At 51.6% G+C, this 230686-nt stretch carries 216 protein-coding genes, 1 tRNA gene and 3 pseudogenes (2 of these 220 only partly in view); 94 read left to right on the top strand and 126 right to left on the bottom strand.

Annotated features, from left to right (window positions below; genetic code table 11):
- Positions 1-1983: the 5' portion of an ATP-dependent RNA helicase HrpA gene (hrpA, locus tag AC8GE9_RS04955; protein ID WP_506676005.1), read on the bottom strand. Its footprint begins 1878 nt before the window's first position; only the first 1983 of its 3861 coding nucleotides appear in the window; it begins with the start codon at positions 1981-1983; its stop codon lies beyond the left edge, outside the window.
- Between the two features lie 81 nt (positions 1984-2064).
- On the opposite strand from hrpA, the gene argA reads away from it, so the two are divergent.
- The gene (argA, locus tag AC8GE9_RS04950) at positions 2065-3465 is read left to right on the top strand and encodes an amino-acid N-acetyltransferase (RefSeq protein WP_506676004.1); all 1401 of its coding nucleotides are present in this window, start codon (positions 2065-2067) and stop codon (positions 3463-3465) included.
- A 78-nt stretch (positions 3466-3543) separates the two neighbouring features.
- The gene (locus AC8GE9_RS04945) at positions 3544-3816 is read left to right on the top strand and encodes an oxidative damage protection protein (protein ID WP_506676003.1); all 273 of its coding nucleotides are present in this window, start codon (positions 3544-3546) and stop codon (positions 3814-3816) included.
- Between the two features lie 54 nt (positions 3817-3870).
- Here the strand turns inward: AC8GE9_RS04945 and rpiA are convergent, their stop codons facing one another.
- From rpiA to radA, 6 genes are all read right to left on the bottom strand, one after another.
- Entirely contained in the window at positions 3871-4542 is a 672-nt protein-coding gene (gene rpiA, locus AC8GE9_RS04940; protein ID WP_506676002.1) for a ribose-5-phosphate isomerase RpiA, read from the bottom strand.
- Between the two features lie 20 nt (positions 4543-4562).
- Positions 4563-5954, bottom strand: a complete 1392-nt coding sequence (locus tag AC8GE9_RS04935) for a DNA recombination protein RmuC (RefSeq protein WP_506676318.1) — start codon at positions 5952-5954, stop codon at positions 4563-4565.
- Positions 5955-5983: 29 nt separating this feature from the next.
- On the bottom strand, positions 5984-6343 hold the full coding sequence (locus AC8GE9_RS04930; RefSeq protein ID WP_506676001.1) for a Spx/MgsR family RNA polymerase-binding regulatory protein: 360 nt from the start codon (positions 6341-6343) through the stop codon (positions 5984-5986).
- A 40-nt stretch (positions 6344-6383) separates the two neighbouring features.
- Positions 6384-7127 carry a 3-deoxy-D-manno-octulosonic acid kinase gene (locus tag AC8GE9_RS04925; protein WP_506676000.1) on the bottom strand — a complete coding sequence of 248 codons (744 nt, stop codon included), beginning with the start codon at positions 7125-7127 and terminating at the stop codon, positions 6384-6386.
- A gap of 63 nt (positions 7128-7190) precedes the next feature.
- Entirely contained in the window at positions 7191-9680 is a 2490-nt protein-coding gene (locus AC8GE9_RS04920) for an ABC transporter permease (RefSeq protein ID WP_506675999.1), read from the bottom strand.
- Complete coding sequence (gene radA, locus AC8GE9_RS04915; RefSeq protein ID WP_506675998.1) at positions 9677-11044, bottom strand: DNA repair protein RadA; 1368 nt, start codon at positions 11042-11044, stop codon at positions 9677-9679. The genes AC8GE9_RS04920 and radA overlap by 4 nt, the downstream gene beginning before the upstream one ends.
- Before the next feature lie 160 nt (positions 11045-11204).
- Between radA and hpnC the strand changes: the two genes are divergently transcribed.
- From hpnC to hpnE, 3 genes are read left to right on the top strand one after another with little or no spacing between them, the layout of a single operon-like run.
- Positions 11205-12011 carry a squalene synthase HpnC gene (hpnC, locus tag AC8GE9_RS04910; protein ID WP_506675997.1) on the top strand — a complete coding sequence of 269 codons (807 nt, stop codon included), beginning with the start codon at positions 11205-11207 and terminating at the stop codon, positions 12009-12011.
- A gap of 4 nt (positions 12012-12015) precedes the next feature.
- A complete protein-coding gene (gene hpnD, locus AC8GE9_RS04905) occupies positions 12016-12894 on the top strand; it encodes a presqualene diphosphate synthase HpnD (protein ID WP_506675996.1) in 879 nt (292 codons plus the stop codon).
- A complete protein-coding gene (hpnE, locus tag AC8GE9_RS04900) occupies positions 12891-14198 on the top strand; it encodes a hydroxysqualene dehydroxylase HpnE (RefSeq protein ID WP_506675995.1) in 1308 nt (435 codons plus the stop codon). The genes hpnD and hpnE overlap by 4 nt, the downstream gene beginning before the upstream one ends.
- On the opposite strand, the gene crcB is transcribed toward hpnE, so the two are convergent.
- Genes crcB through alaC form a run of 4 tightly spaced genes read right to left on the bottom strand, consistent with a single transcriptional unit; the run spans position 14188 to position 18483 of the window.
- Complete coding sequence (gene crcB, locus AC8GE9_RS04895; protein WP_506675994.1) at positions 14188-14574, bottom strand: fluoride efflux transporter CrcB; 387 nt, start codon at positions 14572-14574, stop codon at positions 14188-14190. The genes hpnE and crcB overlap by 11 nt on opposite strands.
- Positions 14575-14585: 11 nt before the next feature.
- Positions 14586-15995 (bottom strand): threonine synthase, encoded by a 1410-nt coding sequence (gene thrC / locus AC8GE9_RS04890; protein WP_506675993.1) that lies wholly within the window; start codon positions 15993-15995, stop codon positions 14586-14588.
- Positions 15992-17299 (bottom strand): homoserine dehydrogenase, encoded by a 1308-nt coding sequence (locus tag AC8GE9_RS04885; protein WP_506675992.1) that lies wholly within the window; start codon positions 17297-17299, stop codon positions 15992-15994. Before AC8GE9_RS04885 ends, thrC begins: the two co-directional genes overlap by 4 nt.
- Positions 17299-18483: an alanine transaminase gene (alaC, locus tag AC8GE9_RS04880; protein WP_506675991.1), complete on the bottom strand. Its 1185-nt coding sequence runs from the start codon at positions 18481-18483 to the stop codon at positions 17299-17301. Before alaC ends, AC8GE9_RS04885 begins: the two co-directional genes overlap by 1 nt.
- A 204-nt stretch (positions 18484-18687) precedes the next feature.
- Between alaC and AC8GE9_RS04875 the strand changes: the two genes are divergently transcribed.
- The 5 genes from AC8GE9_RS04875 to pbpG all read left to right on the top strand — a co-directional run bounded on the left by AC8GE9_RS04875 (position 18688) and on the right by pbpG (position 23717).
- Entirely contained in the window at positions 18688-19137 is a 450-nt protein-coding gene (locus AC8GE9_RS04875) for an Mth938-like domain-containing protein (protein WP_506675990.1), read from the top strand.
- Positions 19137-19604: a peroxiredoxin gene (locus AC8GE9_RS04870; protein WP_506675989.1), complete on the top strand. Its 468-nt coding sequence runs from the start codon at positions 19137-19139 to the stop codon at positions 19602-19604. Before AC8GE9_RS04875 ends, AC8GE9_RS04870 begins: the two co-directional genes overlap by 1 nt.
- Positions 19605-19659: 55 nt before the next feature.
- Positions 19660-21399 carry a PhoH family protein gene (locus AC8GE9_RS04865; protein ID WP_506675988.1) on the top strand — a complete coding sequence of 580 codons (1740 nt, stop codon included), beginning with the start codon at positions 19660-19662 and terminating at the stop codon, positions 21397-21399.
- A 2-nt stretch (positions 21400-21401) separates the two neighbouring features.
- Positions 21402-22433 carry a 4-hydroxythreonine-4-phosphate dehydrogenase PdxA gene (gene pdxA, locus AC8GE9_RS04860; protein ID WP_506675987.1) on the top strand — a complete coding sequence of 344 codons (1032 nt, stop codon included), beginning with the start codon at positions 21402-21404 and terminating at the stop codon, positions 22431-22433.
- Between the two features lie 123 nt (positions 22434-22556).
- On the top strand, positions 22557-23717 hold the full coding sequence (gene pbpG, locus AC8GE9_RS04855) for a D-alanyl-D-alanine endopeptidase (RefSeq protein ID WP_506675986.1): 1161 nt from the start codon (positions 22557-22559) through the stop codon (positions 23715-23717).
- On the opposite strand, the gene AC8GE9_RS04850 is transcribed toward pbpG, so the two are convergent.
- From AC8GE9_RS04850 to AC8GE9_RS04815, 8 genes are all read right to left on the bottom strand, one after another.
- The gene (locus AC8GE9_RS04850; RefSeq protein WP_506675985.1) at positions 23714-25090 is read right to left on the bottom strand and encodes a replicative DNA helicase; all 1377 of its coding nucleotides are present in this window, start codon (positions 25088-25090) and stop codon (positions 23714-23716) included. The genes pbpG and AC8GE9_RS04850 overlap by 4 nt on opposite strands.
- A gap of 120 nt (positions 25091-25210) precedes the next feature.
- A complete protein-coding gene (rplI, locus tag AC8GE9_RS04845) occupies positions 25211-25666 on the bottom strand; it encodes a 50S ribosomal protein L9 (RefSeq protein WP_506675984.1) in 456 nt (151 codons plus the stop codon).
- 14 nt (positions 25667-25680) lie between these two features.
- Positions 25681-25953, bottom strand: a complete 273-nt coding sequence (gene rpsR / locus AC8GE9_RS04840; protein WP_506675983.1) for a 30S ribosomal protein S18 — start codon at positions 25951-25953, stop codon at positions 25681-25683.
- A gap of 12 nt (positions 25954-25965) precedes the next feature.
- Positions 25966-26286: a primosomal replication protein N gene (gene priB, locus AC8GE9_RS04835; RefSeq protein ID WP_506675982.1), complete on the bottom strand. Its 321-nt coding sequence runs from the start codon at positions 26284-26286 to the stop codon at positions 25966-25968.
- A gap of 12 nt (positions 26287-26298) precedes the next feature.
- Positions 26299-26673 (bottom strand): 30S ribosomal protein S6, encoded by a 375-nt coding sequence (gene rpsF, locus AC8GE9_RS04830; RefSeq protein WP_506675981.1) that lies wholly within the window; start codon positions 26671-26673, stop codon positions 26299-26301.
- A gap of 128 nt (positions 26674-26801) precedes the next feature.
- Entirely contained in the window at positions 26802-28667 is a 1866-nt protein-coding gene (dxs, locus tag AC8GE9_RS04825; RefSeq protein ID WP_506675980.1) for a 1-deoxy-D-xylulose-5-phosphate synthase, read from the bottom strand.
- Between the two features lie 8 nt (positions 28668-28675).
- Entirely contained in the window at positions 28676-29590 is a 915-nt protein-coding gene (locus AC8GE9_RS04820) for a polyprenyl synthetase family protein (protein ID WP_506675979.1), read from the bottom strand.
- Complete coding sequence (locus tag AC8GE9_RS04815; protein ID WP_506676317.1) at positions 29587-29850, bottom strand: exodeoxyribonuclease VII small subunit; 264 nt, start codon at positions 29848-29850, stop codon at positions 29587-29589. The genes AC8GE9_RS04820 and AC8GE9_RS04815 overlap by 4 nt, the downstream gene beginning before the upstream one ends.
- A 246-nt stretch (positions 29851-30096) precedes the next feature.
- On the opposite strand from AC8GE9_RS04815, the gene AC8GE9_RS04810 reads away from it, so the two are divergent.
- Positions 30097-31257: an aromatic ring-hydroxylating oxygenase subunit alpha gene (locus tag AC8GE9_RS04810; protein WP_506675978.1), complete on the top strand. Its 1161-nt coding sequence runs from the start codon at positions 30097-30099 to the stop codon at positions 31255-31257.
- 102 nt (positions 31258-31359) lie between these two features.
- Complete coding sequence (gene htpX, locus AC8GE9_RS04805; RefSeq protein ID WP_506675977.1) at positions 31360-32241, top strand: protease HtpX; 882 nt, start codon at positions 31360-31362, stop codon at positions 32239-32241.
- Between the two features lie 15 nt (positions 32242-32256).
- On the opposite strand, the gene polA is transcribed toward htpX, so the two are convergent.
- Positions 32257-34977 (bottom strand): DNA polymerase I, encoded by a 2721-nt coding sequence (polA, locus tag AC8GE9_RS04800; RefSeq protein ID WP_506675976.1) that lies wholly within the window; start codon positions 34975-34977, stop codon positions 32257-32259.
- Here polA and AC8GE9_RS04795 point away from each other — a divergent pair.
- Entirely contained in the window at positions 34976-35656 is a 681-nt protein-coding gene (locus tag AC8GE9_RS04795; protein WP_506675975.1) for an LOG family protein, read from the top strand. The two genes, polA and AC8GE9_RS04795, sit on opposite strands and share 2 nt — an antisense overlap.
- Positions 35657-35721: 65 nt before the next feature.
- Positions 35722-37206 carry an NAD-dependent succinate-semialdehyde dehydrogenase gene (locus AC8GE9_RS04790; protein ID WP_506675974.1) on the top strand — a complete coding sequence of 495 codons (1485 nt, stop codon included), beginning with the start codon at positions 35722-35724 and terminating at the stop codon, positions 37204-37206.
- An 82-nt stretch (positions 37207-37288) separates the two neighbouring features.
- Here AC8GE9_RS04790 and typA read toward each other — a convergent pair whose 3' ends face one another.
- From typA to scpB, 8 genes and pseudogenes are all read right to left on the bottom strand, one after another.
- Entirely contained in the window at positions 37289-39109 is a 1821-nt protein-coding gene (gene typA, locus AC8GE9_RS04785; RefSeq protein ID WP_506675973.1) for a translational GTPase TypA, read from the bottom strand.
- Positions 39110-39118: 9 nt separating this feature from the next.
- Positions 39119-39934, bottom strand: coding sequence for a tRNA pseudouridine(55) synthase TruB (gene truB, locus AC8GE9_RS04780; RefSeq protein ID WP_506675972.1), 816 nt, complete (start codon positions 39932-39934; stop codon positions 39119-39121).
- A gap of 24 nt (positions 39935-39958) precedes the next feature.
- A complete protein-coding gene (rbfA, locus tag AC8GE9_RS04775) occupies positions 39959-40360 on the bottom strand; it encodes a 30S ribosome-binding factor RbfA (protein WP_506675971.1) in 402 nt (133 codons plus the stop codon).
- Positions 40361-40369: 9 nt separating this feature from the next.
- Positions 40370-43414, bottom strand: coding sequence for a translation initiation factor IF-2 (gene infB / locus AC8GE9_RS04770; RefSeq protein WP_506675970.1), 3045 nt, complete (start codon positions 43412-43414; stop codon positions 40370-40372).
- Positions 43415-43492: 78 nt separating this feature from the next.
- Positions 43493-44971: a transcription termination factor NusA gene (nusA, locus tag AC8GE9_RS04765; protein ID WP_506675969.1), complete on the bottom strand. Its 1479-nt coding sequence runs from the start codon at positions 44969-44971 to the stop codon at positions 43493-43495.
- The gene (rimP, locus tag AC8GE9_RS04760) at positions 44968-45462 is read right to left on the bottom strand and encodes a ribosome maturation factor RimP (RefSeq protein ID WP_506675968.1); all 495 of its coding nucleotides are present in this window, start codon (positions 45460-45462) and stop codon (positions 44968-44970) included. Before rimP ends, nusA begins: the two co-directional genes overlap by 4 nt.
- A gap of 255 nt (positions 45463-45717) precedes the next feature.
- Positions 45718-47583, bottom strand: a complete 1866-nt coding sequence (locus AC8GE9_RS04755; protein ID WP_506676316.1) for a pseudouridine synthase — start codon at positions 47581-47583, stop codon at positions 45718-45720.
- 344 nt (positions 47584-47927) lie between these two features.
- Positions 47928-48539, bottom strand: a pseudogene (gene scpB, locus AC8GE9_RS04750) (SMC-Scp complex subunit ScpB); the annotation flags it as partial.
- Between the two features lie 282 nt (positions 48540-48821).
- Here scpB and AC8GE9_RS04745 point away from each other — a divergent pair.
- Positions 48822-48898 (top strand) — tRNA-Met (locus AC8GE9_RS04745).
- A gap of 479 nt (positions 48899-49377) precedes the next feature.
- Here AC8GE9_RS04745 and AC8GE9_RS04740 read toward each other — a convergent pair.
- Positions 49378-50040 carry a hypothetical protein gene (locus AC8GE9_RS04740; protein ID WP_506675967.1) on the bottom strand — a complete coding sequence of 221 codons (663 nt, stop codon included), beginning with the start codon at positions 50038-50040 and terminating at the stop codon, positions 49378-49380.
- The gene (locus AC8GE9_RS04735) at positions 50040-50834 is read right to left on the bottom strand and encodes an enoyl-CoA hydratase/isomerase family protein (RefSeq protein ID WP_506675966.1); all 795 of its coding nucleotides are present in this window, start codon (positions 50832-50834) and stop codon (positions 50040-50042) included. Before AC8GE9_RS04735 ends, AC8GE9_RS04740 begins: the two co-directional genes overlap by 1 nt.
- A gap of 196 nt (positions 50835-51030) precedes the next feature.
- Between AC8GE9_RS04735 and AC8GE9_RS04730 the strand changes: the two genes are divergently transcribed.
- On the top strand, positions 51031-51723 hold the full coding sequence (locus AC8GE9_RS04730) for a nitroreductase family protein (protein WP_506675965.1): 693 nt from the start codon (positions 51031-51033) through the stop codon (positions 51721-51723).
- A 28-nt stretch (positions 51724-51751) separates the two neighbouring features.
- Here AC8GE9_RS04730 and AC8GE9_RS04725 read toward each other — a convergent pair whose 3' ends face one another.
- Genes AC8GE9_RS04725 through AC8GE9_RS04710 form a run of 4 tightly spaced genes read right to left on the bottom strand, consistent with a single transcriptional unit; the run spans position 51752 to position 55441 of the window.
- Positions 51752-52642 (bottom strand): isocitrate lyase/PEP mutase family protein, encoded by an 891-nt coding sequence (locus tag AC8GE9_RS04725; RefSeq protein WP_506675964.1) that lies wholly within the window; start codon positions 52640-52642, stop codon positions 51752-51754.
- The gene (locus AC8GE9_RS04720; RefSeq protein WP_506675963.1) at positions 52639-53151 is read right to left on the bottom strand and encodes a LeuD/DmdB family oxidoreductase small subunit; all 513 of its coding nucleotides are present in this window, start codon (positions 53149-53151) and stop codon (positions 52639-52641) included. Before AC8GE9_RS04720 ends, AC8GE9_RS04725 begins: the two co-directional genes overlap by 4 nt.
- Entirely contained in the window at positions 53148-54431 is a 1284-nt protein-coding gene (locus AC8GE9_RS04715) for a 3-isopropylmalate dehydratase large subunit (RefSeq protein WP_506675962.1), read from the bottom strand. The genes AC8GE9_RS04720 and AC8GE9_RS04715 overlap by 4 nt, the downstream gene beginning before the upstream one ends.
- Before the next feature lie 17 nt (positions 54432-54448).
- Entirely contained in the window at positions 54449-55441 is a 993-nt protein-coding gene (locus AC8GE9_RS04710) for a Bug family tripartite tricarboxylate transporter substrate binding protein (RefSeq protein WP_506675961.1), read from the bottom strand.
- A 241-nt stretch (positions 55442-55682) separates the two neighbouring features.
- Between AC8GE9_RS04710 and AC8GE9_RS04705 the strand changes: the two genes are divergently transcribed.
- From AC8GE9_RS04705 to AC8GE9_RS04690, 4 genes are read left to right on the top strand one after another with little or no spacing between them, the layout of a single operon-like run.
- A complete protein-coding gene (locus tag AC8GE9_RS04705) occupies positions 55683-56558 on the top strand; it encodes an HpcH/HpaI aldolase/citrate lyase family protein (RefSeq protein WP_506675960.1) in 876 nt (291 codons plus the stop codon).
- 47 nt (positions 56559-56605) lie between these two features.
- Positions 56606-57568, top strand: a complete 963-nt coding sequence (locus AC8GE9_RS04700; protein ID WP_506675959.1) for a Bug family tripartite tricarboxylate transporter substrate binding protein — start codon at positions 56606-56608, stop codon at positions 57566-57568.
- A 7-nt stretch (positions 57569-57575) separates the two neighbouring features.
- Positions 57576-58796 (top strand): CaiB/BaiF CoA transferase family protein, encoded by a 1221-nt coding sequence (locus AC8GE9_RS04695; protein WP_506675958.1) that lies wholly within the window; start codon positions 57576-57578, stop codon positions 58794-58796.
- Positions 58793-59707 (top strand): amidohydrolase family protein, encoded by a 915-nt coding sequence (locus AC8GE9_RS04690; RefSeq protein WP_506675957.1) that lies wholly within the window; start codon positions 58793-58795, stop codon positions 59705-59707. Before AC8GE9_RS04695 ends, AC8GE9_RS04690 begins: the two co-directional genes overlap by 4 nt.
- Positions 59708-59721: 14 nt before the next feature.
- On the opposite strand, the pseudogene AC8GE9_RS04685 reads toward AC8GE9_RS04690, so the two are convergent.
- Positions 59722-59823: pseudogene (locus tag AC8GE9_RS04685) on the bottom strand (hypothetical protein); the annotation flags it as partial.
- A gap of 158 nt (positions 59824-59981) precedes the next feature.
- Between AC8GE9_RS04685 and dinB the strand changes: the two are divergent.
- From dinB to AC8GE9_RS04660, 5 genes are all read left to right on the top strand, one after another.
- Positions 59982-61130, top strand: coding sequence for a DNA polymerase IV (dinB, locus tag AC8GE9_RS04680; RefSeq protein WP_506675956.1), 1149 nt, complete (start codon positions 59982-59984; stop codon positions 61128-61130).
- Positions 61131-61241: 111 nt separating this feature from the next.
- On the top strand, positions 61242-62651 hold the full coding sequence (locus AC8GE9_RS04675; protein WP_506675955.1) for an amidase: 1410 nt from the start codon (positions 61242-61244) through the stop codon (positions 62649-62651).
- Between the two features lie 32 nt (positions 62652-62683).
- Complete coding sequence (locus AC8GE9_RS04670; protein ID WP_506675954.1) at positions 62684-63592, top strand: TauD/TfdA dioxygenase family protein; 909 nt, start codon at positions 62684-62686, stop codon at positions 63590-63592.
- Between the two features lie 2 nt (positions 63593-63594).
- Positions 63595-64581 (top strand): tripartite tricarboxylate transporter substrate binding protein, encoded by a 987-nt coding sequence (locus AC8GE9_RS04665; protein WP_506675953.1) that lies wholly within the window; start codon positions 63595-63597, stop codon positions 64579-64581.
- Positions 64582-64653: 72 nt separating this feature from the next.
- The gene (locus AC8GE9_RS04660; RefSeq protein WP_506675952.1) at positions 64654-65226 is read left to right on the top strand and encodes a carboxymuconolactone decarboxylase family protein; all 573 of its coding nucleotides are present in this window, start codon (positions 64654-64656) and stop codon (positions 65224-65226) included.
- Between the two features lie 9 nt (positions 65227-65235).
- On the opposite strand, the gene AC8GE9_RS04655 is transcribed toward AC8GE9_RS04660, so the two are convergent.
- Entirely contained in the window at positions 65236-67260 is a 2025-nt protein-coding gene (locus AC8GE9_RS04655; RefSeq protein ID WP_506675951.1) for an O-linked N-acetylglucosamine transferase, SPINDLY family protein, read from the bottom strand.
- 45 nt (positions 67261-67305) lie between these two features.
- On the bottom strand, positions 67306-67455 hold the full coding sequence (locus AC8GE9_RS04650) for a hypothetical protein (RefSeq protein ID WP_506675950.1): 150 nt from the start codon (positions 67453-67455) through the stop codon (positions 67306-67308).
- 59 nt (positions 67456-67514) lie between these two features.
- On the opposite strand from AC8GE9_RS04650, the gene arfB reads away from it, so the two are divergent.
- Together arfB and AC8GE9_RS04640 are read left to right on the top strand one after the other, a co-directional pair.
- Positions 67515-67919, top strand: coding sequence for an alternative ribosome rescue aminoacyl-tRNA hydrolase ArfB (arfB, locus tag AC8GE9_RS04645; protein ID WP_506675949.1), 405 nt, complete (start codon positions 67515-67517; stop codon positions 67917-67919).
- Between the two features lie 42 nt (positions 67920-67961).
- Positions 67962-68588, top strand: a complete 627-nt coding sequence (locus AC8GE9_RS04640) for an LON peptidase substrate-binding domain-containing protein (RefSeq protein WP_506675948.1) — start codon at positions 67962-67964, stop codon at positions 68586-68588.
- A 10-nt stretch (positions 68589-68598) separates the two neighbouring features.
- Here the strand turns inward: AC8GE9_RS04640 and AC8GE9_RS04635 are convergent, their stop codons facing one another.
- The gene (locus tag AC8GE9_RS04635) at positions 68599-69810 is read right to left on the bottom strand and encodes a pyridoxal phosphate-dependent aminotransferase (protein ID WP_506675947.1); all 1212 of its coding nucleotides are present in this window, start codon (positions 69808-69810) and stop codon (positions 68599-68601) included.
- 140 nt (positions 69811-69950) lie between these two features.
- Between AC8GE9_RS04635 and AC8GE9_RS04630 the strand changes: the two genes are divergently transcribed.
- The 6 genes and pseudogenes from AC8GE9_RS04630 to AC8GE9_RS04605 all read left to right on the top strand — a co-directional run bounded on the left by AC8GE9_RS04630 (position 69951) and on the right by AC8GE9_RS04605 (position 79859).
- Positions 69951-70934 (top strand): Bug family tripartite tricarboxylate transporter substrate binding protein, encoded by a 984-nt coding sequence (locus AC8GE9_RS04630; RefSeq protein WP_506675946.1) that lies wholly within the window; start codon positions 69951-69953, stop codon positions 70932-70934.
- Between the two features lie 97 nt (positions 70935-71031).
- Positions 71032-72051, top strand: a complete 1020-nt coding sequence (locus AC8GE9_RS04625) for an aldo/keto reductase (RefSeq protein WP_506675945.1) — start codon at positions 71032-71034, stop codon at positions 72049-72051.
- Positions 72052-72144: 93 nt separating this feature from the next.
- A pseudogene (locus AC8GE9_RS04620) lies at positions 72145-74307 on the top strand (cyanophycin synthetase); the annotation flags it as partial.
- Positions 74308-74387: 80 nt separating this feature from the next.
- The gene (locus AC8GE9_RS04615; protein WP_506675944.1) at positions 74388-76595 is read left to right on the top strand and encodes a malate synthase G; all 2208 of its coding nucleotides are present in this window, start codon (positions 74388-74390) and stop codon (positions 76593-76595) included.
- Entirely contained in the window at positions 76595-78061 is a 1467-nt protein-coding gene (locus AC8GE9_RS04610) for a M20/M25/M40 family metallo-hydrolase (RefSeq protein ID WP_506675943.1), read from the top strand. Before AC8GE9_RS04615 ends, AC8GE9_RS04610 begins: the two co-directional genes overlap by 1 nt.
- Before the next feature lie 73 nt (positions 78062-78134).
- Positions 78135-79859, top strand: coding sequence for an N-acyl-D-amino-acid deacylase family protein (locus AC8GE9_RS04605; RefSeq protein WP_506675942.1), 1725 nt, complete (start codon positions 78135-78137; stop codon positions 79857-79859).
- Positions 79860-79920: 61 nt separating this feature from the next.
- Here AC8GE9_RS04605 and AC8GE9_RS04600 read toward each other — a convergent pair whose 3' ends face one another.
- The 6 genes from AC8GE9_RS04600 to AC8GE9_RS04575 all read right to left on the bottom strand — a co-directional run bounded on the left by AC8GE9_RS04600 (position 79921) and on the right by AC8GE9_RS04575 (position 85899).
- A complete protein-coding gene (locus tag AC8GE9_RS04600; protein WP_506675941.1) occupies positions 79921-80733 on the bottom strand; it encodes a 2-keto-4-pentenoate hydratase in 813 nt (270 codons plus the stop codon).
- Between the two features lie 6 nt (positions 80734-80739).
- On the bottom strand, positions 80740-81021 hold the full coding sequence (locus AC8GE9_RS04595) for a hypothetical protein (RefSeq protein WP_506675940.1): 282 nt from the start codon (positions 81019-81021) through the stop codon (positions 80740-80742).
- Positions 81022-81046: 25 nt separating this feature from the next.
- Complete coding sequence (locus tag AC8GE9_RS04590; protein WP_506675939.1) at positions 81047-83323, bottom strand: xanthine dehydrogenase family protein molybdopterin-binding subunit; 2277 nt, start codon at positions 83321-83323, stop codon at positions 81047-81049.
- 2 nt (positions 83324-83325) lie between these two features.
- Entirely contained in the window at positions 83326-83802 is a 477-nt protein-coding gene (locus tag AC8GE9_RS04585) for a (2Fe-2S)-binding protein (RefSeq protein WP_506675938.1), read from the bottom strand.
- Positions 83803-83805: 3 nt separating this feature from the next.
- On the bottom strand, positions 83806-84675 hold the full coding sequence (locus AC8GE9_RS04580) for an FAD binding domain-containing protein (RefSeq protein ID WP_506675937.1): 870 nt from the start codon (positions 84673-84675) through the stop codon (positions 83806-83808).
- A gap of 210 nt (positions 84676-84885) precedes the next feature.
- Positions 84886-85899 carry a Bug family tripartite tricarboxylate transporter substrate binding protein gene (locus tag AC8GE9_RS04575; RefSeq protein WP_506675936.1) on the bottom strand — a complete coding sequence of 338 codons (1014 nt, stop codon included), beginning with the start codon at positions 85897-85899 and terminating at the stop codon, positions 84886-84888.
- A gap of 104 nt (positions 85900-86003) precedes the next feature.
- Here AC8GE9_RS04575 and AC8GE9_RS04570 point away from each other — a divergent pair, with 104 nt between their 5' ends.
- Positions 86004-87578, top strand: coding sequence for a class I adenylate-forming enzyme family protein (locus AC8GE9_RS04570; RefSeq protein ID WP_506675935.1), 1575 nt, complete (start codon positions 86004-86006; stop codon positions 87576-87578).
- Here the strand turns inward: AC8GE9_RS04570 and AC8GE9_RS04565 are convergent.
- Genes AC8GE9_RS04565 through AC8GE9_RS04545 form a run of 5 tightly spaced genes read right to left on the bottom strand, consistent with a single transcriptional unit; the run spans position 87575 to position 94424 of the window.
- Positions 87575-89110 (bottom strand): M81 family metallopeptidase, encoded by a 1536-nt coding sequence (locus AC8GE9_RS04565; protein WP_506675934.1) that lies wholly within the window; start codon positions 89108-89110, stop codon positions 87575-87577. The genes AC8GE9_RS04570 and AC8GE9_RS04565 overlap by 4 nt on opposite strands.
- Before the next feature lie 20 nt (positions 89111-89130).
- On the bottom strand, positions 89131-90729 hold the full coding sequence (locus AC8GE9_RS04560; RefSeq protein WP_506675933.1) for an ABC transporter substrate-binding protein: 1599 nt from the start codon (positions 90727-90729) through the stop codon (positions 89131-89133).
- Between the two features lie 23 nt (positions 90730-90752).
- Positions 90753-92648 (bottom strand): dipeptide ABC transporter ATP-binding protein, encoded by a 1896-nt coding sequence (locus tag AC8GE9_RS04555; RefSeq protein WP_506675932.1) that lies wholly within the window; start codon positions 92646-92648, stop codon positions 90753-90755.
- Between the two features lies 1 nt (position 92649).
- Positions 92650-93483 (bottom strand): ABC transporter permease, encoded by an 834-nt coding sequence (locus tag AC8GE9_RS04550; protein ID WP_506675931.1) that lies wholly within the window; start codon positions 93481-93483, stop codon positions 92650-92652.
- Positions 93483-94424 (bottom strand): ABC transporter permease, encoded by a 942-nt coding sequence (locus tag AC8GE9_RS04545; protein ID WP_506675930.1) that lies wholly within the window; start codon positions 94422-94424, stop codon positions 93483-93485. Before AC8GE9_RS04545 ends, AC8GE9_RS04550 begins: the two co-directional genes overlap by 1 nt.
- A 166-nt stretch (positions 94425-94590) precedes the next feature.
- Between AC8GE9_RS04545 and cuyA the strand changes: the two genes are divergently transcribed.
- From cuyA to AC8GE9_RS04530, 3 genes are all read left to right on the top strand, one after another.
- Positions 94591-95607, top strand: a complete 1017-nt coding sequence (cuyA, locus tag AC8GE9_RS04540) for a D-cysteate sulfo-lyase (protein WP_506675929.1) — start codon at positions 94591-94593, stop codon at positions 95605-95607.
- 101 nt (positions 95608-95708) lie between these two features.
- Positions 95709-96674 carry a Bug family tripartite tricarboxylate transporter substrate binding protein gene (locus AC8GE9_RS04535; RefSeq protein ID WP_506675928.1) on the top strand — a complete coding sequence of 322 codons (966 nt, stop codon included), beginning with the start codon at positions 95709-95711 and terminating at the stop codon, positions 96672-96674.
- A 29-nt stretch (positions 96675-96703) separates the two neighbouring features.
- Positions 96704-97963 carry an MFS transporter gene (locus AC8GE9_RS04530; RefSeq protein WP_506675927.1) on the top strand — a complete coding sequence of 420 codons (1260 nt, stop codon included), beginning with the start codon at positions 96704-96706 and terminating at the stop codon, positions 97961-97963.
- 34 nt (positions 97964-97997) lie between these two features.
- On the opposite strand, the gene AC8GE9_RS04525 is transcribed toward AC8GE9_RS04530, so the two are convergent.
- Positions 97998-99197, bottom strand: coding sequence for a porin (locus AC8GE9_RS04525; RefSeq protein ID WP_506675926.1), 1200 nt, complete (start codon positions 99195-99197; stop codon positions 97998-98000).
- 133 nt (positions 99198-99330) lie between these two features.
- On the opposite strand from AC8GE9_RS04525, the gene AC8GE9_RS04520 reads away from it, so the two are divergent.
- Complete coding sequence (locus AC8GE9_RS04520; protein WP_506675925.1) at positions 99331-100098, top strand: class II aldolase/adducin family protein; 768 nt, start codon at positions 99331-99333, stop codon at positions 100096-100098.
- 27 nt (positions 100099-100125) lie between these two features.
- Here the strand turns inward: AC8GE9_RS04520 and AC8GE9_RS04515 are convergent, their stop codons facing one another.
- Positions 100126-101181, bottom strand: coding sequence for a TauD/TfdA family dioxygenase (locus tag AC8GE9_RS04515; protein ID WP_506675924.1), 1056 nt, complete (start codon positions 101179-101181; stop codon positions 100126-100128).
- 53 nt (positions 101182-101234) lie between these two features.
- Here AC8GE9_RS04515 and AC8GE9_RS04510 point away from each other — a divergent pair, with 53 nt between their 5' ends.
- Complete coding sequence (locus AC8GE9_RS04510) at positions 101235-101993, top strand: sulfite exporter TauE/SafE family protein (RefSeq protein ID WP_506675923.1); 759 nt, start codon at positions 101235-101237, stop codon at positions 101991-101993.
- Positions 101994-102016: 23 nt separating this feature from the next.
- Here the strand turns inward: AC8GE9_RS04510 and AC8GE9_RS04505 are convergent, their stop codons facing one another.
- On the bottom strand, positions 102017-102646 hold the full coding sequence (locus tag AC8GE9_RS04505) for a flavin reductase family protein (RefSeq protein ID WP_506675922.1): 630 nt from the start codon (positions 102644-102646) through the stop codon (positions 102017-102019).
- A gap of 163 nt (positions 102647-102809) precedes the next feature.
- On the opposite strand from AC8GE9_RS04505, the gene AC8GE9_RS04500 reads away from it, so the two are divergent.
- From AC8GE9_RS04500 to AC8GE9_RS04490, 3 genes are read left to right on the top strand one after another with little or no spacing between them, the layout of a single operon-like run.
- A complete protein-coding gene (locus AC8GE9_RS04500) occupies positions 102810-103133 on the top strand; it encodes a hypothetical protein (RefSeq protein ID WP_506675921.1) in 324 nt (107 codons plus the stop codon).
- Entirely contained in the window at positions 103130-103453 is a 324-nt protein-coding gene (locus tag AC8GE9_RS04495) for an SH3-like domain-containing protein (protein ID WP_506675920.1), read from the top strand. Before AC8GE9_RS04500 ends, AC8GE9_RS04495 begins: the two co-directional genes overlap by 4 nt.
- Positions 103450-104133 carry a nitrile hydratase subunit alpha gene (locus AC8GE9_RS04490; protein WP_506675919.1) on the top strand — a complete coding sequence of 228 codons (684 nt, stop codon included), beginning with the start codon at positions 103450-103452 and terminating at the stop codon, positions 104131-104133. Before AC8GE9_RS04495 ends, AC8GE9_RS04490 begins: the two co-directional genes overlap by 4 nt.
- An 85-nt stretch (positions 104134-104218) precedes the next feature.
- Here AC8GE9_RS04490 and phnE (AC8GE9_RS04485) read toward each other — a convergent pair whose 3' ends face one another.
- Genes phnE (AC8GE9_RS04485) through phnD form a run of 4 tightly spaced genes read right to left on the bottom strand, consistent with a single transcriptional unit; the run spans position 104219 to position 107607 of the window.
- Positions 104219-105007, bottom strand: a complete 789-nt coding sequence (gene phnE / locus AC8GE9_RS04485; RefSeq protein WP_506675918.1) for a phosphonate ABC transporter, permease protein PhnE — start codon at positions 105005-105007, stop codon at positions 104219-104221.
- The gene (gene phnE, locus AC8GE9_RS04480; protein ID WP_506675917.1) at positions 105004-105876 is read right to left on the bottom strand and encodes a phosphonate ABC transporter, permease protein PhnE; all 873 of its coding nucleotides are present in this window, start codon (positions 105874-105876) and stop codon (positions 105004-105006) included. The genes phnE (AC8GE9_RS04485) and phnE (AC8GE9_RS04480) overlap by 4 nt, the downstream gene beginning before the upstream one ends.
- A complete protein-coding gene (phnC, locus tag AC8GE9_RS04475; RefSeq protein ID WP_506675916.1) occupies positions 105873-106643 on the bottom strand; it encodes a phosphonate ABC transporter ATP-binding protein in 771 nt (256 codons plus the stop codon). The genes phnE (AC8GE9_RS04480) and phnC overlap by 4 nt, the downstream gene beginning before the upstream one ends.
- A gap of 4 nt (positions 106644-106647) precedes the next feature.
- On the bottom strand, positions 106648-107607 hold the full coding sequence (gene phnD / locus AC8GE9_RS04470; RefSeq protein ID WP_506676315.1) for a phosphate/phosphite/phosphonate ABC transporter substrate-binding protein: 960 nt from the start codon (positions 107605-107607) through the stop codon (positions 106648-106650).
- A 142-nt stretch (positions 107608-107749) separates the two neighbouring features.
- Here phnD and AC8GE9_RS04465 point away from each other — a divergent pair, with 142 nt between their 5' ends.
- Positions 107750-109429: an MBL fold metallo-hydrolase gene (locus AC8GE9_RS04465; protein ID WP_506675915.1), complete on the top strand. Its 1680-nt coding sequence runs from the start codon at positions 107750-107752 to the stop codon at positions 109427-109429.
- A 59-nt stretch (positions 109430-109488) separates the two neighbouring features.
- Positions 109489-111069 carry an ABC transporter substrate-binding protein gene (locus AC8GE9_RS04460; protein ID WP_506675914.1) on the top strand — a complete coding sequence of 527 codons (1581 nt, stop codon included), beginning with the start codon at positions 109489-109491 and terminating at the stop codon, positions 111067-111069.
- A gap of 15 nt (positions 111070-111084) precedes the next feature.
- Here the strand turns inward: AC8GE9_RS04460 and AC8GE9_RS04455 are convergent, their stop codons facing one another.
- From AC8GE9_RS04455 to AC8GE9_RS04440, 4 genes are all read right to left on the bottom strand, one after another.
- Positions 111085-114174, bottom strand: a complete 3090-nt coding sequence (locus AC8GE9_RS04455) for an efflux RND transporter permease subunit (protein ID WP_506675913.1) — start codon at positions 114172-114174, stop codon at positions 111085-111087.
- Positions 114171-115289, bottom strand: coding sequence for an efflux RND transporter periplasmic adaptor subunit (locus AC8GE9_RS04450; protein ID WP_506675912.1), 1119 nt, complete (start codon positions 115287-115289; stop codon positions 114171-114173). Before AC8GE9_RS04450 ends, AC8GE9_RS04455 begins: the two co-directional genes overlap by 4 nt.
- Complete coding sequence (locus AC8GE9_RS04445) at positions 115289-116722, bottom strand: efflux transporter outer membrane subunit (protein ID WP_506675911.1); 1434 nt, start codon at positions 116720-116722, stop codon at positions 115289-115291. The genes AC8GE9_RS04450 and AC8GE9_RS04445 overlap by 1 nt, the downstream gene beginning before the upstream one ends.
- Positions 116723-116799: 77 nt before the next feature.
- Entirely contained in the window at positions 116800-118062 is a 1263-nt protein-coding gene (locus AC8GE9_RS04440) for an MFS transporter (protein WP_506675910.1), read from the bottom strand.
- A 284-nt stretch (positions 118063-118346) separates the two neighbouring features.
- On the opposite strand from AC8GE9_RS04440, the gene AC8GE9_RS04435 reads away from it, so the two are divergent.
- The gene (locus AC8GE9_RS04435) at positions 118347-118640 is read left to right on the top strand and encodes a DUF1330 domain-containing protein (RefSeq protein ID WP_506675909.1); all 294 of its coding nucleotides are present in this window, start codon (positions 118347-118349) and stop codon (positions 118638-118640) included.
- A 56-nt stretch (positions 118641-118696) separates the two neighbouring features.
- Here the strand turns inward: AC8GE9_RS04435 and AC8GE9_RS04430 are convergent, their stop codons facing one another.
- Positions 118697-119959, bottom strand: a complete 1263-nt coding sequence (locus AC8GE9_RS04430) for an MFS transporter (RefSeq protein ID WP_506675908.1) — start codon at positions 119957-119959, stop codon at positions 118697-118699.
- A 31-nt stretch (positions 119960-119990) separates the two neighbouring features.
- Positions 119991-120986: a Bug family tripartite tricarboxylate transporter substrate binding protein gene (locus AC8GE9_RS04425; RefSeq protein ID WP_506675907.1), complete on the bottom strand. Its 996-nt coding sequence runs from the start codon at positions 120984-120986 to the stop codon at positions 119991-119993.
- A 120-nt stretch (positions 120987-121106) separates the two neighbouring features.
- Between AC8GE9_RS04425 and AC8GE9_RS04420 the strand changes: the two genes are divergently transcribed.
- A complete protein-coding gene (locus AC8GE9_RS04420) occupies positions 121107-122018 on the top strand; it encodes a ketopantoate reductase family protein (RefSeq protein ID WP_506675906.1) in 912 nt (303 codons plus the stop codon).
- A 38-nt stretch (positions 122019-122056) separates the two neighbouring features.
- On the opposite strand, the gene AC8GE9_RS04415 is transcribed toward AC8GE9_RS04420, so the two are convergent.
- Positions 122057-122671, bottom strand: a complete 615-nt coding sequence (locus AC8GE9_RS04415; RefSeq protein WP_506675905.1) for a LysE family transporter — start codon at positions 122669-122671, stop codon at positions 122057-122059.
- A gap of 15 nt (positions 122672-122686) precedes the next feature.
- Positions 122687-123202 (bottom strand): copper chaperone PCu(A)C, encoded by a 516-nt coding sequence (locus AC8GE9_RS04410; RefSeq protein WP_506675904.1) that lies wholly within the window; start codon positions 123200-123202, stop codon positions 122687-122689.
- A 107-nt stretch (positions 123203-123309) separates the two neighbouring features.
- On the opposite strand from AC8GE9_RS04410, the gene AC8GE9_RS04405 reads away from it, so the two are divergent.
- Positions 123310-124137 (top strand): energy transducer TonB, encoded by an 828-nt coding sequence (locus AC8GE9_RS04405; protein WP_506675903.1) that lies wholly within the window; start codon positions 123310-123312, stop codon positions 124135-124137.
- A gap of 19 nt (positions 124138-124156) precedes the next feature.
- On the opposite strand, the gene AC8GE9_RS04400 is transcribed toward AC8GE9_RS04405, so the two are convergent.
- On the bottom strand, positions 124157-125032 hold the full coding sequence (locus AC8GE9_RS04400; protein WP_506675902.1) for an MBL fold metallo-hydrolase: 876 nt from the start codon (positions 125030-125032) through the stop codon (positions 124157-124159).
- A 130-nt stretch (positions 125033-125162) separates the two neighbouring features.
- Between AC8GE9_RS04400 and AC8GE9_RS04395 the strand changes: the two genes are divergently transcribed.
- The 5 genes from AC8GE9_RS04395 to AC8GE9_RS04375 are packed head-to-tail and all read left to right on the top strand — an operon-like array spanning position 125163 to position 129327.
- Positions 125163-125498, top strand: a complete 336-nt coding sequence (locus AC8GE9_RS04395) for an ArsR/SmtB family transcription factor (RefSeq protein ID WP_506675901.1) — start codon at positions 125163-125165, stop codon at positions 125496-125498.
- On the top strand, positions 125495-125932 hold the full coding sequence (locus AC8GE9_RS04390; RefSeq protein WP_506675900.1) for a YeeE/YedE family protein: 438 nt from the start codon (positions 125495-125497) through the stop codon (positions 125930-125932). The genes AC8GE9_RS04395 and AC8GE9_RS04390 overlap by 4 nt, the downstream gene beginning before the upstream one ends.
- Before the next feature lie 13 nt (positions 125933-125945).
- Entirely contained in the window at positions 125946-126374 is a 429-nt protein-coding gene (locus tag AC8GE9_RS04385; RefSeq protein ID WP_506675899.1) for a DUF6691 family protein, read from the top strand.
- Positions 126375-126385: 11 nt separating this feature from the next.
- The gene (locus AC8GE9_RS04380) at positions 126386-128104 is read left to right on the top strand and encodes a SulP family inorganic anion transporter (RefSeq protein WP_506675898.1); all 1719 of its coding nucleotides are present in this window, start codon (positions 126386-126388) and stop codon (positions 128102-128104) included.
- 20 nt (positions 128105-128124) lie between these two features.
- Positions 128125-129327: an MFS transporter gene (locus AC8GE9_RS04375; RefSeq protein ID WP_506675897.1), complete on the top strand. Its 1203-nt coding sequence runs from the start codon at positions 128125-128127 to the stop codon at positions 129325-129327.
- 24 nt (positions 129328-129351) lie between these two features.
- Here the strand turns inward: AC8GE9_RS04375 and AC8GE9_RS04370 are convergent, their stop codons facing one another.
- The 6 genes from AC8GE9_RS04370 to AC8GE9_RS04345 form a co-directional block, all read right to left on the bottom strand.
- Complete coding sequence (locus AC8GE9_RS04370; RefSeq protein ID WP_506675896.1) at positions 129352-130353, bottom strand: YeeE/YedE family protein; 1002 nt, start codon at positions 130351-130353, stop codon at positions 129352-129354.
- A gap of 31 nt (positions 130354-130384) precedes the next feature.
- Positions 130385-131044, bottom strand: coding sequence for a 3'-5' exonuclease (locus AC8GE9_RS04365; protein WP_506675895.1), 660 nt, complete (start codon positions 131042-131044; stop codon positions 130385-130387).
- A complete protein-coding gene (locus AC8GE9_RS04360) occupies positions 131034-132911 on the bottom strand; it encodes a DUF294 nucleotidyltransferase-like domain-containing protein (protein WP_506675894.1) in 1878 nt (625 codons plus the stop codon). The genes AC8GE9_RS04365 and AC8GE9_RS04360 overlap by 11 nt, the downstream gene beginning before the upstream one ends.
- A gap of 80 nt (positions 132912-132991) precedes the next feature.
- On the bottom strand, positions 132992-134293 hold the full coding sequence (locus tag AC8GE9_RS04355) for a TRAP transporter large permease (RefSeq protein ID WP_506675892.1): 1302 nt from the start codon (positions 134291-134293) through the stop codon (positions 132992-132994).
- Positions 134286-134795 (bottom strand): TRAP transporter small permease, encoded by a 510-nt coding sequence (locus tag AC8GE9_RS04350; protein ID WP_506675891.1) that lies wholly within the window; start codon positions 134793-134795, stop codon positions 134286-134288. Before AC8GE9_RS04350 ends, AC8GE9_RS04355 begins: the two co-directional genes overlap by 8 nt.
- 3 nt (positions 134796-134798) lie before the next feature.
- Positions 134799-135770, bottom strand: a complete 972-nt coding sequence (locus AC8GE9_RS04345) for a TRAP transporter substrate-binding protein (RefSeq protein ID WP_506675890.1) — start codon at positions 135768-135770, stop codon at positions 134799-134801.
- A gap of 236 nt (positions 135771-136006) precedes the next feature.
- Between AC8GE9_RS04345 and AC8GE9_RS04340 the strand changes: the two genes are divergently transcribed.
- A complete protein-coding gene (locus AC8GE9_RS04340; RefSeq protein WP_506675889.1) occupies positions 136007-137014 on the top strand; it encodes a quinone oxidoreductase family protein in 1008 nt (335 codons plus the stop codon).
- 70 nt (positions 137015-137084) lie between these two features.
- Complete coding sequence (locus AC8GE9_RS04335) at positions 137085-138050, top strand: Bug family tripartite tricarboxylate transporter substrate binding protein (protein WP_506675888.1); 966 nt, start codon at positions 137085-137087, stop codon at positions 138048-138050.
- 86 nt (positions 138051-138136) lie between these two features.
- Here the strand turns inward: AC8GE9_RS04335 and AC8GE9_RS04330 are convergent, their stop codons facing one another.
- Positions 138137-139099: a Bug family tripartite tricarboxylate transporter substrate binding protein gene (locus tag AC8GE9_RS04330; protein WP_506675887.1), complete on the bottom strand. Its 963-nt coding sequence runs from the start codon at positions 139097-139099 to the stop codon at positions 138137-138139.
- Positions 139100-139239: 140 nt separating this feature from the next.
- Here AC8GE9_RS04330 and AC8GE9_RS04325 point away from each other — a divergent pair, with 140 nt between their 5' ends.
- Positions 139240-140262: a M14 family metallopeptidase gene (locus tag AC8GE9_RS04325; RefSeq protein WP_506675886.1), complete on the top strand. Its 1023-nt coding sequence runs from the start codon at positions 139240-139242 to the stop codon at positions 140260-140262.
- Positions 140263-140280: 18 nt separating this feature from the next.
- Here the strand turns inward: AC8GE9_RS04325 and AC8GE9_RS04320 are convergent, their stop codons facing one another.
- Positions 140281-141552, bottom strand: a complete 1272-nt coding sequence (locus AC8GE9_RS04320; protein ID WP_506675885.1) for a Zn-dependent hydrolase — start codon at positions 141550-141552, stop codon at positions 140281-140283.
- Positions 141553-141576: 24 nt separating this feature from the next.
- Here AC8GE9_RS04320 and AC8GE9_RS04315 point away from each other — a divergent pair, with 24 nt between their 5' ends.
- A complete protein-coding gene (locus tag AC8GE9_RS04315; protein WP_506675884.1) occupies positions 141577-142812 on the top strand; it encodes an MFS transporter in 1236 nt (411 codons plus the stop codon).
- On the opposite strand, the gene AC8GE9_RS04310 is transcribed toward AC8GE9_RS04315, so the two are convergent.
- Genes AC8GE9_RS04310 through AC8GE9_RS04300 form a run of 3 tightly spaced genes read right to left on the bottom strand, consistent with a single transcriptional unit; the run spans position 142796 to position 145974 of the window.
- Positions 142796-144061 carry a CaiB/BaiF CoA transferase family protein gene (locus AC8GE9_RS04310; protein ID WP_506675883.1) on the bottom strand — a complete coding sequence of 422 codons (1266 nt, stop codon included), beginning with the start codon at positions 144059-144061 and terminating at the stop codon, positions 142796-142798. The two genes, AC8GE9_RS04315 and AC8GE9_RS04310, sit on opposite strands and share 17 nt — an antisense overlap.
- A gap of 8 nt (positions 144062-144069) precedes the next feature.
- Positions 144070-144957, bottom strand: coding sequence for an HpcH/HpaI aldolase/citrate lyase family protein (locus AC8GE9_RS04305; protein ID WP_506675882.1), 888 nt, complete (start codon positions 144955-144957; stop codon positions 144070-144072).
- A 36-nt stretch (positions 144958-144993) separates the two neighbouring features.
- Positions 144994-145974 (bottom strand): Bug family tripartite tricarboxylate transporter substrate binding protein, encoded by a 981-nt coding sequence (locus AC8GE9_RS04300; RefSeq protein ID WP_506675881.1) that lies wholly within the window; start codon positions 145972-145974, stop codon positions 144994-144996.
- Between the two features lie 133 nt (positions 145975-146107).
- Between AC8GE9_RS04300 and AC8GE9_RS04295 the strand changes: the two genes are divergently transcribed.
- Genes AC8GE9_RS04295 through AC8GE9_RS04285 form a run of 3 tightly spaced genes read left to right on the top strand, consistent with a single transcriptional unit; the run spans position 146108 to position 148834 of the window.
- The gene (locus AC8GE9_RS04295; protein WP_506675880.1) at positions 146108-147097 is read left to right on the top strand and encodes a Bug family tripartite tricarboxylate transporter substrate binding protein; all 990 of its coding nucleotides are present in this window, start codon (positions 146108-146110) and stop codon (positions 147095-147097) included.
- 17 nt (positions 147098-147114) lie between these two features.
- The gene (locus AC8GE9_RS04290) at positions 147115-148452 is read left to right on the top strand and encodes a ferredoxin reductase family protein (protein WP_506675879.1); all 1338 of its coding nucleotides are present in this window, start codon (positions 147115-147117) and stop codon (positions 148450-148452) included.
- Positions 148453-148459: 7 nt separating this feature from the next.
- Positions 148460-148834 carry a winged helix-turn-helix domain-containing protein gene (locus AC8GE9_RS04285; protein ID WP_506675878.1) on the top strand — a complete coding sequence of 125 codons (375 nt, stop codon included), beginning with the start codon at positions 148460-148462 and terminating at the stop codon, positions 148832-148834.
- 34 nt (positions 148835-148868) lie between these two features.
- Here the strand turns inward: AC8GE9_RS04285 and AC8GE9_RS04280 are convergent, their stop codons facing one another.
- The 5 genes from AC8GE9_RS04280 to AC8GE9_RS04260 all read right to left on the bottom strand — a co-directional run bounded on the left by AC8GE9_RS04280 (position 148869) and on the right by AC8GE9_RS04260 (position 155478).
- Positions 148869-150311, bottom strand: a complete 1443-nt coding sequence (locus tag AC8GE9_RS04280; RefSeq protein WP_506675877.1) for a sensor histidine kinase — start codon at positions 150309-150311, stop codon at positions 148869-148871.
- 40 nt (positions 150312-150351) lie between these two features.
- Positions 150352-151671 (bottom strand): phosphate regulon sensor histidine kinase PhoR, encoded by a 1320-nt coding sequence (phoR, locus tag AC8GE9_RS04275; protein ID WP_506675876.1) that lies wholly within the window; start codon positions 151669-151671, stop codon positions 150352-150354.
- Positions 151672-151706: 35 nt separating this feature from the next.
- On the bottom strand, positions 151707-152441 hold the full coding sequence (gene phoB, locus AC8GE9_RS04270; RefSeq protein WP_506675875.1) for a phosphate regulon transcriptional regulator PhoB: 735 nt from the start codon (positions 152439-152441) through the stop codon (positions 151707-151709).
- Between the two features lie 7 nt (positions 152442-152448).
- Complete coding sequence (phoU, locus tag AC8GE9_RS04265) at positions 152449-153156, bottom strand: phosphate signaling complex protein PhoU (RefSeq protein WP_506675874.1); 708 nt, start codon at positions 153154-153156, stop codon at positions 152449-152451.
- Between the two features lie 105 nt (positions 153157-153261).
- A complete protein-coding gene (locus AC8GE9_RS04260) occupies positions 153262-155478 on the bottom strand; it encodes a PhoX family protein (RefSeq protein ID WP_506675873.1) in 2217 nt (738 codons plus the stop codon).
- A gap of 174 nt (positions 155479-155652) precedes the next feature.
- On the opposite strand from AC8GE9_RS04260, the gene AC8GE9_RS04255 reads away from it, so the two are divergent.
- Positions 155653-156438 (top strand): GNAT family N-acetyltransferase, encoded by a 786-nt coding sequence (locus tag AC8GE9_RS04255; RefSeq protein ID WP_506675872.1) that lies wholly within the window; start codon positions 155653-155655, stop codon positions 156436-156438.
- On the opposite strand, the gene asd is transcribed toward AC8GE9_RS04255, so the two are convergent.
- Entirely contained in the window at positions 156350-157309 is a 960-nt protein-coding gene (asd, locus tag AC8GE9_RS04250) for an archaetidylserine decarboxylase (RefSeq protein WP_506675871.1), read from the bottom strand. The two genes, AC8GE9_RS04255 and asd, sit on opposite strands and share 89 nt — an antisense overlap.
- 52 nt (positions 157310-157361) lie before the next feature.
- Here asd and AC8GE9_RS04245 point away from each other — a divergent pair, with 52 nt between their 5' ends.
- Entirely contained in the window at positions 157362-159020 is a 1659-nt protein-coding gene (locus AC8GE9_RS04245; protein ID WP_506675870.1) for an aminotransferase class III-fold pyridoxal phosphate-dependent enzyme, read from the top strand.
- A gap of 19 nt (positions 159021-159039) precedes the next feature.
- Here AC8GE9_RS04245 and AC8GE9_RS04240 read toward each other — a convergent pair whose 3' ends face one another.
- Positions 159040-159651 carry a hypothetical protein gene (locus AC8GE9_RS04240; protein WP_506675869.1) on the bottom strand — a complete coding sequence of 204 codons (612 nt, stop codon included), beginning with the start codon at positions 159649-159651 and terminating at the stop codon, positions 159040-159042.
- A 216-nt stretch (positions 159652-159867) separates the two neighbouring features.
- Here AC8GE9_RS04240 and AC8GE9_RS04235 point away from each other — a divergent pair, with 216 nt between their 5' ends.
- The 5 genes from AC8GE9_RS04235 to phnX all read left to right on the top strand — a co-directional run bounded on the left by AC8GE9_RS04235 (position 159868) and on the right by phnX (position 165094).
- Positions 159868-161100, top strand: coding sequence for a glycosyltransferase family 4 protein (locus AC8GE9_RS04235; protein ID WP_506675868.1), 1233 nt, complete (start codon positions 159868-159870; stop codon positions 161098-161100).
- Between the two features lie 32 nt (positions 161101-161132).
- Positions 161133-161948 carry a UDP-2,3-diacylglucosamine diphosphatase gene (locus tag AC8GE9_RS04230; protein ID WP_506675867.1) on the top strand — a complete coding sequence of 272 codons (816 nt, stop codon included), beginning with the start codon at positions 161133-161135 and terminating at the stop codon, positions 161946-161948.
- 111 nt (positions 161949-162059) lie between these two features.
- A complete protein-coding gene (locus AC8GE9_RS04225) occupies positions 162060-163142 on the top strand; it encodes an iron-containing alcohol dehydrogenase (RefSeq protein WP_506675866.1) in 1083 nt (360 codons plus the stop codon).
- Positions 163129-164259 (top strand): TIGR03364 family FAD-dependent oxidoreductase, encoded by a 1131-nt coding sequence (locus AC8GE9_RS04220; RefSeq protein ID WP_506675865.1) that lies wholly within the window; start codon positions 163129-163131, stop codon positions 164257-164259. The genes AC8GE9_RS04225 and AC8GE9_RS04220 overlap by 14 nt, the downstream gene beginning before the upstream one ends.
- Before the next feature lies 1 nt (position 164260).
- A complete protein-coding gene (gene phnX, locus AC8GE9_RS04215) occupies positions 164261-165094 on the top strand; it encodes a phosphonoacetaldehyde hydrolase (RefSeq protein WP_506675864.1) in 834 nt (277 codons plus the stop codon).
- A gap of 106 nt (positions 165095-165200) precedes the next feature.
- On the opposite strand, the gene AC8GE9_RS04210 is transcribed toward phnX, so the two are convergent.
- Together AC8GE9_RS04210 and AC8GE9_RS04205 are read right to left on the bottom strand one after the other, a co-directional pair.
- Positions 165201-166178: a tripartite tricarboxylate transporter substrate binding protein gene (locus AC8GE9_RS04210; protein ID WP_506675863.1), complete on the bottom strand. Its 978-nt coding sequence runs from the start codon at positions 166176-166178 to the stop codon at positions 165201-165203.
- Positions 166179-166318: 140 nt separating this feature from the next.
- Entirely contained in the window at positions 166319-167617 is a 1299-nt protein-coding gene (locus tag AC8GE9_RS04205) for a malonyl-CoA decarboxylase (protein ID WP_506675862.1), read from the bottom strand.
- Between the two features lie 113 nt (positions 167618-167730).
- Between AC8GE9_RS04205 and AC8GE9_RS04200 the strand changes: the two genes are divergently transcribed.
- Positions 167731-168861, top strand: a complete 1131-nt coding sequence (locus tag AC8GE9_RS04200) for a hypothetical protein (protein WP_506675861.1) — start codon at positions 167731-167733, stop codon at positions 168859-168861.
- A gap of 35 nt (positions 168862-168896) precedes the next feature.
- On the opposite strand, the gene AC8GE9_RS04195 is transcribed toward AC8GE9_RS04200, so the two are convergent.
- Both AC8GE9_RS04195 and AC8GE9_RS04190 read right to left on the bottom strand, forming a co-directional pair.
- Positions 168897-170249: a heavy metal sensor histidine kinase gene (locus AC8GE9_RS04195; protein WP_506675860.1), complete on the bottom strand. Its 1353-nt coding sequence runs from the start codon at positions 170247-170249 to the stop codon at positions 168897-168899.
- The gene (locus AC8GE9_RS04190) at positions 170249-170932 is read right to left on the bottom strand and encodes a heavy metal response regulator transcription factor (RefSeq protein ID WP_506675859.1); all 684 of its coding nucleotides are present in this window, start codon (positions 170930-170932) and stop codon (positions 170249-170251) included. The genes AC8GE9_RS04195 and AC8GE9_RS04190 overlap by 1 nt, the downstream gene beginning before the upstream one ends.
- A gap of 199 nt (positions 170933-171131) precedes the next feature.
- Here AC8GE9_RS04190 and AC8GE9_RS04185 point away from each other — a divergent pair, with 199 nt between their 5' ends.
- Genes AC8GE9_RS04185 through AC8GE9_RS04170 form a run of 4 tightly spaced genes read left to right on the top strand, consistent with a single transcriptional unit; the run spans position 171132 to position 174652 of the window.
- Complete coding sequence (locus tag AC8GE9_RS04185) at positions 171132-172415, top strand: TolC family protein (protein WP_506675858.1); 1284 nt, start codon at positions 171132-171134, stop codon at positions 172413-172415.
- A gap of 6 nt (positions 172416-172421) precedes the next feature.
- Positions 172422-173840 carry a multicopper oxidase family protein gene (locus tag AC8GE9_RS04180; protein WP_506675857.1) on the top strand — a complete coding sequence of 473 codons (1419 nt, stop codon included), beginning with the start codon at positions 172422-172424 and terminating at the stop codon, positions 173838-173840.
- Between the two features lie 6 nt (positions 173841-173846).
- Positions 173847-174344, top strand: a complete 498-nt coding sequence (locus AC8GE9_RS04175) for a cupredoxin domain-containing protein (RefSeq protein WP_506675856.1) — start codon at positions 173847-173849, stop codon at positions 174342-174344.
- Complete coding sequence (locus tag AC8GE9_RS04170; protein ID WP_506675855.1) at positions 174344-174652, top strand: copper-binding protein; 309 nt, start codon at positions 174344-174346, stop codon at positions 174650-174652. Before AC8GE9_RS04175 ends, AC8GE9_RS04170 begins: the two co-directional genes overlap by 1 nt.
- Positions 174653-174660: 8 nt before the next feature.
- Here AC8GE9_RS04170 and AC8GE9_RS04165 read toward each other — a convergent pair whose 3' ends face one another.
- From AC8GE9_RS04165 to AC8GE9_RS04150, 4 genes are read right to left on the bottom strand one after another with little or no spacing between them, the layout of a single operon-like run.
- Positions 174661-175416 (bottom strand): 2OG-Fe dioxygenase family protein, encoded by a 756-nt coding sequence (locus tag AC8GE9_RS04165; RefSeq protein ID WP_506675854.1) that lies wholly within the window; start codon positions 175414-175416, stop codon positions 174661-174663.
- 21 nt (positions 175417-175437) lie between these two features.
- On the bottom strand, positions 175438-175584 hold the full coding sequence (locus AC8GE9_RS04160; protein WP_506675853.1) for a hypothetical protein: 147 nt from the start codon (positions 175582-175584) through the stop codon (positions 175438-175440).
- Between the two features lie 19 nt (positions 175585-175603).
- A complete protein-coding gene (locus AC8GE9_RS04155) occupies positions 175604-175831 on the bottom strand; it encodes a TIGR03643 family protein (protein WP_506675852.1) in 228 nt (75 codons plus the stop codon).
- On the bottom strand, positions 175803-176345 hold the full coding sequence (locus tag AC8GE9_RS04150) for an RrF2 family transcriptional regulator (protein WP_506675851.1): 543 nt from the start codon (positions 176343-176345) through the stop codon (positions 175803-175805). Before AC8GE9_RS04150 ends, AC8GE9_RS04155 begins: the two co-directional genes overlap by 29 nt.
- Before the next feature lie 160 nt (positions 176346-176505).
- Between AC8GE9_RS04150 and AC8GE9_RS04145 the strand changes: the two genes are divergently transcribed.
- From AC8GE9_RS04145 to arsJ, 4 genes are all read left to right on the top strand, one after another.
- Positions 176506-177477: a MerR family transcriptional regulator gene (locus AC8GE9_RS04145; RefSeq protein WP_506675850.1), complete on the top strand. Its 972-nt coding sequence runs from the start codon at positions 176506-176508 to the stop codon at positions 177475-177477.
- Positions 177474-177839, top strand: a complete 366-nt coding sequence (locus AC8GE9_RS04140) for a DUF2237 family protein (RefSeq protein ID WP_506675849.1) — start codon at positions 177474-177476, stop codon at positions 177837-177839. The genes AC8GE9_RS04145 and AC8GE9_RS04140 overlap by 4 nt, the downstream gene beginning before the upstream one ends.
- Before the next feature lie 114 nt (positions 177840-177953).
- Positions 177954-178997: an ArsJ-associated glyceraldehyde-3-phosphate dehydrogenase gene (locus AC8GE9_RS04135; RefSeq protein ID WP_506675848.1), complete on the top strand. Its 1044-nt coding sequence runs from the start codon at positions 177954-177956 to the stop codon at positions 178995-178997.
- A gap of 6 nt (positions 178998-179003) precedes the next feature.
- Entirely contained in the window at positions 179004-180242 is a 1239-nt protein-coding gene (gene arsJ, locus AC8GE9_RS04130; protein WP_506675847.1) for an organoarsenical effux MFS transporter ArsJ, read from the top strand.
- Here the strand turns inward: arsJ and AC8GE9_RS04125 are convergent.
- Positions 180169-181668, bottom strand: coding sequence for an ArnT family glycosyltransferase (locus tag AC8GE9_RS04125; protein ID WP_506675846.1), 1500 nt, complete (start codon positions 181666-181668; stop codon positions 180169-180171). The genes arsJ and AC8GE9_RS04125 overlap by 74 nt on opposite strands.
- 124 nt (positions 181669-181792) lie before the next feature.
- Positions 181793-182800, bottom strand: a complete 1008-nt coding sequence (gene arsB / locus AC8GE9_RS04120) for an ACR3 family arsenite efflux transporter (RefSeq protein WP_506675845.1) — start codon at positions 182798-182800, stop codon at positions 181793-181795.
- Positions 182801-182968: 168 nt separating this feature from the next.
- On the opposite strand from arsB, the gene queE reads away from it, so the two are divergent.
- Entirely contained in the window at positions 182969-183601 is a 633-nt protein-coding gene (gene queE, locus AC8GE9_RS04115; protein WP_506675844.1) for a 7-carboxy-7-deazaguanine synthase, read from the top strand.
- Entirely contained in the window at positions 183601-184011 is a 411-nt protein-coding gene (locus AC8GE9_RS04110; RefSeq protein WP_506675843.1) for a 6-pyruvoyl trahydropterin synthase family protein, read from the top strand. Before queE ends, AC8GE9_RS04110 begins: the two co-directional genes overlap by 1 nt.
- A 2-nt stretch (positions 184012-184013) precedes the next feature.
- Here the strand turns inward: AC8GE9_RS04110 and aspA are convergent, their stop codons facing one another.
- From aspA to AC8GE9_RS04095, 3 genes are all read right to left on the bottom strand, one after another.
- Positions 184014-185441 (bottom strand): aspartate ammonia-lyase, encoded by a 1428-nt coding sequence (gene aspA, locus AC8GE9_RS04105; protein WP_506675842.1) that lies wholly within the window; start codon positions 185439-185441, stop codon positions 184014-184016.
- Between the two features lie 69 nt (positions 185442-185510).
- Positions 185511-186629, bottom strand: coding sequence for an alpha/beta fold hydrolase (locus tag AC8GE9_RS04100; protein ID WP_506675841.1), 1119 nt, complete (start codon positions 186627-186629; stop codon positions 185511-185513).
- A gap of 1 nt (position 186630) precedes the next feature.
- Positions 186631-187596 (bottom strand): Bug family tripartite tricarboxylate transporter substrate binding protein, encoded by a 966-nt coding sequence (locus AC8GE9_RS04095; protein WP_506675840.1) that lies wholly within the window; start codon positions 187594-187596, stop codon positions 186631-186633.
- A 172-nt stretch (positions 187597-187768) separates the two neighbouring features.
- Here AC8GE9_RS04095 and AC8GE9_RS04090 point away from each other — a divergent pair, with 172 nt between their 5' ends.
- The 3 genes from AC8GE9_RS04090 (at position 187769) to AC8GE9_RS04080 (ending at position 191018) form a co-directional block, all read left to right on the top strand.
- The gene (locus AC8GE9_RS04090) at positions 187769-188743 is read left to right on the top strand and encodes an NAD(P)/FAD-dependent oxidoreductase (RefSeq protein WP_506675839.1); all 975 of its coding nucleotides are present in this window, start codon (positions 187769-187771) and stop codon (positions 188741-188743) included.
- Positions 188744-188763: 20 nt separating this feature from the next.
- A complete protein-coding gene (locus tag AC8GE9_RS04085) occupies positions 188764-189579 on the top strand; it encodes an ion transporter (protein WP_506675838.1) in 816 nt (271 codons plus the stop codon).
- Between the two features lie 140 nt (positions 189580-189719).
- Positions 189720-191018, top strand: a complete 1299-nt coding sequence (locus tag AC8GE9_RS04080) for a hypothetical protein (RefSeq protein WP_506675837.1) — start codon at positions 189720-189722, stop codon at positions 191016-191018.
- Between the two features lie 38 nt (positions 191019-191056).
- On the opposite strand, the gene AC8GE9_RS04075 is transcribed toward AC8GE9_RS04080, so the two are convergent.
- The 5 genes from AC8GE9_RS04075 to AC8GE9_RS04055 are packed head-to-tail and all read right to left on the bottom strand — an operon-like array spanning position 191057 to position 194953.
- Positions 191057-191269: a hypothetical protein gene (locus AC8GE9_RS04075; protein ID WP_506675836.1), complete on the bottom strand. Its 213-nt coding sequence runs from the start codon at positions 191267-191269 to the stop codon at positions 191057-191059.
- Between the two features lie 14 nt (positions 191270-191283).
- A complete protein-coding gene (locus tag AC8GE9_RS04070) occupies positions 191284-192912 on the bottom strand; it encodes a cyclic peptide export ABC transporter (RefSeq protein WP_506675835.1) in 1629 nt (542 codons plus the stop codon).
- 39 nt (positions 192913-192951) lie between these two features.
- Complete coding sequence (locus AC8GE9_RS04065) at positions 192952-193686, bottom strand: YcjF family protein (RefSeq protein ID WP_506675834.1); 735 nt, start codon at positions 193684-193686, stop codon at positions 192952-192954.
- An 11-nt stretch (positions 193687-193697) separates the two neighbouring features.
- Positions 193698-194456, bottom strand: coding sequence for a ParA family protein (locus AC8GE9_RS04060; RefSeq protein WP_506675833.1), 759 nt, complete (start codon positions 194454-194456; stop codon positions 193698-193700).
- 2 nt (positions 194457-194458) lie between these two features.
- Positions 194459-194953, bottom strand: a complete 495-nt coding sequence (locus tag AC8GE9_RS04055; protein ID WP_506675832.1) for a YcjF family protein — start codon at positions 194951-194953, stop codon at positions 194459-194461.
- Between the two features lie 238 nt (positions 194954-195191).
- On the opposite strand from AC8GE9_RS04055, the gene AC8GE9_RS04050 reads away from it, so the two are divergent.
- The 3 genes from AC8GE9_RS04050 to AC8GE9_RS04040 all read left to right on the top strand — a co-directional run bounded on the left by AC8GE9_RS04050 (position 195192) and on the right by AC8GE9_RS04040 (position 197233).
- Complete coding sequence (locus AC8GE9_RS04050; protein ID WP_506675831.1) at positions 195192-195437, top strand: MbtH family protein; 246 nt, start codon at positions 195192-195194, stop codon at positions 195435-195437.
- A gap of 66 nt (positions 195438-195503) precedes the next feature.
- Positions 195504-196316, top strand: a complete 813-nt coding sequence (locus tag AC8GE9_RS04045) for a phytanoyl-CoA dioxygenase family protein (RefSeq protein ID WP_506675830.1) — start codon at positions 195504-195506, stop codon at positions 196314-196316.
- Between the two features lie 5 nt (positions 196317-196321).
- Positions 196322-197233: a cupin-like domain-containing protein gene (locus AC8GE9_RS04040; protein WP_506675829.1), complete on the top strand. Its 912-nt coding sequence runs from the start codon at positions 196322-196324 to the stop codon at positions 197231-197233.
- Here AC8GE9_RS04040 and AC8GE9_RS04035 read toward each other — a convergent pair.
- The 3 genes from AC8GE9_RS04035 to AC8GE9_RS04025 all read right to left on the bottom strand — a co-directional run bounded on the left by AC8GE9_RS04035 (position 197222) and on the right by AC8GE9_RS04025 (position 200079).
- Positions 197222-198814 (bottom strand): MBL fold metallo-hydrolase, encoded by a 1593-nt coding sequence (locus tag AC8GE9_RS04035; RefSeq protein WP_506675828.1) that lies wholly within the window; start codon positions 198812-198814, stop codon positions 197222-197224. The two genes, AC8GE9_RS04040 and AC8GE9_RS04035, sit on opposite strands and share 12 nt — an antisense overlap.
- 15 nt (positions 198815-198829) lie before the next feature.
- Positions 198830-199546 (bottom strand): response regulator transcription factor, encoded by a 717-nt coding sequence (locus AC8GE9_RS04030; RefSeq protein ID WP_506675827.1) that lies wholly within the window; start codon positions 199544-199546, stop codon positions 198830-198832.
- 119 nt (positions 199547-199665) lie between these two features.
- On the bottom strand, positions 199666-200079 hold the full coding sequence (locus AC8GE9_RS04025; RefSeq protein ID WP_506675826.1) for a surface-adhesin E family protein: 414 nt from the start codon (positions 200077-200079) through the stop codon (positions 199666-199668).
- Between the two features lie 141 nt (positions 200080-200220).
- Here AC8GE9_RS04025 and AC8GE9_RS04020 point away from each other — a divergent pair, with 141 nt between their 5' ends.
- The 3 genes from AC8GE9_RS04020 to AC8GE9_RS04010 all read left to right on the top strand — a co-directional run bounded on the left by AC8GE9_RS04020 (position 200221) and on the right by AC8GE9_RS04010 (position 204006).
- On the top strand, positions 200221-200832 hold the full coding sequence (locus AC8GE9_RS04020) for a carboxymuconolactone decarboxylase family protein (RefSeq protein WP_506675825.1): 612 nt from the start codon (positions 200221-200223) through the stop codon (positions 200830-200832).
- 97 nt (positions 200833-200929) lie between these two features.
- Positions 200930-201883: a TAXI family TRAP transporter solute-binding subunit gene (locus AC8GE9_RS04015; protein ID WP_506675824.1), complete on the top strand. Its 954-nt coding sequence runs from the start codon at positions 200930-200932 to the stop codon at positions 201881-201883.
- A gap of 107 nt (positions 201884-201990) precedes the next feature.
- A complete protein-coding gene (locus AC8GE9_RS04010; protein ID WP_506675823.1) occupies positions 201991-204006 on the top strand; it encodes a TRAP transporter permease in 2016 nt (671 codons plus the stop codon).
- A gap of 5 nt (positions 204007-204011) precedes the next feature.
- On the opposite strand, the gene AC8GE9_RS04005 is transcribed toward AC8GE9_RS04010, so the two are convergent.
- Entirely contained in the window at positions 204012-204839 is an 828-nt protein-coding gene (locus AC8GE9_RS04005) for an IclR family transcriptional regulator (protein WP_506675822.1), read from the bottom strand.
- Between the two features lie 109 nt (positions 204840-204948).
- On the opposite strand from AC8GE9_RS04005, the gene AC8GE9_RS04000 reads away from it, so the two are divergent.
- The 4 genes from AC8GE9_RS04000 (at position 204949) to AC8GE9_RS03985 (ending at position 209871) form a co-directional block, all read left to right on the top strand.
- Positions 204949-207021: a metallophosphoesterase gene (locus tag AC8GE9_RS04000; protein WP_506675821.1), complete on the top strand. Its 2073-nt coding sequence runs from the start codon at positions 204949-204951 to the stop codon at positions 207019-207021.
- Between the two features lie 19 nt (positions 207022-207040).
- The gene (locus tag AC8GE9_RS03995) at positions 207041-208012 is read left to right on the top strand and encodes a Bug family tripartite tricarboxylate transporter substrate binding protein (protein ID WP_506675820.1); all 972 of its coding nucleotides are present in this window, start codon (positions 207041-207043) and stop codon (positions 208010-208012) included.
- A gap of 127 nt (positions 208013-208139) precedes the next feature.
- Complete coding sequence (locus AC8GE9_RS03990) at positions 208140-209222, top strand: hypothetical protein (protein ID WP_506675819.1); 1083 nt, start codon at positions 208140-208142, stop codon at positions 209220-209222.
- 19 nt (positions 209223-209241) lie between these two features.
- A complete protein-coding gene (locus AC8GE9_RS03985) occupies positions 209242-209871 on the top strand; it encodes a glutathione S-transferase family protein (protein WP_506675818.1) in 630 nt (209 codons plus the stop codon).
- 9 nt (positions 209872-209880) lie between these two features.
- On the opposite strand, the gene AC8GE9_RS03980 is transcribed toward AC8GE9_RS03985, so the two are convergent.
- Entirely contained in the window at positions 209881-210612 is a 732-nt protein-coding gene (locus AC8GE9_RS03980) for a hypothetical protein (protein WP_506675817.1), read from the bottom strand.
- A 311-nt stretch (positions 210613-210923) separates the two neighbouring features.
- Between AC8GE9_RS03980 and AC8GE9_RS03975 the strand changes: the two genes are divergently transcribed.
- The 4 genes from AC8GE9_RS03975 to AC8GE9_RS03960 are packed head-to-tail and all read left to right on the top strand — an operon-like array spanning position 210924 to position 214682.
- On the top strand, positions 210924-211709 hold the full coding sequence (locus AC8GE9_RS03975) for a substrate-binding periplasmic protein (RefSeq protein WP_506675816.1): 786 nt from the start codon (positions 210924-210926) through the stop codon (positions 211707-211709).
- A 33-nt stretch (positions 211710-211742) separates the two neighbouring features.
- On the top strand, positions 211743-212444 hold the full coding sequence (locus AC8GE9_RS03970; RefSeq protein ID WP_506676314.1) for a methyltransferase domain-containing protein: 702 nt from the start codon (positions 211743-211745) through the stop codon (positions 212442-212444).
- On the top strand, positions 212441-214075 hold the full coding sequence (locus AC8GE9_RS03965; RefSeq protein ID WP_506675815.1) for a transporter substrate-binding domain-containing protein: 1635 nt from the start codon (positions 212441-212443) through the stop codon (positions 214073-214075). The genes AC8GE9_RS03970 and AC8GE9_RS03965 overlap by 4 nt, the downstream gene beginning before the upstream one ends.
- A complete protein-coding gene (locus AC8GE9_RS03960; protein WP_506676326.1) occupies positions 214026-214682 on the top strand; it encodes a hypothetical protein in 657 nt (218 codons plus the stop codon). Before AC8GE9_RS03965 ends, AC8GE9_RS03960 begins: the two co-directional genes overlap by 50 nt.
- Here AC8GE9_RS03960 and AC8GE9_RS03955 read toward each other — a convergent pair.
- The 20 genes from AC8GE9_RS03955 to AC8GE9_RS03860 all read right to left on the bottom strand — a co-directional run.
- Positions 214660-215670, bottom strand: coding sequence for a prohibitin family protein (locus AC8GE9_RS03955; protein WP_506675814.1), 1011 nt, complete (start codon positions 215668-215670; stop codon positions 214660-214662). The two genes, AC8GE9_RS03960 and AC8GE9_RS03955, sit on opposite strands and share 23 nt — an antisense overlap.
- Positions 215671-215716: 46 nt before the next feature.
- A complete protein-coding gene (locus AC8GE9_RS03950; protein WP_506675813.1) occupies positions 215717-216223 on the bottom strand; it encodes a YcjF family protein in 507 nt (168 codons plus the stop codon).
- A 154-nt stretch (positions 216224-216377) separates the two neighbouring features.
- Positions 216378-217493, bottom strand: a complete 1116-nt coding sequence (locus AC8GE9_RS03945) for an iron-containing alcohol dehydrogenase (protein ID WP_506675812.1) — start codon at positions 217491-217493, stop codon at positions 216378-216380.
- Between the two features lie 51 nt (positions 217494-217544).
- A complete protein-coding gene (locus tag AC8GE9_RS03940) occupies positions 217545-218561 on the bottom strand; it encodes a Bug family tripartite tricarboxylate transporter substrate binding protein (RefSeq protein WP_506675811.1) in 1017 nt (338 codons plus the stop codon).
- A gap of 66 nt (positions 218562-218627) precedes the next feature.
- A complete protein-coding gene (locus tag AC8GE9_RS03935; protein ID WP_506675810.1) occupies positions 218628-219128 on the bottom strand; it encodes a TPM domain-containing protein in 501 nt (166 codons plus the stop codon).
- Positions 219129-219130: 2 nt separating this feature from the next.
- A complete protein-coding gene (locus AC8GE9_RS03930; RefSeq protein WP_506675809.1) occupies positions 219131-220057 on the bottom strand; it encodes a TPM domain-containing protein in 927 nt (308 codons plus the stop codon).
- A gap of 23 nt (positions 220058-220080) precedes the next feature.
- A complete protein-coding gene (locus AC8GE9_RS03925; protein ID WP_506675808.1) occupies positions 220081-220683 on the bottom strand; it encodes a LemA family protein in 603 nt (200 codons plus the stop codon).
- A gap of 88 nt (positions 220684-220771) precedes the next feature.
- Positions 220772-221464 carry a cupin domain-containing protein gene (locus AC8GE9_RS03920; RefSeq protein ID WP_506675807.1) on the bottom strand — a complete coding sequence of 231 codons (693 nt, stop codon included), beginning with the start codon at positions 221462-221464 and terminating at the stop codon, positions 220772-220774.
- A 21-nt stretch (positions 221465-221485) separates the two neighbouring features.
- Positions 221486-222682 carry a Fic family protein gene (locus tag AC8GE9_RS03915; protein ID WP_506675806.1) on the bottom strand — a complete coding sequence of 399 codons (1197 nt, stop codon included), beginning with the start codon at positions 222680-222682 and terminating at the stop codon, positions 221486-221488.
- Positions 222683-222788: 106 nt separating this feature from the next.
- Positions 222789-223424, bottom strand: a complete 636-nt coding sequence (locus tag AC8GE9_RS03910) for a flavin reductase family protein (RefSeq protein WP_506675805.1) — start codon at positions 223422-223424, stop codon at positions 222789-222791.
- A 30-nt stretch (positions 223425-223454) separates the two neighbouring features.
- Positions 223455-224453: an NAD-dependent epimerase/dehydratase family protein gene (locus AC8GE9_RS03905; RefSeq protein WP_506675804.1), complete on the bottom strand. Its 999-nt coding sequence runs from the start codon at positions 224451-224453 to the stop codon at positions 223455-223457.
- A 17-nt stretch (positions 224454-224470) separates the two neighbouring features.
- Positions 224471-224701, bottom strand: a complete 231-nt coding sequence (locus AC8GE9_RS03900) for a hypothetical protein (RefSeq protein WP_506675803.1) — start codon at positions 224699-224701, stop codon at positions 224471-224473.
- The gene (locus AC8GE9_RS03895) at positions 224685-224993 is read right to left on the bottom strand and encodes a hypothetical protein (protein ID WP_506675802.1); all 309 of its coding nucleotides are present in this window, start codon (positions 224991-224993) and stop codon (positions 224685-224687) included. The genes AC8GE9_RS03900 and AC8GE9_RS03895 overlap by 17 nt, the downstream gene beginning before the upstream one ends.
- Positions 224994-225030: 37 nt before the next feature.
- Positions 225031-225855, bottom strand: a complete 825-nt coding sequence (locus tag AC8GE9_RS03890; RefSeq protein WP_506675801.1) for a phytanoyl-CoA dioxygenase family protein — start codon at positions 225853-225855, stop codon at positions 225031-225033.
- Between the two features lie 37 nt (positions 225856-225892).
- A complete protein-coding gene (locus tag AC8GE9_RS03885) occupies positions 225893-226657 on the bottom strand; it encodes a glucose 1-dehydrogenase (protein ID WP_506675800.1) in 765 nt (254 codons plus the stop codon).
- Positions 226658-226662: 5 nt separating this feature from the next.
- Positions 226663-227376, bottom strand: coding sequence for an ABC transporter ATP-binding protein (locus AC8GE9_RS03880; protein WP_506675799.1), 714 nt, complete (start codon positions 227374-227376; stop codon positions 226663-226665).
- On the bottom strand, positions 227357-228136 hold the full coding sequence (locus tag AC8GE9_RS03875) for an ABC transporter ATP-binding protein (RefSeq protein ID WP_506675798.1): 780 nt from the start codon (positions 228134-228136) through the stop codon (positions 227357-227359). Before AC8GE9_RS03875 ends, AC8GE9_RS03880 begins: the two co-directional genes overlap by 20 nt.
- The gene (locus AC8GE9_RS03870; protein ID WP_506675796.1) at positions 228133-229146 is read right to left on the bottom strand and encodes a branched-chain amino acid ABC transporter permease; all 1014 of its coding nucleotides are present in this window, start codon (positions 229144-229146) and stop codon (positions 228133-228135) included. Before AC8GE9_RS03870 ends, AC8GE9_RS03875 begins: the two co-directional genes overlap by 4 nt.
- Positions 229130-229996 carry a branched-chain amino acid ABC transporter permease gene (locus AC8GE9_RS03865; protein WP_506675795.1) on the bottom strand — a complete coding sequence of 289 codons (867 nt, stop codon included), beginning with the start codon at positions 229994-229996 and terminating at the stop codon, positions 229130-229132. The genes AC8GE9_RS03870 and AC8GE9_RS03865 overlap by 17 nt, the downstream gene beginning before the upstream one ends.
- A 67-nt stretch (positions 229997-230063) precedes the next feature.
- Positions 230064-230686 carry the 3' portion of an ABC transporter substrate-binding protein gene (locus AC8GE9_RS03860; protein ID WP_506675794.1) on the bottom strand. Its footprint extends 547 nt past the window's final position, so the window shows 623 of its 1170 coding nt (coding positions 548-1170); its start codon lies beyond the right edge, outside the window — the gene reads right to left on this strand; it ends in the stop codon at positions 230064-230066.

Below are 230686 nucleotides of genomic sequence, written 5' to 3'. Positions count from 1 at the left end.
GTAAAGCTTGCTGGTGTCGACAAGTTCCGCTGCCATGATCCATTTGCCCGCCTTTTTTAGCAGACGCGAACCTGGATGAATCCAGAAACGAATATCACGCGCACCCTGATAGTGCCCCGTTTCCTCAGCTTTGAAACCAAGGTTCCCCAATAGTCCCGAAAGCAAGGAAAGATGGATCTGCTCGTGCGTCGCTTCGGTTTTATTCAGTCGCCAGCCTTGCTCGCCCACCAGGGCCATCAGCTGGCTGTGAATATCATGCCATTCGCGCAATCGCAGAGGTGACAGGTAGTGAGTGCGCAAGAGCGCGACAAGCTTGCGCTGCGACTCCTTGTGCCGGACTTGTTCGTGATACCAATTCCAAAGTTTGACGTAGGCCACAAACTCGGATTTGTCATCGGTGAATGTTGAATGGGCCTGCTCGGCTGCCTCGCGAGCGTGCATGGGTCTGTCACGCGGGTCTTGTACCGAGAGCGCGGAAGCGATGATCAGCATCTCGGTCAGGCAGTGCTGATCGCGCGCAGCCAAAATCATACGTCCTAGTCTTGGATCAACCGGAAGTTTCGCCAACGCGTGGCCAGTTTCCGTTAGCGCGTCTGGCTTCTCTGCGTCCGGATCGATGGCACCAAGCTCTTGTAACAAGTGATAACCATCGGCGATTGCGCGACCACTTGGCGGATCCACAAAGGGAAACGTTTCTATGTCGTTTAACCGGAGCGCTTTCATGCGCAAGATCACACTTGCAAGAGAAGAGCGCAAAATTTCGGGATCGGTAAACGCAACGCGATCTTTGAAGTCTTGTTCGTCGTACAGCCTGATACAGACACCGGGCCCTAGTCGCCCGCAGCGTCCCGAGCGCTGGTTCGCCGAGGCCTGACTGATGGGTTCGATGCGCAGCTGCTCGACTTTGTTGCGCCATGAATAGCGCTTGACGCGCGCCAAACCGCTGTCGATGACGAAACGAATTCCTGGTACAGTGAGTGAAGTCTCGGCCACATTAGTGGCCAGCACAATCCGACGCGCACTGGTGCGAGGGCGAAAAATTTCCTCTTGCTCCTCCTGGGACAGGCGCGCAAACAAGGCGAGCACCTGAGTGCCGGGCGGATGATGTTTACGTAGCGCCTCAGTGCACTCACGTATTTCCCGCTCGCCAGGTAAAAAAACCAAGATATCGCCGGGTCCCACGCGTGCGCATTCATCAACCGCTTCGACCAGGGCATTGATCAGATCTCGCTCTTCGTCTCGTGCCAGACTGCGCTCGGACATTCCTGCTTGCGGCATCACTCCACCCGCAGCGCCCAGCTCGAGGGCAGGATTCAGCACGGGCCGATACCTGATCTCCACAGGATAGAGACGACCTGAAACCTCGATCACTGGAGCGGGTACACCTTGTGCATCGGCGAAATGGCGGGCAAAGCGGCCTGCATCAATCGTGGCAGAAGTAATGATGACCTTAAGATCCCGTCGCCGCGGCAACAACTGGCGCAAATAGCCGAGCAAAAAATCAATATTTAGACTGCGCTCATGCGCCTCATCGATAATGATGGTGTCGTAGCGTTTGAGGAGCGGATCACGCTGGGACTCAGCCAGCAAAATACCATCTGTCATAAGCTTGATGGCTGTCTGGGCGCTGCTGCGATCCTGAAAGCGGACTTGATAGCCCACCCAATCTCCCAAGGGCGTCTGGAGCTCCTCTGCGATACGGCGAGCCACCGAACTGGCCGCTAAGCGCCTGGGCTGGGTATGGCCAATCATTTTTTTTAAGCCGCGCCCAAGTTCAAGACAAATCTTGGGTAATTGGGTGGTTTTACCCGAGCCCGTCTCTCCACTCACGATCACCACCTGATGGGCGGCGATCGCGCGGGCGATTTCCTCACGGCGAGCGCTGACCGGCAAATCCTCTGGATAGACGATCTTGGGGGGCTGGCGTGGGGAAATGACGACGCTTTCCGGCGCAATGTCGGTTAAGCGCTTTGAATCGAGCATATTATTTAATCCGAGTAACGCTTATTATAAAATTTATCTCTAATACTCACAGCGAACACGAGGTTGACAACACAAGCCACCATGCCAGACAAAAAAGAACAAGAGATTGGGTTCCCTCAGGAATCCTCAAACATCGGTCTCGATGGGACTGTTTCAGCCCAAGAGGCTCCTGAGTTCGCAGCAGCGCAATTCGTTCGCTGGTTTAGAGAAGTCGCCCCTTACGTCCATGCTTTCAGAGGAAAAACCTTTGTAGTCGCGTTTGGTGGTGAACTTGTTCAGGCCAATGCCCTAAACGCCTTAGTTCAGGATTTATCTTTGTTATCCGCGCTGGGGATCAAACTGGTCCTTGTGCATGGCTCACGTCCCCAGGTCAACGAGCAGCTCCGTTTAAAGGGCTTTAATCAGCAATTTGACCGAGGCCGCGCGCCCACCGATGCCGATGCTTTGGAGTGCGCTAAAGAAGCTGCGGGTGAAATTCGCCTTGATATCGAGGCCGCTTTTAGCCAAGGGTTGCCCAATACTCCCATGTCTCACGCGCAAATTCGCGTGATTTCAGGCAACTTTGTCACTGCTCGCCCAACTGGCATCATTGATGGCATTGACTATAAACACACGGGACAAGTTCGTAAGATCGACGTCGAGGCCTTGCGCTTCGCGATCGAACGAGGCTCAATCGTGCTGCTTTCACCCCTCGGATTCTCTCCCACTGGCGAAGCCTTTAATTTATCGATGGAAGAGCTCGCCACGAGCGTAGCCACCAAGTTACGGGCAGAAAAGCTGATTTTTCTAACGGAAACGCCTGGCGTGTTAGCGCCCGATGGCTCGGTGGACACCGAACTCGCCCGACTCGATGCCGATGCCCTGCTCGCCTCCGGCGAACTTGACGAGGATACGGCCTATTTCTTGCAATACGCCTCACGCGCCGTCAAACGCGGTGTCACTCGCGCGCACTTAATTCCCTTTTCCATGGATGGCGTGGTGCTTCTGGAGATTTTCACCCACGACGGCGTCGGGACCATGGTCGTCGAAGACACACTAGATGATCTACGTCCGGCAACAATCGATGATGTGGGCGCAATCTTGCAACTGATTGAACCTCTAGAGCAAGACGGTACACTGGTGCCAAGAGGCCGCGCCGTGATTGAACGCGAAGTCGAGAACTTTACCGTTCTAGAACACGATGGCGTCATTTACGGCTGCGCAACGCTCAACGACTACCCCAATGATCAGATGGCAGAAATGGCTTGCTTGATTGTGCATCCGGAATGGCAGGCCTCTGGCGAAGGGGAGCTCTTGCTGCGCCATATGGAATCTCGGGCCCGTGCCTTTGGTGCCAAGCGCTTGTTTGTCCTGACCACAAGAACCTCGCACTGGTTTATGAAGCGTGGCTTTGTTCAGGGGGGTGTCGCAGACCTACCAAAAGAAAAGCAAGCGCATTACAACCGGTCTCGCAACAGTCTAATTTTTATTAAACGCCTGTGAGGCTTAGGGCTATGAGCGTCGACACCAGCTCAAACGCCCTACAATCACGTTAAATATGCTTTAAACAGGATACTAAAAATGAGTCGCACTATTCAATGCATCAAGCTGAAAAAAGAAGCCGAGGGCTTGGAGTTTCCTCCCTATCCTGGTGAAATGGGAACCAAAATCTGGCAAAGTATTTCCAAGCAAGCTTGGCAGGGTTGGCTGGACGTGCAAACACGTTTAGTCAACGAGAACCGACTCAATCTCGCGGATGCACGCGCGCGCAAATATCTCAAAGAGCAAATGCAAAAACACTTGTTTGAAGATATAGACGTTGAAGCACAAGGCTTTGTGCCGCCTCCTGCCTAAGCTCGGGACGAACGCGTAGGCATCACTCCGAGGCAAAAAATCGCCTCGATTTTTTTATCCTAAACGACGTACCCCATGCTGCGTGGCAAGCAAGGCAACATGGGCAGGAAAGATCGCAAACAAACCATTCGTGACGACGCCTGGAATGTTATTGAGCTGTCTCTCAAGCTCTGGCGCGTTATCGATTGTCAGACCATGAACATCCAAAATCTGATTGCCATTATCGGTTGTAAAGCCTTGACGTAAGACAGGCTTGCCACCGAGTTGTTGGGTGACCCGCGCAACGGCTTCGCGCGCGATTGGTAAGACCTCGATTGGCAAAGGAAACTGGCCCAAGCGCTCGACAAGCTTGCTTTCATCGGCGATACAGACAAACTGTTGGGCGACTGAAGAAACGATTTTCTCACGCGTCAACGCCCCACCCCCGCCTTTGATCATATGGAGTTGGCTATTGATTTCATCGGCGCCATCCACATAGACAGGCATGGTCTGAACCTCGTTGAGATCCAGCACAAGGATACCTAGCGCCGAGAGACGTTTGGCGCTGCGCTCTGAGCTCGCGACTGCCCCACGAAACCGACTCCGATACGCTGCCAAACCATCAATAAACAAGTCTGCGGTCGAACCTGTACCGACACCGATCACCGCCTGCGCTGTTAAAAGAGGCTCGATAAGTGCCAACGCAGCATCAGCGGCTTGTTGTTTGAGATCTTGTTGCGAAAGCATAAGCGTTTCCTGATTAAAGATTATTTGTCACGAGAGGGCTCTGTATCCGCAGACTCTATATCCTCTAAGTCGAGACGCTCAGCCTCTCCAGACTCAGCGGCAAAAACAGCACGCGCTTGATCTTCGGGCATCGCCTCGACACTTTTGAGGCTACGCAACATGACGCGGGTGCGAGACTCGGTTTGACCAATTTTATGACTTGCACTATCGAGAGATTTTTTGACGTTGGCGAGTGCGTCACCGAACTTGCCAAACTCCGTTTTAACCGCACGCAATACCTGCCAGACCTCGGACGAGCGCTCCTGAATCGCGAGCGTGCGAAAACCCATCTGCAGACTGTTGAGTAAGGCGGCGAGGTTGGCGGGACCCGCGACATTGACGCGTAAGTCGTGCAATTTGTCGAGTAGACCAGACTGGCGCAGCACCTCGGCATACAAGCTTTCACTTGGCAAGAACATGATCGCGAAATCAGTCGTGTGTGGAGGCGAGACGTATTTGGCCACGATCGTTTTAGCTTGCAACTCCACCGCTCTCGCCAAGGCGGCTCCCGCAGCCTTGATGCCCTCTCGATCTGAGGTTTCATGCGCATCCATCAAACGCTCGTATTCTTCTTTTGGAAATTTGGCGTCAATGGGCAACCAGACCGGTTGATCCATGAGGCCCTGACCAGGTAAGCGAATCGCAAACTCGACCTGCGCATCGCTACCCGGAACGGTCTTGATATTTTGCGCATACTGATCGGGTGTCATACTGTCTTCGATTAGGCGTGCAAGTTGCACCTCGCCCCAGGTCCCTCGTGTCTTGACGTTGGTCAACACGCGTTTGAGATCACCGACCCCCGCTGCGAGTGTTTGCATTTCACCGAGGCCTTTTTGCACAGATTCCAAACGGTCAGAGACCTGTTTAAAGGACTCTGTCAGGCGGGACTCTAGTGTGGCATGGAGCTTTTCATCCACGGTTTTCCGCATCTCATCGAGTTTTGCTGCGTTGTCGGTCTGGAGGGACAACAGACGCTCCTCAACTGCCACACGGAGCTCGGCAATCCGGCGTTCGTTGGTTTGAATCAAAGTTTGTAGCTGCTCGGCAAAGCCCGATGCAAAGCGATTGAGGGACTCTGCACTTTCGCCTCTCCCGGCGGCAGCATCACGTGCCATTGCGGCACGAAACTCAGCGTCACTCTGCGCAAGCTCCACTCTCAGTGCGCGCGAGGACTCCGCGAGTTCTGTGCGCAACTGCCGGTGCGTCTCCGCTTGCTCTGTCCTCAAGCCGCGCTCAAGTCGCTCCTGACCGGTGACAATTTGATCCAGCCTGGGGTCGGTTGGAGCGTGCTGCGCACGTCCGGCACGCAGCCAAGCCAACAGCGAAAACAGGACTGCAAAAAAACTGGCTCCCGCAATGAGCGGAAGCAGCACAGCAGGATCGTTGAGGGAGGTTAAATCTATCAAGCTTGACCTAGTTTTTCAGCAAAGCGTTTTTCATTAAACCCAGCCGACACAGAATGATCGGCATAGACCGTCACGGGCCGCCTGATCAAGGCAGGATATTTCGCAATCAAAGAGAGCCAGTCTTTGTCTGAGCTGGGTGTTTTAAGATTGTCATCCAGATTTCGCCACGTCATCGAGGCACGGTTGACAAGCTTTTCCCAGCCGCCAAGGGACTCAGCCCATACCTTGAGCGTCACGGGCTCGACGGGCGCGTCGCGGTAGTCTTGAAACTGGTGGGCAATGCCTTTTTCATCAAGCCAAGCAAGTGCTTTGAGGCAAGTACTGCATTTGGCCAGCCCGTAAAGTTTAACCGCCATGACGCTATTCCTATTTTTAATGATGAATACGTTTAACGCATTATTTTAATTGCTCTGCGGCAAACCAAACCTCTTGATAGCCTTCAATCAGGGCGAGCCAAAGTGAATGATGATTTGCTAACGATAACTTTTTAAGCGAACGCAAGAGTCGAGAAAGATTTTCGGCGCGCTGACCAGGCGTGAGCTTGCCAAGACGTCCACGATCAAAGTCAATCAGCCAGACTTTACCTTGATCGTCAAACAAAACATTGAAGACGTTGAGATCAGCATGCCACACACCAAACCGATGTAGCGCGCCAATGACTACGCCCGCACGCCTCCAGATCTCTAGGTCCTGACTGTGGGCCAAAGGTTGGGCCGAAGCAATACGTTCAGTGAGCAATGCGGCGCGATAGGTCAGCCCATGTCGCCAGGCGGCAGCACCAAGCGGCCGAGGGACTGGCAAGCCGCCTCGCCAGAGAATGCGCAACAAATCAAACTCAACACTCGCGCGCGTCTTTTCAAAACCCGTCCACAGATACCGGTTTTGCACGAACTTGGCCACCAGACCACCGCGTCGATAATGTCTCAAGACCGCGTCGAAGGCACCGACACGGACAAACCAGGCCGCCGCCCGTCCCCCCGAGGTCACCAGACTCGCCTCAAGCGCGGGTGTCTGGGGGTCAAAAAAGTCCCACGCCGCAGTCTCGAGTTGATGACTTTCAATTAATGCATGATCAATGCGAAACCAACGGTTACCCGAGGTGCGCTGATCGATCGTTTGCTCAGAAGCGTCTTGATTCATCCGCGTGCATTTCTCCAGTTTTTTGAGCGCTTGAACAGGGTTGATGCCCAGATATCCATGGGCTTAGGTATGATGCCGCAAGATTTGCAGTGGCGGCGTCTTTAAAACACCGCGCAACACGACGGCCCCCGCCAACCAGGCACCCAGCATACACACCGACAATCCCAACGCCCAAGGCCAGAGCGAAAAGCGCATATCGAACTCAAAGACCCAGTGCGATAAGGCCCAGGCAGCGAGTGTCGCACCACCCGCGGCAAGCAATCCAGCCAACGCACCTACGGCAAGCAACTCGATCCGTTGAGCGCCGGCGAGTTGTCGTCGCGTCGCACCAAAGGCTCTCAATAAGGCTGCCTCTCTGACCCGTTCGTCTCGTGTCGCCGACAAGGCCGCGGCTAGAACGATCGCGCCGGCAAAGACGGAAAACAAAAAGAGTCCTTGGACAGCGATCGACACTTTATCCAGAATGTTTTGCAGCTGACTTAAAATCGCTCCGACATCGAACACGGTCAGATTAGGAAATTGTTTGACAAGCTGTTGCGTGACCGTGATGCGATCCGGGGGTAGATAAAAAGCGGTCATCCACGTCTGAGGTGCGTCCTTAAGGGCTGCGGGTGTCGTAATCGCAAAAAAGTTCGCGCGCATCGAATCCCAGTCGACACGTCGCAGACTGGTCACCTCGAGACGCACTTTTTCACCCGCCACATCAAAGTCCAGCATATCGCCGATTTTCAGGCCAAGCGACTTTGCCAGACTGATCTCAAGCGACACCTCTGGGCGCGAGGCATTGAGATCACGCCCCGCCACAATTTGTCCCGGCTCGGCCAAGCGCTCGGCATACGAGAGGTTGAATTCGCGTTCGACCATACGCTGGGCACGTGCGTCATCATAATCAGCGGCGGAAACCGCGCGGTCGTTCAGAGCGACAAACCGGCCACGCACCATGGGTGAAAGCCTGACCTGAGTCAGCCCGGCCTCACTCAGTGTTTTTTCAATACTGGGTACCTGATCGGTCTGAATATTGATCAAAAAACGGTTTGGCGCATCCGCAGGCAAGGTGCGCTGCCAGCCAGCCAGCAAATCGGTCCGTACAATCGTCAGCAACAGAATCGCCATCATGCCCACGGCGAGCGCGCTGGTTTGCGCAATCGTCGCGCCTCGGCGACGCACGACACCCGCCAATGCAAAACGCAAAACAGGAAAGCTTTTGAGGCGGCCTCTCAACCCGGAGAGCACCCACAACACCAACATACCCAGGCCCGCAAAAAGTGCGGCAGCGGCAAAGAAACCTGCCGCGAGCCCGATGCCGAGCTTGACGTCATTGGCGACCCACCACATCAATATTGAAAAACCAGATAAGCCCAAGGCATAGCCCATGAGACTCTGTAGGGGAATACCGTCTTGCTGAACACGCAAAATTTGCGAGGGAGGTACATGCCGCAAGCCGTTCAGTGGCGGCCAAGCGAAGGCCAACAATAACCACAAGCCGGCAAACAAACCCTGCAAAGCAGGCTCGATACTGGCCTGAGGCAAATCGGCGCCGAGCAAACTTCCGAGCGCCTGAACCATCAAAGCCTGTCCACCCCAACCTAACGCCGCACCTACAAGCGAGGCAAATAGACCCGTCAATATAAACTCGCCCAATAAAATAGCAGTGACTTTGGCTTGCGTCGCACCCAGGCAGCGCATCACCGCCACACTATTGCGATGTCGTTGGCTAAAACGTCTGGCGCCCAAGGCAACCGCGACCGACGCGATCAGCACCGCCAACATCGCGACCAAAGCGAGAAACTCCTGCGCTCGGTCAAGGGAGCGTCTGATTTCAGGACGACCGGCTTCGACCGTCACAATCTTTTGCCCGGCCGTCATGGAGCGGGACAACCATTCGCGAAAGACGTCGACAGCCGGGAGATCGCCTGCGACTAAAAAGTTGTAACCAATGCGGCTACCCGGTGCAATCAAACCCGAGCGTTTTAAATCCTCAGCCCGCAACATGACACGCGGGGCTAGGTTGACTAACTGTGGGCCACGATCAGGCTCATAGGTGATCACACGCGTCACCTTGAGACTCAAATCACCGACTTTAATGGTCTCACCAATGCTTAAACCTGTCTGGCTCAAGACTTGGGCATCCACCCAAGCCTGCCCCAGCTGGGGTGCGAACGCGGTGAGCTGCTCGGGTCCGCCCAACACCTCGGTCGTGCGCAAACCTCCCCTCAAAGGATAGCCTGCCTCGACGCCCTTGATCGAAGCCAATACCAACCGACCGTCACGACCCACCATCGAAGGGAACTGCCAACCGAGTACTGTGCGCAAACCCAGACTTTGCGCACGCTCGATAAAAGCGGCAGGAATAGGCTTGGAAGACTCCACAACCAGATCGGCTCCTAACATCTGCGCCGCGTCACGCTCCAAGGCGCGTCCCACGCGGTCAGCTAAAAAGCCCACGCTAGTCACGGCAGCCACGGCAATCACCACGGCGAGTCCTAGCAAACGCAAATCGCCCGCACGGACATCCCGCCAAGTTTGCTTAAAAATGACCTTGAGAATATTCATGCTCTCAATCGATCCAGTGCGTCTTGCAAACGATCAACAGCCCACACCTCGAGCCCTTCGATCGGTTGTCGCGGTGCATTGGCTTTTGGAATAATGGCGACGGAAAAGCCAAGTTTGGCGGCTTCGCGTAAACGTTCCTGACCGCGCGGTGCGGGACGGACTTCACCGGCTAAACCGACCTCACCAAAAGCGAATAATCCCTTGGGCAAAGGTCGGTCGCGCAGCGACGACAAAATCGCCAACAACACGGCAAGATCTGCAGCAGGTTCGGTAATCCGCACCCCACCCACTGCGTTGACAAAGACATCCTGATCGGAGGTCGATACCCCAGCGTGCCGATTGAGCACGGCAAGTAACATCGCCAGACGGTTGCCCTCGAGTCCCACAGAAAGACGACGTGGATTGGGGACATGCGCAGTGTCGACCAACGCCTGGATTTCAACCAATAACGGTCGCGTGCCTTCTTGGGTCGCCATGACGCAAGAGCCGGATACTTGAGCAGAATGTTGTGACAAAAACAGCGCGGATGGATTTGCCACACCCCGCAAACCACGATCCGTCATTGCAAACACACCGAGCTCGTTGACAGCACCAAAACGGTTTTTAAAGGCACGAATCAGTCGGAACGAAGAGTGTGTATCCCCTTCGAAATACAGCACAGTATCCACGATATGCTCAAGCACGCGAGGCCCCGCGAGCGCGCCATCCTTGGTGACATGGCCAATCATGACGATCGGGATACCGGCCTGTTTGGCTAGACGGGTGAGTTGTGCGGCACACTCTTTAACCTGAGAGACCGAACCCGGTGCTGCGGACAGTTCGCTGGAATACATGGTCTGGATCGAATCGATCACAGCCACTGCAGGCTTTTGCTCAAGTAAAGCGGACTGAATCGCCTCAAGACGAATTTCAGCGAACAAATCAACACCCTCGCCTGACAAACCCAAACGACGTGCGCGCAAAGCGACTTGCTCGGCAGACTCTTCGCCAGTCACATACAAGACACGGCGCTCACCAGACATCGCCACCAGCGCCTGAAGCAACAGCGTGGATTTACCAATACCAGGGTCTCCACCAATCAACACAACCGCGCCCGCCACTAGACCACCACCCAGCACACGATCAAACTCAGCAATACCCGTGGAAATCCTCGGTAACTCCAACGCCTCGACATCGGCCAGGCTGCGTAATGCGGTCGACGCAGCAAGCGGCGCATAGCGATGCTGTTCGGCTTGAGCGGCGAGTCCCGTGTCGCGGGATTCCTCAAGGGTATTCCAAGCTTGGCAATGCGGGCACTGGCCCAGCCATTTTGGGCTGATGCCACCGCATTCCGAACAGGTAAAGATCGTTTTTATTTTGGCCATGAAAGTCTCTGGCGCACGATGCACCGCATATCTCTAGTCTAACGCAGGGGCTTACCCTTAAAGACCTGAAATTTGTCCACTAAAACCACAAAATGCTAGGGGTGACCCACTACACTTTGGTTTTTGCGTCTGCGCATGACTCTTCAAAACACTTTTTCACATGTCTGTCGACCATTACGAGAACTTTCCTGTCGCCTCCTTGTTACTGCCCAAGCGACTGCGCCGAGCCGTGACAGACATCTATCGCTTCGCCCGGGGCGCAGACGATCTCGCGGATGAAGGCGACGCCCCACCCTCAGAGCGCAGAGCGGCTCTTCAGCAATATCGGGAAGCGATTCTTAAGATTGAACGAGGCGAGAAACCTGAGGCAAGCTTTGAGCCTTTGGCGCAAACTATCACGCAACATCACTTACCTACGTCACCCTTCTTAGACCTGCTTTCCGCCTTTGATCAGGATATCGAACAAACCCGTTATGAGGACTATCCTTGCCTGCTTGACTACTGCAGACGCTCTGCCGATCCTGTCGGCACGCTGATGCTTTATCTGTATCGGACGACGGATACGCGCTCGATGACCCAATCTGCGGCCATATGCTCTGCACTGCAGCTTGTCAATTTTTTACAAGATGTCGCGATCGACTGGCAAAAAGGGCGTATCTATTTGCCCTTAGAGGATTTAAAGCACTTTGGGGTGACTGAGCAGCACATCGCGCAAGCAAATGCAGACCAAGCCTGGTGTCGACTCATGCAGTTTCAAGTGGATCGCGCGCGAGGGTTGTTAAACTCAGGTTTGCCCCTCGGAAGAACGCTCTCAGGCAGAATCGGCCTTGAGCTTCGTTTAATCATCCATGGTGGTCTGAGAATTCTCGAAAAAATCGAGCATGTACATTTTGATGTTTTCCGACATCGCCCGACCTTGCGTACCCATGACTGGGCACTCATGTTTTGGCGTGCATTAAGAGCCTGATGCAATGACCCCTCACGAATACTGTCAAGAAAAAGCGGCCAAAAGTGGCTCAAGTTTTTATTACGCTTTTTTATTTTTACCACCTGAACGGCGTCAAGCCATCACGGCGCTCTACGCTTTTTGTCGCGAAGTCGACGATGTCGTGGATGAGTGTACCGACACGTCGATCGCGCGCATCAAACTTGCTTGGTGGCGCACTCAAATTGATGCCTTGTTTCAAGGCAAACCCGAACACCCCGTCACTCAGGCGCTCGCGCCCTTTCTGGCCCCGTTTGATATCACCCAGTCAAGGCTGATCGCGATCATTGATGGGATGGAGATGGATCTGGACCAAACCCGTTATCTAGACTGGCCGGGTTTGGAAAAATACTGCTGGCATGTCGCCGGCGTGGTGGGAGAGTTATCCGCTGGCATTTTTGGCTATCATGATCCAGCCACACTTCAATATGCAAGCAAGTTAGGGATTGCCTTTCAGCTGACCAATATCATCCGAGACGTCGGTGACGATGCTCGACGCGGACGAATTTATCTACCCATCAGCGACCTGCAACAGTTTGGCGTGCGTGCCGCCGATGTTCTCAACAGCCAATACTCCGAAAACTTTTCTTCGCTGATGGCTTTTGAAGCGGCGCGCGCGCGAACGCTCTATCGCGAAGCGATCGAAGCACTGCCCGCCAACGACCGCCGCGCGCAACGTCCCGGACTCATGATGGCGGCTATTTACCACGCGCTGCTCGATGAAATCGAAGACGAAAAGTGGCAAGTTCTGGATCAACGTATTTCGCTCACGCCCATCAGAAAATTTTGGCTTGCCTGGAAAAATTTTGTGGGCTCTGGTGGTAGCGTACTGCGACAAATCAGGCGCTCGAGCGGCTTAACGTGAACATTGCCGTCGTGGGTGCGGGCTGGGCTGGACTGGCCGCGGCCGTTCGCCTCAAAGACCAGGGCGCGACGGTTACGGTCTTTGAGGCTGCGCCCGTTCCGGGTGGACGCGCACGGGGTGTTGATGATGTCAATATGGGACGCATCGACAACGGGCAGCACCTGATGCTCGGCGCTTACACCGAATCACTCAAACTCATCGAACGCCTCCAACCAAGCCCTTCTCTTGAGCAGGTGCTTTCTCGCACGCCCTTACACCTTGAAAGTGCCGATGGAAGCTTTAAGCTGCAGGCATCCAAGCTGCCCGCGCCACTGAATACCTTGCTGGCCTTGCTATCAGCTAAAGGCCTCGGACTGTCTGAGCGCCTGCTTGCCTTGCGCATGATGCTGCAGTGTCGACTGACAGGCTGGCGCGCGCAGCCAAACGAAACCGTGCAGTCATTACTGCGACGACACCGACAGTCGGCGATACTTTCTCAACGGCTCTGGACGCCCTTGTGCTTGGCGGCCCTCAACACGCCGATCGCGCAAAGCTGCGCGCAGCTCTTTCTCAATGTCCTGCGCGATAGCTTGGACGGGCGACATGGCGCCAGCGACTTAGTGATTCCCAGCGTTGATTTATCTCAACTGTGGCCTGACGCCGCCGCGCAAACGGTGACGATGCGCTATCGCCATCTTGTGCGCGAGGTTCGTGCAGCCCCCACACAAGTCCAGGTTGATCAAGAGCACTTTGATGCCTGCGTCGTTGCCGTACCGCCCTATGCTGCAGCGCGAATTTTGTTCGACCCAAGTAATGAGGGGGACGCACTGCTCCGGATCCTGCAAGCCTTTAAGTATCGTGCAATTGCGACGCTGACCCTTGAGCTTGAGTCGGACTGGCAACCACCGCAACCCATGCTCATGCTCGATGAAGACTTAGCGCGCGGTCATGTAGGTCAATGGGTCTTTAAACGTGCCGCACAGCCTCGACAACTGAGTGTCGTGGTCAGTGATGCGACCGATTTTTTGAAGCAAGACAGAACACCCTTTGTCCAGGCCATTGCCTCCCAAATTAGAGAGCAATGTGCGAAGCATCCCCTCAGCATCAATGAGATGCCTGTCGTTAAACACCAAAGACTGATCGTGGAAAAGCGGGCAACATTCGATGCTGTTCCGGGCCTTGCGCGCCCAACTAACAAAAGCCCTTGGCCCCGGATTGTTTTAGCGGGAGATTGGACCGATACAGGGTATCCGGCCGTGCTTGAGGGAGCCGTGCGCAGCGGCCTTGCTGCGGCGATGATATTGGAAAAAGAGCTTAGCCTCTAAGACTATGCGCCGTAAACAAGCCCAAGAAAGTCAGTACCAGCGAACCCGCTAGGCTCATCCCGGCATAGGAAACCGCCATGCCAAAACGCTCTTCTTCGACAAAGGCGATGACCTCGGCGGAAAACGTGGAAAAAGTTGTGAGCGCCCCTAAAAAGCCCGTGACCAGCAGTAAACGCCAAAACTGTGGCCACTCTGGATGAGCCGCCACCAAGCCCAAAATGAGGCCCACAAAATAACCGCCAATCATGTTGGCCGCGAAGGTGCCCCAAGGCAACATATCCGCATGACGATTCAGCCATAAGCCCAGCAGCCACCTCAACCACGCCCCCGCTGTCGCACCAAGCGCCACAGCTAGGAAATGGGATGGGGTCAGCATTTGCATGGCGCTCAGTTCCCAGCGTGTTCAATAATATAGGCGCGAACGCTTGCGACATCGCAAGGCAAGACCGTAAAGTGCTGCGGCAAGGACTCAAGATGCTCAAGCCCCTCGGGCAAGGGTGCGGGCATGCCAAGCGCCTCTTCGATCACCTCAGAAAACTTGGCCGGTAAGGCGGTCTCGAGCACCAACATCGGAATACCGGGCTCGACAAAGGAGGCAGCCACTTTGATGCCATCCGCCGTGTGCGGATCGATCAACATCCCGGTGCGCGCGTGAACGTCACGGATCGTGGTCAAACGATTCTGATGCGTACTGCACCCGGCGACAAAACCATAACGACGCTCAAGTTCAGGCTTCATGCTAGATAGATCGAAGAAACCCTCTCGCGACAACGCGCGCCATAGTCCGGCCACTCGCTCGGCATCGCGTCCCACGAGATCGTAAACAAATCGTTCGAAATTTGAGGCGCGCGAAATGTCCATTGAGGGACTCGACGTCGCAAAAGTTTGGGCCGCCCCACGCGGACGATAAATACCCGTGCGGAAGAACTCTTCGAGGACATTGTTTTCGTTGGTCGCAAGTACCAATCGGCGAATGGGTAAGCCCATCGAACGCGCGATATGACCCGCCAGGATATTGCCAAAATTGCCGGAAGGCACCGTGAACGAAACTTCTTGACCAGGACCCGAAGTCGAGCGTAGCCAGCCGTGAAAGTAATACACAATCTGCGCAGCGATACGCGCCCAGTTAATCGAGTTGACCGCGCCTAGACGATATTTGGACTTGAACGGTAAATCGCCCGCGAGCGCTTTGACAACGTCTTGCGCTTCGTCAAACACGCCTTTGACCGCGATATTATGAATATTGGCATCTTGCAACGAATACATCTGCGCACGTTGAAACGCGCTCATCCGTCCATGCGGTGAAAGCATGAAGACCGCCACAGCCTCCTTGCCACGCATCGCGTATTCGGCGGCCGAGCCCGTATCTCCAGAGGTCGCGCCAAGAATATTGAGTGTCGACCCGCGCTGCTTGAGCACATAAGGAAACACTTGCCCTAAAAACTGCATCGCCATGTCTTTGAACGCCAGAGTGGGCCCTTCGGACAAGCGCAACAGTGACAGTCCATCATACAAAGGCTGCACTGGCACAATCGCTTCAGTTTTAAAGGCTGCCTTGCAATAGGCGGATGCCGTCATCGCAGCCAATGTCGTGCGCTCGATATCCGTCACGAACAAAGACAAGACTTCGGTCGCTAGCGCGTGATAAGGCAAGGCGCGCCAAGTTTCGAGCGTCTGCGCAGAAACTTGAGGAATATATTCCGGTACAGCCAAGCCACCATCGGGGGCTAAACCTTCTAACAAAATATCCGAAAATTCGAGGGCCTGCATGCCTCCTCGTGTAGAAACATATTTCATGACAAGCTTTCCACTCTCAATCGGGTCACGCTGGAACGAATGAACTTCAGGGCTTCGATTCGAGCAATCGCGATATTGATATTTCGCTCTAACGCTTGATGCGTCAAAAAGATCAGATCCGCGCTGCCATCGGCGTCGGAAGGCTGTTGAATCATCGAGCCAATCGAGATCCCTGCATCAGCCAACACACGGGCGATGTCCGCCAAGACGCCTGGCTGGTCCGCGACGGTCATTCGCAGATAGTATGAGGTCACGACGTCTTCGATAGACAGGATCGGGATGTCCGACATCGCATCGGGTTGGAACGCCAAATGTGGGACGCGGTGTTCGGGATCTGCGGTATGTAAACGTGTGACGTCGACAAGATCGGCCACGACAGCCGAAGCGGTGGGTTCCTCACCCGCGCCCTTACCGTAATAAAGTGTCTGACCCACTGCGTCACCACGCACCAAGACCGCATTCATCGCACCTTCGACGTTGGCGAGTAAAGAAGCGCTCGGCACGAGTGCCGGATGCACACGCAACTCAATCCCGTTGGGACGACGCTTTGTAATACCAAGCAGTTTGATCCGATAACCTAAGCGTTCAGCAAGCTTGATATCCTCAGAAGCCAGTGAGGAAATGCCCTCAATGTAGGCTTTATCGAACTGCACAGGAATCCCGAACGCCAACGATGCGAGCAAGGTGAGTTTGTGCGCGGCATCGACCCCTTCGATATCGAAGGTCGGATCCGCTTCGGCGTATCCCAGTTTTTGCGCCTCAGCCAGCACCGTCGCAAAAGGTAAACCACGTGAACGCATTTCCGACAAAATGAAATTGGTCGTCCCGTTGATAATGCCAGCGACCCATTCGATGCGATTTGCCGTCAAGCCCTCGCGTATCGCTTTAATAATAGGAATACCGCCAGCGACAGCAGCTTCGAACGCGACCATCACGCCTTTGGCTGAGGCTGCGGCAAAAATCTCCGTCCCATGTTTGGCCAGCAAGGCTTTGTTGGCAGTCACCACATGTTTGCCATGGGCGATCGCCTCTAGCACCAGTTCGCGCGCGAGGGTATCGCCACCAATCAGCTCGACCACAATATCGATGGAAGGATCGCGCACGACGGCAAAAGAATCTGTGCCAAGCTCGACCGCATCGCCGAGTAACGCGCGCGCTTTGGCGATATCGCGCACCGCCACACGGGTCACTTCGATGTTGCGACCCGCGCGACGAGAGATTTCGCCTGCATTACGCGCCAACACTTTCCACGTGCCGCCACCGACGACGCCTAGCCCCAACAAACCGACCTTGATTGATTCCATTACAACAATCCATCCTTTCGAAACATTTCTTTGATGCCGCGCACCGCTTGACGCGTGCGCTGCTCATTTTCTATCAAGGCGAAACGAACATACTCATCGCCATAATCACCGAAACCGATACCAGGCGACACCGCGACCTTGGCCTCGTCGAGGATTCGCTTGGCGAACTCAAGAGAGCCCGCCGCACGATAGGGCTCGGGGATATGCGCCCAGATATACATGGAGGCTTTGGGATTGTCCACCATCCAGCCTGCCTCGTGTAGTCCTTTGACTAAAACATCCCGTCGATTTTGGTATTTCTCCACGACCTCAGCGACGCATTCCTGCGACCCCTCGAGCGCCGCGATGGCCGCAACCTGAATCGGGGTAAAAGTACCGTAATCGTGATAACTCTTGATGCGCGCTAAGGCGTTGACCAGCTCGGCATTGCCCACCATGAACCCAATCCGCCAGCCCGCCATGTTGTAACTTTTACTCATGGTAAAAAACTCAACCGCGACCTCACGGGCACCAGGCACCTGCATAATCGATGGTGCCTGATAACCATCGAAACAGATATCTGCGTAAGCAAGATCGTGCACAACGATGATGTTGTGTTCTTGGGCCAGCTTGACCACGCGTTCGAAAAAAGAAAGATCTACGCATTGCGCGGTGGGGTTACTCGGAAAGCCCAAGATCATCATTTTAGGCTTGGGAATGGATTCGCGCACCGCGCGCTCGAGTTCTTCGAAAAAATCGGTTCCCGGGGTCATCCGAACAGAACGGATGTTGGCTCCTGCGATCACGGCACCATAAATATGAATCGGATAGCTTGGATTGGGTACCAAAACGGTATCGCCCGCATCCAGGGTCGCAAGCATCAAGTGAGCCAGGCCTTCTTTAGAACCAATTGTCACGATGGCTTCAGAGTCCGGATCAAACTGCACCTGATAGCGGCGCGCATACCAGTCAGTGATCGCCTTGCGCAAACGCGGGATCCCTTTTGAGACGGAATAGCCATGCGTCGTAGGGCGCTCTGAGGCCTCGACCAGCTTGCTCACAATGTGAGGGGGGGTGGCCCCATCGGGGTTGCCCATGGACATATCGATGATGTCCTCGCCCCGTCGACGCGCCGCCATTTTGAGCTCTGACGTAATGTTAAAAACGTAGGGGGGCAAACGCTCGATGCGAGAGAACTTCCTCATCCTGGGTCCTTGTGTAAGAAAATCTTAATTTTGCATTATTTGCAGTGCAGCAAAACCCTGTAATCTAGCGCATCAGGACAGATGTCGCAAATCGCTGGCATTGAGATCACAAAATCCATGATTTCAATCCCCACAAGCGCTTGCGATGACATCACAACGTAAGATTGATTGCGCTATCATCGAGCGAACTAGCTGGAGTATTGATTGAAGTTTCATACAGATCACAATGCGGCACTCAACACCGTCACAGGATACGGTAACGGTTTCGTCGAAATCAACAAAATTAGTTTTAACCATGCGATTGCTTTTGGTCCTGAAGGTCCCGTCAATCGATGGCTTGCCGAAAGCCCTGACGAGATCACCACCGCCTTGCTCCTTCAGGCGGCCGGACTGACCCTAAAACCTGTCGATCCCCTCGCATTTCTGGACTCCAACGAGCCTCCTCAGCCCGAGGTTGACGGGGTGAGGCCCGAGGTCCTTTTGGTCGGCACGGGTTCGCGTCAACGCATGTTAGACCACAAAGTCCTCTCACCTCTGCTGCGGGCGGGCGTCGGGGTCGAATGCATGACGACCGAGGCTGCAGCCCGTACCTACAATATTTTAATGGCCGAAGGCCGACAAGTGATCGCCGCCCTCTTACTGGAGAAAATCTAATGAGCATTGTCCTGATCGGCAAACCAGCACCTAGCTTTTCTGCGCAAAGCACCTTTGGAGAAATCTCTTTGGAGCGCTGCGGTGGGCGCGGCATCATCATGTATTTTTACCCTAAAGACAACACGCCGGGATGCACCACAGAGACAGAAAATTTTCGGGACTTACACGATGAGTTTTTAGCCAACGGTTGCGTCGTGATTGGCGTGTCACGCGACTCCTTAAAGTCGCATGAGAATTTTTCAAAAAAACTCACGTTACCGTTTCCTCTGATCGCAGATACTGACGAAAAAGTCTGTAACGCTTACGACGTGATCAAAAACAAGCAAATGTATGGCAAACAAGTGCGCGGCATTGAACGCAGCACCTTCTTAATTGACGCGCGCGGCAAACTCGTTCAAGCCTGGCGCGGACTGAAAGTCCCGGGACATGCCCAAGAGGTACTCCAGGCTGCGCGCAGCCTGACCTGATTACTCTGCACTTCGCTCCTTTTATCGCTCGCCCCCTTCATGAGAGAACTCCTTTATGCCATTGCCAAAGCTGCCCTCACGTCCTGCCGCTATTCTCGATGTCACAGATCTCAAACTCGAACCCACGATCTCGACTGCCGCGCCTTCTAAGCAGAGTGAGCCAACGCGTGAAGCCTTGAGCACAAAAGTACTCAGTCAGAACCCTGCTGCTGCTCCCTCAGCGGTTGAACCGCCAGAGACAGCAAAACCTTCGAAATCAATTACCCTCGACCTTTCTGGGCTCTCGTCGGAGCAAAGCAACAACATAAATCCTATAGAGATACCCGCGCGTCAAAAGCGTTCCAAGTCGTCTGCTCCGAATAAATCTTCGAACAAATCTTCGAGCCAAAGTCCACGAAAACTTTTCGTGCTTGACACCAATGTCCTGTTGCACGACCCAAGCTCGCTCTTTAGATTTGAAGAGCACGATGTCTTTCTCCCGATGATGACGCTTGAAGAGTTGGATCATCAAAAGAAAGGCATGTCTGAAGTCGCACGTAATGCGCGACAAGTGAGTCGCTCTCTTGATACCTTGGTCGGCGAGCATCGTGATCTCGATCTGGGTCTGCCCCTAGACGGGCTCGGCCACAAAGATGCGACTGGGCGATTATTTTTTCAAACCACCTTGATGGCCAGCACGCTCCCGCCGGATCTTCCGATGGGAAAAGCCGACAATCAGATTTTGGGGGTTGTCCGGGCCTTAGCCAACAAGTTCACCGATCGCGAAGTCGTACTGGTCTCCAAAGACATCAATATGCGCCTCAAAGCGCGGACGCTATCGCTTTCTGCAGAAGACTATTTCAATGATCAAGTCCTGGAGGACTCGGACTTACTCTACAGCGGCACACTTGCGCTTCCTGATAACTTTTGGAACAAACACGGCAAAGGTGTGGAGTCTTGGCAGCAAGGTGGTATCACTTTTTACCGTATTTCAGGGCCGCTCTGTCACCAATTTATGGTGAATCAATTTGTGTATTTTGAAGGCCCCATGCCCTTGTATGCGCAGGTCCGCGAAGTCAATGGTAAAAGTGCGGTACTCGCCACGCTGCGTGACTTTACCCATGGAAAAAATAATGTCTGGGGCGTCACTGCCCGTAACCGCGAACAAAATTTTGCGATGAATTTATTGATGAATCCTGACTGTGACTTTGTGTCATTGCTTGGACAAGCAGGTACGGGTAAAACTCTCATGGCACTCGCCGCTGGTCTTGCGCAAGTCCTTGAAACAAAGCGCTACACCGAGATCATCATGACGCGTGTCACCGTTCCCGTTGGTGAGGACATTGGTTTTCTACCTGGCACTGAAGAAGAAAAAATGCAACCCTGGATGGGCGCGCTTGAGGACAATCTCGAAGTGCTCACGATGGGAGAAACCGATGGCGGCTCCTCCATTGCAAACGGTCAAACGCATGACTGGGGTCGCGCTGGGACGATGGATTTGATCCGCTCGCGGATCAAAATAAAATCGTTGAACTTTATGCGAGGCCGCACGTTCTTGAACAAGTATTTAATCATCGACGAAGCGCAAAACCTGACACCAAAACAAATGAAAACCTTGATCACCCGCGCGGGCCCCGGCACAAAAGTCATTTGCTTAGGTAACATCGCACAGATCGATACGCCCTACCTGACAGAGGGAAGTTCTGGGCTAACTTTTGTGGTTGATCGTTTCAAAGGCTGGCCACATGCGGGTCATGTCACGCTGCAACGTGGAGAACGTTCACGACTGGCTGACTACGCGGGCGAAGTGCTTTAACCATGCCTGTCACATCAAAGGCGGGGCTTGCCCCGAACCGTATCCCGCTCGCGATGACGGTCGGCGATGCAGCCGGTATCGGTCCCGAAATTGTGGTCAAACTGCATGCTCAGGGACTCAACGCACCCTGCGTCGTTTATGGCGATGCAGGCGCCTTAAGGCGTGCTTGCACGCTGCTGAACTTGTCGCTCAAGATTGTCGAGCTCACGCCTGAAGACCCGTTATCAGACGACTTTCAGCAGCCCGGTTGTATGTTTGTGCGAGCAACCTCACCTGCTTTGCCCAAAGAGCTGCCCTTTGGCGTGGTCGATGCACGCGCGGGGCTTGCAGCGGTCCAAGCGCTTCACTCTGCGATTGATGATGCCTTGGCGGGACGCGTTCGCGCGATTGTCACGGCACCTCTGAACAAAGAGTCTATGCATGCCGCAGGTATTGACTTTCCAGGTCATACTGAAATTCTTGCAGAGCGCTCCAAGACGCCTCACGTCGCCATGATGTTGGTGAACGAGCAACTCAGAGTGATGTTAGTGACGATCCATATCCCTCTTTCTGCAGTCCCCACCTCCCTGAGCACCGATCTCGAGTTACGAACAATCGAACTTGCCGCTTCGGCTTGTCACGCAATGGGTATCCCCTCACCTCGTGTTGCGGTTGCAGGTCTAAATCCGCATGCGAGTGAACAGGGTAAATTTGGAAGAGAGGATTTAGACATTATTGCGCCAGCCATTGCGTTGGCGCGCGCCAAGGGCATCGATGCTTCGGGTCCCTGGCCTGGTGATACGGTATTTATGCGCGCTCGACTTGGTGAGTTTGACATTTGCGTGGCGCAGTATCACGACCAAGGCTTGATTCCCATCAAATACCTAGGCATTGACGAAGGTGTCAATGTGACGGTCGGCTTACCATTCGTGCGAACCAGTGTAGATCATGGCACCGCCTTCGATATTGCTGGGCGTGGTATTGCGGATCCAAGCTCCCTGCGCACAGCATTCGATTTAGCATTGAAACTGACCGCGACAAAGTTTGATACTTAAGTAAAAAAATGATTTTAATTAGGGGTAAACCCTTTATTTGAATATTATTGATAAATAAACAGTTTAACTATCCAAGCTAAGTATATAATTTGCATGGTTTTTATACTTATAAGGACGCTGCGAATGCGTTTTGGTCTTTTTTTACCCCTTCGCAATGTATGTCTTTCAAGCTTAGTCTGTCTGAGCTTGGCCCTTGCCGGCACCCAAAGTATTGCGCAAAGTACGAGTGCATCGAGTACTCAAGCACCAAAACCGAAAACGTCACAAGCCCAGAAAGCAACAAACAAATCGACCACGGCTAAAAATAATTCTGCGAGTAACAGCAAGCCCAAACCTAAAGCAACTGCAAGCGCCCAAAAGAAGAAAGCAGCACCTGCTGGGACTCCCCAAGGTACACGTGGCGTCAATTCAAGCTCCAACACGGGCAAGGCACTCGCCGCAGGGGCAACCACGGCAGCTGTCTCAAACGCTGCTAGTACCAAACGCGCGCACGCAGACCAACAGTCCGGCAACCCCGCAGGTGGCTTGCGTTCAAATGTGGTATTCGTCCAAGATCTGAGCAGCAAGACTGTGCTTTTTTCTCGTAATGATGAGGTCGCCCGTCCAATCGCTTCGATTACAAAATTGATGACGGCGCTGATTGTCGTCGACGCAAAACAACCGCTTGATGAAATGTTGCAAATCACGCAAGAAGACGTCGATGTCGTGAAGTTTAGCCGCTCTCGCCTTGCCGTAGGTCAAAGACTCTCTCGCGGTGACATGCTGCATTTAGCGCTCATGTCGTCAGAAAACCGTGCCGCTAACGCCTTGGGGCGTCACTATCCTGGTGGCATGCCCGCTTTTGTTGCCGCCATGAACAGCAAAGCGCGTGAATTAGGCATGAATAATAGTCGTTTTGTCGAACCTACTGGACTGTCAAGCGCCAATGTCGCGACGCCAAGAGATTTAGTTAAGTTGATGCAAGCAACGGCCGCCCGCTCCAGCATTCGCTATTACTCAACGAATCAACAGCACGAAATCTCAGCGCGTGGACACGCGACGCTTTTTCGCAATACCAATATGCTCGTGACGAATCCTAACTGGGACATCAGAGTCTCAAAGACAGGTTTTATTAACGAGGCGGGACAGTGCCTCGTCATGGTGGCACGCATCAATAACCGTGATACTGCCATCGTACTGTTGAATGCGGATGGCAAAGGCACGCGCATCGGAGATGCCGTCAAGATTAGGCAGCTCGTTCAAAACCGTCACGCGGTTGCGATGAACAATCCCAGAGTCAATTAGTAGCTCGCGCCACCACCCGAAAAGTTTAAGAAACGCGTACTTGAGCCTTGGAAGGTCAAACGAATAGTCCCAATCGGACCGTTTCGTTGTTTACCAATAATGATTTCTGCAGTCCCCTTATCGGGCGAGTCAGGATTGTAGACCTCGTCGCGATATATAAACAGGATCAAGTCAGCATCTTGTTCGATTGCGCCGGATTCGCGTAAATCGCTCATCACAGGTCGTTTGTTGGGCCGCTGTTCGAGACTGCGATTAAGCTGAGACAAGGCAATCACTGGACACTCCAATTCTTTGCCAAGAGCCTTGAGAGACCGGCTGATCTCAGAAATCTCAGTCGCCCGATTCTCGCCTGCAGAGCTCGCACCCATGAGCTGTAAATAGTCGATGACGATGAGTCCAAGCTTGCCGCACTGACGCGCCAAGCGACGCGCTCGAGCGCGTACTTCTACCGAACTCAGTGCGGGAGTCTCATCGATATACATTTGAGCATCCTGCATTTTCTGTACCGCATGCGTCACACGAGGCCAGTCATCCGCGAGCAACTTACCTGTTCGCATGCGATGCTGATCCAACATGCCCACGGAACCCAACATACGCATCGCGAGTTGGACGGCCCCCATTTCCATTGAAAACACAGCGACGGGCAAGCCCTGTTCGATGGCAACATGTTCAGCAATATTCATGGCAAGCGAGGTTTTACCCATGGATGGTCGCCCCGCCACAATCACAAGATCTCCTGCCTGCATCCCTGAAGTCATACGATCTAGGTCTGTGAAGCCTGTAGGCACACCTGTGACATCGGTATCACCTTCGCGGTGATAGAGTTCATCGATACGCTCTACGACTTCGGAAAGCAAAGGCTGAATTTCTCTAAAACCTGCGCTCGCTTTCGCGCCCTCTTGAGCAATCTTAAAAACCTTGGACTCAGCCTCATCAAGTAACTGTCGCGCTTCTTTACCTTGCGGATTAAATGCTGTCGCAGCAATCTCATCGGCAACGGTCACCAGTTTGCGCAACATCGAACGCTCGCGAACAATTTCTGCATAGCGACGAATATTGGCTGCCGACGGCGTATTGTGCGCAAGAGCGTTCAGATAGCCTAGGCCACCGACCTCCTCGGACTTCCCGACGCTCGCGATCGACTCATGAACGGTCACGACATCCGCAGGTCGGGACAGGTTAATGAGACGAGAAATATGCTGCCAAATCAACCTGTGATCGTAGCGATAAAAGTCATTTTCGTTGACCACATCCGTGATACGTTCCCACGCTCCATTATCCAGGAGCAGGCCGCCCAAAACGGATTGCTCCGCTTCGACGGAGTGTGGTGGAACACGCAAATACTCGAGTTGTGGGTCTGGCGGATTATTCATGAATGCATCATAACCTTAAGGCCTTAGACAAGTACAAAAAACTGCATCGCGACACCCTCGACAGGAAAGACAAAAAAGCCGGCATCAGCCGGCTTTTTTGTGAGGTGCGACAGGTCTTGATCAGACCAAATCACCCACCACAACAACCGTAATATTACTTACCACGTCAGGATGCAACGCAATCTGAATGGCCGTCTCACCAACCGCCTTCAGAGGACCTTCAGGCAGACGAATTTGAGCCTTTTCGATACCGGCAAAACCAGCAGCGATCAGACCCTGAGCAATATCCATATTTGTCACGGAACCGAACAAACGACCATCAACGCCAGCTTTTTGCTTGATGCTCAGGGCGAAGCTTTCGAGACGCTCGCCTAACGCTTGGCAAGCAGCTAGTTTTTCAGCCTGCGCTTTTTCAAGCTCAGCACGGCGAACTTCGAACTCTTTGAGGGCAGCCTCGGTCGCACGACGTGCTTTTTTCTGGGGAATCAGAAAGTTACGGGCATAGCCATCGCGCACGCGAACAACTTCACCGAGGTTTCCAACGTTAACGACTTTTTCGAGCAGAATGATTTGCATAGTGTGCCCCGGGATCAGTTGTGATTATCAGTGAAGGGCAGCAAGGCCAAGAAGCGCGCACGCTTGATCGCTGTGTCGAGCTGACGCTGATAGATTGCTTTGGTACCAGTCAAACGCGCAGGAATAATCTTACCGTTTTCTTGGATAAAGTCACGCAGGGTATCCAGATCTTTGTAATCAATTTGATCAACATTAGTCGCGCTGAAGCGGCAGAACTTACGACGCTTGAAAAGCGGGTTCTGTTGCGTGAACTTCTTTTTTTCTTTACGTTTACCGAAAAAAGCCATGATATGCCTTGTTCAAATTTGTTGAATATGCTGCGCATGCAGCCGATATTTTTGAGAATCTTTACGAACCGGAGCCAGAAAACCCTGAAGCCGGACCTTGCAACCTAAACTCATCGTGCCAGCCATCTGGGCCAAATCTCCCATCGCCACAACCACCAAACTCAGTGCGATGCGACGCGCTTGACCTGCTTCGGTCACCTCGGACTCATGTGAAAGTAAAAACTCTAAAACTGGCACCCCTGCAGGTGTATATCTCAAAGGAGACAGTTCAGAAATTAAGCCTTGCACTTCGAACCGATTGACTGCTAAACCCTTGACCTCTGGCCGATCCACGACAACTCCGATTTACTCGATGTCGTCAGGTATTGTTTCAGCGGATGCTTTGCGGGCCTCTTCGCGCTCGACTTGTTTCATCATGATTGAAGGCTCTGTCTCACCAGCTTTGGTCTTGATGACAAGATGACGAAGAACAGCGTCGTTGTAGCGGAAAGAATGCTCTAGCTCATCCAGCGTCGCTTGGCCGCACTCGATGTTGAAGCACAAGTAGTGTGCTTTGACGAGTTTTTGGATAGGGTAAGCCAATTGACGACGGCCCCAGTCTTCGGTGCGGTGGACTTTGCCACCCTGCGTCGTCACAAGCGCTTGGTAGCGCTCAACCATGGCGGGCACTTGCTCGCTTTGGTCTGGGTGAACAATAAAAACAACTTCGTAATGGCGCATGCAATGCACTCCTAAGGATATCCGGAGAGGAGCACAACACTCCTACCGGGGGCAGCCCGCCGTACCTAAAATAGGTCGGTCGAGCAAGAAAGCCTTGTATTTTCGCGTATTTAACGATTTATAGCAAATCAATTTGAGAAAAAGCGCTGGCGAATCGCATTTTCTATGCCGCCTGCATCGAGGCCCACGCCCGCAAGCAACGCACCCTGCTCACCATGATCAATAAACCTATCCGGCAATCCTAAATGCAACAAAGGTGTCACGATTGCGTGGGCCGCTAGGGTTTCAGAGACTGCCCCTCCAGCGCCACCCATCAAGCTGCCCTCTTCAAGAGTCACAAGACCAAGGGGATGCTCGGCAGCCATTGCAAGCACCAGCTCTGTATCAAGTGGCTTGACAAAACGCATGTCGACCACGGTCAGATTTAGGGACTCTGCGGCCTTGAGGGCCGCGGGCAAAAGCGTTCCAAAGACAAGCACAGCAACACCAGCGCCAGGGCCTCGTCGGCGGATCATGCCGCGACCCACCGGAACCGTTTCAAGACCGGCCTCGACTGCAACCCCGGATCCAGAACCTCTGGGATAGCGCACGGAGGCGGGACCTGGATGTTGATAACACGTGGTGAGCAGCAAACGCGTTTCATTTTCATCTGAGGGCGTAGCCACAACCATGTTGGGAATGCAGCGCAAGTATGCAATGTCATAGTTGCCCGCATGGGTCGCGCCATCCGCCCCCACCAAACCAGCACGGTCAAGCGCGAACGTCACATCAAGATTTTGCAGCGCCACATCATGAATAAGCTGATCATAGCCACGTTGGAGAAAGGTTGAGTAAATGGCGAGCACCGGCTTTTGGCCCTCACAAGCGATACCCGCAGCAAACGTAACCGCGTGTTGCTCTGCGATCCCCACATCGAAATAACGCGTGGGAAAGCGCCGCTCAAACTCTACCATGCCACTTCCCTCGCGCATGGCGGGAGTGATGCCATTGAGCCTAGGATCGCTCTCGGCCATGTCACAGAGCCATTGACCGAAGACCTGGGTAAAAGTGACCTTTGGGGGCGCCGATGCTTTTTGGATACCAACCGCTGGATCGAACTTACCTGGGCCGTGGTAAAGCACAGGGTCAGCCTCAGCCAGCTTGTAACCCTGCCCTTTTTTAGTGACGACATGTAAGAACTGCGGCCCTTTCAAGGCGCGCATATTTTGCAAAGTTGGAATGAGTACATCAAGATCATGGCCATCAATCGGACCAACGTAGTTAAAGCCCATCTCTTCAAACAAGGTTGCGGGGGTCACCATTCCCTTGGCGTGTTCCTCGAGGCGACGCGCCAACTCCAAAACGGGAGGCACATGCTGCAGAACCGCACGCCCAACGTTTTTAGCCGCAGCATAGAACTGCCCTGACAGCAGCCTCGCAAAGTAATGGTTTAACGCTCCGACTGGCGGTGAAATAGACATATCGTTGTCATTCAGAATCACCAACAAATTGATATCGGGCGTCACACCAGCATTGTTCATCGCCTCGAAGGCCATGCCCGCCGTCATTGCACCATCTCCAATCACCGCGATGTGCTGTCGAGAAATCCCCGCATTGCGCGAGGCGACTGCCATCCCTAGCGCTGCTGAAATAGAGGTCGATGAATGGGCGGTACCAAAGGCGTCATATTCGGACTCGGAACGCTTTGGGAAACCCGAGATCCCGCCAAAATGGCGCAGAGTACCCATCGCGTCTTTGCGTCCTGTCAAAATCTTGTGCGGATAGGACTGATGGCCGACATCCCAGATAATGCGATCGTGGGGCGTATCGTAGACGTGATGAAGCGCCACAGTCAGCTCGACCGTGCCAAGATTAGAGGATAGATGTCCACCCGTGCGCGAGACAGTTTGCAGGACAAAAGAGCGTAGTTCGTCAGCCAGCTTTTTAAGCTCGCGGCGATCCAGGGTCTTGAGGTCCGCGGGTCGTTGTATTTGATCAAGCAAATCTTTAGACATTTTTCTCGTCAGTGATCACGAAACACAATAAAGTCCGCTAATCCGATCAAATATTGCCCGGACTCGCCCAAAGGAGCGATCGCCTCGATCGCCTCCTGATGCAATGTTTTAACAAAAGCCTGTGCCTGCTCGAGCCCCATCAACGTGACATAAGTGGGTTTGTTGGCTGCGGCATCCTTGCCAGGTGTTTTACCCAGGGTCGAGGAGTCGGCAGTCACATCCAACACATCGTCGACAACCTGAAAAGCCAAGCCCATGGCGAGACCATAATGCCTGAGGGCCTGCTGCTGGGTCTCCGAGGCGCCAGCGGCGATGCCGCCAAGCGTGACACTGGTCAATAATAAAGCACCTGTTTTGAGTTGGTGCATCTGCTGCAAAGCTTCCCGTGACAGGCTTTGCCCGACACTTTCCAGATCAATTGCCTGGCCACCTGCCATCCCTAGGCTGCCTGAGGCTTGGGCAAGGACTTGAGTCGCCTTGACAACCCGCTCTGCTTCGGTCGGCATCTGCGCCAAAAAATCAAAGGCCAAAGGCTGCAAGGCGTCTCCAGCCAACAAGGCGGTCGCTTCGTCGTATTGCACATGCACGGTCGGCTGCCCACGTCGAAGCGTGTCGTCGTCCATACAAGGCAAATCATCATGCACAAGTGAATAGGCGTGAACGAGTTCGACTGCCGCGGCAGAGCAATCAAGCGCACGCTCCAAAGCGGGCTCGACCTGCCGTCCAGCGACACATCCATAACCGGCGGCGTAGACCAAGGCAGCGCGCACCCGCTTGCCCCCACCTAGCACTGCGTAACGCATGGCCTCATGCAAGCGCGCAGGTACGACTGCGGCCTGAGGCATTTCCCGATCGAGTACATGCTCGATATGGGCGGCGCGTGCACTGAGCCAAGAAGAAAAAACAGGTAAAGCAACACTCATTCTGCTTGTCGCTCCGCGGCATCAAAAGGACGTAGCAAACCGGCCTCCAGCACGCTAATTTGTTGCTCCGCCTGGGCCAGCCTCTCTTGACAGATACGCGTCAAGGCAACACCACGTCGATAGGCGATCAGAGACTCTTCGAGAGGCAAGGCGCCCGACTCCATTTTAGAGACAAGCTCCTCAAGTTGCGCGAGAGCCGTTTCAAAATCCTGAGGCAAGTCAGAGTGGGTCGTTGCGTCATTTTCCAGTGATGCTGGCAGACTTGTCTGGGTCGTTGATTTGGTGGGCTTACTCAAACGAAACTCCAATGGAGACTGCCTGGCATGCCGCAAGACCCAGTGCAAGTCTAAACAAAAATAATAAGCAATTGTACGAGATTGGGGCGTACTCTGTACCGGATTGCTTGGGTTACAATCAGGTCTTTATTATGGTGATCGGCCAAACCGATTTTTCTTCGCGCCAGAGCGATCTTAAACGCACTGGCATGCTTCCATGCGGAGGGAATCATGACCGACATTGGTCGGATGGTGCATTTAGCCCCGGCTTGCACTCAGCTGCACGTCAATGCCTATTTTGACGAAGCGCTTTTTGCACGCGAGCAAGCTAACATTTTTAAACAGTCCTCCTTGTATGTTGGGCATCAAAAAAACGTGCCCAACTCTGGAGACTGGCGAAGTTTGTCCCATGAAAACAATGGGAGAGTACTCGTGCGCGGTGAAAACGGCATCGAGCTGCTTTCGAACGTCTGTCGTCACCGCCAAGCGCTCATGCTCGGTGGTCAAACCGGCAATGTCGCAGGGCACGTCAATACCCATGGCAATCTTGTGGGTACCGGTGGCAATATTGTTTGCCCCCTCCATCGTTGGACGTATGACAAAACAGGTCAACTGCTCGGCGCGCCTCAGTTTGAGGACAAGCCTTGTCTCAATCTGGAGCGCTTTCCGCTTAAAGAATGCCACGGCTTGTTGTTCGAGGGCCCAAGAGATCCTTTAGCGGATATTGGCAGTTTATTCAAACGACCCGAATTCGACTTTTCCGACTATGTTCTCGACCACGTCGAAGTTCATCAGTGCAATTACAACTGGAAAACCTTTATTGAGGTTTATCTCGAGGACTACCATGTCGCGCCCTTTCACCCGGGCTTGGGAAACTTTGTCACGTGCGACGACTTATCCTGGGAGTTTTCTAAGCAGTACAGCATGCAGCGTGTGGGCGTTCATCAAGCGCTTTCACAGCCGGGGTCACCTGCTTATAAAACATGGCATGAAAAGCTGATGCAATTCCGTCAAGGGCGTGCACCCGATTTCGGCGCGGTTTGGGTCACGTACTTTCCGACCCATATGATTGAGCTCTACCCACACGTGTTGGTGTTATCGACGCTTTACCCCAAATCCCCTCAGGAAACCGTCAATATTGTCGAGTTTTACTACCCTGAGGAAATCGCCTTGTTTGAGCGAGAATTTGTCCAAGCACAACGCGAAGCCTATATGGAAACCGCGATCGAAGACGACGAAATCGCAGAACGCATGGACGCCGGACGAAGGGCGCTGCTGCAGCGTGGCGTTTCAGAAACCGGTCCTTATCAGTCCCCCATGGAAGACGGCATGCAACATTTTCATGAGTGGTACCGCCAAGCCATGGATCTCGGACTCGAAGATCATCCCTAGCCCTCGTTCTCAGGGAACTCTTTAATTTCTTGACGGTCACAGCTACACTCACAATCGTACGTTGCAATTCCCCTTAACGTTGACAAAGAGCCTATTAAAAACATGAAGAGAATTGTCTTATTTCTGCTGACCAACCTTGCCGTGATGCTGGTACTGAGCGTGACGCTGAGCATTTTGGGTGTCAATCGCTTCATCACCGACCAAGGCCTGAACGTTCAGATGCTGCTGATCTTTTCCTTGATTGTCGGCTTTACTGGCTCGATCATTTCCTTGCTCATCAGCAAGCCGATGGCAAAGTGGAGCACCGGCGCGCAGATCATTGATCCGCAAGCGCCAGGCGGCCCGCGCGAGGCGTGGCTCGTCGATACGGTGCATCAGCTTGCTGATCGCGCAGGGATTGGTCATCCTGAGGTGGCGATCTTCGAAGGCGAGCCCAATGCGTTTGCGACGGGTGCTTTCCGCAACAACTCGCTGGTCGCAGTCTCGACAGGCCTTCTTGATAGCATGACCGAAGAAGAAATCTCTGCGGTTCTGGCCCACGAAGTCGCCCACATCGCCAACGGCGACATGATTACGCTGACCCTGATCCAGGGCGTTGTGAACACCTTTGTGGTGTTTTTTGCCCGCATCGTTGGTTATTTTGTTGATCGTGTGCTTCTCAAAAATGACAAAGGCCTCGGCGTTGGCTACTACATCACCGTCATCGTGTGTGAAATCGCCTTTGGCATTCTCGCCAGTGTGATCGTGGCCTGGTTTTCACGTCAAAGAGAATACCGTGCGGATTCAGGCGCAGCACAGTTGATGAGCTCACGCGAACCCATGATTCGTGCCTTGGCTCGCCTAGGTGGCTTGGAGCCCGGTGATTTGCCCAAGAGCTTCGAGGCTTCGGGCATTTCGGGTCGTAAAGCCATCAGTGCGTTATTTTCCACACACCCCCCTATTCCTGCTCGCATTCAAGCGCTGCAGCAGATGCCCGTTCGCTAAGATAGCGCTAAAGCATCAGTGGGCTTGCTCCCAGTTGGGACCAACGCCCACTTCCGCGATTAAAGGGACCCTCAACTGAGCGACCTCGCACATCAAGCGGGGTAGGTTTTGCCTGATGCGGTCGATCTCTTCATCAGGAACATCCAAGACCAGTTCGTCATGGACCTGCATCACGATCTTGCTCTGCAGTTGTTGCTCATGCAACCAAGCTTGGACCGCAACCATCGCGAGCTTGATCAGGTCGGCCGCGGTGCCTTGCATCGGCGCATTAATTGCCGCGCGCTCGGCGCCCGCACGCCGTGCGCCGGCGGCATTGATATCGAGCAACCATAGCCTGCGCCCAAAAACAGTCTCAACAAAGCCCTGCGCATGCGCAAGCGTTTTGGTCTCGGCCATGTACTGCGCGACGCCAGGATAGCGCGCGAAATAGCGATCGATATAGGACTGTGCGGCATCTCTGGTAATACCGAGGTTGCTGGCCAACCCGAAAGCACCCATGCCGTAAATCAAACCAAAATTAATCGCCTTGGCGGCCCGTCGCTGCTCACTGGTCACCTCTGGCAGTGGTACGCCAAACACCTCTGAGGCTGTCGCTCGATGAATGTCCTCACCGGCGGCAAACGCTTTTTGCAAATTCGCATCGTTGGAGACGTGTGCCATGACGCGAAGTTCGATTTGCGAATAGTCGGCAGAGATTATTTTTCCCTTGGTCGCGATAAAGGCCTCGCGCACCCGTCGACCCGCCTCGGAGCGCACCGGAATGTTTTGTAAATTGGGTTCTGAGGATGCCAGACGTCCGGTAATCACCGAAGCTTGGGAGTAATGTGTGTGTACTCTTCCCGTTGAGGGATTCACCATTTTGGGCAGCTTGTCGGTATACGAAGATTTGAGCTTGGCAAGGCCTCGGTACTCGAGCAACACTTGAGGCAAGGGATAGTCCTCGGCGAGTTTGGACAGCACCTCCTCGTCGGTCGAAGGAGCACCGCCTGCGGTTTTTCGCACAACAGGCAACTGCATCTTGCCAAACAGGATTTCCCCTAATTGTTTAGGGGAGTTGAGATTAAAGGGTTGTCCTGCCAGCTCATAGGCCTTGCGCTCTAATTCCAACAATTCCTGTCCCAGCACGTGGCTTTGACGTCCTAACTCTGCAGAGTCGATCCCTACACCGGTTCGCTCGATCTCAAACAATACGCGCGAGGTTTGCATCTCAAGCGCGTAGATATATTCAAGCTTTTCCTCCTGGCGGATCTTGGGGCGCAAGACCTCATGCAGACGCAAGGTAAAGTCGGCATCTTCGCACGCGTATTGGGTCGCGCGCTCGAGGTCGACCTGATCAAAACCGATTTGGTGAACACCTTTGCCGCAAATTTCCTCATAGGAAACGCCCTTAATGCCTAGGTATCGCTGACAGAGTTCCTCAAGACCCACGCCCCGATGCGACTCCAACACATAGGCCTGCAACATGGTGTCATTCGCGACGCCGCGTAAGTCTATGCCTTCGTTGGCAAAAACATGGGTGTCGTACTTAGCATGATGGAGAAGTTTGGTCGCGCGCGGATCCTCAAGCCAAGGCTTCATCCGCTCGAGCACGCCTTCTTTAGAGAGTTGGCCTTGGGAGTCAGTGCTTCGATGACCGACGGGGATATAGCATGCACCACCCGCTTCTATGGACAAGGAAATCCCGACGAGGCGGGCTTGCATGGCATCGAGCGACGTCGTTTCGGTATCGAGCGCCACACAGTCTGACGCACGGACACGAGCGAGCCAGGCTTCCAACGCCGCCCAGTCCGTCACCATTTCATAGAGTTTGTGCTCAGGCGCGGCGGGCTTAGCGGCCTCGGTCGGGACACGGGTATCCCCCATCGGGACCCGCTCTTGCTCGCCTGTTAATTCGCGTAACCAAGAGCGGAAACCATACCGCTCATATAGTTTGACGAGCGCTGCTGAGTCAGGATTTTTGGGCAACAGCGCCTCGATATTTGGGACCTCGCGACTCAAGTCACAATCAATTTTGACCGTCAACAGCTCGCGCGTCAACGCAAACTGGGGAATCGCCGTGCGTAAATTTTCACCTGCGACGCCTTTGATCTCGCCTGCGCGCTCAATCAGCGTGTCAACAGAACCGTACTCATCGATCCACTTAGCGGCCGTTTTAGGTCCGACCTTTTGCACACCCGGTACGTTGTCTACCGTATCGCCCACCAGCATCAAGTAATCCACAATCCGCTCAGGACCGACTCCAAATTTACGTGCCACTCCGACTGGATCGAGCTTTTCATTGGACATGGTGTTGACCAGCGTCACATAGGACGTAACCAATTGGGCCAGGTCTTTATCCCCCGTAGAAATAATCGTGTGCACCTCATGATCGCTCGCCCAATGCGCCAAGGTGCCAATCACGTCATCGGCTTCAACCCCCTGGATCCCCAGAACAGGCCAGCCCATTGCGCGAATCGCCTCGTGGATCGGCTCGATCTGTGCGGCGAGGTCCTCGGGCATGGGGGGGCGATGTGATTTATATTCTGGATATAAGTCTTCGCGAAAGGTTTTGCCGCGCACATCGAAGACGCATGCGGCATACTGAGCCTGATAATCATGTAGCATTTTGCGCATCATGTTGACCACGCCATAAATGGCGCCTGTCGGCTCTCCCTGCGCATTACGTAAATCAGGCATCGCATGATAGGCACGATACAGATAACTCGATCCATCTACTAGCAACAAGGTTTTTTTCATGGGCCACAAAGAAGAAAAAGTTTCGCCGGCACTCCAGCAAACAACCCAAATTATGTCAGAGATGCTGCACGCAGCCGATACTCTGGCAGAGATCGGGCCCGCAATCAGCATCTTTGGCAGTGCGCGGATTAAAAAAGACTCCCCTTATTACGCGTTGAGCGAGGCCATCGCTCGCGGACTGGCGAATACGGGTTTTACGATTATCGCCGGGGGTGGTCCCGGCATCATGGAGGCCGCGAACAAAGGGGCCTTTGAGGCGGGTGGCACGAGCGTAGGTTTACATATCAAACTACCAAAAGAGTCTAAACACAACGATTTTCAGACCATTAGCCTTCCTTTTCAGCATTTTGTGTCTCGTAAAGCGACCTTTTTCATGAATAGCTTAGCCTATGTCGTGCTGCCGGGTGGTTTTGGCACGCTCGACGAGCTCTTCGAGGCGGTCACGCTCATGCAAACGGGAAAGATACCGCCTGGTCCGGTCATTTTGGTTGGTACGGAGTTTTGGGGGGGGCTGATGACTTGGCTTCGGTCACAACTCGAACAAACCGCTCTCATCAACCCCCTGGATCGTCATACCCTCATCATCGAGGATGATCCAAACCGGGTGGTGCAGCACCTGGTCGATTTTTACCGGGATCATCCAGGGATTTTGAGTCGACAACCTAACGCCCCGGTTTAAATCCTCGAGGTCGTCGCTGCACTAAAATCATTGCATATCACTCATTATTGAATGTTGGAGAAAAAATGGATCGCGCTGTATTTCCCATGAAATTGAATAACCCTGACTTGCTGCGTTCGCAGTCCTACCTCAATGGTCTTTGGGTAGACGGCCAAGATGGCGCAGTTTTCACGGTTGATAACCCAGCGACAGGTGCTGACATCGCGCATGTCGCCAACCTAGGCCCTGCGCAAGCGCAGAGGGCGATTGAAGCGGCTAGTGCAGCATTTCCTGCGTGGCGGGCACGGACGGCCAAAGAGCGTTCCAATATTCTGCGCAAGTGGTTTGATCTGATCAATGCCAATACAGATGACTTGGCACGCATCATGACCATTGAACAAGGCAAGCCTTTCGCTGAGGCAAAGGGCGAAATCGCTTACGGTGCCTCATTTGTCGAGTGGTTCGCCGAACAGGCCAAACGCGTCATGGGCGATACGATCTCAGCACCGATTGCCACCAACCGTATGCTAGTTCTGCGCGAACCGATTGGTGTCTGTGCAGCGATTACGCCATGGAATTTCCCGACGGCCATGATCACGCGCAAGGTCGCACCGGCATTAGCCGCAGGCTGTACCATCGTACTCAAACCTGCTGAGCAAACGCCTCTGTCAGCGTTGGCCCTGGCCGTTTTAGCCGAGCAAGCGGGCATTCCTGCTGGCGTACTCAACATCATTACTGCCGATAGCGAACAATCGATCGCCATCGGTAAAGTGTTGTGCAACAGCCCGACAGTGCGCAAGCTGACCTTCACAGGCTCAACACCTGTTGGTCGTATTTTGATGCAGCAGTCTGCACAGACCCTCAAGAAAATGTCACTAGAGCTTGGCGGTCATGCACCTTTTATCGTGTTTGAAGATGCCGATATCGATGCAGCCATCGAAGGCGCTATGGTGTCCAAGTATCGCAATGCGGGCCAAACATGTGTCTGCACCAATCGCTTTTATGTCCACGCCAAGGTCTATGACAGCTTTGCGGAAAAACTAGCGGCGCGCGTCTCGGGCTCATTGTCAGTGGGTGAAGGTTTTGAAGACAAGGTCACCACCGGCCCACTGATCGATGAGGCGGCAGTGGCAAAAGTCGAAGAGCACGTGCAGGATGCTGTCGCCAAAGGCGCCAAGATCTTGTGTGGTGGAGGAAAGCACGCGCGCGGTGGTCGTTTTTACCAACCGACCGTTATCACGCAAGTCAGTGAAGACATGCTGTGCATGCGCGAAGAGACTTTCGGGCCCCTCGCGCCAATCGTCAAGTTTACCGATGAGGCAGAGGTCATCCGTTTGGCAAACAATACCGACTACGGTTTGGCTTCCTACTTTTATAGCCGCGATATCGGTCGCATTTTCCGCGTCGCCGAAGCGCTTGAATACGGCATGGTAGGTGTCAATACAGGACTGATCTCAAACGAGATGGCACCTTTTGGTGGCGTCAAACAATCCGGTCTCGGTCGCGAAGGCTCTGTTTATGGCATGGACGATTTCATGGAAATGAAATACGTATGCTTGGGCGGTATCTAAGACTCTCTGGGGCTACGGTTAAATACCGTAGCCGAATAAAAAAACGCAGCCTAAGCTGCGTTTTTATTGACTCTGGCGTTGATTAGGCGCCATCACGCGACATCTTGCGACGCTCGTGCTCTTTGAGATAACGCTTACGCAAGCGAATGCTCTTGGGTGTGACCTCGACCAACTCATCATCACTGATGAATTCGACAGCGTACTCAAGGCTCATATCGATAGGCGGAACCAGCCGAACAGCTTCGTCAGTACCTGAGGAACGCACGTTAGTCAGCTGCTTACCCTTGATGGGGTTCACAACCAGGTCATTATCACGGCTGTGAATACCGATAATCATGCCCTCGTAAACGGGATCGTTGTGCACAACAAACATACGACCACGGTCCTGTAGCTTCCATATCGCATAAGCGACCGCAGCACCATCATCCTGACTGATCAGCACGCCGTTATTACGCTCGCCAAGCATGCCGTCCTTGACAGGGCCATAGGCATCAAAGGTGTGGCTCATCAAACCATTGCCGCGCGTCATCGTCATAAAATCGCCTTGGAAGCCGATCAGACCGCGTGCTGGCACACGGTACTCAAGACGTGTCCGCCCACGACCATCGCTGACCATGTCGAGCAGTTCAGCTTTGCGTTTACCGAGCTCTTCCATCACGCCGCCCTGAGTGTTGTCCTCAAGGTCAATGCTCAGACTCTCGTATGGCTCGAGTTTGACGCCATTTTCTTCTTTGAACACCACACGTGGGCGCGATACAGCCAACTCGTAACCCTCGCGACGCATCGTTTCGATCAAGATCGTCAGATGCAATTCGCCTCGTCCTGAAACCTCGAAAATGGTATCGTCGTCAGTCTCTTTCACACGCAGAGCCATGTTGGACTTGACCTCGCGATCCAGACGCTCACGCAACTGACGGCTCGTCACAAATTTACCTTCGCGGCCCGCCAGAGGGCTGGTGTTGACCATAAAGTTCATCGTGAGCGTAGGCTCGTCAATCTTGAGCAGCGGCAAACCTTCAACTTTTTCAGGCGCACACAAGGTGGTGCCGATTGAAATGTCTTCGATGCCGTTGATCAGCACGATGTCACCTGCAATCGCACTGTCCACGATCTCGCGCTCAAGACCTTTGAATTTCAGGACCTGATTGACGCGACCTTTAAACGTCGCACCATCCGGACCATTCAAACACACCACATCCATACCTGTTTTCACACGGCCACAACGAATCCGGCCAATACCGATTTTGCCGACATAGGAGTTGTAATCGATAGAGGTGATCTGGAGCTGCAAAGGAGCCTCAGGATCATCATCGCGCATCGGCACGTGTTCAAGAATGGCATTAAACAGTGGGCGCATATCGCCTTCACGGACGTCCTCAGTGGGTCCGGCATAGCCATTCAAACCTGAAGCGTAAATGATTGGAAAATCCAACTGCTCTTCTGTTGCGCCAAGCTTGTCGAACAACTCAAAGGTCGCATTGATCACAAAATCACAACGTGCACCAGGACGGTCTACTTTGTTGATCACCACGATTGGCTGGAGTCCGAGTGCCAGTGCTTTTTTTGTCACAAAGCGTGTCTGAGGCATCGGTCCTTCGACTGCATCGACAAGCAACAGCACACCGTCAACCATCGACAGCACACGCTCCACCTCACCACCGAAGTCGGCGTGTCCGGGCGTGTCAACGATGTTGATATGCGTGCCTTCGTACTCAACAGCACAGTTCTTTGACAGAATCGTAATGCCACGCTCTTTTTCAAGATCGTTGGAGTCCATCACGCGTTCGGTCATGCGCTCGTTGGAGCGGAAAGTACCGGACTGACGCAAAAGTTGGTCTACCAGTGTCGTTTTGCCGTGGTCGACGTGGGCAATAATGGCAACGTTACGCAATGCGCGTGACATACAAATCCTTTAATAAGACTGAGCAGACACATCGTCTGCAGGTGATACATGAATGGAACCAGGCAAAACAGCACCTGGCGAAGCTGTACTTTTTTTCGCTGGCACAAGCTCAGCGGGTAAATCTTCCATCGCGATCAAGACACTCTCAGGTGACTCCATCGTCTGTAAGGTTTCTAACTCAATCGCTTCATCAAGCGAAAAAGGACCCACTTGAGTGCGCCGCAAAGCAGATAAATGTGCAAAACAACCCAATTCACGACCAATGTCTTGTGCCAGCGTCCGGATATATGTACCTTTTGTACATAACACCTGTATGACAGCCGTCATTGGCGTCATGCTCAGCAATTCAAGTTGCCGGATCGTGATCTCTCTGGGCTCGCGCTCAAGAACAATCCCTTGACGTGCGTACTCATAGAGCGGCTTTCCATCTCGTTTTAACGCAGACACCATTGGAGGAATCTGCATTTGAGTTCCCATAAAGCGCTCAAGCACAGGACGCAATGCCGCTTCAGTGACGCCAGAAAAATCTGCTGAGGCTTGGTTGACAACAATACCAGTCAAGTCTCCAGAGTCCGTTTCACGACCAAACGCGATCGTGGCGCAATAACCCTTGTCTGCACTCAACATGGCACTCGCAATCTTGGTGGCGCGTCCCATGCAGCACACTAACAAACCTGTTGCAAACGGATCGAGCGTACCAGTATGACCCGCTTTCTGGGCATCCATGGCATGTTTAGCGCGTTGAAGCGCGTGATTACTCGACAACCCTACAGGCTTGTCCAGCAACAACACACCATCGAGCACGCGCCCGCGTTTTTTAGCCATCGTCAGTTTTCCAAAACGACAGCCTTAAGGCTTGTCATCAGGCTCGTCAGGGAGTCCAGCGTATTGACCAGGCAGATTCGCCTGATCAATCAATGCGGACATCGCGATACCATGCTTGAGACGCGGATCATGAAAGAAGTGCAGTGTCGGCACCGTGTGGATATGCAATAACTTGTACAACTGGGAATGAAACCAACCAGCTTTTTCATTGAGGAGCGCCTGAGCCAGCTCTGCCTCACCACCGAGCACCGTAAAGTAGACCTTGGCATGTGCATAATCAGTCGTCAGCTCAATGCCAGAGAGCGTGATTAAACCCACACGACTCATATCGATTTCGCGCTGAACGATAATGGCCAGATCTTTTTGGATCTGGTCAGCGAGCCTTAAATTACGGCCGGGCGAGGTTTTTTGTTTATGACGACTCATTAATGGGCATTAAAGCGTACGAGCCACTTCCCTGATTTCAAAAATTTCGAGTTGATCACCGACTTGCAAGTCGTTGTTACCACGCAAGGTGATACCGCAATCAAAGCCTGACTTCACTTCCTTGGCATCGTCTTTAAAACGACGCAGTGAATCAAGCCAACCCGCCCAATGCACAACGTTGTTACGCAATAAACGTACCTGTGAATCACGACGCACCACACCATCGGTCACCATACAACCTGCGACAGTACCGATGCGCGAGATGGTGTAGACCTCGCGAATTTCGACCATACCGATGATCTCTTCACGCTTTTCAGGCGCCAGCATGCCGGACATGGCAAGCTTGATCTCATCGACAGCGTCATAAATGATGTTGTAGTAGCGGATATCCACGCCGTTGTTTTCAGCCAGCTTTTTAGAGCTCGCATCTGCGCGGACGTTAAAGCCAATCATGACCGCACCTGAGGCAATCGCCAAGTTGACATCACTTTCTGAGATGCCACCAACCGCGGCATGAACCACTTGAACACGGACTTCTTCGGTCGAGAGCTTAAGCAAGGAAGCCACCAAGGCCTCTTGAGAGCCCTGTACGTCTGTTTTGACGATCAAGGAAAGAGTCTGCGAGCCTTCGACGACATTTTCAAACATCGACTCAAGCTTAGCGGCTTGTTGACGTGCGAGTTTGACGTCGCGGAACTTACCTTGACGGAAGAGCGCGATCTCGCGAGCGCGACGTTCATCGGCTAAGGACATCATCTCATCACCCGCGGCAGGAACCTCGGTCAATCCTTGAATTTCAACGGGAATCGAGGGTCCCGCTGATTGGATGGGTTTGCCATTTTCGTCGAGCATGGCTCGCACTCGACCATAACTGGAACCTGCAAGCACAACATCTCCACGATGTAAGGTGCCACTTTGTATCAAAATAGTTGCCACTGGACCGCGGCCCTTGTCGAGGCGTGCTTCGATCACGATGCCTTTGGCAGGTGCATCAACAGCCGCTTTCAGCTCAAGCACTTCAGCTTGTAGCAAGACGTTCTCGAGCAATTCATCGATGCCCTGGCCAGTCTTGGCCGATACTGAAATAAAGGGTACATCACCACCGTATTCCTCGGGGACCACTTCCTCAACCACCAGCTCTTGCTTGACGCGCTCGGGATTGGCATCGGGCTTGTCAATTTTGTTGACGGCGACAACAAGTGGCACACCCGCGGCTTTCGCGTGGTGAATGGCTTCTTTGGTCTGAGGCATCACGCCATCATCGGCCGCGACCACCAAAATCACAATATCAGTTGCCTTGGCACCACGGGCACGCATTGCCGTAAATGCCTCATGTCCTGGTGTGTCTAAAAACGTCACCATGCCACGTTCGGTCTGAACATGGTAGGCACCGATGTGCTGCGTAATACCGCCGGCTTCGCCAGAAGCAACCTTCGCGCGACGAATGTAATCAAGCAACGAAGTTTTACCGTGATCAACGTGGCCCATCACCGTCACAACCGGAGCACGCGAAAGCAATTGAACGTCCTCATGAGGAACGGATTCGTCGAGGAACGCCTCAGGATCATCGAGCTTGGCTGCGATGGCTTTGTGGCCTAACTCCTCGACCACAATCATCGCGGTTTCTTGATCGAGCACTTGATTGATGGTGACCATCTGACCAAGCTTCATCAAATGCTTAATGACTTCACCCGCTTTCACGGACATTTTGTGCGCTAAATCTGCAACGCTAATTGTTTCAGGAACGTGAATTTCACGGGCGATAAACTCAACCGGTGCGGGCTCACGACGATCTTGTACGACATTGTTCGCACCACGTGCGCCTTTTTTGCCACCGGATTTACTTTTGCCACCCGCACGCCAACCTTCGCGGCCAGGTGCAGCAGGCGCATCACGCTTTTCTGCAGGTTTTTTACGCGAGGCATCGTCAGTCCAAGTCGAGGCGATTTCACCAGACTTCAGAACCTTTTTACCGCCGCCATCCGAAGCGCCGTCTTTCTTGGCACCCTTGGTTGCTCCAGGGGTGCCAGTCGGCTTATGCAAAGTCCCCAAAAGCGGTGCCGCCTCTGGCTCTGCTGGACGTACAACTTTGCGAGGACGATTCAACATATTACGCAGAGCAGCGGCCTCAGCTTCAGAAGCCCGTCTTGCCTCATCGCGGGCTTCACCCTCGACAGGCAAGGCATGCGCAGGAGGCACGGCACGACCACGCATCGGTTTAGCTGGTTTGACGATTTCGTCTTCGGGCGTTGACGTCGCAGGAACATCTGCAGCAGCGCTCACCACAGGAGTTTCGTCTTTCGATTCAACAGCGGAGATCTGCGGTGACTCTGGCTCGACTGGGGCAGAAGAGTGCTCTTGGACGACTGCTGAACCCTCAGCTCCAGGATCCTTGACGGTCGTTGTTGGAGGCGTTGATTCCAAAACAGCGTCCACAGCAGAGGCTACACGTTCGGACTTTACGGCCTCAGAGGATTCTGGGGTCGCTGGAGGTGTTTTGGCATCAATGGTCAGAGCGGGTTGCTCAAGCGTCGACGCATTGGAAACGGACTTAGAAACAGCAGAGTCCTCAACGATTGTTGACTCTGGAAGATAAGTTTGCGTCTTTTCGATATCATCAGCCGAAACAGAGACTGGCGTGGAAACCTGAGCGGACTCATTGACCTTGACAGGTGCAGCGATCAGGTCATTTTGCTCGACTTGGGTTGCACGCTCCTGCTCGACAGGAATGGCAGCGGAGACATCACCCGCTTCGGGTGCGTCACGTTTGACGAACACACGCTTTTTACGGACTTCGACTTGGATCGTTCGCGAACGGCCAGAGCCGTCAGCTTGACGAATTTCGGAAGTTTGGCGTCGGGTCAAGGTAATCTTTTTACCCTCGGTCGCCCCATGCGAGCGACGAAGAGACTCGAGCAAGCGAGCCTTATCGCCATCAGTGACGTTGTCTTCCACTGAGTTGAGTATGACACCCGCAGCGCGCAGCTGATCTAACAGCACGTTGGCAGGCATTTTCAGCTCGATAGCGAACTGGGCGACTGTATTACTCGACATTAGACTCTCTCTTACCTATTTACAGCGTGACAACTTCAAGTACGGGGCGACCGATGCCGCCCGACCGACTTTTTATTTTTACTGATCTTCAAACCAGTGCGCACGGGCAGCCATAATGAAACCACTCGCAGCGCTTTCATCGAGGTCTGACATTTCACATAGCTCGTCCGTCGCCAACTCAGCCAACTCATCACGCGTGGTGACTCCGCCAATAGCGAGCTTGGCCACAAGCTCAGGCGTCATGCCCTCAAGCGTTAGCAAATCCTGAGCCGTCTCGACACGCTCTTCTTGAGCGATTGCCTCGGTCAGCAATGCATTGCGCGCGCGAGTACGCAACTCATTGATCGTGTCCTCATCGAAGGACTCAATTTCCAATAATTCTTGCATTGGCACATAGGCGATTTCTTCGAGTCCAGTGAAACCCTCATCGATGAGGATATCGGCCACTTCTTCGTCGACATCCAGTCGTGACATAAAGGTGCTGCGGAGTTGAGTACGCTCGATCTCTTGTCTGTTCTGACTTTCTTCGGGTGTCATGATGTTGATCTGCCAACCCGTCAGCTCAGAGGCGAGTCGGACGTTTTGACCTTTTGAGCCAATCGCCTTAGGTAGATTTTCCTCATCAACGACGACGTCCATGGCGTGACGATCTTCGTCCACCACAATTGACTCCACGTTTGCTGGAGCGAGCGCGCCGATCACAAACTCTGCGGGATCGTCAGACCACAAGACGATATCAACTTGCTCACCGCCGAGCTCATTACGCACCGCGGTGACACGCGAACCGCGCATTCCAACGCAAGTGCCAATGGGATCAATGCGCTTGTCGTAAGCCACCACGGCAATCTTGGCGCGAACACCTGGATCGCGAGCGGCACCTTTGATTTCCAAGAGGCCCTGCTCAATCTCGGGCACTTCATTTTCAAAAAGTTGACGAATGAAGTCAGGCGCGGTGCGGGACAAGATGACTTGTTGGCCACGCGCAGTGCGGTCGACCTTCAGTACCCAAGCGCGCACGCGATCACCGACGCGCAAGTTTTCCTTGGGGATCATTTCACTACGCGGAAGCCGCGCTTCGATCTTGCCCGTCTCTACGATCACATCGCCTTTGTCCATCCTCTTGATGGAGCCCGATACGATCATTTCGCCGCGGTCTAGAAAATCACTGAGAATTTGCTCGCGTTCTGCGTCGCGAATGCGCTGCAGGATCGCCTGTTTGGCAGCCTGAGCGCCGATACGTCCGAACTCGATAGGCTCGAGTGCTTCTTCGATGTACTCACCGACCTCAATATCGGAGACAACTTCACGCGCATCAGAGAGCATCTCTTGCTGATCAGGCTCTTGGAGGCCGAGTTCGTCAGGAACGACCAACCAGCGACGAAATCCATCGTGCTCTCCGGTTGTCCGGTTCACGGAAACTCGAATATCGGCGTCCTCTTTAAAGCGCTTTTTCATGGCCGAAGCCAAAGCACCTTCGAGTGCGTCGAACACGACGTCTCGTGTCACGTTTTTTTCACGCGCCAACGCGTCTACTAACAGAAGAATTTCGCGACTCATCGCTTTTTGCCCTTGAAATCCAGAACAGGATTAAGCTTGGCGCGCTCTACGTCCGAAAACGCAAATGCAACCTGCCGAATCTCGCCCTTTTTTGCCTCAAACTCAATACCGAAAGGCAAAAGCGCCTCGGTACCCGCAATGCCGGCGGAGCCACTTAGATCCACCAACTCACCTGAAAAAACTTTTTGATTGTCAACAGCCTCGCACAGCTTGATCTCGACACGCTCACCAACAAAACGTTTGAAATCCGCTTCGGTTTTTAAAGGTCGATCGACACCTGGAGAACCGACTTCAAGCCTACGATAATCAATGTTTTCAACCTCGAAAACACGCGACAAATGTTTTGAAACTTGCTCGCAGTCTTCGATGCGAATGCCCTCTGGCCGATCAATCGTGACACGCAAAAGACCAAGCGCTGCGCGTTCAATATCGACGAACTCGACATCCATGGAGGCTAAAGCCTGCTGCGAAATTGTAAAAAGATCTGCCATACGTCCAAAAAAAAAGGGCTGAAGACAGCCCGTTTACAAAAAAAATACCTTGCCCGCAGGCAATAGTGCATCGACCTTGTCAAACCGACCATGTCAGACCCACTATATCAATCCAACTATGTCAATGCTTGATAGCCCTAGATTCTAGCATGATCAGGGAAAAAAGTCTTGTTGCAGCAACGATTTACGTCAAATGAATGCACAATAAAAGACCTTCATCCCCGATCAGGTTAAGATATATTTAATTCGACAGGCTTAGCGATTACCTCGGGGTGTTTTTGTAAAACCAAGACGGGACTCGTGCGCGGAAGCACCTCGAGGCTGCCAATCATCCCCTTTAGGCGCGGAACGGCCCGCACCACCGGGCTGCCCTTGCTGGGGGCGACCACCGGGTTTGCCTGGGCCACGACCGCCTTGCTTTGGAGGACGACCCTGTCCTCCCGAACCTGCTGCAGCACCCGGCCCTCGAGGACGCCCTTGGCCAGACTCGCGGCTGAAGTCCCGCCCCTGGTCGGGTGCCACACCCGGCACAAATTCGCGCGGTGCCGGGGAGCCTTGACCCGCTTGGGTACCAGATCCTTGAGGACTACGACCGCTAGGACGACTTGGGCGACCTGGGCGCGCTGCAGCTTTCGGCCCCTTTTTGTTGCCCCCTGGACTGGCACCTGGGCCGCGCGATCCAGGACCCTGTGGTCCGGAGGGTTTGACACGGCCTCCTCCTCGACCAACACTCTGCCCCCCTTGAGGATGACCATTGGCATAACCGCCACCCACTGTCAGCGCAGTTGGAGCACGCTCAGTCGGGTGCACAAAGGGCTCGGGTTTTCCAGAGCGGCCACCTTGAACGTTGCCGCGCCGTCCCATTTTGGCGCCATGCGTCCCGTTTCTATCCAGCGTACCAAAACCAGGTGGCAAGGCGCTGTCATGCGAAACCGGCTGCTTGGGCTGCCGGGAGCGGCCCTCGGTCGAGTCATCATCGCGCAACAACCCAACTTGGACCATCAGCGCCGACACAAGTTTGGAATCTAGCTCTTCCCAACGACCGCGACGCAGCGTGGTAGGAAGCACAATATCACCAAAACGCGTCCGAATCAGGCGACTTACTGTCAGACCCACGGATTCAAACATACGGCGAACTTCACGATTTCGACCCTCATTCAAGGTCACGCGATACCATCGGTTACTGCCCTCGCCACCAATGAATTCGATCATGCCAAAGCTAGCAGGACCATCATCGAGGGTCACACCGTCCAGCAATGACTGTCGCTGCTCGGGACCGAGCTCTCCGAGCACGCGAACAGCGTACTCGCGTTCATTGCCATAACGGGGATGCAACAAGCGATTAGAGAGATCGCCGGACGTTGTAAAAATCAACAAGCCTTCTGTATTTAGATCGAGACGGCCAATCGAAAGCCATTTACCCACCTTCATTTTAGGGAGGCGCGAAAAGACGTTGGCGCGTCCATCAGGATCATCGTGGCTCACAATTTCACCAGCAGGCTTATGATAAAGAATCACACGCGGTGGTTTTTTTGTGTTGGTTCGGGTGATGGGTTTACCATTGACACGCACAGCATCATTGACGCCAACACGTTGACCGATATGAGCAGGCTCGCCATTGACGGATACGCGTCCGGCGATGATGAGTTCTTCCATTTCGCGACGCGAGCCAATTCCGGCATCTGCCAACACCTTGTGAAGTTTAGGCATCAACACGTCACTGTTCAAATACTTGTTCAGACGTTGTTCAATCCGTTCCGTCTGACGCAAATAGGAAAGCGCCTCTTCAGCTTCTTTTTCTGCCTCGACTGGGTCACCGAAATCGGCGACATCACTTGCAACTTCGTCAAACGACACGAAATCTGCGCGGGCCGCATCGCTAGAGCCATCAGACTGCCGAGTCGCTTCGGGCGAATCACTGCGGCGTCGACGAAACGGCGTGCGAAGTTTTCGTCCGCGAGGCTTAGGTGAAGTCGAAGACCCGCCTGCAGACGCCTCGCTCTCAGCACGCGCACCTTGCTCACTCACATTGTCGGGCTCATTCGGAACGAAGGCAACTGGAACACTTGAAACTGCAAAATCGGCAACGCTCACCGGTTGTGTAGTATCAGCAGACTGCATGTCGATTTGCTGGGCTTCAGTGTGCGAGCCTTCCGCACTTTTTGCTACGCGAGGCTGCCTTGGTTTGCGCGGGGGCTTCGCGGCAGCTACGCTCACGGCTTGCGCCGAAGACTCAACAGATGCTGCGGCATCTTCAACTTCAACAACACGCACAGTCTTGCGCGCCGGTGTTTTGCGCGCCGGTGTTTTGCGAGCGGCCGTTGTGCTAGTGACCGTTTTGCTAGCAGCTGTTTTGCGAGGGGCCTTTTTAACAACCACAACGCCTTCTTGTTGGGCGTTCAGGATGGCATCTTCAGTATTCGGTTTAGTCACTTGGACTCCAGGTTTGGATGATTTGTATTTTGTTCTGGCTCGCTTTGACTTGCGAGATCTAATGGCATGGAATCATGGTTAGTCACTTCTAACTGCTCGGCCTCGCTGGAAGCCTCTTGAATCGGCTTTGTCGCGCCAGTAGAAAGTGGAGCAGCCTCTAAGGTCAGCGATTGCAAAGCTTCTGACATTTCGGCAGCGCCGAGGGCAGGCAACTCATCGAGAGCACGTAAACCAAGATCATCCAAAAATTGCTTGGTTGTCCCCAACAAACCGGGACGACCGGGACCATCACGATGACCGATCACCTCAACCCAGCCCCGATCTTCGAGCGTTTTGATGATTTGGGAGGAAACCGTCACACCCCGAATATCCTCAATGTCGCCGCGGGTGACCGGTTGACGCCAAGCGATAATCGCTAAGGTTTCCATCACGGCGCGCGAGTACTTTGGAACGCGTTCGGGGCTCAGTCTTTCAAGATACCGCTGCATCGAAGCGCGGCTCTGAAAGCGCCAGCCCGAAGCAAGTTCGACAAGCTCCATACCGCGATCAAGCCAATCTTGCTGAATCGACTCTAAAACATCGGTCAATCGCTTTGAGGATTGCGACTCTTCTTCAAAAAGTTTGCGCAATTCAGAAAGTGGCATCGGACTCGATGCACATAATAGCGCTGCCTCAAGCACGCGCTTGGCGGTTTCTATTTCGAATGCGTCATCTGAGTCGCTGTGGTCCTGAACAGTCAGTGCACCTTGTTGGTGCTCGTTGTCATCGGATTGCACCTCGCTAATCTCGGTATCGCATTGATGATTATGCGGATCTTGTGCATCGTTCTGCATGTCTTGCGGATCGTTCATGAATACTCTTTTCCTGTACAAGCCATTAGGCAACTTGTCCCGAAACGGGAACTACGCTATACTTCATTCTTCAGACGCGGGGTGGAGCAGTCTGGCAGCTCGTCGGGCTCATAACCCGAAGGTCGTAGGTTCAAATCCTGCCCCCGCAACCAAATACAACTGGTCGATCGCTTTTGGCGCTCGGCCAGTTTTATTTTGTACTCATCTGGCATCACAGCGCTGGCATCACAGCGCATCTCGAAATAAAGAATGCATCAAAAAACCGCATCAAAATACTGCAGCAAGTTTATCTAGCCGTAAGCACAACAAAGGCATGGTTAAAAAGAACCGTTGCTAATGGAGCGTTACGATTTATAAGCTGGGGTAAAAACCACCGCAAACGGCACAACGCTTGGACGTGTAGTCGTTGATCACGGATACATCAAATGGTTTGCGCGATCTGACCAGCACTGAGCCGGGCAATCAAAGCCTTAGGTTTCAAGGTCTTATATGTTTGTCATGCTTTCGCATGTTTAATTTGGGTGACACCCAAGGAATTTATCTTTCTATAAATGCATTCTAACGCATTGCCCTAGATAACTTCAAGCTTTTGAGACATCTATTTGTCGTTTATGCCCAATACAAGCATCTTTTACAACAAATTCAAGTTTGAGACCCCGTCTGCACTGAGATAAAACACTTCTTTATAAGGAAGCTCTTGTTTAACTTGCGCAGACCAATTGTTGAATTGCTCTGCGTTAAATTGCGCCTGTGGCAGAGATAGGATCAAGATCTGCCGCGATTGATTGCTGACGGGATCAAGCCCCTTAAGACCCATTAGGTACGCTTGCCACTCGCCGGTTTTTTGTAAAAATGCATCGGAGGGTTGTGACGGACACACGACCCTAAACGTCATTTGATGAAAATAACGTTGACCCAAAAAAGGAGTGTGTCTCAAGGTATGTGCCAATTGGGACGGTTCGATCGAGTCGGATTCGATCAACACACGGTCTAATCGTTTGGACCGATCATTTAATGCTTGAAAAAAAATCTGACGCAGAGCGTCTCCGAGTGCCCCATGCATGCCGCAGCAAAGGCAGCTGTCTTGTGCGGTGAAGTCAACACGCGGTAACTCGATTAATCGAGCATGCCTGATTGGATCGAGCGTATCTTGTTTGACGCCAATCACGACAGAGTCGGAAAAATCCTGCTGCGCAATTAGCAGGTTGAGAAAAAAACGTGTCGCCGTCAGGCACTCGCCCAAGACTAAAACAATAGGAATGCTCCCGGCTTGCCGGGATGTTTGGAACAACATCAGTCCAAGCTACCAGGCCACTGAAACGCAGAAGGTTTTTTATTTAAAAATCGCTGAACTGCATCCGTATGCCATTGGCTGGTGCGCGCGACAGCTTGTGCATCGGCTTCGATATCCATCATTGCATCAAGTGAACTATTCATTGATACATTCATTGCGCGCTTGGTCATGGCAAGCGCTGCGGGCGCGGCGAGTGCGAAACATCGGGCCATTTGCTGAGCCCTTTCAAGAACACGTCCTTGCGGCAATACCTCTAGCACAATGCCTAATGCCTGCGCCTGCTCGGCGGTGAGTTCACGCGCGGAAAAGGCAAGCTCTTTGGCGCGCTGCGTACCCACAATCCGCGGGAGAGTATAAAAAGCCGCGCAATCAGGCACGAGACCTAAACGCATAAAAGACATACAGAACCGGCTCGAAGAGTCGGCCAGCACAATATCCGCCGTCAACGCGAGACTAAAGCCTGCGCCGTAAGCCGCACCCTCGACCGCCGAGATCACAGGTATTTCTAGTCTAAGCAAGGTTTCAATCCACGAAAGATAGTCGTGACGCATCCGATGACGTCCATCCTCTGGTGCTAACGTACCGGCCCCCATCACGCTGATATCACCACCGGCGCAAAATGTACCGCCCGCTCCTGTAATAATCAGCGCACGTAAATCTCGTTGTTGCGGAAGCGAAAACACGACCTCTTTGAGTTCTTCACGCATGACGGCATCAATCGCATTCTTGCGATTGGGCCGATTCAACGTCAGCGTGCCGACACCCTCTTGCACTTCAAACTGGATTGTTTCCAAAACCTTTACTCCTAAGGAAGTGTTGACGCTTATCTAAGTCGGCAAGCCTCAACACATGTTTAGCGATCATTTCTTTTTGTACCATGAATCATCAGCGACTTCTCAATGCTATTTTTTGCGGTTTTATGTTGGATCGTTTGTCCTCAAAATGTAATACAGTAACGGGAGCTCATTTACCCTCAAGAGAACCAGCATAATGATTCAGAACAACGAACAAAAAATTGTCGATCATGCGATCACCTCCCGTCATTCGATGCGGGCATTTTTACCGACCCCAGTCGCGCGCGAAGACATAGAACTCATGCTTGATGTGGCGGCGCGCGCACCCTCCGGCTCAAACACACAACCTTGGAAGGTGTATGTGTTGACAGGGGATATCAAACAACGCGTATCGGAGGCGATCCTAGAGATTTACAACGACAAGGCTCAGTTTGAGGCGCTCACAGAGGACTATAAATATTATCCGACTCAGTGGGACTCCCCTTATATTGAGCGTCGCCGCACAGTCGGACTTGATCTCTACAAATTGCTGGGACTCGGTCGAGAAGACAAATCCGGCATGCATGCTCAGCATGCCCGCAACTACACGTTTTTCGATGCGCCTGTTGGCCTATTTTTCACCATCGACAGAACGATGAATACAGGCTCTTGGCTCGATTTCGGCTGTTTCCTGCAAAGCCTGATGGTCGCCGCGCGGGGACGCGGACTCGATACGTGCGCGCAAGCCGCGTTCAATCGCTTCCACAACACGATTCGCGCCGTGACCGGCATCCCACAAAGCGAAATAGTGATGTGCGGCTTGGCGCTTGGTTATGCGGACATGTCAAAAATAGAAAATTCGCTGATCAGCGAACGGGAGCCTGTCGCGGGATTCACCAAATTCCTCTAATTTTGCGCTTTGCTTGAGAAAGCATCACTTAGTCAAAGCGCTTTTCCCATGCTTCGATTTCGCTCAAGCCCAACGCCTCGTTGTACTGAGCAGAAGAAAACATCTTGGCTTCATACCCGGCCATATTACCCGCGCTACGCAAATGTGTCAGAGCCCCCACCATGGCATGACCGAATACTCCGCGCGCCATGGCCGGATAAATGGCTAAATCCACGCCTGCTTGCTTGAGGGCTGCAGAAGCAAGGTTGCGAAGGTCTTGAGCGCTATCGATGTTGACGACAACAGGGACGGATACACCTGACTTAATGGCCAGGATATCTTGCAAAATATTAGGATTCGATTTGAGTTCGACAAACACAGCATCCGCACCCGCTTGTGCAAAAGCTTGTGTGCGGCGAATCGCCTCATGCAGGCCAAGGGCTCCAGCTGAGTCTGTGCGTGCGATCAACACAAACTCGGGATCTGAACGGGCCGCGCTCGCGGCGGCGATTTTAGCGACGGCCTCGTCAAAATCAATGACTGTCCGCTCGCCTGGCATCTGAGCGCAACGTTTAGGCGAGACTTGATCTTCCATATGGATCGCGGCAACTCCCGCGGCCTCGAACTCCATGATCGTTCGACGCACATTGACGACATTTCCGTAACCCGTATCCGCGTCACAAATTAGCGGAATATTGACGCTTGCCGCAACACGTCGCGCATGATCTGTCATCAACGTCAGATCCACCAAACCCACATCGGGACGCCCCAGCAAGGTCGCGGAAACGCCATTGCCCGTCATATAAACCGCAGTGAAACCGGCTTGCTCGACGAGTCGGGCTCCGTAACCGTCATAAATGCCAGGCGCAAGCACCGCTTGTACACCCTGCAATTGCTCGCGTAACGAACGACGCTTCTGTGTGGCTGAAATGATTGTCATGCGAAGTTCCAATCTGGATATTTTTGTAAAAAGGGAATCAGCCCACCCATTGCAAGGATCGCGAGGATCTCCGATGGTAAAGGATGCGACTTTTGGAGAACACGACCTTCGCAGCACAACACACCTCTGGCAAGGTCCAGCTCCAGAGACTGTCCCTCAACGATCGACGAAGTGTCGCATTCGAAGACTGGTAAACCGTTGTTTATGGCATTGCGAAAGAACTGACGACCAAAAGATTGGGCAACGATGGCGCGTACCTTCATCTGACGTAACACGTGCGTCGCTTGTTCGCGCGACGAGTTGATGCCAAAGTGCTCGCCAGCCACAAGGATGCCACCACCGTGATGGGCGATGCGAGAGGCGATACCCGGCGACAACTGCTCAAAGGCATGCTGAGCCACATAGGCCACGTCTTTCCCGGGGAGATACTTGTTGGAACAGTTGATATCCGTGTTGACATCATCTCCAAGCAAAAACGAAGACCCCTCGATCAATAAGCCTTGGCTCATGCAGCCGACCTCCAAGTGCCACCCTCAACAAGTCTGGGGTCGGTGATGTAACCCGTCAACGCCGAAGCCGCGACCGTTGCAGCCGAGCCCAGCCAGATATCAGCATTTTTATTTGTCAGCCTGCCCTTGAAATTACGATTGGCTGTCGAAATAACGGTATCACCATCCCCGGGAACCAAGCGATTGGTGATGCCCACACACGTGCCACAGCCAGCAGACTCGAACGAAGCACCTGCTGTCGTCAGGATCTCGATCAATCCTTCTCTGAGCGCAGCCAGATAAATTTGTCTGGATGCCGGTGTCACGATCATCCTCACACCCGGAGCGAGCTTGCGGCCTTTCAAAATCGAAGCGGCTTGGCGGATATCGTCCAGACGCCCGTTCGTGCACGTGCCAATCAAGGCAAATTGAATTTTTTGTTTTTCAATCTGATCGACGCCAACGATGTCATCGACCTCGTGTTTACGCGCCAATTGCGGCGCCAGGTTCGCCACATCGATCGTAAAACGCTCGGCGTAATGGGCGTCACTGTCTGCAAAGGTCGGGCGAGGTGTCTTGGCCCCATGCGCGGCGAGCCATGCGAACGTTTTTTCATCCGCTTCAAGAATCGCCGCCTTGGCACCCAACTCGGCCGCATGATTGCAAAGCGTCATGCGATCATCGATCGCCATCGCACGGACCGCGTCACCCACGTACTCGATCGCATGATAGTTCAGGCCTTCGGCACCAAACTTGCCCAACATCGCCAATGTGATGTCCTTGGCCCAGACCCCGGGCGCAAGCACGCCTTGAAGATCGATGCGCACCGTCTGAGGCACCCTAAACCAAAGCTTGCTGCTCATCATGACTGCGGAGACATCTGTGCCTTCGATGCCTGTTCCAAAAGCGTTGAAGGCGCCATAAGTGACAGAGTGTGTGTCGGTACCCACCACCAAATCACCGCAGGTCAAGTGCCCGCCTTCGGGTAGCACTTGATGGCAAATACCATCGCCAATGTCATACAGACCTGTTCCGCGCTTTGCCGCAAACGCCCTCATCTCGGAATGAATATCTGCCGCCTCCTGATTAGGCGGCGGTGAATAGTGATCGAGAACCAGCGAAGTCTTTTTTGCGAACTGGAGGGGTTGATCGCCGAAACGATCGATCATTTTGATGGTATTGGATGCGCGAGTATCCGTCACCATCGCGTAATCAACCTCTGCCACGACCACCTCACCCGCCTGCACTCGCTCACGCCCAGAGTGTTGCGCGAGAATTTTTTCAACGATGGTTGAGCCCAAGATGCTTCCTGAAAGAATTAAAATTTGAGGGTTTTGGCGACTTTGCCCCAAGTGTCAAATTCCTTGGTCACGAAGGCACGCATTTCCTCTGAGGTTGATGGATCAGGCTCCATCGCTTGCGCAGCCAAGCGCGTCTGCGTCGCAGGATCACGAATCGCGGCCACAATCGCTATGTTCAATTTTTGGACGATTGCTGGCGGTGTACTTGCTGGAGCGATAAAGCTATACCAGTTGGTCGCGAGATATCCAGGAAAACCAAGCTCTGCAATGGTTGGTACGTCAGGCAAGTCCACCGAACGTTTCGCTCCCGTCACAGCGAGGGCACGTAATTTGCCTGCCTTGATCAAGGGGATCGCCGTCGGTGCACTGGCGAAAATAGCTTGAATTTCGCCACCTAACAAACCATTCATCGCGGGACCGCCGCCTTTGTAGTTAATATGCTGCGCGGTGGTGTCGGCGCGTTGTTTCAGCAACTCCCCGGACATATGGCCCGCGCTTCCAAAACCCGAAGAGCCATAAAACAAGGGCTTATCGGCACTTTTGGCAGCCACCAGATAATCCGCAAATGTTTTGATATTCGAATCTGCACGCACAACAAGCACATTGCCAAAGGTCACTCCGTTTCCAAGCATCGCAAAATCTTTCAGCGTGTTGTAGGTTGTCCCGTTCGGCATATGAGGATTCACAGCCAAGGAGCCGATATTGGCCAAACCAATGGTGTAACCATCACCGGGGGCTTTGGCCACGAGATCCGCAGCAATATTGCCTCCAGCCCCTGGTTTATTGTCCACCACGACAGTCTGACCCAGTATTTCGCTGAGTTTGATCGCGATCGTTCGCGCCGCTGCATCGGTCCCTCCCCCTGGCGCAAAACCGACAAGTAATTTGATCGGTTTCGTCGGAAAGTTCGCCGCGGAGTTTGCCTGAGCAAACGCAATGCTGGAAACGCTCAAGATCGTACTGATCAAAAAAGAACGTGACAGTATTTTTTTACATGTAGAAATGAGCATAAGGGTTCCTTAAAGGACTTTTTGCCTGCATGTTGATGATTTTATTATTCAGTAACTTATACAAGTTAACAGGTAACGTATAGAAGTTTACTTGCTGCGTTGCAGCAGAGGTTGCCACGACTCATTATGCAAGGTCGATATCAGAGAAAAAATAAAGAACATCTAGATGTCGCCCTAAAACTATTCTATAAGGTTAAAGACTATCGATCTTTTTCATCCTTCAGAAGGTCACTCTAGCATCATGAGAAGCAAACTTTTCGTCCCCGGATCCCGCCCCGAACTCTTTGACAAGGCCCTGGCAAGTGCGGCAGATGGCCTGTCATTTGATCTCGAAGACGCTGTCGCGGAATCTAAAAAATCAGAAGCGAGGTCGACGCTCAGCACGTGGATGGATGCGCAAAGCGTGCTCAACTCAAAGAAAACCATCATCGTTCGTGTCAATGCCATGGATACCGCGCACTTTGAACATGATATCGCTCAAGTCGTGCGGGCTGGCTTGCATATGATTAACCTACCCAAACCCGACAGCCCCGAGGCCGTCCGACAGGCCGTCTCAGCGATTGAGAAAGCTGAACGCGTCAACGGGGTCAATCGCGATGGCAACCATCCGATTCGTCTTCTTTTGAACATCGAGACGCCAAAAGCTTTGCGAACAGCGTTTGACTTAGCCTCTGCGCATACACGCGTCGCGGGATTGCAACTTGGCTTAGGTGATTTATTTGAACCAATAGGTATTTCCCGAAAGGAAGCCTTTGCAATCAAGTACGCCATGATGCAGGTGAAATTCGCCGCAGCGGAGGCTGGCGTCGATGCCTTTGACTCCGCCTTTGCGAATATCCAGAATACGGAGGGGTTTCTCGAGGAAGCTGAACTCGCCGCTAGACTCGGTTATGTAGGCAAAAGCTGTATTCATCCGAGTCAAGTCGCGATGGCAAACCAAGCCTTTCGCCCAAGCGATGAAGCAATTGCGCATGCTTTACGCGTTTTAGAGGCTGCTAAAGAAGCTGCCGCTAAAGGGATCGGCGCCTACGTGGTCGACGGAAAAATGATCGACCCTCCTTTCTATCTTAGCGCTGTGAAATTAGTGGAAAGTGCTAAACGCCTGGGTTTGATTTGAACGGATTCACAACGCGCATTTTTTAAAAATAAATGAGACAAAACATCATGAAAAAACTTTTTAAATTACTTTGTTTGGCTACCCTCCTCCCAGCCGCCGCGATCGCGCAAACAAACTTTCCCAACAAGCCAATCACCTTGTTAGTTGGGAGCGCACCCGGTGGTTCGAACGACACCTTCGCGCGCACGATTGGAAGACACATGCAAGATGCTCTGGGCGTCTCCGTGGTTGTCGAAAACAAACCCGCATCGGGTGGAGTATTAGCAAACGTCATGGTCGCTAAAGCCCCTGCCGACGGCTACACGCTTGTCGTTCTTTCTTCGACATTTACTACAGGCGCCGCTGTCAGAAATAATTTGCAATACGATGCCGTCAAGAGCTTTGCGCCAGTCTCGATGTTGGCGCGAGGACCTCTACTAATTACCGTCGGCAACAATACACCGTTTAAAACACTCCCTGAGCTCGTCACTTTCGCCAAAGCCAATCCTGGAAAACTCAATTTCGGCACCTCAGGTGTCGGAAGTATCAATCAATTCGCCACTGAAATTTTTTCTGATGTCGCGAATATAAAAATGACCCATGTTCCCTACAAAGGGATGGGTCCGGCGGTCAATGATCTGATGAGCGGTCAAATCGATATGATCTTCGCCAGCGCACCTTCGCTGTTGAATCACGTCAATAATGAAAAAATAAGGGGTCTCTCTGTCACAACGGCGAAGCGTTCCCCAATCGCACCAAACATTCCATCGCTTGATGAGTTCGGCTACGGCGCAGCTGCAGTTGATTTGTGGTGGGGTATTCTTGCCCCCGCAGGCACTCCCCCCGAAGTCGTGCAAAAGCTCAATACAACCATCAATAAAATTATCGGTTCGGATCAAATGAAAGAGTTTTTTCTGAAACAAGGTGCGAGCCCAGTCGCGATGACACCTGCTGAATTCAGTGCCCATATCGCCAATGAGCTTGCGCGCTGGAAGCGAGTCGCGGCGACTGCGAACATTCAGGCGGAATAACCTAAGCATGAAAGGTCACTCCGCCACCCAAGACTCAACGGTGCCAAGCGCGTCAGCCCTACCTCGTCGATCGGGTCCGTCTGGCCCGCTTTCGGGCGTACGTGTCATTGACATGTCGGCCTATATTGCAGGTCCGTATGGTTGTACTTTGCTAGCTGATCAAGGCGCCGAGATCATCAAAGTCGAACCCCCCACGGGCGATAATCTTCGAAAATATCCCTCGAGCCTTGAGTCTGAGAGTCGGGCTTTCCTCGGGGTCAACCGAAGTAAGTTGGCCACGGTTCTGGATGTCAAACAGCCTGAAGATCTCTCGACATTGCTGACATTGATTGAGAGCGCGGATGTGCTTGTCCATAATTTCAGACCTACTGTGGCGCCGCGCATTGGCATTGGCTATGAGCAGTTAAATACACTGAATCCCAGACTGATCTATTGCGCAGTGAGTGGCTATGGTGAGACAGGCCCGCTGAAAGACAAAGCGGGCTTTGATCAAGTGCTGCAAACCATGACAGGGATGGCCGCACAGCAGGGTAAAAAAGGAGGTCCACCCGAAGTCCTATACGGTTCGGTCGTCGACTTTTATGCCTCTGCACTCGTTGCAGGCGCCGTGTCTTCAGCTTTATTTGAACGTGAGCGGTCGGGTTTAGGACAGTTCGTGGGCGTCTCGCTCTTGGATGCCGCGATGACGATGCAATCCACCCGTCTCGTCTGGGCCGAACAAGAAGGGCGAGACGTTGCGCGCGATATGCGCTCGGGAGGCATTACGGGGATTCACCCCACCAAAGACGGTTTTATTTATATTTCTGCGAATACACCCCATTTCTGGCAAGCGCTTTGCGAAAAAACGGGCATGACCGAATTCATCGGCAATGAACGCTTCGACACCGTGCGCAAGCGCGCGCAACATCAAGCGGAAATTGTGCCGAAACTTCATCTAGCCCTCGCAGCAAAAAGCGCTCTCGAATGGGAGGCGCTTTTCGGTGAAGAGGTGCCATGCGCAGCAGCGCGTTCAGTTGAAGATATGTTCGATCATCCCCAGGTAATGAGCCAAGGTCTGATCGCAACCTACCAGCATCCTGTCGTGGGTCAATATCGAGGCCTAAAACGTTCGGTCCGTTTTTCTCGTACGCCAGGGCCAGAGCCGTTTGCCGCGCCTACGCTCGGGCAACACACTGAGATCATCAAAGAAGAAGCCCTACGACTCAGGCATGATAAAAACAAATCATGAGCGACACCTATCCGATTCGCCCGACTCCTGCTTCAGAAAAGAGCATCGTACCCAACAGCGCGGGAACGCAACGTCCCGCCTTGATCGTACCGCGCCATGCCTGTGACGCCCATTTACACATTTATGACGACCGCTTCGAGCAAATTGTGGATGCATCCGCCGGTCTAGAAAAAGCAACAGTGACGGAGTATCGCCTTTTGCAACAAAGGCTTGGTACAAGCCGCGCTGTGATAGTGACCCCGCGCAGCTACGGCTCGGACAATCGAGTGACCGTGGATGCGATCGCTCAGCTTGGGCTCCAACATGCGCGCGGTGTGGCGGTTTTAAGCAGTGACGCCTCAGATCAGACCATGGATGCACTCGATCGCGCGGGCATTCGAGGACTCAGGTTTTCTCTTTACACACCAAAAAATGCAGCTGTAAACTTTGAGATGGTCGAACCGCTCGCCAAACGCATTGCGCGTTTAGGTTGGCATCTGCAATTGCATTGGACGGCCGATCAGTTTGTCCATTACGCGGCGATGCTTGAGCGTCTGCCCTGCCCGCTTGTGATCGATCATATGGGACGGCTTCCGCAACCTCTTGGCGTTCAACACCCGGCCGTGTCATTAATCAATCGTTTGTTAGACAAAGGCAATACCTGGATCAAGCTTTCCGGCGCGTATCTGGATAGTCAAATCGGAGAGGCTGATGGTTTTAGCGATGTCGATGTCGTCGCCCGACACTGGATCGCTCAGGCCCTAGATCGTTTGGTATGGGGAAGCGACTGGCCCCATCCGACGGAAGCGCACAAGCCTAATGATGCAAACATGTTGGATCTCTTAGGCCACTGGACTCGCGATCGCGCAGTGATTGAAAAAATACTCGTACATAATCCCGCTCACTTGTACGGGTTCGACGCGCAAAACTAAGTGCGTTTCTGTCAGCCAACCGTTGTGCGTGGTTTTTCAAAATAAACGCGCTTGACGATGAGCAACGCATCAGAGACCTCATCGGCTAGGGCTTTTAAACGATGCGCATATGCGAGATTTTCAGTCGAAGCGTCTGAGGATAAGGTATTCATGTTGATGTTGATTAAAGTCATTGGTACGCACGTCACGTACGCGAATTTCGATACCCTTAGTTTAGAGCATTACACCTCAGCACTGCTCTCAAAAGCGCTTATGTTTCAAATACACTGAAGCTATGAAGCCTGAACGCCGAATTGCTCACCTCGATATGGATGCATTTTTCGCATCAGTCGAGTTATTGAGCTATCCCGAACTTAAAGGCCAACCTGTGGTCGTCGGTGGTCGCAGTACGGAGCAACCCACGCTCGATGCAACAGGCATGTGGCATTTTGCTCGTTTGCGCGACTATGTCGGGCGAGGCGTTATCACAACCTCGACTTATGAGGCGCGCGCTTTGGGCGTATTTTCTGGCATGGGCTTGATGAAGTCTGCCTTGTTGGCACCCGAAGCAATCCTGTTGCCCGCAAATTTTGAGGCCTACAAGCATTATTCAAGACTATTCAAGTCTGCTGTCTCAAGCATTGCTCCTCTTGTCGAAGATCGTGGCATCGATGAAATATATATCGACTTCACCGATCTTGACGAAGATACTCAACGACTGGCCTTGCGCATTAAAAAAGCCGTGAGTGACGCAACTGGCCTGAGCTGCTCGATCGGCGTGAGCCCGAACAAATTGTTATCAAAAATTTGTTCGGATTTGGATAAACCTGACGGGGTCACCCTTTTAAATGCCACCGAATTATCGACACGCATTTGGCCTTTGCCCGCGAAAAAAATTAACGGTATCGGACCCAAAGCCAACGAAAAACTTGCCGCATTGGGCATTCACACCATCGGGGAGCTCGCAAACACTCCCCCAGAACTGCTCGTCGCACACTTTGGCCGCGCCACAGGTCAATGGCTTTATCAGGCTGCGCATGGCGTGGATGACCGACCTGTTGTCACGTCCTCTGAGCCAAAGTCCCTCAGTCGAGAAACAACGTTTGAACGCGACTTGCATGCGAAACAAGATCGCACGCGTTTGTCGGCGATCTTTACAGACTTATGCTATCGCTTGGCCGAAGATCTCCTGCGTAAAGGATATGCAACAAAAACGATCGGCATCAAAATTAAATATGCGGATTTTCAAGTCATCACGCGTGATCTAACCCTGCCGGTTGCAATTGCAGAGGGCGCCGCCATTAGACAGGCCGCGACCGAGTGCCTGCGGCGCGTCCCCCTTGATCAAAGGATTCGACTCCTTGGTGTTCGAGCTGGAAGCTTATCGCTGCGCGCAAAGAGCTCTCAGGAGATGTGTCATCCTCAATCCGACTTACCATTCTAAGAATCGCCCACATAGAGGAAATAGGCGGCTCGCAGAACAAGATTGGCGTTATGCTAAGTAGATCGTTTAGATATGATTAAACTTAATTTGAGACGTACAACAGGAAATATTATGAGTCAGTTTGAGCAACTCGACCTCGTCAGCGCTGCAGACGGTATTGCAAAGAAAGCATTTTCGTCCATTGAGCTGACGACTTGGTCGCTTAACCGCTTGGAAACGATAGGTCGAAGATTGAATGCCGTTTTTCGTATTGATCATGAGCAAGCATTAGCGCGTGCACGCGCAATGGATGCCCTCCAGGCAAGCGGTCTCATGCTGGGTTCTTTGCATGGTGTGCCACTAGCACACAAAGATTTGATTCAAGTCGCGGGCAAAGAAATGCACGTGGGTTCAAAAATTCTTCAAGGTAATATCGCTCAGAAAAACGCTTGGGTCATCGATGACTTAGATGCGGCAGGTCAAGTCAACCTAGGCGCCTTGCACATGGCAGAGTTCGCCATGAGTCCGACCGGCTTCAATGGTCATTATGGTCATGGACTCAATCCATGGAACCCTGAATATCCCTGCGGCGGTTCATCAAGCGGCTCGGGTATCGCCGTGGCTGCGCGCCTCGTTTTTGGTTCACTTGGCAGCGACACGGGCGGCTCGATCCGTCAACCTGCGTTCATGTGTGGCGTCACAGGCATTAAACCGACGGCCAAACGCGTCAGCATCGATGGTGTCTTTCCCCTTTCTCACACCCTGGACTGCGTGGGTCCGTTGGCGCAGTCCGCACGTGACTGCGCGCGCATCTTGACACACATTAGTCGTCCTAACCCCGACGACCCTTGGTGCACGACACAACCCAACGAAGACTATGAAAGAAAACTGACTGGGGATTTAAGAGGGGTTCGAATCGGCGTTCCTCAAGACTTTTATCGTGAAAATCTTGAGCCTGAAATGGCGGCAGCCTTGGAGGCCAGCTTGCAAGTCTTGCGCGGACGCGGTGCCGAGTTCGTTGAAGTCAAGGTACCCAATATGCAGCGCATTCACGAAATGACTGCGATTGTCTTGACGGCCGAGGCTGCACAAGTCCACCGGAAATGGTTTGAACAGCGTCCACAAGACTATAGCGATCAGGTTCGTGCCCGAATCGAACCCGGCTTTAGTCAGACGGGCATTGGGTACGTCGAAGCGCTTCGCGCCAGGGATGATTTCATCAAGGAATATCTAGCGACAAGCCTTGGAAGCTGTGATGCGCTGCATATCCCCGTCGCTCGCTTGCATACGCCCACCATCGCGGCGACCACCACGGGTGATCTCAACACTGTGCTTCAGTCCATTAGTCAGCTGACCTATACCAACCGCGCGATCAATTATCTCGGCTTACCCGCGATGAGCGTGCCTGCTGGTTTTTCAAGCCGACATATGCCTCTTGCTTTTCAACTCGTCGGCAAACCCTTTGACGAGGCGATGATTCTCAAGATCGCTGATGCCTATCAACGTGACACATCATGGCACAAGGCGCGACCCAGTGTTTGAAAACGAATAACAGAAATAGATGGAGACAAAAAATGAAATTAAATCCGATGCCTGAAACGCTCGGTGTTCGCGTTGAAGAGCTTGATCTGTCACAACCATTAAGTACGACGCAAATTGATATGCTGTTGCTCGCGCTTGGGCGCTATGGCGTACTCGAGTTTCCGAAGCAATCTTTGACGACTGCACAACTCAAAGCCTTTAGTCAGAGCTTTGGTGAACTTTATATTAGTCCGGGAGGACGGGCGCAAGAACCGGGTTTCCCAGAGGTGATGATTCTTTCAAATATGGTTGAGAATGGTCAGCCACTCGGACTTAAAGATGCTGGGCAATCTTGGCACACAGACATGTCTTATGCGTCCGTCATCGCTCTAGCCAATATTTTATACGGCACGACGATTCCGCATCGTGAGGGAAAACCTCTGGGTGCGACACAATTTAGAAACATGCACGCAGTCTATGAGGATCTCTCCGAAGATCTAAAGGCCACGCTCGCCGACAAGACCATCACCCATGACTTCAATAAATTTTGGGACATGATGCGGACCCGCCCTGGCAGCACGCGTCCGCCCTTGAGTGAAAAAGAAAGAAATGCTCGGCCACCTGCGCGCCACCCTGCCTTCCTCACGCATCCGCTGACAGGAAAAAAAGTGTTGTACGCGAATCCTGGCTATGCCATCGAGATTAATGATTTACCAAAAGCGCAAAGCGACGAAATACTCGAAGAACTCTTTGCGCGTCAGCTTGAGGACAAATATCTGTATACCCACGCTTGGAATAAAGACTCAGTCTTGATGTGGGACAACATCGGCACCACGCACAATGCAGTCGCCGATTATGGGCCCGATGAGCATCGCTATATGAAACGCTGCCAAGTCATGGCAGATCGCCTGTTTGGACCTGGCGGAACACAAGAACCTCTTCTTTTCAATGCAAGGGTATAAAAATGAATATGAGACATCTCATCACTAGCCTGTTGTCTTCCTTGATCCTTCTTAGCCCAATCGCGAGTGCTCAAAGCAGCAATCAAAGCAGTGCTCAATTTCCAGACAAACCGATTCGGCTGATCGTCGCCTATGCTCCAGGTGGGGCAACGGATATCGTGGCACGTATGCTTGCTCAAGAACTCACACCGCTCATGGGGCAGTCCGTGATTGTTGAAAACAGGGCGGGTGGCGGTACGCTCGTCGGTACAGACTCGATCAAACGCGCGAATCCAGATGGCTACAGTTTACTTTTTGGTACAAACGCGTTTGTCATCACGCCTCTTTTGCACAACACCCCAACCTATAATCCTGTCAAAGACTTTTCTCCCGTGTCCCAGACAACGATCCAGCCGCTTGGGCTCCTCGTGACGCCAGGCTTAAACATTAAAACGGTTGAACAATTGATCGACTATGCCAAGAAAAGTCCCGGTAAGTTGAACTTTGCCTCATCAGGAAACGGTTCGGCACAACACCTCGCAGGCGAGTCGTTTCGTGTCGCCGCCGGCATCGATCTTGTGCATGTCCCTTATAAAGGCGCGGGTCCCGCTCTGATCGACCTCTTAGCAGGTCGGGTCGATATGATGTTCACCTCTCTGGTTGGCAATTCCGAACACATCAAGGAAGGTCGTCTCGTTCTGGTTGCGACCTCGGGCATCAAGCGTGGCTCTGCAACCCCAGACGTGCCTACTGTGGCGCAAACATTGCCTGGTTTTGAAGCCTACACATGGCAAGGCGTGATCGCGCCCGCTGGAACGCCTGTCGCCGTCGTTGAAAAACTCAATGCTGCCATTAAAAAGGTCGGTGCGATGCCAAAGTTTTACGAAAAATTAGCGGCGCAGGGAATGGAAGTGCAAACGTCTTCACCTGCCGAGTTTAATGCTCTTCTCGCCAGTGATGCCGCAAAATACAAAGAATTGCTGCAACGCACTCAAACCTCCATTCGTTAAATCTAGGCTATAAATCCTTTTCGCCTTTTAGGCCATCGAACCTATACCGCTCCATTCACTTTTGGATCTCACATGTCATCATCAAAACAAAAAAGATTTACTCAAGTTACGCTCGAAACCTTGCCTCAAGAGTCGCGCGGACTTGCGCAAGAAATTCTCGATATTTCAAGTCTTGGCTTAGCCGGTCCTTACAACGTCATGTTGAGAAGTCCGATCTTTGCCGATCGCATGAAGCGTTTACTTGATTATTTACGCTTTAATAACTCGCTCCCAATGCGCCTGAGCGAATTCGCCATTTTGATTCAAGCACGTCTATGGAACTCGCAAGTGGAATGGTTCGCGCACTACCCCATCGCCTTACGCCACGATTTGCCCGCGCATGTTGCGGATGATCTGAAGCAAAACATTCGTCCCCGCAACATGCAACCCGATGAAGACGCGGTGTATGACGTCTGTATGAACATGAGTAAAAATCACAAGATCAGTGAAGAGCTTTTTCAACATGCCAAGAAAGTACTTGGGGAACAACAACTTGTTGACCTTATCGCCGTCAGCGGGACTTATGTGACGATTGCCATGTTGTTAAGCTTAGGTGAGGAGCCCATTCCAGAAGGCAAAACGCTCCCTTTCCCTGACGCGGTCTAAGATCTCGCCTCAAATTCTGTCGGCGATATAGACAGATTCGGGTGGCAAACCCGCCACCCGACGCGCATGGACCTGAACATAAGCATCCTCGATCGCGCGCGCCATACGCATGCAATCGAACAAAGGCGCATGCAAGCGGTTTTCCTCTAGGCGTATGCGTAATGACTGAAGCTGCACAGGATCAGTGGCCAACTCGATCGCTCGAGCCACAAATGCCTCGCCATCCATCGTAATGAGTTCAGGCAATTCGACAGCTCGCAACAAACTCGCCGCGACACGGCTCGCAAAAGCTTGGCCCATGCACGTCAACACCGGCAGTCCTACCCATAAAGCATCGCTTGTCGTGGTGTGTGCGTTATAGGGCAGCGAGTCTAGAAACAAATCTGCGCAGCGTTGTCTTGCCAAATATTGATCCGTTGATACTTTAGGGACAAAAATCAATCGTTCAGAATGCACGCCTCGCGCTTGCGCCTCACGGCGTAGATTATTTGCCGTGTGTTCGCTTGCCTGTAAAAGCCACAAAACACTATCAGGCACGGCACGCAAAATCGACATCCAACGATCAAACGTTTCGGGGGTAATTTTGAAGTTGTTGTTAAAGCAGCAAAAGACAAACTTGTCTTCGGGTAAGCCAAGCTCCGTTCGGGTGAACGGATGCGATGATACGGTCCGTTTACGATCATTCGGCTGATAACTATGTGGTAGATAAATCACTTTTTCCGAATAAAAAGGCTCAGTCTCAGGGGTGATGAGCGTTTTGTCGGCAAGGATGTAATCCATGTAAGGGGCACCCATTGTGCCGGGGTAACCCAGATAATTGATTTGCACTGGCGCGACTCTCGCCGCGAATACGCTTGGGCGGCAATCTTTCGTCAAGCCACTCAGATCAATCGCAATATCGATCTCAAGCGCTCTAGCACGCGCGACAAGCTGAGCATCAGTCTCTTGCCTGACGTCAAAAAAGTGTTCAAAACCCGCCTCTAGACGTTGCCGCATCGTATCTCGAATGTCTGGACCCGAGGAAAAGGCATACACCTCGAATTGGGTACGATCATGCGCTTCGAACAAACCCACAATCAGTTGCGCTACAGGATGATTGTGAAAATCAGCAGAAAAGTACCCTATCCGTAACCTTTGCTTGTGAGTGCGCTTGGCAAAAGGCACTATTTTTTGAGGGCCCGGATGCTTGTCCTGAATCCAAGTTTGCGCGGCTCGCAGTTGCACATCCGGATCCGAAGTCAGTGCAAGAAGCGGGAAAGGCAGACTCGCGGGTTCGTCATTTTTTACGGCCGACAACAAAACGGTAAGACGTTCTTGATAATGCCGCCAATCACACATCTGCATGTTGACGTGCAGACGTGTGCCAAGTAAGTAAGGAATCTGAGGCGCACATTCGAGCGTGCGATCGAAACTTTTAACCGCCTCGGCGTGCCGGCCAAGATCGTTGAGGGTATTACCTCTGTTCATCAATGCTTGTGCAAAGGTGGGAACAAGATTGATCGCAGCATCAAAACTGGTGATCGCTTCATCGAAACGTCCCACTGCTCCTAAGGCATTGCCGCGGTTATAGTGCGCTTGGGCATAGTCAGGAGCCAACGCGATCGCACGGTCATAGCTTTCCAATGCCTCTGGCCATCGCCCCATATGCTGCAGCAGATCCCCACGGTTATTGTGCGCTTCAACATAGTCTGCATCCACCGCGATCGCACGATCGTAATGAGACAGTGCAGATTTGTATTTTTTTAGATCCTGCAAAAGATTAGCGAAATTATTGAGTGCAAAGCTCGCCTCGGGATCAAGCTTGAGCGCTTTCACAAATAAAATCTCGGCACGCTCTAGCTGCCCCGTTTGGTAAGCAATCGTCGCGAGCATGTGCAGCGCATCGAAATGATTGGGCTGCCACTTTAGCGTGCGCTCATATAGCGCACGCGCTTCTTTGAGTTGCCCTTGCTGATGCAGAGCAAGCGCCTCTTGAAACTTATTGTGCGCTTTTAGCGCATCAGCCGGAGACACCTCTCTACCAATCGAAGCCATTGCTTTCACCACGATTAAAACAAAAATGACTCAACAGAATCGGGATTAACGATCTTTTTGCTTAAGCTTGGTGTAAACAGTATTAACGACCGTCGAGCGCACCGGTTCGCTTAACCCAGATGCGGGTTTAGGTGTCGAAGTATCTTTTTTGGGTTTTTTAGCTTCTTTGCTGGACTTTTGTTGACCTTTGGCCATGATATTGCCCCGATAAATTAACGATAAACTAGTGTACATGCCTATCGAAAAAAAACCCAATGCTCCCCGTTTTGTCTGTTTCCGAATCTGAAGTCGAAGTCTCCGCCATGCGTTCGCAAGGCGCGGGTGGGCAGAATGTCAACAAAGTTTCGAGTGCGATTCACCTGCGCTTTCATATCCCTCATTCAAGTTTGCCCGCCGACGTCAAAGTACGGCTACTCGCGCTCAAGGACTCGCGCATCACGCGGGACGGTGCCATCGTGATCAAGGCACAATCCCACCGCAGCCAAGAACTCAACCGTATGGATGCATTCGCCCGACTCAACGAATTGATCAACAGCGTTGCACGCCCGCCCAAAACACGACATGCGACAAAACCCAGTTTTGGTTCACGCCAGCGACGGCTCGAAACAAAACGGAAACACTCAGAAACCAAGGCACTCCGTGGGAAATCCACCCTTTAACAAGATGATGATCATGATCGCATCCAACCATGAGTCAAACAGATGAATATCCCACTTTTTCCCCTTGGGTCCACGCTTTTTCCCGGGGGCTTATTAGCGCTCAAAATTTTCGAAGTGCGCTACCTCGACATGACCAAAGCATGTTTTAAGCAACAAGCCCCCTTTGGCGTGGTCTCGCTGACAGAGGGGCCCGAGGTCCGGATTCCAGGCAAAGAAGTTGAGTTTGCGAATACAGGCACACTGGCGCACATCATCGAGTTTGATGCGGTCCAACCAAGCCTGTATATGCTGCGCTGTCGGGGTGGACAACGTTTCAAGATCCTTGAGCGTACTCAAGCACCGAATGGCGCCTGGTCCGCCAACATTGAATTGATGAATGCGGATTCTGAGATCGATATTCCGCCAGAGTTGACACCGACTTCGCAGGCGCTCGCGCGACTCATTACATCGTTTGAAGAGCAAAACGTCGAAAGCGCGGATCGCCCTTTTCTCGCCCCCTATCGCCTCAACGACTGCGGTTGGGTTGCCAATCGCTGGGCTGAATTACTCAACATTCCTTCTGCGCAAAAAGCGCACTTGCTCTCCATGGAGAATCCACGCTTGCGCCTGGATTTACTGCAGGAGATGCTCGAAGAAATGGGGGCTTTCAAGCCCCCACGTCAGTCATGAACAAAACTGCTTAAGCGCGTAAAGAAGCGCAGAAAGCCTTGATGCGTTCGCAAGCATCTTTCAACACATCATCCGATGTTGCATAAGAAATCCTAAAATATGGCGCGAGTCCAAATGCCGAGCCTGGAACGACTGCGACCAGTTTTTCTTCAAGCAAAGCATTGGCAAAGTCGAAATCATTGTTGATTTTGACGCCTTTGGGTGTAGTCTTGCCAAGCGTGCCTGCGCAACTCGGATAGACGTAAAACGCGCCTTGCGGCTTGAGGCATGTCACGCCCTCGCATTCATTGAGCATGCGTACGACCATGTCTCTGCGGCGCTCGAACACGATATTGTGATCAGCGATAAAACCTTGCGGACCGTCCAACGCCTCTAACGCTGCCGCCTGACTGATCGAGGAAGGATTAGAAGTCGACTGGGACTGAATCGCCGACATTGCGCCAATCAACCAGCTTGGTCCATGGCCGTATCCAATACGCCAACCTGTCATGCAATAGGCTTTTGAAACGCCGTTAACCGTCAATACGCGGTCCGCGATCTCTGGTGCCACCTGTGCCAAGGTCGCAAATTTTGCACCGTCAAACAACAGCTTTTCGTACATATCATCGACCATCACCAAGACGTTGGGATGCGCCTTGAGGACCTGGCCGAGCGCCTTGAGGTCATCCGCCGTGTAAACACAACCGGTCGGGTTTGAAGGGGAATTCAAAATTAGCCATTTTGTCCGAGGCGTGATGGCTTTTTTAAGCAACTCTGGGGTCAACTTGAAACCAACAGACGCATCGCACACCACGGGGACCGCGGTCCCTCCCGCTAACACGACCATATCGGGATAGCTCACCCAATACGGCGCAGGAATCAACACCTCATCGCCCTCGCCAATCGTCGCGACCAACGCATTGAATAAGACCTGTTTGCCGCCCGTACACACAATGACATCATCGGGATTGATCGTCATCGCATGGTCACGCAAAAATTTTCTGGCAATCGCACGCTTTAATTCTGCTGTCCCATTCACAGCGGTATAGCGCGTTTGTCCGCCTTGAATAGCCTTGATGGCTGCCTCGCGAATATTGGCGGGTGTGTCCATATCCGGCTCGCCTTGCGCCAAAGCGATAACATCCATCCCTTTGGCTTTCAGCGCCTTGGCATTGTCGGTGATCGCCAACGTGGGCGAAGGTTTAACCAAGGACATCCGGGGCGACAGTAAGGCTGCACTCATTTATTTCTCCAAAGAAAGATCGGCACATGATGCATGCATCGGTCAGGGACACGCTCAATCATATAAATATAACCCAAGGCAAATCTCCCTAATCCTCGACGCAGCGTGGTATCGTGCCAAAAAATTCAGGAGGATATCCCATGACTTTCAATTTGCGTCTGACTCGACGTGCCCTGCTCGGCGCTCTCGTTTTGACAACCGGTTTGGGTTTGAATGCTGCTGCACAAGCCAAGTATCCAGAAAAGCCCATCAAACTCATTGTCGGCTTCGCAGCAGGTGGCCCAACAGACATCGTGGCCCGTCTTGTCGGCAGCCGCCTAGAAAAGGCCCTCGGTCAACCTGTGATTGTCGAGAACAAACCAGGTGGCGGCTCAAACATCGCTTCAGCAGAAGCCGCGCGCGCCAAGCCTGATGGGTATACCCTGTTTTTGGGAACCATCGCCAATGCGACCAATATGTCGGTCTATAAAAACCTGACCTACGACACCGAACGTGACTTCATCCCAATTTCACAACTGGTGTCCTCGCCAAGCGTGTTGGTCGTGAACAATGATCTTCCTGTTAAAACGCTCGCTGAACTCATTGCTTATGCCAAAGCCAACCCAGGCAAGCTTTCCTATGCCTCCTCGGGCGCTGGGGGTTCACCTCATCTTGCAAGCGAGATGCTCAATCAGCGTGCAGGCATCGACTCACTTCATGTGCCCTACAAAGGCGCAGCGCCCGCGATGAATGATGTCATGGGCGGCACTGTGTCAATGGGCTTTAAAACAGCTTCGGGTGTCACCACCACAATTCAAGCGGGTCGACTTAGAGCTATTGCGATTGCTAGCAATACGCGCTTGCCTCAATTGCCTGACGTTCCAACCTTGAATGAACTTGGCTTCAAAGACTTTGAAGTGAGCTCTTGGAGCGGCCTGTTCGCACCAAAAGGCACTCCACAAGCCATTATCGACATTTTAGGCAAAGCAACTGTCGATATTCTTAAGAATCCAGAGGTCCGTAAGCAGCTTGAAGGCATGGGCGCGATCCCAGTGGGCAGCACACCCGAAGAATTCAAGAAGTATGTCCGCTCAGAAATCGAAAAATGGGGCATTGTCGCCAAGGCCGCCAATATTCAGCTTTGAACGTTTGACCAAATGAACGAGTAAATCTCGCCTCAGACTCTCTTTTCAAGGTCTGAGGCGTTTTTTTAATGGAAAAATCTGCTTAAGGACGACTCACATGGCTAGTCAAGAACCCCACTACAGCCCACTCGGCAACAGCGGTTTAATGGTACCGCGACTTTGGCTCGGCTCAATGATGTTCGGCGATCAAACCGATGAAGCCGTCGCTCGAGAAATGGTAGCTGTCACGCGCGACGCGGGACTCAATGCGATCGATAGCGCAGATAACTACGCCGGCGGCGAGTCTGAGCGTATTGTTGGCAAACTCATCGCCCAAGATCGTGGGCGGTGGGTATTGGCAACCAAGGTCGCGAATCCAATCGGTAAAGAACCTAACGACAAAGGTTTATCGCGTCGCTGGATCATGCAGGAAGTCGACAACAGTTTGAAACGCCTCAATACAGACTGGATCGATGTCTACTACATGCACAAAGACGATGAAACCACGCCCATCGAAGAAACCCTATCGAGCTTTGCACGTTTGATCGACATGGGCAAGATCCGTTACTACGGCATATCGAACTTTCGCGGCTGGCGTGTTGCCCGCGTGGTAGAGACCGCGCGCCGCATGGGCATTCCTCAGCCTATTGTTTGTCAACCGCCCTACAGCGCCGTCACCCGCCTCATTGAAACCGAGGTCATTCCTTCCTGTGCACATTACGGTGTCGGTGTAGTGGCCTATAGTCCATTGGCGCGTGGCGTACTCACTGGCAAATACGACCCCCATGTCAAGCCCGATCCAAATAGCCGCGCCGGACGCGGTGATCGCCGCATGCACCAGACCGAGTTTCGCACTGAATCGCTTGAGATCGCAAATGCGCTGAAATCACACGCGCAAAGCCGTGACTTGAGTCCGACACAGTTCGCAATCGCCTGGGCGCTCAACAATCGTTTGGTGAGCGGTGTGATTGGAGGCCCCCGCACGTTGGAGCAATGGCAAGATTATGTGGCGGCACTGAAGGTTGAACTGACTCCCGAAGACGAAGCCTTGGTCGATCAATATGTGCCCCCGGGCTATGCCTCTACGCATGGCTTTGTCGACCCCCAATACCCCATCAAGGGTCGCGAACCCAGCTAAGCGGTGTTCGCTAATCGCAAGGCCCGCCATCTCACCACCATGCGGCGGGTTTTGCGGCGATAATTAGCGCTTGGTCATCTACGTTTTAAGCACATGAACAAGCGCGACATCGTCATCAAAAGTACTACTTATTTGCGCGGTCCGAATATTTGGACCTATTGCGCCATTATTGAGGCAGTCGTCGACATTGGTGACCTAGAGGATAGCCCCTCGAATACGGTCCCAGGCCTTTACGAGCGTTTAACCACTTGGTTACCCAGTCTTGTCGAGCATCGTTGTAGCCCTGGGGTGCATGGTGGTTTTCTCATGCGTCTCAAAGAAGGCACCTGGCCTTGTCACATTTTGGAGCACGTCACGCTTGCGCTGCAAGACCTTGCGGGCGTCCCTGGTTACGGCTTTGGTCGAGCCCGTGAAACCGAGGAGCGCGGGGTCTACAAAGTCATGGTCAGTGGATGGGAAGAGAAGGTCACGCTTGCTGCGCTCTACATGGGTCGCGATTTGGTGATGGCCGCTATTGACGACCTTGCCTACGACCTCGAGGGTGAACTGGATAAATTAAAAGATCTGGCCCAGGATCTTTGCTTGGGGCCCAGTACCGCGTCGATGGTGCTGGCTGCCGATGAGCGAACGATTCCGGCAATCCGCCTGAGTGAGGGCAACCTCGTGCAGTTTGGCTACGGCGCCAAACAGCGACGGATCTGGACGGCGGAAACGGATCAGACCAGTGCGATCGCCGAGACGATCTCGCGCGACAAGGGATTAACCAAACAATTACTGGAAACCTGCGGTGTACCTATTCCAACGGGGCGCGCAGTTGAGAGCGCTGCCGACGCCTGGGAAGCGGCGCTCGATCTGGGCTTGCCTGTTGTCGTCAAGCCCGTGGATGGTAATCACGGACGGGGCGTTTTCATCAATCTCGAATCACGCACCGAGATTGAGGCCGCCTACGACGTGGCGGTCGACGAGGGTTCTGGTGTGTTGATAGAAAAATTTATACGCGGCAATGAGCACCGTCTCCTGATTGTGGGTGGCAAGCTGGCGGCTGCGGCCAAAGGGCGGACCGCGAGCGTCGTCGGTGACGGTCAGCAAACCGTTCAAGAACTCATCACCAGCCAGATCAATTCGGATCCGCGACGCGGTCGCGGCGAGGACCAGCCCCTGAATCCGGTACGCATCGACTCGGCAGCACGACTCGAGTTGACCCGCCAGGGTTTTAATGGGGATAGTGTCGTCCCTGCAGGCAAAGAAGTGTTGATTCAACGCAACGGTAACGTCGCGTTTGATTGCACAGACGATGTGCATCCTGAAGTCATCGCGATCGCGGCGCTCGCAGCACAAGCAGTTGGACTTGATATCGCAGGCATTGATCTTGTCGCCGAAGACATTTCAAAACCCTTGAGTGCTCAAGGCGGAGCCATCGTCGAAGTCAACGCAGGTCCAGGACTGCTCATGCACTTGAAGCCAGCCGAAGGACTTTCACGACCTGTAGGTCGCGCCATCATCGACCATATTTTTCCTGGTGATGAAAACGGCAGTATCCCTTTGGTTGGTGTCACGGGAAGCACGGGAACCGGTAACATTGCACGCCTCACCGCACACTTGCTCAATGCGCATGGCTGGCGGACAGGGCTGGCTAATACAGATGGACTTTACGTGGGCACCCGTCGGCTCTTTGCTGGCGATGCGGCAAACTGGGATCAAGCCAGACGGTTATTGCTCAACCGAGAGGTTCAAGCCGCTGTCATTGAAAATAACGGCATGGAAATCCTCACCAAAGGCTTAGCCTACGACCGTTGTTCAGTCGGAGTTGTGACCAACGTTGTGTACTCGGAGACCTTTAAAAATCCCGAGGTTGCGTTTCATGCCTTTGAGACTGCCGAGGATTTGATCAAGGTTTATCGCAGCCAGGTCGATGTCGTATGGCCACATGGCGTTGGCGTCTTGAATGCAGACGACCCCCATGTCGCATCAATGGCGCAGTATTGCGATGGATCCATCATTTTTTACAGCCCTTCCTGCGACTCGCTTGTGATCGCGGCTCATCTTGCCGAAGGCAAGCGCGCTGTTTTTATTGATCAAAACATCGTCATCACCGCCGATGCTGCGTCGCAGCAAAAATTGATCTCACTGACTGAGCTCAGCGCATACGCGGATCCCCAGAACACCGAAGCCAGGCGCGAACTCTTAGCCGCAGTCGCAACCACCTGGGCTCTAGGGATTCCATCAGAGACGATTCGGAACGGATTGCGATCTTTTAAGTGATAAATTTTTAAGTGATAAATCGGTAAACTAGCCGATCTGTTTTACAAACCGAAATTCTTTAAGGTTCAGCCATTATGACTGCTCGTACCGCTTGCCATCGTCTTCAGGTCGCAACACCTCTTTATCAATTTATAGAGACTGAGGTCTTACCTGGCTCTGGGGTCGATAGTGCAAGTTTTTGGAAAGGCTTTGACGCACTCGTTCATGACCTGACCCCCATCAACGCCGCACTGTTAGCACAACGCGATCTTCTGCAAACGAAGATGGACACCTGGCATCGTACCCACCCGGGTCCGATTCAGGATATGAAAGCCTATCGCGCCTTTTTAACGGAAATCGGTTATCTGGCCCCTGTGCCGGCCAAGGCGAGTGCCACCACGACAAATGTAGATGCCGAGCTCGCGCTTCAAGCCGGTCCGCAACTTGTCGTCCCAGTGCTCAATGCTCGCTACGCGCTGAACGCCGCCAATGCCCGCTGGGGCTCCTTGTACGATGCCCTGTACGGAACCGATGCCATCGCTGAAACAGACGGCGCGACGCGCGCTGGGGGCTACAACCCGATTCGAGGGGCCAAGGTCATCGCCTTTGGTCGGCAGTTTCTCGATCAAGCTGCCAAGCTCGCCAAAGGCTCGCATGCGGATGCTCAAGCCTACTCTGTCAAAGACGGACAACTCGTTGTGGCGTTAAAAGACGGGTCTGTCACGGGTTTAGCCGCGCCCGAGAAATTTGTGGGCTACCAGGGCGATGCGAATCATCCCTCCTCGATTTTGCTAGTCAATCACGGTTTGCATATTGATCTTCAGATCGATCAAACCAAAGGTATCGGCAAAGACGATCCAGCGGGTGTCAACGATATTGTGCTCGAAGCTGCGTTATCGACCATCCTCGACCTCGAAGACTCCGTCGCTGTCGTGGACGCTGACGACAAGGTGCTGGCCTATCGCAACTGGCTTGGCATCCTGAAAGGCACACTCGTTGAAAGCGTCACCAAAGGTGGTCAGACGTTTGAGAGAACGCTCAACCAGGATCGTCATTACACGGCGGCTGCAGGCGTCAAGCAAGCTAAAGATGGCATGGTGACCTTGCATGGCCGCTCCTTGCTGTTCCTGCGTAACGTGGGACACTTAATGACCAACCCCGCAATTCTCGATGGCAATGGTCAAGAGATTTTCGAAGGTATCCTCGATGCTGTGGTGACTGTCACCATTGCGCTGCATGATCTCAAGCGCAATCAGGCACACAAGTACGGCAACTCACGCACCGGCTCGGTCTACATCGTTAAACCAAAAATGCATGGTCCTGCCGAAGTGGCTTTTGCCAACCAACTGTTTGGTCGCGTAGAGGGTATGCTGGGTCTTGTGCCCAACACCGTCAAGCTTGGCATCATGGACGAGGAACGACGTACCAGCGTCAACCTCAAGGCATGTATCAACGAGGCGCCTGCACGTGTCGCCTTTATCAATACGGGCTTTTTAGACCGGACTGGCGACGAAATGCATACCGCGATGCATGCTGGACCGATGATCCGCAAAGGCGATATGAAATCAAGCGCCTGGTTGTCGGCTTACGAACGCAGCAACGTCTTGACAGGCTTGGCTTGCGGCTTGCGCGGTCGCGCACAGATCGGCAAAGGCATGTGGGCCATGCCAGACCTGATGGCGGCGATGCTCGAACAGAAAATCGCACACCCCAAAGCTGGTGCGAATACGGCATGGGTTCCCTCCCCAACTGCCGCGACGCTGCATGCCCTGCACTACCATCAAGTCAGTGTTGCAGACGTTCAGACTGCACTTGAAAAAGTAGATGCCCCGGCAGAAATTGATCGTCTGCTCGGTGAGATCCTTCAAGTCCCCGTAGCCGTCAAACCAAACTGGAGTGCAGCCGAGATTCAACAAGAGCTGGACAACAACGCTCAGGGTATCTTGGGTTATGTGGTGCGCTGGATTGATCAAGGCGTGGGATGTTCGAAAGTCCCCGATATCCATAACGTTGGACTGATGGAAGACCGCGCTACCCTACGCATCTCGAGCCAGCATATCGCCAACTGGTTGTTGCACGGCATCGTGACCGAAGCGCAAGTGCACGAGACCTTGCAGCGCATGGCCAAAGTCGTTGATGGTCAAAACGCAGGAGATCCGCTTTATCAACCCATGGCGCCGAACTTTGAAGATTCCTACGCCTATCGTGCCGCGCGTGATTTGGTGCTCAAGGGTCTCGAGCAACCCAGCGGTTACACGGAGCCTCTGCTGCACGCGTGGCGCCTCAAGGTCAAGGCAAAATAATGAACGCTCCCGTCCCAATGCTCGATACTGCGCAGATCCTATCCTCGGTCACTCAAGCCTGGGATGACGATCTAGTTGGCCAACTGAGCGACTACATCGAAATACCGGCTAAATCTCCCGCCTTTGATGCCAATTGGGCGCAAGCGGGCTATTTGGACAAAGTGATCGAACGTACTGCGGCTTGGATCGAGGCGCAAAAAGTTGCCGGTCTCAAGCTGGAAATTATTCGACTGCCCGGCCGCACACCCGTTCTCTTTTTCGAGGTGGCCACTACGCGCTCGCAAAGTGCGAATAGTCAGACGGTCTTGATGTATGGTCATCTGGACAAACAACCAGAGTTTGATGGCTGGCGCAATGGCCTCGGCCCGTGGACACCCAAATATCTCGACGGCAAGCTCTACGGCCGCGGCGGTGCGGATGATGGTTATGCGGCCTATGCGGCGGTGACGGCCATTCAGGCACTCAAAGCACAACAGGTTGCGCATCCGCGTATCGTTGGCTTGATTGAAACCTGCGAAGAAAGCGGCTCGCCTGATTTACTCCCCTATATCGATGTCCTGAAAACGCGGTTGGGTGACGTTGGCCTCGTGATTTGTTTGGACAGTGGCGCGGGCAACTACGATCAACTCTGGCTGACGACAAGTTTGCGTGGTATGGCGGCCGGTGTGCTAAAGGTCGAGATTTTGACCGAAGGCATTCACTCTGGCGATGCCTCTGGGCTAGTGCCTTCGAGCTTTCGCATCATGCGCCATGTGTTAGACCGCCTCGAAGACAGTGAGACGGGACGACTGTTACCCAAAAGCTTTCACTGCGAGATCCCGGCCGAACGACTGGTTCAAGCGCAAGCAACGGCGGGGATCTTAGGCGAGGCCATCTACAAGCGCTTTCCTTGGGCGCATCACGATTGTGGTGGCTCAAGTTTAGTCGCCCTCCCTACGACACTCGACCCGGTCGAAGCGCTCATTCGTCGCACCTGGAAACCCACCTTGAGTGTGACGGGAGCCGAAGGCTTTCCCGCACTTAAAGATGCCGGTAACGTGCTGCGTCCCTACACCGCCTTTAAACTCAGTCTGAGACTGCCTCCACTGATCGATGCTGCGGCCGCTGTAGCGGAACTCAAAACATTGCTTGAGGACAATGCCCCTTATCAGGCCAAGGTCACCTTCCATTCAGAAAGCACCTCGAGTGGATGGAATGCACCAAGCACCGCGCCCTGGTTTGAACAAGCGCTCAACAGCGCCAGTCAAGCGCACTTTCAAGCGCCTGTCGGCTATATCGGCCAAGGCGGCACGATCCCGCTCATGAAACTGCTCAGCACCGGTTTTCCCAAAGCGCAAATGATGGTGTGCGGCGTGCTTGGGCCTCAGTCCAACGCGCATGGTCCCAATGAATTTCTGCATGTTCCCTATGCCAAGAAACTGACAGCTGCCGTAGCACAAGTTATCGCTCAAGTCCCCGAACAATAAGTGGCAAGCTTGACACGTCTGCGTGTGGTGAGTACAACTAAGACTTGTCTCATCACACCGCATACTGACTCTCATGGCACACACAGGTTCCCTCATTATTCGTAACGGTACGATCGTCGATGGCACCGGCGTAAAGCCTTTTGTCGGCGACATCAAAATCGTCGATGGTCTGATCAAAGAAGTCGGTCAAGTCACCGGCCCCGCTGATCAGGAAATCGAAGCTAAGGGGCTGCTCGTGACGCCTGGGTTTGTGGATATCCACACCCACTATGACGGCCAAGTGACTTGGAGCAACAAGGTTGGCTCCTCTTCGCAGCTTGGTGTGACCACCGTTGTCATGGGAAACTGTGGTGTGGGTTTCGCCCCCTGCAAACCAGAAGATCGCGAGATCACCATGAAACTCATGGAAGGTGTCGAGGACATTCCCGGTGTGGTGCTGCAAGAAGGCCTGCCTTGGAACTGGAATACATTTCCAGAGTATCTCGATGCGCTAGAGGCTCGACAGTTTGATATCGATGTGGCGACCCAAGTTGGTCATGCACCTATACGCATCAATGTCATGGGCGATCGGGGTGCTAAGCGTGAGCCCTCGACCGAGGCAGATCGTGCTCGAATGACCGCACTGGCCGTCGAAGCCATCAAAGCCGGTGCCTTAGGTTTCACCACTTCAAGAACCATTTTGCATCGCAGCAGTGATGGAAGTCCTACGCCTTCTCTGGGTGCCGCTGAAGGCGAACTCACTGCGATTGCAAAAGGACTCGGCGAGGCCGGTCTTGGTGTGTTGCAATTGGTGACCGACTTTGATGATGTGGATGAAGAGTTCGCCATGCTACGTCGCATTGTCGAAACGTCTGGTCGTCCACTTTCACTCACGCTACTCCAACACGAGCATTTACCCGATCGCTGGCGTCGTGTGATGGAACATATGCATGCCGCCACCGATGCAGGTTTAAAAATGAAGGCTCAGGTTGGTGCCCGTCCAGTCGCCTTGATTCTGAGTTTTGCGCTTTCACTCTGCCCTTTTACGCAACTGCCCAGCTTTGAAGCCTTGCGAGATTTGAGCCCAGAAGATCGTCTGAAAAAACTACGCGATCCAGAGGTGCGGGCCAAAATCTTGTCCGAGGAACACACCGAAGCGATGTACAAGCGCCGTGTGGCGAACTTTGACAATCTCTACCCACTCGGCGATCCACCAAACTACGAGCCTAAGCCGGAGGACAGCATTGCGGCACGTGCGGCGCGTGCAGGCTTGGATCCCACTGCCTTTGCATATGACTATTTGCTGGAAAACAATGGCACGGCCATGCTATATCGTCCACTCTACAACTATGCGGATCGCGATCACGAAGTGTTACGCGAAATGCTGATGGATCGCGACACCGTGCCTGGCCTGAGTGATGGTGGAGCGCATTATGGCTATATCTGCGATGCGAGTTTTCCGACCTATCTGCTGACGCATTGGGCGCGGGATCGTAGCCGTGGCGAAAGAATTCCACTTGAACTCTTGGTCAAATGGCAGACGCAGGACACAGCTGCAACGGTGGGACTCAATGATCGTGGCATCTTGCGTCCCGGTTTCAAAGCGGACATCAACATCATTGATTTTGAAGGACTCAAGCTACACGCGCCCACAATCGTCTACGACCTGCCCGCTGGCGGAAGACGCTTGGGCCAGGCAGCCGAAGGCTTCCGTGCCACCATCGTGTCGGGCGTGGTCACCTATCAAGATGGCTCGGCGACTGGAAAGCTACCAGGTAAGCTCATCCGGGGCGCACAAAAATCGCCTATTGCGGCCTAAATATAAAAAGACCTCAAGTATTGAGCTTGAGGTCTGTGTAGCGTCGAGTTTCGTATCAACTCTAGTCTTTAAAGCGTGCGCGTACCTGACCAAACGCACCAAAATCAGCAGTCATCGCATCACCCGCCGTAACGGGAACCGGCACCACGCAAGTACCCGTCATCACCACCTCACCAGCCTTGAGTTGCTCCCCTTGCGATAGAAGTTCATTGGCAAGCCAGGTCAAGCCTATGCGTGGATCGCCCAGAACATTCGCTCCCGTACCCGTCGCGACAGTCTCGTGGCCTCGGCGAACGCTCACCTCGTGTTGACTGAGGTCAGTCTGACGCCATTGCTCAGGCGCACGAGGCCCCAACACCACATAACAAGCACAGGCAAAATCAGCGATCAGTTGTGCCTCTCCGGCTCCAACAAAATCAACATAGCGAGAATTAGGAACCTCGATCGCAATGTGCAACCCAGCGACACAATCCAACACCTGCGACATCGTCAACGCCGCATCCTGGCGCCCTGCTCCCGAGGCAAGCTCACGACCCACATCGCGTCCCATCAAAAAGGCGAACTCTGCCTCAATCACCTGCATGTAGTTATGCGCGAGGGGTAGCTCACTATTATCAGCCAAACAACGAGAAGCGGACAAGCGTCCTGCCAGCGGTCCGCTCACACCAATATGCTGCTGACCCGCAACACTCGTTGCGGCGATCTTCCATCCGAGCGCAGGTTCACCTGACGCCTCGAATAAGGCGCGTTGAATCTGATAGCCCTCAGTGCGGCTCGTTGGGCGACACTGAGGTGCCAAGCCATCAAGACGTGCGTGTGTTTGCCAGGCAGGGAGCAGTTGGGCCACGGCCTGATTGATCATGTCGACATTCATGGGAAATTAACCGCCCTCGATGCGAGGTATAAAAAAAACTTCGGCATCCGCAGGAATAATCTGCGTATAAACCACTTCGTGGATGACACCATTGACGGCCAGTGAAGTTTCCTCCTCGAGGTGCTCACCTAGCCCGGGATAAAGACGGTCCATGGCGCTAATCACGCCACGGACTGTTCTTGCTGTAATTTCAAACTCACGTACACCATCGGTATAGCGCCGACTAAAACCGCCGGTCAACATGACCCGGACGGTTTGAGGCGCAACGGCTTGCGTGTCAATTTCCACGTGAGTCTACGCTCGAACCTCGGTTTTAGACTGCATCAATCGCCGCGAGCACTTTAGGCGGTGACATCGGCAACTCCGTCAGACGCTTGCCGGTCGCACGCTGAATCGCATTGGCAATCGCAGCCATGGGAGGCACGATGTTGGCCTCGCCCACACCTTTCACACCATAGGGGTGATTTGGATTGGGCACCTCGACCAAAATCGCCTCGATCATAGGCAGGTCAGAAGCCACAGGGATACGATAATCAAGGAATCCGGCATTAGACAGACGACCCAATTTGTCGTAGATGTATTCCTCATTCAGTGCCCAACCAATCCCCTGCACGACGCCACCGTGAATTTGGCCTTCGCAGTACTTGGGATGGATGGCGCGACCGACGTCTTGGGCAGCAACAAAGCGCAAGATCTTGACCGCACCTGTTTCGGGATCGACTTCGACATCGCAAAACTGTGTCGAAAAGCCTGGTGCCTGACCGCCTGCATTGACAGCCGCTTCAGTCACGATCGGTCCACCTGTCACGGCACGCTTGGCCGCAATCGCCTTGAGTGACAAAGGTTCGAACTCGCCCACACTCTTGTCTGCGGGCTTGGCAAAACCGTCTTCCCAGACCACGCCTTTAACATCGACATCCCACATGATGGAGGCGCGCAGACGCAATTGTTCGATAATTTTATTGCAGGCTTCGACGACCGCCAGACCCGTCGCGTAGGTCACGCGCGAGCCACCTGTGACGTGGTTATAACCAATCGAAGCGGTATCAGCGACGGTCGAGCGCACAGACGCATAGGGCACGCCAAGCGTCTCTGCAGCCATCAAGGCCATCGAGGCACGTGAGCCACCCACGTCCATACTGCCAGTCGCCAACACGACTGAGCCGTCTTCGTTGATGTGGATCGACGCGCTAGACTCGCCACCACCGTTGAACCAGAAACCGGAAGCAACACCGCGCCCCTGGTTTTTGCCCAGAGGCTTGTTGTACTCAGGGTGATCGAGCAAGACCTGGATCGTCTCGGCATACCCGTCATGAGAATGCTTGGGACCATAAGGCGTTGGCGAACCCGCTTTGACTGCATTTTTCAGACGCAGCCTTAATGGATCCATGCCGATTTTTTGAGCCAAAATATCGAGCACGCTTTCCACGCCAAATGCGGAAATCGGTGAACCTGGCGCGCGATAAGCGGCAGATTTTGGACGATTGCTGACGACATCAAAGCCGACGGTGCGTACGTTAGGAATGATGTAGGGCGCAAAAGCGCACATCGCCGCATTCATCACAGGCGAACCGGGGAAGGCACCCGCCTGAAGTTTGAATACGCCATCGGCAGCGACGATAGTGCCGTCTTTTTTAACGCCAATCTTGACGGTCATCGAGCCGCCAGAGGTCGGACCTGTCGCTTTAAAGACGTCTTCGCGACTCATCATGATCTTAACGGGGTGACCGGTTTTGCGCGACAGCGCAACCGCGACGGGCTCGACATAGACCACAGTCTTGCCACCGAATCCACCACCGATCTCGGCAGGGTGAACGACCAAGTTGCCGATCTCCATACCCAACAGCTTGGCCGTGTAAGCGCGCACCACAAAGTGACCTTGGCTGGCCGACCACAACTCGCACTGACCATCAGCACCGTAGCGCGCCAAGCAAGAATGCGGCTCGATGTAGCCTTGATGCACGGCCGCCGTTTTGAAGCTCATCTCAACGATTTCATCGGCCTCAGCGAAGCCCGCATCCAGATCACCCACTTTAAACTCGAGACGCTTGGTGATGTTTGAAGGCTTAGTCGGTGCAGGTTCGACGCCGCGCGTGATCATGTCTTCGAACAGCACAGGCGCGTCGGGATGCATGGCCTCATCCACATCAATGACGTGAGGCAAAACTTCATAGTCAACCTCGATCAGGGCGATTGCTTCTGCGGCGATCGCTGCAGTCGTTGCCGCAACAGCCGCAATCGCATGACCTTCGTATAAAGCTTTTTCACGCGCCAGAATGTTGCGCGTCATGTGCCAATAATTCACCGCCACGCGCTCGGGACCAATGTAGTCAAAAGGCTGCGCTGGCAAATCAGCTGAAGTCAATACAGCCTTGACGCCCGGTAAGGCCTCAGCTTTGGAGGTATTGATCGAGCGGATGCGGGCATGGGCGTGAGGTGAGCGCAAAATCTTGGCCCACAACATACCTGGTAAGGAGTAGTCAGCGCCATACTGCGCCATTCCGGTCACTTTTGGCACACCGTCAGGACGGATTGGACTCGTGCCAACAGATTTAAAGACTTGCTCAATATTTTTAGTGTTCGTCAACATGATTAGGCTCCCCGCATTTCGCGTGCGGCATCAAGTACTGCTTCGATGATTTTGTTGTAGCCCGTGCAGCGGCAAAGATTGCCAGCGAGCCAGAATCGGACTTCTTCTTCGGTGGGATCTGGATTGCGCTCAAGCAAGGACCGAGCCGCGACTAAGAATCCCGGTGTGCAAATACCGCATTGCAATGCGGCGTGTTCCAGGAACTTTTGCTGCAACACATGCAGATGCTCGCCATTGGCCATACCTTCGATCGTCTGAATGGTCTTGCCATTGGCCTCGACACCCAGAACCAAACAGGAGCAGACCAGACGACCATCCATTGTCACGCTGCATGAGCCACAGTCACCTGTGCCGCAACCTTCTTTTGTACCCGTCATGTTCAGGTCATTGCGCAATACATCGAGAAGCGACTGATTGGTGGCGCATAGAAACTCAACTGGATCACCGTTAATAACGGTTGTTACGTGATGCTTTGACATTGCTTAATTCCCCTTCGCTCTGCTCAGTGCCTTCTCTGCCGCACGGCGAGCCAGTACACCTGCTAATTTGATTCGAAACACCTTGGTGCCACGCTTGTCATCGATCGGACGCGCTGCAGCGCTTGCTGCGGCTGCGAGTTTGGCGAGAGCCGCTTCATCGACCTTTGTGCCGATCAATGCTGCTGCAGCCTCAGGGACCAACAATGCACGTTCAGCCACGGCTCCAAGACTGACGCGTGCGTCAGTACATGTACCGTTCGCATCAAGCGTTAAACTCAAACCGACACCCACTACGGCAATATCCATTTCCGTACGTGGTGTAAAGCGCAAATATGCATCGCCAGAATGGGGCGCGCGCTTGGGCAAGAAAAATGAAACGATGAACTCGCCTTTGGCCAGTGACGTTTTTCCTGGAGACACAGGGATCTCCTCGACCGGGACCTCACGACGTCCGTTGGGACCCACCACACGGGCAATCGCACCCGCTGCAATCATTGCAGGCACCGTATCCGCTGCAGGTGAGGCATTACACAAATTGCCGGCAACCGTGGCACGTCCGCGCACTTGCACAGAGCCCACAAGGTTGGCGCCATCAATCACGCCAGGCCATGTCTCTGCGAACGCCTTGTTTTCAAGAAGTTGCATACAGGAAACGGCAGCGCCAAAACGGTAACCACCGTTTTCAACGGCGATCGTATTCATCTCGGCAATCCCTTTCACATCGAGAACCAATTCTGGTTTCACATTGCCATTACGCATATGAATCATCAGATCTGTTCCGCCCGACAACACTTTAGCCAAGCCTTGGGTGCCCGCTAATAGCGCGGCAGCCGCTTCGGCCGTTTTAGGCTGTTCAAAACGCATTTCACTCATCTCGCTTCCCCGGTCATTTGTCTGAACCTTTTTTCAATCATTTGGTGTCCCATTCTATTCTATTCATGGCGGTTTTAGTCAAAGCACCTATCATGAGAACAGACTTGATTATGCCTATCAAAACAATGAATACGAGTACTAAAAAAATACCCCACCTTAAAAACTAAGGCGGGGTAATCATTAAGAATAAAACAATCCGGATATAAGTTATTAAACCGGATCAACTTTGATGTTATTTTTCTTGATGACATCGGTGAACAAAACGCGTGAGCTCTCGAGGTAAGCCAAAAAGTCTGCTCCCTCTCTGAACTGAGGCTCTAGTCCGCTTCGCTCAAACACATCGCGCGATTCTTGCGTTGCCATAATTTCGCGCATTGCTTTTTCTAAGGTAACCAACACATTCTTTGGCATACCAGCAGGTCCAACCAAGCCGATCCATGCACCCAAATTAAAGCCAGGCAAATTGGCGGCTGTGGCAATCGCGGGAACGCCAGGCGTCACGATGCTGCCTTTTTCGAGGGAAACACCCAGTGCTTTCAGACGACCATCGCGCACAAATGGCATTGTTGCAGCCGCTGTCTCAAGACAATAGTCCACACGACCCGCCAAAATATCTGAGAGAGCAGGCAATGAACCTTTGTAAGGAACGTGAACAGCTTTTAAGCCTAACGCGGCATTAAAGGCTTCGGCGACCAAGTGTGCTGTTGCGCCAGTTCCAGAGGAAGCAAAAGTATATTTATCAGGATTTGCTTTGACTAAAGCGATAAATTCTTTGATGTCCTTGGCGGGAAACTTAGGGTTAACCACTAAAACATACGGTGACAAACCAGCCATCGCGATTGGTGTGAAATCTTTTTGCGCGTCATAGGGTGTCTTTTGAAGCAGTGGGGCCACAGAAAGAGGACCGCTCGAGCCTGCCAGCAAGGTGTAGCCATCGGGCGTTGACTTCGCCACGATGTCGGTACCGATCATGCCACCTGCGCCGGCCTTGTTGTCGGCGATCACGGTTTGTCCCAGTAACTTGGTCAAGCCCACTGCCATGGCGCGACCCGCCAAATCCGTTGCCTGTCCTGGAGGCCAAGGAATCACAATCCTGATTGGCTTATTAGGATAGGCAGCTTGCGAGAAGGCGGCAGGCGACCAACCCAGTGAGCCACCCACTAATGAAATGCCGGCGACACCCAACAGCGAGCGCCGTGTGCGGTTATGTTCGTTGTTTTTCATCCCGATCCTTTAAAAAATTAAGATAGATAATTCTGGATAGTAACCTTGGGTATATTGTGAACACAATCAAAACATGACGAATAGTATAGGTTTCAAAGACGCCAATGAATCATCTCGCCAATATGCCAATCTCGTGGTCCAGCAGCTTACTCACTCTAGCCAACAGATTCGGCGAGACGCTCGCGGCTGTCGACGGACAAAATCAGACGCTTTCATACACCGCGCTGAGTACCCGCGCTCACGCCTTAGCCTGCGAGTTAATCTCGCGTGGATTCCAGCCTGGCGATCCAATTGCGACGCTCATCCCAAATAGTGTGGACGCTGTTTGGGTTTCTTATGGTGTGCGTTTGGCGGGCTGCTGCGAGACGCCATTGAGCTGGGGCTATACCCAAGAGGAGATGCAATGGTGCGCGCAAATCGCTCAATTTAAAAACATCGTTTCCCTCAAGAACCGCGAAGAAGACATTGTGGCACTCGGGTTATCTTTGATAGACACCGCTTCGATCGCAAGCCGCTCGACGACTTCCTTGCCAAACAAGCTGCCTGCTGTGCAGAGCGAGACACCCGGCAGAATTCTCTTTACCTCAGGCACAACTGGCAAACCCAAGGGTGTTCTCTACACGCACGGCGCGCGCTGGCAAGGAGAACAATTGCTTAAAGCGTCCCTGCCCTTCGTCCCTGAACGCGGTGCGCGGATTTTGCTCATGACGCCCTTTGTGCACGGCGCGTCATTGCTGGCCTTTGCCTGGTTAGATCACGGCGGCACGATTGTGCTGCACGAAGGGGTCAGTATTGAGCGGATTTCACCATTACTCGAAAGTGATTCACTCGCTGCGATTTTTGCACCTCCGACTGTCTTGGCAAAAATCACCAACGCCTTGGCGCCTCAACAGTTTCCATCTGTTCAATGCATTTTTACCGGAACACAACCTCTCACACCCGCTTTATATCAAAGAGCGCATGCGATGTTTGGTCCAAAAGTGCGCAATACGTTTGGAAAATCAGAATGCGTCAATCCCATTACGATTCTTGATCGCCAGGATACGCATGATTACTTTACGCAAGCTGAAGTTCCACCGGGCGCCTGCGTGGGTTGGCCCGCCTCGGGCGTCGAAATAAAAATCGAAGCGCCGATTGCCGAGGACCAGTTGCATGGCGAGGTCTGGCTCCGCTCGCCGCATATGTCGGCGGGACTCATCGATGCCAACGGATTCAGACCGCATACGCCGGACGGCTGGCACAACACGGGGGATCTCGGTTATATAGATACCGCAGGTCGAGTCGTGTTGACAGGGCGTGTCGCCGATGTCATCAAAACCGGCGGCTATCGCGTCAATCCGGATGAGATTGAAGTGGCGCTGGCCTCAAACGCACTCTGCGGGCAAATTTGTGTCACCTCACTCGCCTCAGACTATTGGGGAGAAATCATCATTGCGGTGGCCGAGGGCGCAAAAGATGGGTGGCAAGAGGCATGCGAAAAGCTAGTCGGCGGCATGTCCAAACATAAACGCCCCCGCCTGTTTATCGCAGTCGATACGCTCCCTCGAAATCCTCAGGGTAAGATCAGCCGCCGCCAAGTGAGTCGACATGTGCTCGAGACGCACTCACTCACCGACGGGCAGTATCCGACCCTGCATCCAAAAGCGCAAGGAGAAAACCCCGAAGGTGGGCGTACTTAAAGACCTCGCGCCCAGGTGGGTTCGGTCCAGGTTGCCTCTTGATCAATGGGGAACACCGGCCTTGGCAAACGCTTGAAGTTCACATTTTTTAAGTTGGGGGTCGTCAGCCCTGGGCTATCGACATCGAAAATCTGCGACTCGGGGAAAAACTCATCAAAACCCGCGCGGTAATGCCCGCGACTTTTAACGATGAGAATTGGCACTGTTGAAATATCAATACCGTGCATTTCCAACATGGCTGGATCACAAAGCTGTCGACGCAGACTGCCCACCACGACGCGCGTCCCAGTACTAACAAGTTCGATGAGCGCAGAGGGGCCAAGAGAAAATTTCTTACCGCGCAAAATACCACGGCGCCCCAATGTCTCACCATCGGTGAGCTTTAGGACACGCGCACGTGCGGTATAACGTTTTGAAAACTGACTTTCTGTTGCGTTAAAAATGGCCTCAAACTCCATACCCTCGCCTGCGGCATGTGCCTGCTGAGCCAACGCTGGGTCGATAAAAACACCAAGCAACACACCAGGGATCTTGGCCTCGTTGAAGGCGGCTAATAGCCACGAGGTATTACCGCGTCCGCCACCACCTGGGTTATCCGCCACGTCCGCAAACAATAAAGGAACTTTCGATTGCCGGGCTTTTGAGACAGCTTCTGGAATTTCAAGCATATCCGGCACGTAGCGACCACGATCAGCCCATGCAGCACGCGCGATCTGAATGGCACAACGCTGGGCCGCCGCCAAATCACCACGCGAAGTCACGACGATCGTGATCCCGCATTTTGGTAAATCAGAAAACACAAAACCTGCGGAGACTGAGACGTTCGCAATGGGGCCCTCTGCGGGCGACTGCATCATCGCCGTCCCCATATTGATCAAATCCGCATAGGGGCCTCTTGCAGTCAGCAAGGTCACTGAAGGTGGCGTGATCGGCATGCGAATAAATACTTTTTGGGTCTTCATGCCATTGAGCATCTCAACCAAAAGATCAGCTGCTTCGGCCGCTCTTTCTCGTTGATCCACGTGCGGATTGGTTCGATAGCTGACAAGCGCATCCAAAGCATCGACGGTGCGCTCAGAAACATTACAGTGCAAATCATGCGTCGCGACAACAGGCACGTCCGGCCCCACGATCGAACGGATCAACACCATCATGTCACCCTCCGTATCATCCAAGTGTTCGGCGCTCGAAGCTCCGTGATTGGAAACGTAAACGGCATCCAGAGGCATGGCGGCGCGCAGACTTTTTTCGAGCTTTTGCATGAACTCTACCCAGACGGACTCGACGACAGGTCCTCCGGGAGGCGCACCGATGACAATCGTGGGTGCAGCGACCCAAGGGCCTTTTTCATCCATGCGCGCATAGAACCCCGTGACCTCCGCAGGCAGATTGCTGGTTTGACGGGCGAGCTCAGTGATGATCTCACCCTCATGCCAACAAGACTTTTCAAAGTCCTCACGCGTAGAGACCGGTGAAAAACTATTCGCCTCAAGCGCAAAGCCAGTGATGGCGATTTTGGGGTTCTTTTTCATATTTAAAGGAAGTCCATGAGTTAGGCTTTACGCAAGGTATAGAACAAAGGCATCTGGGGCTGGAAATCGACCCATTCTTTGCGTAAGGCAGAGACAGGATAAGTCGCGCCAAGCGGGATATAGGGCACATCTTCGAAAACCTGTATTTGCAACTCACGACAAATTCTTTTTTGTTCGTCCAAGGTTTTTGCACTGAACCAATCCAGACGGAGTTGCTCAATGCGATCGCTGGTCGGCCAGCCAAACCACGCTTTCCTTCCCGTGCCTCTGATGGCGAGATGACCAGCAGGGTCAAGGTTGTTCGGGCCTGTTGTCGCAGTAAACGCCACACTCCATCCCCCTGAAGAAGGAGGATCTTGACTGTTTCGCCGCTGCATCAGTGTGCCCCAATTCATGGCCTGCACATCCGTTTTGATGCCGAGCTGTTTGAACAGGTCCGCCGTGACCAAGGCCGCCGTATGGAAGGCAGGGTAATCAACCGGATCAAGAATGACGACGGTCTCGCCTTTGTAACCTGCCTCTTTAATCATGGCACGCGCTTTATTGATATCGCGTTTGCCTAAAAGTTTTTCCATCCCCCCGTCGCTGCTCATCGGAGAACCCGGCACAAACACGCCGCACTTGTCACTCCAAAACTCAGGGAAATCGGGACCATTCATCGCCATCATGAACTCGGTCTGATTCACAACAGACAAAATAGCCTGCCTCATCAATTTGTTATTGAAAGGCGCATGCAGATGGTTAAAGCGCATCAGAGAGATCGAGGGTAAGGTCCTCTTAATCAAGGTAATGTTTTTGTCTTTCTTCAACACAGGCAAAAAGTCTGCGTCAATATGCTCGACACCATCGACTTCGTTATTGCGTAGCGCGGCCACAGCGGTTGCACTATCAGGAATGATCTGCCATTTCACCTGCTCGATGTGAACGACCTTAGGTCCTGAGGTGAACTCTGGTTTCAGTTTATTGCTACTCGGCACATACCCGGCGAAGCGCTGATAGACAGCCTGTGAGCCTGAAACCCATTGATCATGGACGAACCTAAATGGGCCAGAACCATTCATGACTTTGACCTGCACATTATCGGGGGTCAACGCAAGCTTTTCTGGCATGATGCACGCCATACTGCCTGTCGGTCGAGCAATCGCATGCAAAATCAACGGAAATGGATTTTTGAGCTTGAACTGCAATGTCTTGTCATCAAGGGCAGTCAAGGATTCTGTGGCTTCGAATAGCGACCGACCCATCAGATCCTTTTTCGACCATCTATTCAGACTGGCCACAGCATCTTGCGCACGGACCGGGGAGCCGTCGTGAAACTTCAGTCCATCGCGTAATTTGATCGTCCAGATCAACCCCGTGCTATCGACCTCGTGGCCCGAGGCCATTTGCGGATGAGGTTGGTATTGATCATCCAAGCCGTAAAGCGTATCAAAGATGAGTTGTGAGTGGATGTTAGTGATGAATACCGTACTAAACATCGGATCGAGAATCGTCAGATCCGCATGCGGAACCCAGCGAAATAATTTGGCAGGCGCCGCGGCATGAACTTTAAACGCAGCGGGCAAACTCAATACCGCGGCTGTGGCTGAAGACGTCACTAAGAATTTTCTGCGATCCATCTATGTTCTCCTAAGAACTAAACTCAATACATGCCGCCGACCTTATGCGTCGCGACAAAATGGCCCTCTCCCACCCGTACTAGAGGTGCGACAAGGGGTTCATCACCCACGCCCCTCGCGGGACTGGGTATTTCAGAAACTTCGATTTTGTGTTGACGTCGCGCCAACGGATCCGCAATCGGCACAGCAGCCATCAGTTTTTTTGTGTAAGGGTGTTGAGGATTTTCAAAGATCGCGCTGCGCGGACCGATCTCAACTATTTGTCCTAGGTACATCACCGCCACACGATGGCTGACGCGCTCGACAACCGCCATATCGTGCGAGATAAATAAATAAGAAACACCTAAATCATCTTGCAAATCAATCAAAAGGTTGACGATCTGGGCACGGATTGAAACATCGAGTGCGGAAACGGCCTCATCCGCGATCAACACTTTCGGATTAACCGAAAGAGCGCGAGCGATACAAATCCGTTGCCGCTGCCCTCCAGAAAACTCATGTGGCCAACGCTGCGCGGTCGAAGGATCGAGTCCGACCCTTTCCATGAGCTCGGCCACGCGCCGGACCACCTGATCACCACTGGCCAAACCTTGAATCACCAGGGGTTCGCCAATACACTCCCCCACGCGCATTCTCGGATTGAGCGATGCGAAGGGATCTTGAAACACAAATTGCATATTGCGACGCACGCTTCGTAAAGAACGGGCGCTGGCAAGATCGACCGCTGTACCGCCAAAGATCACTTGTCCTCCGGTGACCTTGGTCAAGCCCATGAGAGAACGTCCGGTGGTCGTCTTGCCGCAACCAGACTCTCCAACCAAAGACAGTGTTTCACCCTCGTGCAAATCGAAAGAAACGTGTTCGACCGCATGCACGCGTCGCTGCACCCTAGAAAAAATTCCGCCTCTGATATCGAAGCGGGTCACCAAGTCTTTCACGCTCAGTATCACTGGACTGTCATGCGTGCCATCCGCATGACGCAAGCTGTGCTTGACTTCACGCTGGGTCTGCGACCTCGCCTGATCCTGACTTTCCTGCAAAGGCAAGTCAAACCGGGTGGGTTCTCTGATACCGCGCATCGAACCCAACTTGGGCACCGCGGCTAACAGCGTTTTTGTATAAATATGCTGAGGGTCTGCAAACAGACTGAATACATCGTTTTCTTCGACCACTTCGCCACGTCGCATCACCATCACGCGATCGGCGATTTCTGCGACCACACCCATGTCGTGCGTGATAAAAATCACGCCCATGTCCATTTCTTTTTGAAGATCGGCAATCAGCTGCAGAATTTGCGCTTGAATCGTCACATCCAATGCCGTGGTCGGTTCGTCGGCGATCAATACCGAAGGCTTGCAAGAGAGCGCCATCGCAATCATCACACGCTGACGCATGCCACCAGACAGCTCATGAGGATAACGTTTGAGCATCGCGGACGCATCGGGGATACGGACCTGATCCAGGATGCGGATCGCGGCCGCGGTCGCTTGTGCCATGTCGCAGGACTGATGCAGCAAGATCGCCTCAGTGATCTGCGATCCCACGGTAAAAACGGGATTGAGCGAGGTCATGGGCTCTTGAAAGATCATACTGAGGTCAGCGCCCCGCATACTGCGCATGACTTCCTCGGGCGCGCGTCTTAAATCAACCGTTTGACCCTGAGCTCTGTGAAATTGCATCTCGCCTTGGGTAATCGTACCGCCACCAAACTCGATCAAACGCATCAGCGCGAGAGAGGTGACGGACTTTCCTGACCCAGACTCACCGACAATCGCCAAGGTCTCGCCTCGATCGACATGCAAGTTCAATGACTTAACGGCCTGAACCTGACCAGGCCCTGTGCCAAAGACAACCGAAAGATCTTTGACGTCCAGCACACGTCGCGACACATTGACAGAGGGTTGATGAATATTCGTCATATCAGATTCTCTTGGCCATGCGCGGATCGATGGCGTCACGTAAACCATCGCCCAACATATTGATCGCCAAAATAGTGATCGACAAAAATAACGCCGGGAAAGCAATCATGTGTGGTTTGATCTGCCACAACGCCCGACCCTCAGCCATGATATTGCCCCAAGAGGGAATCGATGGAGGGATGCCGGCACCAATAAATGATAGGCTCGCCTCGGCCAAAATCGCCAAACCACAGATATACGTCGTCTGCACAGTCAGCGCAGCGATTGTGTTGGGAAAAATATGTTTAAACACCACTCGCACGGGCGAGGCGCCCGCTGCGATTGCCGCTTCGACATAAGGTTGCTCACGCAACGATAACGCCAAACCTCTGACCAGTCGTACGACCCGTGGGACCTCGGCGATCGTGATGGCGATAATGACATTTTCCAGTGAAGCGCGTGTCAAGGCAATCAAGGCAATCGCCAGCAAAATAGTTGGAATAGACATCAGACCATCCATGATGCGCATCACGATCGCATCGATCCATTTGACGAAGCCGGAAGTCAAGCCAATGATGGTACCAATCACCGCTGACAGGATGGCGACGGAGATGCCAACAATCAGCGAAATACGAGCGCCATACACCACACGCGCGAATACATCGCGACCAAGCAGGTCAGTCCCGAACCAGAAACGCTCGCTGGGCACTCGAGCCCGATGAATCGGAGAAAGCGCCATAGGATCTTTTTCAGCGATCCATGGCGCAAAAATCGCCATCAGAATGAGCAAGAAAACAATCGTTCCACCCACAAAAATAGTCGGATGACGCCTGAGGAATTTAAAGGCTTGCGACATTAGTATTTAATCCTCGGGTCAAAGACGCGGTAAAGCAGATCGATGATGAGATTGACCAGCACATATAAAAAGCTAAACAGCAAAATCACGCCCTGAATGATTGGATAGTCGCGCCTAAGAATAGCGTCTACAGTCAAGCGGCCTAAGCCTGGAATCGAAAAGACCGTCTCTGTGACAACAGCACCGCTAATGAGCAAGGCCACACCACTGCCTATCACGGTGATGACTGGGATCGCGGCGTTTTTGAGCGCATGACGAAATAAGATGTCTTGATTGCCGACGCCTTTCGAACGTGCGGTCCTGATGTAATCCTGAGAAAGTGTTTCAAGCAGCGTTGCACGTGTGATCCGTGTAATTAACGCAACATAAACGCTACTGAGCGCGAGTGTCGGAAGAATCAAGGTTTTGATGGAACTCCAGAGCCCTTGTGAAAAAGGCGCATACCCTTGGACAGGTAGCCAACGCATTTCGATACCGATCGCCCACGCAAGCATGTAACCCACTACAAACGTGGGCAATGAAAAACTTAAAACAGCCACGATCATGACACCACGGTCATAACGACTGTTGTGACGCCATGCCGCCAACGCACCCAATGGAATGGCAATCGTCACAGAGACGATCAAGGTCATGACCATCAAGGTAAAAGTGGGCGGCATCCGCTGCACAATCATCTCTGAAACTGGGACTCCCGTAAAAAGGGAGTGACCCAAATCACCCTGAAGCACGTTCAGTAACCACAAGCTGAAACGATGATAGAAAGGCTGGTCTAATCCAAGCGTTTCTCGGATGCGAGCGATATCTTCGAGCGAGGCTTCTTCGCCCGCAAGGAACACTGCTGGATCGCCCGGCGCCAAGTCAAGCAGGCCGTAGACAAAAAGCGCAACGACCAGCATGACAGGTAAAGTCAACAGCAAACGGCGGATAGTGTAAGCAAACATCTAAATCTCACGCCTTGTAAAGCTTTCATGTGATTTGATGCTATCGACTGAAAGACTTCGCGTCAACAGATTAATTTTAACTTGGCAAGGCGAGGTTGACGGCGTACATTGTTTGTGTTGTGTCTCGTCTACCAGATGAAATCATTAAAAATATCAGGAGTCATGCATGGATTTAAGTCGCTTTCCCCGCCGTCAATACACTGTCGGCCCTTCACCCATCGAGTTTTTACCTAATTTCACCAAAGCCTTGGGCGGACCCAAGGTGTGGATCAAGCGTGACGACATGTTGGGTCTGGCACCCGGGGGAAATAAGACGCGCAAGCTCGAGTTTCTGATGGGCGACGCACTCGCCAAAGGCGCGGATACGCTGATCACCTGTGGTGCTCCTCAATCCAACCACTGCCGTATCACCTTGGCAGCGGCTGTTAAAGAAGGCCTCAAGTGTCGTTTCGTCATCGAGGAGCGCGTACCAGGAAGCTACGATCCGCAAGCGAGCGGCAATAACTTTATGTTCCGTTTACTAGGCGTTGAAAGCATCACCGTCGTGCCTGGCGGCTCCAACATGGCGCAAGCGATGGAGGCTGCAGCTCAAGAGGCACGTGCGCAGGGTCGTACACCCTACATCATCCCAGGCGGTGGCTCCAACGCCGTCGGCGGCTTAGGTTATGTTGCATGTGCGCAAGAAATTCAACAACAGCTGTTTGAGATGGGTCAACCGATGGATTACCTCGTTGTGGGTTCCGGCAGCTCGGGTACCCATGGTGGTCTGGTTGCGGGCTTTTTAGGCAATAACATCAAGATCCCACTAGTCGGCGTCGGTGTCAGTCGCGACCCACAAGACCAAAACCCCTTGGTGCACAAAGAAGCACAGGCCATCATGGATTTGCTGGGGACAGGTATTCAGGTGCCGGCCGAGGCGGTTGTTTCTTTTGGTGACTGGTGGAGGCCCAAGTACTCGGTCCCCAATCCCGCGATGGTCGAGGCGGTTCAGTTGCTCGCGCGTACAGAGGCGATTTTGCTCGATCCCGTCTATACAGGCAAGATCATGGCGGGTCTGATTGGTCTGAGTCGCAAAGGCTACTTTAAACCCTCAGACAATGTGCTGTTTTTGCACACAGGCGGTGCGACATCACTTCATGCCTACGAATCCGTCATTTTGGGTGATCCGGCGGATGCAAAATAGGCAATCAAGCCTGTATTGCGCCGAGGCATAACGAGTAGTATTGTCGTTAGCGCAAGCTTGCCATTTTTAAACATATCCACAACACCAAAAAAGGTGGAGACATGAATATTCTAAAAACAGGCCTCATCGCTGCAGCGCTTGCCACGCTGTCCGTCAACGCGTTCGCTCAAAATTATCCTTCAAAACCCATTCGCTGGGTCGTACCCTATACGCCAGGCGGCTACACCGATAACGTGACGCGCATTGTCACAGCAAAAGTTCAGACGATTTTGGGTCAACCCATCATTATCGAAAACAAGCCTGGTGCCAACTCGATCATAGGTGTGGACTTCGTGGCTAAAGCAGCGCCCGATGGCTATACCATTTTGACAGTCATTACGGCACATGCCGCGAACGCCACGCTATATGACGGCAAGTTGCCCTTTGACCATAAAGCACTTGCTCCGGTGTCTCTCGTGGCGATCTCCCCCTTGATATTGACGACGAGCAAACAGTTTCCCGTGAAAAACGTGGGTGAGCTGCTTGCCTACGCCAAAGCGAACCCTGGTAAAGTTGCCTATGGTTCGTCGGGTGTCGGATCTGCAGCGCACTTGACCTCGGAACTGCTGCAAAGCACCGCCGGTGTCAACATGATTCATGTGCCCTACAAAGGCACGGCGCCCGCGCTGGCCGATTTGATGTCAAATAACATTCAAATGTTGGTCGACGTACCCAGCTCTATGATGCCGCATGTCAAGGGTGGCAAAGTCAACGCACTAGCCATGTTTTCAAATGAGCGCTTACCAAGTGCTCCCGACGTACCCACCATCAAAGAGTCTAACGGTCCTGCGATCGAATCCTCTTCTTGGGTGATGTTCTTTGCCCCTCCAGGCACACCTGCCGCGATTGTGGACAAACTCTCCAAAGCCGTGAACGAGGCCGTAAACTCCCCAGAGATTTCCAATCGCTTTAGCGAGCTTGGCATTGTGCCCATGGGCCTGAATCCTGCGGAAACAGCCAAGTTTCTCGCGACCGAAGTCGACAAGTGGGGTAAGGTCATTAAAACAGCCAAGGTCACTGTTCAATAATTTCAATTTTTTATGTTGCCTGTCTCAAGATGAATAAGTCTGTCGCCGCCAGCACGCAAGCTCCACTTACGGGAACCAGTTCCGTGAGTCCGCAGGCGGCGACCATGCCTATTTTGTTGTCCTTGAGTTTTTGTCATCTACTCAACGACCTGATTCAGTCACTCATCCCTGCTCTCTACCCGCTGCTCAAAGCCGAATTCAATCTCGACTTTACGCAGATCGGCTTGATCACACTCGCGTTTCAGCTCACCGCCTCGCTTCTCCAGCCCACTGTTGGTTTGTATACAGACAAGCGCCCACAGCCCTACTCTCTGGCACTTGGGATGGGCTCAACGCTCATCGGTTTGCTGTTGCTCTCAGTTGCCAATAGCTACACCGTTGTCCTGATCGCGGCCGCGTTAATCGGCACAGGATCGGCCATTTTCCACCCAGAGGCTTCGCGCGTCGCGCGCATGGCCTCGGGCGGCCGCTACGGCACTGCACAAGCATTATTCCAAGTGGGTGGCAACGTCGGTCAAGCGATCGGCCCCTTGCTCGCAGCCTTTATCGTGCTGCCGCATGGTCAAGGCGCCATTGCCTGGGTATCGATGGCGGCCTTGATTGCGATGGCGTTTTTAACCCGTGTCGGGATGTGGTACGGCGCAAATCTGCGTCCAACTCTTAAAACGGTTTCTGCCACCATTGAATCAAAAGTCTCAGGCCTGCCTCGCGGTCGGGTCCTTTTTCTCATCACGATTTTAATGGTGTTGTTATTTTCCAAAAATGTCTACACCTCGAGCCTCACATCGTTTTTTACTTTTTACTTGATCGAACGTTTTGATCTACCTGTCCAAGCCGCTCAAGTTCGACTATTCATCTTCATGGCCGCCATTGCGGTCGGCACGCTGTTAGGGGGCGCACTGACTGACCGCATTGGCCGCAGGCCCATGATCTGGATCTCAATCTTAGGCGTATTACCCTTTACGATGGCCCTACCCTACGCGGATCTGTTTTGGACGGGTGTTCTGATCATCATCATTGGCTTGATCACTGCCTCTGCTTTTCCTGCAGTCCTCGTCTATGCACACGAGATCATGCCGGGCCGCGTCGGTCTTGTTTCCGGGATGTTCTTTGGTTTCGCATTTGGACTCGGCGGACTCGGTGCGGCCATCATGGGCGGACTCGCCGATGTTTATGGCATTGCGGTCGTCTACAAGATCTGTTCATTTTTACCGATCTTAGGTGTCGTCGCTTGGTTCTTACCGGACATGTCCAAGGAAAAAGAACGCTATCGTTCCATCTCGGCGTAAAAACCCGCATCAGCCCTGAGTGTTATCGACGCGCTTAAAACTGATGACGAATACCCACACCAAAAGTAAAACTCTCTGCTGTATTGATCATCGCGAAATTTTGAGCATAAGACGCGTAAGTGTAAAGATTCGTCCGCACGGAAAGCTTTTGGGTAAGTGCCGCACTGAGGATTTGTTGAGTATTGAGCTGTGCATCGCTTGATAAAAACCCTTGTGGTTGCATCATCTGCCAAGAGGCTAAAAGAGTGACTTCCGAGGTCAGCGGAGCAGTCACGCCAACAAAATAGGAATAGGCGCGCGCATTAGGCAAAAACAACACAACACCAGGCGTCCAGGACGCCGATGTCAATACAGATGCTGAGGTCGCTCCTGTACCCTGCGCCTGCCCACTCGCAAAACCATCAATCGCCTGTCCCGTCGCCAAGGAGAGCTTGAGCACTTTAAAATCATACGCACCTCCTAACACCCAAAAAGACGGCCGCACACTGCTACTGGGTTGCGAAGCATCTCCATAAATCTTGTCATACGTCACGACCAAATCCAGTGGCCCTCGCTTGTATTGAGCGCCGAGAGTGATCGCACGCATATTTTGGTTGGCAATAAAGTTGTATCCACCCGATGTTCCTGGACACGACTGCGTATATAAACAGCCTTTCTCACCCGCATAAATCGCGGACAATTCAGTCGAAAATGAATACCCCGCACCCAAGGTCAATCCTGAAACAGGCGTGAGCTGTAACAACAACATGTTGCCATAGCGGGTCGTGTTTGCTGAGCCAAACGAAGAACCTAAGTTGGCCTGACCAAAACCCTCCTGAAAAGGATCAATGGATAACAAATAATTAGAAGCAAGATTGATCTGACGTCCTAAGTCTAGACGTCCTACATCACGTAACGTTATGCCGAGTGTCGATTGCCGACCGAATAAGCGTCCGCCTTGAGAAGAAGTCCCATCTGCGGGATTGAAGCCACCCTCAAGAACAAAATTGACACCAAACCCACCACCGAGATTTTCGTTGCCACGGAAGCCAAAACGCGAACCGGATTGGACGCCATTGGCTACCCCCAGGAAGGACTGATTAAGCAACCCCTGAGGCAGACCGCCCGAAAAAGCCTCTTGTCGAACATGATCAAATTGAAGGCCAAGGTCAATGATTCCGTATAACGTGACGCCATTTTGCTGCGCCGCAGCACCTGTGCCGAATAGCCCAAGGCATACCATTGCTGTGCGCATCAAACGGTGAAGCGCATTTTTAAATAAGCATCGACGTAGCACGAGAGAGCCTTGTGAAGATGTTGCAGGGTCCTGTGAAGGGGAGTAATCTTTGATAGATTGAATCATTTCACATATATTTTAAAGGTTAGTCATGTCTGTGCACAATCTCAAAACAAAGCCTCAGGTCGATGCGATTCAGCAAGCCAAAATCCACCTCGCCGCCGCCAACCGACTGGCTGTCTTGGACGATCTGCACGAAGGGATCGACAACCACTTTACGATGACTGTTCCCGGTGCAAAAGATCGTTATTTGATTTTACCGTTTGGACTCCATTGGTCTGAAGCCCGCGCAAGCGACATGCTCGTATTCAACGAAAATGGCGAGACGCTCGAAGGCGAAGGCGTTGTAGAGTTATCGGCACAATGTATTCACGCCCCTGTGCATCGCATCACCGGCGCTAACGTTGTCTTGCATACCCATCAAAATTGGGCCGTCACGCTCAATATGCTTCAAGACAACCGTCTGCTTCCCGCGAGCCAGACCGCAGCATTTTTCCACGGCCTGATCGCTTATGACGACACCTATACCGGAACCGCCGATTTTATATCTGAGGGTGAGCGACTCGCCCATGCAATCGGAGACAAAAAAATCTTGTTCATGAAGAACCATGGCATCCTAGTGGTCGGTGACACTGTGGCTCAGGCCTACAAGCGCCTTTATAAACTCGAGCGCGTCTGTCGTGCGCAAGTGCTGGCCATGAGTACGGGAAAACCTATTCAGATTTTGTCAGAAGAAGTCGTGGCCGCTGTACAAAAACCGCCCGTTGATGATCGTCATACGCGTGCAAGTCGGGACAACCTTTATTTCGAAGCGATGATGCGCGTACTTGATCGTGAGCTTCCAGGCTACGCCGACTAAGCTTTGTATCGACTAAGCTTTGTTTCCTTATGCAGGATTCAAGGGTGCAACCCACAAGGCGGCGGGCACCATCACCCCGCCTCGCTCACCCGGCTTAGTTGAGCCATAACGTTGGGCCCAGACAGGCGGCAGTGAACGTGCCTGAGGTGAAGACAGCCACAACCTGAGCAGATGACGCTTACGCGCGGGCTCCTGCCAATCCTCAAACGCAGTCCGGTCATGCAGCAGCGTGTGATTGTGTACAAACTGCATATCACCCGGCTCAAGACGCATTAAAAAATTCAGTCGTGTGTCATTGGCCAGTGCATCAAAACAATCCAAGGCCTCGACATGCAAAGGCGTCAAACGCATCGCACGCTCAAACCGCTGTGCAGAGTCGATGTACTGACGCTGATAAATCGTTGACATCAGCTGCGCATGCCACGTAAAGACGGGAATCTCGAAATACGGCAATTGCTCCGCTGCCACATCGCCCCGACGATCCGTTGCGATCGGATCGAACAGTGCTGCGGCAAGCGCGGGATGATCGCGTCGCATCGCGTTATAAATCGAATTGGACGAAACGAGAGCCGAGTCTCCACCTGCCTTGGCTTGTTGCAAACACACCAGCCCCACAATGTCACTCGAATCCGTGTGAAAGGTCTGACGCTCGTGCGTCTGATAAATCCTGACATTGGGGTCGTCGGCATTGAGCCCCATGTCCATGACATGACCCAACACATGACCTTTGGCGTTTTGAGGACGCGGATTGCCAAGGTGACAACCCAGACCGAAAAAAGCAGCTGCAGTGATCTCACGCGACCACAACTCGACGGGTAGCGCTCGAACCAAGGCAAAACCGCAGCCATGAATCAAGATGTCGTGCAAATGCGCAAGTCGCGGGCCCAGCGTGGGCAGCACAAAACTCTCTCGTCGAATCGCAGCAATATCAGAATGCATACTCAGCGCCTGACGCGCGGCCTGCTCAAGCTCTCTCAACTCAGCATCGCTTAGATGGTGAATCCAACGTTCAGACTTTGCAACATCGGGACCTAGCCAGGCGCTTGGACCGACAATTTCCGCAGGTAAGGCATCGATACGCATGGGAGTCCTGAAAGAAATGGTGCTATCGTGAGCGAAAATTGATACTGATTATAATGACTGATTCCATCCTCTCACTGACCTTAGTCGCTTTAGTTTTCATCCTTTCCGGACTCGTCAAAGGCGTCATCGGCATGGGGCTGCCAACGATTGCGATTGGCCTGCTTGGTCTGATTATTACACCCGTCGAAGCTGCGGCAATGCTCGTGCTGCCATCGCTCGTCACAAATATTTGGCAACTGATTTCCGGACCTAGTTTTATTGCGCTGCTCAAAAGATTTAAAACGCTCCTGCTCGGAATATGTGTTGGCACACCGATTGGCGTGAGTTTCATCGTCAGCGGTCACATGGCGATTGTCACTGCGGGATTGGGCTTTGTCCTGATGGCCTATGGTCTATACGGCCTGTCCGCAGCGCGAATTCCCGTCGCGCCTAGAGCCGAGTCATGGCTGTCGCCTTTCATAGGATTTTTCACAGGTATCGTGTCGGGCGCGACGGGGATTGCGGCACTCCCACTCGCGCCTTACTTTACGGCGCTCGAACTCAAAAGAGACGACTTGATTCAAGCGCTTGGCTTGTCTTTTACAATCGCCTCGATAGCGCTGGCCGTTGGACTCTACGTGACAGGTGAGTTTGAAGTCGAGATTGCGACGACCTCTTTACTGGCAATGGTGCCCGCCTTTATCGGCATGTTTTTAGGGCAATTTTTAAGGAAAAAAATTCCACAAGAAAAATTTCGCCGCTATTTCTTTTTTAGTTTAGTCTTTCTTGGCGGCGCCACAGCGTTCAGGGCAATTAGCCTGATACCAGGCTAATCTTTGATAGTCGCATCCCACCCTTATTTGGCGGGGGTGTACTCTTTAGGACGGATCATCTCAAACAAGGTGTTGACCTCGACATAGTCGCCCTTGTAGCCGCAACGACCTAGCGGACGTGCTGCTGCAGTGTCGAATATTCCATCCTTAAGAAATTCGTCATTGATATGCACACCCACGACTTCGCCCAGCGTCAACCAAGTATCGATCAATTCGCCTTTGGCATTTTTCAACTGCGTCGTACTGATGAGCTTACACTCCAAAGCCGCGATCGCGCGCGCGATACGGGGGGGCTTGACGAGCGTCGAGGCAGCAGCCTCCAGACCAGCGAGTTTCATTTCATCGACACCTGGCGCCACCGAGGCCGACGTGATGTTCATCTCCAGAGCGAGCTCAGCACCGCAAAAATTAGCGACGAACTCGCCTGTTTCATCAATGTTATTGACGCTATCTTTGCGGGCATGGCTCGTACAGAAACCAATCACCGGCGGTGTTTCAGCAAATGCATTAAAAAAACTATAGGGGGCCAGATTCACCCGACCTTGTTTGTCGATGCTGGAGATCCAACCGATAGGACGAGGCGCCACAATGGCTTTAAAAGGGTTGTGTGGCAGGCCATGGCCTTTGCTGGGTTCGTAAAAATAATCGCTCACGGATGAATCCTTAAAAATTAAAGTCGCCATGCTGAAAAGAAGTACACGCTGTGATCTTTTAGCATAAATATTTTGCTCTTCAAGGGTTAAACGACAAGACAATGCAGGCTAAATGGGTGTAAAAATAGACACTATCCTAAGAAAGATGATGTGAGAGCCCAGAATGACTGAACGAAAGGTAAACGATCTTGGTGGACAGCCAGCAGGACCGGTCTGTTTAGACGAACATCCCAGCACGCTCCACGAAAAGCGCGTGGATGCATTGCAAAAACTCTTGTCTGGCAAACTACAGGTCTTTACCTCGGATGCCATGCGTCGCGCCATTGAGTCCAACACCGAAAAGGACTACAAAAGCATGTTGTATTACGACAAATGGATCCGTGCGGTAGGAGATCTCGTGGTTGAGCAGCAACTACTCACCGCCCGAGAAATCGAAGATCGTATCGAGGCCTTGCGCGAACGTCTCAAACAAAAGGGCACGCTATGAACGCACTCCCCCCTCGTCCCGGACAAGCACTTTCCGCTGGCACGCCCGTTGTCATTCGCAAGCAACCTCCCGAAGCACACTGCCGCACGCCTTTTTATCTGCGCGGTGTCCAAGGTGAAATCGCTGAAGTTCGAGGTCGTTTTCGCGACCCTTCGCTGCTGGCTTTTCACAAACCTGGTCTGCCGATGCGGGTTCTGTATCGCGTGCGCTTTAAACAAAAAGACGTTTGGCCCGACTACACAGGCGGCCCAAATGACACTGTTGTCGCAGATATTTTCGAGCACTGGATCGACCCAATCGCTGGAGTTAAAAAAGCATGACCAACTCACATGGCCACCATCATCACGACCACGACCACGATCACGATCACGATCATGCACATCCGCACTCACCACCTGCGCCAGATGACGACGACGGCTACGACCGTTACGAAGTCTTACTCCAGACCGCGATTCGTGAACTGCTCGACGAAAAAGGCATCATTACCGCCGACGAACTGCATAGACAGATCGACTATCAGGACAGCTTGACACCTGCCATCGGTGGAAAAATCGTTGCAAAAGCCTGGGTCGATCCCGAATTCAAAAAGAAATTGCTGGCCGATCCACTAGAGACCATCAATGCTTCCTTCGAGTTGGACATCACGACACCGCTTGATCTCGTCGTGTTGGAAAACACGCCCACTGTGCATAACGTGGTGGTCTGTACGCTCTGCTCTTGCTATCCACGGATGTTACTGGGCATTCCACCAGCTTGGTATAAATCCATCGACTATCGAGCACGTGTCGTGAGCGAGCCACGTAAAGTGTTGGCCGAGTTTGGCACGCATATCCCGGATGACGTTGAGGTCCGTGTCTCGGACAGCACGGCCGATTTGAGATTTTTAGTGTTGCCCTACCGTCCTGCCGGCACCGAGGGTATGAGCGAAGCCGAACTGGCAGAGCTCGTGACGCGTGATTCGATGATTGGCACCTCATTGCCTCTGACTGCAAAGCCTTAAGCCATGTGCGTCATAGGCTTTTCAAAGTCTGTGACGCATATCCCTTAGCGCGGCGAGCATCACTTCGCTACATGGTCGACATGCGTTAAAGAATTTTCTGACGTATGCGCGTAATGATGATCTCAGCCAGGATCACAATCACGAAGATTGAAATCAAGATGACCGCGACGCGATTCCATTGGAAAAGATTGAGCGCCGTATCAAGCGCCATGCCAATGCCGCCTGCGCCAACCAAGCCGAGCACGGCGGACTCTCTAACATTAATGTCCCAACGCAAAAGTACGATCGACCAAAACGCAGGTTTAATCTGCGGCCAGTAACCATACTGGATCAAGGCGCCGGTACTCGCCCCCACCGAGGTGAGCGCTTCGATCGAACCACGTTGTGCCTCTTCGACGGACTCACCCACAAGCTTACCGACAAAGCCAATCGAACGAAAGGCGATCGCCATTGTGCCGGCCAGTGGGCCTGGTCCAAAAATCGCGATGAACAACAGCGCCCAGACCAAAGAGTTCACTGAGCGACTCGAAACGAGGATGAACCGGGCAAACGTATTAATCAAGCGGTTCGGCGTCAAGTTGTTCGCAGCGAGCAAGCCAATCGGAACCGCGAGCAGCACCGAAATAATCGTACCTAACGTGGCGATATGAATGGTTTCGATCAGTGCATCATGCACCGAACCTGAGTAATGCGCCCAGTCCACCGGCCACATGCGCGAAAACAAGTCAGCCATTTGCTCTGGCGCATCCAACAAAAACTCCGGGATCACCTGGACCTGGCGGATCGACTGGACAACAGCCGCGACAAAAATAAAATAAAAACCAAAACGTACCAGACGTTGGCTCAGCGAATAGCGTTCCCAGACTCTATTCATGGCTTCACCTTGGGAGGAGGCACGTAGGACGGCTTGCCTTTGAACAGCTCAGCGATCGTGAGGTTATCCAGAAACACTCGACGAATCACATTGGCGAGCAACTCTCCAATCATGATGAGCGTAATAATGCTGATCAAAATCGCACAGACGTAATCGTAGTCAAACCGCTGGAACGCCGAAAACAGCGTCCCACCGATACCGCCCGCACCCACGATACCGACCATGGTCGAATTGCGAAGATTGGAGTCAAACTGATAGGTGCAAAAGCCGATGAAGCGAGGAAAGACTTGGGGTAGCACTGAAAAAATAATCACGTTCGCAAAGGAAGCTCCTGTCGCGCGGACCGCTTCGACTTGTTTGAGTGAAATTTCCTCGATCGATTCTGTAAAGAGCTTACCGATAAATCCGATCGAAGCCACCGTCAAAGCGAGGATGCCGGCCAAGGCACCGAAGCCCACTGCTTTCACAAACAAAATCGCCACAATCACAGGATGCAGGGCACGGCAAAACGCCACGATCGTGCGTGCAGGCCAGGAAGCCCAGCCAGGCATTAAATTACGCGCGCCCAGTAGGCCCAGTGGAAGTGCCAGAAAAATACCGAGTGTCGATGCAAGGACGGCGATCTCGAGACTCTCGGACAAGCCCTTAATGAGCAAGTTATAACGCTCAAAATTGGGGGGAAACATCCGGTTCAAAAAAGTCGCTGCATGCCCCAGACCTGCGACAAAACGCGCCAGCGTCACATCTAATTGCGCGCTCGCATAGATGACATACAACACACCCAAGAGCACACCAAACTTCGCCTTGAGTGACATTGAAAAGGGTTTTGATTGCGCACGAGGCGCTGCGGCAGGAGTCGCTGTTGTCATACGATCCAGGACTCGCCGCCGTAAATCCTTTTGAGCATGCCATGATCCAGACCTGCTGCAGGGCCATCGTAAACGACCTCGCCATCAGACATCCCGATCAAGCGAGTCGCGTAGCGCTTCGCGAGCTCCACATCATGCATATTGATCATGACCGGAATTTGCTGGGCCTGTGCTTGCGCTGTCAGCAACTCCATGATCTCGACTGAAGTTTTGGGATCTAGTGAGGATGTTGGCTCATCGGCCAATAAAATAGCCGGAGCTTGCATCAGCGCGCGGGCAATGCCGACACGCTGGCGTTGTCCGCCCGATAAGGCATCGGCGCGTTGACTGGCAAATTCACCCAACCCAACGGTATCCAGATAGCGATACGCCTGTTCTATATCCTCGGCCTTGAAGTGACGAAACCAGGCTTTCCAGGCCGGCAAATACCCCAGCCGACCCGTTAGGAGGTTTTCCATCACCGTCAGTCGTTCGACCAGGTTGTACTCTTGAAAGACCATCCCAATATTGCGGCGGGCATGTCTCAAAGCCGCACCACGGACTCGCGTCAAATCGACGCTGCCTTGGGCTGTATTGAGCATGATCTGACCCGCTGAGGGCTCAACCAATCTATTGATGCAGCGAAGCAACGTGCTTTTGCCCGTACCGGAGGGGCCGATAATCGCTGTCACCTCTTGACCCGAAATCTCCAGATCGATCCCTTTTAAAACAGGGTGGCCTGCCCGGTAAGACTTGACCAACCCTTTGATACTCAATGCTGCCGACATAAAACTACTTTGCCTTTGCTTTTGCTTTCTCGGCCTCACGGTCGTAAGCGGTACGGTTGAACTTCTCTCCACCCGCCTCAGCGACTTGGCGAACGATCGCCCAGTCTTTTTCGTAGGTCACGGGGAAGAAACGGTCAGCGCCATCAAATGCCTTTTGCATCGCGGCTGGATAACGATAGTCATAAAAACACTGCAGCATCTTGTCGCGAAAGACTGGCTCGAGATCATGCGCATACGCGAATGATGAGGTCGGGAACTTAGGACTTGTGTAAATGATGCGGAAGTCTTCTTTTTTAATTTGACCACGCCCAGCCATCCGGTGAAACACGTCAGAGGCTACTGCGGCAGCATCGTAATCGCCCGAGTTCACGCCCATGACGGACTGGTCATGCTTGCCCGAAAACAAGATTTTGTAATCTTTTTCAGGTGCCAAGCCCTCTTTAGGGAACAAGGCCATCGGCGCCATGTGACCCGAATTGGAAGAGGGCGAAGTATGGGCGACTTTCTTGCCCTTTAGATCAGGCATGGTTTTGAAAGGACTGTCTTTTTTGACGATCACAATCAGGTTATAGCCCTGAAAACCGTCTGCAGTTCCTTTAACCGCAAAAGGCACTGCCCCTGCGATATTGACCGCGAAAGCGGTCGGACCAGTCGAAAAACCACCCACATGGAGTCGCCCCGATCGCATGGCTTCGATTTCGGCGGCATTACTCTGGACTTGATAAAACACGACCCGCTTACCTGTGCACTGAGCAAGATGTTTGGTGAAAGGCGTAAAGATCTCTTCGTAAACCGCAGGATCTTCAACGGGCGTGTAGGTAAACACGAGCGTGGAAGGGTTCTTGAGCTTAGATTTATCGGTGGGGGTATCGGCCACCATGTCTTTATTTGCATCGCAATATAAAGCGTCCAGATCACCCCGATTCGGGCAGGCTTGCGCCAGACTCAAGCTCGACATCCCCATCGACACGATGGCAAGACCCGCTGAAACAAGCAGGGAAAATTTCATTTTTTGTCTCCTAAACGCTCCAAGCAGGCGCGCAGTGATAAAGTGTGGGACGAATATAAACCCGAAAGCCTCTCTTTGTAACTGCTCGTTTTCCTTTATGACTACAATTTCAACACCCGTCATCCCCCGTCCCGCCGCCACCGTGATCCTGGCAAGAAACGTCAGCGACGGTATCGAAGTCTTTATGATGGAACGCACCACTGCGGTTGAGTTTGCTAAAGGCATGCATGTTTTTCCAGGCGGTGCCTTGGATCGCACCGACCATCACCCAGACATCGCTTCTTTGTGTGTGGGTCTCGATGACAAGGCAGCCAGTGAAACACTCGGCATCGAACAAGGCGGACTCGCCTACTGGATTGCGGCGATCCGTGAGTGCTTTGAGGAGTCAGGCTTGTTACTTGGCTACCGCGGCAATGACCAACTCCTCGCGCTCGCCACCGACGAGGCCGAAAGACTGGCTGGGCTCAGAATTGAGATGGCTCAGAGCAAGCTCTCGTTCATCGACATTTTGCTAAAAGAACAGGTGAAAGCAGCGACCGATCGCATCGCGTATTACAGCCATTGGATCACGCAAGCAGGCCGCCCCAGGCGCTATGACACGCGATTTTTCGTGGCGCAGGCGCCTGAGGGTCAAACAGCGCTCGAAGACAATCACGAAACCGTCGGTCAACTCTGGGTCCGCCCGGACCAAGCCATCGATCTACATCGCTCGGGGACTCTTAATCTGATGTTTCCGACGATCAAGACGCTTGAAAGTCTCGCACCGTTTAAATACGTAGAAGAACTCTTGGAGTACGCACGTAAGCCTCGTCCAAAGCTGGTGATGGCTCCAGTGACGGGCATGGATCGTTCAGGGGTATCCCACACGCTGATACCAGGTGATTTTGCGTATGCTGAAATCCAAAAACTTGACATTGACAATCAGGGCGCCTGTTTCACTTATATACAGCCCGGTCAGCCAGTCAGCATCGGACAAGACGTTCTGCGCCTAACCGCAGCCAATCCGGGCATGATGACGGGACCTGGCACCAATAGCTACCTCATCGGCAACGCAGAGCACGGTGTAGCCGTCATCGATCCGGGTCCTTTGCTCGAAGAACATATCGATGCTCTGATTGCCGCTGCACCCGGTCCAATACGCTGGATTTTGTGCACCCACACGCATTTGGATCACTCTCCCGCATCCACAGTGCTCAAGCAACGCACAGGTGCTGCTACCTATGGCATGCCCCCACCCCCCTTCCCCAATCAAGATCAAAGCTTTACGCCCGATCACATCGTCACGCACCACGAGCGACTCAACATCGCAGGGACTGTCATTCGCGTGGTTCACACACCCGGACACGCATCTAACCAAGTCTGTTTTTTACTTGAGTCACAAAACCTCATGTTCACAGGTGATCACATCATGCAAGGGTCCACGGTGGTCATCAGCCCACCGGATGGCAGCATGATTGAATACCTGGCTTCACTGCGCTTGCTACTCGATGAAAAAATCGAATACTTCGCACCAGGCCATGGTTTCTTGATGGATAAACCTGCCGAAAATGTCGATCGAATTTTGATTCACCGACAAGAGCGCGAAAACAAAGTCATGGCAGCACTCAGAAAAGCCGGACAACCCGCAACGCTCGAGATACTCGTCAAGCTTGCCTACGATGACACGCCCGAACGCCTGCACACCGTCGCGCAAAAATCCTTGCGAGCGCATTTAGAAAAATTGCGTACTGAAGCACGCGCGCAACTCGAGGGCGAACTCTGGAGGTTGGCCCCTTAGTGAGGTTTTTTTTCAACGATTTGACTTAAACATTGGTGTACAACTTGAGCAGAACCTCTATGGATCGCCGCACTTTTATCACCACAACGACGAGCGCAATAGGCCTGCTCGGGACCCCTTTCAAGCTGTCAGCACAAACACCCAAGGTCACCTTTCGCTGGGTGCCTGCGACAGATCTTTCAGTGCTAGATCCGGTATTTACCACTGCGGGGATTACTGCTTGCCATGCTCTGCAGGTCTATGACACGCTCTTCGGAATCGATGCGCAGTATCAACCACAGCTTCAGATGCTCGCTGGTTTTACGCTTTCAGACAACAAGCTTCAGTGGACCTTGACCTTACGTGAGGACTTGCGCTTTCACGACGGCCAAGCTGTGACGGCTCAAGACGTCGTCGCGAGTCTCAAACGCTTTGGCAAACGCAATCTGCTCGGACAAACGCTCTTTAGTCTCGTCACCGAGATCGTCGCGACACACGACAAGCAGGTCGTCATTGCTTTGAGCCGACCCTTTTCTTTGTTGCCCTATACGTTCGCCTCACCCTCCGCCTCTATCATGCCCACGCGGTTGGCCAATACGCCAGACAATATTGCCATTAAAGAAGTCATGGGAAGCGGACCATTTCGTTTTTTACCTGAACAATGGGTATCAGGGTCAAAGGTGGAATACACCAAAGTAACAGGCTATGTGCCACGCATCGATGGCCTTGCAAGCAATACTGCAGGTCCCAAGATTGCGCATATCGACACCCTTAAATGGCTCATCATTCCAGATCGCGCCACCGCAGTCGCAGCGCTACAAAACAACGAGGTTGATGGTATCGAGCTAGTCGACAATGACTTTATTCCGATGCTGCGCAAAAACCCGCGTATCGCCTTAATCAAGAGTGCCTTGCCGTCTATCTTTATCATGCGTTTTAATCATCTTCATGCGCCTTTTGACAACGTAGCGATGCGTCGCGCCGTTCTGTCTGTGGTGAGTCAAACCAATTACATGATGGCGGCTAACGGCGCGGACTTTCCTGAGTACTGGAATGACAAATGTGGCGTTTTTACGCCAGGCACGCCAATGGCTTCTGAGGCGGGCATGGAAAAACTCAATAGCAAACGCGACATGGCGCGGGCGCGTGGGCTGATCAAAGAGGCGGGCTACAAGGGCGAGACGATTGTCATCCTAGATCCCGTGGATGCCGCCCCCTATCACGCCTGTGCGCTGGTGACAGAAGATTTATTTAAACAACTCGGTCTCAAAACCGAATTGCGTGCCATGAACTGGGGGACCTACCTGCAACGTCGTAACAATCAAGAAGCGCCTCAAGCAGGTGGTTGGAACGTGGGCTTCACCGCCCTCACCGGCACGGGCAATCTCGACCCGGCGTCCAATTTAGGCATTCGGGGAATAGGTACGCAAGGCTGGTTTGGCTGGCCGACCAATCCAAAACTCGAAACCTTGCGCATGGACTGGTTTTTTGCTGACACGCTGGAGGAGCGAAAAAAAATATGTGAGGCAATCCAGTTGGAGGTTCTTGATCATGTGCCCTACATCCCCTTGGGTGCCAATTACAACCTGAGTGCAATCAGAACAAACTGGCGAAATTTTCAACCACAAGGCCCTGTTTTTTACACGGTTCAACCCACGTAAAGATCATAAGTCTGGTTAGGTGGTCTGTTCGACGACCTTGTCTCCAAACAGCTTTTTACGGGTACGTCGTAGCCACTGATCCAAATCATCAATGTAGGTAAAGACCGCTGGGATCACCAACAAACTCAGCAAAGTCGACGTCATCAAGCCGCCAATCACAGCAATCGCCATCGGCGAACGAAAACTTGGATCTGAACCCCAGCCGATCGCGATAGGAATCATGCCTGCGATCATCGCGATGGTCGTCATCACAATGGGGCGTGCGCGCTTATGACAGGCATCAATGAGCGCTTCGTCGCGCAACATCCCTTTGCGCCTGGCCGTGATCGCATATTCGACAAGCAAGATCGAATTTTTCGTGACAACCCCCATCAACATCAAGAGTCCGATCAGCGAAGGCATGGAAAAACTTTTGCCCGTGAGAAGCAAGCCGACAAAGGCGCCTCCGATCGAGAGAGGCAATGCCCCGAGAATCGTGACTGGCTGTAAAAAATCATGAAACAACAAGACGAGAATCATGTAAATACACAATAGACCAATCATCATCGCCAAGCCAAAACTTGCAAACAATGACTGCATTTCCTTGGTATCTCCAAGCTCCGCAAGTCGCACACCAGGCGGCAAATTATTCAGGCTCGGCAAAGCCATTGCCTCGGCAAACACTTCACCAAGGGGCCGTCCACCGAGCTCCACATCTAAAATGACATTCCGGCTACGGTTGAGTCGGTCGATTTGGGCCGGACCACTATCCATTGTGAATGTAGCGACATTGCCCAGCAAGATCGGCCCAAAGCGCCCAGGAACAGTGAGTCTTTCGAGTGCCGCGATGTCGGTGCGCGTCGCGTCCGGGAGCCTGACACGAATCGGAATCTGTCTCTCTGCCAAATTGAGTTTGGCCAAGCCCACGTCGTAATCACCACTGGTAGCGATGCGCAACGTTTCCGCAATACTCTGGGCGGTCACGCCTAGATCCGCCGCACGCGCGAAATCTGGGCGAACGATCAGCTCTGGACGCACCAAACTCGCTGACGATGTGACGCCCCCTACGTCCTTCAGTGTGCGTAAATCTCTTTCGGCTGCTTGGGCAGCCTTACTAAGCGCGACAGGATCCTCGCTCTGCAGCACGATTTGCATTTTGACGCCGACATCTTGCGCGCCGACTGTGATGCGCACACCGGGTTCCTTGGCGAGAACATCACGGATATCAGCTTCGACTTCCTGCTGTGTCTTGCTGCGCTCCGAACGATGGTTCAGCATCACGGTGAGCGTCGCCTTACGAACCTCGCCAGCCGACCCCCTTGCGAAGACATCGCCCGAGACGCCCGCTCCCACAGCGCTAAACACACTGCGCACCTCTGGAATACGGGAGAGCTTGTCTTTGGCCAACTCCGCCGCGCGTAGCGTGTCTTGAAGTGTACTGCCTGGCGCGCGCTCGATATTGACCATGGTCTGGCCACGATCGGCAGGAGGAACAAACCCCTTGGGCAACAAAGGCACCAACGCGAGCGAACCCGCAAAAAAAGCAAAGGCAAAGAAAAGAGTGACTAACCGGTGGCCTAAACACCACGAGACGGTCTTGAGATAATGACGCATCACCCAACTATCGGGTCGGGGCTGCGCATGCTTGCCTCCGAGCGGCTTCATCAAGTACGCAGACATCATTGGCGTCAGCAACCGCGCAACCACGAGCGAGGCCATAATCGCGAGTACGGCAGTCCAACCAAACTGCTTGAAAAACTTACCTGGCACACCATCCATAAACGCAGTCGGTAAAAAGACAGCGATCAATGCGAAGGTCGTCGCGATCACCGCCATGCCGATTTCATCGGCCGCATCCATAGCAGCCTGAAAAGGCGTTTTACCCATTTGCAAATGACGCGCGATATTTTCAACCTCGACGATCGCATCATCGACCAAAATACCGACCACCAACGCCAATGACGTCAGTGTGACCATATTGAGAGTGAAACCGAACAAATACATCCCCAGAAAAGCTGGCAAGATCGACAAGGGCAGCGCTGCCGCCGACACGATCGTCGCTCTCCAATCCCTGAGGAAATACCACACCACCAACACTGCCAGAATCGCCCCTTCGTAGAGAAGATGCATCGATGCATCAAAGTTTTCCTCGGTCATCGCGACGTTATCGATTTGTTCAGAAAAAGAGATATCTGGATGCGCGGCCTGAAGACCCTCGATCACTTGTCGTACATCACGCGCGACCGTCACCTCGTTGGCGCCTTTGCTACGCATGATTTCAAAAGCGACGACCGGCTTTCCATTGACTAAAGCGATTGAACGTCGCTCGGCGGTCGTATCTGAAATTGTCGCGATTTGATCCAGGCGCAAGCGACGACCGTCTAATAAAGACAAGTCGATCTTACCTAAATCCTGAGCCGTTTCTGCCGTAGCGATCGTGCGAACGGCCTGCTCGGCGCCACCGATATCCCCGCGCCCACCAGGGGCCTCCTGCTGAATCATCCTTAAGCGACGCGAAACATCGGCCGCGGTCACACCCAAGGCTGCCATCCGTGCAGGATCAAGCTCGACGCGAATCTCTCGATTGAGTCCGCCCATACGCTTGACACGACCCACGCCATTAACGGTTAAGAGCTGTTTGGTGACGGTATTGTCAATAAACCAAGAGAGTGCCTCCTGGTCCATCCGCGCAGATGTTATGACATACGTCATCAACGGACGTCCCGCTGTCGTCGCACGCAAAATCGTCGGATCTCGTACATCAGCAGGCAAGTCGGCGCGCACGCGTGTCACTGCGTCTCTCACGTCGTTGACCGCCTCCATGACGTTTTTTTCAAGGACGAACTCGACATTGATCACCACCGCGCCTTCAAGAATCTTGGTGTACATATTCTTGATGCCCTGCAAGGTCGCGATCGAATTTTCCAGTTTACGCGCGACCTCTGTTTCAAGCGTCGCAGGCGCGGCACCCGGCAGACTCGCCTCGACTGTCACAATAGGCAATTCGATGTCGGGAAAGTCCTGCACCCCAATAGCTCTGAAAGACAAAATTCCAGCGATCGAGAGCAAAATAAACAGCAATATTGCTGGAATCGGGTGACGGATGGAAAAGGCAGAAAAGTTCATGGCCGATTAACCGAGACTAGATCACCATGGGTCAAAAAACCTGCGCCAGACTCGACAATCGTATCCGCGGCGGAGAGGCCGGAGAGGACTTCGACGCGGACGTCCACTCGGCGTCCTGTTTGAACCCGCACTTGCTCGACGCGCTGGTCCGTACCCAGTTTGAATACATAACTAAACCCATCACGCATCACCACGGACTCTTGTGGCAAGGTCAACCCTTGGCGATCACCTAGGTTGAATGTGCCTGAAGCAAACATGCCGGCGCGGATGGGCGTCTCATCGCTCTGCGCGATTGGCAAATCCACATAGACAATCGCAGTACGTGCTTGGGGATCGACGGTCGGTCCAATCACACGGACTTTACCGATCACGGGTGGCTGCCCCTTGGCCAAGCTCGCAGGAAAAACATCCACAGGCATGCCGACCTTGATTCGACCGAGTTCCTCGGACACTACCTCGGCCCGCCATTCAAGACGGTTTTGTCGCAACATTTTGAAGAGCTCAGCGCCGACCGGCACGACTGCGCCCACACTCGCCATGCGGGCAGAGATCACGCCATCATCCGGCGCGAGGACTTCGGTGTATTTCAGCCGCAGCTCCTGCGACTGCCGATGCGCGCGCGCCGCCTCGACCCGCGCAGCCGCTGTTTGTTGCACCGTCAGATACTGACTAATCTGCTGGGCAGACAATGCGCCAGAGGTCTTTAGACTACGCGCGCGTGACGCATTGGCTTCGGCCTCGGCGAGTGCCGCAACCGCTTCGGACTCTTGGGCTTTTTGCACAGCCAGATCGGCCAACACGTTATCCTGAGCAAAGACCGCTAACACTTGGCCCTTTTTGACGTGGTCTCCCACATTGACGCGCACCTCGGCAATCCGTAGCCCACCCACCTGCGCTCCGACCGACGCGTCTTGCCAAGCGGCGATATTGCCATTCGCGCGAATGGTCGAGGGGAGCGCGATCAAGCTTGGTTTTGTGACGGAAACAGTGAGCGCGGGACGAGCCGTCCCTGACGGTGCTGTGAGAGCGGGCGTCGATAACCATAACAATGCAGCTGCTAAAACCAGCGACAAGCCCAACAAAGAATGACGCATTAAAGCAAAATGTTGTTTCATTATTGGAGCTTGCCTGTCAAAATTTCACTAGGGTTTTCCTGCACAGTGCGCACGACCGCTGCCAGGTCCTTGGCATCCCAGCCACCACCAACGGCCCGATACAAGGCGATATAGGCATTGACACGCTCACGCCGAACATTCGCCAAAATATTATCTGCGTTGACCGACAATCGTCTTGTTTCCTCGAGGTCGAGAATACTCGCCAGCCCGAACTTGTAGCGCGCCTGCGCCGCTTGTAATGATTCGTGGTAGCCCTTAGAGGCATTCAAACCTTCGCGCTCTCGCTGATTCAAACTATCGAGTCGCACCAAGGCCTCTTCGACCTCTCTGACCGCGCGACGTGCCTGCGTCCGATAATTCGTCGCGGCGACTTCATAGGCAATTTTGGCGGTTTCCACATTTGCAGCCCGACGACCGCCATCAAAGATAGGCAAACTTAATGAAGGGCCGATCGACCAGGACGTCGCGCTGATCGACGCCACAGCCGTTTCAAAACTTAACGGACCGATATTGCCAAGCAGCGACAAACGCGGAAAACGCTCGGCTTCTCGCACCCCAATATCCGCGCTCGCTGCGGCCAACTCGCGCTCAGCCGCCGCCAAGTCGGGACGCTGCGATAAAACCTGAGCCGGCACACGCTGCACGACAGGCATAGCCGGTTGTGGGAGAACCCGTGCACCCTTGGCGAGAAGACTGCGGAGTTCGGGCTCAGGCAGCGCGGTGAGCGCGACCAGTGCTTTGATCAATAAGTCACAGTCAGCGCGCTGCGCCACCTCACGACCTTGGCCCTCGGCCGCACTGGCGCGCGCGAGCGCAGCATTGGCGGGCGACTGAAATCCTGTTTGTGCCAACTCCTGCGTCAAACTAGCCGTTTGCTTGCGTGACTGCGCATCTGAACGCGAAAGCTGAGCGAGTTGCTCACAGCTGCGAAAGTTGGTGTAGAGGCTCGCCGTATCCGCCGAAACAGAAATACGCGCCTCATGCCAGTTTGCGACCTGAGCGGCTAAGCGTGCGCGCGCAGCTTCACTGCCTCGCGCCAAACCGCCAAACAAATCAATCTCCCAGCCTGCTTGAAGCTGCGCTTGAGCGGTGGTGGCGATAATGACAGGACCACCAAGCTGATAAGTACCTCTCGATAGCCCACCCGAAGCATTGAGTACCGGTAGCGCAGCACTATCTGCGGTCACCAACAATGCCCGCGACTGAGCGATTCGCAATGCAGCTTGCGCCATGCTGTTGCTTTGCTTTTGGGATTGTTTGATGAGTTCAAATAAAACAGGATCTTTGAATTGCGACCACCATGCAACAAGCGCCACAGGGTCGCCCTCATGCGGTAAAGCTTGCTGCCAGGTCTCTGGTTCAGTGTTCCATTGCGTGGCTTGCTGGCGATCGTAATCAGGTCCGAGGGTGATGCACGCCGATAGCAGCAGCATCAAAGGAGCCGCTAAAATTCTTAAATAAATCATACTAGTAGATTAACAGAGAGCAACCAACTAAAGCTGTCATTGCCTCATGCTTCTTGGGCCTTAATCGGCATTCCAGGAAACGCTGGTGGCTTGGCAAACCAAAATAAAAATGTCCCGGCACCAGCAATTAAAGCCAGCACGGTAAAGCCCAAATCATAGGTACCCGTCGCATCCCCCATGATCCCAGCCAACAAGGGTCCTGACACCTGCCCCACGGCCGTCAACATGGCGGAAAGCCCAAGAATCATACCGATCGATTTTCGACCGAAATAGTCAGCACGGATGGCCTGCATGAAAGGCCCACGAATCCCCCAGGCCAAGCCATGAAAAACCGCAAAAAGAACCAACATGACAGGTCCGACTGCATAGGTCAGCATCAACATGCCCACCATGTGCATGGTCATGCAGATTGCCGCCACACGGTTTTTTTGTAATTTGTCACCCAGCACACCGCCCAGCAACACGCCAACCACCTGAAAACCCGTCATCAACGTAATGTAAAAAGCAGCTTGAGCGATGGTGTATCCCAAAGAAATACGCATGTGATTGATCGCATGCGTATTGACGGCGGTCACAATGATCAAGGCGACACCGTGGCCTGCCGATAGTAACCAAAATGCCTGAGTTCTTAGCGCTTGCTTGGCCGTGAACTCAGGCTCAGCCTTTTCTGGGCTCTCGCTGCCCTTCACATCGATAGCCGTGGTGCGTTGGGCACCCAGTCCATCGACCGTTTCACCAAAATCCTCAGGACGACGTCGAAAAATACAGGCCAAGGGGTACCCCACCAAGATCGCCACGACGCCGCAACCGAACGACGTCTCTCTCCAGCCGATGCTTTCGATACTCCAGGCGATGATGGGAACGAACATCCCTCCGAGCGCCAGACCAAGACCCACCATCGATAACGCCCGCGCGCGTTTTTTTTCAAACCACTGGATTACGCCTACGTTCAAGGGAAAGTAGCCGGCCATCGAGGAACCAATCGCGATCACCACCACGGCGCCGTAAAAACTCAGCAAGGTATCGACTTGGCTCATCAGCATAAAGCCAATGCCAAAGAAAATGACACCGACCTTGATGACCCCCCGCGAGCCGAAACGGTCGAGAAACCATCCCAAAAGCGGACCAATCACGGCAGCTTCCATTGACATCATGGCCGACGCACCGGAAACAGAGGTTTTGCTCCACTGCTTTTCCTGAATCAGCACGGCAACATACGCACCAAAAGCCTGATGCAACATCATCGACTGGATAAACTGCAGCGAGGCCGCAGCAAACACCATCTTCCAACCGTAAAAAATCTTCATTCGAATCAAAAGGTTAAGTCAATCTAACACCCGCATTGTCGGGCGTATTATTGCGCGTATCGTCGTGCGTATATCGTGCGTATTTAGTGCCTGTCTCCGGACTTTTTAATTATTCATCCGTATTAGTATGAACCCTAACATAAACCGCGATCATTTGCAGAGAACAAAAAAGAAATGATGCATGCCTCCTGACCTCAAGCCCTTGAGCTTGATATAGTGTCTGTCCACCTAACTTAGGCTCCTTACATACATTTAGGCTCCTTACACACATCAAAGAGGTCATCGTGGCAAAAGCATATTGGATCAGTGCCTACCGTTCAATCTCCAACCCAGAAGCGTTGGCGGCCTACGCCAAGCTTGCCGGCCCTGCTCTGACCGCAGGGGGTGGCAAATTTTTAGCACGCAATGAGGCGGCCGCCATCAAAGAAGCGGGTGTCAAACAACGCACGGTATTGATTGAGTTTGAAAGCGTAGATGCCGCATTGGCTGCCTACAACAGCCCAGCCTACCAAGAGGCCATTCGCGCCTTGGGGACGGGCTCAGCCGAACGCGACATCCGTATTGTTGAAGGCTTGTAAAAAAAATCTGGGACCGACTTAGGTTCGCTGTTTGTTGAGCGCTCCCCAACAGCACCTTAACCGTGCTGGTTGGCGGGCGCGGATTTGCACCATATCGAACTGCGCCATTTAACCGCAATCCCGATCGTGGCTGCCAATCCTAAACCTGAATATAAAAGCGTCGTCGCAACAAAGCCAACGGTGTTAATTAAGGGTCCGGCGATCAGCAAACCGAACGGCAAACCCCATATCGCCAGAATTCGAAGCCCCATGACACGACCCCGATATTGAGGCTCAATGACGCGCAACATCACTGCCGCCAACGGCACAAGACAAATACTTTGTACGAAGCCGGCGCAAATTAAGATCAGCACTCCGAGCAAGAAATGCGTTGTGGGCCCGAAGAGCATCAATAAACCAAACCAAATCGCCGTGGCAACGAGGAGTGCACGCCCAGTTCCTAATGAAAAACGGTTACTCCCTAACACGATCGAGCCGAGCAGCGCTCCGAAAGCGAAACTGGCGCTGAGTGTGCCAAGTCCCTCCTGCCCCACATCGTAAATCGAGCGTGCGATATAGGGCAATAACCCCAAAGAAAAAGGGAACGCCAGAAAATTGACCAAAAATGCCACACTCATTGTTCCCATCAAAACGGGTTTCGCCCAAACGTACGAAAAGGCATGATGCAAATCAGTCAATGGCGAGGGACGGGAAGTATGAACCACACCTTCATGCTCAGGCTTGCCCGCCACGCTCATTGAGAAATAAAAACTCACTAAATAAAGAAAAGTAATGCTGACATACACGGGCACCATACCAAATTGCGCAAAAATACTTGCCCCGGCCAAAGCGCCTGCGATACGCGCAGAATCGGAGGTCATACGAGAAATACCCAACGCAGAAGTCAACTGATCACTCGGTTGGGTCTGACCGATCAGTGCATAGCGCATCATTAAATCAGAGGGACGAATCAAACCGACAACGGTCGCAACCGCGATCACAGTGAGTGGATTCAACAAGTCAAAAAACGCGAGCATCGCGATGGTCATGGCTGCTATAGCGTAAAGACCTCGCGTCAACATGAACAGAGTGCGATAGCCGACGCGATCGCCAGCGATACCCATAAAAGGCGAAATAAGTGCGCCCGTGTATTGCAAGGCACCATAGACCACGAGCAACAGTACTGAGCCAGACTCGACCAATACATACCAGCCGAGCACAAGGATCTCCATCTCAAAGGCCCATGACGTCGCCAAATCCGCAATCCACTGATAACGAAAACTGCGCACCTTAAAAGGTGCGCGAGAGGACTTCAAGATGCTGCTAAAGGCGCCAGCCATAGAAAAACCTAAATCTTTGTCAGAAGAACTTTTATTCGAGCTTGATATTACGTTCTTTCACGACTTGTTTCCACGTTGCTGACTCCTTGGCCATAAAATCGGCCAATTCCTGACGGGTAGTCGGGTCTGGCGTCAATCCGTGCTTGTTCAACTGCGCGCGCACCTCTGGATCATTCAGCACCTTAACAATTTCTGTATTCCAGCGGTCCAGGATCGGAGCTGGTGTTTTGGCGGGCGCCACAAAGGCATACCAGTTGGTCGCGTTAAAGCCGGGGTAGCCAGACTCAGCCATCGTTGGTACATCAGGCATCAAATCGGTCCGCTTTAAACCTGTTGTGGCCAAAGCCTTGAGTTTTTTAGTCTGGACATGCTGCACACTCGTCGTAGGTGTTGCGTAATAGGCGTCAATCCGGCTACTTAACAAATCAATCATTGCGGCACTTCCGCCTTTGTAGGGCACGTGAATAAGCTCCACACCAGCACGCTGAGCGAAAAGCTCACCGGCCAAATGTGCCGCCGAACCCACGCCGGTAGAAGCGTAGGTCAGTTTTCCGGGTTCTTTTTTGGCGACAGTGACCAACTCAGCCAGCGTATTGACCTTTAACTCAGGGGGTACGACCAAGACATTGGGGAAATTAACACCCATCGTGATGGGCGCAAGATCTTTGAGTGGATCAAAATTTAACTTCATCAAATGGGGTGACACAGCCATCGGGCCGATTGTTCCCAGCAACAGCGTTGTGCCATCGGGCTTTGCGTTGACCACCGCCTGCGTCGCAATCACGCCACCTGCACCGGGTCGGTTTTCAACCACGACAGGCTGCCCAAGATTCGCGGACAAGCTTTTAGCCACAATCCGAGTTGCAGTGTCCGTGCCACCACCCGGGACGAAACCGACGACGATCGTGATGGTCTGACCTTTAGGAAACTCTTGCGCCAAGGATTCCGCTGGAGCAAAAATAGAGGCTAATGCAAAAGACAAGGCACAGGCGCCAGGCAATGCCGAAGCTAAACGCAATTTTTTCAAAGCACTCTCCAGAACTGAAATGGTGGATGTTGGCAATACAGTCAAAAGCATAGCGTATTTGAACGATGCGTAGCAGACAGTCCGTCAAAGCGATAAGATAAGAGATCAATAGGAGAAAGCATGAAAATTCTAATTTTGGGTGCAGGTGGCGTCGGCGGTTATTTTGGTGCCAGACTGATGCAGGCAGGCGCTGATGTCACATATTTGCTGCGAGAAAAGAGACATGAAAAAATTCAGACCGAAGGTCTAGTCGTTGAAACCCCAACAGAAAATTTCACGCTTCGCCCAAAATCCGTCACGCGCGACCAACTCAAGCCCGAATATGATCTGATTGTGCTGGCACCTAAGGCCTACGATCTTGACGATGCGCTTGACTCTGTGAGCGCCGCGAGCACCAAAGGTGTGATCTTGCCAGTCCTCAATGGACTGCGACACATCCAGATCCTAGATGAAAAATTTGGCCGTAGCCGCGTCATGGGAGGCGTCGCCCATATCGCCGCGACCATCACCAAGAGCGGTGCTGTTAAACAACTCACCGATCTCCACGCACTCACCATCGGACACCGCGACCCTGCGCACGAATCTCTCGCGCGTGCGTTTTCTGCCTTGTGCGACAAGGCAGTCTTTGACAATACCTATAGCGAAAATATCGAACAGTCACTGTGGGACAAGTGGGTCTTTCTCGCTACGCTCGCGGGCATGACGACACTGTGCCGAGGTCATGTTGGCAAAATCGCGGACACGCCTTGGGGCAAGGAGACCATGACCAGTTTCTATGCGGAAAGCTGTGCCATCGCTCAGGCCAATGGCTTTCCAACCAAAGAAAGCGCTCAACAAAAAGCCCTTGCGATGCTCACTAAAACGGGCTCAAGCTTTGCCGCCTCCATGCTTCGTGATTTGACGCAAGGCCATCAAACAGAACACGAACATATTCTGGGCGCAATGATTGAAGCCGGTGTTCAAAAAGGAGTCGCCTGCCCCTTGCTCAAGGCCGCCCACACGCATATGGTGGTGGAACAGAATAAGTCCTGAGTCTGATACTTTGCCCAGTCATGAACCAGGGCTTGGGCTTAGCGTGACAGCGCTAGCCTGAGCCCGAAGCCCACTAAACAAAGCCCCGCTAATTTTTCCAAAGCAAAAGAAATGTAGCGATTGGTGCGAAGTCGCTCCGCTAAAAAATGCGTTAATAAAATCGCTACAACGGAATACAAAAATGCCAGTGCGGCAATGGTCGCGGCTAAAAAGGCAAAGGTGACTAGCCCTTTATTTTGAACAGGATCCACAAACAAAGGGAAAAAAGCCATGTAAAAAACGATGGCTTTCGGATTGAGCAAAGTAATGACAAGCGCCTGTCGGAGATAGTGATAGGGCTTGATATTGAGCACGGGGGCTGCACCAGGCTTTGCCAACAGCATCTTGGCACCGAGCCAAAAAAGATAGGCCGCACCAAGCCATTGCACGACCTCAAACGCGACGGGCGACGTCACCAGTAAGGCAGCCAAACCCGCGAGGGCCATCCAAGCCAACACCTGATCGCCCAAAATGACTCCCAGAGCTGCCGCAAAGCCGCCCCGAATGCCGCCTTTTGTCGTTGAAGTAATCAACACGAGGTTGCCTGGACCGGGGATCAACAAAAAAATGATGAACGCCACTACAAACGCAGGATAGTCGGTGACTCCGAGCATCAAAGGCCTTTGTGCTTAGTGACGGTGCGAGCCATGTCCGGATGCGGCTCCAGGATTGTAGGTGGGAGGTTTGATCTCGAAATTGACCTTGACCTCACCTGCTTTTTCAAACTTCAGCGTGACCGGTACCGTAGTACCTGCCTTAAAGGGCTCGCTCAGTCCTAAAAACATGATGTGAAACCCGCCTGGTGAGAGCTTGACGGAGCCACTTGCTGGCACATCGATGCCTGTGACTTCTCGCATTTTTGCCACCCCATTTTCATTAATGATCGTATGCAGCTCCACTCGATTCACCCCCGAGGCACTCACAGAGACGAGACGATCCCCTTGCTTGGCTTTATTCTCAATCTGGACGTAACCTGCGCCGTTGACTTGACCAGGCACAGAAGCACGAACCCAGGGGGCCATGAGTTTCAAATCACCCGCCACTACCTCGGAGGCCATGACCCTAAACGGGGAGCAGAAAGACATCACTGCCACCAAAAATGCCATGGTGATGGTCGCGCGCTTTTTAGGTGAGATCGTATTCATTAAGGACCCTAACTTGTTTAAAACAGGATTGATCAAAACACTTCATCGCAAATATTAGCTGAAAACCTCTAAACTACTTTATGCACTCGACCATATCCACACCTGAAATGCCTACATCAATCAACGCACCACCCAAGCCGTTCGCCTATCAAGCCAAGACAAGCTCATCTTTGGGTGCAACACTGATCGTGGTCGCTTTCGTTCATGTGTTGGTGATTGTGTTGTTGCTTTCGCACTTTGGCTGGTTCGGCGTTTCGGATCCTGAGGCCGACCCTGATGCGACCGCAGGACAATCCGGTATTGTCATTCCCGTTACGCTAGAGACAGCGCAACGTGCTCAAGAGACACCATCACCTGAGCCGGAGTCTGAGCCAGAGCCTGAGCCAGAGCCAATGTCTGCGCCTGAAGCCACGCAAGAGCCACCAGCACCCGTAGCTGCCCCTATGGACTCTCCCTCTGCACCCGAACCTGAAATTGCACCAACTGCTGAGCCAACCGTTGAGCCAATCATTGAACCAACAGTTTCCCAAAAGCCCGATTTAAGCTCGATGCCAGAGGCGCCCGCCCAAACCCGAGTGAAAAGCGCAACGAGTGCAGACTCTGGAAAAGCCGCGGGTCCTGTGCAACAGCGCAGCGAGCCCGCAACATTCCCGCTCACTCCCGCACATGTCGACCCGAATTATCTACATCGACCGAACCCTGTCTACCCTGCCCTATCAAAAAGGCTTCGTGAAGAAGGCACCGTTCTTTTACGGGTCAACCTAGATGCTCAGGGTATTGTTTTAGACATCAGCATTGAAAAAAGCAGCAGCTTCCAGCGCCTCGATCAAGCGGCGCACGAGGCGGTTAAACAATGGCGTTTTATTCCTGCCAAACGAGGTCAAGAAGCCATGCCCTCAACCGCGCTCGTTCCGATCGAATTCAAACAGCAGTAGAAACCCGATCTTTCTTTTCTTACAAAGCATTGAGAGGAATCTTGACATAAGACACGCCATTAGATTCCTTGGGCGGCAACTCACCCGCGCGAATATTGATCTGCACGGCAGGCAAAATCAGTACAGGCATTTCAAGCGTCGCATCGCGCTTGGTGCGCATTTCTACAAACTGCGCCTCGCTCACGCCATCATGGACATGAATATTGTTGACTCGTTGCTCGGCGACAGTCGTTTCAAACTTCACCGCACGGCCTGCTGGCGGATAGTCATGACACATGAACAAGCGTGTCTCAGGCGGCAAACTTAACAGTCGGCGTGTCGAGGCATACAAGGTTTTGGCATCGCCGCCTGGAAAGTCGCAACGCGCCGTTCCCACATCGGGCATGAATAACGTATCGCCCACAAACACCGCATCACCGAACTGATACGCCATGCACGCTGGCGTATGTCCCGGCACATTTAAAGCATGGGCCACAAGTGCGCCGACCTTGAAAGGCTCACCTTCTTTGATCAGGGCGTCGAACTGAGAACCATCCTGACGAAACTCTGGCTCAAGATTAAAAACACCAGCAAACACCTTTTGTACGGTTGTAATTTGAGCACCAATGGCGATCTTGCCGCCCAGTTTCTCTTTTAAATAAGGTGCAGCCGACAGGTGATCCGCATGCGCATGCGTCTCCAGAATCCATTCAACCGTGAGGTTGTTGGCACGCACGAAATCAATCACTTTGTCCGCAGAGGTGTATTTGGTGCGACCTGATTTCGGGTCGTAATCCAGTACGGAGTCAATGATGGCGCAAGCCGAACCCGGCTTTTCATACACAACATAAGTGACCGTCCAGGTTGCGGGATCAAAAAGACCATGCACCAAAGGTTTTGTATTGGTATTGCTCATGCTGACTCCTAAGCGTTTAAAGCGAAAAATCGAAACAAACAGATGGCATATAAATATTATATACTTATACAAATTGTATGTAAATATATTATAATTTGCGAAAATTCAACTCTACACAACGACTCTCATAATGATTTCAAAAGACACCACACCGTTCGAGCTAGCCACCATGCAAGCCTCTGCAGCCAATGCCTGCCGACTCATGAAAGTCCTCACCAATCCAGACCGACTCATGATCTTGTGTCAACTCACACAAGGTGAGCGCTGCGTCAGCGAGCTTGAAAGCTCGCTCGGCATCGTTCAACCCACCCTCTCTCAGCAACTCACGGTCCTGCGAAATGAGCAACTCGTCAAGACGCGTCGCGAGGGAAAAAATATTTACTACCAGTTCTCCAGTCCGCAAGCACTCGCCGTCATGGAAGTCTTGTATTCACAATTCTGCATCAAAGAAGGAGTCAGCGCATGAATATCGATTGGGCCCATTTCACGCCATGGAGCTCGCTCTCCGGTGGCATCATTCTCGGAGTCGCATCCGCACTCTTTATCCTCATCAATGGCCGCGTACTGGGCATCAGCGGCATTTTAGGTGGGCTATTACCGCCCAAAGTGGGCGATACGTTTTGGCGTCTCGCTTTCTTGGCAGGAATGTTCGCCTCGCCATGGCTCTTTAAACTACTTGCCCCCGCTGAACTCATGACGCCACCCCAAATCGATGCAGATCTCGTGATGCTCGTGATTGCGGGTCTCTTAGTGGGTTTCGGTACGCGTTACGGTTCAGGCTGCACCTCTGGTCACGGCGTCTGCGGTCTCTCTCGCCTGTCACCGCGCTCCTTAGTCGCCACACTCTCCTTCATGGCCGCCGGCTTTCTGACGGTCTATGTTGTTCGTCACCTCATTTAAAGGAGCACTCAACATGCTTCGTGTTTTCGAATTTCTCGCAGGATTGCTTTTTGGCTTGGGGCTCATTCTTTCTGGCATGACCAACCCCGCCAAAGTGCTCGGTTTTCTTGATCTCTTTGGCCAATGGGACCCATCACTCGCCTTTGTCATGGGGGGCGCAATTTTAGTGGGGATTTTTGCTTTCACCTTGGCAAAAAAACGAACGACTAATTTTTTTGGTGGCGCCTTGCACCTTCCGAAGTCCACCCACATCGACAAACGTCTGGTCATCGGTAGTTTGATGTTTGGTGTAGGCTGGGGCTTGGCTGGATTTTGTCCAGGCCCGGTCCTTGTCTCCATGGCGGCCGGTCACGAAAAAGCGCTGATATTCGTCGTCGCCATGCTCGTCGGCATGATGGGTTTTGAAATCGCCGAGCGCGCGCAGTCCAGCAAAAAATCTTGAACCGCTCACGGATGAAACTTCCGACTTTGCCAGTGCGGCAATGGGGGGCACACTACAACCGCGAGCTATTAGTGAGCGATCTGATCGCGGCATTGATTGTCACCATCATGCTCATTCCCCAAAGCCTGGCCTATGCCATGCTGGCGGGCTTACCACCCGAGGTCGGCCTGTACGCCAGTGCAGCACCGCTAGTGATGTATACCCTACTTGGTACGAGTCGCGTCTTGGCCGTCGGCCCTGTCGCAGTGGTCTCCTTGATGACAGCTGCCGCTGTTGGCGAGCAAGCTGCCCTTAGCGTGCACAGCTATTGGCAAATCGCGCTGACACTGGCATTCATTTCCGGCGGCTTGCTCCTGCTCATGGGTTTTCTACGACTCGGCTTTCTGGCTAATTTTCTCAGCCATTCTGTTGTCTCCGGCTTTATTTCAGCCTCCGGTCTGCTGATCGCCGCAAGTCAACTCAAAACATTGATGGGCGTCCAAGCCTCTGGCGACAATTTCTTTTCCTTGGTATGGTCCCTACTGCAACAAATACCCAACACCAATGTATTGACGCTTGTCGTTGGCGCATTGGCCACGGTGTTTCTCTTTTGGGTGAGACAACAACTTAAACCTCTATTAATCAAACTGGGGCTGAGCAAACTCGCCGCAGACATTGTGACCAAAGCAGGCCCCGTAATGGCGATCGCCGTCACGACCATACTCGCTTGGCAACTAGATTGGCCAAGCATGGGGCTTAAAGTCGTGGGCGCTGTGCCTCAAGGATTACCGCCGCTGACAGCCCCCTTGTTCGATGTGGAGCTTTGGAAAGATCTCTTTATTCCTGCTTTGTTGATCAGCATCGTCGGCTTTGTTGAGTCTGTTTCAGTCGGTCAGACACTGGCTGCCAGAAGACGCGAGCGCATCGAACCCAATCAAGAACTTGTTGCCCTAGGCGCTTGCAACGTCTCCGCCTCCTTGACTGGAGGCTTTCCCGTCACCGGTGGCTTTGCCCGCTCTGTCGTCAATGCTGATAGCGGCGCTCGCACGCCCGCGGCAGGACTCTTTACAGCTGTCGGGATCACCTTGGCATCGCTCTTTCTCACCCCGGCTTTGTTTTATCTCCCCCATGCCACGCTTGCCGCAACAATCATCGTCGCAGTCCTCTCGCTGGTGGACTTCAGCATCTTTAAACATACGTGGCGTTTTGCCAAGGCAGACTTTGCTGCAGCCACCCTCACCTTATTGGCGACCTTGATATTCGGCGTCGAAATCGGACTGGTTGCGGGCGTTGCCCTCTCGCTCGCGATTCACTTATACCGCAGCAGCCAGCCGCATATCGCCACCATCGGCCTCGTTCCTGGTACAGAACACTTTCGTAACGTGTTGCGACACGAAGTTCTTACAAGCCCAACAGTCCTATGCCTGCGGATCGATGAAAGCCTCTACTTTGCCAATGCACGAAACATCGAAGATCGACTCAACGCTGAAGTCGCGAGCAACCCTCAACTCAAACATGTCGTGCTTCAGTGCTCCGCGATCAATGATATCGATGCCAGCGCGCTGGAAAGTCTTGAGGCGATCGTAAAGCGCTTGCATGAGTCAGATATCTGCTTGCACCTCTCTGAGGTTAAAGGGCCCGTTATGGATCGTCTGGAAAAATCAGACTTTCTTAAACATCTGAGCGGCCAAGTCTTTCTCACCAATTATCGTGCAGTGCAATATCTCTCTCCCGAAATTATCAAACCTTAGGTTGTGCTTTAATCAGCTTCATGGAAAATTCGCCGCGCTTGTTTAATAAGAACCTGGTGTTACTGATTTTGTGTCAGGGCATCTTTCTCACCAACAACATTACCTTTGTCGCCATCAATGGCCTCGTCGGTCTGAGCCTGACAAACATCACCTGGATGGCCACGCTCCCTATCATGGGATATGTTGTGGGAGGCGCGCTTTCCACCGGCATCGTCGCACGTACACAAAAAAAATATGGTCGACAAAAATCCTTTCAATTAGGTTTACTGGTGGCCGTGTTGTCCTCACTGATCTGTGGCTATGCCGCCTATTCGAAAAACTTCTGGTTGCTCACATTTGGGACATTCGTCGCCGGCTACTACAGCGCGAATGGTCAACTCTACAGATTCGCAGCGGCAGAACTCACCCACATCAGTTTGCGCGACAAGGCGATCTCTTGGGTTCTCGCGGGAGGTATTTTGGGTGCTGTTGCTGGTCCCAACTTGGCCGCACTCACCAAAGATTCTTTTGACACGCCCTTTCTCGGCGCGTACCTGACGCTGACCGTAGCAGGGATCCTCGGCTTGATCGTGATGAACTTCATTCATTTTCCGGATGAAGTTGCGGTCAAAAAAGTATTACCTCCCGGACGCAGCACCTTCGAGCTATTAAAGCAGCCTGTTTTCTTGATCGCCGCGGTCAGCTCCGCCCTAGGTTACGGCGTCATGAATTTGCTCATGGCCGCGACGCCTCTCGCGATGAAGGTCTGTGGACTGCCTTTTTCAGATGCGGCGCTGGTACTGCAATGGCACGTCATCGGCATGTTCGCCCCCGGTTTTTTCACAGGCTCACTGATTAAAAAATTCGGTACCTACCGCATTATGATTTTGGGCATCGTCCTGAATTTTGTGTGTATTTTGATCGCGCTCTCAGGTGTTGAGGTCTATCAGTTCCTGCTCTCCTCCTTTATTCTCGGCGTAGGCTGGAACTTCCTGTTTACCGGCGCGACGAGCTTGGCGATGACCGCCTACAGACCCGAAGAAAAAGACAAGGCACAAGGCATCATCAACTTCTTTGTGTTTGCCACCATGGCGATCACCTCGTTTAGTTCTGGCGCCTTGGTCACAACCTCAGGTTGGGATATTTTGAATTTCACTTCGCTGTTTCCGGTGGTGCTCATGGCGGTCGCACTCATCTGGTTGCGGCATAAACAACAACAAGAAAAGAAGCTCCAAGCGCTTTAGTCTGGCTCAGTTAATCTGACTCAGTTAGCCATGACGCAAGCCAAGGCGAGCTCCACACAAGATGCCCGCCATGGCGATCACCGAACTTAACGCAAGCGTAGAAAGTCCGGTCAGACCCTGACCGATCGAGCACCCTAACGCCAAAGCGCCTCCTACGCCCATCAACACACCGCCGGTGATGTAACGCAACATTTCTTTGGGTGAGCTAAAACCTTGAAGGTGTAAACGCTTGCTCAGACAAGCCACCAGAAATGATCCCAACAAAACGCCCAGCACGCTCGACACGCCAAACCCAAGCTTCATCCCCGTCGCGATCATCGTGTATTGAATAGTCTCCCCAATCGGAGCGATAAACGTCAAAGAGACGAGATTGACAGGCTCGAACTCATCAAACGCCAACCAGCCGGTCGATAACCAACCCGCAACAATCAAAAGCCCCATGACAAAGCCCGCAAACAAATCTTTTTTGTGCTTGAGCAATGCAAGCTTCCAAAAACTAAAGACAGCGAGACAGAGCAAGAGCGCCCCTACTAGCCAGGCTTGCGTCACCAGGGGCAAGTCGGCAATGCTGGCTCCAGGCACTGCAGTCATTTGGCTAAGGGATTGACGCAAAGGTCCAAGCACCCCTGTCAGCGTCGCATAAGCTGAAATACCCAGGCATAACAACACGACCAAAGACCGTAAATTCCCCTGTGCGCACAGCACTAAAGTGCGCGCGCCGCAACCATTGGCCAACATCATGCCATAGCCAAATAAGACACCCCCAAGAGGGACGAGCAACCACGAAAACACTGGACCACGGTAGATGGATTTACTCAAATCGATCAAGCCAAACTGAGCCAATGACTGCGTACCGATGACCGCCACGCAAAGGGCCAGCACGAACGACTGCGCTTTATGGAGGGCGCCAGACTGCCAATACTCTTTGAGCGCGCGATTTAAACAAAAACCAGAAAACTGTCCGGTCGCACCAAAGATCAATCCAATTAACAGACCGGATCCGATCACTATGTCTTGAACATTCATAAAACCTTAAATCCCTGCGTACGCTCGCGCATTATTGAGGCACCCACGCCGCTTGGCGGGCGAGTGTGCGTAATTGTGACCAAGAATTGGCCTCCTTGCGTGCGGCGGGCCACAAGCGCAACAGAAGCTCCGCCGTTGCAAAAGCATCTGCCGCAGCCTGATGCCTGACCGCACATTCAATACCAAAATATTCTAACCAATCATCGAGGGCATGCGCTTTGGGATTGCCGCCCACCAAACGGGCGATGGGTTCGACATCCAGCCACTCATTGACTAAGGGGGCTAGTTTATGGCGTCGAAATGCGCGCTCGATCATCGCCGCATCAAACGCGGCATGAAATGCCAACAAAGGCGCCGACCCTGCCCACGTTCTGAATTGCTCCAACGCCAACTCTGGAGCACATCCCCCGCTCTGAGCCTGCACCCCGATGTGGTGAATCAAGATATTGTCCTTGCCCGACGGCTTATCCTGACGCAGCACCACTTCGAAACTGTCCCCGACCGACACCTCGAGCAGCCCAGTCGATGGCGTAAAGCGCAAAGCCACCGCAGCGATCGCTAATAATTGATCCGAGCGCGGGTCCAAGCCTGTTGTTTCAACATCGAGCATGATCCAACGCTGAACGTGATGCTTTTCCTCTTGCACGCGTCCGAAAAGGCTGCCGATCCAGCGTGTCAGATCAGCGAACATAATCAAGCTCGAGACGTTGCTGTAATGAACGGATATGCGCCATCGATCCCTTTAAGATTGTTCGGTCGACCGCATTGAGCGTCTCCACATCCAGTGCATTCGGATTGTCGGCCAGCATGCCACCATCCAGCTGGATCGAGAGCCGTAAAGTCTGTAAATATTGAAAGGCCGCGATCCAAGCCGTACTTTCTTTTTTAGGAACCCCCACCAACCGTCCGAGAGCTGCTAGACGCTCCTGCGTATTAAGCGCCTCGATACGATGCGCAAGAGCATAGATGCGGGCGACTTCCACCACGATGGCCGTCCCCTGCATTTTGAGGTCGATGACCTGCTTATTCTCGATCTTCTTGGTGTCCAAACTGCCCAGCCAATTTAAGGGTACGGTATTGCGCAGAGCAGCCTCGGCCATGAGCTTCAGAAAACGAGGCGTAGTCGCCGTCATTTCTGTCACCTCGGTACGCAGGATTTTTAACAGCTGATCGTTACCGACTAGCGACCTAAAATCAAAAAAGATCCCAGCGTTCAACACATCCTCGGGATGCCCATGTTCAACCCAATGCGCAAAGCGGTTGCGCCACTCTTGCTGCGTCAGACACAGCATCGGATTACTGGCCATGATGTTGCCTTTGCAGAGTGGATATCCACACGCGTCAAGCGCACCATTGACCTCACGGGCGAACGAGAGATAGCGGTCCTTGAGCGCTGCGTCACCCCGATCGACGTAAATTAGCGCATTATCTTGGTCGGTCGCGATCGTCTGCTCACTGCGCCCTTCAGAACCCAGCGCGATCCAAGCAAAGTCATCCGTATCGAGCCCGTGCTGGTGCGCCACCAGGGTCACCAGCCGTGACGTTAGGACATCGTTGAGATGACTGATTAAAAACGTGAGTTGTCGCGCCTTGACACCTTGTCCCAAGAGGCTTCGCGCGAACTTCCGGATATTGGCCGCGCACTCTTGCAAAGCAGAGATATCCTCGGCCATCCGCACCGCAGAACTAATCGTGTCAAAAGACAAGCGTTGCAAAGAAAAAAGATCTCGCTGGGAAATACAACCCACAATGCGGCCTTGCTCCAAGATCGGCACGTGACGAATACGAAATCGGGACATCATGACGGCAGCTTCTTCAGCCGTATCATCGACCGTTAAGGTCTTGACGTTTTTCGACATGACCACACTGATGGGCGTATCCAAACTCAGCCCTGCCAAGGTCACGCGACTAAGCACATCATCTCGGGTCAAAATACCTAAAATTTCATGACCATCCTCGGTGATGAGCACGGAGCCGACTTGCTTTTCATGGACCAGCGTCAAGGCTTCGCGCAAGGAGGTGTGCGGTTGCGTCACGACCGGCGTACGTTGAATCAAATCACCCAAGCGGCTTTCCAGTGACTGCTCATGCAAGGCCTTGGAAGCCAAACTATTTCGCATGGCTTGCCTGGACTGCTCAAGCAACATCCAGACACGATTATTAGCAAAATCACGAAACGCTTGCGAACGGCTCGAGAGCACCTGAAGCGCGACGGTGGGCAATCTCAAACAAAAGCAATCCGTGATCGAGGTATAGGTCGCGGCCACAGGTCGCGCAGCAAGACTCGCACTCAAGGAAAATAAATCTCCTGGCTCCATTTCAAAGACCGTTTCAACAGAGCCGGGATTGACCCGTCTGCCAGAGATGCGCCCTTGCCGAATCAAATAAAGATAAGCAGGTGAGCCATCGGCGGGTGTCAGTATGATCTCGTCGGGAGCAAAATAGACTTCAGAACAAGAGGTCAGAAAAAAATCAACATCGGCGATTGCCATTACAGAAAATGGCAGACGTTGCATGACCTGTTGGCGAAGATTTTGAACCAGGCTAGGTGAACTCATCTCAAGCCTCCATCCAAGTCTCTAGCGTCCGAACACTGGACCGTCAGCCTCGAACGAGGACTGACGGCAGTTGACGCATTTTACAGCTTCATATGTTTAGGAAGCGTTGTTGCGAGTTCGGGTACAAAATATAGGACAAGTACCGCAAAAATCATCAAGAAAAACATGGGCAAAGAAACACGTGCGATATATGGCAAATCTCGTTTGGTCATCCCCGCCAACACAAACAGATTGAACCCAACGGGTGGTGTCACTTGTGCCATCTCCACGACAAACACAATAAAAATACCAAACCAGATCAAATCAATGCCGGCAGCTTGGACAGTAGGCAACAACACGCCCATGGTCAGCACCACCATTGAAATGCCATCTAAGAAACAGCCCAAAATAATGAAAAACACCATCAGCACCACAATGAGCCAAAACTGCGAAAGACCCATGCTGCCAATCCACTCAGCCAGCGCCCGCGGCAAGCCGATGTATCCCATTGAAAGGGTTAAAAACTGGGCGCCTGCAAGAATCAACGCGATCATGCAGTACAAGCGCGTCGCGCCCAAAATAGAGGCTTTGAACGTTGCCCAGTTCAGGGACCTCTGAAAAACAGAAATAATCAACGAACCCAACACACCAATGGCCGCAGCCTCAGTCGCCGTAGCGATACCACTGTAAATGGAACCCAATACGCTTGCAATCAAGAGCATGACGGGAATCAAATTACGAGATTCGTAGACCTTTTGGCGGAATGTCATCTCTTCGTCAGCAGGGGGCACCTGTGAAGGATTGCGCCACGCCCAGAACATGATGTAACCACTGAACAGCATCGCCAGGAAAATACCTGGAATGATGCCTGCAATAAACAGTTGAGCGATCGAGACCTCAGCCGCCACACCGTAAACGATCATGATGATGGAAGGGGGAATCAGCAGACCTAAGGTTCCTGCGCCCGCGAGCGTACCAATCACCATGTTGTCAGGGTAACCACGCTTTTTAAGCTCAGGCAAAGTCATCTTGCCGATCGTAGCGCACGTCGCTGCCGACGAGCCTGAGACGGCTGCAAAAATCGCACAACCAATCACGTTCGTATGCAACAGTCGCCCAGGAAGCTTATTTAACCAAGGAGCCAAGCCGGTAAACAAGTCTTGTGACAGTCTTGTGCGAAACAAGATTTCTCCCATCCACAAAAACAGTGGCAAGGCCGTCAAGGTCCAGCTAGATGAGGCACCCCAGATGGTAATGGCCATCGCGTCACCTGCCGGACGGGTTGAAAATAACTCCATCCCAATCCAAGCGGTGCCAGCAAGCGTCAATCCTACCCAAACACCACCTGCTAAAAAGCCAAACAGTGAGACGATCAGCAACGCAATAATAAAAAAATCACTCATTACGCTGCAACTCCTGTGTATCAATCATCAAAGCGTCACCTCGAATGCGGGCCACCAACAAATCTATGAAGGCGATGACAAATAAAATATTGCCAGCAGCCATACTGAGCTGAGGAATCCAAAGAGGGGTCGCATCATTGCTTGTAGAGATATCGTTAAAGATCCAAGAGTCCAGAGCGAGCTTCGAACCAAAGAATGCAAGAGACACCGCCACGGCCAATCCTACGGAAATCGCTCCGATATCCAAACGGCGCTGGCCGGCCGGAGACAAGGCATTAAACAGAACCGTCACGCGAATATGTTCGCCGTGACGCAAGGTCGAGGCCAGGGCAAAAAAACCTGCGCTAGCCATGAAATAGCCTGCATAGGCATCCAGACCCGAAATGTGAAAGGATAGTTGTCTGCTGACAATGCTCAAGAGCACCGACATCAAGACCCCAATTAAAGAAATTGCCGCCAGAAATTCGGCGGCAGAATACAAACGATCAAGAAAACGTCGCATCGATTACTTTTTCAAAGCGTCAACAATAGCTTGGCCGTCTTTGCCAGCCTTTTTGATATAGTCAGCCAACATCTTTTCGCCGATCTCGTTCAAACCCTTGGTTAACTCTGGGCTAGGAGGAATGATCTGTCCACCGTTTTTAGTCCAAGCAGCCAAGTACTCTTTTGTTTTGGCTTCGGAAACTTTCCAACCGCGGGCTTCGGCACGAGCACCTGCTTCGAGAACAGCTTTCTTGGTGTCTGCATCAAGCGCATCAAACGCCTTCTTGTTCATCAAGATTGCATTCTTGGGGATCCAAGCTTGATTATCATAAAACTTTTTGATGTATTCGTAGGTCTTGGTGTCAACGCCAGTCGCGCTTGAGGACATGTAGGAATCAATCACGCCAGTCGCCATCGCTTGTGAAAGCTCGGCTTGTTGAATCGTGACGGATTGTGCTCCAGACAATTCGGCAATCTTAGAAGTTGCGGGGCTGTATGCGCGCCACTTCAGGCCTTTCATATCCGCAACAGACTTCAGATCACGGTTAGTGAAAATGCCCTGTGGTGGCCATGGCACTGTAAACAACAACATCATGCCCTGGGCAGCCAATTTCTTTTCTAAGTAAGGCTTCTGAATATCCGCAAGCTTACGCGCACCCGCATAGCTCGACACGAGGAAAGGCAAACCGTCGAGCTCATAAATAGGATCTTCGTTCGCGAAGTTCACCAAAAGGATCTCGCCCAGCTGCGCCTGGTTGCCCTGAACCGCACGCTTAATCTCAGGTGCTTTGTAAAGTGAGGCAGCAGGGTGAACAGTAATATTCAGTTTTCCCTTGGAAGCTTGCGACACATCTTTAGTGAACTCAACCAAGTTTTCTACGTGAAAGTTTGCCGCCGGGTAAGCAGAAGGCAAGTCCCACTTGGTTTGGGCCTGAGCCGAGAGAGCTGCCGTGGCAATCATTGCGCCGGCAAGCCAAGATACAGATTTACGCATGAGGATATCCTTGAGCGAATGGGGGGTCGATAAGTCGACCATGATTGTTTTAATGACAAGAGTCTGAAGTCAAACTCCGTCAAAGCTCGACGAGTTTAGCGTGACTGAGAAATGTCATAAACATGGTAGCACTCAATTGAGGGTAAATACCTAGGGACTAACACATTTTGACTAGGCAGTTGGAGAGTCTGTAAAGTATGGTGTTCTTGCATCCATAAACATCTGGAATCGCTTTTATGTCAGCACCCTTTGCCGTCTTTGTCACCGCCATTGGCGGCCCCGATGTTCTCAAGGCTCAGCCCATTTCCATGCCCATTCCTGGTGCAGACGAAGTCGTGATCGAACAAACCGCGGTCGCGGTCAACTTTGTCGACATCTATCTGCGCGCCGGACAACCGCACTCCCACAACCCAACGCCACCCTTTATTCCTGGCGTCAGTGGTATTGGCCGAATCAAAGCCATCGGCAGCCATGTCCGCGACCTCAAGGTCGGTGACAAAGCCACCTATACCAATGCGGGTGTTGGGAGTTACTGCACGCATGTGGCGCTTTCCGCAGAACGCGTCATTCCCGTGCCCGAATCCCTGGATGATGTCCGGGTCGCAGCTGGCCTGGTGCGTACACTGACCTCGCAATATCTCCTCAAAAAAATGCGTGTTTTAGCGCCTGGTACCCGTGTCTTGGTGCATGCCGCAGCCGGAGGCGTCGGTCAAATCCTCGTCCAGTGGGCCAAACGGCTGGGGCTGATTGTGATTGCAACTGCTGGCAGCGATGCCAAAATCAACACCGCGCTCGAACTTGGGGCGGACTTTGCCATCAACTATCGCACCCAAGACTTCGTCGCAGAGGTCAACCGCATCACTGCTGGCAAAGGGGTCAGTGTCGTGTTCGATTCAGTTGGCAAGGATACGTTCGATGGTTCCGTCAAGTGCCTCGAGTCCAGAGGACTGGTGGTGAACTACGGCACAGCCTCGGGTCAAGTCGAGGGATTTAAGTTGCAAGACCTGCACAGCAAGTCGCTCTGGGTATGCCGTCCGACGTTAAAAACCTATGTCGCCGACCGCGCCGAGATGCTTGCAATGAGCCAAGAAGCCTTTGAAATATTAGGCGATCCGACCGTGCGCCTGGACATAGAAAAAGTGTTGCCTTTGAGTCAGGCGAGCCAAGCGCATCGCTTGCTTGAAGGCCGTACGACCCAAGGCGCGATTGTCTTGATTCCTGACGAACTTTTTATTAAAAAGTGATTCATCGCAGCATCCGAGGATTTCTTCTTTGCCCTCCCCGGCCCTCTTTAATAACACTCTGGAGATTTACATGCGTTTAATCAAATCAGTCTTGACGGGCGCTTTGGCCCTGTCGGTTTTCAGCCCGATTGCCATGGCGCAATATCCCGACAAACCTATTCGCATGGTGGTGGGCTATGCACCTGGCGGCGCAGCTGACAAGCTGATCCGTCCGATCACGGATCAGTTATCAAAGACGCTCAAGCAGCCGTTTATCATTGAATACAAGCCGGGCGCAGGTGCCTCGGTCGCGGCTGACTTTACCTCCAAAGCGGCTCCCGATGGCTATACCTTGCACATCACCGACTCCGGTCCGATGGCGATTTTGCCAAATATGAAAAAAATGGGCTATGACCCTCTAAAAGACTTCACCCCCATTTCTATGATCGGCGAAGGTGGTGTGGTTGTTGTTGCTTTACCGACCTCTCCCGCTAAAGACATCAAATCTCTCGTTGCACTGGCGAAAAAAGATCCTGCTAAGTGGAGCTATGGCACCTCAGGCGTGGGTGGCGTGGGTCACTTGGCCGGCGAACAATTCAAAGCCGCAGCCCAGCTTGATATTTCACATATCCCCTACAAGGGTGGCAATCCTGCGATGACCGAATTATTGGGTGGTCATGTACCCATCCTGTTTTCCTCATTGGGTGCTGCGGCCTCGCAAATCCAGTCCGGAAAAATTGTTGCCCTGGCTGATACCGCCAGCAAGCGCAGCTCAATGTTTCCTAATGTTCCCACCATGGCAGAGTCTGGCTTCCCTGGTTTTGACGCCACCATCTGGTTTGGTATCGTAGGCCCCGCAGGTTTGCCAAAGAATGTCATGGACACGCTCGTACCCGCCATTAGCAAGATCATGAAAGATCCCGCTATCATTGCCGCGATCAAGCGTGAAGGCTACGAGCCAATGGACTTTACACCCCAGCAATCCGCAGACCGTATCAAGTCCGATTTGGCTAAGTGGGGCAAGACCGTCAAAGATGCAAATATCAAGGCTGAATAAGCACACCTTGAAAAATACGTTTTGACGCAACGCATTTGTGGTGAGAAATAAATAGGGGCCACTCACACGTGGCCCCTTTCACTGCATTACTCGGGAACGACCCCGGCATCCTTGGCGACTTTGCTCCAGCGCGCCTGCTCCTGACTAATATATTGGCCAAACTGTTGCGGTGTCCATTGAGTCGGCACCGCGCTAAACTGTGCAAAGCGATCAACCACCTCTTTAGACTGCAAGGCCTTGTTGATCGCCGCATTCATTTTTAAAACGATGTCTTTAGGCGTACCAGCTGGCACCACGATGCCTTGCCACGAACTGACGTCGTAGCCCGCAAAACCCAACTCAATCACGGTGGGCACCTGAGGGGCCACAGCAGAACGATCCGCCGTGGTAATCGCCAAGGCTTTGACCTTGCCAGCGGCAACCTGTGGATGGATACTCGAAAACGGATCAAACAGCACTTGAATCTGCCCACCTAATAAATCCGTAATCGCGGGTGCGCTTCCCTTGTAGGGAATATGATTCATTTTGATGCCAGCCAAACCGGAAAAATACTCCACTGCTAAGTGGATGGAGCTTCCAGCCGTGCCGTAGTTCAATTTCCCAGGATTCTTTTTCGCAAAGGCCACCAACTCAGACAAGGTGTTGACCGGCACCGTCGGGTTCACCGCGACTAAAAGAGGCTGAACGGCCACCATCGCGACCGGCTCAAAACTAGTAGAAGGGTTGTAGTTCAGTTTGGCCATCGTCCACTGATTGATGGCAAGGGTACTAATATTGCCCATTAACCAGGTATAACCATCCGGCGCGCTGCGTGCCGCGGCCTCGGCGCCGATCGCGCCACTCGCCCCCGCACGATTTTCAACGATCACGGGCTGTTTCAGCTCCTCGGTCAGTTTGACCGAAAGGGTTCTCGCCACAATATCCGTCACGCCACCCGGAGGAAAGGGGACGACTAATTTGATGGGACGATCGGGAAAAGTCTGTGCGATCGCAGAAACCGCCAATACTGAGCCCGCTAATGCCACTGCGAATTTGATTGCTTTTTTCATAGTCTCTTCTCCCTGGCGCGTTGACGCGCTCGTTGCTGATGATTTATGGGTTCGTCATGTCAGCTCATTATGCATCTAAAATCGTGCCATGCTGAGATTAAAACCAGCCCACTCAATCCGTTAACCCCAAGGTTTCGACGATGTCTTTGCCCTCCTCTTTACTGACGTCCCTTCCCGAACAGCTTGCCCTCGAGCAAGAACGCCCTTTTGAGGCGATCAGATTGCACAGTCCCCTAAAAGGACCTCGCCTGATCGTGACGGCCGCCGTGCATGGCAACGAGACCTGCGGCACCTTTGCCATCGAAAGGTTGGTCAAGCAATTTGAAGCGGGCGAACTCAAACTTAAACGCGGAGCGGTCACCTTTGTCCCCGTCACGAATCCCAAAGCCTATCGTTTGCAGCGACGCAATGGCGATCGCAACCTGAACCGTCGGCTAATTCCGACCGACACGCCCATGCAATACGAAGACCACATCGCCAACTGGTTGTGCCCGCTGTTGGCCGAGCATGATGGACTGCTCGATCTGCACTCTTTTCAGAGCGGGACTCAGCCCTTTGCACTGTTTGGTCCGAAAAACAATACAGAAGCCCTCGAACCTTTTGCCCAGGCCGACATCGAAGAAGCGCTAGTCCAGAGACTTGGCTGCTCACGTTTCGTTTATGGCTGGCTTGATACCTACGCCAAAGGCATTGGTCGACGCGCCGCGGAGGTGACAGCCGGTCGTTTTAACGCCAAAGAGGTCGACATCGATACACGCTATGGTATTGGTACTACCGAATACATGCGCTCAACAGGCGGCTGGTCAATTACGCTCGAATGCAGTCAGCATGACGATGTAGGCGGTCGCGAGGTCGCATACCAAGCCATTCTCAATACGTTGATTTATCTTGGACTCATCGATGGGCCAACACCTCAGCCCGCCCAAGACTTCCAAGTACTGGGACTCTACGATGTTTACGATCGTTTTGATATGAACGATACTTTTGCTAAGACTTGGAAAAGTTTTGATCCTATCGCTAAAGGAGAGATCATCGGGACACGGGTCGACGGTTCAGTTTTACGCGCCGAACAGGATTGTTTCATCGTGTTCCCTAACATCAAATCACAGCCCGGTCAGGAATGGTTCTATCTGGCGCGAGCCGGTGGTCGTCTGGGACATTAGACCCTTTCGGCTAGACGCTCAGACAGCTTCTTGCTGATTAAGCAACCATTGCGTGAGTACTTGCGTCGCCAACATAAAGTCCTCTGTCGCCATCGCCTCTTCGGGGTGGTGGCTGCCGTTTGGATTACGAATAAAGACAAACCCGAACGGAATGCCCGCCGCGCAGAAGGCCGCCGAATCATGTGAGGCAGGACTCGGTAAATCACAATAGGGCAAGGACAAGGCCTGGGCGCAATCTCTCAATTGTTGTGTCAACAGAGGGTCAGCTTGCGCCACCTCGGCACTGGCACGTGGACCGAGGTCAATCGTCACACCACGTTTTTTCTCTGTCTCGCGAACCAGAGCGAGAAAAGCCGTCTCTAACTCCACGAGATCAGGTTGAACATAGGCCCGCACATCCAGACTCATAAAGAACTCGCCGGGCACGACGGTTAAACCATGGCGCTTTGCGTTTGTATGGAACTCGCCTACGGTACAGGCCATCAAGCGCCCTTGACGCTCCCACTCGGCCCAGAGAGCGTCAAGCCCGAGCGCAAGATCCGCCCCCGCAAGTGAAGCATCGTGCCGAAAGCGTCGCCCTAAACCAACATGACCGTACTCGCCTTTAATGCGTATTTTTGGATAGCGAAAATTGCCAGGTACCCCAGTACCAATCGCGATCGGAAAGCCCGTCAGCGCCAGACTCGGCGCCTGCTCAATATGGACTTCCATAAACGCCCGTACATTCTTGGATGACAAAAATGCTTCGCCGCGCTTGACCGCTTCGGGATCGCCTCCTGCCTCAGCCAGATGCTGCGCCAAGGTGCGCCCAGTATCGATGCGCGTCGCTTGCAAGGCCTCCGCCTGCAAACGTCCCAACGCACCGCGACTGCCGATGTAGGAGACCTGAAACCAGATGCTCTCCTCTGCCCGGACACCCATCACCATGACATCGCAAGGCAACCGGATACCCGCCTGCTTGAGTGCTTGAACGGCAATCAGACCAGAAACTACACCCGCCGCCCCGTCAAAATTGCCCCCCCCCGGTACAGAGTCGAGATGCGAACCAATCACGATCGCAGGTAAGCTACGATCCGTACCAGGCAACACCATGTAGGTATTCTGCATGTGATCATGCCGCACTTCCAAACCAATCTCGGTCGCATGTTGCGCCAGCAACACATGCGCGAAGGCTTCACCCGCCCCATACGTATCCCGCGTGACGCCTCCGCGGACATGGTCTAGACTGCCCTGACGCAACGCATCGAACAATGCTTGCGCCTGCATATGGAGTTGATCGACTATTCTCACGTATCACCCTAGGAAGAAACTGGTTTGAACATTTTCGCACTTTTGATTGTCGGACTTGGCGCCTCGATCGCGCCGCTTGATTTTTCCGTCAATGTTGCATTCCCTGCTATTACACAAGCCTTTGGGCTAGATACGCAAGCGATTCGTTTGATACCTCTGAGCTATGTGCTGACCTATGGCGTCCTCGTCATCGGTTTTGGCGCCCTCGGGGATCGAGTCGGACACCTCCGCGTTTTTAGGTTAGGCCTCATCATGAGCGTTGTAGCCTTGACGCTCTGCGCGGTCGCGCCAAACTACCCCTGGCTGATTTTTGCACGTGTGCTGCAAGGCATCAGCATGGCTCTTACGCTCTCTTGCGCACCCGCGCTCGTCACATTTTTATACGCCGAACACGATCGTACACGTGCCCTCTCTGCCTACGGCAGTATGACCTCGATCGCAAGTCTGATCGCACCGCTTGCGGGCGGACTCAGTATCGCGCTGATGGGCTGGCCTGGCGTGTATTGGTTTCGAGTGCCCCTGGCCTTGTTAGCACTCGCAGCCTTACCGCGCATTCAAGCCCGCCTGCGGCATCGCCCAACCACAACGATCACCCAAAAGAGAGCCTCGACATTTTGGTTGTTAATCGATATTTTCAAAACATCCCCCCCTTTCATCTGGATCAATGCTATCAGCGCGGCCGTTCAGATGGGAAGCTTTACGATTCCCCTGCTCGTTCCCTACTACTTATCACAAGTCGCGCATTGGGGTCCCACCGAGTCTGGTGTAGTTCTGGCGATATGGGCCTTGGGGATACTCCTCGGCTCTGCGCTGGCTGCAACGATCGCTCGCCATATAGGGACAAATCGCCCGGCGCTAATCGCGGGCTGGCTATGCGTGGCGGGACTCGTCATGACGGCCTTTTGGTCTATCGATATCGCTTTACCACTACTCTTTGGTGCCGTCTTCATACACGGCACAGGTCTGGGTTTGTTTCAAGTGTCTTACTCAGACTGGGTCGTCAGAACCTTACCCATTCAAGCCCGCGGGGTGGCAGGTGGACTGACGGTGTTTACCCGGACCATTGGCGTGGTGAGCGCGGCACTATTATGGCTGTGGTTGCTAGAGCAAGTCCGTCTGGAGGCGCTCACCGCAGGTCTAAGCCTGGATGGCGCCTTTCTGAAAGGCTTTCAATTTATCTGCTGGCTTTCAGCCACCCTCATCGCCCTCACCCTGCTTGCCAGCGGCTTTGTAAATCGAGGTGTTAAAACAACCCCTTAGCCTTTGCGGCTGCAATACGTTCCTCACTAAAACCAATCGAGCGTAGCACCTCGTCGCCATGCTGATTTAACGTTGGCCCAGTCGAGCGAATTTGACCCGGTGTCCCTGACAATCTGGGAATGATGTTATGCATTTTGACAGTACCCAAATCCTGATCAGGAACCTCGACAATCACCTCGCGTTTCTGGACATGCTCATCGGCCAACAGCTGTTCGATGTCATAGACGGGTGCCGCGGTGACTCCTGCTTGGTGAAAGCGTTCCAACATGTCGCTTTGGCTAAACTTACTGATTTCACCTTGTATCGCCTCATCCAACGCTTCAACGTTGATGATGCGTTGTTCATTGGTCTTGAAGCGGGGATCGTCAATCATCTCTGGACGACCAATCGCACGCATCGTCTTTTCTGCCATCGACTGGGTGGCCGCTGACATCGCGATCCACTTGCCATCCGCACTCTGATAGGTGTTGCGAGGCGCGTTTGTCGGCGCACGATTGCCGCGGCGCTGTTGAATCACACCACAATGCTGATACTCGGCCGCCGCCGGACCAAGAATGGAAATCATGGACTCATAAATCGACAAATCGATCACCTGACCTCGACCGCCATGGCGTTCGCGACTAAACAGCGCAAACATAGTGGCGGACGTACCGTACAACGCGGTCGTCATGTCCGCGAGTGGAAGGGGCGGCAAAGTCGGAGGGCCATCCGGCATACCCGTCATGTGTGCGAAACCGCTCATTGATTCAATCAAGGTACCAAAGCCCGGACGTGAGCTATAGGGGCCCGTTTGCCCCCAACCTGAGGCGCGTACCAGCACCAGTCCTGGATTGAGTTTGAGTAAGACCTCGGGCGAGAGCCCCCAGCTTTCAAGCTTGCCGGGCACGAAGCCCTCGATCATCACATCAAAATGCGGAATCATCTCGAGCAAGATGTCCCGCCCTTCCTGAACAGAAAGGTTCAAGGTCATGCTCTTTTTATTGCGAGCGTAGACCTTCCACCAAAACTCTTTTTTTTCGACTGCCCAGCCACGCAAGGGATCGCCCTTGCCGGGCGCTTCGATCTTGACCACCTCGGCGCCAAAGTCGCCAAGCAAAGTCCCAATACAGCCGCCCGCAACGAGTCTCGCGCAATCAAGCACCTTGATACCTTCGAGGGGCAGTGGCCGAGCATTTGCCGCTGCACCTGCAGGAGAAATATGGGTCGCTGAAGTTTGGGTGTTGTTTGAATATTGTGAAGCGTCGGACATCGTCATTGTTAGTGTGTGAGTTTCAAGACACGTGCAAGATCCAGAAGTTTCTGGGAATTTTTAACCATGGCATAGTCGATCAACTTACCCTCGACACGGATCGCACCGACACCCTCAGCTTCGGCTTTAGCAAAACTGTCTACGACCAGTCGTGCATACGCGATCTCGTCAGCCGACGGCGAAAATACCGCATTCGCCGTCGCAATTTGATTAGGATGAATGACGGCTTTGCCTTGAAAACCCAAACTCTTGGCCTGTAGACAATCCGCCTCAAAGCCGGCGGCATCCGTCACATCAAAAAAGACCGTATCCACCGGCGGACGAATCCCGGCCGCGCGACACGCCAACGCCGTTTGGATTTTTCCATTTACCAGATGTGGACCGACGTTTGAAGTCGGGATACCCAAGTCTCCAGTAAAGTCACCGGCGCCAAACATCAGCGTGGATAAACGTCCACCCCCAGCCGCGATTTCTTCGGCACGCAATACACCACGCGCTGTCTCTAAAATTCCGCACATCGTGATTTGGTCATGAGGCAAGCCTTCGGCACGAGACAACTCGTCAATCATGGCGCTTGCAATCCGCACCATTTCTGCGGACTCCGCCTTGGGCAACACAATCCCAGCGAGCCCACCTGTACAGACCGCACGCAAGTCCTCGGAGGTCATGCCGGTCATGAAGTCGTTGACGCGCACATACACCTGGCGCTCTGGTGATACGGATTTGACGAGCTGATTCAACATCAGACGTGCTTTAGGCTTTTCAGACAAAGCCACAGCATCCTCAAGATCAAGAATCAACGCATCAGCCGAAGACTGCACGGCTTTTTCGCACTTTCGTGCATCCATACCCGGGGCAAACAACCAGGATCGAATGGGCTTTAACAACGACGACATGAACGGCTCCTAGAAAACCCTCAATTATGTACTGAATTATTCGATCTTCAAGTTGTTTTCGCGAATAACTTTGCCGAAATTCACTGAAGACTCTTGCATCCACTTGGCGAGCGCTTGAGGTGTCATCGGAACGGGATTGGCGCCTTGGGCAGAAATTCGTGCGACCACTTCAGGGTCTTTGAGGATCGCATTAATCTCTGCATTGAGCTTAGCGATCACTGGAGCCGGCGTCCCAGAGGCCACTAGCACGCCCTGCCAACTGCCGCTGTCTGCCGCGGGCAGTTTGAGCTCGCCATAGGTCGGAACGTTTGGCAACGACTCAAAGCGCTTATCTCCTGTGACCGCGAGGGCAACAAGCTGATTATTTTTGACATAGGGCAAGGTTGCGGTTGAGCCATTCACGATCACATTAGCCTCACCCGCTAGGACAGCATTAATCGCTGCCGAGCCCCCTTTATAAGGCACGGTGACCCACTGGAGGCCCCAGTGTTTCGCCAACTCAAGACCGACAATTTGATTGCCTGAGCCTACACCCGCGTGCGCAAACACCAACTTATCCGGATTTTTCTTGCCAAATTCAAGGAGCTCTGCAACGGTTTTCACGCCCAGTTTAGGATTGACTGCCAACAAATAGGGAGAAAAACTAATCATCGATACAGGCGCCAAATCCTTGACTGGGTTGTAAGTCAAAGTCGTATACAAGTGTGGAGCGACCGCGAGCGAGGAGAGATCCATCAATAAAAGCGTATGTCCATCAGGATCTGATTTTGAGACGATCGAGGCACCCAAATTACCTGCGGCACCAGGGCGATTTTCAACGACCACGGTCTGTTTGAGCGTCAGCGATAACTTGGGCGCAATCATGCGCGCGAGAATATCCGAAGTGCCACCCGGCGCGAACGGCACAACGAGTTTGACCGGCTTGGTGAAAGTCACATTCCCTTGTGCGAGCGCCGAGCCCGCGCATACGGCTCCAAAAATCACCAACATTGAGCTTAAAACTTGACGACGAATCATTATTATCTCCAATCGATTGAATAATTTTTATCTTTATTTGAATGCTTCCCTAATATACTAGGATCGAGCTCCTTGGATATAGAGCTATAAATATAAAGTCGCGTCATCGCGACCATCGCAGACAGGAGACAACATGAACACTACTTCGCGCACCTCAGCATTGCTTTTTTCCTCCCTGATGGCCTTAGGTGCACTGACTACCGCACACGCGCAGTCAGCAGCGCCTTACCCTAGCCGCCCTGTTACGGTGGTCGTGCCCTTTCCTCCCGGTGGCGGTACTGATGTCGGTGCCAGACTGGTGGCTCAAAAGCTTTCACTGAAATGGGGACAACCTGTCATTGTCGAAAACCGGGGCGGCGCGGCAGGTCGAGTCGGGGCCGAACTGGTGGCAAAAGCTAAACCTGATGGCTACACCTTGCTCGTGGGTAATGTAGGCACACAGTCTGTAAATCCTGCCTTGTATAAAAAAATGCCCTACGACCCTGACAAGGCCTTCGCCCCGATTGGCATGATCGCAGAGCTTCCCTTAGTCATGTTGGTGACCCCGTCTTTACCTTGGAATAATGTCAAAGATGTTGTGGAGGCCGCAAAAAAAGAGCCCGGTAAAATCACCTTTGCCAGCTCGGGAGCGGGTGGAGCGCCTCACCTCGCGGGGGAGATTTTTCAACAAGCCTCAGGAACGAAAATGCTTCACGTGGCCTACAAAGGCGGCGGTCCCGCCGCGCTTGATCTCATGGCTGGTCATGTGAATATTTACTTTGGTACTGTGTTGGAGTCGGTCGGACACGTTAAGTCTGGCAAACTCAAAGGTCTTGGCGTGACCAGCGCCACTCGGTCCCCAGCTCTTCAAGAGCTACCCACCATCGCAGAGAGTGGGTACGCGGGCTTTGACACAGGCTCGTGGATTGGCATGCTTGCTCCGGCTGGTACACCGACGTCCATTATCAACAAAATATCGGCTGATCTGCGTGAAGTGCTTGCACTGCCCGACACACAGAAAACACTCATCACGCAAGGTGCAACACCTTGGCCAATGACACCCGAGCAATTTGCTGAACGTATCAAAAGTGATCAAGCACGTTATGGTCGTATCATTATGGAAAATAACCTCAGTGCCGAATAATCCCTTTTGCGGTTGGTATGAAAAGAATTAAGTGGATTTTCCTGTTGTTAATGGTACTTGGCACCATGCTGTACTGGGTCAGTCTGACTGATGTCGAGCGCACGCTCGCGCCATGGGCGTTGCGCAAGTCCTTGCTGTATTACACGGGGGTGATGTCTTTCATGGCGATGAGCGTTGGCGTGATCCTCGCGCTACGACTGCGCATTGTCGAACGTTGCGTTGGAGGACTCGACACACATTACCGTCTCCACAAATGGCTGGGTATCGCGGCGGCGCTCTTTGCATTGGCGCACTGGCTCAGTAAAAAATACAAATGGCTCATTGAGCTGGGCATCTACGACAAAAAAGACTTTGCGACCCCAGCAGGCACCATCGGCTTTTTCCAGCATAGTAATTTTTTCAATCCACTCAAAGATCTCGCCGAGGATCTCGGCGAATGGGCGCTTTACGCACTCCTCTTTCTAGCCATGCTCGCGCTATGGAAAAAATTTCCTTATCGATATTTTTTTAAAACACACCGCATCCTGGCTGTGATCTACCTGATCCTGGCCTTTCACACGCTGATTCTTTTTGGAAAAATTGATTGGCTCACGCCGATTGGTCTTATCATGGGCGCGCTCTTGCTCGTCGGGATACCAGCGGCGCTGATTTCGCTCTTTCAAAAAATTGGAGCCAATCACCGCGCCTCTGGAAAGATTAGTCAGATTCACGTGCATGAAGACGGTAAAGTCACCGAAGTAGAGGTTTTACTCACGACCCCTTGGGAAGGACACAAAGAAGGTCAGTTTGCTTTTGTCACCTTTGATACCAGCGAGGGACACCATCCCTTTACCTTGTCTTCGAGCTGGAAGAATGACGCGACACTCACCTTTCATATCAAGCAACTGGGTGATTACACACGTACACTGAGTCACGCGCTTAAAGTGGGCGATCCTGTCACGGTCGAAGGTCCCTACGGAAGATTCGATTTCGCTGCGCATTCAGGACCTCAAATCTGGATTGCAGGCGGCATCGGCATCACACCCTTTTTGTCGCGCCTTGAAGCGTTGGCTCACGCACCCCATCCATCCCGGCAACCGATCTCGCTCTTTTACAGCGCACGCACATCAGATCATGCTCTCATCGAACGCGTGCAAACCTTGACGCACCAAGCAGGCATCCCGCTTCATCTCTCTGTCAGCGGTCAAAATCTGGCGTTAACAGCGCGCGCAATCTGTGAGAACGTTCCTAATTTCCTCAAGCACACCGTTTGGTTCTGTGGCTCGACAGGGTTTGGCGAGGCGATCAGACGCGGGCTTTTAAAAGAAGGCTTGCCGAGTCATCGCTTTCACCAAGAACTCTTTGAAATACGCTAAAAATAAAATGCCCACCCCATCCTCTTCAAATACCGTGGTCGCTCAGTTTCGACTGAGAATCAAATGTGGCGACGAAATCGCTCTTGGACCAGGCAAGATCGCCATCCTGGAAGCGATCACCGAGACGGGTTCTATTTCAGCAGCCAGTCGTAAACTAGGCATGTCTTATCGACGCGCCTGGCTTTTGGTCGATCAAATGAATCAGTATTTCAAAGAGCCCGTGGTACAAGCTGCGACCGGCGGTGCGCAGGGCGGCGGTACAACGCTCACCACTACGGGTGCCGAGATCGTTAATCTCTATCGGACGATCGAGCAGCAGGCAAACACACAATCAGCCTCACTACTCGAAGCACTGACGGATAAGCTCCGACCCACTCTATAAAAAGCTTTGCAATTTAACGCAGCGGGCTGGAAGATTAAACAGTAGGCAAATAGTTTGGAAGCGAAATCTGAAATAAGGTTTCGTTTTCTGGTCCTTTAAAGAGCTTGATCGAACCCTCGTGCGAGTCCATGATGGCGCGACTCAACCAAAGACCCATGCCCATGCCTTTTTCTTTGGTTGTGTGAAACAACTCAAAAATAGTCGCAATACGATCACTAGGCACGCCAGGTCCGTTATCACTGACCTCGAAAAAAATATTATTTTCACGTTGAAACAGACGAATAAAAACAAGCTTCTCACACGATACGCTCGACACAGCATCCATCGCGTTATTGATCAGATTAAGTAACACCATTTGTAGCTGATTCTGATCGGCGTTGATCCACAAATCTTCTTCGATCTCCGCTCCGACATTGACGCTATGTAAACGAGCCTCGGGCAGAAGAAACCTATGCACATCGGTCACCAAACGACTCATATTGAGCGGCGAGAATTCACTCGAACCTTTGACGAAGAACTTGCGTAGGCTCGACACCACCACTGCAGCGCGATCATTGTCCTCCAAAATATGCTCTAGCGATTCTTGAAATCCTTCGCGATCACCAGAGCGACGATTCAGCGTCATCAACAACTCGGTATTCAACCGAATCGCACTCAGTGGTTGATTGATCTCATGCGCGATGGCTCCCAACATCGTCCCCATGCTGTTTGCCTTTGCCGACAGCGAAAGCATCCGCATTAATTCATTTTTTTCTTCGAGAATATCCTCTAGCGACTTGTTTTTGCTGTTTGTATCAGCGAGCTGGACAGCTATGACTTTTTTAACTTCCAAAAATTTTACAAAGCGTAGCTGAATAAAGCCAAAGTTACCCAACACATAGCCCATCAAGACGGAAAAGATTCCGATGTATTGGTCAAACCCCTTTTCAAATACCCCAGCACCCCCGCGCTCACTGTGGTAACCCACCATCCTGACGAGCAAGCCAGCCAAAATAAAAATCGCCATCCAGGCGATGAGCTTGCCACCTTTGTTTTTGAGTTCGCTATAGATGGCTTGGCTAATGAATAACAGATCGAAAGACATTAACACTAGATAAGTGTGCACCAAGCCCAAGCGATAAAACTCGCTTGCTTGTGTATAAACTAATAAGGAAAAAACGAGTACATATGCTGTACTGATCACAGCATAAATCAATGCCGTACGGTAAATATTGGTCGAGATCTCAAGTCGCAGAGACAGGGAGCGAAAACTGAAGCCAATCGCGAAAAAAACGTGCGCGACATAAAAGCTAAGCACATCGGGGATGAGACCTCTGAGCCCTACCAGCAAAAAACCTAAGCTCGTCCCTAGGCCGCCGATACACCACCAATACACTTGTCGGTCACGAAACTCAGCCGTCGCCAGATAGACAGCGATAGGCAACATAAAGAAAAAGAGTGCCAAAATCAAGTAAAGCGAGGCAATATCGATATTCAAGCGTTATCCCTGATTGAGGTGATCGACTGAACTAATATCGCTACCTTAATTGAAATTCTGTTGGATCGCAGCACCTTTCGGGTGAAAATTTGAGTGTAAATTTACTACCCTCGCCCACCATACTCGTAATCATCAGCTGTGCATGATGACGTGTCGCGATATGCTTGACAATCGCCAAACCGAGACCCGTCCCTCCTGTGTCCCGTGAGCGACTGCCATCGACACGATAAAACCTCTCAGTGATACGCGGGAGATGAATGGCATCGATACCAGGTCCCGTATCTGACACAGCAAAAATCCCATAGCGACTTGGGTTCATGCTCCAAGAAACCTTAATTTGACCACCCTCGGGAGTATAGCGAATCGCATTCGAAATCAGATTACTAAAAGCCGAATGCAATTCCCGACGCTCACCATAGAGACCTCGGTCCGAAGCCACTTCAAAAATAATTTTGTGCCGACCCGCAGAGAGTGCTTCAGCATCAACTTTCAAACTCGCCATTTCAGCGACCACATCAAACTCCTGCATCGGAGCAAACGACGTGTTGGCCTCGAGATTAGCGAGTGTCAGCAAATCTTCGACAAGACTTTTCATCCGTGAAGACTGGGTCATCATCAGACCAAAATAACGGTTACGTTGCTCAGGAGAGAGTTCAATCGATTGCATGGTTTCAAGAAAACCAATCAATACCGTCAAGGGCGTTCTAATCTCATGAGAGACATTGGCAACAAAATCACGCCTCATTGCCTCTGTTTTTTGTAAATCTGTGACGTCTTGCGCCAACAATAACAGTTGCTCATCACCGAAAGGAAAGACCTGAATCGCGATGGACAGCTCATGGGCAAAACCCATTTTCTGAATCACAATCGGATGCTCAAAGCGACGCAACGAAAGATAACTGACGAAATCTGGATTGCGAACCAAAAAACTGATGTTTTGACGGCTATCTTTACGAAAACTGATACCGAAAAAATTTTCAGCACTGGCATTACACCACTCGATATGGAGCTCTTCATCAAGCATCACCACCCCATTAGGAGATGCTTGAAAGCCTTGAATAAATCGATTGTGACGCGTCTCTAATGAATGAATCTGTGCGCGTGCGTCTGTCAATAGACGATCAACTTTAGAAAAAGTATCATCCCAGGTACTGGCTGCCCGCGGGGATGAATGGCTAAACTCAGTGACAGACAGTCGCTGGAGTTTTTCGAGATAAGAATATCCCTTGGCTAAGGGAACCGCCATGACAGCGATACTCACCATCAGCGCGACAGCCATACCTGCGAATTGTCCCGCCAACCAGCCAAGAACAATCGCGAGTGCAATCCATGCCAAAAATCTGCCGAGATAAAGCTTCATGCTTCCCTACAATATATGAGCGAATCAATCAATCATCAATGATCGTTATCAACGCTCACTGCTGTTGGATTTCTTGTAGCACGATACCCGACACCTCTGACGGTTTCAATATAAACATCACATTTGGCCACTGCCAGCGCAACGCGTAGCCTTCTGATGTGAACATCTACCGTTCTTTCTTCAATAAAAACCTCATTTCCCCAAACCTGATCAAGGAGTTGGGTTCGGGAATGAACCCGTTCAGGAGCACCCATCAGAAATTGCAAAAGCCGGAACTCTGTGGGACCAACGATAATTTCACGGCGAAGCGACTGCGGCCACTCAGCCGTCACACGATGCGTGACGGGATCGAGCCTTAACGCCCCTAAAGTCATCAATTCATCATTCGTTGGAACACGACTATGACGTCTAAGCAGTGCATTGACCCTAGCCACCAATTCCTTGGTTGAAAAAGGTTTGGTCATATAGTCGTCAGCACCCGCATCGAGTCCCTGCACTTTGTCAGCCTCTTCGCTTTTTGCGGTCAACATTAGTATAGGAATACTCGCGGTGCCTTCGTTGGCACGAAGCTCTTTGGCATATTGAACGCCAGACTTTCCGGGCAGCATCCAATCCAAAATCATCAAGTCAGGCAAGGAGTCCTTGATAAGCTGACTCGCTTCCTCTGTTTGGTAGGCTTGCTGAACATCGTAGCCAGCATGCGTCAAGTTGACAGCGATCAGTTCAGATATAGAAAGTTCGTCTTCCACGATCAGGATACGATGTGTCATGGCCGCATCATTCCTCAGCGGCTCGTTGATGCAATTCTTTTTTAGGGGAGTGACGGACGTCATAACCACCCACGACGTAAATCACAAACTCGGCGATATTTTTGGCGTGATCACCAATTCGTTCGATTGCTTTAGCAATCGTCAGCATATCTAGCCCTGTAGCGATCGTTTGGGGATCCTCCGTCATATAAGAGGTGAGTTTGCGAACAAAAGCTCGGAACTCTTCATCAATCTGACGGTCGTCCAATACGATCTCAACCGCTGCCTCACGATCCAATCTTGCAAAGGCATCCAAACTCTGTCGCAACTGTTTTAGCGCAAGCTGTCCGGAGATAATAATTTCTGCAACGTTGATTTTATGTTCAGTACCGCTTCGAATAATTCGACGTGTTCTCTTGGCGACTTTCTCAGCCTCATCACCGGCACGCTCCAGATTGGTGATCGCCTTTGAAACTGCCATCACCAACCGTAAATCTCGGGCCGTAGGTTGTCTTTTGGCAATGATTTCGGTGCACGCCGAATCAATTTCGATTTCTTTTGTGTTGATTGTTTTTTCGCGATCGATCACAACCTTACACAACTCAATATCCATGGTTGAAAATGCTTTGGTGGCATCCAAAATCTGAGACTCGACCATCCCACCCATTTCAAGCAGATTGCTACAGAGAGCGTTGAGTTCAATATCGAATTGAGATGAAAGGTGTTTGTCAGCCATGAAATTTCCCATTAACTAAAACCGCATTAAATAGCGATTAATACACATAACTAATATACACGACACAGTAACAACCCAATATTTCAGTTTGATGACGGGCAGACCTTAGAGCCCAATGATCCCGCCATCCTCACGCTGAATCACAATGGTCGCTGACCGCGGACGACCTGGTTGCCCATATCCTCGATGGCCAGGCCAAGCGCTTTCTAGCTCAAATTGAGTAGCTTGTCCCAAGGCCGGTGTTTTTTCGCCGGGATGTTGAATATTAACGAAAAGCGTTTTCCCATCTGCTGTTTCAGTCACACCAGTGACTTCCGCACCCTTTGGAGCAACTAAAAATCGTCTCAGTCGCGACTCACCAAGCGCTGCCCCTATAAAAGTCTCTTGTATACCTTCTATCTTGTCTGCACCCGCTTGCATGACGTTGGCAATCGAGACTTTCTCACCATCTCCCACCGCTCCGGGAATCGCTGCCAGCATCATGCAATTGCTTTCATCGGTCATCGCCCCATCATCGGTCTGAATCCAACAAATACCTGTTGACCGACTGAACCACAACCCATCGGGGGAGGAAAAGCTATTTTTAGTCGTTAATTTAGACAAATTCGAGGCAGGATCGTCCTCCTCGGCACCAAAAAGGAAAATATCCCAGGAAAAAGTTGTGTCACTCGAACGCAAATTTTTCTCACGAAAACGAATGATATGGCCATGCGGATTTCCTGATCTCTTTTTACCATCGGGATCTTGATACGCCCGCGGATTGGCCGCATTCACTTTCGCGGGCGTTCGATTGGCGGCATTGTTATTCGTCAGTGCAAAATAAATATCACCATTTCGATGATTCACAGCGCCCCATTCAGGACGATCCATCGGAGTCGCGCCCACGGCGTCGGCTGCAAAGCGAGTATGAACGAAAACATCTGCCTGATTTGAAAAGCGGTAACCCTCGAAGCCTCGTATTTTTGGATCTAGAAAATCAAGTGCGAGCCACTCACCCGTGCCGTCAGCATTAAATTTCGCAGCGTATAGACGTCCTTCATCCAGATACTTGTCCCCGGCTCGGATACCACCGCCGATATCCTGCGGGTCCCAGCGCGCATCGGAGACAAACTTGTAGATGTACTCGTTGCGCGAGTCACACCCCATATAAAACGCGATAGGCTCACCTGCTTGTGGAGCTGAACATACTGCGGCCTCATGAGCAAAACGTCCCATCGCGGTCCGCTTGACCGGCATAGCGGTCGGTTCGAGAGGATCGATTTCTACATTGAAGCCAAACGTATTGGCCTCTTGACGAAAATCGCCCTCCGCCTTTGGGCTTAACAATGCAATATTCCATCTCGCAAAACGGTGATCCGTCTCTGAAACGGTATGCCAACCTTGACTGAATGCCTTTTTCATCGATTTGTTCAAAGGCTGCGAGGCCACGCCATAGCGCTTGAGCGCTGCAACTTGCTTTAATTCTAACGGTGCAGAATTAGAACTTATTTGAAAATAACGCGCCCAATTTTCTTCGCAAGTCAGATAGGTGCCCCAAGGTGTTTTCCCATGACCGCAGTTATTCAATGTGCCACGACTGGATCGACCCGTCACGTCAAAGACCGTTTTCATTAAATGATTCACTTGATCGAGGTGTGCCGAAGGCGCGCTCAATAACATCGTTGTTTCAGGAGTAATTCTGCGGTTGAGAGGAGAATCGACAAGATACTTCCAATGCTTCCCCTCTCGCACCAACTCAACAATCGATACACCATGCAGATTCATTTCCTTGACCACTTCGGACTTTGGTCTATTTCCCAAATCCCAAGCACCGAACTGATCGAATTTTTTTCTACTGATACCTGCAGAAGTTTGACCATTTGGATGTAAAAAATGTGCATCAGCCGAACTTTCGTGATTCACACACAGGACAGAACGATGCGTCGGTTTATCAGAGTACCGACCCTTTTCATCGATATAAAACAACTCCATCCCATCGTGATGGTCGCCGATCCGCCCACTCCAATCATCACTCTCCGCCCCGCGATTCGAATAAGCAGAGACGCTCGACGACATCGGATCACCTGTCGCATGCAAAATCGTATATTTATAACCCTCAGGCAACAAGACATCGTCTAGTAAACTTTTTTGAACCGCTTCAAATCCAAGCGAAGGCTGAGCATTTTTTGAAACAGATGATGCAAACGCGGACGTCAAGGTCTCAGGAAAAACAGCAAGTAGGCCTAAGCCCAAGCCACCCTTGAGGATATTACGTCGATCCTGGCGTAAAGCTGCCAGCCCAATGATTGACTGAAAATGCACATTCAGCTGTTTTTTTCCCATCGCTCAACCCCAGACGTATTAACGAACCATACAAAGCTTTCATGTGTTAATTACACACCAAATACATGACGTATGAATGACAACTTTATTACTGTCATCAATTATTCATCAAACCGTCATTAAATTGAAATTCCCATCTTTGATCATCCTAAAAACTATCGGAGATCGAAAAAGATGCAGATTCAAGTCCACACTCAACAAGACTTGCATGTATATCAACAGAAAAAATCAAAACATCAATCTCTTATTTTCGGACTGGCAAAGACAGAGCATGATATCGAAGAAGCGCAAAGGCTAAGACGTCGCGTATTTAGTGAAGAATATGGAGCCAAATTTCTTAACCATGCTTCTGATCTTGATGAGGATCAATATGACAAATGGTGCGATCATTTATTGGTAAGAGATCAGAGCACAAATCGCGTCATCGGGACCTACAGAGTGCTGAGACCCGAGCAGGCTTGCCGGGCAGGCGGCTATTACTCAGAATCAGAGTTTGACCTCTCAGGATTGAAAAAAATCCGACATCAAATGATCGAATTCGGTCGCGCTTGCATTGATGAAGAATATCGCAATGGACCGACGCTCATGATGCTTTGGACTGGCTTAGCCAACATTGTCAGGGTCAACAAATATCAATATGTTTTAGGCTGTGCAAGCGTGAGTTTGCGCGATGATGGTGTGACTGCCGCGACAGTATGGCGAAATGTACGCAGCATGACTGAACAAGATCGCGACCTCAGTGTGATTCCTCACTGCCCATATCCAACAGCGCGAGTGAACTCTGAACTTCCTGCTCAGATCCCAGCACTCATTGAGGCGTATTTAAAACTAGGCGTTAAAGTTTGCGGAGAGCCTGCTTGGGATCCCGATTTTAATACAGTGGATTTTCCAATGCTTTTAACTGTTTCTCAGATGAATCTTCGTTACAAAAAACGTCTTGGTTTCGAAGCTGAGAATTAACCACTGGTAATTCAAAAAGCGCTTGGCCCATTTTGATGTGAACGCCATTGCTGACACCTGGCAGGAGCTTGAAGCCCGCAGGCGCAAAAACAATCACCGTTGAACCATGTTCGAACCAACCCAGTTCTTGCCCTTTTGAGCAAGGTAGGTGGGAGTTGAATAATTGCTGTCCCTTGTAACGACTATGAAATGTAATACCAAGTCCATGAATACGAATACTGGCGACCAAAATTGCAGCGACAGGAACAAGATAGATTCGATGATTTGCCGAGCCAATTGTCATTGAAATCGTCGCTCTTTCATTTTTACAAAACAGTTTTTCAATTCTGCGTAAGGCAATAGGATTGACGTTCCAAGTATCGCCAGAATGATAGACAACTCGATCAATAATGCCTGAATACGGTGAGTGGAAATGGTGATACATCGCCGAGGTCAAGCGTAACGTCACATATGTTCCGCCCTCTAGACTCTGAGGATCTACATTTGACCCCAATAACTCAGAGACTTGATAGGGAAATCCTTTTGCTTGAAAAACCTGACCCCTCACAATCAGGCCGCACTCGCCCACGATGCCATCACATGGACTCACAAGAATACGTTCATCGTCGTTAATCGGGCGAGCACCCTCCCTTAGTTCTCTAATAAAGCAATCGTGAAGGCTATTGAAATGAGATTTCTTAGCTTCCGAAAGGTCTAAATCCGTAAAAACCCTCCAAACTGAAATAGAAAGATCTCGAATCCATCTTTGCTCAATTTTGCTAAACCACCCCATAAAAACGGTAACAGCATGCCTGGGGATGCGGTTAGTCAATAAGAAATTCATATCTTCGTTTGTAAATATTTTTCTAATAACTTGTGTGAATTTCATCATTTAGTCATGCAGGTTGTTTAAAAAGAACTATCTTGTGTATGGAATTTCAAATATGACTATCTTGCAACTATTTCAATACATTATTGTGACAGTGCTGACTTTATGGCTTGTTGCGTCCTTAGTTCAGCGACTTCAACTCTCTCTGGCGAAGTCTCCTGGCCTGAATGGACACTTGCGCTGGGCAAAGCGGATCTCAGGTTGGATTAAGGGCTATTCATATAAAGAAGACGAATGGTTGACCGTCGATGGAGCTCCTGAGCACATTTCCAAGAAACGAAAAATTGCTTTTCATGAACTGTCCTTAACACTTAAAACAAGAAGTCCTAATACATTGGCCATGACAGCACAGGCAAAACCGTTCCTGTCTGACCTTCAGCTCACCAGTCGCTATCGTGTTCCCTTTCAGTTTCGAGAGGTCATTGAAAAAAATATAGTGATTGGTAGTTTTTACAAGCAAACGCAAGGCGTTTGGATCACAGACTTAGATCAACAGTCCTATATCGATGTAAGTGGTGCCTATGGCGTCAACTTATTTGGTCAAGATTTTTATAAAGAATGCATTAAAGAGGGCTCAGCAATGGTTGAAGCCTTGGGTCCTGTCCTTGGTGGTTACCATCCCTGTGTGCTGGATAATGCGAGGAGAATGACTGAAATCTCAGGTCTCGACGAGGTGACTTTTCACATGTCAGGTACTGAGGCCGTCATGCAAGCAGTCAGAGTTGCACGATACCAAACACGCAAACGTAAAATCGTGAGGCTGACGAGCGCCTATCATGGTTGGTGGGATGATGTACAACCGGGACCTGGCAACCCTATGCCACCCTCTGACGACACCTTGACACTGAGAGACATGCATGAAAACACCCTGCGTGTTCTGCGACGTAGACGAGACATCGCTTGCGTGTTGATCAATCCAATACAGGCCATGCATCCCAATCGTTCGGCACCGACAGATTCGATGTTGTTGGATGGCGGACGCACCGCACATTATGATCGCCAAGCTTATACCGCCTGGTTAAAAGCGGTTAGAGAAATCTGCAGAGAGCGTGGCATTATCTTCATCATGGATGAAGTATTTTTAGGATTTCGACTTGCGAAAGGTGGAGCACAAGAGTACTTCGGCATCAAAGCCGATTTAGTCACCTATGGAAAAACCTTAGGTGGAGGTTTACCCATCGGCATCTTGTGCGGTCGTGCAGACATCATGAAACGATATCGCGATGACCAACCCGCCGACCTGTGCTTTTCTCGCGGAACATTCAATGCAAACCCTTATGTGATGGGTGCAATGAATAGTTTCCTTCATAAAATAGAGACTCCAGAAGTGAGCCAAATTTACGCCACGATGGATCAAACTTGGCAACAACGTTGCGAGCAAATCAATGCAGAGTTTAAAAAACTTGAGATCCCGCTTGAGATGGTTTCGATGAGTACGGTGTGGACAGTGTTATTTAAAGTCCCAAGCCGCTTTAACTGGATGCTGCAGTTCTATTTAAGACGAGAGGGCATTTGTTTGAGCTGGGTCGGTACAGGACGAATGATTTTCAATCTTGGCTTCACCGACGAGGATTTTGATGCGTTTACGAAACGCTTTGTCGCCGCAGCCATGGCAATGCGCAACGATGGCTGGTGGTGGGTAGCCCCGAATCAAACTAATAAATCAGTCCGACGCTCAGTCGCGCTCGAAATACTTCGAACGCGACTGAAATAAAAGCCACAGAAATAAATGATTAAACCTTTGAATGCACGTGTTCCATAGGATCGATCAGTTCACCTTTCATCAGGTAAAAAGGTGCTTTGTAATAAAGCTTCACGTCATGAAAAGGATCGGTAATAATTTTCAAACCCCAAGCTAAAGAACTCAGCAAACTGTCTTGAATCCACAACTGCATCATTCTAAACAGAAGACCTGCTGCGCCAAGATAAAGCCACCACATGGCCGTCAAGCCCACTAAGTCATGATGCTCGTTCGAAGTCACTGCCCAAACTAAGGCCGATGGGTAAAAGTAAGCAACGAAAGGCACGGCAAGCCAAATACTCATGAGAACAATTTTTCTCTGAATGTTGTAACCAACCTTGATGTCCTCTTTGTGCGCATCGGTCATCTGATTGACATGATCGTAACCTCTTGGCTCAAAGAAAAAATGGCCCGCTTGACGCGTCGTCATTGAAACTGTCCATGCCACAAGAGAGGCGACCACAGGATTGATGAACAACATCACATACGAAAATATGAACGATAACGCACTAATTAAATGCAAACTTTGATTGATCCGACTATGGTGATAGAGACGATGATCATCCCATCGCTGAACAGCAAGCTGCTCCTTGAGTGTTTGCATAAATGGCTCCACAAAGGTTGAATAATTAAAAGTTTTTAAGGGCTATCATCATTTGACTTTGACGATCTACGCCACTGAATGAGAACCCTTCATTTTCAAGCTTGCCCTAGAGATATTAAAGTGTTGTGACAAAGGCAAAGATAAAAAATTAAAACTGTCATCAAACGGTTATAGAGAACCACTAAAGTGAGTTCAGATCAACTTGGATTCGCGGCTATGACAGAGAACCAACGGCAACAGGCCCTAGACCTCAATCATTCATTCTCTCCGCTCAACATCGAAGTTGTCACAGAAACATACCCACCAGAGATTAATGGCGTCGCACACACCATCTCCATGCTTGTTGGCGAACTAAGAAAGAATAATCACTTAGTGAATGTCATCAGACCTCAACAACCCTCCGATCTCACACCACATCAAATACAACATAAAAATCAAGACGTCTTAGTCAAGTCCTTTCCCATCCCTCTTTACAGCGAGCTTCGGATGGGGATACCTGCCAAGAGGATGCTTTTGGATCGGTGGAGTAAAACCAAACCAGATATCGTACACATTGCGACAGAGGGACCTCTGGGCTGGTCCGCCGCCAGAGCAGCTCGGTCACTGAATATTCCATTGACCTCGGATTTCAGAACGAACTTCCATGCTTATAGTTCTTTTTATAGATTAGGCTTTCTCGAACCGCTCATCATGGCATATATGAGATATTTTCATAATGCCACCGATTGCACGATGGTGCCGACAGAAAAACTGAAACAAGAGCTTGAGCACGCAGGTTTACACAACTTACGCGTCATGCCCAGAGGGGTCGATACTGGCCATTTTTCTGATCACTTACGATCCAATCAGTTACGGACCTCTTGGAATGCAGAACCATTAGATGTCGTTCTACTCTCTGTGGGCCGACTTGCTGTTGAAAAAAACCTTGATCTCTTGATCAAGAGTTATATGCATGCAAAAAATATAGAGCCAAGAACCAAACTGGTTGTCGTGGGGGATGGGCCCTTAAGAGAGTCATTACAGAAAAAATGTCCTGATGCAATATTTGTTGGAAAGAAAAGTGGTCTTGAGCTTGCTAAATATTATGCAAGCGCAGATATATTCGTTTTTCCCAGTCTGACAGAAACTTTCGGCAACGTCACAATCGAGGCCATGGCGAGCGGACTTGCCGTCATCGCTTATCGACACGCAGCGGCGGGTGACCTGATCATTTCTGGCGACAACGGGATCACAGTCGATCCTGGTGACGAAAAGGCATTTATCCAAGCTGTGAGCACTACCCTACTTAATCAGTCTCTCATTCGCCGCTTAGGCAATGCAGCCGTCACAACAGCCAAGCAACAATCCTGGGAAGAGATCGTTCGAAGAACAGAATGCCTTTGGCGTGAAATTATCCTCGAAAAAAATCAAACGCAAGACTGTCACGAAAACGTCATCATCTCGACATAAAAACGTCATTATTTCTAATCAAAATAACGCCTATGAATTCAACTGAAGTATTCACGCCAGTTCAAAGTCACGAAAGATACCGGTCCATTTGGATTTCGGATATTCATCTGGGCACTCCGGGTTGTAAAGCTGAATATTTGGTTGACTTCCTAAAGTACAACGATTCTGAGTACCTTTATCTAGTCGGTGACATCATCGATGGCTGGCAACTCAAACGGGGCTGGTACTGGCGACAGAGTCATAATGACGTGATTCAAAAAATATTACGCAAGTCCCGCAAAGGAACACGCGTGCTCTACATTGCGGGTAATCATGACGAGGCGTTACGTCCCTTTGCCGGGATGATGTTTGGTGATATTGCTATCGTAGATGAGGCAGTACATGATCTTTTGAATGGCAAAAAGCTTTGGGTGACGCATGGGGATCTTTTTGATGGAATCATCCAGCATGCAAAATGGCTCGCCTACCTAGGTGATTCTCTGTACACCTTTATATTGAAACTCAATAATACGTTTAATCATTTACGTCATAAGTTCGGTATGTCGTATTGGTCTTTATCACAGTACCTCAAGCATCGTGTCAAAAACGCAGTTTCTTTTATCACACAATTTGAAACTATTTTGACTGATGAAGCTAAACGTCGCGGCTATGACGGTGTGCTCTGCGGGCATATTCACAAACCCGAAATCCGTCATATCAATGGGATTTTGTATTGCAACGATGGTGATTGGGTAGAGAGTCTTTCCGCAATTGTTGAAACTTACTCTGGCGAATTAAAAATCATTCATTGGCCTTATAGAGCCATGAATCTTAAAAATGTAGAACAAGATGAAGAGGTCATTGCATGACTGACCCCCTTCTTGATCTGACTCATTTTTTCAAGACGTTTAATATTTTTAGCCTGAAAAGTTCTTCAAAGTTTCTAGCTGAACACCAGTCTTTCTGCGGAGACGTGTGACATGAGCGATGCTAAACCTGAGATATCTTTTAGTATTGGCGCGCGTCACAATTTACCTTCGTTGGTGAGTGACAGACCGGTCGTGGTCGTATTGCATTCCAATGCCAATCGAATTCTGATCGATGAAATACGGGCAATGTTCGGTTCACGTTTAAAAGAGATTCTATATTGTCCCGATGGACTCCTGACCATTGAGATTGTGGACCAACTGCGAGATCAGTTTTGGTCTGGTCAAGCAGGCAGAGATCTGCCTACGCTCATTGCAATTGGTGGGGGTAGCACGCTTGACTTAGCTAAATCAATGCGAATTTCTCTTGCTCCAAATACCTCTATCGCACAAGTATTAGATCGGACATGCAATATTGCAGACTTTATCGCTTGTCCCCTCTTGCTCATGCCGACAACGGCTGGAACGGGTAGCGAGGTTTCTTCGACCGCAACCCTTTGGGACTTAAACCGCAGATCAAAGCACTCCTTTTTTGGTAGCGCGGCGATGGCCGATTGGGCCGTCATCGATCCAGAACTCTGTCTCACTGCGCCTTGGACAGTAACGCGCGATAGCGGGGTTGATGCGCTGGCGCATGCACTCGAGGCTATTTGGAATCGACGACGCGTCCCAAAAGCCTTTGCCTTTTCGATGTCGGCTGCGCAACAAATTACCCGTGTTTTACCTGGACTGATTGAGCATCCTCATGACATCACATTAAGAGTGGAAATGAGTCAGGCCGCACTTTGGGCAGGTCAAGCCATGGCGCTGACCGAAACTGCGCTCGTCCACGCCCTGTCCTACGAAGACACGATTCAGTGCGGAATTTCTCATGGTGAAGCCTGTGCCAAATGGCTACCACGTGTTTACAAACTTGCGCGCGAGTCCTCCGAGGAGCTTGGCATTTATTTGAGAGCATCGATGGAACCCATTATCAACGATGAATGGGAACTTCAGGAATGGCTGATTCGACTCGGCTACCAACCTATTTTATTAAACGATAAAAATCCGGCTATTGATGTACGAATCAAAGAGGCGCTGCAATCAACACGCGGGAAAAACTTCGTAACAGCGGAACCTTTGTATGCAATTCACTAAGTACGATGTAGTAGTCATTGGTGCTGGTATTGTTGGATTAGCCCATGCCTGGATGGCAGCAAAACGCGGCTTACGCGTTGCAGTACTGGAGAAAAATAATCGCTGCACGGGTGCCTCCGTGCGAAATTTCGGTTTTATTACCGTGACGGGACAACGCGCAGGAGATACTTGGCGGCGTGCCATGCGATCTAGAGATTTGTGGGCTGAAGTCGCTCCCCAAGCCGGCATTCCAATCTGTCACCAGGGTCTCGCTGTCGTTGGGCAACGTAAAGAATCCATCGATATCCTCGAATCATTTAAAAAGTCCGACATGGGCGAACACTGTTCGCTTTTAACTGCCGAGGCCATACGTGAGCAATTTCCAGAAATCAGAGGAGAAAACGCTCTCGGAGGACTGTATAGTCCTCATGAGTTACGTGTGGAGTCAAAAGATGCGATTGGTCAATTAGCACAATGGCTCCGTCAACATCTGAAAGTAGATTTTTTCTATGATCACGAATTACTTGAAATCAATCTACCGCAACTAAGAACAGCAAGTCATATTTTTCATACTGAAAAATTAATATTGTGTCCGGGCACAGAGGTCAATGGCATTGCCGAGCCGTATCTTGCGCCTCACCGCTTGACACACACTCAACTCCAGATGCTACGCGTCAAACCGACCAAGCCGCTAACGCTTAAGGCCGCCGTGATGTCGGACCTCAGTCTGGTGCGTTATGCAGGTTATACAGGATTAAATTGCCATCAACCTCTTTTAGATCGACTCAACCAAGAAGAAAAAGCTTGTCTTGAGGCCGGCATACATTTGATCGTTGTTCAAAGCCAAGACGGCAGTTTGGTGGTGGGTGATTCTCATCATCCCGCTCAGGATACTGAGCCATTTGCGCAAGAGTGTGTCGATACGCTCATCCTCGAGCAACTTAAACGCACACTTTGTATCGATACTTATCAAGTGACACAACGTTGGATCGGAAAATACCCAGTCGGACGCTCCGACACCGATGCCTTGATCTTAGCGCCTGACACTCACACCCGCGTGGTGAGTGTCATTAGCGGAACCGGCGCCAGTACCGCCTTCGGCCTAGCCGAAGAAGTCATGAATCAATGGGGAATCTGAATTGACTAACCACGTCTATAAAAATCCAAATATTAGCGCCGTTGTATTTGACTGGGCAGGCACGATTATCGATTTTGGAAGCCATGCTCCGATGCAGGCTTTTGTTCGCCTCTTTGCGCAGTACGGTATCGAACTGAGCATTGAAGACGCCCGTGGCCCAATGGGTTTACCTAAATGGAAACACATCAATACACTCGGAAACTTACCTCACATCCTACAACAGTGGGAAGATAAGTTTAATCGTCCCTTTACAGACTCGGATACCGATGAGCTCTATGCTGTATTTACCCCAATGAATGCTGCAGCCGTGGTAGATCATTCACAACTCATTCCTGGTTTTTTGTATACGCTTGAAATTTTGCGCGACCAAGGCATCAAGGTCGGTACGACGACTGGCTACAATCGTGAAATCATGAATGTCGTGTTGCCTCTTGTCCAACAACAAGGTTTTATTCCAGACAATCTTGTGTGCGCCGACGATCTTCATGAGTCTCGTCCAAGCCCGCTTGGCATGTACAAATGCTTTTTGGATTTGAATGTCTGGCCTGCGACATCGGTCATTAAAGTCGATGACACCGTTCCAGGATTACTCGAGGGTTACAACAGTGGTTGCTGGACTGTCGGTGTGATTGCGAGCGGCAATGAAGCTGGGCTCACGCATGCAGAATGGCTGAGCTTGGATGAAAGCGATAAAGATACACTTCGCGCCGAGGTTTCCGTCAAACTGTCAGCTGGCAAGCCAAATTTTTTGATTGATACTGTCGCTGATTTACCTAAAGTGTTGAAGCAAATTGATGCACTCCGGATTAAATCGCATTATGAGTCCGAGGAATGAACAGGATCTAATCCTCATTCAAATCTTTAGGCGATATCCATCATTCTCTAGCCCCATAAAAAAACGCCCCGAGGGGCGTTTTTCTTAAGACATTCAGTCCTGAGCATTAATCTGGCTTGATGTTGTTTTCCTTAATCACTTTGGACCAGCGCTCCATCTCTGAAGCGGTGAACTTACCCAAGGCTTCAGGCGAGCTTGCCTTCAAGCTCATCCCAAGCGTCTCAGTCAACTGCTTGTTGACATCAGGCTGCTGGGTGATCTTAACGATCTCGGCATTAAGCTTATCGATAATGGCTTTGGGTGTTCCGGTTGGTGCATAAATCGCCCACCAAGCTTCGGCTGAAAAGCCTTTGTAACCCAGTTCGGCCATGGTCGGCACATCAGGCAAGGACGCTGCGCGTGTTTCACCGGTCACTGCAAGTGCACGCATTTTCCCGTTACGGATATGGTTGCCCAACACAGCGACTGAACCGATGCCACCATCGATCTGACCACCCATGATGTCGATGGACATTGGACCACCGCCCTTGTAGGGAATGTGTACAACTTTAAAGTTGCCGTCTTTCTCCAACAGCGTCATCGCCAGGTGACCTAGGCTACCGCTTCCGACTGAACCGTAGCTCACGCTGTCGGGCTTGGCTTTGGCGGCTTTAACATAATCGCCAAAGGTTTTATAGGGCTTGGAAGGCGCAGTCGCAAAAGCCATCGGGGCTGTACCCACTAACATCACTGGCGTCAGATCCTTGACCGTGTCAAAAGGCATCTTTGGCAGCAAATAAGGATTCGTCGCATGCGTATCAAACACGAACACAAAGGTGTAGCCATCGGCAGGCGCCTTGGCGACATAACCTGTCCCGATCGAGCCCGAAGCGCCTGTCCGGTTCTCGACGATAAACTGCTGACCGAGTGCTTCGGATAGCTTCGCCGCAAACAAACGCGCCAAAGGATCAACAGAACCGCCTGGAGGAAAGGGTGAAACAAAAGTCACGGGTTTGACAGGCCACTGCTGTGCCGAAGCAATCGGTGAGGCGGCCACTGCCAACACACCAAGCGCCAAACCGACATTACGAATGAGTTTATTCACCACAGTCACTCCTTGCTCAAATGAATCTGAAAGCTCTATCAGCTTTCGTGACTTAGTAGTTTATACCGATAGGCACACCGGATACCACCCTATAAACCCTAGGTTATTTCGGTTATTTGGGCTCACATTGACTGGGACGTTCAAACTAACTTTTCCAAACTTTTTGCAAATACAACGGTCTTGTTCACAAAAGCTTCGTGATTGTTTTCGATCTCATCGAGCTCGTAGAGATAATTCACCATCAGACTACTGGACTGCGCGACGCCCTTTTTAGACAAGTCCGCCGCCCAATTTATGTTGTAGAGCTGAGCGCCATTGGATAGGTGAAACTTCGCCACCGCATCACCTTCGCGCGAGCATGTCTCTTGTGTAAGATAAATAAAACACAACCGTATCAATGCCGCTTTTTCGGCTTCGCTCACTGTCTCACTGGACCAGCCGGCAGCCAGCTCTTTAGACCACGACTGTCCTCTCGCGCGCAGCAACTTAAAGGCATCCTCAACCTTGGCACGCTTAGCTGGAGTGAGGTCAAACTGCTCAATCTTGACGCCTGAGTCCAACCATTTCGTAAAACCCGGAATGGGCGATAAAGTACTAAACGTTTTAACGGAAGGGATCTCTTGTTGAATTTTTTCAGCCACGCGTTTAATCAAGAAATTACCTAATGACACGCCCTTCAAACCTGGCTGGCAATTGCTGATTGAATAAAATATGGCCGTCTTGAACTTCTTTGCATCAATTGCGAGCGCCTTTTTATCGAGCAAAGGTCCTACTTCCCGAGCAATGGTCGGGACCAGTGCAACCTCGACAAAAATTAGTGGTTCGCCCGGTAGCTGAGGATGAAAAAAAGCAAAGCATTTTCGATCGGGCTGTAAGCGACGACGCAGATCGTCCCAACCATCGATAGCATGGACTGACTCATGTTTGATAATCTTTTCTAAAAGAATCGCTGGCGAAGACCAGGTGATTTCATGAAGCTCCAAGAATCCGGGATTAAACCAGGAGCTAAAGACATGTTGAATATCTGAATCGACTGACTTGAGTTCTGGATGCGCTTTCAAATGCGCAAGCAAACGCTCACGCATCTGAACAATGGCATGCGTTGCTCCGGGTGCGCGATTTAAACGTCTCAACAACTCTTGTCGCGCAGGCTCTACCGTACGGAACAAACTCACTAAGCTGGCATGGCCGGGCTGGTCGGCATAGCGTTGAGCAGCCGCAAGCACCGCGACTGGATCAGGACTAAAGCGCAGAGCCATAAACTCAAAAAAACTTAATTGCTCTGCACGGTCGAGCGATCCAAAGGTTTCAAGCAGCTTAGTCGCGATGCTTTGCGCATTGGCCTCGCCCTTTTCAGACAACAAATTCAAGGCTGTTTTTTTGGCGGTCTCGAGTGATCGGCCTCTTGTAAACCTTTCAAACATAAGGGAATTCTCCATGTTGAATCCCAATTCTGCTTGGGTCGTGCCATCAGACACGCTATTTAATATACATTTAATCTAAAATTGCCGGTTTAGAGACATCTCAGCCCATATCGCTCACATTCATAATAATGATAAAGATCTCCTTCGCCCGACAGCTCACTGCGCTTTTCTCGATGTTTGCTGTGACGTTGTCCATTAACGCGCAATCTCCTTCCGGTTCAGTCGCCCCACCGGCAGCGCCACCCGCTCTCTCTGCACCGCAACTTCAGGATTTAGCGACGCTACTCACCGGCAAAGAGCCTGCTTCAGGCTTGCCAAGTGCGATTCGTGACAATCTAAAGTGGAAAATCTACACCCAAGAGGTGCAGAATAACTGGGCCGAGTACACCCAAAAAATCGGCGTACCGATGGAAAACTGGGCCAAACAGCACATCAACGATAGCGCTGACACTATTTTCTACCCCTTTTCGGGCCCGGACTTCACAACTGTTTATCAGCTTTTTCCCGAAGCCAAACGTTATGTGATGGTGGCGATGCAGCATGCCGGTCGTCCAATGAATTTGGGAGGCTACTCCCCTCTCATTACAGATCAAAGTCTCGAACAGCTGATCTCCGCTTGGCAGCTCTACGGTACACACGGATTTTTTGTGACCTCATACCTTGAGCGTTACTACTACGCCAGCCAGGGAAAGATCGGCGCCAGTACCTTCATCGCCATTTTTCTCAAACTCCAAGGCTTTGACATTGAGCGCGTGACCCCGATCAGAGTCAACGCACACAGCGAGGTCGAAGAACTCTCGCAAGACACACCCGTTTGGAATTCAGTGCGATTTAACGCTACCAAAAACGGCAAACCCATCGTTTTAGACTATCTCAGGATGGACCTCTCCAATGAGGGTTTACAAGCGGCTCCCCAGAACATCAAGTTTGTTCAACAAATGTCAGTCAATCCCACCTTATTCAAAGCAGCCTCACATCTTCCTCAAAACGCCAATTTCAACATCATCGCACGCGCTGTTTTGGAGCACTCGCCCTTGATCGTGCAGGATGAGACCGGGATCAGCTATACCCCGCTGAGCCAGCAGTTCGACACGACTATGTTTGGTAAATTTACGATCCCACATCATGCGTTCCTGAGCTATCAAGCCGACCTCATTCGCGCCTATGCACAACGTACTGACATCCAACCCTTAAATTTTCGTGTGGGTTACTACAAAGATGGCAATTACGTGCTGATGGTGGCGCGACGAAAAAAGTGATGTGCAAGTCAATGATGACCGAATAGGTCCGGACTTTAAGAGGTCTTTGGAAATACCAGCGTAAAGCTGGTATTTTTTTCATTGGATACGACCGTAATATTCCCGCCATGTGCCAGCATCAAAGACCTGGTGATCGAAAGGCCTAATCCAGTGCCACTCTGCTCGGGATGCGGACGAGACTTTTGCGTGCGATAAAAACGATCGAACAAACGCGGAATCACGGCTTCATCGATCGGGTGACCTGCGTTTTTTACAGTCAACTCAACCGCATCAGGCAAGCGCGTGACGATCACCTCGACTACGGAGTGCTTGAGGGCGTGTCGCAAGGCATTGGAGAGTAAATTGCCGATGGCTCGCCGCACCATCAATCGATCGCCGACAATCGTCGCATCGCCTTGGAGAGACAAGCCGATACCGGCCTCTTCGGCGACAGCCTCATAAAAATCAAATAGAGCCTGCACCTCTATCGCCAGCGAAAGAGATTCGCGGTTGGGCAACTCAAGACCATGCTCTGTCTTTGCCAAATACAACATATCGGACACCATCCGCGCCAAGCGCTGAAATTCCTCAGCATTCGATGCGAGGATATCCCGATACGACTCGGCATCGCGATCGCGCGTGAGTGTGACCTGTGTTTGCGTCAATAAGTTTGTGATCGGGGTGCGAAGCTCATGCGCCAAGTCGCTTGAAAACTCCGAGATGCGCTCAAAATCCTGCTCTAATCGCTCGAGCATGAGGTTCAATCCCTGCGCGAGTTCGACGAGTTCGACTGAACTGTCTGCGGTGGGCATCCGGACATTTAACTGACGCGCATCGATATTGCGGGCGCGTTCGCGCATGATGCGCAGGGGAGCTAATCCGCGTCGCGCAGCCCACCAACCCAACAGACCGCTGAGCAGCGTGGCAACAAACAAATAAATCGCCAGAGTGTAATGAAGCTGTGTGATAAAGTGCGTGTGATGATGCGTATCCAAACCCAACAACAGAGACCCGCCTTGTTGCAACGGCACTTTGATGCCGCGCAATGTTATAGGACCTGCTTGCCAGTCATAGGAAGTGTCGAGCGGGACTTTAGCGGCATTCAACGCAGAAAAATCTACACCGTTGACTACGGGCCCTGACGATGGGCCGTCACTCAGCGCAATATAAAGCCCCTCTTGACTGTCCATCTGTTGCGCCAGTAACGCGCGCACGGCACTTGGTTCGGAGGTCTGTACTAAACCGCGCTGAACCAAACTCGCTTTGCCCTGCAAATAAGTCAGATCCAAGTCAACGAAATGCAAATAGCTTGCACGCGCGACCATCACTCCGAGACCGCACAGCACCAGAGCCGAGATCAAGGCATACAAAATCGTCAAACGGGCAACAAGCGTCAAACGTATGAGCATTAAGCCTCCCTGTTCGCTTCGAGAACGTAGCCCATGCCGCGCACCGTCTGAATCAGTCGAATCTCGAAACCTTCGTCGACCTTGGCGCGTAATCTACGCATCGCAACCTCGATGACATTCGTATCGCTGTCGAAATTCATGTCCCATACTAGGGAGGCGATCAACGAGCGCGGAAGGACTTCACCTTGGCGGCGTACTAGCAACTCTAATAAACCGAACTCCTTAGGCGTGAGGTCAATCCGCTTCCCAGCACGTGAAACGCGGCGTCTAAGCAGATCGACCTCGAGGTCTGCCACCTGCAAAACTACACTCTCTATTGCGGCAGGTCCTCGCCGCAAAACGTTTCGTACTCTAGCTAACAACTCGGCAAAAGAAAAAGGTTTAACGAGGTAATCGGCCGCGCCGAGCTCAAGCCCTCGAACACGCTCTTCGACCTGATCCTTGGCCGTTAAAAATATCACCGGTGTGCTGATCCCAGCTTGAGTCAATGCTTGTAAAACACCCCAGCCATCCATGCGAGGGAGCATCACGTCCAGAATGATCAAATCTTGATCACCTTCGATTCCGAGATGCAGACCATCAAGACCATCCTGAACGAGATCGACGGTAAAACCGGCCTCGCGCAAGCCCTGGCGCAAATAATCGCCCGTTTTAGGCTCATCCTCGACAATCAAAATTTTCAACAGGAAGAACCCCCAAAGTCAGTAACGTGACGGATAGGCTATACCTTAGCACTCAGCTTGCGCAAGACAGCGGGCTCAACATAACAATTTTGTAATGTTAGCGTCACGTCTGTTTGCACAGTCAAGCACTACATTATAAAAAATGGATGGGGGGATAACCTCCTGAACCTCCCAACTTTTTAACGCGACACAGGTAACGATGCATTTCCTCCTCACCCACCCCGCACTCAAGCATGGGCTCACAGTCTTGCTCGCCGTGACCGCACTTAGCCTACCCACTCTGACGCGCGCTCAGGCTTCGCAACAGAGCGATCTCAGACAATGGCGCAACGCGAACACAGACGTAGGGCGTTTCCAACGCGGTCATATCGATCTGCTCAAAGCCGAACGGAGTCGCAGTGCGCTCATTGAGCGCGATTCAAACCTGACGAGAGGAGCGTTCAAGGAAGATCCAGCTGCGCCCGAACTGACCGAAGAGCTCGCCCGAAAAGCGGTGCTTACGCTGCACGCCGATCTTCTGACAGGTCAGGCGATCAGTAGTATCGAACGATTCACCCGAGACGCACAACTCCTCGCACTGCAACAAGCCACCCACAAACTCTGGCTCGAAGCTGTCTCCGCCAAAGAACAGTTCAACATCCAACAACGCATCGCTGAAGCAGCCAGTGTGTCGCTTGAACTCGCCAAGCGAATGGAAAAGGTCGGTAACTGGGGCCGTAACCGACTCATCGATGTCGAGATCGGCTACCAGTCCGCACGCAATCAACTTTTGCTGGCGGATCAAGCCGCGTTTAACAGTCGTCAGAAACTCTTGGCACAGGTCGGCTCCGAGCACTGGCGCTTACCAAACGCCCTCCCTAAACCCGCCAGCCTAGCCGGCTTGTCAGAACTCCTGATGCCACTTGAGCAACAACTCGCCGACATGCTGGCCCGCCATCCACAGTTCAGCCTCTTGGAAAAAGAGGCGCAGTACTACGAGCGTATCGTCGGTCCCGCCATGCTCGAACAATGGCGAAAACAGTTCGACGCGATGTTAAGCGTAAGCTCAAGTTGGACCAGCGCGATTCCTGTACTGGATCGCACAAAAATCCTTTGGAACCACGATCTCGACAAAGCAATCAAAGCGCGGGCCGAGGCGCTGCGCTTGAGCATCAAGACGAAAAGCGATTTACAACAAGCCCGCGAACATTTGCGTGCGGCCCATACACAAGCCTCAGATATTTTGAACAAGCTGCAAAATTTGTATAGCGGCGCCGAAGAAGAAGCGCTCATGCGCTACAACGGCATGTTTATCAGCACCTGGGACTTAATCGCCAAAGCGCAGACCAAGATGCAATCCGAACTCGCCGTCGCGCAAGCCAAACAATCCTTTTGGATCGCCTTGACGGACATGCGGGCATTTCTTGCAGGCGCGCCCTATGCGGGTCCTGGTGGCAATATCGGCGGTCCTGACACTAACAGCTCTACTGGCAAAGGCCACTGAAATACTATGGAACGCAGAGACTTCATACACAGCGCACTCCTCGGTCTGGCCGGCACGGTCACCGCAACTGCGGTTAGCAGGCATGCACTGGCCAATGTGCCCGAGCCGATTTATCAACCGAGCGCCGGCACAGCACCGCCATGGCGCGGTCCTGAAACAGAGGGTCCTGAGGCTCGCTATCGCCCCGTCGTCACGCTCAATGGCTGGACATTGCCTTATCGTATGAATGAAGGCGTGAAAGAATTTCATCTCGTCGCTGAACCCGTTGTTCGTGAGATGTCACCAGGCTTCAAGGTCAATATGTGGGGCTATAACGGTCAAAGTCCTGGCCCCACAATTGAAGTCGTCGAAGGCGATCGTGTCCGAATTTTTGTGACCAATCGACTCCCTGAAAAGACCACGATTCACTGGCATGGACAGAGACTGCCAAACGGCATGGATGGGGTAAGCGGTCTGAACCAGCTCCCTATTCCCGTGGGTAAAACCTTTGTCTATGAATTCGTCGCGAAACGGCCTGGGACTTTTATGTACCACCCTCATGCCGACGAGATGACGCAGATGGCGATGGGGATGATGGGCTTTTGGGTGACCCACCCCAAGGGCAAGCACCCCAACATCAGTGAAGTCGACCGTGATTATTGTTTGCTGCTCAATGCGTTTGATGTCGAGCCCGGCAGCAAGACGCCCAAGATTATGACCATGTTGGACTTTAATATTTGGGCCTTTAACAGTCGCGTGTATCCAGGCATTTCGCCTATGGTCGCCAAGCTTGGCGATCGCGTTCGCATCCGGGTCGGCAACCTCACCATGACGAACCACCCGTTCCATGTTCATGGCATTGAGTTTGAGCTCACCGGAACGGATGGCGGTCCTGTCCCTGTTTCTGCCCGCTGGCCAGAGGTGACACAAGACATCGCCGTCGGTCAGATGCGTCAAATCGAGTTCATCGCCGATGAACCGGGGGACTGGGCAGTGCATTGTCACAAGAGCCACCACACCATGGGTGCGATGGGACATGAAGTCCCAACCATGATTGGTATCAACCACCAAGGTTTGGTGGGTCGCATACAAAAAATCGTTCCTGAGTACATGGTGATGGGAGAGCGGGGTATGAACGACATGAAGGAAATGGAAATGGAGTTGCCCCCAAATACCATCCCCATGATGGCAGGCACGGGCCCCTATGGTCCGATTGGCATGGGCGGCATGTTCACCACGCTCAAAGTCCGCGAGGATTTAAAACCAGATGACTACTCAGATCCGGGTTGGTACAAACAACCACCCGGTACGCAAGCCTATGAATACCGAGGTAGCACCCCGAAAGTCAGTCGTCAGAATCCTGCACCTGCGGGAGCACCTGCTGACACTGGCAACGCTCAAGTGCGTAAACCAAATCAATCTAACAACACCTCACACAAACACTAAAACATCATGAAAAATATACTTGCTCCTTTAGTGCTGGGTCTGTCTCTTGCGACCTTCACCATCCCGACCTTAGCACATCAAGCCAAGCACACTGCCTCAAACGCTATGCCAAAGGAACAAAAGGAATGGGGCATCGGCGGTGACGAAAATGCCGTAACCCGCACGATTGAAATCACGATGTTGGACACAATGCGTTTCGTACCTGATCAACTCACCATCAAGCAAGGTGAGGTCGTCAGACTGAGGGTTAAAAACTCAGGCAAGGTCATGCATGAACTGGTCATCGGCACCAAGCAGGAGCTGGACACGCACGCAGAGATGATGAAAAAACATCCGAACATGGAGCACGATGAGCCCTATATGGCGCACGTATCTCCTGGAAAAAGCGCTGACATCATCTGGAATTTCAATCGCGCCGGACAGTTTGATTTTGCTTGCTTGTTACCCGGCCATTACTCTGCCGGGATGGTTGGAAAAATTAATGTGACGTCAGGAGTAAAATAATGCGTCTTAAAAAATATGTGCTCGCGTTCGGGCTAACGATCAGCACCTTAGGGATGACACTCGGCCTCAACAGCAATGCTTTGGCGCAAGCCATGGCCGAGGGTGTTGTACGACGGATCGATTTGGACAACAACAAAATCTCAATCCGACATGGCGAAATCAAGGCGTTGGATATGCCGCCGATGACGATGGTGTTTGTCGCAAAAAAACCCGCACTTCTGAAATCTCTTTCACCCGGTGATGAAGTGGTATTTGAGGCATTCGAAGCCAACGGTCAATACTCCGTCGGAAATATTCAAAAGAAATAAAAGCGCGCTCACCCCTTTATGATGGAGGGGTCATCGAGAAACGATTGTGCTCTCAGGGTCACGACCAAGGTGTCTCGACAGCCGTTTTCTTCTGTTGGCTGAATCGGGGTGGTTTCGTGGATGACGCGTTCATCATCTAGCAACAAGACAGACCAGGGTTGTGAAAGGGTAAAGCGCTGACCAAAAGGTGTCGTCATATCAAACACCCTCGTTTCACCGCCTTTGATGTGATGTCGACCCACTAGAAAGACCGCGACCAAATGCACGCCATCTCGGTGTGCGCCCTCGGGGGTTGGACGACCGATACCGCCGACAGTGTCGATGCGAAACTGATGCGCTTCAGTAAACCATGTCTGTGGACCACGCATTTCGGTTGCGATATGCCCTAAAAATCTAAGGAGCGCTTGCCAAGCGGGAGCTTGGGAGATCTGTGTGTCAACTGGCTCGAACCAACGGTGCATGCCGCCGTGCAAAGCGTTATAGGAAAGGGGCTGCCAATGCGCACGATGGGCCACAGCAGTGACCTGCTCGGCATCAATCTTGTAGCTTCCGTGACGGCGAAAGCGATAACGCCCACCGTCCTTTAGATATTGATCAGGTGCGAGCAACGTCCAGCTTTTTTCGAGCGCATTGAGCTCAACCAAAGGGGCTCCGCTCAGCTCAACGACGCTTTGTGCACTCAATACTGCGAAACCCTGCCGCTTAATCGTAGCGCTCAGGTCGCTCGCCTGGGTTAAGGGCGGTTGCAGTGTTTGAATAGACATTTGAATCCAAGATGTGCGCGTCTAGTTGGTGGCGCTTGGCTCTTCGGACGGTGGAACCGGCGTGTCGAAACACATTTTTTCGCCATCCCAACGTTGACCACACCAGCATACCCCTTCCTCGTTAATGATGCAGGTACCTGAGCCACAACATCTTTGGTCTTCTTGCATGAGATTCCTTTAAACAAAACTAGCGAGGGCGAGCCGGCTGCCCGAGACAAGCCGTGTGACGCGCCCCGTTGATCATCTCGGCAGGACGCAGTCTCGCATGTTTGGTATGTCTTCCTGTCACCCGCTCTCGCCACAGTTTAAAGGAAGAAGCTCTGAGCTCAGCACGCATCAACCCAATCACTTGGGCCTCGCACAAACCAAACTGAAGCGCAATCGCCTCAAAGGGCGTACGATCTTCCCAGGCCATCTCGATGATTCTTGAGATCTCGCTCGGTGTTCGCATAGTCTTCATCATGCTCCAGAGCGCCCAGCGCCAAGGTATCCAATACAGGTTTGAAATCGTCCGCAGTCAACTCCCAATCCAGAGCTAAGTCAACATCCCCAGGTTTACCCAATAACTTAAACAGTGGGACGGCTTTCAAAAACTCGTTTTTGATATGCTCGTACTCGGCTTCTAACCAGGCTGTGACGTGCCCCTGATCGTTGGGTTCGGCGGGAGGCAATTCAGACCCTCCAAAAATCGACACAACATCCCAAACAGTTAAACTCGTCAAATCACCGTCAAAGCGATGTCCACCACGCGGACCACGATTTGACTTCAGCAATTGTCTCGTACGCAAACCTTTCAAAAGATTTTCCACGTAAGACACAGACAGCCCAAGGTGACGGGCGAGATCTTGTGTCGTCAACGCCTCGCCGCTTGGTAACCCGGCGAGAAGTACGACAAGGCTCAGAGCATGCTTGGATTCATTCGCGCTCATTTTTAATCCTTTGGCCTATGATGAATAGATTCAGAACTTCAAATATACGTCAAATATTGATTTAATCCATTCAAAAACTATATAAATTGAGCTCTCATCAACAGAAATATGATTTAATCTATTCAATACCTATTCAAAAAAGATCTTTATTGAGAGACTTATGATCACAAGCACCAAAAGCATCAGCTATCGGATTGGAACCATTTCCAAGTTAGCGGGTATTCCTGTATCGACACTCAGAGTCTGGGAGTCGCGTTATGCCGCCTTCACCCCTCTCAAAACCGAAGGTCAGCACCGTATGTACGGCGAGGAGGACCTATTGCGCGCAACCCTCTTGAAGCAGTTATGCGATGAAGGGCACACGATCAGTACCATTGCAAATCTGGATATGCATGCACTCAACCAGCTCCACAACAAACACCGCCACAATGGCTCAGGTGAGGCTAGGCAAAAGAGCACGCAGAGCGTAAAAATAGCGGTGATTGGGTTGGCGCTCGCAGGACGGATCGAGTCTAAAAATTTTTCGTCAAGTTTGCTTGGTAGCAGTATCGAAGTCACCAACATCTTCGCAGATTTCGACGCCGCGCAAACCGCCCCCTTTGAACAACCCGCGGAAATCTTGCTGCTAAAAGTCAATACACTGCATGAAATTGTCATGCGCGATATTCAACGCATCACCAATCAAAATACGGCTACGAAAGTCATTGTGCTTTACAACTACGGTCGGGAACAAGTGGCGCAGGCGATGCGCACTGCCGGAATGCTGGTGAGACGCGAACCGCTCACCGACTACGAGTTGGCTGAACTGATTCGCTCCGTTCTCAATGTCGATGCGAACCACGCCTTAAGTGAGATCACGCCAAGCTCGATGATTCCGGCACGTAAATACTCTGACGAAACGCTCGCGCGGGTCGCGGGCATTTCAACCAATGTTTTATGCGAATGCCCACGCCACGTGGCGGAAATCATCGCCCAACTCGCGAGCTTTGAGCAGTACAGTCAGGAATGTTTGAATAAAAGTGCTGAAGATGCGCATCTGCACGCGTATCTCACCTCGGTCTCTGGCTCAGCTAGAGCGCTCTTTGAGCATGCTTTAGAAAAAGTGGCTCAACACGAAGGAATTGAATTATGAATGTTTTAGGCACAGAACTGCTGGCTTGCTCTTTTGACCCACTGACGGGTTATTTCAGAGATGGCTGTTGCAACACCCAGGCAGATGACTTGGGATCACACGTCATCTGCGCGAAAATGACGCAAGAGTTTTTGGAGTTTTCCAAGCAGCGTGGCAATGATTTGTCGACACCGATGCCGCACTACCGCTTTCCAGGACTCAAACCCGGTGACCGTTGGTGTCTCTGCGCGCTCAGATGGAAAGAGGCTTTCGAAGCGGGTGTCGCTCCACAAGTTTTCCTCGAAGCCACGCACAAGCGTGCACTGGATTTTGTCACGCTAGCGTGGCTGCAGTCCTGCGCAGCCCCGAGCCCGCAACCCTAAGCACAATCCAAGACGGCGAACCGGCGGGCGCTGTCACAAGACTGTCATGATTTTGAAATCTGTCTGTTTTATAAGGAATATAAACAAGCCTAGTGCAACGATGGAGATTTGACAATGAAAGTCGGTATGAACGGAATGGGTAGAATCGGGCGCTTGGCCCTGAGAGCCGCCTTGGGCGCTGCCCATCGTCCTGACGAGGATCCCCGCCGTCACAATCGACTCGAAGTCGTACACCTCAATGAAGTCAAAGGCGGAATCGCCGCGACCGCCCATCTGTTGACCTTTGATTCAGTACAAGGTCGCTGGAGAGAGCGGATCGAGGTCGAAGGTGAGGACACGATCCGCGTGGGTCAGCGCGCCCTCTCCTTTTCCTCGCATGCCAATCCTGGCGACATTCCCTGGGGTGAACTAGGCGTCGAGGTCGTCCTGGAGTGCACGGGCAAGTTTCTGACGCCAGAGACCATTCAAGGCCATTTTGATCGGGGCGCTAAGCGCGTGATTGTCGCCGCCCCCGTCAAGGTCGGCAATGTGCTCAATGTGGTCGTCGGCGTCAACGAGCACCTCTATGATCCGGCGCAACACCACATTGTGACAGCGGCTTCCTGCACGACCAACTGCCTGGCACCCGTCGTCAAAGTGATCCATGAAAGCATCGGTATTCGCCATGGTCAGATCACCACGATTCACGATCCGACCAACACTAACCTAGTCGTCGATGCCCCACACAAGGATCTGCGGCGCGCGCGCAGTGCCATGCAAAGCCTTGCCCCCACCACTACGGGCAGCGCGACGGCGATCACGCTGATTTATCCAGATTTAAAAGGCAAACTCAACGGCCACGCAGTGCGCGCGCCTGTCCTGAACGCCTCGCTGACCGACTGCGTATTTGAGCTCAAGCGCGAGACCACAGTCGAAGAGGTCAACGCCTTGTTTACCCAAGCGGCGTCTGGCGCGCTAGCAGGTATCTTGGGTGTGGAAACACGGCCACTTGTGAGCGTCGACTATGCAGGCGACACGCGCAGTTCCATTATCGATGCGCTTTCGACCATGGTGACCGACGGCACAATGCTCAAAGTCTATGCTTGGTATGACAACGAAATGGGCTACGCCTGCCGCATGATCGACCTCGCCTGCCATATGCAAGCAAAAGGTATCTAAACCTCTATGTCCACACATGCCGCACGCAACTATGCCATCGTGACCTCCGCCTACTGGGGATTCACCCTCACCGATGGCGCGTTGCGCATGCTGATATTGCTCCACTTTTATCGACTGGGTTACTCCCCTTTCACCTTGGCCTTTCTGTTTTTGCTTTACGAAGCGGCGGGTGTGGTGGCAAACCTTGTTGGCGGTTGGCTGGCCACCCGCTTTGGTATCTCGCGCATGCTCATGGTGGGTCTGGTCACGCAGATATTGGGGTTTTTATTACTCTCCGCACTCTCGCCAGAATGGACCGCCGCGATGTCCGTGGCCTGGGTCGTCCTCGCCCAAGGCGTTTGCGGGGTCGCCAAGGACCTAACTAAAACCGCGAGTAAATCCGCGATCAAAATCACCGCCGGACAAGCCTCAGGACAGCTATTTAAATGGGTTGCGTGGTTTACCGGCAGTAAAAACGCGATGAAAGGGGTGGGCTTCTTTTTAGGCGGCCTTTTACTGGACCAGCTAGGTTTTCAAGGTGCGCTTTGGGCCATGGCAGGTTTACTAGGGTCGATTTTGGTGGGAGTCGTCTTTTCCTTACCCCCCATGATGGGCAAAAGCAAAGCCTCAAAATCCGCCAAAGAGCTCTTCGCTAAAAACAGCGCGATCAACCTCTTGGCAGCGGCGCGCGTCGTCCTCTTTGGTGCCCGAGATGTCTGGTTTGTGGTGGGTGTGCCCGTCTTTCTCTATGCCTCGGGCTGGACCTTTACGATGGTCGGTGGCTTTCTCGCCGCTTGGACGATCGGCTATGGTTTTGTTCAGGCAATCGCGCCCTCACTCGTGCGACGCAGCGATGACGGTCTGAGCAATGAGGTCCCCGCCGCCCGGCACTGGTCCGCGATCCTCGCCTTAGTCACCATCATCCTTTGCGTTCTCGTCTGGCTTGACGTGAGTCATCTCGAATGGGTCGTGGTTGTGGGTTTAGGCGTCTTTGGCTTTGCGTTCGCCGTCAATTCATCCGTCCACTCGTATTTAATCCTCGCCTATGCGGGCTCAGAAAAATCCGCCGAGGACGTTGGCTTTTATTATGCCGCCAACGCTCTGGGCCGTTTTATTGGTACCCTGCTCTCAGGATTGCTGTATCAGTGGGGCGGCCTGCTGTATGCGTTGTTGGGCTCCGCACTGATGCTGATCATTTGTTGGCTGGTGACGCTGGCGTTGCCGTTGGTAAAACCCCTGGCACCACAGCATGCGCGTCCTTCTTAAGGAACAGCGTAAAGTAGCCTTGCGCACTTAGTCGCTCTAGCCCCCCCATCAACGCCGGGGGCATACTACCCAGATCCGAGGTTTGGATCGCCACATACGCCGGCGCCTTGTCGAGTCGTTTGATCAAAGCTTCCGGCGTCTTTTCAAGCTGAGCTTTTCCCTGACTGTAAAAAGCAGCAGAAAACGGACGGTATCCCAGATAAATCAAGGGTAGTCCTTTAGGGTCTCTAAAGCGATAATCCTCGATCAAGGTCTTGGCGGCGAGATCATTGCTGCGCCCCGTAAAAGGCATACTGACATTAAAGCCGACCGCCAACACCATGGTGATCGTCAACCCCACTGCAAGATTGGTGCGAACGAGATTTTGTTTAGCACGGCTGGCAAGCCAGCCCCCCACTAATAAGGCCAGCGCGGGCATACCCGGCATAACATAGGGCCAAATAATATTACTCGCCATGGTGAAAAAGACTGCGGGCATGAAAGCCCACAAAAGCAAATAATTCCGCCAGGAGGCAGATGTTGCGTCTTGGGCGCAGGAGGCCACCTCGGCACGCGCACCACGCGTCTGCCAGGCCACAATCGGAAACAGAATCGTCCAGGGTAATACATCGGCCATCATGAACAACCAAATCGTGCCGTAGGGATACTTGTGTGCCGTACCGTAAAGATCGCCCCCCCAGCCCGGGCTCACAAAACGATGAAAATGCTCACCCACGATAAAGTAATTAAGAAAACCAGGTGAGCGCAACTCAGCGATGACATACCAAGGCAAAGCGATCGCAAGCGTCACCAGCACACCGCGAATCCAGGGTAAATCGCGCCAGATCGTGCGTAAGTTGCCAGAAACCAAGGCCCAGACTCCGCAAGGCAGACCCGTCAACACCACGCCCACCGGCCCCTTGGCGAGCAAAGCAATCCCCAGGCCTATAAAAAGCAGCCAGCGCTCCGATCCCCGCCGCGCGAGATCACCATGCAAGCCATTCCAGAAGCCCCGCATCGCCAACGTGGTTCCAACCACCAAGGCCATGTCCATCATTACCATGCCCGAAGCCAAAAAGAACATCACCGAGCCGAGCAGCAGCGCGATCGCATAAGTCGCGCCCGTCGAACCACTCCGGGGTCGCATTCCCCAGAGGATCCATAGCACGATCATCCCCGCCAGCCAATGCGGAAAACGGGCGGCGAATTCATTGATACCGAACAGCTTGAAGCTCAAGGCCGACATCCAGAACGCCAGAGGTGGCTTGCCCCAGAATGGCACATCGTAAGTAAACCAAGGGGTCACCCAATCATTGAGCTCCGCCATCAGACGCGAAATTTCACCATAGCGCGCTTCAGTCGTATCCATCAAAGGCGAAAAGCTCAGCAGCAACAACCGTACGAGAGCGGCAGCAAAAATAAACCAGAGTAAGTTTCGGTATGTCATAGCCAACGGAAAAGAAACGTCAAGTAAGACGTTGCCACACTCAGGTGCGGCGTTTAAGTGAATCAGATCATTTTAAGCGGATTGGCGCTCGCAAACGGATGACTTTCGAAGCGCGCTCAAATCATCAAGCCAGTCGACTTCGGTTAATTAGCCACACGAGTGATAGCATTACCGGCACCTCAACCAACACGCCCACGACCGTTGCCAAGGCTGCGCCCGAGTTCAAGCCAAACAAAGAAATCGCGACCGCAACGGCCAACTCAAAAAAATTAGAAGTCCCGATCAAGCAGGCTGGTCCGGCAATATTTTTAGGTAGTTTGAGCCAACGGGCACCCAGCCAGCTCAGCGCAAAAATGCCATAAGTCTGCAAAATCAAGGGGATAGCAATCATGCCAATCACAAGCGGGTGCGCCACGATCGTCTTGGCTTGAAAGCCAAATAACAGCACAACGGTCGCGATCAGACCCACAATCGACCAAGGCTTGAGCGCCGCCACAAAGCCCGCGACCGCTGTACGCGACTTGCGCATCAACAACTCGCGCGTCAGCACCCCTGCGATCAAGGGCAACACCACATACAACAGCGTCGAGAGCAACAAGGTTTCCCAGGGAACGGTCAAAGACGTGACACCCAGTAAAAACGCCGCAATCGGAGCAAACGCGAACACCATCACAAGGTCATTGACCGAGACCTGCACCAAGGTGTAACTCGCATCGCCTTTGACCAACTGACTCCAAACAAACACCATCGCGGTGCAGGGTGCTACACCCAGCAAGATCATGCCGGCGATGTACTCGCTCGCGGTCTGCGGATCCACCCAGGGTGCAAAGATGTACTCGAAAAACAAGACCCCGAGCGCGGCCATCGTAAAAGGCTTAATCAGCCAGTTGACCACCAAGGTTAACAACAGCCCGCGGGGCTTTTGACCGACTTGTTTGATCGACGACCAGTCGATCTGAATCATCATGGGATAAATCATGATCCAGATCAGGACCGCGACGACGAGGTTGACATGCGCAAACTCCAGCCCCGCAATCACGGTGAAAGCGTCCGGAACCCATAAACCGAGACCAACACCTGCCAAAATACCCAAACCGACCCAAACAGTCAAAAAACGCTCAAACAAGCCCAAAACATGACCTCTTAGCGACAGACATCTCGAAGGGAGGATGCCAACATAGGAACAGAGACTATACACATCGCAGATTACCTTAAATGCACTGTCTGTCCGATCGATTCAGCGACTATCGGCGCTGCGATTACAATGCCTGGATTGAGTTTTTTTTAAGTATTAAAATAGATGATCTATAGCGTCAAAGAAATTTTTTATACGCTGCAAGGCGAAGGACTGCGCGCCGGACGGCCTGCGGTTTTTTGTCGTTTCACCGGCTGTAATCTCTGGACCGGACGCGAAAAAGACCGTGCGAACGCAGTCTGCAAGTTTTGCGATACAGACTTTGTCGGCACAGACGGTACGCTTGGCGGTAAGTTTCAAGACGCACATGCGCTCGCCCAACAGATTGCCGCGCTCTGGCCTGTGGGCCACGCTCACCGCTATGTCGTGCTAACTGGAGGCGAGCCCCTCCTGCAAGTCGATCAGGATTTAATCGATGCGCTGCATACCCAAGGCTTTGAGATCGCCATCGAAACCAATGGCACACTAGAGGTTCCCAAAGGCATCGACTGGATTTGCGTGAGCCCAAAAGCCGGTGCCCCTTGGGTCCAGCGCGAAGGACATGAGCTCAAGCTGGTCTTTCCTCAACCCACACTCATGCCCGATGACTTGGGTCCCAGCCGCTTTGAATACTATCTGCTTCAGGCAATGGATGGTCCAGATCGGCTGGCCCACACACGCGCCGCGATTGCCTATTGCCAGAGCCATCCGTCCTGGCGCCTATCCGTGCAAACACACAAAGTTTTAGAGATTCGTTGATGAGCGCAACCCAGCCCCAAAACAACAACCCTAACGAAGACACCCCAAGGTACGAGCTCTCTCAGCGCTTTTATTTTGAAGCCGCACACACGCTACGCAGAACCATCGATACTGAAGGCAGTCTGCGCATACACGGACATACCTACGAGGCCGAGGTCACGGTCTCGGGCTATGCCGACCCCAAAACAGGCATGTTGGTAGATCTGGGCTACCTGCGACAACAAGTCGCACGCGTGAGAGAACTGCTAGATCATCGCTTTTTGGATGAGATTGAGCACCTCGGTCCGGCAACGCTTGAAAATCTCTGTGGCTTTATCAGAAATCAGTTAAAGCCCACCCTGCCACAACTGTCCTCTGTCATGGTCGAACGTAAAGCGAGTGGGGACCGTTGCGTATTGAGAGAAAAATAAACTCAGCGTAACGGCAATCTCGGCGTCGTCATCGACTCTGGTTTCAAAATATCATCGAGCTTTTCAGCGGTCAGCAACCCACGCTCCAACACAATATCGTAGACACGCTTACCTGTCAGGAGCGCTTCTTGCGCCACTTCGGTCGCATGCTGATAGCCGATATAGGGATTCAAGGCCGTGACCAAGACAATCGATCGATCAAACAACTCTTTAATCCTCGATTCATTGGCAGTGATCCCACGCACACACTTATGCTCAAGAGTATGAAATGCATTCGTTAAGTGTGTGACACTGCGAAACATCGAATACGCGATCACAGGCTCAAAGGCATTAAGTTGCAACTGACCCGCCTCGGCTGCAAAACTGATCGTGACATCGTTGCCGATCACCTCGTAGGCGACCTGATTCACCACCTCGGGGATGACAGGATTGACCTTACCCGGCATGATGCTCGAACCCGCCTGAACCGCCGGTAGATTAATTTCACCAATCCCCGCGCGTGGTCCGCTCGACAACAACCGCAGGTCATGACAGATCTTGGAGATCTTGACAGCAATACGCTTGAGTATCCCTGACATTTGTACAAAAGCGCCACAATCTTGCGTTGCCTCGATGAGATTGGGGGCCGTTTCAAGAGGCACTGACGTGATGCTCACCAAATGGTCTCTCACTTTTTGAGCATACGCCGGATGTGTATTAATACCGGTGCCGATCGCCGTGGCACCCAAATTGATTTCGCAAATCAGTGGCAAGGCCTCACGCAATCTCAACACGTCCTCGCCCAACATCACCGCATAGGTACGAAACTCTTGCCCCAATGTCATTGGGACGGCATCCTGTAATTGTGTACGACCGACCTTGATGATGTCTTTGAATTCCTCGGCCTTAAGCTCGAAGGCTTCTTGCAAACTCAACATTCGCGTGAGTAAACGTTGACAACCGCGATAGGTGGCGAGCTTGAGAGAAGTTGGATAGACATCATTAGTCGACTGACTCATATTGACGTCTTCATTAGGATGCAAAAACTCGTATTGTCCGCGCTGGTGTCCCAACAATTCCAAGGCGCGGTTGGCAATCACTTCGTTGGCGTTCATATTGGTCGACGTCCCTGCGCCGCCCTGAATCAAATCCACGACAAATTGCTCGTGAAGATTTCCCTGAAGGATTTCTTGGGAAGCCGCAACAATTGCCTCGCACTTCTTAGCGTCTAGCATCCCCAGTTCTTGATTCGTCAACGCTGCGGCGATTTTGATTTCAGCGAGTGCACGCACCAAATCCGGATAGTGCGAAATCGGCAACCCTGTAATCGGGAAATTTTCAATCGCGCGCAGCGTGTGCACACCATAATAGGCGTGAAAAGGCACCTCGCGATTGCCGAGCAAGTCATGCTCTGAGCGCGTATTGTCTGAAACAAGAGTGGTGATGCTCATGTGAGGGGCTCCACAAAGAGGGGCAACCGAACGACAGCGTTCGGTCGCATCGCTTATCCTACCTCAACATTACGTATTTCTCGTGACAAAATTCAGTAACAATTGACTGACTTTTTCTGGCTGTTCTTGTTGGACCCAGTGACCTGCGCCCTCTACCAGAAAGGTTCCTTGATAGCACGTGGTCAGAGAGCCCTCGACACGCTCAAGACCGCCCGGGGTTTGATAGACACCCCAATCCTGAAGTCCACCGATAAATATCGAGGGCACATCGATTGTTTTTCCTGCAAAGACAGCTAGATCCTTGTCGCCCGGATTCGCCCGGTAGCCTTGCAAACCACCCTGAAACCCGGTGCGCGCATACTCATCGACATAAAACTTCAACTCAGGCTCAGTGAGCCATGTGCATGCCACGATTTCCTGCGCCGAAGGCATCTCGGGCGCGACTGACTCAGCCATACCTTGATCCAGGTCCATGACGTAGTACCGTGGCAATTTTTCCCATTCACTGGCGGTCAAGCCCGTGAGACGCACAGGTTGATTAGGCGCCCAGTCCGCGCTCTTCATGTGATAGTAGGCGCGTAAAAAATCATGCAAGCCTTGTTTTGGATGCCAGATATTTTCATTGGCAGGCTCGGTCGCGTAATACCGCATGTAATATTTTCTGGGTGGATCGAGTCGCGTGAGATCTTCGTCGATCCGACTCGGCAAGACCGGCTTCACGACCTCGTTAGCGGTGTTAAACGGTAGCGCTACAGGACCGCCCCGAAAAGGCGAACTCATCATCACGACCGATCTAAAGACATCCGGACGCATCAAGGCGCACCAGCCCGCAAGAGGTGAGCCTTGATCATGGCCGATCACGGCCGCAACGCTGCGATAGCCCAACGCGGCCACAAGCGCCAACACATCATGCACTTTATTTAAAGTACTAAAAGGACGTAAATCATCGTGATAGGAGACACCCACTCCACCACTGCGCCCATAGCCACGGACATCAGGTGCGACAACGTGATAGCCCTGTTGAGCGAGCGGCAACATCACCTTTCTCCAGCTATAGGCAAGCTCGGGAAAGCCATGCAGCAGCACGATCAACGGACGACCGGGTACGTCAAACCCGGCCTCCAAGATGTGCAGAGTGATCCCATTGACCTCTTGAATCAGCCTAGAGCGGATACCATCGGGCAGCATCTTAATTTCGCTCTAGATTGATCGCATCGGCTGTTATCTTCCAAATCTCAAGTTGTGATTTGTTGAACGCTCCCATCGCTGCGGGCGAGGAGCTCTGTAATTCAAAGGCGATTTTAGCGAGTTGATCGCGCACATCTTTGCGTTCTGCAACTTCTTTCATTGCCTTGGCAACGCGATCCACGACCTCCTTAGGCAAACCTGCGGGACCGAACAAACCAGCCCAAGGAATAATGGTCATCCCCTTGATACCCAACTCATCGGCCGTCGGCACCTCAGGCACCAGAGGGCTTCGGCTAGGCAACAAGGCCATCAATACGCGCAGACGTCCTTCTTGCACCATTTGCAAGGCATTGCCAGGTGTCGCGAGCAGCACTTGAATACGACCCGCAATCAGATCGGCGGTCGCGGGGGCATCACCTTTGTAGGGGACATGCACCATATTGAGCTTGGATTCCTGCGCAAATTGCGCTGTCGTCAAAATACTCGTGCCATTACCACTGCCATAGTTGAGCTTGCCTGGATTGGCTTGGGCGTAGGCGATCAGCTCTTTCATCGACTTGGCGGGAACCTCCGCGTTCACAAACATGAAAAAACCAAATTTACCAACCATAGAAATCGGTGTGAACGCAGTCAGAGGATCATAAGGGGGGACTTTGCGCATGGTCGGTGCGCCATTCAAACCTGTTGTGGTTGCAAATAAAAGCGTGTAGCCGTCAGGTGCTGCATTCATCGCGGCCAAGCCCGCAATCGCGCCATCCGCGCCCGCCCGGTTATCGATAATGATGGTTTGACCCAAGCTTTCTGATAAGGCTCTCATCACGATACGCGCGGTCTGATCAGCAGCCCCCGCTGGCGGAAACGGCACGATCATACGAATAGGCTTGTTGGGATAGCCCTGCGCGAGCGCGCCAAAGCTCGTTCCCACAATACAGGCACCCAGCAACAACGACTTGAAAATGTTCTTCATTACTTATTCCTTTTTTTGAATCAGTGACACTAAGCTTGGCTAAGAGTAAACCGAGCCACCGAACGAGATCATCGGCATAAACCCTATGCCAAATCGTCGTTATGAGCTCTCGAAACTTATAAAATGACGCATCAAAGACCATTCTCCTCATCTCCACTCGGACCTCTTCGCCATGCAATCATCACGCTCTATCGCAATTATCGGCGCAGGCTTGGCTGGCCTGAGTTGCGCCCAAGCCTTGGAGGCGCAAGGATGCCGCGTCCAAGTTTTTGAAAAAAGCCGCGGTGTGGGTGGCCGAATGAGCACGCGTCAGTTCGAGACCTGGGCCTGTGATCACGGCGCTCAATATTTCACAGCCCGCGATCCTGCCTTTAAAAATCAAGTCGACCTCTGGCAAAAAACAGGTGCCGCGTCTCTTTGGGAAGCCCAAATCACTAGTTTTGACGCCGAGGGCTGGCAAGCAATCACTGCCTCAAAGGGGCGCTTTGTGGGTACGCCCTCAATGACGGCGCCCGCCAAACAATTAGCACAAGACTTAACGATCCAATTTTCCACCACCATCGATCAACTGATTCGTGACGGCGAAAAATGGACATTGCGCTCAAAAGAACACGGCCAACTTGAACCGCGCTTTGACGCCATCGTTCTGGCGATTCCCTCCAAACAGGCTGAGCCGCTGGTTCAGCCCCACTCCGCTACACTCTTAGCGCGTTGTCGGGACGCCGTCATGGCGCCCTGTTGGACCTTGATGATTTACGCGACTGCAAGACTGCCTTTCGATTTTGACGCGGCTTTCATCAATCAAGGCATGTTCAGCTGGATCGCCAGGAGCTCAAGCAAACCTCACCGAGTATCTGGCGAAGCCTGGGTTGCCCACGCGACGACTGACTGGAGCGACGCTCACGCAAACCTGACCAAAGACGAAGCTGCGCAGCTATTAAGTGCAGGCTTTGAGACATTGACGGGCTATCGACCACAAACATACCAAACGCATCTCTGGCGTTTTGCCAGACTTGACCATGCCTCGCATCATGGACAGCTATTTGATCCTGACCTGCAGTTGGGCTTGTGTGGCGACTGGACGAGCACTGAAAAAGTCGAAGGCGCCTGGCTCAGCGGCCAAGCCATCGCCCGCGATATCGCTTAATACTTGGACGCTTCTTCACAATGAATCTTTCACAAAAGACACTCAAAGATCAGATGTACACACTGATCTTTACTAACGAAACAGAGGCTGGACGCCTGTTTGACAAAACACTTATCGCACTCATTTTGTTCTCACTGGTTGTGGTGATTCTAGACAGTGTCCAGCACATCACGCGTGACTACCATGCCTTTTTGTTTGCGCTGGAATGGATTTTCACCATATTGTTCAGTGTGGAGTATGCCGCCCGCCTGTATTGCGCCAAAAACCGTAGAAAATACGCGACCAGTTTTTTTGGTGTGATTGACTTGCTTGCGGTGTTACCCACCTACCTCGCGCTGTTTTTTCCAGAGTTGCATGCGCTCATTGATGTACGCGTGTTGCGACTGATCCGGATATTCCGTGTCTTTAAGCTCACTGCATATATGCAAGAGTACGCCCATCTCGCGAGCGCTCTTAATGCCAGCCGCAAAAAAATTCTTGTTTTTCTCTCGTTTGTCTTGATGATCGTACTGGTCATGGGTACCCTGATGTATGTGGTCGAAGGTCCTCAACACGGCTTCACAAGCATTCCCATTGCCACGTATTGGGCGATCACCACCATGACCACGGTCGGCTTTGGCGACATCACACCACAAACCGATGTCGGCAAACTCATTGCTTCAGTCATGATGCTAATGGGTTGGGGAACCTTGGCCGTACCGACAGGCATTGTCACGGCCGAAATGTCACGCTCACGGGGGCATCGTCCTCAGAACCAGACCTCTTGTCCTAAATGCGAGACCGACCGCCTAGACAAACAAGATCGTTTTTGCAGAGACTGTGGCGCCCAGCTTTAGAAGGTCTGCGCAAAATTTCGGCAAAACCTCTCAATTACTGTCATTTGAGCGTGAGATTAGTCAGTATTTCAGATCTTCTGGGCGATTTGCAGCAAAATAATCGCCATCCCTAAACGTATTACCCCCTCGAGAATCTCAACATGTTAAAAAAATTAGTGTTGGCGCCTATTGCTGCAGCCATCGCATTATCTGGATGTGCCCCTACCGGATCCTCTTCATTCAGAGATATGTCCGCCGCATATCGAGACGTCTTAGAAGACTACGCGAACGATAACGTGTTACTGAATATCATTCGCGCTTCAAAACACATGCCTCTCAGCTTTCTTGATATGCCCTCCGTGATTGGCACAGGAAGTGTTGGCGTCACTGCGGGTTTAACCTCAACGGTCGCTAGCAGAGCTCCTAACGCTGTTACCGGCTTTTTCTCGGCCGCTGCCACCTCGGGATCTACCTACGGACCAAGTGTCGGCCTCTCCGTCAACAGCGGCTTTAACTTTACGCAATCATCCCTCGATAACGCACAGTTCATGACCTCGTTTTTGGGCGATATACGACCTGACGTTATCGCTAACTTGACTAACAATCAAACCCGGCCCCGTTCAGTTCTGTATTCACTCGTCATTGACTACATTGAGCTGCGTAGCGATAAAAATGTAGTGCTTTCAACCTACATCAATAATCCAAACTTGCCAGGTTTTGCTGACTTTCAATCCGCGCTCTATACCCTCATCCAGGCAGGCCTCAGCACCGAAATCGTTGTGGCAAAACAAAACGTCTCCGCCCCTATGAGTGCCGAGGAACTCAATCGTAACCTCGTCGCGGTCGTAGCCTCACAGTCCCAGCCCGGAACCATGGTGGAACAGGTTAAAGTTGGTGGCGTGACAAAATATCAAGTTGTCCGAAGCATGCCTGTGACACGGATGTGCCTGAACAAGCAGGCCGAAATCGAAACGCTCGGCCAAGCCTTTGCAGAGTCTGCATTTTGTAACTCACAGTCGACAGGTGTGACGCCAGCAAAACCTTTACTCCCCAACACCGCTGCGGATCTGGTTAAAAAAGGCGTCAACAAGGATACTCAACTTGTCATCAAACTCAGATCCACACGCAACGTCTTTGATTTTCTTGGCACGCTTGTGAACATGCAAAATATGGACCCACCACGCCAGATTAAAGTCATGAGCTCGGATGCAATTGCCATCAATAATGAGCTTTTATTCAAACGTGACTATTCCTCAGCGATCCCTCTCATCGTGGTGGAAAAAGGGAGTGCTAGCTCTTCAAACGCCTTGACTTCGGTCAAGTATCAAGGAGAAAAGTTCACCGTGCCTGCTACGTCAAATAGCTACTCACGGGAAGTATTAAATATCGTGTCTCAGCTCTTGACGCTCAACAAAGTGCCAGGATCGATTCCTGCTTCACCTGCTGTGCTGATCAAGTAGGAGGATTTGTGTGATTGGCTGGAGATGCTTCGCTTAATTTAGACAAGGGTCTCCAGCTTTTTAAGCCCCTTGTTAAATGAAAAGAAAGGTCTCTCACGATCACTTAAAAACAGCACAAGAAAAATAGAAATCACCGGAGATATGGCCAGCGATAGCAAGGTCACTCCCCAAAAGCCTAGACGACTATTGCGCCCTACAATACCAACCAAAATAGCTAGGCCAACGTAAAGAATTGCGGGATATATCATCATTTTTTTCTCTCTTTTTATAGGGGCCGACCATTGGACATCAGTAAAACATGGTCTGCGCGGTCATAATAATGATCATCGTGCGTAATAGCGATGATTGTTTTACCCATCTCTCGTAATTTTGGAATGATGTTCACATAAAACTCGTGTCTAAACTCAGGATCTTGATCCGCCGCCCACTCATCCAAAATGACAAAAGGACGATCCTCAAGGAGCGCTACGATCAAAGCCAAACGCTTGCGCTGGCCTGTCGAAAACTGCAAAGAAGTAAATTGACCGTTGTGAATACTGACCTTACCTTCCATTTGAAAAAGACGCAACAGTTCTTGTATACGGGCATGATCTTCAACCGGCAAGCCATACAAGGTTTTAAACAGATGGAAGTCACTAAAAACAACTGAAAAATTGTCCCGATAAGCGCCCGATGTGGGTTCTGCAATCGGTAAACCATTGACTAAAATCCGACCTTCGCTCGGTTGATACAAACCAATCAGCAACCTCATCAAAGTGGTTTTACCGGAACCATTATTGCCTCGAATGAAATAAACCTTGCCTGCCTCGAAGTGATAGTCAATGGGCCCCAATACAAAAGCACTCTTCCGTTTGTCATCAGAGGCATGTTGATAGGTGACCTTTTCCAAAGTGATCGAATGCACCACATCAAAGACTTCTTTGCGAGAAACAGGGGTGTCTTGCGCACTCTCATCCAACCTTCTGGCTAAGGCCTGAAGTGCACGTGCGGCCACATTGGCTTGTGAAAGATTGGGGACGCTCGTAATGATGCCGGACAGAGAGCCTGCCAAAAACAGCGCAGTCGTTGCCGCTGTCGTCACGTGTATCGAAAATTCCGCTGATAAAACCGGAACCACAAACACCATAATGCCAACAATCACATACAAAAAAACCTGCAGATTATTGAAGTAATTGGTGATGGCAACAATAAGCTTGCCCTTTTCTTCGTTCACATTTTTTGAAACTTTCACCATATTGCGCGTGATGTCATACGCGCGCTCGGAATTCATTTTGATTTCTTTGTAGCCATTCAAAAAATCAGCATAAATCGCATTGGCGCCTGTTTCACTCACAGAAACCTTTTCGAGTTGGCCAGTGACTTTAAAAAGCTCGAGAACGCCAACCGACAAAATTAAAAGGGCCGCAATTGAAATGATGATGAATGCGGTAAAGGAAACCGTCGCCATGTAAAGCGTCAAAAATAGAAGCGTAGCGATCGCTTGGCACGCCGTGACCGTCACACCCACGGCGAGCGATACGGCTTGCGTGTCGCGGGCCAGCACTTCTAACACATAGTTTCGGCCGATCTCATCGATCTTGCCAAGATTTGATTTAAAAACATCGCTCATGATTTTGATCTTGAAGCGATAAATCAAGGTTTGCGCGCTTCGGATGTTTTCGTCGTTCGAACGACGCGTCACAATCAACAACAATATAAGTAACGCTGCGAAAGCAAAAAATTGCCACGTCACCGATATACCCGCGGAGACGTCACTTGCAGACATATTGATCAAACCAATCAACGCCGTGTTGGTAATACCGACAAAAATAGACAACCACACCATGCGTTTTAATTCGCGCGGGCTCTCTCGACTCAGAAATTCAAATAAATCGGATTTCAGCAAACTACGCATATAAGGATCACACCACGTTCAATAGGTTGAGAAGCTATATTATGCGGGTACAGCACTTTTCTTGCTAAAGAACATTTTTTTTCCTTTTTTATATTGTTCCGTCGCATAGTCTTGCATCTGCTCATTTTTAAAGTTTGACAGATTGCCTTTGGACTCGAAATGCCTCACAAAGGACGCTCCGATTGCATAGGTTGAGCCATAAGAAAGCGCTGGCTCAACGGTTAAGTTAAATATTTGTCCTGCGATGGGAATATTTTTCATCAATACGCGCGTCAAGCCTGTCGCGATCGCAGAGGTAGCCGTACCGCCGATCAAGCCAGCCGCAACCGCAATCGCGACTTTTTGTTCGAACGGCACTTCGTAATGCTTGCAAAGTAATTGGATGAGTTTGATCTGTGCACCTGACATTGCCAGGGCATCCAAAATAGGAACAGGCGTCAGCCCTGCAACCACTGCCCATTGCGACCAGGTTTTAACAATCGCCATGGCTTCACGGTGTCGCTCGCTAGTTAAGACGTCAGCCTCCCGTGTTGGCTCGACCTTTGCCGCCACGCTGGGTGCATCAGTTTTCAACTGATCGGCAAATAAAGCCTCAGTTTCTTTATTTGTCCGTCGCACACGCTTTTTTACTTCAGGCGACTGCGTCGGCAAACTCTTTGCCTCTAAGGCTGGTAGCGCAGCAGTTTTCTCAACGTTTTTGACCTTCTCTGCTTTCGCTGCTTTCGATGATTTCAAGGGATTTGAACCAATGGTTGTCGTGCGCTTGGTAGCCATACATAACCTTTTTACTTTATAAGTGAAAGGACTTCTCGCGCCAATGAGCGGTAATCCTCTGACGCACCGGATTTGGGACTGTATTGAAAAATGCTTTTATTGAAGGAAGGCGCCTCAGCGAGACGAATATTTTCTCTAATGTGTGTTTTTAAAAGCTTTTTACCAAAACTCTCCGTTAACGCTTGGACAACGTCTTGAGAATGTAACGTTCTCAAATTGACACGACAAGCCACCAAGCCAAGTAATTTGAGCTTAGGATTCAAGTTTTCACGCACATCATCGACGGTTTGCATCAATTGCGCGACACCAGATAGAGACAAAACCTGAGTCGTGACAGGAACTAACAACTGATGCGCAACCGTCAGGGCATTCAGGGTCAAGAGTCCTAACGTTGGAGGCGTGTCCAAAATGACAATATCCCACTGCTGCTTTTGCAGCATTGCCAAGCGTTTCTTTAAATGCGTTTCTGGCTCATCGGCTTTAGCAAGCACCCGCTCGAGTTTCGACAAGGCCCCAGACCCCGCTATCAGGGAAACGCCCTGAACGCTTGAGTCGTGGATCAAGGTATCGAGCGTGCAGTCAGTCGTCAGTAATTCAAAACTACCTTCGCTCGGCGTTCCAATACCTAACCATTCGGTTGAGTTGCCTTGTGGGTCAAGATCAATGAGTAAAACGCGTCTACCCTCAAGAGCCAGACCAGCGGCCAAATTAACCGAGGTGGTGGTTTTGGCACAACCACCTTTCAAATTAGAAATCGCGATTATTTGCATGATTAACGTCTAAACTCAGCTCTTTTAAATTCTCTTCTAAACTCATCCATCAAATTTGCTTCGCGGAATTTCAAGAACGTTCCACCCTGTTCGAAATGCCTCACAAAAACCTGACCGATCACTTTAGTGGCAGTTGCCCCCATTGTCGACATCGCAATAGAACCAATCACTGTACCCGCCCCCGGAAAAATCTTGGCAGTCGCGCCAATAGCTGTTTTAGTCAGACCCAAGGGCACTAAAGAACCCAGCAACACCGAAACTACCGAAGAGGCGCGCTGTTTTTCAACTTTTTCGCCATAAAGGGCAGACAAATTCATGAGTAATTTGGTTTGAACTGCGGCTAGGACGGCCGCATCTAAAAAAGGGATGGGAATCAATCCGACAGCCAAGCTCCAGCGCGATGCAATCTCTACCAAGCGATTCGCTTCTTGTAGCCGCATGAGTTGCAACTGACTTGGAAAAACCTCGATGGCCTGGACGTCAATCGTAATGGTCATTATTGATCCTGAAAACAGACTTACCCGTATTGTCACCTCGCATCTTCGATAACCCTCACAATCCCTCTCATTTCCTCGCAATCTGACCATCAACATGACGGGGTGCAGGTGCTCAGCGTGCGAGGATTCAAGAGCTTCATTTGTTTTTAAATCAGTAACTTGGTCAATAATAGCCCCCTGATGCGAAAACTTAGCTCACGCGCTGATCGCCCATTTATGACCCATTGGAATAATCGATATGTCGACCCAGGAAACTACCCCCATTAATGCTTACACCATTGACGGAGATCTGTTTAAAGTGATCAAAAACTCCGAGGGTCAGTATTCACTTTGGCCTGAGCAAAAAACAACGCCAGACGGTTGGGTAGAGACGGGCTTTAGCGGCTCAAAAACGGAAGCCTCGGCGTATGTCGATCGCGAATGGACAGACATGCGTCCCCTCAGTCTTCAGCGCGCAATGGCTCCAAAGCAGACTCATGATTAAAAATACTTTAACGACACCAATAGCCAGTGCCGACTTTAACGCTTGTAAACGATGGATCACTCGATCATGAAACTCACAGCGCATGAAATTACCGCTTACAAGCGCGATGGGTATTTAGTTCAAGATCAGGCGCTCAGTGAAGAGGCCACTGATCTGCTGTTGGCGCGGACCATGTCTTTTCAGGCTCAAACTTACCCTGGTCACGTTTTAGAAAAAGATGGCAAAACCTATCGTGCCTTTCATGGATGCCACCTCTACGATGATGCCTACAAAGAACTGATTCGTGCACCGCAGTTTTTAGGACCCGCACAACAACTCCTCGATGATCATGTGTACATTCATCAACTGAAAGTGAATGTTAAACAAGCCTTCTCGGGTGAAATGTGGCCCTGGCATCAAGACTATATCTATTGGCGTAACGAAGACAATATTCCCACTTCCAATATCGCTAGCGTAATGATTTTTTTAGACGATATTGATCAGTTTAATGGCCCGCTCTTCTTCATACCTGGCTCCCATGAAATTGGCTGCGTTGATACACCCAAGGCTGAGGATGCCCCCGAAGGTTGGGAAGGAAACGTCAGCGCTGCGCTTACCTATCAAATCGATGGTCCTTTAGTGACTAGGCTGGTGGCATCTGGGGGTTTGTTTTCCGCGACAGGAAAAAAAGGGACAGCAGTCTGGTTCCATGGCAACTTGGTGCATGCATCACCGCCCAATATTTCGCCCCACAATCGTCGTATCGCAATACTCACCTACAACGCCGTGAGCAACATTGCGCTGAATCCCCCCAAAAAACTTCGTCCAGAGTTTCTGAACGGATCCGACTATCAGCCACTAAGAGCTCGAGAGTCCGCGCAACTGATCGCATCTAATTGAAATCGATGAACCATCCTCAACAGATTCCTTCTTCAAACACCGATTCTATTGAACGCGTCTCGATCAATAGCGTCTCTCCTCGCCTTTTTCATCATGAATTTCAAAGTCAAAACAAACCTGTCATTTTGACGGATGCGTTCAATGACAATATCCCTGTTGATGTTGAAAAAATCACTTCTTTTGTTGGTGATATGGAAGTGTCCGTTCGCGTCTATGGCCCCGAACGTTTTTCAACACCTAAAGTTGAGTGGAAAAATTACTGCGAAATGCGCAAGATGAGTGTCAATGAGTATTGCCGCCTTCTGCGTAACGGAGAAGCCAAGCGAGACAGCATCTATCTCGCGATGGTTGATATGGGCGCCACGCCTTTTCGTCAGGTTATCGGACCCGGGATTGACTTGATTGCAGAGAAAACAGGACTCCGTCGTCAAATGCCAAACGATGTCAATGTCTGGGTAGGCCCAGGTGGTCATGTCGAGCCATTGCACTATGACGGCCAAGACGGCACGCTTTCTCAATTCCGAGGAACAAAACGAGTTTCTTTATTTCCACCGAGCGTTCAAGAAGGCCTATATCCCTTCGAAATGTCGCATGTCGGACTTAGACCCAACTTCAGTCAGGTTTACATCGACAATCCCGATTTCCAAAAACACCCTCTTTTACGCACGGCACTCGCTGAACGAAGAACCATTGAATTAACCGAAGGTGAAACGCTTTATATGCCGGTGGGCTGGTGGCATGAAATCGAAGCGCTCGGTCATGACTACATATGTTCGGTCAATCGCTTTTGGAAAGTGGATCCAATCTGGCGCTATCACAAAGCACCCCAGGCTGGTTTTCTCTATGGCCTTGCGCACCTGTACCAACTTAAAAATAAAATACAAAATTCCTTTAGTTTCTCTAACTCAAGCCGGTAACGTCACATCCGCGCTCCCGAAGAGTCTTTCAGAGTGCAACCCCAACGCTTGGCAAGCCGCAACAAGCTGGCGGGCATTGACAGCTGGCACCGTGTCTTCTGAAGGATCAATGCTTGTCACGTATTGCAACCAGGGCTCAGCGCCCATCGCATAGACATACACTTTTTGACTACCCAAGCTCTTGACGACCTCGAGCCCGCGCACCGCATCCGAGCCGTTCAAACGTCGCGTTTGATCTTTTTTACGATCAACAGGAAAAGGCAACAGCGGTCCATAGGTCCAACTAAACGGTGCACCTTGGCACTCCTGGCCTATAAATAAGGTCTCAATCGGACCAAACATCTCTCTCAGGTGTTCGTAAATAAAAGGTTCAAGATTATTGCTATCCGCGGCAAAAAGAAAACTTTGTGAACCGGCCTTGACGAGCCATGCTGCCTTTGAACGAATATCCAGATCGCCATGCTCTCCCAAAAACGGCAGCGCCGTAATCCGTATATCACCACTCTCTACGTCACCAAGTGGATCGATTTCAACAACCTTTTTAAAACCAATCGACTGCAGCATGAGCTTGAGCGAGGGATCGGCCAGCCCACCACCGGCAGTGGGTACGACGATCGTTTTAATCTTGTAACGTAACGCCAACAAGGTTTCCAGCAAGACATGATCAGCATGGTTGTGAGTCAACACAACATAATCGATACATTCGGGCAAATCTGCTAAAACAAAACGCTTAACGCCCCCACTCGTTTCGTAAGCAACGATCGGGTCAACCAAGACGTTCGTCCCATCATTGGCTTGGACCAAGATACAAGCGTGACCAAAATAACGCCAACGTGTTCCGCCTTTGTGCGTGCGATCTATGTTTTGGAGTGGAGTGTCGGTTAAGAAATCCCGAAACTTTTCATTCGTCACACCCGCTTGCGACAGACGCTCTAGCACCGCGTCAAGTGGTTGGGGGGTCAACCGTAAAGACGCCAAATAATCATAAATCTCGTCCGTAAAGGGACGCTCGAGCTCCACGGCATCCTGCCGCGGCAAACGAGGCGTACTGAATGCAAAAGAACGATCATCACCCTTCGCTTGATATATCAACGCTGACTGTGAAGCAGGATTGAATGCCGGACTTCGATAAAGCATTGGCTCAATCACGCGTAAATCAGGATGCCCCCCCACTGTGTAAAACAATTCAACATAGCCACGAACAGGCGCAGGCAAGGTCTGATAAAGTTTTTCAATACTGAAACCATCGGCCTGTTTTAAGACCATTCGATAGGCTTCTTTTAACGCCTCACCGAAGGCAATCTGATGCTCTTGGTGTTTCTTTGTTTGTGCGATCAACTCACGCACCTGATCGACGGCATCGACGGGCAGGTCAACGAAAGGTCCTCCTCGCAGACTCGGATTTTTACAGGCGGCCGCGTGTATATCAGGCGCACTCACAAACGATTCAAGCAAAGTGAGATGGCGAAACGGCACATTCAGCGCTGCAGTCGCGGGCGAAACCAGGTGTGACCACGCATACCAGCGCTCAATCAAAGGCTCGATCACCACATCCGACTTAAGTGTCACTAAATTTGACATGCTCATTCCAAATAACTAAGTTTCAATATCCACGGGAATGCAGAGTTGATAACCAATACCCCAGACAGATTTAATGGCTACATCTGCCTCAGGTTCAGAGATCGAGGCCAATTTACGCCTCAAGCGACTGACCAAGCTTTCTAGGGCATGCTTGCCCATTTCCTCTTTGCTTGAACGCTGGCTCAATATTTCAACAATCACATCAGTATCGAGTGTGTGATTGTGAGCCTGAATCAACCCCAACATAAACACTTTTTCACTATTCGTCAGCTTGGCACGCTGCCACTGAGAGGGCCCCAAGATTGAGCGGTCTTTTAGGCAAAGCTTCCAGCGGTTATTGGTCAAATTATTGCTCAGCCGTCGTGTCAGACTACGCAGTCCTGCCACAAGCTCCTCTGGCGAGATCGGTTTGTAGAAATAAATATCCGCACCTGACTCATAACCTTTGATGCGATCTGCAGATGAACCACGCGCTGTCATCATAATGATCCCAACATTGGGGGTACTCTTGCGAATACGACTCGCAATGCTCAGGCCGTCTTCGCCTGACAGCGTGAGATCTAATATAAAAATATCAATCGGTTCGGTAATCAGAAGCTCATCGAGTGATTTGCCGTTCGCCACGCCAAACACCTGATATCCGCATTCTTTAAGATGAAAAAAAATTTCCTTGCGCAGCAAGGGGTCATCCTCTACCAAGGCAATACGAACGCCAACGTTAGCTTGAGCCATTGTGAACCGGACAGTGACGTATACAAGCTAGGGATTCTAATTGCCAAGACACTCATCACAGCAAAAACCTCTCGCAGAAGCTCTCAGCGCTTCATCCTGAGCATGCGAAGCTTATAAAACTACTTTGGGTCACAGGCGTAGTTTTTTAAATTTTGTTCGACACTCCGAGGGTTGATCGGCTGCCATGGACTGTAGACTTTTTCAGTTTTAACGACCTGACCGCCCGCCATACGCGCCTCATGAAAATCGATGGTGTAAGTGCGCACGCGATTGTCACGACAGTTGTATTGGGCTCGAATCACGACTGAATGAAAAACCAAGCCTTTTTGGTCACGCATCTTTTGTTTGTAGTCCAACATTTCGGCGACATTCACAAAAATATCGGTCCTCACGATCTCGCCACGTTCTGTGTAGGTGACCAGAGTGGCATCTTCATGCAAATTGAGCCACTGTGCGTGGGCCGTACTGGTCAACAGACCTGCACTCAAGCAAACGACATGCGCTAAGCGCTTTAAAAGCAAAGAATTCTTCATATGGCACCTACCCCTTGGGGCATTAATCAGACAAACCTCATTGATTTGAAGTCTTTTCATTTTAGTAGAGGGCATTAACCCCAAGCAGATAATGGCTTTAAACTACTTTAAAGTCATATATTTAACAAGGAGACTCCTCTTATGAGCCAAAATAATAGCAATGATCAACAACGCTTTAAACGCCTTCATGTGGACGAAATGTCGGCTGACCAAAAAAAATACTTCGATGGCTTGATGTCAGGCCGGGTTTCGGGCACCGGCAGCAAGGGCGTCGTGCAAGGCGCGACGAGCCTGGGTGCACCTTTTAATGTGCTGCTGCGAAGCCCTGTACTAGCCGAACGTTTACGGATGGTTGGAGAATACTTACGTTTTGACAGCAGCATTCCAAAACATTTGAATGAATGGGCGATTTTAATTACCGCGCGAACCTGGACGGCGCAATACGAGTGGTATGCGCATCTGCGTCTCGCACTCAAAGAAGGACTCAATCCAGCTCTGGCCGCCGATCTCGCTCAAGGTAAGCGTCCGAAGAACATGCAAGCTGACGAAGAGGCTGTCTATAACTTTTGTCATGAACTTCAAGAAACACATCAAGTCAGCGACCCTCACTACAAGGCTGTCGTCGACCTGTTCGGCGAGCAAGGGGCGGTCGATTTGATGGTCGTCAGTGGTTATTACGTTATGGTATCGATGGTGCTCAATGTCAATCGCACCCCAATACCAGAAGAGGCGAGTCCGCTCCCAACGCTTTAATGTGCTCGCAAACCGCCATTGAGGTCATGCCCATTATGAGTTATGTTAACCATAGTCCTTGCTGACAACGCCAAAGAAAAATATCTCGGAGAGAACAATGAAACTGTTAAAAACCCTAGCAATAAGCTTTGCGGTTGTCTGCGCAAGCGCTGCCAATGCGGAAAATTATTCGATCGCCACAGGTGGTACCGGTGGTGTTTACTACCCCATGGGTGGCGGTTTGGCTGCCGTGCTCACCAAAAAAGTACCCGGAATGTCCGCCACTGCTGAAGTCACCGGCGGTTCCGTCGACAACCTCAAACTGATTGGCTCGGGTAAACCCTATATGGCCTTTACGATGGCGGATGCGGCCAAAGATGCCTTAGACGGTAAGGACAAGTTTTCTGGTCGCAAAGTCGATGTCAAAACATTGCTCGTTCTATACCCTAACCGCATGCACGTCGTGACGACCGAAGCCAGCGGTATCAAAACAATGAAAGACCTGAAAGGCAAACGCGTCAGCACAGGTAGTCCAGGTAGCGCCACGGAAGTCATGGCTTTCCGCCTGATCGAAGCCGCAGGTCTGGATAAAGACAAAGATATGCGTCGTGAGCGCCTCGGTGTGGCCGAGTCCGTCAACGCTGTTAAAGACCGCAAAATCGACGCTTTCTTTTGGGTCGGTGGCTTGCCAACCGCTGCAGTCACTGATCTGGCCAATACCCCCGGCACCAAGATTGTCATGATCGACCATGCCGACGCAGTCGATGCAATGAACAAGAAATACGGCAATCTGTATTTCAAGGACACCATCCCCAAGGCGACCTACTCCGGTATGGCCGGTGACAACAAAAACGCTTCGGTCTCTAACATCTTGGTTGTCAATGGCAAACTGTCCGACGACGAAGCATACAAAATCACCAAGGCTGTCTTTGATAACAAAGAAGAACTCGTTCGCACTCACCGCGAATACGACAGCGTAAAACTGGAAAATCAAAAGGCCGCAGCGACACCCCTGCCTTTCCACCCCGGTGCTTTGAAATACTTCAAAGAAAAAGGCCAGAGCGTTCAGTAAACGCACGACTTCTTTGACTTGCCGCAGCATCCTCAGCAAGTGCGTCATTATGCGCACTTGCTGAATTTTTTTAATCCATATCGCTATAAATTGAATTAGGTACAGCTATGAGTGAATCGTCCATCGATCGCGCTACACAACAAAAATTAGATGAACTCATCCGACAAGAAGAAGGCGACGCGAACGATTATCGTGGCTTACTCGCAATTTTTTTGACGCTTTGCGCGGTTGGAATGTCGGTCTTTCACTTGTATGCTGCATACGAAATCGTTCCAACGCAGGTGTTGCGCACTATTCACCTCGCGATTGTGCTGTTCCTCGTTTTTCTGATGTTTCCCATTACGGCTCGTTTCAAAAACCGCTTAATGTGGTGGGACCTGATCATTGCGTGCTTTTCTATTTTTGTGGCCTACTACATTCTGAGTGGTGGCGATGACTTTACCGATCGCAATACCGAGCCCTTCCCCCTCGATATCGCTGTAGGTGTTGGCCTGATCTTGATGATTCTCGAGGCGTTACGCCGCACCAATGGCATGGTGTTGGTGACCGTCACGGTCTTATTTATCCTGTACGCCTTGTTCGGCAATTATCTCCCCGCTCCTTGGACGCACAAAGGGTATGAGATCGGTCGTTTTGTTGGCTTTATGTACATGACGCTCGAGGGCATCTATGGCACTGCGCTCGATGTGTCCGCTACGCTAATTATCCTCTTTACGATCTTTGGCGCCTTTTTGCAATTCACCGGTGCCGGTAAGTTTTTTATCGACTTCTCCTTTGCTGCGATGGGGGGTAAGTCTTCAGGCGTTGGGCGCACCATCGTCTTATCCTCGTTTCTGCTGGGTGGACCCTCAGGCTCGGGGGTCGCGACCACCGTTACCGTTGGTTCAGTCGCCGCCCCGATGCTGGAAAAAGTCGGCTACGAAAAAAATGCCGCGGGTGGGTTGCTCGCGGCTGGCGGCTTAGGGGCCATCATTTCGCCTCCAGTATTGGGCGCTGCCGCCTTTCTAATCGCGGACTTCCTGAAAATTTCCTATCTCGACGTTCTCTTGATGGCGACGATTCCAACCATCTTGTTCTACCTCGGTTTATTCATTATGGTAGAAATTGACGTGCGCAAATACGGCATGAAGAAAATGTCGTTCGAAGCCGCCGAAAGCGCTTGGTCACTGACTAAAAAATACTGGTTTCACTTTTTCTCGCTGATCTCGATCGTGGTCTTCATGATGATCGGCTTCTCGCCTATCATGTCGGTATTTTGGGCGACCATCGTTTCTGCTGGGACCAGCATGCTCAGACGCGATACCGCCATTATTTCTTATGATTGGCTTCGAGGACGCGAGCCTTTTTTCAAAGGTTTTTATCAATCGAACCTGATCAAAGCGCTGGCCTCGGGCTCGACCGGCGTGCTGTCGATTGCCGTGACCTGCGCGGGTGCCGGACTGATCGTGGGCACCGTGACACTGACGGGCCTAGGTTTGAAATTCAGCTCCATCGTGATTGAGTACGCAGGCGGCTCTCTTTTGCTGACTGCGATTTTCACGGGCCTCGTCGTGTGGGTCGTGGGCCTAGCCGTCCCTGTCACCGCGTCCTACATTATCTGCGCCGTGATCGCAGCCCCTGCCTTGATCAATTTAGGCGTGCCAGATTTTGCGGCGCACATGTTTATCTTTTATTACGCCGTGCTTTCCGAAGTCTCACCTCCGACTGCTCTATCACCGTTTGCCGCGGCGGCAATCTGCAAAGGCGATCCGTATAAAACGACGCTTCAAACCTGGAAATACGTCGCACCCGCGATTCTCGTTCCGTTTATGTTTGTGTTGGGCGACGAGGGTACGAGCCTGTTGTTGATGGGTTCGACCAAAGCCTTGGCCAATGCCGACTGGCTACAGATCGCCTGGATCACGTTCACGGCTGCGATCGGCATTGTCTGTCTTGCTGGCGGATTGCAGGGATGGTTCATTGAAAAAACACACGTGCTCGAGCGCACCATCATGGTCATTGCAGGTGTTGCCCTCACCTACCCAGACAACTGGGCGGATTTAATCGGCTTTACTGGGTTTATTTTGGTGTTGATCAGTCAGTTGCTCAGGCGCAAGCGGAATATGGGGCTGTCAGCAGGTTAAGACCCTCAACTCAAGCCAAGTGTGCGCTCGACGCCCCGGACTAAATTTAATAGCCGGGGCGCAAATTTTTCAACGATCGTTTTTTCATCCATTTCATACGTTGCAACCGTCAAATTAAAAGCCAGTGGGACGCCGTTATAGCGTACACATAGCGGCACAGCAACAGCGGCCAGCGTCGGCTGCCACTCACCAACCACTGTACAAAAACCTGACGATTTAAGCTGCCTGTATGCCTGCTCGGTCGGAGCAAGAGAGGACGTGTAGTCCTCTGGATGCACGGACTTCAAACCATTGTAGATATAGCCACGTTCCTGTTGGGTATGTCCATAGAGCAAGGCACGCCCCATCGCAGTTCTCAGCAAAGGTCTGGTGGAACCTATGCCTGGTTTGGTGAAATTGCTTTCACTTCCCACGACAGTTTCAACATAAACAACCTGCAAACGATCCCGCATCCCCATCGAGACTGGACCATTGGCAAGACATGCCAACTCCATCATCTCTGGACCCGCCACCTGCCTAATGGCCATCTGCGACAAAAGCGGGTATCCCAAAGAAAGAACAGCCGCGCCCAGCGCATACTTGCCCGAAGCTCTGTCTCGCCTCAAGTAACCAAGTCCCATCAAGGTATAGGTCAACCGCGTGACCGTTGGACGAGCGAGCGATAACCGCTCCGAAAGCTCTTTGTTTCCAAGCAGGGGTTCGCCTTGTCCGAAGCACCCCAAGACGGCGAGTCCATTGGCCAAGGTCGAAGCAAACTGCGGCTGCTGATGAAGCATTTCCATGTCCAGAAAACCTGGATCTCGGCTCTCAAGAGCATCCTTGGGACTTCGCATTGATCGCTCTACCTTTGATATTTATTTTTTCTGATTGACATTGTAACTTTATGTAAACATAATAAATTACAACTATTCGGTTATTAATTCAACTATTCGGAATTAACAGATGCATAAAAAAAATAGGCCTGCGGGCTCCGCGCAACCCCTCTTTTCTTTCGTCGTCGTCGCAGACACGCACGTCAACGAAAGCGACAACGTTTCAAGCTCGCCTTTCGAGACTAATCACCTCGCGAACGAGCGAGCCCGTTTTGTGTTCGAAGACATCGCGCAGATGGAGCCGCAACCAAAGTTCGTGATCCATCTCGGCGATATCGTCCACCCCATGCCCGCCCTCCCGACCTTTATGCAGGCGGTCGACCAGTTCAAGCAGATCAGTAGTCAGTTGCGCTGCCCATTACACGTCCTGCCCGGCAATCACGATGTCGGCGACAAACGTATTGACTGGATGCCCGCCGATCAGATCTGCGAGCCCCATCTCGCGGCCTACCGAAAAGCATTTGGCAAAGACTATTACAGCGTCGATATGGAAAATATCCGCTGCGTGTTGATCAACTCTCTTTTGATCAACTCAGGACTGGCTGCCGAACAAGAACAAAAAACATGGCTTGAGGATCAAATCCATTCTGCGGCAGACAAAAGAGTATTCCTGTTCATGCATTACCCGCCCTTTGTTTACAGCGAAACCGAGCATGGCAGCTATGACAACCTAGATGAGCCCGGACGCTCCTGGCTCGTCAATCTGATGAAACGCCCCAATGTCGAAGCCTCTTTCGCGGGTCACGTTCACAACTTCTGGTACGAACAGCTCGATCAGTCCGGGTTCTATATGCTCCCCTCCACCGCCTTTTTACGACATGACTATTCAGAGTTTTATCGTGTCAAACCAACAGTCGAATTCGGTCGAGGCGATGTCGCCAAGTTTGGTTATTTCATTGTTGATATTTTCGCAGACGGCCACATCGCCTACCCAATCCGTACGATGGGCGTGCGCACCAGTGCCTCGTCTCAAGAAAAGAAAAGCTCCGTCCAATACCTCACCAATCCGAAAAGCTCGGACTTCAATCAAGTTGGTGTCGAATTGCGACACACGTGGACCGAAGTCGCACAGATACCCGCGACAGGTGGCGTGCAAGAGTTTGGCCGCAAATCCGCACGCAACGACTATCCCCTGCTCGCGCTCTGGGAAATGGGAGCCAAGCTTTCAAAAGTGACCGATCAGGACGCGCTCGATGACGCCACAAATCGCCGTATGCAACTACTGGCAAATATGGGACATCGCTTTTTACTCACCTCTTTAGGTGTACCCAAGACCAGCCTACTGGAGGTCAACCTTGGACGCGCCGGCGTGACAGGTATTGAAACGAATCTAAGCACCGCGCGATTCCAATCGAGTCTGGAAAAGTTAAAAGCATTCAAAGCGAAAACAAACTTGAATATTTTCTGGTGCAAGATCCATACCTACGATGACTCACATTACGACGGCAAACATTTCAGCCATTTCGTCAAAGCAGGTTTTACGACTGATGAGCTGACTGCTCAGACTACGCTCATCAAGGAGGCACTTGCCACCAAAGCGATCGATGGCATCACTGTACGCGTCGAATCCGATCAAGACCTCTTGCGCGTAGCGCCATTGCTCAATGACTTTGCAAAGGAATATCAATGCAAGATCGTTGCTTCGCTCAAACTGAGTGGACCGAGTATCGCTCAATCAAACGATGACGAAGCGGCACTGATAGAAAAAGTCTGTATGGCAATGCTCTACTCCAAAAGCTCAAGCGGGGTTCAGTACATTTTCGACACCTTCATGGATGTCGACAGAGGTTATTACCCGAGAGGCGCCTTCATCGACCGACAATTCAATCCCAACGCTGCGGCACATGTCTTTGCCCACATCAATTCTATTTTTTCAAATACCAAAAAAATCAGCGTCGATACCGCACGCTCTAAATCCGGTTCGCATCTCGTCTTTACTGCGGATGAGCGGGAGCACCAGATTCATTTTGGAGATGCAAAGACTCTCGCATCAAAAGTAAAGCAGTTGAGCCATGTTCAAACGGTCATCGATCTCACCGCGAACGGCAGAGAGCAAAGCAATCTTGGTTCTGACGCCTCACCTTCACTGAGCGCAATCCAAACCCCTTCTGAAATCAACGCAGTGTTATTTAGCTTGAATTAATCCACCTTAGGAGCACAGCATGAAACTACGTCTCTCCCTTTTATCTGCACTATTAACTGTCACGACACTATTATCTGTCCCTCTAGCGGCCGCAGCCTATCCTGATAAACCCGTCAAGCTTCTAGTCGGCTACGGTCCAGGCGGGGCGACCGACATCATTGCACGCGTCCTATCCAAGTATCTGTCGGACAAATGGGGTCAAGCCGTTGTGGTTGAAAACAAGCCCGGTGCCAGCGGCATGATCGCAGCAAACGACGTCGTGCGAGCCAACCCAGATGGCTACACTTTGTTACTGGGCTACACGCCTGAAGTTTCCATCAATCAACTCGTATTTACAAATATGCGATACGATCCCATCAAGGATCTCACTCCAATTTCGCTGGCTGCAGACGCCCCGCTTGTTCTAGCAGTCGGTGCCAAGCTCCCTGTGAAATCCCTCAAAGAGATACTGGATAAGGGCAAGGGTACGACACCCTTGACTTATGGTTCGCCCGGTGTCGGTGGCCAACAGCACATGGCCGGTGAATTGCTGGGTGGTGCTACAAAGATTCCACTCACCCACATTCCCTACAAAGGTACAGGCCCAGCTGTCGCAGCACTTGTTGGTGGTCAGATTGATCTGTTCTTTGCGACGACCCCCCCTCTTTTAGGCCAAATACGCGCCGGCAAGGTCACGCCTATCGCCGTCGCAGGTAGCCAACGTGAAAAACTGCTGCCAGACGTACCGACCTTTGTCGAACTGGGCTACCCCGCAATTCAACTCACGAACTGGTTCGGTGTGTTTGGACCCAGAAACCTCCCTGCGCCTGTTCTAAACAAAATCACAACGGATGTCACAGCCGCCCTGAAAGATCCGGCTGTAGTCAAACAGCTTGAGGACCAAGGTTTGACTCCACGCCCAATCTCAGGCGCAGAATTTGTGAAATTTATCGCCTCAGAAATGAGCAAGTACGCTCCAATCATCAAAGGAGCGAATATTCGGGCTGAATAAGCTGCTTGAAGAATGACTGTGGGGCACCGGTTTAGTCTCCAGAACGGCTAAACTGTGCAATATTTCGGAAACGGCATCAAATTGCCTGTTCTAAGCCGCCCCACAGAACCAGACCTATTGCAGCCTTTTGAACAATACAACCCTCTCCAGCACCACTGAAATCCATGCCTTGAGTGCCGTCGAACAAGACGAAGCACCTGATTCACTGGAACAAGCAGAATTTGAATTCCTGATCGAGCAGGGCAAAACGCTCTCCAGCAAACTCGAGACGCTCAAAACACTGATCGATCAGCATCGTCGGCTTTACTTAAGCACTGTCCCGGTTCTGCAAAAAAAACAAGACAGCCTGCGGCGCGCCATGGTGCTATGGCTCGACCAGCGCCTCAAAGGCGAAGGTCTGACCGCCCGTCATGAGCGTCTGATTCGACGCTTGATTTGCAGTATCGCCATGGAGTTCGCGCTCGCGGGTGATCGCGTCATGCGCGCACTACACGATGTTCACAGTGAAGAAAAACTAGCCGACATCGAGCGCGCGCAAGCCGCCGAGGCGCAAGCCTATCTTAAAGAAGCGATGGGTGAGGAGTTTGGCGAGGACCAGGTGTTTGAAAATCTGGATGATGTTCTGCATGCCAAATTCGACTTTATGCGCAAAGAAGCCGAGGCGCGCGCGCGCAACAGAGAGGCCCGACGCGCCAAAAAGAAAAAAATGTCGGCTGCAGATCTGCAAGCCGCTGACGATGTCGAAAGCGCTCTTCGCAGCCTTTACCGCAAACTGGCAAGCGCACTGCATCCCGACCGCGAAAGCAACGAGCAGGCTCGCGCCTACAAAACCCAATTAATGAGCGAGGCTAATACCGCCTACGAGCGACGCGATTTGCTCGCACTGCTTGAGCTTCAGTCCAAGGCTCAACTCCCCGAGGCTACCTTGACTTCGGCCTTGGCCCGTAAAAAACTCGCTGCACTGACCGACCTGATGCGTGAACGCCTGACGGCCCTACATCGTGAAATTCGTGACACCGAGTTGCAGGCTACCGCAGAATTTGTATTGCCGGCCTCGATGACCATTCATGAGGCCTCGCTCAAAAATCACCTTAACAGTCGCAAACGCGAAATGCTGCTTGAACTCAGGCGCTTGAACGAAGAGCTCACTAGCGTTAAAACAGACACTGGACTCAAACGCTGGATCAAAGAACAAACGTTAGACTCATAAAGACCAAAGGAGTAGAAATATGACGATGCGCTTTTATTACGCCCCACTGAGCTGTGCTCTGGCAACACATATTGTGCTTGAGCACATCGGTGCTGATTACGAGGCAGAGAAACTGAACCTCCGTGAAAATGACCAAAATGCACCAGGCTATCTGGCGATCAATCCCAAGGGGCGGGTACCCGCATTGGTAACAGATCAAGGTATTTTGACTGAAACGCCCGCTTTACTTTTATATTTGGCTCAGACCTTCCCTGCTGCTAGACTCGCACCGCTTGACGACGCCTTTGCTTTAGCGCAAATGCAATCCATCAACAGTTGGTTTTGCTCGACGGTCCATGTGCATCACGCGCATGGCGCGCGCGGTCGTCGCTGGTCCGATGATCTAGACGCCCAAAAGAGTATGAAAGCCAAAGTGGCCGAGAATATGACGGGGGCCGCCGAGCTCATCGAGACAGAGATTTTGCGCGGGCCTTGGGTCATGGGTGATCAATTCACCGTCGCTGATGCTTATTTGTTTACGATGACAAACTGGATGGCTGGTGACGGCGTCGATTTGACAAAATTTCCAAAGCTTGCCGATCATTTCGCACGCATGATGGGGATTCCAGCGGTGAAAATAATTGCGCCATTGCACGGTATCAGTACTTAATAGAAGTGTCTATTGCTTGTATTTGACATAAAAATTATTAAACTCGTCAAAAATAACCTTCGATTGAAAATTATTAAGGGGTGTGGGGTAGACCGTAACCGTTTTACTGAGCAATGAATTTTGATAACTCCAACCAGCGGGCAGATTCAATCGAGACCCCAGACCGATGAGATTGTCGCGACTCAAATCTGTGGCGATTTCATTTGTGAACGTATACATAATATATCGGTCGCCATTGGGTGCGATGAGTTCATGCGCCAAGGTGCCGATGTTCCAGATATAGTGCATTTGGCTATGTACAATGAATTTTGTATAGGAACTGTTCACAACGTTAGCGATCTTCCAAGCATTACTCCAAGCATTATTTTTGATAGCATCCATTATGCTGAAGCGTACCTCGCCCGTTTTAGAAAAACGTAGCTTACCGACATAAAAGAATTTGTTCGTCACAGGGGATAAATTCACATCCATGGTGTAACCATGGGCTGACCCTTTCAATGTCAATAACGATCTCGTAAAGGTATTGGACTGAGCATCCATGGATGCAAGGGTTAAGTCATAAAAATAATTAGCGTCGCAGCTTTGTTCGACTTTATAGGTTGAATAAATCGCAAGCACGAAAGATAATTTAAATAAATCAAAAGAGCTCTTGTAAAAGGAGCAGGTAAAGCCTGCGATGTTCGAAAACTGGGGCAACGTGGTTGGCGAGTTATTTTGCACAGGTGCCGCGGTATTTTGCACAGGTGCCGCGGTTGTCTGCTTTTGCGCAGGTGCCGCGGGTGTCTGCTGACCCCAGGAAGAGACAGAAAACGGAATCAAAAAAGATGCTAATAAAAGCTTAAGCTTTAGCATAATCACTATATAAAGGGTTTTAAGAATCGCGCGATCGTTAGGCAACGCTTTCTAAAAGTGTATCCTATTTCAATCAAACGCATAAAGCTCATAGAAGCTCTCAATTTATGCGGTTTGCTCAGTCTCCCGGTGCACTTTACAAATCGCCACGCTACAGTGAGTCAATCACTAATTGATTTTATTTTTGACCTTGAACAACCATGATGCACACGCGGTTTTTTATTTTCTTGTTTGGAACGGGTTTATGGTGCGGCTTAGCTTTCGCTCAGGTTTGCGAGACGTTGGTGGTCACGGGTCCCCCAAACTCCCCCCCCTCGTCTTGGGTGATGGATCAAAAATTGGTCGGTGCTTCTGTCGAATTTGTTGAGACAGTCGCCAAAGCTGTGGGCATTATAAAAGTCGAAAATAAGGTGTTTAGCACTTGGACCGAGGCACTCGATGCTGCAAGACTCGGTCACGTTGACTTAATATTTTCAGCTGCTATTTCTGCTGAACGCGAGCGCTATCTCAACTATATTCGCCCAAGCTATGCCGGACAAAATCTTTACGTGGTCGTCAGAAAAGGAGAAAGTTTTCCACTTTTAAAGTATGACGACCTACTAGGACGCAGAGGTGGGGCAGGCGTTGGAGAGTCATATGGAGGTGGAAAGTTTGACCAATTCGTCAGTAAAAAACTGGACCTAGTCCGTTCACCCAACATATCAGACTCATTAGAGCTCTTATTCAACAATAAAGTGGATTACGTGTTGGGATATGAGAATGCTATAAACAGTGAAATTTTCACAAAAAATCTTCTAGGAAAATTGGATATTGTTCTGACGTATCCTTCTTATGCTGAAACGTATCTTGCACTCTCCAAGCGTTCCAAATGCTCTTCCCTAGTTAAGGACTTATCTGCTGAGATTCAAAAAGCAGATCAAAATAACTTGTTCTATCTACTATCAAAAAAATATATGAAAACTTTTGAACAATTCACTTCTCAATGACAAACCTGAGACACAAACTCTTCCTTTAATTTTCTGGATCATCTTATCGCCTCTTACAGCCACGATTTCAGACCAAGTCTCTACACCACAGCTTTACTGCGTGTCATCAAAGAGCGATGTACAGGTCGCGTCATGGACAACGTCTTGGACGTAGGCGTGGGGAGTGGCATTTTTTTAGCGTACCTTTCTCGCTTGGGAGCCAAACATTTGTGGGGAATCGACATCAACCCTGAGGCACTCCAAGCATCAAAAAATCTTTTGCAAGAGGTAGTGCCCTCTGTGCCACAACGGCTTATTCTCGGAGATATGTGGGAGCCCTTTACATTTGAACAACGTTTTGATGTCATCGCCGCAAACCTGCCCCATTTCCCCGCCAAGCTCACCCCTCTTGATCGTCCAAGCACCTGGACTGGCGGAGAGGGTAGACTCTTGATCAATCGCTTTATTCAAGGTCTGCCTGATCGACTCCAAGACAATGGTGTCGCCTTTATGACGCACCATGACTTGGTTGGACTGCAATCGACCATAGAGTGCGTTCAATCCTCTGGTTTACATTGTGAAACTGTTGCGCAATGGACCGTATTTGAATCGCCCGATCGTATGTCTGCCGTTTCCGAGGAAGTTCTCTGCGCGGGGCGTGAGAGTTTCTATTATGTTGGGGGCTATGCCTTTAGCGAGGCGCGTATTCTTGCCATCACAATGCATACCCCTGGTATTTCACTTGTGAAACCATGAAGAGTTGGCTGTTTCTGGCCATTTGCTTACTCTTTAGCGCTACGCTTGCCGTCAATGCTGAGGGTATAGACGATTTTGAAAAAGAACTACAACTTCAAATCGCGCCGACTCTCAAAGCTGGATGTGACAACCCTAAATCCGATCTAGCGCGAGTGCTATGCAATAAGCGTATACGGGTGGGCGTAAGAATAAACTACCAACTATTCAGTGAATACGACGGCACCAACTTCAAAGGCTTTGAAGTCGATCTAGCCAAAACGATCGCCAAACATCTCGGCGTCCAAGCTGAATTCATACGCGTCAACCCAGCCAACAGAATTGAAAACTTGAGACAAGGTGATATTGATACCATTATCGCTACGATGGCGCACACCGCATCACGCGACGCAAGAATTTTTTTTGTTCGTCCACATTACTATGCCTCACCCACCACCATTGTGGCCGCCAAGGAAAGAAATATTTCAGGCTGGCATGACTTGCAAGGAAAAACTGTTTGTGTTCCGCTTGGAAACTTTTCAAACATCTTATTTTCTGAACATCGCGTCAAACTTCTTATTTACGATCGGCCAAATCGACTGATTGATGCGCTTCAATTTGGTGCTTGCTCCGCCATCGCCCATGATCGATCTTTGTTAAAAGCTGAAGTTTTCGGCCCAAACGCCCCAAAAGATTTATCCAATAGATTTGAGGAAAAATTCTCTTTTAATAATGTCCCTTGGGGGATCGGCGTTCGGCAAGAAGCCAAGGATGATCTGGGTAAGGCTCTTTCATTCATTATGGCGCACTTGCACCAATCAGGCACATTGGAAAAACTCGCGCAGCAGCATGGTGTTGACATTCAATTTCTGGCAGATCAACATCAATTATTTAAACATTCAAACTGTTTGATTCAACACCAACTCAACCCTGCCTGCTTAGGCGAGCCAATAGATATTTCGGACAAGCCAACGCCTCTCGCTCCTCTTGTCCATCGCTTTGAGAGGTGGCTCAGCGATCATACTCGGGTACCTCTCATATTCCCAATGTTGGTCGGAGAGAACGCCACCCGACTTTTTCTCATCGGCGTTCTTGTATCGCTTCTCTTAGTCACAGGCTCCATTGTCGCGACGATGGGTCTCGCATTTTTATTCTTCAAAACATTACGATCCAAACGCTTGGTTGTTCGCCTGCTCGGTCAGATCTTTATACATTTTTTTCAAAATAGTCCGATCTTATTACTATTGACACTGGGCTATCTTATTGTGTCGCATCTGACCTCGTACTCCCAACCTCTCGCAATACTGGTATCCGTGATCGTGATTGGATTAAATAATGGAGCGAACGGAGGCGCGGCCATGACCGAGTTCGCCTCGGCATCGAGAAGCAATGCACGCGCATTTGTCATTGCGAGTAGAACCCGTATTCAGTTACGTGCAGCTTTGATCAACGCCGCCAAAGCAAGCCCTGTCGCCGGCTTTATAGGCGCGCCTGAATTGTTAGCGGTCTTGACTGATATCACTGCTTTTTCAGGCGAGACCATCACCACTTTTTTCATTCTTATTATTTTTTACTTGATACTGATTCAAATGGTCATCACCTTGAGTGGACGCATCATTCAACGCATGGACAAATATGACTCAAACCCTTCTTGACCTTCTCCCTGGGTTTTTATCAGCCTTTAGTTTGAATCTTCAGGTTGGGATGTTCGCGTTGCTCGGTGGCATCCTCATCGGATTACCTTTAACTTGGCTGATCATCAGAGGCGGGTTGATCGGAAAAGCGTCTCAATACCTGATTTCTTTTATGAGAGCTTTCCCTGTTTTTGTCATGATGTTTGTTGTATTAAACTTTTTCTCAGATTACTTGCATAGTATGTATGCAACATTAGAAAGCCTGCATAAAACAACGCTTATCTTGGCGCTTTGCTCTTATTCAGCCGCGGTCATTTCGGATGCGACTAAAGACAGCTGGGATCACTTTTGCCGCTCGGAACATGCTGAAACCCTGTTAATCATTCCGAATTTATTCAGAATCTTTACTATACTCGTGATGTCATCGAGCATTGGCGCCGCAATTGGCGTCAAAGAAGCCGTTACGTACACGCTTATTCATATTGATATGATGTCTGATCCGTTGGACAGAATCATGACCGTTTTTGTAGTGACTGTTTTTTTTATGTTGTTCTTTTCAACGTTCCGTTTTGCCATGTACTGGCTGGTACGGCGCATTTCAAATCTCAATCCTTCACGCCCGGCTTAGGCGCTGGTGGCTTGGCAGTTTGAGAAGCTGCTGTTGGCTTTTGTGTCTCAACAACGGGCGCTGCGCTTGATGCGCTTGTATTTTCTACAGCATTGCCAAGAATCAATGGCAAACCTGACGGCCCAGAACCAAAAATAACTGTTTTCGCATTTGCAGACTTTGCCAATTCTTCGGTTGCCTGAATACCGCGATACTTCAAGTACCTGTCAGTCATACCATCGTTGACGATATCTTGAAAGCCTTTGATTCCGTTCGCTTCAATGACTTTGCGCTCAGCTTCAGAGTGGGCAGCTTGAATTTTAAATTTATAAGCATCCGCATTCTCCGCCTCAACAAGCTTGTTGACAATAGCGGTCTGCACATCGGGCGGATACTCTACAGAAGTTAATTGAACTGAGCTAATGCGAATTAATCGTACATTGGTCAAGCCAGGTGGGCTAAGCTGATTCACCAAGAGTCCATCCGTCGTGATGGCAATATCATTTGCTACTTGACCAATATCCCCGGTAAACGCTACTTGAGAACTTAACTTAGCAACTTTTTCCCGAGTGATTTGGATCACCTGAGGAATAATCATTTTCTCTAAATAATTTATACCAACAAATTTGTGAAGATATGGCAAGGTGTAGGGATTGACTGCGTACTGAAAAGACACAGTCACGTTTGTGTTGAGTTGATCTGCCGTCATCAACTTGAGCTTGAGCTCTTTAAGTTGAATTTGAATGGAGTATTGAGTGACTGTATTCCATGGCAGTTTCAGTTGCGCGCCTTCTGATATCAAATCATTTAAATCTACGCCATCATTCAAGGGACGATAAACGACACCATTGAATCCCGGCGGAATGATCACCACTAGCCTAGGCCAAAGAACAATGAACGCCGATACAAACAACAAAACAAATAAAAAAAATGGAATCATTTTGCCATCGAGCCATCGCAAAAACTCATATTTTTTTATTGAAAAATAATTACGACTTATTTTTGCCACTTTTTTCTCAAATCATTACTCATTAAAAATGAGATGCTTATAAAAATTAATCTTTGAAAGTTTTGGTAAATTCTTTTTTTAGCTCAGCTTGAACGGCGGCAGCTGAAAAATTACTAAAGGAACCGCCATTTTCATAGTGGCGCACAAATATTTTACCAATTGAATACGTCGCTGCAGCACCAAAAGTAGCTAAAGTAATAGCCCCAAGCGCTGTTCCATAACCCGGTAGAAATTTTGGAATGGAAGACGTAGCGAAATGTGCTGCGCCAAAGGGAGCTAAAGTGCCAAACAGGACAGAGACAACGCCTTGAACAGCGTTTCTTGTCACTTTCTCATCGTATAACTTGGTAATGTCGACAATCATGTTGACCTGAACCAAGCCAAGCGATGCCATATCCAAAAATGGAATCGGAATCAAAGAAGCTGCCACACTCCATTTTGTTGATGAAGCAATAATAAGGCCTGCAGCATCAAGGCGCTTGTAATGCGTTAATTCTTTTGCCAGCGCATCAGCTTGTTCCGTATTTTCGACGATCATCTCATTTCCCATCATTTAAACCCCCTGGCTATGCGAAAACGCGACCAATAGTTAAAGGTATTGTCCTCGGGCAAGAGTATATAAAGCTCTCATTTGCTCACATTATGAGCGTCTAAAGATACTTAAAGAATGTACAAATGTATTAATTAAGGGTCGATTATCCATCAAATCAGTACGCCTGCTCCAACAAGGTCTCGTATAAAGCTACCGACATCAAACGAGGATTCGTCTTATTTGCATTATCCAACATTGCAGCTTGAGCGATGCCTTTTAATCTGACACGATCGAGGCCTAAATCACTTAAGTGCAATGGGATACCCAACTCAGCGACCAACCTGGAAACAACGTCAGGCATCTGAGATATCGCTGTGGCTCCACATAACTCAGCGATTTTGTCCGCCTTTTTACCCAAAAACTCGAGATTTAAACGCAACACATGCGGCAACAGAATCGCATTCAGTGTTCCATGGTGATAACCTAAGGCACCCAAAGGATGTGCACAGGCATGCACGGCTCCCATCCCTTTTTGAAAACACAATGCGCCCTCAAGAGAGCCCATCATCATATTCCAACGGGCTTGGCGATCTTGGCCATGCTTAACCGCCTGGTGAATACTAGAGAAAATCCTTTGCATCCCGTCAACAGCAATCGCATCCGCAGGTGGATTCACCGTTGCTGAGCAATATGTTTCTACGCAGTGCGCCAAGGCATCCATACCTGTTGTTGCCGTCACAAGAGGTGGCAGACCTAGGGTTAACTCTGGATCGCATATCGCCGCGGTGACAATTGCAGGGCAGCGAACGCCTGCCTTGATACCATGATCAAAAATAATGACCGCGGAACGCCCCACTTCGCTGCCAGTTCCTGAAGTGGTCGGCAACAAAATCAAAGGGGGCGTCTCGCCTAAGGGCAACTCCTTGGAATTACGATTTGAATAATTCCACAACGGTGGTGAATGTGTCGCCAAAATCGCGATCGCTTTGGCCAAGTCCAGCGCTGCTCCGCCCCCAATACCCACCACACCATCACACCCAAAATCATGGAAAGCCTGAGCGCCCGCAATCGCTGAAGCCTCAGTGGGATTAGGAGGCACATCACTAAACAATGCCTGTGTCAAAGCAGGAGGTAGCGCCTCTGTAGCCTGTGCAAAGACACCCGCTGCGAGGACACCGCGATCCGTCACAAAAAGCGGCTTTGTGCACCGCGCCGAAGCCATCACCTGGGGCAATAGCTTGCGCGCACCAAAATCAAAATGTACTGGAGGACCAAATAAAATCAGACTCATATGGCATGGAGAACTTGGTGATTGACCACAGGCAGAGAAGACATAACTTCGTTAGCCTATCGAAATGTTTGCAGTGCGTATGAGCTTTTCTAGAGAGGCTCTTTGCGTCTCAAGCCAGCTGGCAAATTGCGCAGGCGTGTTCACCACAAGCACCATCCCGCGTGAATCAATTGTTTTGATCACAGCAGGTGACGTTGCCGCTTTATTTGTAGCGACTTGAAGACTCTCAATCGCCTGAACAGGCGTGCCCTTAGCTGCAAAGAAACCAAACCAATCATCCATATCAAAGCCAGGATAACCTTGCTCCGCTATCGTAGGAATATTCGGATAACTCTTAGTCCGTTCAAGACTTGTCAAACCCAGAATCCGCGCCTTACCTGCTTGCACGGCGCCAATGGCTGTCGACAAGGTCAAAAGTGTGGAATCAATCTGGCCACCCATCAGATCTCTCACCGCATCGGCACCACCACGATAAGGAGTATGAATCAGTTCAATATCAGCAACCTGTTGAAACATCGCGATCGCAAGATGTCCCATCCCGCCTGAAGGTGGCGTGCCACACGTGACTTTCTTTGGATTCGCCTTGGCATAATCAACAAACTCTTTGAGGTTTTTTGCTGGAAAATTTTCTCTAACCGCTAGCACCTGAGGTACGCGCACGGCAAGTGAGACCGGAACAAAAGATGACTTGTAGTCGAAGGCAATATTCTTGAGCAAAATGGGATTGGTGAGTTGATTTGCGGCATCCCACAAAAATGTATAGCCATCTGCAGGGGACTGGAGAACGGCTTGCGCAGCGACAATCGCATTACCACCGGTGCGATTTTCAACGATGACGGACTGACCAATCGACTCACCTAGTGCGGCACAGATCGCCCGAGCAGAAGTATCCGCAGCACCACCCGCCGAAAATGGCACGATCACTCTGATGCTTTTGTTAGGCCACGCTCCTTGTGCGAAGGCTTGAGCACCAACAAAAGGTACAGCCATAACGCCAAGACCCGCCTTCATGATCGATCGACGCTTCATCGATCCCTGAGGGATCAATTCATTCAGGATTTTTTTCATTTTGTCTCCAAATTAAGCAATGGTGAGCTAACGTCACTTATCTGGTCTGGATACTACTATAAGGTCCTAGCTCAACACCACTGATCGATCAGACAGCTCATTATGATCCCCAATACTTGCCGGAAAATGCACCTTGAGGTGCTGTGTCACGCTTTTAATTCCGGCGACCGCCCCACTCCGGAAATCCTTCCGACGGAAAGCTTCCTCGATCTGCTGACAGATACGCATCCACTCTGCCTCGCCGACTTTGGCATGGATGCCTCGGTCGGCCACAATCTCCACTGCACGGTCGGCTAGCAATACATAAATCAACAAGCCGCAGTTGTGCTCGGTATCCCAGATCCGCAAGTTTGAGAACAGCTCGACGGCACGTGCCCTTGGAGTCTCCCCTCGAATGAGTGCGATAGGATCAAGCGCCGTCTCCACGGCAAAGCGCACTTCACCCGAATGTTCAGTCTCACTCGCTCGAATAGCAGCCTCGATGTCATGCAAAGTCGCAGGTGAAAAAGCAGCCTTCATCTGACCTTTTGTCGTGATCAAATGCTTAAGTAGACGTTTGGCATTCATGTTTACCATCTCCCCGAGGCACCGCCGCCACCAAAACCGCCACCACCTCCTGAAAAACCTCCTCCACCAAATCCACCACCGCTAGATCCACCCCCAAAACCACCACGGCCAGCGCTGCGGCCAGCGTTAGAGTGAGCGTTTCCCCCTCCGCCGTAATACCCCGAGGTCAATCCTCCCAAACCGCCACTCAACAAAGTCACGATAAACGCGATTACGCCACCTAAAAGCGCCGTCAGTAACGCCTCAGCAATAAACCAACCGATAATCGCGACTGCCACACCCGTGGCACTTGCGCCTACAGCACGTCCGAAAATTTTTCTTAAAAAACTACCCAATACTAAGGCAATCACAAACAGCACGGATAGGGATGACAAGGCACCCTCTTGATCAGCAACAAATTGCCGATTGGGCGCAGGGGTGGGCAAGATCTCACCATCAATCACACGCCCAATCTGGTCTACACCCGCTGAAATCCCGTCATAAAAGTCCTGTTGCTTAAAGCGCGGGATCATCGTGCCATCAATGATCCGTTTACTCAGCGCGTCCGTGAGTGCCCCCTCAAGGCCATAGCCTGCCTCGATCCGCACTGTCCGATCATTTTTAGCAATCAGCACAATGACACCATCGTCGACTTTTTTACGACCGATCTTCCATTTGTCCGCCACGCGGATCGCGAACTGCTCGATTTCCTCAGGCTTGGTGGTCGACACCATCAAGACCACCACTTGGCTACCCTTGCGGGCTTCGATCTCTCGCAGCTTTTGATCGAGCATGCGCAGCTGCTCTGGCGTGAGCGTTTTCGTTTGATCGATGACGCGCGCCGACAGTGCAGGTACAGCTACCTCTGCGGAGACTTGCCACGGAAAAGCAAACGCGCACAGAAACAGCCACGTACTAAAAAATCGCGCGCTCCAAACATTGCGCGACACGTGATGCTCCAGTGCCTTATGCATTACTTGGCGGGTGCTTTATCAAAATTAACCGCAGGCGCCTTAGAAATTTCAGCTTCATTTTCAACCGTGAAGCTCGCCTTGGTCTTGTAGCCAAAAATCATCGCTGTGAAGTTTGAAGGGAAGGATCGCACCGCGATGTTGTATTCCTGAACGGACTGAATGAAACGATTACGGGCGACTGTGATGCGGTTTTCCGTCCCCTCGAGTTGAGCACGGAGTTCCTGAAAGCTCTGATTCGACTTTAGCGAAGGATAGCTTTCCACAACAACCATTAAGCGACTCAGCGCACTGGTCAGTTGACCTTGTGCAGCCTGGAACTTTTGAAATGCCGCGGGATCATTGATCAGCTCAGGCGTCGCCTGAATACCCGTCGCACGGGCGCGCGCCTCCACCACACGCGTGAGCGTGTCCTGCTCAAAGCCAGCTTCACCCTTGACCGTATTCACCAGATTTGGCACGAGATCCGCACGTCGTTGGTACTGATTCAATACCTCGGCCCAAGCTGCTTTGACCTTTTCATCGACGGTTTGAAATGTGTTGTAGCCGCAGCCCGATAAGCTGAGCGTCGCGAACAACAACATAAGGGAGAGATATTTACGCATGAGACACCCCGTATTTAAAAAATTATAAATACAAGTGTAGACCCTCAGTCAAAAAGGTCAATGGCTTGCGCGGGACGCTGGACTCAGCTCAAACAAGGCTTGCTTGGGGAAGCGGCAGATACTCCGCGTCCAGATGTCCCGTTTTCACATAAATCAACGCACCCTCGCTCTTGGTAAAGGGTGTGTGCAAACTATAGCGGGGACTCCTGATCCAGGCACCCGCCGGATAGCTCCCATATTCGTCGTGAAAAACACCCTCGAGCACAAAAATTTCCTCGCCACCGGGATGAACATGACGATTAAACACGGTATCTGGTGCCCAGCGTACCAACGCCGTATTCACGCCATTGAACTCATGCAAGGGCAGCACGGTCAAGCCCGGCACCATCCCCTGATACCACTGAGCAGTTCGAGTATCGATCTGCACCGACTGCTTATCACCCGGGCAAAACTGCCAGAGCTTGACCAGCAACAAACAACCCGTTTGCGAAGCAGGACTGTGCTGACTGCCCGGCGGATGGCGCAGATACGTCCCAGCAGGATATTGCCCGCGCTCGTCAGAGAACACCCCGTCCAGCACCAGGATCTCCTCTCCCCCACCGTGCACATGCGCGGCAAACGTCGCATCCGGTTCATAGCTTACGACCGAAGTGGCACGCGCGACTTCATCACCCACACGATCAAGCATCTTACGTTGCACACCGGAGGCGGGCGATCTCACCCAATCCATTTGAGGTGTGTGTAAGACTACACGTTGGGTGAGGTCGTGATTAATGTTCATCCTTGCTGTTTCCATATTGATCTAGACTGACGGATATAAACTCGGAAAAAAATACTCTAGGCACTCCAACGGAAAACCTGCTCGTACACGACCTTTAGGCGTATCAGAGATGAGAAACTTTTCTTTTACCAAAGCCGTTAATACCTGACGGGCAGTTCTTTCTGGCATGCCTGTCACACGCCCTGCTTCCATACGATCAAACTCACCTTCTGTCATGGCATGCATAAATAATCTGACCGACTCAGGCTTTAAATCCACTCGAACAATCTGGAAATAATGCTCAACACGCTTACGAAGCGTATTAAGCCCAAAAAGTTCTGTCATAAAGCTTGCTTGATCTTTGGCTGTATTCATCGAATACATGCACCAATCCAAAAGTTTTTTTTCTGATAAGTTACCGCGGCCATCGTAGTCACCTTGACGCGGGAGGTCTGCGCCAGCCAGTTTGCTTTTATACTCTGCGTGTGACTTTGCAAATCCTCTGGACATCGACCAAACACTTGCTCGATTCACTCCGCATGACCGAAGCATGGCATCAAGCAATATCCGCGCCACACGGCCATTACCATCCATGAAAGGGTGAATCCAAACAAAGCGATGGTGTGCCATGAAGCAGCTTGCTATCGCATTAAGCTTGAATGAGCCCCCCTTCGCCGCTTGAAGAATTATTTGGGTATATACCTGATCAAAGCGTTCGAGAAATTCTCTGACAGCGAACGCACTGGGTGCGTGATGCAAACCAACAATCACATCTTCACCCTCACCAAGCCTAAACTCACCAGGCTTAATCATCTCGCCGTTTTGAAGTGTCAACTCAGACAATGGTAAATTTTCGCCAAAGATCCTGTGTAACGTTGACACAAATGGCAAAATGCCCATTGAAAGCAAGTCGTGACTCTGAGCCCATTGATCCGCCTCGATATGAGCGGAACTCAGTGTCTTTAGATTTTTTTGATCTCTTGCATCGTGACTTTGCATCGCCCTTGCTATGTCAATAGGTAAAGTTGGATGCCCCTCAATCAAATTAGAGTAATAACAATTCATCCCAACAACCAAGCGAGAAAGACTCTGTGCAGTTCGAGTATTGAGCTTTCCCTGCAATACAGCCGAAACCTCAGAAAGCTCGTACGCAAGCCCCAGAAGCTCATCGCTACCGGGACGTCCAGAGTCAATGAGCAGAGGCTCCATCTGGGAGCGAGAAGTAAATGATAAGGACATTTATTGAAAAAATCAGAGTATATTGCCGATATTTTAACCGATTTTATTACAATAATTTCAATAAGTTACATATTTAACTTATCATTTGTTGCCGATTATTAAATCGTTAATACCCACGCTCACGCTGCCACGCTTCATAACTTGGAACTTCCATTTCGAAGCGATCGTTCAAACGTGAATATAACTTTCCAAACAACCTACCAATCGGGCGATAAAGCTCAGGATTGATGTAATGGGTGACGGGATCTAATAAACCATCTCGCACGTGCATTCTGACGACCTTGCCGATCGCAATATTGCGCGTGGGACCGATTTGTAGCAGCGCAATTTTTTCACATTCAAACGCGACAGGTGCTTCGACGATACGCTTTGGACGAACGACTCGAGAAGGGGTAAGTGTCAGTCCCGCCTCCTCGACCTCCGAAATATTGCTTGGGAAATCAATCGCACAAATATTCATCGCCTGAGCCATTGCTTCATCCACCAGATGAATGACAAACTGACCGTTGTCTCGAATATTGACGGTCGTATCTTTCAAGGCCTGATTGTGCCTTTTGGTCTCGAGGCCCAAGACCATGACGGGTGGATCCTCGCCCATGCAATTAAAAAAACTGTATGGCGCAGCGTTATCACCAAACTCATCCGATATCGTCGTGACTAGAGCAATCGGACGAGGCACGACTGTCGAGGACAACAGCTTATATTGCTCGATCGGAGGCAGAGCAGTAATGTCGATTTCCATGATTCAAGCCTATACGTTGAGATTCAAAATTTATTCGGAAAAATAACCAGTATTCGCGAGCAACCACTCGGCATAATCATCCATGACATGAGGTAGCCGATACGACGCGTTAAAACCAAGATCTTGCTTGATACGCTTAGCATCCAGACTGGCCCGATCCCGCATGTCGTAATAATCAATCGTCGCTGCTCGCTCATCCTGCTGATGGGACCAAGAAAAAGAAGGAAAGCGCTTTGTCAGCGCCTCACACCAGAGCTCAGGTGTCTGTTCCCATTTAGAATTACAAGACAGGTTGTAGGTATCGTGAGCCAATATAGGCGCGAACATTAACAAGACAATTGCTTCTGCCAGGTCACGGCTGTAGATCATCTCGCGGCGAGGATAGGCACTTGGCAGCACAACTGGCAAACCCTGTACACAGGCGCGGGCGATTTGAGCCAGAGGACTCACCAAGTCTCGCACCCCCGTGGAGGTCTCCCACGGACCGAATACAGCGCCGATCCGTCCTGTCACAGCCTCGAGTTTCATCAGAGTGGCCATACGCAAGACCATCCGCTCGCCCGCATATTTAGTGATCCCGTACAAGCCTTCCGGTATAGGCGGAGTCCCAGCTTCGTGACAGACAAAGCGATCAAACAAACTGGCACCGTACACCGTAAGCGAACTTGGAAATATGACGCGCTTGACCCCGGTCCGTGCACATGCACGTAAAACATTCAGATTACCCAGCAAATTGACGTCGATCACGGAGTGCGGATCCGCCAGCTCCCGCGCAGGACCGGCAGTTATCGCCGCAGCTAAAAAAACATGGGTGATCTGGTGGCGTGCGAAAAGCGCATCCACTATCGCTTGATCGCACACATCCCCAGACTCAAGACAAACAAGACTCTGCTTCGGGCCGATTGCCCGCAGAAAAGTTACCGGTAGTGGCCGACGATCCAATACGACAACATGCTCACCGCGCTCAATTAAAGCCTCGATAACATTCAATCCGACAAAGCCTGTCCCGCCAGTGACCAAGATGCTCATGAAACTCTCAATACGCGTTAAGGCTCAGCGATGGTGCCAGGCGGCAAGGACGTTACGTGGTCGTAAATTTCTCTGGGGCGCGTGATCCAAACCTTGTCTCGCTGTGGATGATTGACAATATGTTCGAGCGCTTTGCGCAATGCATGTAATCGATAAGTCTGACCAAAAATCATCAAGTGCAAAGCGATACCCAGCACCAAAGGCTGCTTGCTTGACTGATGCAGCATCTCCTCAAACTGGTGCTGCATAATCGAAAACCGAGGTATTCACCAAATGACAAGCTGGTACCTTTAAATCGTTGAGCAAGTCATACATCCGCCAGACACCCACTCGGTTACCGTAGTCGCGCCAGGCAAAAGTCCTCGAATCAGGTGCGGGCAACGGGTTGGAGACCGAATGTCCCACGCCGGCGCCATAGGCAAAATGTTCAATATTTAGCGCAAAGTAAATCGCTAATCTTTTGCCTTCGGGAAAAGAATAGTCAGGACGCTTAATAATCGGCGAGTACTTGAATCGTCCGTGATAAGGTAGTTCGATCAATTGAAGCTCCATTCATGTTGGACAATATTCAAAAACATCAATACTTTTTTGACTGCTCGTCATTCGAGGCGCGGAAACGTGCGACAGCATCGGCGTGAGAGGCTCTTTCGCGCAGACCATAATCCTCTTGAGGGCGTGGCTCATCGTCGAAATAATTAAATTTGTCCTCGCCACGCACTAGAGCAGCAGTCACTCTTGTGCTGCTCGTGCAGCGGGCGTGTGTCGGGACAAAGCTAAAGCCCAACCCCACTCTTCGATAATCCGTATTATTTGAGCCAGAGGAATGGACAAGAAAAGTATCGTGCATGGAAAACTGACCCGCATGCACCGCCATGAATTCTGTTTTAGAACGATCAAAAGGCACATCGACGGTCTGACCTTTGGACAACAAAATAGTATTTTTATGATCCTCTGCATGATGGAGCTGACCCAGCTTGTGCGAACCCGGCACGACTTCCATGCAACCTGACTCTATCGGCGCATCTGACAGAGCGACCCACACAGTAATTTGCGTACTCGGATCCAGACCAAAATAAGTCGCATCCTGATGCCAGTCGATATACGCAGGAGAATGGGCGCCTTTAGGCCAAACAGACAGATGAAATAGTCGAATATTTGGACCGATTAGATCTTCGACTGCATCCAGAATCTTAGGATGGCGAGCCACCTCATCGACCCATTTGAAGAGCAAGTGCGGCTTAAAATTAAAACCTTTGCCAAGCTCTACTCCATGGGCTTTTTCAAAACTCTCAAGTTGATTGAGATATGCGGTTGCCTGTTCACGGGTAAAACAGTCCACAGGATAAACATACCCATTGTCTTCAAACTGTTTAATTTGCGCTTCACTCAGTACCTTGCCCATGAGTCTCTCCTGACTTGTTCGATTCGTCGATTAAACACTACATCACCGTCCAGCCACCATCACAAAATAATTGACTACCTGTTGTAAAAGATGAGTCGTCAGAGGCCAGAAAAAGTGCGGCCTTTGCGACCTCCTCTGGTAAACCAAAGCGACGCATCGCATGCCGATTCGCCCAACGCTCGCGCGTCGCGACACTGTCCTCATAGCGCGTCAGCGAATGACGTGACATAGGTGTATCGATTACACCAGGCATCAACGCATTGACACGAATGCCATGCTGAGCATGGTCGACAGCCATCGTTTTAGCGAGCGCCGTAATCGCGCCTTTTGAAGCGATATAGGCCGCATTATTTCCACCGCTTGAGATCACAAGTTGAGAGCCCAATAAAATGATCGAACCTCGCCCCGCCGCAATCATGTACGGCAATGTTTCGTGCATCCAGAAATAGCAGCCTTTTACGTTGACATCAAAAACTTTGTCCCACAAGGCTTCATCGATCGTGGCGACTGTCCCACCCACCGAAATTCCGGAGCCAGGCATCAAGATATCGATGCGCCCCCATTTTGAGACAACTTCTGGCACTGTCTGCGCGACCCTGACACCATCCGTCACATCCACAAGATATGTGTCGACAATGCCACCAGCGTTGCGAATACTAGCGGCAGTTTTTTCAAGCGCCTCGCCGTTCTTATCTACCAACGCGACCTTGGCTCCCTCTTGTGCAAACAACTGCGCTGTCGCCGCGCCAATCCCTGAGGCTGCCCCGGTAATAATCGCTACGCGTGAATCTAGTTTTCCCATGAGATTTAATCAAGCCCAAGATAAGCATTACGAATTTTTGGGCTTTGCCGCAACTCTGCAGCATCCCCCTCAGCAACCACACGACCAAGCTCGAGAATAACGGCTCGAGAGGCCAGTCCAAGCGCCCAGATCGCGTTTTGCTCAGATAGAATCACTGAAATTTTTTCTTTATCTTGTACCTCTTTTAATATTTCACCAATCCGCTCGACGATGATGGGCGCAAGACCAAGCGAGGGCTCATCCAATAAAAAGAGCTTTGGAAAAGACATCAAGGCACGACCAATCGCAAGCATTTGCTGTTCACCTCCGCTTAAACTTCCCGCATCTTGTTTGAAACGTTCCTTTAATCTAGGAAAATAACGATAGATTTGCTCGCTGCGTTGATCAAACTCTTGACTGGTTCTGGTATAGGCTCCAACACGCAAGTTATCCGACACAGAAAGTGCCGGAAATACTCGACGTCCTTCCGGCGAGTACCCAACACCCAAACGCAAAACCTCGTGCGGCTTCAACCCCTTTAACGGTTGTCCGTTGTAGGAAATCGAACCTGTCGGATATGAAGCCATCCCCAAAATGGCTTTGAGCGTACTACTTTTACCGGCGCCATTCGATCCGATTAACGCGACTGTCTCGCCTTCGCGCACCTCGAACGAAATACCATTCGTGCCCTGAATACTTCCGTAACGCACATTAAGGTTATCAACCTGCAGCAGTGGCATGGCTTTTCCCCAGATAAGCTTCAATGACGCGTTCATCTTTCAAGACTTCACTTGGCGAGCCTTGAGCAATCTTCTCTCCCTGAGAGGTGACCACCAAACGATCACAGAGACCAGATATAAAACGCATATTATGATCAATGACGACAACTGAAATACCTTGTTCCCGGACACGTTTGATCGTATCTCTGACATGATCAGTTTCCTCAGCGCTCAAACCTGCTACGGGTTCATCGAGCAAAATCATTTTTGGTTCAGCAGCCAGTGCAATAACAATACCTAAGGTTTTTTGATGCCCATAAGGCATCTCGCTTGCATTCGTATCTGCGAACAGCTCCAAACCGAGCCACGCCATCAAGCGCTCCACTCTCTCAGTGGTCTGCTTTTGCAAAGCACGCGCATGACTGGTCGAGAAAAATGACGCCAACATACCGGGATAGCGGTGCAGGAATGCCCCTCGCAAAGCGTTCTCCCGGACAGTCTGATTGCCGTAAACCGTTGTGGACTGAAAAGTTCGAACCAACCCTAATGCGGCACGCTTGTGGGGCGCGATCGTAGTGATGTCTTGACCATCAAAAATTACTTCACCCGAAGTCGGCATAATCATGCCTGTCACAAGATTCACCACAGTAGTCTTGCCGGCACCATTCGGTCCGATCAGGCCCAGGATCTCACCCTCGGTCACTTCAAAATCCAAATTGCGCACAGCATGCAAACCACCAAACTGTTTGCATAACTTCTTGACTTGCAAAAGATGACTCATGATGATTTACCTGACGTGAGTTTTTGTACCAGTCGACGCAACGCCTCCATCAACCCAATAATTCCGCCTGGCAAAGCCGCCATCACGACGATCAAAATCACGCCAAAAATCACACGCTGTAGATCCACGTAGCCCCTGAGCAATTCAGGCAAAGCCGCCAAAAACGTACTGCCCAGAACAGGGCCAAGCAAGTAATACATACCGCCCAACACGTTCATCACCACTAAATTGAGGGAGGCCTCCATGTTGAATGCTGAGGGGTCTATAAACTGAAGTAAATACGTTTGCAAAATTCCATATACGCCGACAAGCGTGCAAGCAATCACAAAGATCGTGATCTTGAGCTTGATGACGGGAATACCTGAACACTCAGCAAGTTTTTCAGCCTCTCGGACAGAGTCCATGGCACGGCCAATTTCAGAGGCCAGGATCCGCCAAGTGATCCCCACACAAATCACTGCAGCCCCAAGAGCAAAATAATAGAATCCGGTCGGAGTCTTCATGATCTCCAGTCCGGGCGGTATATTTTGAATACCATTGGCACCACCGGTCAAACTCTGCCACTCCACAAAAACCATACGAATAATTTCACCGACCAAAAAGGTGACCAGTACAAAATATTTACCAGTGAGTCGCAACACGATCGGTCCCAGTATCAGGGCCAATAGTCCAGAGGCTAAACACCCTGCCACCAGTGCGAGACCAAAAGGCACACCCAGACGCATCTGCAGGAGTACGCAGGTATAAGCGGCCACCCCCATAAAGGCAGCATGCGCTAAAGAAACATGTCCTGTTCTGATGATCAAATTCAGACTCGTAGCACCGATCGCCGACAACACTACCATCGTACCGATTGTGATGTAAAACTTGTTTTCGAAAATCAGAGGCCAGATCAGTAAAATCAGAATCGCGAATGCAGCGCATATACAAGCAAATCCAGACAATCCAAATATCAAGCCCTTGGATTTTTTTTCACTATCGCTGCGCGATACGTTATTCAGGTTTGCCAAGGAGCCCCCACGGTCTAAAGATCAGTAAGGCGACCACTACGCCGAAGGAAACAAACGAAGAAACAGCAGCGCCATAAAAGGTCGATAAAAAGCTTTCACCCATACCAAGTAGCACACCACCTAAGGCCGCACCGGGTATGCTGCCCATTCCGCCAAGAATGACGACGATGAAAGCTACCATCAGCGGACGCTCGCCGACAAAGGGAGAGAGCGCGTATGTTTGGGCGTAGAGCCCACCCGCCAGTGCAGTCATAAAAATCGCTACGAAAAAGGCAAGGCGATAGATAAAGGTCGTATTGATGCCTTGCGCGGCGGCGATATCGACATCCTGGGAAGCCGCTCGCATCGCTAAGCCGTGCCTTGTTTTTGTGACAAAAAACCAAAATACCGCCAATACAACGATCGTGATGCCCATAATGACGAGGCGATCAGTCGGAATCGTCAGACCACCGATACTCAAAATGCCGGCCGCAGCGGCTGGAATGGTACGTTCATTCACATCCCAGATCATGACGCTCGTAAAGACAATCGCCATGTTCAGACCCATCAGTCCGATCATGCTTTGGAACATTTTCTGGTAAAACCAGCGATAGACTAACACTTCGAAAATCAAGCCAAAACAAGCCACTGTCAAGGCTGAGCCAAAGACCGCAACGGCATAGGGGAGCTTGAAAGAGCCGTAGGCGTAAAAAAGCGCATAGCCACCCAGCATCGCAAACGCCCCATGGGCAAAATTCACGACGCGCATGATGCCAAACAAAAGGGTGAAACCGAGTGCAACTAAGACATAGATTGCGGACAGACTCAGGCCATTGACGACCACTTGGCTCAGTATTGGCAATGTAAACATATCTATCCTTACCAGACAAAACACACAGTGGGTTAGCCGAAGATCTCGACTAACCCGACTTCCAGTCTTATCGTTTTTCTGGGGAGATCGCAGCCCGAGTCACGATCTTTCCGTCTTTGACTTCAACGATCCAGAAACGCAGCAGTAGCTGATGATCGACCCCATAGTCGCCCATACCGCCCCACTTGACTGGGCCAAATAGACCCGCATCGTAACCATCAAGCTTCTTGAGCGCGTCGCGAACCTGATCGACATCAAGGGAGCCTGCACGGCGCATCGCTTCAAACAGATTCAATGCAGCGTTGTACCAACCGGGCGCCTGAGCGTTGATCACACCGTCGCCATACTTGGAACGATAGGTCGAGACAAACTTTTTAGCCTCTGGCGTATTGAAGTCGAACACGTTCAGAGAAATAAAGCCCTCAGCTAACGGACCACCAATCGTCATAATCTCATCGACTGAAGGACCGCCAACCTGCCAGATTTTGCCCTTAAAGCCAGCCTGTTTCGCTTGCTTGAGGATCAAGCCAGCTTCTCCTGGAGCATTACTGTTCAGGTCAAGTAAATCGACGCCTTGAGCCATCATGCGTGTCAGCAAAGGCGTAAATTCTTTTGAACCTCGGTCATACAACTCTTTCCAGACCTCAAAACCATTGTCGCGATAATACTGCTCAAGCTGAGGCACGACCG

The sequence above is a fragment of the Zwartia lucis genome, assembly GCF_965234455.1.
Taxonomy (GTDB): Bacteria; Pseudomonadota; Gammaproteobacteria; order Burkholderiales; family Burkholderiaceae_B; genus Zwartia; species Zwartia lucis.
This window is presented reverse-complemented; position numbering and strand designations above follow the sequence as displayed.

Coding starts and splice junctions, on each gene's coding strand:
- rpiA (WP_506676002.1), bottom strand. CDS start 4,542: ATGCTTTCGCAACAAGATCTCAAACAACAAGCCGCTGATGCTGCGTTG.
- AC8GE9_RS04930 (WP_506676001.1), bottom strand. CDS start 6,343: ATGGCGGTTAAACTTTACGGGCTGGCCAAATGCAGTACTTGCCTCAAA.
- AC8GE9_RS04045 (WP_506675830.1), top strand. CDS start 195,504: ATGAAACTCACAGCGCATGAAATTACCGCTTACAAGCGCGATGGGTAT.
- AC8GE9_RS04050 (WP_506675831.1), top strand. CDS start 195,192: ATGTCGACCCAGGAAACTACCCCCATTAATGCTTACACCATTGACGGA.
- AC8GE9_RS04525 (WP_506675926.1), bottom strand. CDS start 99,197: ATGCGCACAGCAATGGTATGCCTTGGGCTATTCGGCACAGGTGCTGCG.
- AC8GE9_RS04180 (WP_506675857.1), top strand. CDS start 172,422: ATGGAACGCAGAGACTTCATACACAGCGCACTCCTCGGTCTGGCCGGC.
- radA (WP_506675998.1), bottom strand. CDS start 11,044: ATGGCCAAAATAAAAACGATCTTTACCTGTTCGGAATGCGGTGGCATC.
- AC8GE9_RS04380 (WP_506675898.1), top strand. CDS start 126,386: ATGAAACTTCCGACTTTGCCAGTGCGGCAATGGGGGGCACACTACAAC.
- AC8GE9_RS04410 (WP_506675904.1), bottom strand. CDS start 123,202: ATGAATACGATCTCACCTAAAAAGCGCGCGACCATCACCATGGCATTT.
- thrC (WP_506675993.1), bottom strand. CDS start 15,995: ATGAAATATGTTTCTACACGAGGAGGCATGCAGGCCCTCGAATTTTCG.
- AC8GE9_RS04870 (WP_506675989.1), top strand. CDS start 19,137: ATGAGCATTGTCCTGATCGGCAAACCAGCACCTAGCTTTTCTGCGCAA.
- AC8GE9_RS04455 (WP_506675913.1), bottom strand. CDS start 114,174: ATGAACTTTTCTGCCTTTTCCATCCGTCACCCGATTCCAGCAATATTG.
- AC8GE9_RS04695 (WP_506675958.1), top strand. CDS start 57,576: ATGAAAGGTCACTCCGCCACCCAAGACTCAACGGTGCCAAGCGCGTCA.
- AC8GE9_RS04560 (WP_506675933.1), bottom strand. CDS start 90,729: ATGGATCGCAGAAAATTCTTAGTGACGTCTTCAGCCACAGCCGCGGTA.
- AC8GE9_RS04575 (WP_506675936.1), bottom strand. CDS start 85,899: ATGAAAAACAACGAACATAACCGCACACGGCGCTCGCTGTTGGGTGTC.
- AC8GE9_RS04590 (WP_506675939.1), bottom strand. CDS start 83,323: ATGTTGACGAACACTAAAAATATTGAGCAAGTCTTTAAATCTGTTGGC.
- phnD (WP_506676315.1), bottom strand. CDS start 107,607: ATGGGGATGTCGAGCTTGAGTCTGGCGCAAGCCTGCCCGAATCGGGGT.
- AC8GE9_RS04020 (WP_506675825.1), top strand. CDS start 200,221: ATGAGCCAAAATAATAGCAATGATCAACAACGCTTTAAACGCCTTCAT.
- rplI (WP_506675984.1), bottom strand. CDS start 25,666: ATGCAAATCATTCTGCTCGAAAAAGTCGTTAACGTTGGAAACCTCGGT.
- AC8GE9_RS04460 (WP_506675914.1), top strand. CDS start 109,489: ATGGATCGCCGCACTTTTATCACCACAACGACGAGCGCAATAGGCCTG.
- arsJ (WP_506675847.1), top strand. CDS start 179,004: ATGTCCACACATGCCGCACGCAACTATGCCATCGTGACCTCCGCCTAC.
- AC8GE9_RS04545 (WP_506675930.1), bottom strand. CDS start 94,424: ATGTTTGCTTACACTATCCGCCGTTTGCTGTTGACTTTACCTGTCATG.
- AC8GE9_RS04305 (WP_506675882.1), bottom strand. CDS start 144,957: ATGTCGTCGTTGTTAAAGCCCATTCGATCCTGGTTGTTTGCCCCGGGT.
- AC8GE9_RS04155 (WP_506675852.1), bottom strand. CDS start 175,831: ATGGCCTGGGAAGATCGTACGCCCTTTGAGGCGATTGCGCTTCAGTTT.
- AC8GE9_RS04445 (WP_506675911.1), bottom strand. CDS start 116,722: ATGCTGCTGCTATCGGCGTGCATCACCCTCGGACCTGATTACGATCGC.
- AC8GE9_RS04565 (WP_506675934.1), bottom strand. CDS start 89,110: ATGAAAAAGAACCCCAAAATCGCCATCACTGGCTTTGCGCTTGAGGCG.
- AC8GE9_RS04755 (WP_506676316.1), bottom strand. CDS start 47,583: ATGCAGTCTGCTGATACTACACAACCGGTGAGCGTTGCCGATTTTGCA.
- AC8GE9_RS04820 (WP_506675979.1), bottom strand. CDS start 29,590: ATGAGTGTTGCTTTACCTGTTTTTTCTTCTTGGCTCAGTGCACGCGCC.
- AC8GE9_RS04585 (WP_506675938.1), bottom strand. CDS start 83,802: ATGTCAAAGCATCACGTAACAACCGTTATTAACGGTGATCCAGTTGAG.
- AC8GE9_RS04035 (WP_506675828.1), bottom strand. CDS start 198,814: ATGTCAAATTTAGTGACACTTAAGTCGGATGTGGTGATCGAGCCTTTG.
- alaC (WP_506675991.1), bottom strand. CDS start 18,483: ATGAGGAAGTTCTCTCGCATCGAGCGTTTGCCCCCCTACGTTTTTAAC.
- AC8GE9_RS04690 (WP_506675957.1), top strand. CDS start 58,793: ATGAGCGACACCTATCCGATTCGCCCGACTCCTGCTTCAGAAAAGAGC.
- AC8GE9_RS04070 (WP_506675835.1), bottom strand. CDS start 192,912: ATGCGTAGTTTGCTGAAATCCGATTTATTTGAATTTCTGAGTCGAGAG.
- AC8GE9_RS04125 (WP_506675846.1), bottom strand. CDS start 181,668: ATGACATACCGAAACTTACTCTGGTTTATTTTTGCTGCCGCTCTCGTA.
- AC8GE9_RS04025 (WP_506675826.1), bottom strand. CDS start 200,079: ATGAAGAATTCTTTGCTTTTAAAGCGCTTAGCGCATGTCGTTTGCTTG.
- AC8GE9_RS04450 (WP_506675912.1), bottom strand. CDS start 115,289: ATGAAACAACATTTTGCTTTAATGCGTCATTCTTTGTTGGGCTTGTCG.
- AC8GE9_RS04300 (WP_506675881.1), bottom strand. CDS start 145,974: ATGATTCGTCGTCAAGTTTTAAGCTCAATGTTGGTGATTTTTGGAGCC.
- AC8GE9_RS04290 (WP_506675879.1), top strand. CDS start 147,115: ATGAAAAGAATTAAGTGGATTTTCCTGTTGTTAATGGTACTTGGCACC.
- AC8GE9_RS03950 (WP_506675813.1), bottom strand. CDS start 216,223: ATGATGGGAAATGAGATGATCGTCGAAAATACGGAACAAGCTGATGCG.
- AC8GE9_RS04310 (WP_506675883.1), bottom strand. CDS start 144,061: ATGTCCGACGCTTCACAATATTCAAACAACACCCAAACTTCAGCGACC.
- AC8GE9_RS04165 (WP_506675854.1), bottom strand. CDS start 175,416: ATGTCTATTCAAACACTGCAACCGCCCTTAACCCAGGCGAGCGACCTG.
- AC8GE9_RS04865 (WP_506675988.1), top strand. CDS start 19,660: ATGCCATTGCCAAAGCTGCCCTCACGTCCTGCCGCTATTCTCGATGTC.
- AC8GE9_RS04885 (WP_506675992.1), bottom strand. CDS start 17,299: ATGGAATCAATCAAGGTCGGTTTGTTGGGGCTAGGCGTCGTCGGTGGC.
- AC8GE9_RS03945 (WP_506675812.1), bottom strand. CDS start 217,493: ATGAGTCTGATTTTATTTGGTCCTCCAGTACATTTTGATTTTGGTGCG.
- AC8GE9_RS04135 (WP_506675848.1), top strand. CDS start 177,954: ATGAAAGTCGGTATGAACGGAATGGGTAGAATCGGGCGCTTGGCCCTG.
- typA (WP_506675973.1), bottom strand. CDS start 39,109: ATGTCACGCGCATTGCGTAACGTTGCCATTATTGCCCACGTCGACCAC.
- queE (WP_506675844.1), top strand. CDS start 182,969: ATGATCTATAGCGTCAAAGAAATTTTTTATACGCTGCAAGGCGAAGGA.
- AC8GE9_RS04515 (WP_506675924.1), bottom strand. CDS start 101,181: ATGCGTATCGATGCCTTACCTGCGGAAATTGTCGGTCCAAGCGCCTGG.
- AC8GE9_RS04650 (WP_506675950.1), bottom strand. CDS start 67,455: ATGGCCAAAGGTCAACAAAAGTCCAGCAAAGAAGCTAAAAAACCCAAA.
- rimP (WP_506675968.1), bottom strand. CDS start 45,462: ATGGCAGATCTTTTTACAATTTCGCAGCAGGCTTTAGCCTCCATGGAT.
- AC8GE9_RS04720 (WP_506675963.1), bottom strand. CDS start 53,151: ATGAGCCAAGGCTTATTGATCGAGGGGTCTTCGTTTTTGCTTGGAGAT.
- polA (WP_506675976.1), bottom strand. CDS start 34,977: ATGAAAAAAACCTTGTTGCTAGTAGATGGATCGAGTTATCTGTATCGT.
- AC8GE9_RS04725 (WP_506675964.1), bottom strand. CDS start 52,642: ATGACAATCATTTCAGCCACACAGAAGCGTCGTTCGTTACGCGAGCAA.
- AC8GE9_RS03935 (WP_506675810.1), bottom strand. CDS start 219,128: ATGAATGCCAAACGTCTACTTAAGCATTTGATCACGACAAAAGGTCAG.
- AC8GE9_RS04075 (WP_506675836.1), bottom strand. CDS start 191,269: ATGATGATATATCCCGCAATTCTTTACGTTGGCCTAGCTATTTTGGTT.
- AC8GE9_RS04295 (WP_506675880.1), top strand. CDS start 146,108: ATGAACACTACTTCGCGCACCTCAGCATTGCTTTTTTCCTCCCTGATG.
- nusA (WP_506675969.1), bottom strand. CDS start 44,971: ATGAGTCGCGAAATTCTTCTGTTAGTAGACGCGTTGGCGCGTGAAAAA.
- AC8GE9_RS04415 (WP_506675905.1), bottom strand. CDS start 122,671: ATGCTCGGAGTCACCGACTATCCTGCGTTTGTAGTGGCGTTCATCATT.
- AC8GE9_RS03910 (WP_506675805.1), bottom strand. CDS start 223,424: ATGGAAATCGACATTACTGCTCTGCCTCCGATCGAGCAATATAAGCTG.
- AC8GE9_RS04580 (WP_506675937.1), bottom strand. CDS start 84,675: ATGAGTGAAATGCGTTTTGAACAGCCTAAAACGGCCGAAGCGGCTGCC.
- AC8GE9_RS04260 (WP_506675873.1), bottom strand. CDS start 155,478: ATGGGAAAAAAACAGCTGAATGTGCATTTTCAGTCAATCATTGGGCTG.
- AC8GE9_RS04355 (WP_506675892.1), bottom strand. CDS start 134,293: ATGAGTGATTTTTTTATTATTGCGTTGCTGATCGTCTCACTGTTTGGC.
- AC8GE9_RS04625 (WP_506675945.1), top strand. CDS start 71,032: ATGGCTAGTCAAGAACCCCACTACAGCCCACTCGGCAACAGCGGTTTA.
- AC8GE9_RS04245 (WP_506675870.1), top strand. CDS start 157,362: ATGACTATCTTGCAACTATTTCAATACATTATTGTGACAGTGCTGACT.
- rbfA (WP_506675971.1), bottom strand. CDS start 40,360: ATGAGTCGTCATAAACAAAAAACCTCGCCCGGCCGTAATTTAAGGCTC.
- AC8GE9_RS04000 (WP_506675821.1), top strand. CDS start 204,949: ATGCATAAAAAAAATAGGCCTGCGGGCTCCGCGCAACCCCTCTTTTCT.
- AC8GE9_RS04465 (WP_506675915.1), top strand. CDS start 107,750: ATGACTACAATTTCAACACCCGTCATCCCCCGTCCCGCCGCCACCGTG.
- AC8GE9_RS03865 (WP_506675795.1), bottom strand. CDS start 229,996: ATGTTTACATTGCCAATACTGAGCCAAGTGGTCGTCAATGGCCTGAGT.
- AC8GE9_RS04370 (WP_506675896.1), bottom strand. CDS start 130,353: ATGAATGTTCAAGACATAGTGATCGGATCCGGTCTGTTAATTGGATTG.
- AC8GE9_RS04005 (WP_506675822.1), bottom strand. CDS start 204,839: ATGCGAAGTCCCAAGGATGCTCTTGAGAGCCGAGATCCAGGTTTTCTG.
- AC8GE9_RS04345 (WP_506675890.1), bottom strand. CDS start 135,770: ATGCGTAAATCTGTATCTTGGCTTGCCGGCGCAATGATTGCCACGGCA.
- htpX (WP_506675977.1), top strand. CDS start 31,360: ATGAAGAGAATTGTCTTATTTCTGCTGACCAACCTTGCCGTGATGCTG.
- AC8GE9_RS03885 (WP_506675800.1), bottom strand. CDS start 226,657: ATGGGAAAACTAGATTCACGCGTAGCGATTATTACCGGGGCAGCCTCA.
- AC8GE9_RS03925 (WP_506675808.1), bottom strand. CDS start 220,683: ATGCGTAAATATCTCTCCCTTATGTTGTTGTTCGCGACGCTCAGCTTA.
- phnE (WP_506675917.1), bottom strand. CDS start 105,876: ATGACAACAGCGACTCCTGCCGCAGCGCCTCGTGCGCAATCAAAACCC.
- AC8GE9_RS04795 (WP_506675975.1), top strand. CDS start 34,976: ATGGGCCACAAAGAAGAAAAAGTTTCGCCGGCACTCCAGCAAACAACC.
- AC8GE9_RS04255 (WP_506675872.1), top strand. CDS start 155,653: ATGCAGATTCAAGTCCACACTCAACAAGACTTGCATGTATATCAACAG.
- AC8GE9_RS04660 (WP_506675952.1), top strand. CDS start 64,654: ATGTCATCATCAAAACAAAAAAGATTTACTCAAGTTACGCTCGAAACC.
- AC8GE9_RS04365 (WP_506675895.1), bottom strand. CDS start 131,044: ATGTTCGCTGATCTGACACGCTGGATCGGCAGCCTTTTCGGACGCGTG.
- phnE (WP_506675918.1), bottom strand. CDS start 105,007: ATGAATAGAGTCTGGGAACGCTATTCGCTGAGCCAACGTCTGGTACGT.
- AC8GE9_RS03900 (WP_506675803.1), bottom strand. CDS start 224,701: ATGCAGCACCAGTTTGAGGAGATGCTGCATCAGTCAAGCAAGCAGCCT.
- hpnC (WP_506675997.1), top strand. CDS start 11,205: ATGTCTGTCGACCATTACGAGAACTTTCCTGTCGCCTCCTTGTTACTG.
- AC8GE9_RS04700 (WP_506675959.1), top strand. CDS start 56,606: ATGAAAAAACTTTTTAAATTACTTTGTTTGGCTACCCTCCTCCCAGCC.
- AC8GE9_RS04175 (WP_506675856.1), top strand. CDS start 173,847: ATGAAAAATATACTTGCTCCTTTAGTGCTGGGTCTGTCTCTTGCGACC.
- hpnD (WP_506675996.1), top strand. CDS start 12,016: ATGACCCCTCACGAATACTGTCAAGAAAAAGCGGCCAAAAGTGGCTCA.
- argA (WP_506676004.1), top strand. CDS start 2,065: ATGCCAGACAAAAAAGAACAAGAGATTGGGTTCCCTCAGGAATCCTCA.
- AC8GE9_RS04405 (WP_506675903.1), top strand. CDS start 123,310: ATGCCTACATCAATCAACGCACCACCCAAGCCGTTCGCCTATCAAGCC.
- AC8GE9_RS04730 (WP_506675965.1), top strand. CDS start 51,031: ATGATTCAGAACAACGAACAAAAAATTGTCGATCATGCGATCACCTCC.
- AC8GE9_RS04605 (WP_506675942.1), top strand. CDS start 78,135: ATGGCACACACAGGTTCCCTCATTATTCGTAACGGTACGATCGTCGAT.
- AC8GE9_RS04375 (WP_506675897.1), top strand. CDS start 128,125: ATGGAAAATTCGCCGCGCTTGTTTAATAAGAACCTGGTGTTACTGATT.
- AC8GE9_RS03965 (WP_506675815.1), top strand. CDS start 212,441: ATGAAGAGTTGGCTGTTTCTGGCCATTTGCTTACTCTTTAGCGCTACG.
- AC8GE9_RS04810 (WP_506675978.1), top strand. CDS start 30,097: ATGACCGACATTGGTCGGATGGTGCATTTAGCCCCGGCTTGCACTCAG.
- AC8GE9_RS04340 (WP_506675889.1), top strand. CDS start 136,007: ATGTCAGCACCCTTTGCCGTCTTTGTCACCGCCATTGGCGGCCCCGAT.
- pbpG (WP_506675986.1), top strand. CDS start 22,557: ATGCGTTTTGGTCTTTTTTTACCCCTTCGCAATGTATGTCTTTCAAGC.
- AC8GE9_RS04080 (WP_506675837.1), top strand. CDS start 189,720: ATGTTAAAAAAATTAGTGTTGGCGCCTATTGCTGCAGCCATCGCATTA.
- AC8GE9_RS04100 (WP_506675841.1), bottom strand. CDS start 186,629: ATGCTGCCCGATGGTATCCGCTCTAGGCTGATTCAAGAGGTCAATGGG.
- pdxA (WP_506675987.1), top strand. CDS start 21,402: ATGCCTGTCACATCAAAGGCGGGGCTTGCCCCGAACCGTATCCCGCTC.
- AC8GE9_RS03915 (WP_506675806.1), bottom strand. CDS start 222,682: ATGTCCTTATCATTTACTTCTCGCTCCCAGATGGAGCCTCTGCTCATT.
- phoU (WP_506675874.1), bottom strand. CDS start 153,156: ATGGCTGACAAACACCTTTCATCTCAATTCGATATTGAACTCAACGCT.
- AC8GE9_RS03995 (WP_506675820.1), top strand. CDS start 207,041: ATGAAACTACGTCTCTCCCTTTTATCTGCACTATTAACTGTCACGACA.
- AC8GE9_RS04600 (WP_506675941.1), bottom strand. CDS start 80,733: ATGAATGTCGACATGATCAATCAGGCCGTGGCCCAACTGCTCCCTGCC.
- AC8GE9_RS04040 (WP_506675829.1), top strand. CDS start 196,322: ATGAACCATCCTCAACAGATTCCTTCTTCAAACACCGATTCTATTGAA.
- AC8GE9_RS04495 (WP_506675920.1), top strand. CDS start 103,130: ATGAACGCACTCCCCCCTCGTCCCGGACAAGCACTTTCCGCTGGCACG.
- AC8GE9_RS04235 (WP_506675868.1), top strand. CDS start 159,868: ATGACAGAGAACCAACGGCAACAGGCCCTAGACCTCAATCATTCATTC.
- AC8GE9_RS04665 (WP_506675953.1), top strand. CDS start 63,595: ATGAATATGAGACATCTCATCACTAGCCTGTTGTCTTCCTTGATCCTT.
- AC8GE9_RS04095 (WP_506675840.1), bottom strand. CDS start 187,596: ATGAAGAACATTTTCAAGTCGTTGTTGCTGGGTGCCTGTATTGTGGGA.
- phoR (WP_506675876.1), bottom strand. CDS start 151,671: ATGAAGCTTTATCTCGGCAGATTTTTGGCATGGATTGCACTCGCGATT.
- AC8GE9_RS03985 (WP_506675818.1), top strand. CDS start 209,242: ATGACGATGCGCTTTTATTACGCCCCACTGAGCTGTGCTCTGGCAACA.
- AC8GE9_RS04430 (WP_506675908.1), bottom strand. CDS start 119,959: ATGGCTGGCGCCTTTAGCAGCATCTTGAAGTCCTCTCGCGCACCTTTT.
- AC8GE9_RS04360 (WP_506675894.1), bottom strand. CDS start 132,911: ATGAGTTCACCTAGCCTGGTTCAAAATCTTCGCCAACAGGTCATGCAA.
- AC8GE9_RS04220 (WP_506675865.1), top strand. CDS start 163,129: ATGCAATTCACTAAGTACGATGTAGTAGTCATTGGTGCTGGTATTGTT.
- AC8GE9_RS04145 (WP_506675850.1), top strand. CDS start 176,506: ATGATCACAAGCACCAAAAGCATCAGCTATCGGATTGGAACCATTTCC.
- AC8GE9_RS04200 (WP_506675861.1), top strand. CDS start 167,731: ATGATAAAGATCTCCTTCGCCCGACAGCTCACTGCGCTTTTCTCGATG.
- AC8GE9_RS04920 (WP_506675999.1), bottom strand. CDS start 9,680: ATGAATATTCTCAAGGTCATTTTTAAGCAAACTTGGCGGGATGTCCGT.
- AC8GE9_RS04490 (WP_506675919.1), top strand. CDS start 103,450: ATGACCAACTCACATGGCCACCATCATCACGACCACGACCACGATCAC.
- AC8GE9_RS04570 (WP_506675935.1), top strand. CDS start 86,004: ATGAATCATCTCGCCAATATGCCAATCTCGTGGTCCAGCAGCTTACTC.
- AC8GE9_RS04640 (WP_506675948.1), top strand. CDS start 67,962: ATGAATATCCCACTTTTTCCCCTTGGGTCCACGCTTTTTCCCGGGGGC.
- phnC (WP_506675916.1), bottom strand. CDS start 106,643: ATGTCGGCAGCATTGAGTATCAAAGGGTTGGTCAAGTCTTACCGGGCA.
- AC8GE9_RS04390 (WP_506675900.1), top strand. CDS start 125,495: ATGAATATCGATTGGGCCCATTTCACGCCATGGAGCTCGCTCTCCGGT.
- AC8GE9_RS04530 (WP_506675927.1), top strand. CDS start 96,704: ATGAATAAGTCTGTCGCCGCCAGCACGCAAGCTCCACTTACGGGAACC.
- rpsR (WP_506675983.1), bottom strand. CDS start 25,953: ATGGCTTTTTTCGGTAAACGTAAAGAAAAAAAGAAGTTCACGCAACAG.
- AC8GE9_RS04610 (WP_506675943.1), top strand. CDS start 76,595: ATGAACGCTCCCGTCCCAATGCTCGATACTGCGCAGATCCTATCCTCG.
- AC8GE9_RS04010 (WP_506675823.1), top strand. CDS start 201,991: ATGAGTGAATCGTCCATCGATCGCGCTACACAACAAAAATTAGATGAA.
- AC8GE9_RS04500 (WP_506675921.1), top strand. CDS start 102,810: ATGACTGAACGAAAGGTAAACGATCTTGGTGGACAGCCAGCAGGACCG.
- AC8GE9_RS04850 (WP_506675985.1), bottom strand. CDS start 25,090: ATGAATAATCCGCCAGACCCACAACTCGAGTATTTGCGTGTTCCACCA.
- AC8GE9_RS04285 (WP_506675878.1), top strand. CDS start 148,460: ATGCCCACCCCATCCTCTTCAAATACCGTGGTCGCTCAGTTTCGACTG.
- AC8GE9_RS03875 (WP_506675798.1), bottom strand. CDS start 228,136: ATGAGTCATCTTTTGCAAGTCAAGAAGTTATGCAAACAGTTTGGTGGT.
- AC8GE9_RS03940 (WP_506675811.1), bottom strand. CDS start 218,561: ATGAAAAAAATCCTGAATGAATTGATCCCTCAGGGATCGATGAAGCGT.
- AC8GE9_RS04670 (WP_506675954.1), top strand. CDS start 62,684: ATGAAATTAAATCCGATGCCTGAAACGCTCGGTGTTCGCGTTGAAGAG.
- AC8GE9_RS04110 (WP_506675843.1), top strand. CDS start 183,601: ATGAGCGCAACCCAGCCCCAAAACAACAACCCTAACGAAGACACCCCA.
- AC8GE9_RS04385 (WP_506675899.1), top strand. CDS start 125,946: ATGCTTCGTGTTTTCGAATTTCTCGCAGGATTGCTTTTTGGCTTGGGG.
- AC8GE9_RS04635 (WP_506675947.1), bottom strand. CDS start 69,810: ATGAGTGCAGCCTTACTGTCGCCCCGGATGTCCTTGGTTAAACCTTCG.
- AC8GE9_RS04350 (WP_506675891.1), bottom strand. CDS start 134,795: ATGCGACGTTTTCTTGATCGTTTGTATTCTGCCGCCGAATTTCTGGCG.
- AC8GE9_RS03880 (WP_506675799.1), bottom strand. CDS start 227,376: ATGCCACTGCTGCAGGTTGATAACCTTAATGTGCGTTACGGAAGTATT.
- AC8GE9_RS04055 (WP_506675832.1), bottom strand. CDS start 194,953: ATGACCATTACGATTGACGTCCAGGCCATCGAGGTTTTTCCAAGTCAG.
- AC8GE9_RS04185 (WP_506675858.1), top strand. CDS start 171,132: ATGCATTTCCTCCTCACCCACCCCGCACTCAAGCATGGGCTCACAGTC.
- AC8GE9_RS04065 (WP_506675834.1), bottom strand. CDS start 193,686: ATGGCTACCAAGCGCACGACAACCATTGGTTCAAATCCCTTGAAATCA.
- AC8GE9_RS04205 (WP_506675862.1), bottom strand. CDS start 167,617: ATGGAGAATTCCCTTATGTTTGAAAGGTTTACAAGAGGCCGATCACTC.
- AC8GE9_RS04510 (WP_506675923.1), top strand. CDS start 101,235: ATGACTGATTCCATCCTCTCACTGACCTTAGTCGCTTTAGTTTTCATC.
- rpsF (WP_506675981.1), bottom strand. CDS start 26,673: ATGCGCCATTACGAAGTTGTTTTTATTGTTCACCCAGACCAAAGCGAG.
- AC8GE9_RS04150 (WP_506675851.1), bottom strand. CDS start 176,345: ATGAGCGCGAATGAATCCAAGCATGCTCTGAGCCTTGTCGTACTTCTC.
- AC8GE9_RS03890 (WP_506675801.1), bottom strand. CDS start 225,855: ATGGGCAAGGTACTGAGTGAAGCGCAAATTAAACAGTTTGAAGACAAT.
- AC8GE9_RS04420 (WP_506675906.1), top strand. CDS start 121,107: ATGAAAATTCTAATTTTGGGTGCAGGTGGCGTCGGCGGTTATTTTGGT.
- AC8GE9_RS04630 (WP_506675946.1), top strand. CDS start 69,951: ATGACTTTCAATTTGCGTCTGACTCGACGTGCCCTGCTCGGCGCTCTC.
- AC8GE9_RS04945 (WP_506676003.1), top strand. CDS start 3,544: ATGAGTCGCACTATTCAATGCATCAAGCTGAAAAAAGAAGCCGAGGGC.
- asd (WP_506675871.1), bottom strand. CDS start 157,309: ATGATGAAATTCACACAAGTTATTAGAAAAATATTTACAAACGAAGAT.
- AC8GE9_RS04615 (WP_506675944.1), top strand. CDS start 74,388: ATGACTGCTCGTACCGCTTGCCATCGTCTTCAGGTCGCAACACCTCTT.
- AC8GE9_RS04015 (WP_506675824.1), top strand. CDS start 200,930: ATGAAACTGTTAAAAACCCTAGCAATAAGCTTTGCGGTTGTCTGCGCA.
- AC8GE9_RS03920 (WP_506675807.1), bottom strand. CDS start 221,464: ATGAACATTAATCACGACCTCACCCAACGTGTAGTCTTACACACACCT.
- AC8GE9_RS04085 (WP_506675838.1), top strand. CDS start 188,764: ATGAATCTTTCACAAAAGACACTCAAAGATCAGATGTACACACTGATC.
- AC8GE9_RS04240 (WP_506675869.1), bottom strand. CDS start 159,651: ATGCAAACACTCAAGGAGCAGCTTGCTGTTCAGCGATGGGATGATCAT.
- phoB (WP_506675875.1), bottom strand. CDS start 152,441: ATGACACATCGTATCCTGATCGTGGAAGACGAACTTTCTATATCTGAA.
- AC8GE9_RS04030 (WP_506675827.1), bottom strand. CDS start 199,546: ATGGCTCAAGCTAACGTTGGCGTTCGTATTGCCTTGGTAGAGGATGAC.
- arfB (WP_506675949.1), top strand. CDS start 67,515: ATGCTCCCCGTTTTGTCTGTTTCCGAATCTGAAGTCGAAGTCTCCGCC.
- AC8GE9_RS04710 (WP_506675961.1), bottom strand. CDS start 55,441: ATGCTCATTTCTACATGTAAAAAAATACTGTCACGTTCTTTTTTGATC.
- truB (WP_506675972.1), bottom strand. CDS start 39,934: ATGGCTAAAAAACGCGGGCGCGTGCTCGATGGTGTGTTGTTGCTGGAC.
- infB (WP_506675970.1), bottom strand. CDS start 43,414: ATGTCGAGTAATACAGTCGCCCAGTTCGCTATCGAGCTGAAAATGCCT.
- AC8GE9_RS04740 (WP_506675967.1), bottom strand. CDS start 50,040: ATGTTGTTCCAAACATCCCGGCAAGCCGGGAGCATTCCTATTGTTTTA.
- AC8GE9_RS04535 (WP_506675928.1), top strand. CDS start 95,709: ATGAATATTCTAAAAACAGGCCTCATCGCTGCAGCGCTTGCCACGCTG.
- AC8GE9_RS04330 (WP_506675887.1), bottom strand. CDS start 139,099: ATGAAAAAAGCAATCAAATTCGCAGTGGCATTAGCGGGCTCAGTATTG.
- AC8GE9_RS04555 (WP_506675932.1), bottom strand. CDS start 92,648: ATGACGAATATTCATCAACCCTCTGTCAATGTGTCGCGACGTGTGCTG.
- AC8GE9_RS04675 (WP_506675955.1), top strand. CDS start 61,242: ATGAGTCAGTTTGAGCAACTCGACCTCGTCAGCGCTGCAGACGGTATT.
- AC8GE9_RS04705 (WP_506675960.1), top strand. CDS start 55,683: ATGAGAAGCAAACTTTTCGTCCCCGGATCCCGCCCCGAACTCTTTGAC.
- AC8GE9_RS04140 (WP_506675849.1), top strand. CDS start 177,474: ATGAATGTTTTAGGCACAGAACTGCTGGCTTGCTCTTTTGACCCACTG.
- AC8GE9_RS03905 (WP_506675804.1), bottom strand. CDS start 224,453: ATGAGCATCTTGGTCACTGGCGGGACAGGCTTTGTCGGATTGAATGTT.
- AC8GE9_RS04230 (WP_506675867.1), top strand. CDS start 161,133: ATGAATTCAACTGAAGTATTCACGCCAGTTCAAAGTCACGAAAGATAC.
- AC8GE9_RS04160 (WP_506675853.1), bottom strand. CDS start 175,584: ATGCAAGAAGACCAAAGATGTTGTGGCTCAGGTACCTGCATCATTAAC.
- cuyA (WP_506675929.1), top strand. CDS start 94,591: ATGGATTTAAGTCGCTTTCCCCGCCGTCAATACACTGTCGGCCCTTCA.
- AC8GE9_RS03975 (WP_506675816.1), top strand. CDS start 210,924: ATGATGCACACGCGGTTTTTTATTTTCTTGTTTGGAACGGGTTTATGG.
- AC8GE9_RS04440 (WP_506675910.1), bottom strand. CDS start 118,062: ATGAAGATTTTTTACGGTTGGAAGATGGTGTTTGCTGCGGCCTCGCTG.
- AC8GE9_RS04520 (WP_506675925.1), top strand. CDS start 99,331: ATGTCTGTGCACAATCTCAAAACAAAGCCTCAGGTCGATGCGATTCAG.
- AC8GE9_RS04335 (WP_506675888.1), top strand. CDS start 137,085: ATGCGTTTAATCAAATCAGTCTTGACGGGCGCTTTGGCCCTGTCGGTT.
- AC8GE9_RS04060 (WP_506675833.1), bottom strand. CDS start 194,456: ATGCAAATAATCGCGATTTCTAATTTGAAAGGTGGTTGTGCCAAAACC.
- AC8GE9_RS04225 (WP_506675866.1), top strand. CDS start 162,060: ATGAGCGATGCTAAACCTGAGATATCTTTTAGTATTGGCGCGCGTCAC.
- AC8GE9_RS04400 (WP_506675902.1), bottom strand. CDS start 125,032: ATGAGCAATACCAATACAAAACCTTTGGTGCATGGTCTTTTTGATCCC.
- AC8GE9_RS04395 (WP_506675901.1), top strand. CDS start 125,163: ATGATTTCAAAAGACACCACACCGTTCGAGCTAGCCACCATGCAAGCC.
- aspA (WP_506675842.1), bottom strand. CDS start 185,441: ATGAGCATCACCACTCTTGTTTCAGACAATACGCGCTCAGAGCATGAC.
- AC8GE9_RS04925 (WP_506676000.1), bottom strand. CDS start 7,127: ATGAATCAAGACGCTTCTGAGCAAACGATCGATCAGCGCACCTCGGGT.
- dxs (WP_506675980.1), bottom strand. CDS start 28,667: ATGTCTAAAGATTTGCTTGATCAAATACAACGACCCGCGGACCTCAAG.
- AC8GE9_RS04325 (WP_506675886.1), top strand. CDS start 139,240: ATGTCTTTGCCCTCCTCTTTACTGACGTCCCTTCCCGAACAGCTTGCC.
- crcB (WP_506675994.1), bottom strand. CDS start 14,574: ATGCTGACCCCATCCCATTTCCTAGCTGTGGCGCTTGGTGCGACAGCG.
- AC8GE9_RS04170 (WP_506675855.1), top strand. CDS start 174,344: ATGCGTCTTAAAAAATATGTGCTCGCGTTCGGGCTAACGATCAGCACC.
- AC8GE9_RS04090 (WP_506675839.1), top strand. CDS start 187,769: ATGCAATCATCACGCTCTATCGCAATTATCGGCGCAGGCTTGGCTGGC.
- AC8GE9_RS04655 (WP_506675951.1), bottom strand. CDS start 67,260: ATGGCTTCGATTGGTAGAGAGGTGTCTCCGGCTGATGCGCTAAAAGCG.
- AC8GE9_RS04195 (WP_506675860.1), bottom strand. CDS start 170,249: ATGCTCATACGTTTGACGCTTGTTGCCCGTTTGACGATTTTGTATGCC.
- AC8GE9_RS04550 (WP_506675931.1), bottom strand. CDS start 93,483: ATGTCGCAAGCCTTTAAATTCCTCAGGCGTCATCCGACTATTTTTGTG.
- AC8GE9_RS04790 (WP_506675974.1), top strand. CDS start 35,722: ATGGATCGCGCTGTATTTCCCATGAAATTGAATAACCCTGACTTGCTG.
- dinB (WP_506675956.1), top strand. CDS start 59,982: ATGAAGCCTGAACGCCGAATTGCTCACCTCGATATGGATGCATTTTTC.